At 45.6% G+C, this 230,686-nt stretch carries 186 protein-coding genes, 5 tRNA genes and 1 pseudogene (1 of these 192 cut by a window edge); 97 read left to right on the top strand and 95 right to left on the bottom strand.

Translation table 11 applies throughout. The annotated features are described in order from the left end of the window. From dnaA to DLE54_RS00025, 5 genes are all read left to right on the top strand, one after another. Positions 1 to 1,413 (top strand): chromosomal replication initiator protein DnaA, encoded by a 1,413-nt coding sequence (gene dnaA / locus DLE54_RS00005; protein WP_011959298.1) that lies wholly within the window; start codon positions 1 to 3, stop codon positions 1,411 to 1,413. Between the two features lie 260 nt (positions 1,414 to 1,673). After that, positions 1,674 to 2,849 carry a DNA polymerase III subunit beta gene (dnaN, locus tag DLE54_RS00010; RefSeq protein WP_011959299.1) on the top strand — a complete coding sequence of 392 codons (1,176 nt, stop codon included), beginning with the start codon at positions 1,674 to 1,676 and terminating at the stop codon, positions 2,847 to 2,849. A gap of 295 nt (positions 2,850 to 3,144) precedes the next feature. After that, positions 3,145 to 4,524: a DNA replication/repair protein RecF gene (recF, locus tag DLE54_RS00015; RefSeq protein ID WP_110815839.1), complete on the top strand. Its 1,380-nt coding sequence runs from the start codon at positions 3,145 to 3,147 to the stop codon at positions 4,522 to 4,524. A gap of 243 nt (positions 4,525 to 4,767) precedes the next feature. After that, the gene (gene gyrB, locus DLE54_RS00020; protein ID WP_110815840.1) at positions 4,768 to 7,422 is read left to right on the top strand and encodes a DNA topoisomerase (ATP-hydrolyzing) subunit B; all 2,655 of its coding nucleotides are present in this window, start codon (positions 4,768 to 4,770) and stop codon (positions 7,420 to 7,422) included. Between the two features lie 200 nt (positions 7,423 to 7,622). After that, the gene (locus DLE54_RS00025) at positions 7,623 to 8,210 is read left to right on the top strand and encodes a manganese efflux pump MntP family protein (protein ID WP_011959302.1); all 588 of its coding nucleotides are present in this window, start codon (positions 7,623 to 7,625) and stop codon (positions 8,208 to 8,210) included. A 232-nt stretch (positions 8,211 to 8,442) separates the two neighbouring features. Here the strand turns inward: DLE54_RS00025 and rlmF are convergent, their stop codons facing one another. Next, on the bottom strand, positions 8,443 to 9,426 hold the full coding sequence (rlmF, locus tag DLE54_RS00030; RefSeq protein ID WP_110815841.1) for a 23S rRNA (adenine(1618)-N(6))-methyltransferase RlmF: 984 nt from the start codon (positions 9,424 to 9,426) through the stop codon (positions 8,443 to 8,445). Positions 9,427 to 9,910: 484 nt separating this feature from the next. Here rlmF and DLE54_RS00035 point away from each other — a divergent pair, with 484 nt between their 5' ends. From DLE54_RS00035 to DLE54_RS00045, 3 genes are all read left to right on the top strand, one after another. Continuing rightward, positions 9,911 to 10,717 (top strand): crotonase/enoyl-CoA hydratase family protein, encoded by an 807-nt coding sequence (locus DLE54_RS00035; RefSeq protein ID WP_110815842.1) that lies wholly within the window; start codon positions 9,911 to 9,913, stop codon positions 10,715 to 10,717. A 216-nt stretch (positions 10,718 to 10,933) separates the two neighbouring features. After that, positions 10,934 to 11,881 (top strand): AEC family transporter, encoded by a 948-nt coding sequence (locus DLE54_RS00040; protein WP_110815843.1) that lies wholly within the window; start codon positions 10,934 to 10,936, stop codon positions 11,879 to 11,881. Between the two features lie 362 nt (positions 11,882 to 12,243). Then, complete coding sequence (locus tag DLE54_RS00045) at positions 12,244 to 15,951, top strand: P-loop NTPase fold protein (protein WP_110815844.1); 3,708 nt, start codon at positions 12,244 to 12,246, stop codon at positions 15,949 to 15,951. Between the two features lie 131 nt (positions 15,952 to 16,082). Here DLE54_RS00045 and DLE54_RS00050 read toward each other — a convergent pair whose 3' ends face one another. Continuing rightward, entirely contained in the window at positions 16,083 to 17,537 is a 1,455-nt protein-coding gene (locus DLE54_RS00050; RefSeq protein WP_227535694.1) for a PepSY-associated TM helix domain-containing protein, read from the bottom strand. 547 nt (positions 17,538 to 18,084) lie between these two features. Next, positions 18,085 to 18,948 (bottom strand): DMT family transporter, encoded by an 864-nt coding sequence (locus tag DLE54_RS00055; RefSeq protein ID WP_110815846.1) that lies wholly within the window; start codon positions 18,946 to 18,948, stop codon positions 18,085 to 18,087. Positions 18,949 to 19,135: 187 nt separating this feature from the next. On the opposite strand from DLE54_RS00055, the gene DLE54_RS00060 reads away from it, so the two are divergent. The 3 genes from DLE54_RS00060 to DLE54_RS00070 all read left to right on the top strand — a co-directional run bounded on the left by DLE54_RS00060 (position 19,136) and on the right by DLE54_RS00070 (position 22,402). Further along, on the top strand, positions 19,136 to 20,557 hold the full coding sequence (locus DLE54_RS00060) for a PLP-dependent aminotransferase family protein (RefSeq protein ID WP_227535333.1): 1,422 nt from the start codon (positions 19,136 to 19,138) through the stop codon (positions 20,555 to 20,557). Between the two features lie 193 nt (positions 20,558 to 20,750). Continuing rightward, positions 20,751 to 21,203, top strand: a complete 453-nt coding sequence (locus DLE54_RS00065; protein WP_110815847.1) for a GNAT family N-acetyltransferase — start codon at positions 20,751 to 20,753, stop codon at positions 21,201 to 21,203. A gap of 47 nt (positions 21,204 to 21,250) precedes the next feature. After that, positions 21,251 to 22,402 carry a MalY/PatB family protein gene (locus DLE54_RS00070; RefSeq protein ID WP_110815848.1) on the top strand — a complete coding sequence of 384 codons (1,152 nt, stop codon included), beginning with the start codon at positions 21,251 to 21,253 and terminating at the stop codon, positions 22,400 to 22,402. A 146-nt stretch (positions 22,403 to 22,548) separates the two neighbouring features. Here DLE54_RS00070 and DLE54_RS00075 read toward each other — a convergent pair whose 3' ends face one another. Next, positions 22,549 to 24,444 (bottom strand): BCCT family transporter, encoded by a 1,896-nt coding sequence (locus DLE54_RS00075; protein WP_083757349.1) that lies wholly within the window; start codon positions 24,442 to 24,444, stop codon positions 22,549 to 22,551. Positions 24,445 to 25,029: 585 nt separating this feature from the next. Here DLE54_RS00075 and guaA point away from each other — a divergent pair. After that, complete coding sequence (gene guaA / locus DLE54_RS00085; RefSeq protein WP_110815849.1) at positions 25,030 to 26,628, top strand: glutamine-hydrolyzing GMP synthase; 1,599 nt, start codon at positions 25,030 to 25,032, stop codon at positions 26,626 to 26,628. Between the two features lie 180 nt (positions 26,629 to 26,808). Here the strand turns inward: guaA and DLE54_RS00090 are convergent, their stop codons facing one another. From DLE54_RS00090 to DLE54_RS00100, 3 genes are all read right to left on the bottom strand, one after another. Next, complete coding sequence (locus DLE54_RS00090; protein ID WP_110815850.1) at positions 26,809 to 27,141, bottom strand: hypothetical protein; 333 nt, start codon at positions 27,139 to 27,141, stop codon at positions 26,809 to 26,811. A gap of 3 nt (positions 27,142 to 27,144) precedes the next feature. Further along, positions 27,145 to 28,122: a zinc-binding dehydrogenase gene (locus tag DLE54_RS00095; protein WP_110815851.1), complete on the bottom strand. Its 978-nt coding sequence runs from the start codon at positions 28,120 to 28,122 to the stop codon at positions 27,145 to 27,147. Positions 28,123 to 28,314: 192 nt separating this feature from the next. Further along, positions 28,315 to 31,317 (bottom strand): GDYXXLXY domain-containing protein, encoded by a 3,003-nt coding sequence (locus tag DLE54_RS00100; protein WP_162617723.1) that lies wholly within the window; start codon positions 31,315 to 31,317, stop codon positions 28,315 to 28,317. Between the two features lie 599 nt (positions 31,318 to 31,916). On the opposite strand from DLE54_RS00100, the gene DLE54_RS00110 reads away from it, so the two are divergent. The 9 genes from DLE54_RS00110 to DLE54_RS00150 all read left to right on the top strand — a co-directional run bounded on the left by DLE54_RS00110 (position 31,917) and on the right by DLE54_RS00150 (position 42,864). Beyond that, entirely contained in the window at positions 31,917 to 33,518 is a 1,602-nt protein-coding gene (locus DLE54_RS00110; RefSeq protein ID WP_110817252.1) for an ABC transporter substrate-binding protein, read from the top strand. A 161-nt stretch (positions 33,519 to 33,679) separates the two neighbouring features. Beyond that, positions 33,680 to 35,356: an ABC transporter substrate-binding protein gene (locus DLE54_RS00115; protein WP_110815854.1), complete on the top strand. Its 1,677-nt coding sequence runs from the start codon at positions 33,680 to 33,682 to the stop codon at positions 35,354 to 35,356. A 53-nt stretch (positions 35,357 to 35,409) separates the two neighbouring features. After that, positions 35,410 to 37,095, top strand: coding sequence for an ABC transporter substrate-binding protein (locus DLE54_RS00120; RefSeq protein WP_110815855.1), 1,686 nt, complete (start codon positions 35,410 to 35,412; stop codon positions 37,093 to 37,095). Between the two features lie 102 nt (positions 37,096 to 37,197). After that, positions 37,198 to 38,118: an oligopeptide ABC transporter permease OppB gene (gene oppB / locus DLE54_RS00125; protein ID WP_011959318.1), complete on the top strand. Its 921-nt coding sequence runs from the start codon at positions 37,198 to 37,200 to the stop codon at positions 38,116 to 38,118. Between the two features lie 98 nt (positions 38,119 to 38,216). Beyond that, positions 38,217 to 39,122: an oligopeptide ABC transporter permease OppC gene (oppC, locus tag DLE54_RS00130; RefSeq protein ID WP_011959319.1), complete on the top strand. Its 906-nt coding sequence runs from the start codon at positions 38,217 to 38,219 to the stop codon at positions 39,120 to 39,122. 120 nt (positions 39,123 to 39,242) lie between these two features. After that, the gene (locus tag DLE54_RS00135; RefSeq protein ID WP_011959320.1) at positions 39,243 to 40,289 is read left to right on the top strand and encodes an ABC transporter ATP-binding protein; all 1,047 of its coding nucleotides are present in this window, start codon (positions 39,243 to 39,245) and stop codon (positions 40,287 to 40,289) included. Between the two features lie 3 nt (positions 40,290 to 40,292). Beyond that, positions 40,293 to 41,336, top strand: a complete 1,044-nt coding sequence (oppF, locus tag DLE54_RS00140) for a murein tripeptide/oligopeptide ABC transporter ATP binding protein OppF (protein WP_011959321.1) — start codon at positions 40,293 to 40,295, stop codon at positions 41,334 to 41,336. Positions 41,337 to 41,469: 133 nt separating this feature from the next. Continuing rightward, entirely contained in the window at positions 41,470 to 42,204 is a 735-nt protein-coding gene (locus DLE54_RS00145) for a hypothetical protein (protein WP_110815856.1), read from the top strand. 99 nt (positions 42,205 to 42,303) lie between these two features. Continuing rightward, a complete protein-coding gene (locus DLE54_RS00150; RefSeq protein ID WP_011959323.1) occupies positions 42,304 to 42,864 on the top strand; it encodes a hypothetical protein in 561 nt (186 codons plus the stop codon). A gap of 132 nt (positions 42,865 to 42,996) precedes the next feature. Here the strand turns inward: DLE54_RS00150 and DLE54_RS00155 are convergent, their stop codons facing one another. Continuing rightward, positions 42,997 to 43,272 carry a DUF2798 domain-containing protein gene (locus DLE54_RS00155; RefSeq protein ID WP_110815857.1) on the bottom strand — a complete coding sequence of 92 codons (276 nt, stop codon included), beginning with the start codon at positions 43,270 to 43,272 and terminating at the stop codon, positions 42,997 to 42,999. A gap of 199 nt (positions 43,273 to 43,471) precedes the next feature. Next, positions 43,472 to 44,521, bottom strand: a complete 1,050-nt coding sequence (locus DLE54_RS00160; RefSeq protein ID WP_110815858.1) for an NAD(P)H-dependent flavin oxidoreductase — start codon at positions 44,519 to 44,521, stop codon at positions 43,472 to 43,474. A gap of 678 nt (positions 44,522 to 45,199) precedes the next feature. Between DLE54_RS00160 and DLE54_RS00170 the strand changes: the two genes are divergently transcribed. From DLE54_RS00170 to DLE54_RS00185, 4 genes are all read left to right on the top strand, one after another. After that, positions 45,200 to 45,841 (top strand): DUF6968 family protein, encoded by a 642-nt coding sequence (locus tag DLE54_RS00170; RefSeq protein WP_110815860.1) that lies wholly within the window; start codon positions 45,200 to 45,202, stop codon positions 45,839 to 45,841. 117 nt (positions 45,842 to 45,958) lie between these two features. Continuing rightward, on the top strand, positions 45,959 to 46,531 hold the full coding sequence (locus tag DLE54_RS00175) for a hypothetical protein (RefSeq protein WP_162617724.1): 573 nt from the start codon (positions 45,959 to 45,961) through the stop codon (positions 46,529 to 46,531). 33 nt (positions 46,532 to 46,564) lie between these two features. Next, on the top strand, positions 46,565 to 46,990 hold the full coding sequence (locus tag DLE54_RS00180; RefSeq protein WP_110815862.1) for a PH domain-containing protein: 426 nt from the start codon (positions 46,565 to 46,567) through the stop codon (positions 46,988 to 46,990). A 224-nt stretch (positions 46,991 to 47,214) separates the two neighbouring features. Next, the gene (locus DLE54_RS00185) at positions 47,215 to 49,278 is read left to right on the top strand and encodes a DUF262 domain-containing protein (RefSeq protein WP_110815863.1); all 2,064 of its coding nucleotides are present in this window, start codon (positions 47,215 to 47,217) and stop codon (positions 49,276 to 49,278) included. 71 nt (positions 49,279 to 49,349) lie between these two features. Here the strand turns inward: DLE54_RS00185 and DLE54_RS00190 are convergent, their stop codons facing one another. The 5 genes from DLE54_RS00190 to DLE54_RS00210 form a co-directional block, all read right to left on the bottom strand. Beyond that, the gene (locus DLE54_RS00190) at positions 49,350 to 50,861 is read right to left on the bottom strand and encodes an MATE family efflux transporter (RefSeq protein ID WP_110815864.1); all 1,512 of its coding nucleotides are present in this window, start codon (positions 50,859 to 50,861) and stop codon (positions 49,350 to 49,352) included. A 263-nt stretch (positions 50,862 to 51,124) separates the two neighbouring features. Then, positions 51,125 to 52,660 carry a PepSY-associated TM helix domain-containing protein gene (locus DLE54_RS00195; protein WP_110815865.1) on the bottom strand — a complete coding sequence of 512 codons (1,536 nt, stop codon included), beginning with the start codon at positions 52,658 to 52,660 and terminating at the stop codon, positions 51,125 to 51,127. A gap of 297 nt (positions 52,661 to 52,957) precedes the next feature. Further along, on the bottom strand, positions 52,958 to 53,500 hold the full coding sequence (locus DLE54_RS00200; protein ID WP_011959329.1) for an acyl-CoA thioesterase: 543 nt from the start codon (positions 53,498 to 53,500) through the stop codon (positions 52,958 to 52,960). A gap of 129 nt (positions 53,501 to 53,629) precedes the next feature. Continuing rightward, on the bottom strand, positions 53,630 to 54,790 hold the full coding sequence (locus DLE54_RS00205; RefSeq protein WP_110815866.1) for a YheT family hydrolase: 1,161 nt from the start codon (positions 54,788 to 54,790) through the stop codon (positions 53,630 to 53,632). A gap of 180 nt (positions 54,791 to 54,970) precedes the next feature. Continuing rightward, positions 54,971 to 55,567, bottom strand: a complete 597-nt coding sequence (locus DLE54_RS00210; protein WP_110815867.1) for a YigZ family protein — start codon at positions 55,565 to 55,567, stop codon at positions 54,971 to 54,973. 279 nt (positions 55,568 to 55,846) lie between these two features. On the opposite strand from DLE54_RS00210, the gene DLE54_RS00215 reads away from it, so the two are divergent. Next, positions 55,847 to 56,551, top strand: coding sequence for a pseudouridine synthase (locus DLE54_RS00215; RefSeq protein ID WP_011959332.1), 705 nt, complete (start codon positions 55,847 to 55,849; stop codon positions 56,549 to 56,551). Positions 56,552 to 56,944: 393 nt separating this feature from the next. Then, positions 56,945 to 58,015, top strand: coding sequence for a thioredoxin fold domain-containing protein (locus DLE54_RS00220; protein WP_227535335.1), 1,071 nt, complete (start codon positions 56,945 to 56,947; stop codon positions 58,013 to 58,015). Positions 58,016 to 58,045: 30 nt separating this feature from the next. On the opposite strand, the gene DLE54_RS00225 is transcribed toward DLE54_RS00220, so the two are convergent. Beyond that, positions 58,046 to 58,705 carry a DUF2939 domain-containing protein gene (locus DLE54_RS00225; RefSeq protein ID WP_011959334.1) on the bottom strand — a complete coding sequence of 220 codons (660 nt, stop codon included), beginning with the start codon at positions 58,703 to 58,705 and terminating at the stop codon, positions 58,046 to 58,048. 213 nt (positions 58,706 to 58,918) lie between these two features. Between DLE54_RS00225 and dnaJ the strand changes: the two genes are divergently transcribed. From dnaJ to dapB, 3 genes are read left to right on the top strand one after another with little or no spacing between them, the layout of a single operon-like run. Continuing rightward, the gene (gene dnaJ / locus DLE54_RS00230; protein ID WP_011959335.1) at positions 58,919 to 60,052 is read left to right on the top strand and encodes a molecular chaperone DnaJ; all 1,134 of its coding nucleotides are present in this window, start codon (positions 58,919 to 58,921) and stop codon (positions 60,050 to 60,052) included. Between the two features lie 21 nt (positions 60,053 to 60,073). Continuing rightward, complete coding sequence (locus DLE54_RS12000; RefSeq protein WP_162617725.1) at positions 60,074 to 60,217, top strand: hypothetical protein; 144 nt, start codon at positions 60,074 to 60,076, stop codon at positions 60,215 to 60,217. 57 nt (positions 60,218 to 60,274) lie between these two features. Continuing rightward, positions 60,275 to 61,102, top strand: coding sequence for a 4-hydroxy-tetrahydrodipicolinate reductase (gene dapB / locus DLE54_RS00235; RefSeq protein WP_110815869.1), 828 nt, complete (start codon positions 60,275 to 60,277; stop codon positions 61,100 to 61,102). Between the two features lie 116 nt (positions 61,103 to 61,218). On the opposite strand, the gene def is transcribed toward dapB, so the two are convergent. From def to erpA, 6 genes are all read right to left on the bottom strand, one after another. Next, positions 61,219 to 61,749 carry a peptide deformylase gene (gene def / locus DLE54_RS00240; protein ID WP_011959338.1) on the bottom strand — a complete coding sequence of 177 codons (531 nt, stop codon included), beginning with the start codon at positions 61,747 to 61,749 and terminating at the stop codon, positions 61,219 to 61,221. A 328-nt stretch (positions 61,750 to 62,077) separates the two neighbouring features. After that, positions 62,078 to 62,326, bottom strand: a complete 249-nt coding sequence (locus tag DLE54_RS00245) for a GlsB/YeaQ/YmgE family stress response membrane protein (protein ID WP_110815870.1) — start codon at positions 62,324 to 62,326, stop codon at positions 62,078 to 62,080. A 340-nt stretch (positions 62,327 to 62,666) separates the two neighbouring features. Further along, entirely contained in the window at positions 62,667 to 64,178 is a 1,512-nt protein-coding gene (mpl, locus tag DLE54_RS00250; RefSeq protein WP_110815871.1) for a UDP-N-acetylmuramate:L-alanyl-gamma-D-glutamyl-meso-diaminopimelate ligase, read from the bottom strand. Between the two features lie 58 nt (positions 64,179 to 64,236). Beyond that, the gene (locus DLE54_RS00255) at positions 64,237 to 64,752 is read right to left on the bottom strand and encodes a disulfide bond formation protein B (protein ID WP_011959341.1); all 516 of its coding nucleotides are present in this window, start codon (positions 64,750 to 64,752) and stop codon (positions 64,237 to 64,239) included. Between the two features lie 235 nt (positions 64,753 to 64,987). After that, positions 64,988 to 66,568, bottom strand: coding sequence for a glutamate--cysteine ligase (gene gshA / locus DLE54_RS00260; protein WP_110815872.1), 1,581 nt, complete (start codon positions 66,566 to 66,568; stop codon positions 64,988 to 64,990). 421 nt (positions 66,569 to 66,989) lie between these two features. Then, the gene (gene erpA / locus DLE54_RS00265; RefSeq protein ID WP_011959343.1) at positions 66,990 to 67,319 is read right to left on the bottom strand and encodes an iron-sulfur cluster insertion protein ErpA; all 330 of its coding nucleotides are present in this window, start codon (positions 67,317 to 67,319) and stop codon (positions 66,990 to 66,992) included. 259 nt (positions 67,320 to 67,578) lie between these two features. Here erpA and DLE54_RS00270 point away from each other — a divergent pair, with 259 nt between their 5' ends. From DLE54_RS00270 to DLE54_RS00280, 3 genes are all read left to right on the top strand, one after another. Further along, positions 67,579 to 69,573: an ABC-F family ATP-binding cassette domain-containing protein gene (locus DLE54_RS00270; RefSeq protein WP_110815873.1), complete on the top strand. Its 1,995-nt coding sequence runs from the start codon at positions 67,579 to 67,581 to the stop codon at positions 69,571 to 69,573. A 231-nt stretch (positions 69,574 to 69,804) separates the two neighbouring features. Further along, complete coding sequence (locus DLE54_RS00275) at positions 69,805 to 70,824, top strand: DnaJ C-terminal domain-containing protein (protein ID WP_110815874.1); 1,020 nt, start codon at positions 69,805 to 69,807, stop codon at positions 70,822 to 70,824. A 39-nt stretch (positions 70,825 to 70,863) separates the two neighbouring features. Next, positions 70,864 to 71,193, top strand: a complete 330-nt coding sequence (locus DLE54_RS00280) for a chaperone modulator CbpM (RefSeq protein WP_011959346.1) — start codon at positions 70,864 to 70,866, stop codon at positions 71,191 to 71,193. A gap of 44 nt (positions 71,194 to 71,237) precedes the next feature. Here DLE54_RS00280 and DLE54_RS00285 read toward each other — a convergent pair whose 3' ends face one another. From DLE54_RS00285 to DLE54_RS00300, 4 genes are all read right to left on the bottom strand, one after another. Next, on the bottom strand, positions 71,238 to 72,344 hold the full coding sequence (locus DLE54_RS00285; protein WP_110815875.1) for an RNA-guided endonuclease InsQ/TnpB family protein: 1,107 nt from the start codon (positions 72,342 to 72,344) through the stop codon (positions 71,238 to 71,240). Between the two features lie 195 nt (positions 72,345 to 72,539). Further along, positions 72,540 to 73,760: a serine/threonine transporter SstT gene (sstT, locus tag DLE54_RS00290; RefSeq protein ID WP_110815876.1), complete on the bottom strand. Its 1,221-nt coding sequence runs from the start codon at positions 73,758 to 73,760 to the stop codon at positions 72,540 to 72,542. Positions 73,761 to 74,300: 540 nt separating this feature from the next. Next, complete coding sequence (locus DLE54_RS00295) at positions 74,301 to 74,801, bottom strand: DNA polymerase III subunit chi (RefSeq protein WP_110815877.1); 501 nt, start codon at positions 74,799 to 74,801, stop codon at positions 74,301 to 74,303. A gap of 15 nt (positions 74,802 to 74,816) precedes the next feature. Further along, complete coding sequence (locus DLE54_RS00300) at positions 74,817 to 76,463, bottom strand: leucyl aminopeptidase (protein WP_110815878.1); 1,647 nt, start codon at positions 76,461 to 76,463, stop codon at positions 74,817 to 74,819. Between the two features lie 530 nt (positions 76,464 to 76,993). On the opposite strand from DLE54_RS00300, the gene DLE54_RS00305 reads away from it, so the two are divergent. Continuing rightward, positions 76,994 to 78,394, top strand: a complete 1,401-nt coding sequence (locus DLE54_RS00305) for an LptF/LptG family permease (RefSeq protein ID WP_197708893.1) — start codon at positions 76,994 to 76,996, stop codon at positions 78,392 to 78,394. Continuing rightward, a complete protein-coding gene (locus tag DLE54_RS00310; protein ID WP_011959351.1) occupies positions 78,391 to 79,740 on the top strand; it encodes an LptF/LptG family permease in 1,350 nt (449 codons plus the stop codon). Before DLE54_RS00305 ends, DLE54_RS00310 begins: the two co-directional genes overlap by 4 nt. A gap of 190 nt (positions 79,741 to 79,930) precedes the next feature. Here the strand turns inward: DLE54_RS00310 and DLE54_RS00315 are convergent, their stop codons facing one another. From DLE54_RS00315 to DLE54_RS00335, 5 genes are all read right to left on the bottom strand, one after another. Beyond that, positions 79,931 to 80,539, bottom strand: coding sequence for a class I SAM-dependent methyltransferase (locus DLE54_RS00315; RefSeq protein ID WP_011959352.1), 609 nt, complete (start codon positions 80,537 to 80,539; stop codon positions 79,931 to 79,933). An 89-nt stretch (positions 80,540 to 80,628) separates the two neighbouring features. Beyond that, positions 80,629 to 81,321, bottom strand: coding sequence for a phosphoglycolate phosphatase (locus DLE54_RS00320; protein WP_413775362.1), 693 nt, complete (start codon positions 81,319 to 81,321; stop codon positions 80,629 to 80,631). A gap of 36 nt (positions 81,322 to 81,357) precedes the next feature. Beyond that, positions 81,358 to 81,852: a DUF4385 domain-containing protein gene (locus DLE54_RS00325; protein ID WP_110815881.1), complete on the bottom strand. Its 495-nt coding sequence runs from the start codon at positions 81,850 to 81,852 to the stop codon at positions 81,358 to 81,360. Between the two features lie 127 nt (positions 81,853 to 81,979). Beyond that, positions 81,980 to 82,055 (bottom strand) — tRNA-Phe (locus tag DLE54_RS00330). A gap of 94 nt (positions 82,056 to 82,149) precedes the next feature. Then, complete coding sequence (locus tag DLE54_RS00335; RefSeq protein WP_110815882.1) at positions 82,150 to 82,584, bottom strand: hypothetical protein; 435 nt, start codon at positions 82,582 to 82,584, stop codon at positions 82,150 to 82,152. A gap of 237 nt (positions 82,585 to 82,821) precedes the next feature. Here DLE54_RS00335 and hisB point away from each other — a divergent pair, with 237 nt between their 5' ends. From hisB to DLE54_RS00360, 4 genes are all read left to right on the top strand, one after another. Continuing rightward, complete coding sequence (gene hisB / locus DLE54_RS00345) at positions 82,822 to 83,448, top strand: imidazoleglycerol-phosphate dehydratase HisB (RefSeq protein ID WP_110815883.1); 627 nt, start codon at positions 82,822 to 82,824, stop codon at positions 83,446 to 83,448. A gap of 4 nt (positions 83,449 to 83,452) precedes the next feature. Then, positions 83,453 to 84,088, top strand: a complete 636-nt coding sequence (gene hisH, locus DLE54_RS00350; protein ID WP_011959357.1) for an imidazole glycerol phosphate synthase subunit HisH — start codon at positions 83,453 to 83,455, stop codon at positions 84,086 to 84,088. Between the two features lie 367 nt (positions 84,089 to 84,455). Continuing rightward, the gene (locus tag DLE54_RS00355; RefSeq protein WP_227535337.1) at positions 84,456 to 84,791 is read left to right on the top strand and encodes a hypothetical protein; all 336 of its coding nucleotides are present in this window, start codon (positions 84,456 to 84,458) and stop codon (positions 84,789 to 84,791) included. A gap of 91 nt (positions 84,792 to 84,882) precedes the next feature. Beyond that, entirely contained in the window at positions 84,883 to 85,326 is a 444-nt protein-coding gene (locus tag DLE54_RS00360) for a PACE efflux transporter (protein WP_011959359.1), read from the top strand. A 66-nt stretch (positions 85,327 to 85,392) separates the two neighbouring features. On the opposite strand, the gene acnA is transcribed toward DLE54_RS00360, so the two are convergent. The 5 genes from acnA to DLE54_RS00385 form a co-directional block, all read right to left on the bottom strand. Further along, positions 85,393 to 88,173 carry an aconitate hydratase AcnA gene (acnA, locus tag DLE54_RS00365; protein WP_110815884.1) on the bottom strand — a complete coding sequence of 927 codons (2,781 nt, stop codon included), beginning with the start codon at positions 88,171 to 88,173 and terminating at the stop codon, positions 85,393 to 85,395. A 507-nt stretch (positions 88,174 to 88,680) separates the two neighbouring features. Then, complete coding sequence (locus DLE54_RS00370) at positions 88,681 to 89,040, bottom strand: DUF1622 domain-containing protein (RefSeq protein WP_011959361.1); 360 nt, start codon at positions 89,038 to 89,040, stop codon at positions 88,681 to 88,683. An 89-nt stretch (positions 89,041 to 89,129) separates the two neighbouring features. Further along, the gene (locus DLE54_RS00375; protein ID WP_110815885.1) at positions 89,130 to 90,986 is read right to left on the bottom strand and encodes an amidohydrolase; all 1,857 of its coding nucleotides are present in this window, start codon (positions 90,984 to 90,986) and stop codon (positions 89,130 to 89,132) included. Positions 90,987 to 91,268: 282 nt separating this feature from the next. Continuing rightward, complete coding sequence (locus DLE54_RS00380) at positions 91,269 to 92,339, bottom strand: Cj0069 family protein (protein WP_011959363.1); 1,071 nt, start codon at positions 92,337 to 92,339, stop codon at positions 91,269 to 91,271. Positions 92,340 to 92,845: 506 nt separating this feature from the next. After that, complete coding sequence (locus DLE54_RS00385; protein ID WP_110815886.1) at positions 92,846 to 93,739, bottom strand: alpha/beta fold hydrolase; 894 nt, start codon at positions 93,737 to 93,739, stop codon at positions 92,846 to 92,848. Positions 93,740 to 94,009: 270 nt separating this feature from the next. On the opposite strand from DLE54_RS00385, the gene DLE54_RS00390 reads away from it, so the two are divergent. The 3 genes from DLE54_RS00390 (at position 94,010) to DLE54_RS00400 (ending at position 97,158) form a co-directional block, all read left to right on the top strand. Continuing rightward, positions 94,010 to 95,614 (top strand): GMC oxidoreductase, encoded by a 1,605-nt coding sequence (locus DLE54_RS00390; protein ID WP_110815887.1) that lies wholly within the window; start codon positions 94,010 to 94,012, stop codon positions 95,612 to 95,614. A gap of 22 nt (positions 95,615 to 95,636) precedes the next feature. Beyond that, a complete protein-coding gene (locus DLE54_RS00395; RefSeq protein WP_110817254.1) occupies positions 95,637 to 96,656 on the top strand; it encodes a lipoate--protein ligase in 1,020 nt (339 codons plus the stop codon). A 118-nt stretch (positions 96,657 to 96,774) separates the two neighbouring features. Next, positions 96,775 to 97,158: a hypothetical protein gene (locus tag DLE54_RS00400; protein WP_011959367.1), complete on the top strand. Its 384-nt coding sequence runs from the start codon at positions 96,775 to 96,777 to the stop codon at positions 97,156 to 97,158. A gap of 239 nt (positions 97,159 to 97,397) precedes the next feature. On the opposite strand, the gene DLE54_RS00405 is transcribed toward DLE54_RS00400, so the two are convergent. From DLE54_RS00405 to DLE54_RS00435, 7 genes are all read right to left on the bottom strand, one after another. Continuing rightward, the gene (locus DLE54_RS00405; RefSeq protein WP_110815888.1) at positions 97,398 to 97,988 is read right to left on the bottom strand and encodes a cytochrome b; all 591 of its coding nucleotides are present in this window, start codon (positions 97,986 to 97,988) and stop codon (positions 97,398 to 97,400) included. A 368-nt stretch (positions 97,989 to 98,356) separates the two neighbouring features. Next, a complete protein-coding gene (locus tag DLE54_RS00410; protein WP_162617726.1) occupies positions 98,357 to 98,794 on the bottom strand; it encodes a hypothetical protein in 438 nt (145 codons plus the stop codon). 449 nt (positions 98,795 to 99,243) lie between these two features. Beyond that, positions 99,244 to 100,275 (bottom strand): formylglycine-generating enzyme family protein, encoded by a 1,032-nt coding sequence (locus DLE54_RS00415; RefSeq protein WP_162617727.1) that lies wholly within the window; start codon positions 100,273 to 100,275, stop codon positions 99,244 to 99,246. 235 nt (positions 100,276 to 100,510) lie between these two features. After that, entirely contained in the window at positions 100,511 to 100,792 is a 282-nt protein-coding gene (locus DLE54_RS00420) for a DUF2798 domain-containing protein (protein ID WP_110815891.1), read from the bottom strand. A gap of 530 nt (positions 100,793 to 101,322) precedes the next feature. Further along, complete coding sequence (locus DLE54_RS00425; protein WP_110815892.1) at positions 101,323 to 101,949, bottom strand: VRR-NUC domain-containing protein; 627 nt, start codon at positions 101,947 to 101,949, stop codon at positions 101,323 to 101,325. A gap of 152 nt (positions 101,950 to 102,101) precedes the next feature. Further along, positions 102,102 to 104,756 (bottom strand): ABC transporter permease, encoded by a 2,655-nt coding sequence (locus tag DLE54_RS00430; RefSeq protein ID WP_110815893.1) that lies wholly within the window; start codon positions 104,754 to 104,756, stop codon positions 102,102 to 102,104. A gap of 236 nt (positions 104,757 to 104,992) precedes the next feature. Then, positions 104,993 to 105,742, bottom strand: a complete 750-nt coding sequence (locus tag DLE54_RS00435; protein ID WP_227535344.1) for an SDR family oxidoreductase — start codon at positions 105,740 to 105,742, stop codon at positions 104,993 to 104,995. Between the two features lie 347 nt (positions 105,743 to 106,089). Between DLE54_RS00435 and DLE54_RS00440 the strand changes: the two genes are divergently transcribed. From DLE54_RS00440 to DLE54_RS00460, 5 genes are all read left to right on the top strand, one after another. Continuing rightward, positions 106,090 to 106,665 (top strand): TerD family protein, encoded by a 576-nt coding sequence (locus DLE54_RS00440; protein ID WP_011959371.1) that lies wholly within the window; start codon positions 106,090 to 106,092, stop codon positions 106,663 to 106,665. A gap of 154 nt (positions 106,666 to 106,819) precedes the next feature. After that, positions 106,820 to 107,908, top strand: coding sequence for a DUF475 domain-containing protein (locus tag DLE54_RS00445; protein ID WP_011959372.1), 1,089 nt, complete (start codon positions 106,820 to 106,822; stop codon positions 107,906 to 107,908). Between the two features lie 300 nt (positions 107,909 to 108,208). After that, positions 108,209 to 108,784, top strand: coding sequence for a TerD family protein (locus tag DLE54_RS00450; protein WP_011959373.1), 576 nt, complete (start codon positions 108,209 to 108,211; stop codon positions 108,782 to 108,784). Positions 108,785 to 108,873: 89 nt separating this feature from the next. Continuing rightward, positions 108,874 to 109,626 (top strand): TIGR00266 family protein, encoded by a 753-nt coding sequence (locus DLE54_RS00455; protein ID WP_011959374.1) that lies wholly within the window; start codon positions 108,874 to 108,876, stop codon positions 109,624 to 109,626. 56 nt (positions 109,627 to 109,682) lie between these two features. Further along, the gene (locus DLE54_RS00460) at positions 109,683 to 110,300 is read left to right on the top strand and encodes a TerD family protein (protein ID WP_011959375.1); all 618 of its coding nucleotides are present in this window, start codon (positions 109,683 to 109,685) and stop codon (positions 110,298 to 110,300) included. A gap of 143 nt (positions 110,301 to 110,443) precedes the next feature. Here DLE54_RS00460 and DLE54_RS00465 read toward each other — a convergent pair whose 3' ends face one another. After that, complete coding sequence (locus DLE54_RS00465; protein ID WP_110815895.1) at positions 110,444 to 111,682, bottom strand: TerD family protein; 1,239 nt, start codon at positions 111,680 to 111,682, stop codon at positions 110,444 to 110,446. 312 nt (positions 111,683 to 111,994) lie between these two features. Between DLE54_RS00465 and DLE54_RS00470 the strand changes: the two genes are divergently transcribed. From DLE54_RS00470 to DLE54_RS00490, 5 genes are all read left to right on the top strand, one after another. Then, positions 111,995 to 113,113: an ATP-grasp domain-containing protein gene (locus DLE54_RS00470; protein ID WP_110815896.1), complete on the top strand. Its 1,119-nt coding sequence runs from the start codon at positions 111,995 to 111,997 to the stop codon at positions 113,111 to 113,113. 141 nt (positions 113,114 to 113,254) lie between these two features. Next, positions 113,255 to 114,535, top strand: a complete 1,281-nt coding sequence (locus DLE54_RS00475; protein WP_110815897.1) for a phosphoribosyltransferase domain-containing protein — start codon at positions 113,255 to 113,257, stop codon at positions 114,533 to 114,535. 2 nt (positions 114,536 to 114,537) lie between these two features. Continuing rightward, on the top strand, positions 114,538 to 115,392 hold the full coding sequence (locus DLE54_RS00480) for an HAD hydrolase family protein (protein ID WP_110815898.1): 855 nt from the start codon (positions 114,538 to 114,540) through the stop codon (positions 115,390 to 115,392). 118 nt (positions 115,393 to 115,510) lie between these two features. Then, positions 115,511 to 116,710: a cysteine protease StiP family protein gene (locus tag DLE54_RS00485; RefSeq protein WP_110815899.1), complete on the top strand. Its 1,200-nt coding sequence runs from the start codon at positions 115,511 to 115,513 to the stop codon at positions 116,708 to 116,710. An 84-nt stretch (positions 116,711 to 116,794) separates the two neighbouring features. Beyond that, complete coding sequence (locus DLE54_RS00490; RefSeq protein WP_413775363.1) at positions 116,795 to 117,895, top strand: HpcH/HpaI aldolase/citrate lyase family protein; 1,101 nt, start codon at positions 116,795 to 116,797, stop codon at positions 117,893 to 117,895. Between the two features lie 25 nt (positions 117,896 to 117,920). On the opposite strand, the gene DLE54_RS00495 is transcribed toward DLE54_RS00490, so the two are convergent. From DLE54_RS00495 to DLE54_RS00560, 14 genes are all read right to left on the bottom strand, one after another. After that, complete coding sequence (locus DLE54_RS00495; protein WP_110815900.1) at positions 117,921 to 118,622, bottom strand: ABC transporter ATP-binding protein; 702 nt, start codon at positions 118,620 to 118,622, stop codon at positions 117,921 to 117,923. A 79-nt stretch (positions 118,623 to 118,701) separates the two neighbouring features. Next, positions 118,702 to 119,502 (bottom strand): arylesterase, encoded by an 801-nt coding sequence (locus tag DLE54_RS00500; RefSeq protein WP_110815901.1) that lies wholly within the window; start codon positions 119,500 to 119,502, stop codon positions 118,702 to 118,704. A 136-nt stretch (positions 119,503 to 119,638) separates the two neighbouring features. Further along, positions 119,639 to 120,256 carry a GNAT family N-acetyltransferase gene (locus DLE54_RS00505; protein WP_110815902.1) on the bottom strand — a complete coding sequence of 206 codons (618 nt, stop codon included), beginning with the start codon at positions 120,254 to 120,256 and terminating at the stop codon, positions 119,639 to 119,641. A 120-nt stretch (positions 120,257 to 120,376) separates the two neighbouring features. Next, complete coding sequence (locus tag DLE54_RS00510) at positions 120,377 to 121,681, bottom strand: valine--pyruvate transaminase (protein ID WP_110815903.1); 1,305 nt, start codon at positions 121,679 to 121,681, stop codon at positions 120,377 to 120,379. 60 nt (positions 121,682 to 121,741) lie between these two features. Continuing rightward, positions 121,742 to 123,031 (bottom strand): CynX/NimT family MFS transporter, encoded by a 1,290-nt coding sequence (locus tag DLE54_RS00515; protein WP_110815904.1) that lies wholly within the window; start codon positions 123,029 to 123,031, stop codon positions 121,742 to 121,744. A gap of 200 nt (positions 123,032 to 123,231) precedes the next feature. Further along, complete coding sequence (gene nqrM / locus DLE54_RS00520; RefSeq protein WP_011959387.1) at positions 123,232 to 123,480, bottom strand: (Na+)-NQR maturation NqrM; 249 nt, start codon at positions 123,478 to 123,480, stop codon at positions 123,232 to 123,234. Between the two features lie 234 nt (positions 123,481 to 123,714). Next, positions 123,715 to 124,890, bottom strand: a complete 1,176-nt coding sequence (locus tag DLE54_RS00525; protein WP_110815905.1) for an FAD:protein FMN transferase — start codon at positions 124,888 to 124,890, stop codon at positions 123,715 to 123,717. Positions 124,891 to 125,014: 124 nt separating this feature from the next. Beyond that, positions 125,015 to 125,815, bottom strand: coding sequence for an SDR family NAD(P)-dependent oxidoreductase (locus DLE54_RS00530; protein ID WP_011959389.1), 801 nt, complete (start codon positions 125,813 to 125,815; stop codon positions 125,015 to 125,017). Between the two features lie 148 nt (positions 125,816 to 125,963). Continuing rightward, positions 125,964 to 127,202: an NADH:ubiquinone reductase (Na(+)-transporting) subunit F gene (gene nqrF / locus DLE54_RS00535; RefSeq protein ID WP_011959391.1), complete on the bottom strand. Its 1,239-nt coding sequence runs from the start codon at positions 127,200 to 127,202 to the stop codon at positions 125,964 to 125,966. Between the two features lie 64 nt (positions 127,203 to 127,266). Continuing rightward, positions 127,267 to 127,875 (bottom strand): NADH:ubiquinone reductase (Na(+)-transporting) subunit E, encoded by a 609-nt coding sequence (gene nqrE, locus DLE54_RS00540; protein ID WP_011959392.1) that lies wholly within the window; start codon positions 127,873 to 127,875, stop codon positions 127,267 to 127,269. Beyond that, the gene (locus tag DLE54_RS00545; protein WP_011959393.1) at positions 127,875 to 128,549 is read right to left on the bottom strand and encodes an NADH:ubiquinone reductase (Na(+)-transporting) subunit D; all 675 of its coding nucleotides are present in this window, start codon (positions 128,547 to 128,549) and stop codon (positions 127,875 to 127,877) included. Before DLE54_RS00545 ends, nqrE begins: the two co-directional genes overlap by 1 nt. A 1-nt stretch (position 128,550) precedes the next feature. Further along, positions 128,551 to 129,414 carry a Na(+)-translocating NADH-quinone reductase subunit C gene (locus DLE54_RS00550; protein ID WP_110815906.1) on the bottom strand — a complete coding sequence of 288 codons (864 nt, stop codon included), beginning with the start codon at positions 129,412 to 129,414 and terminating at the stop codon, positions 128,551 to 128,553. Next, complete coding sequence (locus DLE54_RS00555; protein ID WP_011959395.1) at positions 129,398 to 130,630, bottom strand: NADH:ubiquinone reductase (Na(+)-transporting) subunit B; 1,233 nt, start codon at positions 130,628 to 130,630, stop codon at positions 129,398 to 129,400. Before DLE54_RS00555 ends, DLE54_RS00550 begins: the two co-directional genes overlap by 17 nt. Before the next feature lie 5 nt (positions 130,631 to 130,635). Then, positions 130,636 to 132,000 carry a Na(+)-translocating NADH-quinone reductase subunit A gene (locus DLE54_RS00560; RefSeq protein WP_110815907.1) on the bottom strand — a complete coding sequence of 455 codons (1,365 nt, stop codon included), beginning with the start codon at positions 131,998 to 132,000 and terminating at the stop codon, positions 130,636 to 130,638. Positions 132,001 to 132,389: 389 nt separating this feature from the next. On the opposite strand from DLE54_RS00560, the gene hisA reads away from it, so the two are divergent. Together hisA and DLE54_RS00570 are read left to right on the top strand one after the other, a co-directional pair. Next, the gene (hisA, locus tag DLE54_RS00565; protein WP_011959397.1) at positions 132,390 to 133,169 is read left to right on the top strand and encodes a 1-(5-phosphoribosyl)-5-[(5-phosphoribosylamino)methylideneamino]imidazole-4-carboxamide isomerase; all 780 of its coding nucleotides are present in this window, start codon (positions 132,390 to 132,392) and stop codon (positions 133,167 to 133,169) included. 172 nt (positions 133,170 to 133,341) lie between these two features. After that, positions 133,342 to 134,955, top strand: coding sequence for a mechanosensitive ion channel family protein (locus DLE54_RS00570; protein ID WP_110817256.1), 1,614 nt, complete (start codon positions 133,342 to 133,344; stop codon positions 134,953 to 134,955). Between the two features lie 152 nt (positions 134,956 to 135,107). On the opposite strand, the gene DLE54_RS00575 is transcribed toward DLE54_RS00570, so the two are convergent. Further along, a complete protein-coding gene (locus DLE54_RS00575; RefSeq protein ID WP_110815908.1) occupies positions 135,108 to 136,376 on the bottom strand; it encodes an alpha-hydroxy-acid oxidizing protein in 1,269 nt (422 codons plus the stop codon). 515 nt (positions 136,377 to 136,891) lie between these two features. On the opposite strand from DLE54_RS00575, the gene DLE54_RS00580 reads away from it, so the two are divergent. From DLE54_RS00580 to DLE54_RS00590, 3 genes are all read left to right on the top strand, one after another. Further along, on the top strand, positions 136,892 to 137,845 hold the full coding sequence (locus DLE54_RS00580; RefSeq protein ID WP_110815909.1) for an MBL fold metallo-hydrolase: 954 nt from the start codon (positions 136,892 to 136,894) through the stop codon (positions 137,843 to 137,845). 398 nt (positions 137,846 to 138,243) lie between these two features. Next, positions 138,244 to 139,548 carry a hypothetical protein gene (locus DLE54_RS00585; RefSeq protein WP_227535346.1) on the top strand — a complete coding sequence of 435 codons (1,305 nt, stop codon included), beginning with the start codon at positions 138,244 to 138,246 and terminating at the stop codon, positions 139,546 to 139,548. A gap of 142 nt (positions 139,549 to 139,690) precedes the next feature. Next, positions 139,691 to 140,680: an NADP-dependent oxidoreductase gene (locus DLE54_RS00590; protein ID WP_110815910.1), complete on the top strand. Its 990-nt coding sequence runs from the start codon at positions 139,691 to 139,693 to the stop codon at positions 140,678 to 140,680. Positions 140,681 to 140,743: 63 nt separating this feature from the next. On the opposite strand, the gene DLE54_RS00595 is transcribed toward DLE54_RS00590, so the two are convergent. From DLE54_RS00595 to DLE54_RS00605, 3 genes are all read right to left on the bottom strand, one after another. Further along, entirely contained in the window at positions 140,744 to 141,382 is a 639-nt protein-coding gene (locus DLE54_RS00595) for an alpha-ketoglutarate-dependent dioxygenase AlkB family protein (protein ID WP_011959402.1), read from the bottom strand. A 27-nt stretch (positions 141,383 to 141,409) separates the two neighbouring features. Beyond that, the gene (locus tag DLE54_RS00600; protein WP_110815911.1) at positions 141,410 to 142,357 is read right to left on the bottom strand and encodes an alpha/beta fold hydrolase; all 948 of its coding nucleotides are present in this window, start codon (positions 142,355 to 142,357) and stop codon (positions 141,410 to 141,412) included. Positions 142,358 to 142,486: 129 nt separating this feature from the next. After that, positions 142,487 to 144,397: an ABC transporter ATP-binding protein gene (locus DLE54_RS00605; protein WP_110815912.1), complete on the bottom strand. Its 1,911-nt coding sequence runs from the start codon at positions 144,395 to 144,397 to the stop codon at positions 142,487 to 142,489. Positions 144,398 to 144,883: 486 nt separating this feature from the next. Here DLE54_RS00605 and DLE54_RS00610 point away from each other — a divergent pair, with 486 nt between their 5' ends. Then, the gene (locus DLE54_RS00610) at positions 144,884 to 145,768 is read left to right on the top strand and encodes an EamA/RhaT family transporter (protein WP_110815913.1); all 885 of its coding nucleotides are present in this window, start codon (positions 144,884 to 144,886) and stop codon (positions 145,766 to 145,768) included. A 53-nt stretch (positions 145,769 to 145,821) separates the two neighbouring features. Next, a pseudogene (locus DLE54_RS12225) lies at positions 145,822 to 145,887 on the top strand (IS3 family transposase); the annotation flags it as partial. Between the two features lie 73 nt (positions 145,888 to 145,960). Here the strand turns inward: DLE54_RS12225 and DLE54_RS00620 are convergent. Then, entirely contained in the window at positions 145,961 to 146,926 is a 966-nt protein-coding gene (locus DLE54_RS00620) for a D-2-hydroxyacid dehydrogenase (RefSeq protein ID WP_110815914.1), read from the bottom strand. A gap of 607 nt (positions 146,927 to 147,533) precedes the next feature. Here DLE54_RS00620 and rapA point away from each other — a divergent pair. The 3 genes from rapA to DLE54_RS00640 all read left to right on the top strand — a co-directional run bounded on the left by rapA (position 147,534) and on the right by DLE54_RS00640 (position 151,465). Next, entirely contained in the window at positions 147,534 to 150,416 is a 2,883-nt protein-coding gene (gene rapA / locus DLE54_RS00630) for an RNA polymerase-associated protein RapA (protein ID WP_110815916.1), read from the top strand. 141 nt (positions 150,417 to 150,557) lie between these two features. Beyond that, on the top strand, positions 150,558 to 151,025 hold the full coding sequence (ybaK, locus tag DLE54_RS00635) for a Cys-tRNA(Pro) deacylase (RefSeq protein ID WP_011959409.1): 468 nt from the start codon (positions 150,558 to 150,560) through the stop codon (positions 151,023 to 151,025). A 65-nt stretch (positions 151,026 to 151,090) separates the two neighbouring features. Further along, positions 151,091 to 151,465 carry a 5-carboxymethyl-2-hydroxymuconate Delta-isomerase gene (locus DLE54_RS00640; protein ID WP_110815917.1) on the top strand — a complete coding sequence of 125 codons (375 nt, stop codon included), beginning with the start codon at positions 151,091 to 151,093 and terminating at the stop codon, positions 151,463 to 151,465. 4 nt (positions 151,466 to 151,469) lie between these two features. On the opposite strand, the gene DLE54_RS00645 is transcribed toward DLE54_RS00640, so the two are convergent. After that, on the bottom strand, positions 151,470 to 151,958 hold the full coding sequence (locus tag DLE54_RS00645) for a hypothetical protein (protein WP_110815918.1): 489 nt from the start codon (positions 151,956 to 151,958) through the stop codon (positions 151,470 to 151,472). Positions 151,959 to 152,124: 166 nt separating this feature from the next. Next, positions 152,125 to 153,945, bottom strand: a complete 1,821-nt coding sequence (locus DLE54_RS00650; protein WP_110815919.1) for an acyl-CoA dehydrogenase C-terminal domain-containing protein — start codon at positions 153,943 to 153,945, stop codon at positions 152,125 to 152,127. Positions 153,946 to 154,428: 483 nt separating this feature from the next. Here DLE54_RS00650 and DLE54_RS00655 point away from each other — a divergent pair, with 483 nt between their 5' ends. After that, a complete protein-coding gene (locus tag DLE54_RS00655; RefSeq protein WP_110815920.1) occupies positions 154,429 to 155,532 on the top strand; it encodes an FUSC family protein in 1,104 nt (367 codons plus the stop codon). An 84-nt stretch (positions 155,533 to 155,616) separates the two neighbouring features. Here DLE54_RS00655 and aroE read toward each other — a convergent pair whose 3' ends face one another. Further along, positions 155,617 to 156,414: a shikimate dehydrogenase gene (gene aroE, locus DLE54_RS00660; RefSeq protein WP_110817258.1), complete on the bottom strand. Its 798-nt coding sequence runs from the start codon at positions 156,412 to 156,414 to the stop codon at positions 155,617 to 155,619. Positions 156,415 to 156,986: 572 nt separating this feature from the next. Between aroE and DLE54_RS00665 the strand changes: the two genes are divergently transcribed. The 4 genes from DLE54_RS00665 (at position 156,987) to tmk (ending at position 160,825) form a co-directional block, all read left to right on the top strand. Next, the gene (locus tag DLE54_RS00665) at positions 156,987 to 157,682 is read left to right on the top strand and encodes a hypothetical protein (RefSeq protein WP_110815921.1); all 696 of its coding nucleotides are present in this window, start codon (positions 156,987 to 156,989) and stop codon (positions 157,680 to 157,682) included. An 83-nt stretch (positions 157,683 to 157,765) separates the two neighbouring features. Further along, on the top strand, positions 157,766 to 158,740 hold the full coding sequence (locus DLE54_RS00670) for an aminotransferase class IV (protein ID WP_110815922.1): 975 nt from the start codon (positions 157,766 to 157,768) through the stop codon (positions 158,738 to 158,740). A gap of 181 nt (positions 158,741 to 158,921) precedes the next feature. Further along, a complete protein-coding gene (mltG, locus tag DLE54_RS00675; RefSeq protein ID WP_110815923.1) occupies positions 158,922 to 160,103 on the top strand; it encodes an endolytic transglycosylase MltG in 1,182 nt (393 codons plus the stop codon). 95 nt (positions 160,104 to 160,198) lie between these two features. Beyond that, a complete protein-coding gene (gene tmk / locus DLE54_RS00680) occupies positions 160,199 to 160,825 on the top strand; it encodes a dTMP kinase (RefSeq protein ID WP_110815924.1) in 627 nt (208 codons plus the stop codon). Between the two features lie 143 nt (positions 160,826 to 160,968). Here the strand turns inward: tmk and DLE54_RS00685 are convergent, their stop codons facing one another. Further along, positions 160,969 to 163,251, bottom strand: coding sequence for a cation:proton antiporter (locus tag DLE54_RS00685; RefSeq protein ID WP_110815925.1), 2,283 nt, complete (start codon positions 163,249 to 163,251; stop codon positions 160,969 to 160,971). A gap of 703 nt (positions 163,252 to 163,954) precedes the next feature. Here DLE54_RS00685 and DLE54_RS00690 point away from each other — a divergent pair. Then, entirely contained in the window at positions 163,955 to 165,493 is a 1,539-nt protein-coding gene (locus DLE54_RS00690; protein ID WP_227535348.1) for a Do family serine endopeptidase, read from the top strand. Between the two features lie 208 nt (positions 165,494 to 165,701). Here DLE54_RS00690 and DLE54_RS00695 read toward each other — a convergent pair. From DLE54_RS00695 to DLE54_RS00705, 3 genes are all read right to left on the bottom strand, one after another. Then, positions 165,702 to 165,777 (bottom strand) — tRNA-Glu (locus tag DLE54_RS00695). Between the two features lie 132 nt (positions 165,778 to 165,909). Next, positions 165,910 to 165,985 (bottom strand) — tRNA-Ala (locus DLE54_RS00700). A gap of 146 nt (positions 165,986 to 166,131) precedes the next feature. Then, positions 166,132 to 167,016, bottom strand: a complete 885-nt coding sequence (locus DLE54_RS00705; protein WP_011959425.1) for a pirin family protein — start codon at positions 167,014 to 167,016, stop codon at positions 166,132 to 166,134. A 206-nt stretch (positions 167,017 to 167,222) separates the two neighbouring features. Between DLE54_RS00705 and DLE54_RS00710 the strand changes: the two genes are divergently transcribed. Continuing rightward, positions 167,223 to 167,729, top strand: a complete 507-nt coding sequence (locus tag DLE54_RS00710; RefSeq protein ID WP_011959426.1) for a YgjP-like metallopeptidase domain-containing protein — start codon at positions 167,223 to 167,225, stop codon at positions 167,727 to 167,729. A 125-nt stretch (positions 167,730 to 167,854) separates the two neighbouring features. Here the strand turns inward: DLE54_RS00710 and gltX are convergent, their stop codons facing one another. Continuing rightward, entirely contained in the window at positions 167,855 to 169,372 is a 1,518-nt protein-coding gene (gene gltX / locus DLE54_RS00715; RefSeq protein ID WP_011959427.1) for a glutamate--tRNA ligase, read from the bottom strand. Between the two features lie 445 nt (positions 169,373 to 169,817). Here gltX and rsmH point away from each other — a divergent pair, with 445 nt between their 5' ends. From rsmH to DLE54_RS00750, 7 genes are all read left to right on the top strand, one after another. Beyond that, on the top strand, positions 169,818 to 170,837 hold the full coding sequence (gene rsmH, locus DLE54_RS00720; RefSeq protein WP_110815926.1) for a 16S rRNA (cytosine(1402)-N(4))-methyltransferase RsmH: 1,020 nt from the start codon (positions 169,818 to 169,820) through the stop codon (positions 170,835 to 170,837). A gap of 153 nt (positions 170,838 to 170,990) precedes the next feature. Beyond that, positions 170,991 to 171,449, top strand: coding sequence for a cell division protein FtsL (locus DLE54_RS00725; protein ID WP_110815927.1), 459 nt, complete (start codon positions 170,991 to 170,993; stop codon positions 171,447 to 171,449). Further along, complete coding sequence (locus DLE54_RS00730) at positions 171,442 to 173,544, top strand: peptidoglycan D,D-transpeptidase FtsI family protein (protein WP_110815928.1); 2,103 nt, start codon at positions 171,442 to 171,444, stop codon at positions 173,542 to 173,544. The genes DLE54_RS00725 and DLE54_RS00730 overlap by 8 nt, the downstream gene beginning before the upstream one ends. A 104-nt stretch (positions 173,545 to 173,648) precedes the next feature. Then, the gene (locus DLE54_RS00735; protein ID WP_110815929.1) at positions 173,649 to 175,358 is read left to right on the top strand and encodes a UDP-N-acetylmuramoyl-L-alanyl-D-glutamate--2,6-diaminopimelate ligase; all 1,710 of its coding nucleotides are present in this window, start codon (positions 173,649 to 173,651) and stop codon (positions 175,356 to 175,358) included. Positions 175,359 to 175,429: 71 nt separating this feature from the next. Beyond that, positions 175,430 to 176,947: a UDP-N-acetylmuramoyl-tripeptide--D-alanyl-D-alanine ligase gene (locus DLE54_RS00740; RefSeq protein ID WP_110815930.1), complete on the top strand. Its 1,518-nt coding sequence runs from the start codon at positions 175,430 to 175,432 to the stop codon at positions 176,945 to 176,947. 315 nt (positions 176,948 to 177,262) lie between these two features. Next, positions 177,263 to 178,384, top strand: coding sequence for a phospho-N-acetylmuramoyl-pentapeptide-transferase (mraY, locus tag DLE54_RS00745; RefSeq protein ID WP_011959433.1), 1,122 nt, complete (start codon positions 177,263 to 177,265; stop codon positions 178,382 to 178,384). Positions 178,385 to 178,572: 188 nt separating this feature from the next. Continuing rightward, positions 178,573 to 179,535, top strand: a complete 963-nt coding sequence (locus tag DLE54_RS00750) for a putative RNA methyltransferase (RefSeq protein WP_110815931.1) — start codon at positions 178,573 to 178,575, stop codon at positions 179,533 to 179,535. A gap of 100 nt (positions 179,536 to 179,635) precedes the next feature. On the opposite strand, the gene xerD is transcribed toward DLE54_RS00750, so the two are convergent. The 6 genes from xerD to DLE54_RS00780 form a co-directional block, all read right to left on the bottom strand. Continuing rightward, the gene (xerD, locus tag DLE54_RS00755) at positions 179,636 to 180,574 is read right to left on the bottom strand and encodes a site-specific tyrosine recombinase XerD (RefSeq protein WP_110815932.1); all 939 of its coding nucleotides are present in this window, start codon (positions 180,572 to 180,574) and stop codon (positions 179,636 to 179,638) included. Positions 180,575 to 180,614: 40 nt separating this feature from the next. Next, positions 180,615 to 180,908, bottom strand: coding sequence for a sulfurtransferase TusA (gene tusA / locus DLE54_RS00760; protein ID WP_110815933.1), 294 nt, complete (start codon positions 180,906 to 180,908; stop codon positions 180,615 to 180,617). 53 nt (positions 180,909 to 180,961) lie between these two features. Next, positions 180,962 to 181,447 carry a hypothetical protein gene (locus DLE54_RS00765; protein WP_110815934.1) on the bottom strand — a complete coding sequence of 162 codons (486 nt, stop codon included), beginning with the start codon at positions 181,445 to 181,447 and terminating at the stop codon, positions 180,962 to 180,964. A gap of 89 nt (positions 181,448 to 181,536) precedes the next feature. Next, complete coding sequence (gene ruvX, locus DLE54_RS00770) at positions 181,537 to 182,070, bottom strand: Holliday junction resolvase RuvX (protein WP_011959439.1); 534 nt, start codon at positions 182,068 to 182,070, stop codon at positions 181,537 to 181,539. A 152-nt stretch (positions 182,071 to 182,222) separates the two neighbouring features. Beyond that, positions 182,223 to 182,789, bottom strand: a complete 567-nt coding sequence (locus DLE54_RS00775) for a YqgE/AlgH family protein (protein ID WP_011959440.1) — start codon at positions 182,787 to 182,789, stop codon at positions 182,223 to 182,225. A 123-nt stretch (positions 182,790 to 182,912) separates the two neighbouring features. After that, positions 182,913 to 184,724: a DNA repair protein RecN gene (locus tag DLE54_RS00780; protein ID WP_110815935.1), complete on the bottom strand. Its 1,812-nt coding sequence runs from the start codon at positions 184,722 to 184,724 to the stop codon at positions 182,913 to 182,915. Positions 184,725 to 185,388: 664 nt separating this feature from the next. Here DLE54_RS00780 and DLE54_RS00785 point away from each other — a divergent pair. Continuing rightward, the gene (locus tag DLE54_RS00785) at positions 185,389 to 185,721 is read left to right on the top strand and encodes a pyrimidine/purine nucleoside phosphorylase (protein WP_011959442.1); all 333 of its coding nucleotides are present in this window, start codon (positions 185,389 to 185,391) and stop codon (positions 185,719 to 185,721) included. A gap of 202 nt (positions 185,722 to 185,923) precedes the next feature. Continuing rightward, positions 185,924 to 186,709: a 23S rRNA (guanosine(2251)-2'-O)-methyltransferase RlmB gene (gene rlmB, locus DLE54_RS00790; protein ID WP_011959443.1), complete on the top strand. Its 786-nt coding sequence runs from the start codon at positions 185,924 to 185,926 to the stop codon at positions 186,707 to 186,709. Between the two features lie 103 nt (positions 186,710 to 186,812). Here the strand turns inward: rlmB and coaE are convergent, their stop codons facing one another. From coaE to DLE54_RS00810, 4 genes are all read right to left on the bottom strand, one after another. Then, complete coding sequence (coaE, locus tag DLE54_RS00795) at positions 186,813 to 187,520, bottom strand: dephospho-CoA kinase (protein ID WP_083757352.1); 708 nt, start codon at positions 187,518 to 187,520, stop codon at positions 186,813 to 186,815. Positions 187,521 to 188,043: 523 nt separating this feature from the next. After that, a complete protein-coding gene (locus DLE54_RS00800) occupies positions 188,044 to 188,964 on the bottom strand; it encodes a prepilin peptidase (protein WP_197708894.1) in 921 nt (306 codons plus the stop codon). Positions 188,965 to 189,047: 83 nt separating this feature from the next. Continuing rightward, on the bottom strand, positions 189,048 to 190,208 hold the full coding sequence (locus DLE54_RS00805) for a type II secretion system F family protein (RefSeq protein ID WP_227535697.1): 1,161 nt from the start codon (positions 190,206 to 190,208) through the stop codon (positions 189,048 to 189,050). A 142-nt stretch (positions 190,209 to 190,350) separates the two neighbouring features. After that, positions 190,351 to 191,613, bottom strand: a complete 1,263-nt coding sequence (locus DLE54_RS00810; RefSeq protein WP_110815937.1) for an ATPase, T2SS/T4P/T4SS family — start codon at positions 191,611 to 191,613, stop codon at positions 190,351 to 190,353. Positions 191,614 to 191,948: 335 nt separating this feature from the next. Here DLE54_RS00810 and tpiA point away from each other — a divergent pair, with 335 nt between their 5' ends. The 14 genes from tpiA to pnp all read left to right on the top strand — a co-directional run bounded on the left by tpiA (position 191,949) and on the right by pnp (position 205,575). After that, positions 191,949 to 192,746, top strand: coding sequence for a triose-phosphate isomerase (tpiA, locus tag DLE54_RS00815; RefSeq protein WP_110815938.1), 798 nt, complete (start codon positions 191,949 to 191,951; stop codon positions 192,744 to 192,746). Between the two features lie 165 nt (positions 192,747 to 192,911). After that, a complete protein-coding gene (secG, locus tag DLE54_RS00820) occupies positions 192,912 to 193,229 on the top strand; it encodes a preprotein translocase subunit SecG (RefSeq protein WP_110815939.1) in 318 nt (105 codons plus the stop codon). A 278-nt stretch (positions 193,230 to 193,507) separates the two neighbouring features. Then, positions 193,508 to 193,592 (top strand) — tRNA-Leu (locus DLE54_RS00825). 373 nt (positions 193,593 to 193,965) lie between these two features. Beyond that, positions 193,966 to 194,042, top strand: a tRNA-Met gene (locus DLE54_RS00830). Positions 194,043 to 194,185: 143 nt separating this feature from the next. Further along, a complete protein-coding gene (gene rimP / locus DLE54_RS00835; protein ID WP_011959450.1) occupies positions 194,186 to 194,686 on the top strand; it encodes a ribosome maturation factor RimP in 501 nt (166 codons plus the stop codon). 291 nt (positions 194,687 to 194,977) lie between these two features. Next, on the top strand, positions 194,978 to 196,465 hold the full coding sequence (nusA, locus tag DLE54_RS00840; protein ID WP_011959451.1) for a transcription termination factor NusA: 1,488 nt from the start codon (positions 194,978 to 194,980) through the stop codon (positions 196,463 to 196,465). Between the two features lie 17 nt (positions 196,466 to 196,482). Then, positions 196,483 to 199,200 carry a translation initiation factor IF-2 gene (infB, locus tag DLE54_RS00845; protein WP_011959452.1) on the top strand — a complete coding sequence of 906 codons (2,718 nt, stop codon included), beginning with the start codon at positions 196,483 to 196,485 and terminating at the stop codon, positions 199,198 to 199,200. Between the two features lie 196 nt (positions 199,201 to 199,396). Beyond that, positions 199,397 to 199,819 carry a ribosome-binding factor A gene (locus tag DLE54_RS00850; protein WP_011959453.1) on the top strand — a complete coding sequence of 141 codons (423 nt, stop codon included), beginning with the start codon at positions 199,397 to 199,399 and terminating at the stop codon, positions 199,817 to 199,819. Between the two features lie 22 nt (positions 199,820 to 199,841). Then, positions 199,842 to 200,882: a tRNA pseudouridine(55) synthase TruB gene (gene truB / locus DLE54_RS00855; protein WP_110815940.1), complete on the top strand. Its 1,041-nt coding sequence runs from the start codon at positions 199,842 to 199,844 to the stop codon at positions 200,880 to 200,882. Positions 200,883 to 201,595: 713 nt separating this feature from the next. Next, the gene (locus tag DLE54_RS00860) at positions 201,596 to 202,123 is read left to right on the top strand and encodes a type 1 glutamine amidotransferase domain-containing protein (protein ID WP_110815941.1); all 528 of its coding nucleotides are present in this window, start codon (positions 201,596 to 201,598) and stop codon (positions 202,121 to 202,123) included. Positions 202,124 to 202,220: 97 nt separating this feature from the next. Further along, entirely contained in the window at positions 202,221 to 202,385 is a 165-nt protein-coding gene (locus DLE54_RS12040) for a hypothetical protein (RefSeq protein WP_162853835.1), read from the top strand. A gap of 71 nt (positions 202,386 to 202,456) precedes the next feature. Beyond that, positions 202,457 to 202,618 carry a hypothetical protein gene (locus DLE54_RS12005; protein WP_162617728.1) on the top strand — a complete coding sequence of 54 codons (162 nt, stop codon included), beginning with the start codon at positions 202,457 to 202,459 and terminating at the stop codon, positions 202,616 to 202,618. Between the two features lie 155 nt (positions 202,619 to 202,773). Further along, positions 202,774 to 203,040 (top strand): 30S ribosomal protein S15, encoded by a 267-nt coding sequence (gene rpsO, locus DLE54_RS00865; protein WP_011959458.1) that lies wholly within the window; start codon positions 202,774 to 202,776, stop codon positions 203,038 to 203,040. Positions 203,041 to 203,460: 420 nt separating this feature from the next. Continuing rightward, entirely contained in the window at positions 203,461 to 205,575 is a 2,115-nt protein-coding gene (gene pnp, locus DLE54_RS00870; protein ID WP_011959459.1) for a polyribonucleotide nucleotidyltransferase, read from the top strand. 838 nt (positions 205,576 to 206,413) lie between these two features. Here the strand turns inward: pnp and plsB are convergent. After that, positions 206,414 to 209,266, bottom strand: a complete 2,853-nt coding sequence (gene plsB, locus DLE54_RS00880; protein ID WP_227535350.1) for a glycerol-3-phosphate 1-O-acyltransferase PlsB — start codon at positions 209,264 to 209,266, stop codon at positions 206,414 to 206,416. Positions 209,267 to 209,853: 587 nt separating this feature from the next. Here plsB and DLE54_RS00885 point away from each other — a divergent pair. Beyond that, complete coding sequence (locus tag DLE54_RS00885) at positions 209,854 to 210,747, top strand: acyl-CoA thioesterase (RefSeq protein ID WP_011959461.1); 894 nt, start codon at positions 209,854 to 209,856, stop codon at positions 210,745 to 210,747. Positions 210,748 to 210,900: 153 nt separating this feature from the next. Here DLE54_RS00885 and DLE54_RS00890 read toward each other — a convergent pair whose 3' ends face one another. From DLE54_RS00890 to DLE54_RS00905, 4 genes are all read right to left on the bottom strand, one after another. After that, positions 210,901 to 212,238 (bottom strand): lytic murein transglycosylase, encoded by a 1,338-nt coding sequence (locus tag DLE54_RS00890; RefSeq protein ID WP_011959462.1) that lies wholly within the window; start codon positions 212,236 to 212,238, stop codon positions 210,901 to 210,903. Between the two features lie 162 nt (positions 212,239 to 212,400). Beyond that, entirely contained in the window at positions 212,401 to 213,675 is a 1,275-nt protein-coding gene (gene mutY / locus DLE54_RS00895; RefSeq protein WP_110815944.1) for an A/G-specific adenine glycosylase, read from the bottom strand. Positions 213,676 to 213,804: 129 nt separating this feature from the next. Further along, on the bottom strand, positions 213,805 to 214,776 hold the full coding sequence (gene ylqF / locus DLE54_RS00900) for a ribosome biogenesis GTPase YlqF (RefSeq protein WP_011959464.1): 972 nt from the start codon (positions 214,774 to 214,776) through the stop codon (positions 213,805 to 213,807). A gap of 222 nt (positions 214,777 to 214,998) precedes the next feature. Further along, a complete protein-coding gene (locus DLE54_RS00905; protein ID WP_110815945.1) occupies positions 214,999 to 215,739 on the bottom strand; it encodes a dienelactone hydrolase family protein in 741 nt (246 codons plus the stop codon). A gap of 269 nt (positions 215,740 to 216,008) precedes the next feature. Between DLE54_RS00905 and DLE54_RS00910 the strand changes: the two genes are divergently transcribed. Further along, positions 216,009 to 216,485, top strand: coding sequence for a YcgN family cysteine cluster protein (locus DLE54_RS00910; protein ID WP_011959466.1), 477 nt, complete (start codon positions 216,009 to 216,011; stop codon positions 216,483 to 216,485). A gap of 145 nt (positions 216,486 to 216,630) precedes the next feature. On the opposite strand, the gene DLE54_RS00915 is transcribed toward DLE54_RS00910, so the two are convergent. The 4 genes from DLE54_RS00915 to DLE54_RS00930 all read right to left on the bottom strand — a co-directional run bounded on the left by DLE54_RS00915 (position 216,631) and on the right by DLE54_RS00930 (position 221,237). Continuing rightward, positions 216,631 to 217,884: an ammonium transporter gene (locus DLE54_RS00915; protein WP_011959467.1), complete on the bottom strand. Its 1,254-nt coding sequence runs from the start codon at positions 217,882 to 217,884 to the stop codon at positions 216,631 to 216,633. A 108-nt stretch (positions 217,885 to 217,992) separates the two neighbouring features. Next, positions 217,993 to 218,331, bottom strand: coding sequence for a P-II family nitrogen regulator (locus DLE54_RS00920; protein WP_007394533.1), 339 nt, complete (start codon positions 218,329 to 218,331; stop codon positions 217,993 to 217,995). A 386-nt stretch (positions 218,332 to 218,717) separates the two neighbouring features. Next, a complete protein-coding gene (locus DLE54_RS00925; protein ID WP_011959468.1) occupies positions 218,718 to 219,578 on the bottom strand; it encodes a universal stress protein in 861 nt (286 codons plus the stop codon). Positions 219,579 to 219,734: 156 nt separating this feature from the next. Continuing rightward, on the bottom strand, positions 219,735 to 221,237 hold the full coding sequence (locus DLE54_RS00930; protein ID WP_110815946.1) for a SulP family inorganic anion transporter: 1,503 nt from the start codon (positions 221,235 to 221,237) through the stop codon (positions 219,735 to 219,737). Between the two features lie 574 nt (positions 221,238 to 221,811). Here DLE54_RS00930 and murD point away from each other — a divergent pair. Then, complete coding sequence (murD, locus tag DLE54_RS00935) at positions 221,812 to 223,374, top strand: UDP-N-acetylmuramoyl-L-alanine--D-glutamate ligase (protein WP_227535352.1); 1,563 nt, start codon at positions 221,812 to 221,814, stop codon at positions 223,372 to 223,374. Positions 223,375 to 223,495: 121 nt separating this feature from the next. After that, positions 223,496 to 224,704, top strand: a complete 1,209-nt coding sequence (gene ftsW, locus DLE54_RS00940; protein WP_110815947.1) for a putative lipid II flippase FtsW — start codon at positions 223,496 to 223,498, stop codon at positions 224,702 to 224,704. A gap of 206 nt (positions 224,705 to 224,910) precedes the next feature. Here the strand turns inward: ftsW and gluQRS are convergent, their stop codons facing one another. From gluQRS to DLE54_RS00970, 6 genes are all read right to left on the bottom strand, one after another. Next, entirely contained in the window at positions 224,911 to 225,852 is a 942-nt protein-coding gene (gene gluQRS, locus DLE54_RS00945; protein ID WP_110815948.1) for a tRNA glutamyl-Q(34) synthetase GluQRS, read from the bottom strand. Positions 225,853 to 225,883: 31 nt separating this feature from the next. Then, positions 225,884 to 226,318, bottom strand: coding sequence for an RNA polymerase-binding protein DksA (gene dksA / locus DLE54_RS00950; RefSeq protein ID WP_011959474.1), 435 nt, complete (start codon positions 226,316 to 226,318; stop codon positions 225,884 to 225,886). 163 nt (positions 226,319 to 226,481) lie between these two features. Beyond that, positions 226,482 to 227,504: a metallophosphoesterase gene (locus tag DLE54_RS00955; protein ID WP_110815949.1), complete on the bottom strand. Its 1,023-nt coding sequence runs from the start codon at positions 227,502 to 227,504 to the stop codon at positions 226,482 to 226,484. Between the two features lie 39 nt (positions 227,505 to 227,543). Next, a complete protein-coding gene (locus DLE54_RS00960; protein ID WP_011959476.1) occupies positions 227,544 to 228,338 on the bottom strand; it encodes a metal ABC transporter permease in 795 nt (264 codons plus the stop codon). Positions 228,339 to 228,451: 113 nt separating this feature from the next. Next, entirely contained in the window at positions 228,452 to 229,285 is an 834-nt protein-coding gene (locus tag DLE54_RS00965; protein ID WP_110817262.1) for a metal ABC transporter ATP-binding protein, read from the bottom strand. A 117-nt stretch (positions 229,286 to 229,402) separates the two neighbouring features. Then, positions 229,403 to 229,981 (bottom strand): transcriptional repressor, encoded by a 579-nt coding sequence (locus DLE54_RS00970; RefSeq protein WP_227535356.1) that lies wholly within the window; start codon positions 229,979 to 229,981, stop codon positions 229,403 to 229,405. A 195-nt stretch (positions 229,982 to 230,176) separates the two neighbouring features. Between DLE54_RS00970 and DLE54_RS00975 the strand changes: the two genes are divergently transcribed. Then, positions 230,177 to 230,686 carry the 5' portion of a metal ABC transporter substrate-binding protein gene (locus DLE54_RS00975; RefSeq protein WP_110815950.1) on the top strand. 471 nt of this gene lie beyond the right edge of the window, so only the first 510 of its 981 coding nucleotides appear in the window; the start codon lies at positions 230,177 to 230,179; its stop codon lies beyond the right edge, outside the window.

Consider the following 230,686-nt stretch of genomic DNA (forward strand, 5'->3'; position numbering starts at 1 on the left):
ATGTCAGATAGTTTGTCGTTGTGGGATAGATGTCTTAATGACTTAAGATATCAGCTCAAAGAAAATGAGTTTACGATGTGGCTGCGTCCACTTTCAGCTCATATCATTGGGGATAAGCTAGAGTTGCTTGCTCCAAACCAGTATTTTGTCTCCCACGTACAGCAGCATCATTTTGCCGCAATTGAAGTATTGGCTAAGCAGCATAGCAATGGCGAAATACGTCAAGTTGTGATTCAAGTGGAAAGTAGCGTGCACTCTGGTGGGCAGACGAAAGCGGGTCACACTACCCTAGCCAGTGCGCAAAATGGCCCTGTGGTGATGAGTGCTCAACAAAATCTGCAAACTCAAAATGAAGAGGATGCCGATGCCGCCCAAATGGCGTCAGATAAGTCACTTAGTTATATCAATCCCTATTTTACTTTTGAGACCTTTGTCAGTGGTAAGTCTAATATGCTGGCTTACAAAGCCTGTCAGGAGCTTGGCAAAAAACAATCGCAGAATCGTCATAACCCGTTGTTCTTGTACGGACCTTCTGGTCTCGGTAAGACGCATCTGATGCACTCTGTGGCACATCGATACTTGAAAATTGGTAAAACGTTTTACTATTTTTCTTCTGAGAAGTTTATCAATCAGCTGGTCTATGCACTACGTAACCAGAAGATTGAAGAGTTCAAACGTAAGATTAAACGGGTGGACTTGTTGATTATTGATGACGTACATGTGTTGGCGGGCAAAAATAAATCCAGCAATGAGTTTTTGTCGTTATTTGCTGATTTTATGGTTGAGGGCAAGCAAGTTATCCTAGCTTCAGACCGTCATCCGTCACAGATGACAGAGTTTGATGAGCGATTTCGCTCACGTTTTTCATCAGGGCTGGCTGTGGCGATTGAGCCGCCTGAGATGGAAACACGCATGCAGATTCTGCAGAAAAAAGCTCATCTATCAGGGGTTGATCTTCCCAAAGAGTGCGCTTTATTTATTGCTCAAAACGTGGTGTCGAATGTCAGACGTTTAGAAGGGGCATTAAACCAAGTGGTGGCCACAGCCAACTTGACCGGGAATCCCATTGACCTTGACATGGTGCAGTATGCACTAAAAGATGTGATAGCCATTCGCTCGCAAGCGGTAAGTATGGATAACATACGTAAGGTGGTGGCGGAGTACTATGATGTGTCGGTCAAAGACTTGATGAGTAAAAAACGCACCCGTAGCATCGCGCGTCCTCGTCAAATTGCCATGGCTCTGGCTCGGGAGTTAACCAAAGACAGCTTCCCTGATATTGGCCAGTCTTTTGGCGGTCGTGATCACACCACAGTCATGCACGCCTGTGATAAGATTGCTCAACTGCGTAGCGAAGATCCGGTGTTGGATAAAGAATATAAAGCCTTATCTATGACTCTACAGGCGGGATAAGATTACAATCTGGCCTGACTTCAGCCTTATTTAGTCGCTGGGGCAGGGGTGTTTGTGGTGTGTACTTTGTTATTTGGGTATACTAACAGGTCACTATTAATGGCATTGATCTGGTTTTTTTTGGTATTTATAAAACATGCCATAACCCGTTATTTACAGTTTATAACGGCATCCTTGTGTCATAGTGAGTGCTAAGCTTTATAATCAATACTAAATTGGCTATTAACTTATATTAAGACCCCATTAAAGAGTCCTATATTATGCAACTGTCTATCAATCGTGAACTGCTCTTAAAAGCCATTAATCTAATTGCTAAAGCAGCAGACAAACGCCATAACATGGTCGTTTTGGGTAACATTAAACTAGAGGTTACTGAGCAGCTACTGATTTTGACGGCCTCAGATCTAGAAGTAGAGCTGAGCGCACAAGTTAAGCTTGGTAATGGTGCCACAGGTAGTATTGGTGCGACCACGCTGCCGGCATCTAAATTACATGAAATCTGTAAGCTACTGCCTAAAGACACCATGATTAACCTTGCAGCGGAGAGTAATGAGCGCTGCGTGATTAATAGTGGCAAAAGCCGTTTTGTACTGGGCACATTGCCAGCTGCAGACTTCCCAATATTGGGTAATCCGGCCAATATTACGCCGCTCACCTTAAGCCGCAATGTGCTGATGGATCTTATGGCTAAGACGCAGTTTGCGATGGCCATTCAAGATGTTCGTTATTACCTTACCGGTATGTTATTTGAAGTGTCGCAGCGTCAGCTCACCACGGTTGCCACAGACGGTCACCGTTTGGCTTTGGCTCGTAGTGTTATTGAAGTGGCAGATGACTTTAGCATGCAGGCTATTTTACCGCGCAAAGCAGTTATTGAGCTTGAGCGTTTGGCCAATGAGCTGGGTAAATTAGTGGGGGGTAATGATGGTAACCTCACCTTAAGCTTTGGCCGTGAGTTCTTACAAGTAAGCCTACCTTTTGGTAATGTGGACAGCACAGGCCAGATTGATGACTCAGTACGTGTGACCTTTACGGCACGCTTAATAGATGGCAAATTCCCTGATTATCGCCGAGTTATGCCTAATAATACTGATAAAATAGCACTGGCTAATAAAGAACAAATGACCGATGTCTTAAGACGGGTTTCTATCTTAAGTAATGAAAAGTCGCGCGGGGTTATTTTTAAATTCTCGCAAGATGGCAATGTCGAAGTACGTGCCAATAATGCTGAGCAGGATGAAGCAGTCGAAGCCTTACAAGTAAAATATCAAGGTGCCCCGATTGAGTTGTCGTTTAACGCAGCCTATTTACAAGATGTACTCGATGTCTTAGGCGGCGATGTGCAACTACACATGAGTCAAGCTAATAGCTCTGTATTGGTAAATCAGCTCAATGACAGCCAACACCAATATGTCATTATGCCCATGCGTATTTAACCGCTTATGCTGTCCCATACTATTAAAAGCTAATGCCATAATAAAAAAGCAAAACTTAAGGTTTTGCTTTTTTTATGGGGATAAGCTGTGGATAACTTTTACTAAAACTATAGTTAGTAATTACCGATTTGATTTAACATAATCTTATGGCAAGGATGTTTTGACATTATGTTAAATACAATATGCATATTTAAATCGCAATGATTGCTGTCATAATGCTAACTATGGCTGGCTTAAAATAAGTCAGGCTATTTACGACTCTATCGATATCTATTCATAGCTTGAAGGTTTTTTTATGCTGACGCAACTGAGCATTCATCAATTACGTAATTTGCATTCCGTTAATATCAAAGTCGGGCAGTGTAACGTGTTTGTGGGTGCCAATGGCAGTGGTAAGACTTCTTTACTAGAGTCATTGTATCTGCTATCGCGGGGTAAAAGCTTTCGTCATCATCAGCCCAAGCGTTATATCTCACATCATGCTGCGCACGCCACTGTCCATGCCAAGTTTGCCAATGGCAGCAGTATGGCCATCCAAAAGGCGCAAGATGCCAGCACCATTCTGCGCTTAGATCAGCAGACAGTATATGTACAAAGTGCCTTGGCTAAGCAGTTGCCAACCTTGCTCATTGATCCCTCATCGATGGATGTGCTTGAAATAGGTAGCAGCAGTCGTCGTCAGTTATTAGACTGGATAACGTTTCACGTGAAACCTGGCTTTCATGCACAGTGGTTGGCTTACCAACGTCTATTAAAGCAGCGCAATACTATTTTAAGGCAGTCTGGGTATTTGTCCGATTATCAAAGACAAGAGTTGGCAGCTTGGGACAAGGGGTTAGCCAATCATGCCGCTTTAATTACTCATTATCGCCATGAGGCATTTGAGGAGTGGCAGCCCTTATTTAATCAATTAATTGAGCAGTTGTTGCCAGATTACGCTCCTTTTATTCAACTCAGGTTCTCTGCCGGATACAACACGGATCTGCCTTTAGATGAGTTATTGCAGCAGCGTCTGGCGCAGGATTTTCAGACGGGTTATACCCGAGTTGGCTGTCATAGAGCAGATATACAGGTGCTTTGGCTTGAAGATGCACAGGCGAGACAGACCGCACAGCAAGCTGCTGAAACATCGGGTATGGCCCAGACTGCTGCTCATTCCAATATTCATTCTCATGCTGACATAAAGTTATCCACAGACCTTGTGGATAATATAGAGGATGTGAATAACTGGGAAAATGAGACCGCTTATGCATTGACAGGTAACGTGCGAGAGCAGGCTGCTAATGTATTATCACGTGGTGAGAAAAAGTTGTTAATTACCGCACTTCGCTTGTCTCAGCTACCTTTACTATCCACAAAACTATCCACACAGTTATCGCTCACTGAGTCTGCCGCTGCGGCAGACACTGTTATAGGCTCTAATAGCACCTCTGAAGACCAACCATACCCTTCGGCTTTAAGCGATGCCATATTACCTGTGGTCTTACTAGATGATATCACTGCTGAGCTGGATGAAAGGGCGCTGAGTATCTTGCTTAAGACGCTCTCTGAGTTGTCGTGCCAGATATTTATTACCAGTTTGGATGGCGATATTATGCCGCAAATTAAACAGTATTGGCCGCAGGCGCAAAGGTTTCACGTGAAACAAGGGCATATAAAAAAAATGACTGAGTAAAGGGTGCTTAACCCTACAGTTTACGGCAATTGACGCCTGTACAGTGCATGCTTTTATGACTAAAAAATGCTATAATAGTGAATAAGTTTTATACTAAATTTATTGGCATAGTGACCCTAGTATTTGGCAAGATTGGACTGCCAAAACTGAAGATTAGAGAAGGTTGACAGGTCAGCTATAAAGCCACGACGCCATTTGAATTGCTGATACTCTCAGCATTGCCGTTTTAGGAAAGGATATAACATGAGTGAATCAAACCATAATACCGAGCAAGCGCTAGTACAAGGCTTGCCTGAAGGGGTCGATGCCACAGACTTACCAGCAGGTGCAGAGCCAGAAGAATATAGCTCAAAAAATATTCGAGTATTAAGAGGCCTTGAAGCTGTACGCGTGCGTCCGGGAATGTATATCGGGGATACTGATGACGGTACTGGCTTACACCACATGGTGTTTGAAGTAGTCGACAACTCAATTGACGAGGCATTAGCAGGGCACTGTGACCAAATCGATATCATCATCCATGAAGATGAATCGGTCAGTGTGATGGACAATGGCCGTGGTATTCCTATCGATGTGCATCCTGAAGAGGGCGTGTCGGCCGCTCAGGTCATTATGACCGTGCTGCATGCCGGTGGTAAGTTCGATGACAACAGTTATAAGGTGTCAGGCGGCTTGCACGGTGTAGGTGTCTCAGTAGTGAACGCCTTATCCAAAAAGCTTGAGATGAATATTTGGCGTGAAGGCCACCATTATCAGCAGACGTATAGCGATGGCGTACCAGATAGCGATATTCAAGAATTAGAAAAAACCAATAAGACAGGTACTCAAATTCGTTTTTATCCGAGCCCAGAGGTATTTACCGGTACCGTATTTGACTTTGATATTTTAGCCAAGCGTTTACGCGAGTTGTCATTTTTAAACTCAGGGGTTCGCATTGTGCTAACCGATGAGCGTACAGACAAACAGCATGTGTTCGAGCACAAAGGTGGGCTATCGGAGTTTGTGGCTTACATCAATTCTGGCAAAGAAGGCCTAAATGATGTCTTTCATTTTGTCAGTGAGCAAGAAGACGGTATCGTTGTGGAAGCGGCACTGCAGTGGACAGATACTTATAATGAAAAAGTGCTGTGTTTTACCAACAACATCCCACAAAAAGATGGCGGCACTCACTTATCAGGTTTCCGCTCAGCCTTAACCCGTTGTCTAAATAGCTATATGGACAATGAAAAACTGGTTAAAAAAGAAAAAGTGAACACCACAGGCGACGATGCGCGTGAAGGCTTAACCGCCATTGTTTCGGTCAAAGTACCTGATCCTAAATTCTCAAGTCAGACCAAAGACAAGCTGGTATCGAGCGAAGTAAAATCCGCTGTTGAATCAGCGATGCATGACAAGTTTAATGACTACTTGCTTGAGCATCCAGGTGCGGCAAAATCTATTGCCAATAAGATTATTGATGCGGCCCGTGCTCGTGATGCAGCCCGTAAAGCACGTGAATTAACGCGTCGTAAAACCACTTTAGACATCGCTGGTCTGCCCGGTAAACTGGCTGATTGCCAAGAAAAAGACCCGGCATTGTCTGAATTATATATTGTGGAGGGTGACTCAGCAGGTGGTTCTGCCAAGCAGGGTCGTAGCCGTAAGACTCAGGCTATTTTGCCGCTTAAAGGTAAGATCCTAAACGTTGAGCGTGCCCGTTTTGACAAGATGTTATCCTCTGCTGAAGTCGGTACGTTAATCACCGCGCTAGGCTGTGGTATTGGCCCAGAGGAGTACAATCCAGATAAAGTACGTTATCACAAAATCATCATTATGACCGATGCCGACGTGGATGGCTCACACATTCGTACACTGCTTTTGACCTTCTTCTTCCGTCAAACACCAGAGCTTATCGAACGAGGCTATGTCTATATTGCTCAACCGCCTTTGTACAAGGTAAAAAAAGGCCGTCAAGAGCTGTATCTAAAAGATGATGAGGCGCTCAAAGCATATCTATTATCCTCGACGATTGATGAGATGAATCTACACATTAGTGAAGATGCACCAGCCATTACCGGTCAAGCCTTAGAGACGTTATTAAACGATTATAACCAAACACAACTGGTGAAAGCACGTTTGCAGATTCGTTATCCTGCAATATTGCTCGATGCTTTGACTCATGTGCCTAAGCTGACTACAGACATGACTTACGACTTCGATTCCATGACTGAGTGGAAGCAGCAGTTGCAGGCTCAGCTAGAGCACTTCGGTAGTGATTTGCGCCCCTCCATTGAGCTTGATAACATCCATGCGCCGCGCACAGATGAGCTGTCTGAAGCGGCTAAAGATGCCAACAATCAGTTTAAATTTAAAATCGGCGCAAAAGTAGACAGCCCGAATAGTGATATTGAAGATGCCGAAGTTGTGGAAGGTCAAGACAGCGACATGCTATCAACCAAGCCGCAGTGGTTGCCTCGTATTACCATTTACGTGCATAACTTGGCACAGCATTATCTGCTTGATGCCGGCTTCTTTAATTCAGGCGAATACGCACGCTTGATGCGTCTGTCAAAACAGTGGAATACGTTGCTGACAGAGTCCGCCTTTATCCGCCGTGATACCACAGCTGGTGGCACCAAAGATACTCTAATTCGCAACTTTGATCATCTATGGCAACAAGTGATGCAAGAAGCCCGTCGTGGTCTGTCTGTGCAGCGCTACAAAGGGCTGGGCGAGATGAACGCCGACCAGCTTTGGGATACCACCATGGATCCTGAGAACCGCCGTATGTTAAAGGTCACCATTGAGGATGCGATTGCCGCTGATCATTTATTCATGTGCTTGATGGGCGATGATGTAGAGCCGCGCCGTCAGTTCATTGAAGAAAATGCCTTAACCGTTACCAATCTTGATATCTAAACGCTTAGTAGTTAAAGCCAGTAGTAGTCAAGAGAATGGACAACGTATAACGACTTAAATCACTAATAAAAAAGTCATCTTGCTAGCAAGGTGGCTTTTTTGTTTCACGTGAAACATAAGTTTTTTATTCTCTGTTTTTAGTTGGTTTTTACTTTTCAGCTATAATAGCTGCCGTTGCTGAGTGCTTAGGAAATTAACCCATGATTGACGTTCTATTTTTGGCCATTGCTTTAGCAATGGATGCGTTTGCTGTGTCTATTGGACTGGGGGCAAAACAGGCCAATACTGCCTTTTCAAGCGCAGCAAAGGCAAAGTCTATGTTATTAAAGCTGGCACTGATGGCAGCACTTTACTTCGGTGTGGCTCAGGGCGTGATGCCTTTGATTGGCTATTTATTGGGATCAGCTTTGCTTGGATGGTTGGCCTCCGCAGCCCCTTGGATTGGCTGTATTATCCTCATTGGTCTGGGCGCAAAGATGCTATATGAGGCCATACAGGGTGACCATGAAGAAGAGGAGCTCGGGCTAGATGACAATCAGAGCGTGGATCATAAACTGATGGGCACGATGGCGATTGCTACCAGTATTGATGCGATGGCAGCAGGATTTACCTTAAACTTATTAGCCGTCAATGCTTGGCTGGCCTGCTTAATTATAGCGCTTGTGACCGCTTTATTTAGCTTCTTTGGGGTATATTTAGGCCGTCAATCAGGAACCTGGCTTGAAGATAAAGCGGAAGTCGTGGGCGGTGTGGTGCTGATTGCCATTGGTATCAAGATGGTTTTATAGCTATCGTCGGCGAACAACTAAACAGTTACGGTGTTAACCTCGCTAAACCTGCATTTGTAGACCTTACGCTCGGTTGCCTTGTCACCATTTTAGACTTCTTTGACTATATAAAGTGGCACAGTATAAAGTAGCCAAGTATAAAGTGGTTAGCCTGTTAATAATAAAAAAGAGCCTGCGTCATAACGCAGGCTCTTTTTTGGTTTACAGTGTCATCAGGTAAGTTGTTCCAGCCTTATTTAAAGCGCCATGCCAAAATGCGGCTGGCTTTTTGACCATGCTGCATATTAATGGTCTTGATTTGTCTGGCGCCTACTTTGCGCAGTAAGGCGTCAAGCGGCTTTAAGTTCTCGGCACGAGACACTAAAGTGGTGAACCAGTTAACTTGCTGAGCATAGCCCACGCTCTCATTGATCATACGACTAATAAAGCTAAATTCACCGCCTTCGGTCCACAGCTCTGCGTTTTGACCGCCAAAGTTTAGATTGTTTTTGGCATCAGCAAACTTGTTGGCTTGGCCATTGGGGTTGCGGCGGGCACGGTTTTTTTGCAGTTTGCTTTGTTTGCGATTATTGGCATTCAACACGTCTTGCATTGATCCGTGAAACGGCGGGTTACACACAGTGATATCAAAATAATCGTGTTCACCGATAATGCCTTTAAAGATATTTTTTGGGTTCTTTTGCTGTTTGACAGTGACCAGTTTTTTTAGATTGGGATTAATCTCACAAATGGCCTTGGCGGTATTAATAGACACAGGATCAATATCGGTGGCGGTGAAGTACCAGCCATAGCTTTGACTGCCGATAATTGGATAAATTAAGCTGGCACCGGTGCCAATGTCTAACACATGTGGTTTTTTGTTCTCTGAACCACTGTTGTTATTGTTAAGTAAGTCTGCTACTTGATGAATATAATCGGCACGGCCAGGAATAGGCGGGCACAAATAACCTTTGGGTAAATCCCAGTATTTAATGTTGTAATGATGCGCCAATAACGCTTTATTGAGGGTTAATACCGCATCGGCATCCGAGAAGTTGATCGTCGCCTCACCGCTCGGATTGGTAATGGCATGTTTTTTAAGCTCAGGTAAGGCTTTGATAAGCTTATCAAAATCATAACGACCTTGATGCGGATTGCGCGGATGTAATGTGCTGGCAGCAGGCTTATTAGCAGGTGTAGGGCGGGTGGTATTTTTTGGCGTTACAGGGTGTGTCATAGTCGTAAAAACTTATTCATGTGAGGGGTGGATAATTAAAATAGATAGGCAATGAAACCTGAGGGTATAACGGTGATGAACCAAGATAGGCGATAAAAATAATAACTGGCTATGGTTAATGTGTGTGAAACCTCTAAAACCCTTATTTATCAAGGCTTGCAGAGGTATTTAAAGCTGTGGATAACTATTTTTATAACAAAAAATCATCAATTAATGATTTAAAATTTATAATAAAATCAATATCTTGCGTTTAAGGTGTTTTCTTTAAAAAGTTTACAATATTAAGCTGTTTTTTAGTTTTGGCAATCTTGCCGCTAGTTTAACAGGTTTGGGGCAATAACATCGCGCTGAAACTCAACAAATTACATATCTGCGAGGTTTGCTAAGCCTTGTACATAAGATTATAGTGAAAGAGATGCTCGCTTGAGCTAAAAACAATACGAGCTAAATGCCGTCATCTATGATTTATAAAAGGATAATAATAATGAGCAATAATAGTCAAAATAATGCCCCATTCACTCGTCTCACTTATCAACAAGATAGCCACATCTGCCTAATCGGTCTGAACCGAGTCGATAAGCGTAATGCTTTTGACAGCCATATGATTGCCCAGTTATCAAAGGCACTAACTGACTATGAAGCCGATAGTGAGCTACGCTGTGCGCTCATCTTTGCTCATGGCGAGCACTTTACCGCAGGTCTGGATCTCATGGAGCTACAAGACAAGCTTGATAAAGGAGTGTTTGCGTTTGATGAGTCTCAAATCGATCCTTGGGGCATCAGTGGCAAGCTGCGTACCAAGCCTGTGGTAGTGGCAGTACAAGGTACTTGTTTCACGGCGGGTATTGAGCTGATGCTAAATAGCGATGTGGTGATCGCCAGTGACGACTGCAACTTTGCCCAGATGGAAGTGCAGCGCGGCATCATGCCGTTTGGCGGGGCGACGGTGCGTTTTGTGGCGGCAGCAGGTTGGCAAAAAGCCATGCCATATTTATTAACCGGTAAGCCCTTTGATGCCAATACTGCTGACAAATTAGGTCTGGTGAGCGACGTGGTACCCAAGGGTGAGCAGTATAACCGAGCCTACGAGCTGGCAACTGAGATTAGCAAGGCGGCACCGCTAGGCGTGCAAGGGGTATTGGCATCTGCATTAGACGGCGCGCGCAATGGGGCAGACCGTGCTATGGCCAATATCCACAGCTTTTTACCGCCCTTATTTGAGTCGGAAGATGCCCGTGAGGGCGTGATGGCGATGGTTGAGCGCCGTGAGGCCAACTTTAAGGGACGTTAAGCCCCAAGCCGCCCTTTAATGCTTTGTTTAAAAAGCAGGGTTCAGCTAATTGGGTGGTATCAAGTTTGGCTTGAGTAGACCAAAAATAGACTAAAAATAAACCAAATAACACTGCCCTGGTTTTGAATAAAACCATGGCGAACTGAGTCGATTATCATCAATACCGCCTTTGAGCGATCTGTATTTCTATCCTGCCGATAAGAGGCAACCTTATATATGTTGGATATTATTAACATCACCGCCCCTATTTTTATCATTATCGCGCTGGGTTATTTAACGGTAAGATTGAAGGTGATTGACCCCAGGCACGCCAAAGGCATGGGCAGTCTGGTGTTAAAGATTGCTTTGCCAGCTTTGGTGTTCAATGCAATTGCTGATATGCCCTTTGAAGAGGTGATACGGCCATATTATCTCATTATTTATGGGCTTGGCTCGCTGCTGGCCTTTGTCATCGGTCTGATGCTGACCAAGCTTATTTGGAAACAAGACAATGTTTCTGCTGCGCTGAATTCTACAGCGCTATCCTTCTCCAACAGTGCTTTTATCGGTTATGCCGTTGCGGCTATGGTTGTTGGCTCAAGTGTTGCCGCCAGCTATCTATCGATGGGCGTCATTATTGAAAACCTACTGATCCTGCCGATGCTGTTTATCATGGCAGAGCTGAACGGAAATTCTGGTAAGTCATTGGCCGGCGTGTTGTTAGGTATCGCCAAAAACTTTACCCGTAATCCGCTGATTATCTCTATTGTGGTCAGCATTGTGTTTTCTATCTTTCGTCTGCCTATCCCCTCAATAGTGGCTGGAACCATTAAAATGCTTACGGGTGCGGCCGCTCCTGTTGCGCTATTTGTGATTGGGATGAGCTTGTATGGGCTTGAGCTAAAGGGTGATTTGCCTAAGATTACTACTATTGGCCTGGGTAAGCTGATTGTGCATCCATTGATGATACTGCTGGCCATCAGCATGATATCAGGCGGTAGCTTACAAGATAACTATGTCGCTATGCTGTTTGCCTCAGCCCCCGTATTTTCGACCATTGCTATTATTGGTCAGCATTATGGTCTGGTCAATCGTATGTCTGCCATCGTGATTGTCTCCACCATTGGCTCGTTTTTTAGTATGAGTGCGGTGCTGATTTATTGGAAGATGACGATTGGGTTTTAAGGTGTGACAGGGCGGTTATTAATCAGATAAATAGGTAGGGAGCCAATCCCGCTTTTCGCTGCTATCTGTCGTCTTAAGTGGGGCGATGCGCTAAGGTTTGGCGCGTCGTTTGCTTTGCGCGCCACGCAAAACCAAGCTTATGCAGCCCACTTTAGCCACCAGTATATCCGCTTCAATCGGGGCTAAACCACTCCTACGGCGGGGTTTGCAATGATAATCATAGACCCAAACGGTAGAGTATGCCCGTTAAACTTATGCATAATATAAATTTGTATCTCGGAAATAGTCGTTAATATAAGTAGTATTAATTTGTTATATTGGAGGTGACAATCTGATTAGTATTGACGGGAAAAACAAAGAAAATGCAGAAGACAATATTTAATCATAAAATTACTATAGATAAAGTCAGCGATATAGATACAGCGAATGCACTAGAAGTTCACCCTTTATCGCCTATGAAGAACTTAGATGAAGGTGATAATCAAGAAAGGTATATTGAGTATGAGAACAGACTAATATCAGCTCTTAAACATGACGATATATTTAATATTGCTATTACTGGCACATATGGTTCAGGTAAAAGTAGTGTCTTAAGTACTTTCAAACGTAGATTTAAAGACACCAACCAATGGAGGTTTTTAGATATATCACTTTCCACATTTCAAGTTAATGAAAAAGATGAAAATGCTAAAAGTACTAAAACGACTTTAACAGATGAGCAAATCCAACTAATCGAGCGAAGCATCTTACAGCAATTCTTTTATGCTGTTCCACAAGATAAAATCCCTTTTTCTAGATTTAAAAGAATTGCACCTGATAGCAAGATAATTCAGTTTATATCTGTAGCAACCTTGATTTTATTTATTGTTAGTGGCCTTGTAGTCTTTAATAAAGTTGATTTTATTGAATTAATATACCCTACTCTACCATTATGGTTACCTAAAGCATCTCTTTGGGTGTTTTGTATTTGTTTCCTGATAATCGTCTATAGAGTCCTTAGTACGACATATGAGTTATCAGAAATTAAATTAAATTTCCATGACTCTGAGTTCAACATAAAAAGTGATAAAGAGAAATCCATTTTAAATGACCATTTGGACGAGATACTTTACTTTTTTGATGCAACCAAAAAAAATGTAGTCATTATTGAAGACTTAGATAGATTCGATAATAATGAGATTTTTATTAGGCTGCGAGAGCTTAACGCTATTATTAATAAGTATCGCTCACAAAAAGTAGTCTTTATATATGCTATTAAAGACGACATGTTCAAAGACAAAGAGCGCACTAAGTTTTTTGAATATATTTTACCAGTTATTCCAGTTATTAATCCTTCAAATGCTTTTAACTGGATACAATCAAATTATGAAGAAGTGGCATCCAAGTTAGATAGAAAGTTTCTAAGAAATATTTGTATTTACTTTGACGATTTACGATTAGTCAAAAATATTTTTAATGAATATGAGCTTTATTCAAAAAATTTAAAAGAGTTGAATTTAGATAGAACAATGCTCTTTTCTATTATTGTATATAAAAATAGATATCCAAATGACTTTTCGGAGCTACATAGCAATCATGGCGAAGTCTATAAAGTTTTTAATAGCTATAAGCAAAATCTAATTTCAGAACATACTAAAGATTTAAAGAATCGATTAGATGAAATTGATGCCGATATTGTTAATTTAGAAGCCGAAAATATCAATAATATTGAGGAGTTGAATAGTATCTATTCTGGGGCATTAATTTCTTATATTTCAGAGGAAATTAATGAAGAGTATAAGAGGGATCTAACCTTTACAGTACAATCAGGTGATAATGAATTTAAAATACATGAAGTAAATTCTACTACCTTTTTTGAAAGCACCATGGAAGAAGGTGCATTAAAGTATAAATTTCATAACCCAAACTTTCATAGTAGGCAAGAGAATAAGCCAATTAACTTTAAAGAAATAGAAAAACGAGTCGATACTAATCACACATACGAACAAAGACTTAAGAAAATAACAGATAAGATAGAGGGGAAAGTTAAGAAATTACATAAAGAAAAAATCGATATTCTTAAAAAAATCAAAACCATAAAGCTAAAAAAAATATCTGATTTTAGAGATAACGATGATTTATTAGAGAAAAAACCTATACTGAGGTTTTTGATTATTAATGGTTACATTGATGAAAGTTATGCTAAGTACATATCCTATTTTTCTGATTCTGACATAACGTTAGATGAACAGAATTATCTAATACAAGTATCAGAGCAAAGAGAACCTATTTTTGATATCAAGATTAAAAATCCTAAGGTAATATTAGAAGAGTATATAGATTCAGAAAGGTTGATATTGCAAAGCTCATTAAACTTTCAAATCCTAGATTATTTATTAACACATCAAGATTTTACTTATCACCTAAATGCATTACTGGAAAATATATGTAATGGAACATATGAGTCTTTCGAATTTACGAGCCATTATTTACAAAGGCGTAAAAACTTACATCTTTTCATCCCTTTAGTATTGGCTACTAAAGAAACTACCATTGATGATCTAGAAATAGGATTTGATAATGAAGACTCATATTACAATCTAACTCAAATAATTAATCATCTACCTTTAGAGCAACTAGCAGAATCAGATTATCTAACTCGAAGACTAAAAGAGATATTAGAGGATTATTCCAGTTATATAAAATACATCCTAGACTGCTTTAGCGGAGAGGAAGATGAGTTCAAAAAATTCACCGATATTATAAAGCCTAAAATTACAAGACTTGAATATACGCCTAACCATTCAAAAATCATAAACTGGCTAGGTAGTAATGATTATTTAACCGTCAGTATTAAGCTTTTGGGAGACGTCATTAATAGTTTATACCCTGTCATAGATAAAATAGTTAATGAAGAATTACTTCAAGAATTACAAAAGAAACCTTTTACTTTACTTAGTAAGTTAACAGATTCATATCTGCCTTCGCATTTGTGGTCAAATAACTTAACAGTATATGTTGATGTTTTCTTAGATAACCTAATTGAAGGCGAGTATTTTGAAGAGTCAGAAGATATATATATTCAGCTGTTGAACTCTGAATATATAAGTCCTAATCAGTCTGATGAGCTTATGAAGGCTATATCTACTAAAATTACAGATATAACAGAAGTTAACAGTGACTTACATGGTAAATTATTCGAATATAATGTTGCGAGAGCTAACTGGGATAATATAGTCACCTATTTTAAAGAAAATGAAGACACCCTAGTTGATGTTTTGATTAAGTTTATTAATCTTAACTCTGATTCTTTAGCTCAAAAGTATCAACATTTTAAAAATAGTGCTGAAAATGATATAGAGCCTGTTCGCTCCATTGAGTTAGCCTTAATTAAATGTAACGAATTGGAGGATATTGCATATAAGAACATACTAGGTTCTTCAGATAGTACATGGTTAAACATTGATATTTCAAACCTTAATGAAAGTAAAGTTTTGTTTTTAATATCTAATAGCTTATTTGGTTTGAATAGTACTAACTGGCAATCTATAGTTAGTCGCGAGAATGGTGAGATGCGCAATCTTTATATCGAACATTATATATCTTCTATTATGGATGGAGATTTACTTGAAGAGTTAGAAGCAACAGACTTTAAAACTATTCTATTATCGAAGTTAATAGATAAAGAGCGAAAACAAGATTTTATAGAGAAAAATATAGATAGAGTAATAAATATTTTAGATACATTAATTAAATATATTATTGATATTTTTGGTGATAAGCCATTACCTGGTGAATTATATAATCATATTCAAAACAGCTCAGAATCAGAAAATATTCGCTACTTGTTCTTAAAACAGAAGGATAATCTAAGTAATAATGATATCCTGAAATTACTGCCTTTGATGGGAGCGCCTTTTAACGAATTAAACTATGATGACAATAATAAAACAAAATTTAACGTTAGTATTGAAAATAAAGAATTACTTAAAGCTCTACAAACTAGAGGAATCATTATCAGCTTTGGTGAAGATAAAGTTAAAAAACTGGGGTACTACGAAACTAGATTAGATAAAAGGTTAAATAATTAACTCGAGTATATTATTTTTTGGGGGTATCTCCCTCCTATAGGTGAATCTCCCTCAACCCCATCAAAAAAGCCATCCCAAACATTTATTTGAGATGACTTTACACACATTTTAATATCTTGAATAAGTCAGTATTACTTTAACAACCGCTTGAGTCTCGATGACCGTGACACAATCACAAAATCTATCAACGCAATAGCGATAATGGAGAGAATAGCGGCTGGGAATAAAATAGCGATGACCAACAGCAATAACGAAAAGCCCCAAAGCGCAGGGCCGTTGCCAAAGGGTGGTGGATTTAAAGACAGCGCTTCTGATTTTGAAGGGCGGCGAATCCACCACAGCACATAACCACTGATGCAAATGATAATGACCGATAAACAAAACAGCACATTGGCCAACACGCTAAGCCAGCCCAGTGTGCCCATATGGAGCGCGATACCTGCGGCCATAAATTTGCCAAATAAGTTGTAATCTTTAAAGCGAATGTCTGCCAGCACATTACCAGAATAACGGTCGATATGTACCGTACGATCGGCGAATGGATTGTCCATATCATAACTCATCGAGTCCTGACTCAATGTCCAAACCCCTGTATCACCCTGCGGTAGATTCAACTGATAACGACCTTCAAAGTCAATCTCACGAGCATATCGATCGACCGTATCGATAGTAATCGGTACGCCTGATGCAATCCCTGCGTCGCCTAAAGTGGTGCCAGATTTTGGCATGGGCGTCAGCTCCAATACCCAAGGTACCTCCTTAGTGCCACCAGCATTTAATACCTCGCCATGCGTGTGAGTCGTCATATCGTCATGCTCATCATGATTGGCCTGACCATGCACATGCGGTTTGGGCGCACTCATCGTCATTGGCTGTGCTGGTGCATCGGGATTAATCGATAGTGGTGTCGGCTCATTGCCCCATTTGCCTGCGGGAAATTGACTCCATGCTTGCACCATTTTGCCGCCCCAAATCCCAGCCCAAGCCAATCCTGTTAAACAAAAAAACAGCAAAACAACAGCGACCCAAGACCCAAGGGTTGCGTGAATGGTACGAAACAAATTGCGCTTTTGCTTAGTATTTATTGTATTGGGAATCAGCATTTTGCGCACTGATTTGCGTTTGTGCCACCAAAGATAAATACCCGTTAGGATAAGCAGTATCGTTAACGACGCCGCTGTCTCTAATATAAAGTCATCGATTGGTCCTATTAACAAATCGCCATGAATCCGCTCAAACAAATGATAGAGATGACCATCACTTGCCGCCGTGCGGACGACTTCGCCATTGTAGGGATTGATTGCCACAAAATTATCGATGTCTTGTGCTTTGATTTTAAATAGGGCAACAGTGCTGTCAGTTTGAGGGGCGATGTACTGGGTAAGACTGCTGTGAGGGAGGGTATCTAGTGCGTGTTGAGCCTGGGTGGATAAGGGCAGTGGCTCATTGGCTTGAGACTCGACGCTTATTCTGTCATTAAATCGCCCTGTGGTGAGTGATATGATCATCATTGCTAGGCCAGTACAGGCTAAGACAATTAAAAAAGGAGCGACGAACATCCCTGCGTAAAAATGCCAACGCCAAATCGTAAAATATCTCTGCTTATCTTTATGTAAGTCGTTATTCGTTCTTTTCTTCTCTTCTCTTCTCGTTCATCAAGCGTCCTCATAGGGCAGATGGCACAGTCGCATATGACATATTTGCAATGGCGTTATGCTGCTCACCAAATAAACAAGGTCTGGTCAGGATTACTGTGATAACCCTGACCAGACCCAGTCCTTGTGCATAATGTTGTATGAGTGGTTGTATGACTATAAATTAGAATACTTTTAGCGATTGATATATTGCTGCATTACTACATTGCCACGCTGTGAAAGCCCATCAATTAACAACTGACGGTGGTGTATCGCATCTGAAAAAGCGTTTATATTATAAATGCAATTATCAATTTTGCTATCTTTTATTAATGGGTTTGGTTTAATAAGCCATTATTTTTATTAACTTATTTAATAGTTTTATGCTTAAAGCGATACTCAATTTTATAAAAGTTAGTATGTTAACTATTAGTACGAAGGCGAATAATATCAGTCAGTTAATGCTGATTGGTATTTGGTTGAGCTGAGGGTTATTGTTTTATGCAGCATATCTCTTAGCCCCTGCCACGCAAATAATAGCGCCAATCGTACTCACTATCATACTTACACTCACAGTTTCATGCAGTAGTATAGACGCAAGCATTAACCCCATAAAAGGTTGTAGTAATTGTAGTTGACCAACCGCAGCGATACCCCCTTGCGCCAGTCCACGGTACCAAAATATAAAACCGATAAACATACTAAATAATGATATATACGCAAGGCCTATCCATCCTGACAAAGTAACGTTAGCGACACCATCTGGACGAGTGTATAGTGCCAAAGGCAACATGATAGGTAAGGAGATAATAAGTGCCCAACTAATGACTTGCCATCCGCCAAATACTTTGGTTAGCCTTGCGCCTTCTGCATATCCGAGGGCGCAGGTGACAACAGCACCTAACATAAAAATCCCGCCCAATAATGAACTATGACCTTTGCTGAGGGCCGCGAAACTGGCAACACACGCACTGCCTAATAAAGCAAAAACCCAAAAAACCATCGGTGGCCGTCTATCGCCACGTAAAACAGCAAATATAGCGGTTAGGAGAGGCAATATACCTAAGAAAACGATAGCGTGTGCGGAGGTGATATGTTGTAGTGCCAGTGCGCTTAATAAAGGAAAGCCAACGACCACGCCAAGAGCGGTCACAATAAGAGACGCGAGATGTTGTTTAGTTGGTATTCTTTGCTTTAAGGCTATTAGTACTATTGCTCCAATAAATGCGGGAATAGTTGCTCGCACAGCGGTTAAAAATACAGGATTAAAATCCATAACCGCAACCCGAGTCGCAGGTAGAGAGCCTGCAAATATGACCACACCGATAAAGCCGTTAATCCATCCTGCCGATATTTTGTTCATTATAAAACCTCATAGCTTTTTAATAGGTTCAATTACAACAAAATTAGGTGAGATAAACGACAGACAATATAATACAATTATGAGTAACTGTTTGGTATCAATATCCCATACAGTTTATATTTTGGTTCGCTTATTTAAATATTAAGCGCATGGTTTCTCCTCTTTTAGGCTTGATAGAGATCAAATAATGACGTCAGACACAAATCTTAAACCAACGCGTACCGAACAGATCATGATGGATGTGAAACAAAAAATAGCCACAGTGATCTATTTACCCGGAACGCGTCTACCGTCAATACGCTCCGCAGCAAAAAGTCACAATGTTTCTCCATCAACAGTAGCAGAGGCTTATGAGCGCTTGGTTGTTGAAGGGGTTATTTATTCAAAAGTTGGGTCTGGTTTTTATGTGGCAAATAGCTCACAGCCGTTATCCTTATCAGAGATGGAGCCTAATCTAGATAGAGTGGTTAATCCATTATGGATATCTAGGCAGTCGTTAGAAATGGGTGATGGATCAATGAAGCCTGGCTGTGGTTGGTTGCCTGCTGATTGGTTGTATGAAGAAGGAATGCGCCGAGGGTTGCGTCAAGCAGCCAAAGCTGATTCGCGTGTGATCGGAGAGTATGCGACGCCTTTAGGGTTGCCTGAACTAAGACAATATGTCGTACGGCGTATGTCAGGATTGGGGATTGAGTCAACGCCTGAACAAGTGATGCTAACGGCATCAGGAACCCAAGCGATTGACTTGATTTGTCGGTATTTGTTATCAGCAGGTGATACTGTTGTGGTTGATGATCCTTGTTATTTTAATTTCAATGCCATGCTACGGGCACATCGGGTCAATATTGTGAGTGTGCCATATACCAAATCTGGACCTGATATTGATTCGTTCAAGTCGGTAATATCAGCTCATAAGCCACGCTTATATATTACTAATGCAACCATCCATAACCCGACAGGCGCGACATTATCTGCCAGTACAGCGTATCAAGTACTTAGGCTGGCACAAGATGCTGGTCTGTATATTATTGAAGATGATATTTTTGCAGATTTTCAAGTGAACGATATTAAAGCACATCCTGCAGCCAGACTGGCCACACTTGATGGTTTGAAAAATGTGTTTTATATCGGTAGCTTCTCCAAAACAATTTCGGCATCTTTACGCTGTGGATTTATAGTGGCGGATAAAGACTTAATAGATGAATTGGTCGATTTAAAAATTGCAACGGGATTTAGTGGCAGTCAGTTGGCTGAGTCCATTATGTTATCGATCTTGACTCATAAGGGTTACAGTAAGCACATACAGACACTGCATAATCGTTTGAATCAAGTTCGCAAGCATACAGTTGCACGATTGGGTAAGTTGGGTATTGAACCTTGGTTGATTCCACAATCTGGAATTTATTTATGGTGTCGTCTGCCTAAGTCACTTAGTGCATCAAAGCTTGCTAGACAAGCTTTGCATCATAATCTTGTACTGGCACCCGGCAATGCCTTTAGCCATACACAAAGCTGTGATGGTTTTATGCGCTTTAATATTGCTCAATCGATTGATCCTGATATCTATAAAGTACTAGCGCGGGTGATTAGAGAGTATGAGAGTGAGTAGATATTGATTAGCTTAAGTGAAATAATCCAAACCTGAAAATAACAAAATACTATTAAATGAAAGGTAGCAAATTCGATTTAAGTTTACGACAAGTCGACCGAGTGTAATTACTTCTTGAGTAAGCTTAGCAAGGTAAACGCTATAGTAATTTTAAAATGGTTTTATTTTACTCCTCAACCAAAAGGCCAACCCCATGACCATCCGTCAAATGACCCTCGACGATTACGAGGCTGTGTACCAATTATGGATAAATACACCCAATATGGGTTTAAATGATGTGGATGACGCCAAAGAGGGTATCGCTCGTATGCTCAAACGCAATCCAACGCTAAGCTTTGTCGCAGAAGTTGAACGAGAAGAAAATACCCAAATCGTCGGTGTGATTATCGCAGGAGAAGATGGGCGACGCGGTTATATTTATCATACTGCGGTGGATGTGGCTTATCGCAATCAAGGCATCGGCGAGGCACTGGTTAATCATGTAATGGATGCGATGAAGGCATTGTCTATTAGCAAAGTTGGGTTGTTTATTTTTCAGCGCAATGAGATTGGTAATGGCTTTTGGGAGCGATTGGGCTTTGCTGTGCGTGATGACTTATACTATCGTAATAAAGCAATTATCGAGCTTGAGCGGATAGATACTTAAAGCACTTAAACATAGACACAAGTGACATTAACTACGGGAACCCCACCATGCAGTACAATTTCGATGAAGTAATCGACAGAAACAACACCGGCTCGCTCAAATGGCATTATGAAGATGATACCATTCCATTGTGGGTGGCTGACATGGATTTTAAGGCCGCTCAGCCTATTTTAGACAGTCTACAGCAGATTATTACGCATGGCATTCTTGGGTACACCAAACAAACCGATCGCTTATATCAGGCGATTATCAATTGGCACAGTAGCCGCTATGGTTTAGAGCTTGAGGCCAGTAACATTCTGTTTTCGCCCGGCGTGGTTCCCAGTATTGCGTTACTGGTCAATTTGTTTACTGAGGTGGGCGATGCAGTACTGATCAATGATCCGATTTATGCACCATTTGTGGCCAAGACCAAGCTAAATGGCTGTAAAGTTGTCAGCTCGGCATTACAAGAGGTCAACGGGCGTTATGAGTTTGATTTAGAAGACATCGAAGCCAAAATCAAGAAGCATAAAATTAAGCTGTTTTTACTGTGTAATCCGCACAATCCGGGCGGGCGAGTATGGACCAAAGATGAGCTAAAAGCGGTGCTTGAGCTGTGTAAAAAGTATCAAGTTGCCATTGTCAGTGATGAGATTCATCAAGATCTAACCCTAACTGGTCATACCTTTACCCCGTTTTTAAATTTGGCATCAGGCTATGAGCACATGGTGGTCAGCCTAACCTCGATGACCAAAACCTTTAACATTGCGGGTATCAAAGGCTCGATGATATTTGCAACAGACAAAGCTTTATTAAAACAAATCAGCAATCAGCAGCGCTTAAACGATGAATATGAGCTAAATATGTTTGCCTATAGCGCCATGCAAAGTGCTTATGAGCAGGGCGGTGAGTGGCTTGAGCAGGCGCTGGCTTATATTGAAAAAAATATTGAGTTAACGGTAGATTATCTGGCCAAACATTTGCCCGATATAAAGGTGATGCGCCCTGAGGCCTCCTATCTAATTTGGCTGGATTGCTCAGCTTATGCTGACGACAATCAGGCGCTATATGACAGCTTACGAGATGCTAAGGTCGAGCTCAATGCTGGTATCAGCTATGGTAATGAAGGGCATCTAAAAATGCGTATTAATGTGGCTTGCCCAGAGTCGGTATTGCTTGAAGGCTTGGCGCGGATCAAACAGGCACTAAATCATTAAAGCAGTTGCAACATGAAATAAAAAGCGGCGGGATTCATTGATGAGTCCCGCCGCTTTGGTTTTAGACGATTTACAAAGGCACTGTCTCTGGCTATCTGGCTCTGGCTATCTGACTAGCTGACCAATAATTGTAGCCAATAGCTAACTTATTTATCTGAGTCTTTATCGAGCTCATCTTGCTTTTCTTCTTCAGCAAGCTGTGCTTCTTCATCCTCAATCATGGTTTCCCACTCTTCTTGCTGTGCCAATACTGAGCCCTCAGGAGCCTCAGAGGTTTCGCCTTCTTCCCAAGGTGCATTTTCGGCCAGCTCTTCAATATGAATGGTTTTCAAGTTGTAATCTGGCTGATAATGTAGGTCGTAACGGGCCGCTTTAATCAGCGATAACATCATCATAGATAAGATGATAATCAGTGGCGCACCAGCAATAATGGAGGCGGTCTGTAGTGTGGCCAAGTCGCCTAAGAACATCAAGATGGCTGGCAGTAGACACAAGGTAAATGCCCAAAATAAGCGGTTCCAGCGGTGCGGCTCATCATCCACTTCTACCTGTACCACAGACGCTAAAATATAGGAAATAGAGTCAAAGGTCGTCGCGGTGAAGATGATGGCCAAGAAGGTAAATACCGATATGACCAAGTACGACATGGGGAGGCTATTTAAAATCGCAAAAATAGCTGCCGTGGCTGTCTCATTGTTTAAAATTGATACCACATCGACGGTACCGGTTAGCTGCAAATATAGGCCATAGTTACCCAAGATAATCATAAACATTGCACAGCCCAATGAGCCGTAGAACATAGAGCCCACCACCATGTTTTGAATGGTGCGACCGCGTGAAATCTTAGCGATAAATAGACCAATAGTGGGTGCAAATACTAGCCACCATGCCCAGTAGAATACGGTCCAATCTTGTGGAAAAGTGGTGTGCTCAAAGCCAAAACTACCAAAGTCTTTAAACGGCTCAATATAAGTCATCATCCGCGGCATTTCAGTAAGGGAGCGTCCCAAAGCCTCTAGACCTGTATTAAAAATAAAGACGGTAGGGCCTGTTACTAAAATAAATAGCAAGAAGGCTACGGCAAGATAAAAGTTGATATTGGATAGTTTTTGAATACCGCCTTTAAGACCTTGATAGGCACTATAAGCGAAAATCATGGTGGTCACGAACAATACCGCCAACTGCATGGTAATGTTGCGCGGTAGGCCAAATAAGTTATACAGACCTTCGTTAATTAGGGGTGAGGCCAAACCTAGCGTGGTCGCACCACCACCAACCATACCGAACACAAACAGCACATCGAGCATTTTAGCCCAGTTGCTGCTGGCAAGCTTCTCACCCAATAAGGGCATTAGGGTCTGACTGACTTTGAGAACTGGGGTCTGGCGCACGTAATAAAAATAGGCGATAGGCACAGCCGGTACCAGATAGATGGCCCAAGCCACAGGGCCCCAGTGGAATATGCCATAAGTGGTCGCCCAGCGGATGGCATCGGGGGAGCCTGCGGCAATATTAAACGGTGGTCCTTGGTAATAGTAGGCCCACTCAATTAAGCCCCAGTACAGGATACTGGCACCAATACCCCCACAAAATAGCATGGCTGCCCAAGAGGCATCGCCAAATTCAGGGGTGTCTTCTGGACGACCGAGTTTAATTTTACCGATATCAGAGAAGATGATGTAAATCACAAACATCATCGCCAGCACCCCAAAGGTGAGGTAGGCAAAACCAAAATTAGTGGTGACAAAATTACGGGCAATACCGACCCACTCTTTACCTTGCTCTGGGAAGAAAATTAGTGGAATACAGATGCCCAATAAGATGGCCAATACCATCCCAAAGGTGAACTTATCAATACGGGTATCAGGCTCATGATCGGGACGGCGCTGCGAGATTTGCATACCTGCATTAAAAGTCCCTAAGCGAGGTGGCCGGGTATGCCGGGTAGTGGCCCTAATAAAGTCAGGTAAATAATCGTCTGAGTCCAAATGAGAGGGTCGATTGGATTTGTGGCTGTCTTTACGGCCACTGGTGTTAGTCATGTGTTGACTCCTGTATTAATAGTGATGGGCTAATCCTTTAATAAAACTAATAGGTGCCTATATATTAACATACCAGATAGGCCGCTAAACTAACCAACTTTTAAAGCCTATTCTGGCTTAATTATAAAAGCCACCCGCTACATTAAAAGTCATTATCGAAACTTAGGAGCACCATTAAAGCTAACCGCCACTATTAGGATGAGAAGCTGCCAAGCCCTTTATCCTATCAAATTAACAACCAGTCATGCGCCCGTTATTGCTTTGTGCAGACTTTCTAGCTGGACCATTTGTCTCGCATGGCCATCAAAAAATAAAACAGTACTGTCGTGACCATGCTTAAAATGGCGATATACGATAGGTCTTGACCCAGCGATAACACCCAGTTAAGTAGATTATTTAAAATAAATACTATGATAAAAAATACGATTGCGCTTTTTAATCTCATAATAGAAGACCTTTATAACAATTTATTTGTGATATCGACATAATTCTCTGTCATACAATCCCCATCATAACGCATAAACTTGTTAAAATAGGCGCTAAAATTTTTGCTAGTTATTCTTTATTCAAAGACTGGAAGACATTATGAGTATAGCCGCACCCACCATCAAAGAAGACCGCATTTTAATTATCGATTATGGCTCACAGTACAGCCAGCTGATTGCCCGCCGTGTTCGTGAAGCGGGCGTATTCTGCGAAATGTATCCTTATGATATCGATACCAATCGTATCGAAGCATTCGGTGCCAAAGGTGTGATCTTATCAGGTGGCCCTGAAAGTGTGCACGACGAAAATAGCCCAAGAATCAATCAAGCTTTGTTTGATTTAAATGTGCCGATCTTAGGCATCTGCTACGGCATGCAGGCCATGGCCGATCACTTCGGTGGTAAGGTTCAGGCAAGTGATGTGCATGAATTTGGCGCGGCTACCATTGATGTGACGGGCCATAGCGCTTTACTTGATGGTATTGAAGATGAGCACAAAGACAACAGCCGCTTGCATGTGTGGATGAGCCACGGTGACAAAGTAGTTGAAGCCCCTAAAGGCTTTGATATCGTCGCCAGTACGCCAAGCTGCCCCATCGCCGTGATGGTCAATGAAGACAAAAAATACTACGGCCTACAGTTCCATCCAGAGGTAACGCACACCTTACAAGGCGACGTGTTATTGTCTCGCTTTGTGCATCAAGTGTGTGGCTGCGCCGGTGACTGGACGCCAGATAACATCATCGATATGCGGGTTGAGCAATTAAAAGAGCAAATCGGTGATAAGCAAGTTCTACTTGGCCTATCAGGCGGTGTGGACAGCTCAGTTGTGGCGGCCTTATTACACAAAGCCATTGGCGATCAGCTGACTTGTGTGTTCGTGGATAATGGTCTACTGCGTCTGCACGAAGGCGACCAAGTGATGCAAGTATTCGCCGAAAATATGGGCGTAAAAGTGGTGCGTGTCGATGCTGAAGATCGCTTCTTAAGCGCATTAGCGGGTGAGAGTGAGCCGGAAGCTAAGCGTAAAATCATCGGCAAAACCTTTATTGATGTATTCGCCGATGCCGCCCGTGATATCAGCCAAGGCAGCGACGGTAAGCCGGTTGAGTTCTTAGCGCAAGGTACCATTTACCCAGACGTGATTGAATCTGCCAAATCACACCAAGGCAAAGCGCATGTGATTAAGAGCCACCACAACGTAGGCGGCTTGCCCGATGACTTGCAGTTTGAATTGGTTGAGCCACTGCGTGATCTGTTCAAAGATGAAGTCCGTAAACTGGGTATTGCCTTAGGCTTACCACACAAAATGATTTATCGTCATCCATTCCCAGGTCCAGGTCTAGGCGTGCGTATCTTGGGCGAAGTCAAAAAAGAATATGCCGACATCCTGCGTCAAGCCGATGCTATCTTTATGCAGGAGCTTGAGCGCTCAGGCTGGTATGAGAAGACGGCGCAGGCCTTTGCAGTATTTACCCCAGTGAAATCTGTCGGCGTGGTGGGTGATGGCCGCCGTTATGCGTGGGTTATCGCGCTACGTGCGGTTGAAACCATCGACTTTATGACCGCCCGCTTTGCGCACTTGCCATACGAGCTGATCGAGACGGTGAGTAACCGCATCATGAACGAAATCAAAGACGTGTCTCGTGTGACTTATGATGTGTCGAGCAAGCCGCCGGCGACTATTGAGTGGGAATAATTGACAAGTCAGGTTGAGTCAAATAGACGTTTATTGCGGTGTCAGGTTCGCTTAATGCACTTGATGTGCAATTTGCGCTCACCTTCCTTGCACTAAATGCCTCTTTGACTCACCCTAGATAACAGGTTTATAAATAGAAAAGCACCCCACTGGGTGCTTTTTTAATGTCGAATCGAGTGATTAAGCTGAATTAGACACAAAGTAGGTAAAAAGCAGCAGTGCAGATAGCGCAAAGTTAGCAATAACATTTGTCCACAATGGCTTAAACTGTGGACTTTGCTTATCAAACGATATTTGATACAACCGAATCAAATACATAACCCCTGTCAAAAAGACGATAAAGAAGGGATATAAGGTGACAGTAGAGGTAAACTCACTACGCCTAAAATCTGCTATCAAAATAAAGATCAGCTGCACACTGCAATACAGCATCACAATACTGATGATAAACTTTAACCAGAATATCGCTTTATTCTGGCTAAAATCGGCTCGAATTCTATCCAATAGGTTCATACGCTAAACTCGTAATAGCACCTTACCTTTCTTACCTTTTTGTACCTCACCAGATACGGCAGTAGTGATGTCATCTAGCGTATAAATAGCGTGTACAGGTAAAGACAGCGTGCCTTCGAGTACGCGCTGCTTTAACTCATCAATCAGGCGCAGCTTATTGTCCAGACTCATCTCACGGCTGGTTTTACTGCCCCAGAAGCCTTTGACGACCACTTCTTTAAATATCAAATTACTGGGGTTTAATACCATAGGCTGGCCGGCCATCACACCAAAAGACACCAGAGTGCCGCCGCTGCCAAGTAAGGTTAATAAGTCATTGCTGGCCTCACCGCCGAGTGAGTCTACTGCGGCATCAATTTGGGCGGTGCCAACAATTTTGCGAACCTGATCTTGCCAGTCAGATTCAGACACATCGACCACATGTGCCACCCCCAGCTCTTTAAGAGAGTTTGCCGCTTCTGCTCGGCGCACCAGACTAATACTGTTGACGCCGCGCGCTGCTGCGAGCATGGCAAATGATTTGCCCACCGCACCATTGGCTGCATTTAACAGTGCCCATTGCCCAGCTTTAAGCTCTAAAAACTCAAGCAGCATTAGGGCACTAAGCGGCATCGCAATCAGCTGAGCGGCGATTTCATCGTCAATGGCATCAGCAATAGGGAACACCATTTTAGCCGGTGCATTGAAGTACTCAGCCCAGGTGGCGTGTACGCTGGCTGCCGCCACACGTTGACCGACTTCGAAGCCCTCTACCTCAGAGCCAATCGCATCGACAACGCCCAGCGCTTCACTACCTGCAATGGCAGGCAAGTTAGGCTTGTCGCCATATTGACCGCGGATGGTGATTAAGTCGTGATTGTGAATGGTGGCCAAAACGGTCTTAATACGAACCTCATGGGGTGCCGGCTCAGGAATGGGTCGGTCTGTTATGCTAAGTACGTCTGAGGGTTTGCCAAACTGTGTATAACTGGCTGCGCGCATAGTCAAGTCCTTTATTATTTAAGTTGTTGTTTCAATTATCCATTTTTAGAGTATTACATCCTTGGGTTGGTTCACAGTAGCAAAGCAAGTGTGTGCGCATCAACCGGTGTTTGGTTAAAAAATAAGACAGCGGTTATCGGCAGTCTAAATGGTAGGGTGTTTAACATAAACGGCCTTTAAACAGTCGCTGGTCTAATTGGCCTCGGTAGGGTCAATAGAGCTGCCTGTAATCACTTGTCGCGTGTCATCGACCATATCAGTCAATAACAGCTTACCCGATGGGCCAACCCGAAATAAGCCATACTCTGCCTTTTCAAATGCTTTGGCGTGACCTTCTTGGAAGAAAAACGCATTGCTGGCCAGCCTCACCTCACCATGACGCAGCCGATAATAGAGAGCCAACTCATGAGGGCCTAGCGTATTCGCCTCTGTAGGAGTGGTATCTTGCAAGCGTACAAAGTGCCCAATGCCTTGAGCATCTTTTTTGACAATTACCCAGCCATTTTTCGATAGGTTATACACCTCAGATACCCCCTTTTGATCGGGGTTTTTTGCTGCCAACTGAGCCTCAAGGGCGCGAATTATCTGCTCAGATAGGGCGTAATTAAGCGCCATATAATCGCCCTGCATTAAGCTGCGCGGATCCACAGGTGCAAGCTTTAGTAAAACGGTCTCTCCTGTGGCCAGTAGCTTCTCATTTTTGGCAATACTGATATTGACTACGCTTAACGTCAGAAGTAGCCCTAATATAGCAGCAGCAAGGTTTGTGCCCCAAGCACGAGTTGTAGTAGGTACATTGGCATAAGTACGCACATTGGCATAAATAAGCGATTGGGCGTCCGCTTGAGAGGGCAGGTGGCTTTGAGTGAGGTGCTCAGTCGACTTAGGTATCCCCACCAAGCGCCGCATGGCCCACCGGATCATAAACAGTGCGGCGGCGACGGCCAGCATAGAGCCGGCCTTTAACAATAAGCTGCTGTCTAGCTGATAGTAGTACCAGAAGATATAACCGACCAAGGCGCTAATACCCAGACCTCGTAGGGTACGGTTTTGATTGGCCATGGCAATAATGATGACCAAACTGCTGGCAAGCACTCCTGAAACATAGACTGAAACCACGGCAAGAAGCCCAATGGCCAGTGCAATTAAGCCGCCTGTTTTTGAGATACTCTTAAGTTGATAGCGCTGCAAAATGATATACGCAGCGTAAAGACTACTTAAGGTCAGTAAGAGCTGTGCAAGCGCATAACGGTACTGAAAGTCTGAGCCAATACCTATCAAGCCGTCTTGATATTCAGCGGCAATAAACACCACTGAGATAAGAAGTAAAACAAAGCTTGTGGCATAAGCCATAGCATTTAGTAGTGACGGCGAGAGGGTTTTTCTTCCTTTCAAGGGCTGCTTGATACTCTGTAGGTGCACGCCAAAAAGCACAGCAAGCAATGCCAATATGGCCGGTGACGCTTCAGGAAGCTGCACGTAAGCCAGTAGCCATACGAGCGCTAAAAGCCCCATAACACTGCTAAAAAATCGTGATAAAACATCGGTGAATAACGTAAGAAGCAGCGCCTGCATCAGCATAAAGGCGGCGATACTTAAGGCAATATCATCGATGATTTCAAACAAAAAAACCGCCAAAAACGCCTGACCTGACAGACTCAAGGCAAACGCCAGACTATCGCTAAAGGCTTGTTGTTTCGAGGGTGTATTCAGGTCACGACGAATAAATAATTCTTGGCGTGACAGCACAAAACTGACAAACAGTAATAACAGGCCAACGGTTAGCTTAATGATATCGTCTTTTAAGGCCACGTTTAGTAATAAAACAATAAAGCCGCTGATCAATCCACCAGCCAATAGGCCACTTAAGATCAAAAACAGCTGCAAATACCAAGGTGTATTTTGCGAAGAGGAGGGGGTTTTCGATGCAGTGGGGGTGGGTGGGGTGAGCTTGGTGGCCAAATCATTGGGTACGTTTGCGGGCAGCTGCTTGGCGTGCGTCTGCTGTACGCGGCTTGGTGTGTCTAGCGGTTCACTGGGCGGCTGTTGATTCGGTGGCTGTTGACTGTGCAAGTTACGCAGCCAACTGACTGCATAAGCGCTCATGGCAATCAGTAACAATGCCAAGATAAATAAAGCACTGGTGCTCATAAACTGCGACAGTATCCGAGTTGCCAGTCCTAACACAACGATAATAACCGACCCTGACAGGCAGGTCAGCATAAATAAATCCGTGCGTCGACGACGAAACTGAGCATAGAAAAAACCAATAAATACCAGCCACAGACTTAGACAGGCGATACTGATCATATCGAGATGAAAGCTTTGTTGTAATACCGCAAATAATCCCAGCCGGGTGGCAAAATAAGTGGCCAATAATCCTACCAAATAAACAGACCAAGGCAGAGCGGTGGCCTGAAAGTTGGCGTCAGCAGAAGCAGAAGAGGCGGCTTGGGGTGGATTTTTTGAATTGGCCTTTTTATAAAAAAACAGCTTATTAAACATCGAGGTGTTCAATAGCTTTTGGCCAAAAAAACCATTAACAGCTGCCGACAAAGCCATCAAAAGTGCCACAGAGTTTATCGCGGTCATCAGCATCAGATACACCCCACTAAACAGCTGGTAATCCATCCCAGTGCCTAGCCAAGAGTCAACAAACCAAAAGCTGATATCGGCAAAGGACAGCTTAAGACTGATATTAATCAGTAGCAGCCACAATAGCCATAAAGCTGGCAGCCGCGCGATAATTGCCCAAGGCGTAATCAGCAACGCCCAATAAAAAAACAGCTGCCAACTGTCAGCCCCAGTCTGATAAATCTGACCAAATAATGCCAATAAGCTGCCCACCACTACGCTTGCGATAAGTAGCAACAACGGCTCGATGAGATAAGTTTTATGCTGAGCCGATACTGTGCTCCGCTTATAGGCAAAGGCCACGTAGCCCAGCACACTGACAATCAAGGCCGACTGAACCAGAGCAAATTTGCCCATCTTGCCCATCGCTGTCCAGTTATAAGCCACAAAAAATATCAAGGCCAGCGCCAAGGCCGTAGCGGCAATGATTAATAAGCTGTTATCAAAAAACTTTATCCAGGCAAGCGGGCTGGGGCGGACGCCATTGGGCTGTGAGGCTAGAGCGACTGCGCTATTAGGATCAGAGGCGGGCAGGTTCGATTTAGGGGCAGGCTGGGTCATAATTTTCTCGGCACGCAGCTTAATATACAGCGAAAGCGGCAAATTGAGTGCAAGGTTTATTAATCATTTAATCAATTAATCATTGAGTATTTATAGCGGTTAAGAGTAACAGTTTTTAGGCCAATAGCGATGGATAAACTTTGGGTAATACTGTTAATAGCAAACAAAAGTTTGCTAGTTTTTAGGATATTGTCAAAATCGAGTCGATTTTTATCGTTTTAAATAAATAAAAAATCAGAGGTGTATTGTCGTGTAAAGCCTTGATACTATTGACTTTAATTTTTAAGAAGTGACTTTGTGTATCACAGATACATGAATATTTATTGACAGACTCATATATTTTTTTTATTAATATAACTACAATGAATAACAAGTCTGTAATTTAGTTGCTAAAAAGAATTAGCTTGTTAGTTAGGTTTGAGCTTTTGTAAGATAGTGTGTTTTATTAACTATCGTGTTTTTGTTAGATTGTTGTTTTATTCGTTTATGCAAGCTTTGCATGAAAGCTTATATTTGCCATTGCCCAAAAGGATTTTATTGTGCGTAAATCAACCTCTTTAGTGAATACAGTTTTTCTTCCAACCACGTTAGCCTTAGCGATGATGATGGTCGGATGTGGTGATAAATCAGCCAGCAGTGGCAGTTCAGCCAAAGTAGACCCCAATGTTTTAGCCGATAAGCAAGAGCTGATTATTAATAACGCAGCTGAGCCTGAGTCATTAGACCCACAAAAAGTCTCTGGGGTACCAGAAGCGGCAGTCATTCGTCAAATGCTGGTGGGTCTAACCACCACAGACCGAGATGGCAAAACCATTCCTGGCATGGCCGAAAGCTGGGAGAGCACAGACAATAAAGTTTGGACCTTTAAAATTCGTGATGCCAAATGGTCAAACGGTGACCCGGTTACTGCCAATGACTTCGTTTACAGCTGGCGCCGTCTGTTAGATCCCAATACAGCATCCCCTTATGCCAGTTACTTAGTCGATGCCAAAGTGGCGGGCGCTGAGGCCATCATGGAAGGTAAAGCTGCGGTAGATAGCTTAGGGGTTAAAGCCCTTGATGATAAAACCTTACAAGTGACTTTATCAGAGCCTGTGCCTTATTTCCCAGACACTTTAATCCATACCTCTGTAAAACCTGTGAACCAAAAAGCGGTAGAGCAGTTCGGTGATAAATGGACCGATCCGGCCAATATCGTGGTCAACGGCCCATACAAAATTAGCGAATGGCAGGTCAACGACAAGATTGTGTTAACCCGTAACGAGAGCTACTACGACAATGCCAACACCACCCTAGAAAAAATTACCATGTTGGCCATCCCCTCTAGCACCACCGACGTGGCACGCTATCAGGCTGGTGAGATTGATGTGACGAATGAAGAATTGCCCTCAGAGCAGTTCAAGTCTTTAAAAGAGCAGTTGGGTGATGAGGTAAGCGTATCGCCTATGCTATGTACTTACTACTACGAGTTTAATACCGTTAAGCCGCCATTTAATGATGCGCGCGTCCGCCGTGCTCTGGCCTTAGCGTTAGACCGTAACACCATTACCGATAAGGTCGTCGGACAAGGTCAGACGCCCGCTTATCAGTTAACTCCAGTATCGACCAATGGCATGGAAAACAACACACCTGAATGGCAAAACTGGGATCAAGCACGCCGTGCAGAAGAGGCGAAGAAGCTACTTAATGAGGCCGGATATAGCGAATCTAAGCCCCTAAAATTTGAGCTGTTATATAACACCAGTGACAACCACAAGAAAATCGCTGTCGCGGCAAGCTCGTTATGGAAGCAGTCACTTGGTTTCGTTGACGTAAGCTTAATTAACAAAGAGTGGAAAACCTATCTAGATACGCGCCGCAATGGTAACTATCAAGTGGCCCGTGCGGGCTGGTGTGGCGATTATAACGAGCCTTCTACCTTCTTAAATATCGTCAAATCTGGCAACAGTAATAACCAAGGTAAGTACTCAAGTGCCGCCTTTGATAGCTTGATGACTCAAACCTTAAAAGCGGGCGTTACCCCAGAGCAGCGTGCCAACTTGTACAAACAAGCAGAAGTACAGCTTGACAAAGACATGCCAAATATCAACGTCTACCACTATGTAAGCCCTCGTCTTATCAAGCCTTATGTGGTCGGCTTCCCAGTTAATGATCCTTTAAACAACTGGCAAGGTAAAGATCTAAAAATCGCTAAGCATTAATCACTGATAGGCTCATTGCGACATTTAGCATCCCTGAGCGCCAGCCGTCTTCGGCTGGCCGCATCCTCATTAAATAGACAAACGGATAAGTCGACACTCAAGCGGCTTATCCGGTATTGATTTTGGCGATGGCCAATGTGACAACTAATAAGGATATAAGTATGGTCTCATCTTCGCGCAGGACTTTAAAAGCACTCCCTTCAATCACCTTAACTGCGGCGATAACCACGGCCGTTTTTTTAAGTGGCTGTGGCGACAAAGCGGCCAGTAACGCTGGGGCCTCAGCTAAGATAGACCCTAATGTCTTGGCCGAAAAACAGCAGATTGTTATTAACAATGGTACCGAGCCTGAGTCGCTTGATCCGCATAAGATATCCGGCCTACCTGAAGCCAATATTATCCGTCAGCAGCTGGTGGGGCTCGTCACTACTGATGCTAAAGGTAAGACCATTGCTGCGATGGCTAAGAGCTGGCAGAGTGAAGATAACAAGGTTTGGGTGTTTAAACTGCGTGATGCCAAATGGTCAAATGGCGATCCTGTGACCGCACAAGACTTCGTCTATAGCTTACGCCGAGTGGTGGATCCTAAGACCGCATCACCATATGGCAGCTACTTGGTCGATGCCAAAGTGGTGGGCGCTGAAGCCATCATCAATGGTAAGCAAAGCCCAGATACGTTAGGTGTTAAAGCTTTGGATAATAAAACCTTAGAGGTGAGATTAACTGAGCCGGTACCTTACTTTGTCGATATGCTGATACATACCTCAACCTCTCCGGTACATCCGGCCACGGTTGAAAAATTTGGGGTGAAATGGACCGATCCTAAGAACATAGTGGTCAATGGCCCTTATAAAATTAGCGAGTGGTCGGTCAATGACAAGATAGTGCTGCAGCGTAATCCGGCCTATTACGACAATGCCCACACCACCATAGATACCATTACTTTACTGCCGATTGAGTCGGAGACCACCAATGTGGCCCGTTATAAAGCGGGTGAAATTGATATTGGTGCCGGCATGCCAACTGAGCAGTTTGATGAATTAAAAGCAGAGCTGGGTGATCAAATTCAAGTCTCACCAAGCTTGTGCAGTTTTTATTATCAGTACAACAACAAAAAGCCACCTTTTGACGATGTGCGGGTGCGCCGAGCGCTGGCCATCGCCTTAGATCGCGATACCATCACCCAAAAAGTGATGGGACAAGGTCAGACGCCAGCGTATCAATACACGCCGCCGTCGATTCAAGGAATGACCCCTTTTACACCTGAGTGGCAAAGCTGGGATCAGAAAAAACGGGTTACAGAGGCCAAAAAGCTACTCAATGAAGCCGGCTACAACGAGCAGCATCCGCTGAAGTTTGAGTTGTTGTACAACACCAATGAAGGCAATAAAAAGCTGGCTGTGGCCACAAGCTCGCTACTAAAAGAGGCCATTGGCTTTGTCGATGTGAGCCTAATGAACAAAGAGTGGAAAACCTTTTTGGACACCTTTCGTAATGGTAATTATCAGCTGGCACGCTATACCTGGTGTGGCGATTATAACGAGCCATCTACCTTTTTGAATATTGCCAAGAGCGGTAATAGTAATAACTGGGGCGGTTATTCTAGTGTTAAGTTTGACAGCATTATGAATCAAACGCTCAAAGAGGGCGTGACCGCCGAGCAGCGAGCAGAGCTGTATCGTCAAGCGGAAGCTCAGCTCGATGCTGATATGCCACAGCTTAATGTATTCCATATCGTCAAGCTCAGCATGGTTAAGCCTTATGTGATCAATTTTCCTTTGCAAGATCCTTTGAGCAATTGGCAGATTAAGGATGTCTCTATCGCCAAGCATGACTAAAAAGAGTGGCTGCGATGAGGGTTGGATTTGGTATTAATAAAAGTGATTAAATTATGAAGATTTTAAGTCGTACAACATTACCGACACGCTTGCCACTGGTGATGGCTGTCCTAGCTGGGCTATCACTGAGTGCGTGTGGTGACAAAAACCCACAAGAGAGCGGTAGCACAGCCAAGACCTCTGAGCAGATTGAGCAGACAGCCTTGGCCGATACGCAGCACATCGTCATTAATAACACTGCCGAACCTGAGTCGATAGACCCGCACAAAGTCTCAGCGGTGCCAGAAGGCAACATCATCCGTCAGATGTTCACCGGGTTGGTCGATACAGACCGAGAAGGCAAAACTGTGCCTGGTATGGCTGAAAGCTGGGAGAGTAGTGACAATAAGGTCTGGACCTTTAAGCTGCGTGATGCCAAGTGGAGTAATGGCGATCCGGTAACCGCTGGCGACTTCGTTTACAGTTGGCAGCGCCTCATTGACCCAAATACCGCTGCACCTTATGCCAGCTACTTGGTCGATGCCAAAGTGGTGGGCGCTGAAGCCATCATGGAGGGCAAAGCCGCAGTAGATACCTTGGGCATTAAAGCGCTTGATGACAAGACGCTACAAGTTACCTTAACCGAAGCTGTGCCTTACTTTCCTGACATGCTTATTCACACCTCTACCAAGCCGGTGCCTCAAAAGGTCATTGCTGAGTTTGGGGAGAAGTGGACGGCACCTGAGCACATCGTGGTGAATGGGCCTTATACGTTAAGCGAGTGGTCAGTGAATGACAAAATTGTGCTGACCCGCAATACCCATTACTTTGATAATGTGAACACCAAAATTGATCAAGTCACCATTTTACCGCTGTCATCGCCCACAACAGATGTGGCACGTTACCGAGCAGGCGAGGTGGATGTCAGTGCTGAAGTACCGCCTGAGCAGTTTGATATGCTCAAAAAAGAGCTGGGCGATGAGCTCAGAGTAGCACCTAGATTGTGTACTTATTACTACAAATACAACACCGTCAAGCCCCCATTTAATGATGCGCGCGTACGCCGAGCTTTGGCCTTGGCTTTAGATCGTGACACCATCGCCACTAAGATTATGGGGCAAGGTCAAGCGCCTGCTTATCAGTTGACGCCGCCGATTACCAATGGCATGGAGAACTTCACTCCGCAGTGGGAGAGCTGGAGCAAACAGCAGCGCATTGATGAGGCAAAAAAACTATTAAACGAGGCAGGCTACAATGCCAGCCATCCACTGAAGTTTGAGCTGTTGTATAACACCAGTGACAACCATAAAAAAATTGCCGTGGCCTTTAGCGCTTTGATGAAGCAAGCGCTAGGGGAGGACACAGTGGATGTTACCTTGGTCAATCAAGAGTGGAAAACCTACTTAGATACCCGCCGATTGGGCAACTATGACATTGCCCGCTCAAGCTGGTGTGGGGACTATAATGAACCATCCTCGTTTTTAAACACACTTAAGACTGACAACACCAATAACCACGGTAAATACTCCAGTGCTAAGTTTGACAGCATTATGAATCAAACCTTGGTTGAAGGGGTCGATGCGACGCTGCGTGCCAAGCTATATCAACAGGCTGAAGCACAGTTAGATGCGGATATGCCCAATCTAAACATGTTCCATTATGTTGGGGTACGTCTGGTTAAGCCTTATGTGGTGGGCTTCCCAGAAAACGATCCACTAGATGTGTGGCAAGCCAAAGACTTGGCCATTGCTAAGCATTAAGGGTAAAACACACCCATAGCAGATAAAGAATAAGCACCAAACACGGATATTAATTATCGATTTTAACAACGGAATCAATGCGTTACTGATAACAGAGGGTTTATGTTAAAGCTTATATTTCGGCGGCTATTAGAAGCCATTCCCACCATGTTTATCCTTATTACCGTGTCATTTTTTATGATGCGATTGGCGCCGGGTAGTCCGTTTAGTGGCGAGCGTAGCTTTTCACCCGCGGTAATGGCCAATATTGAAGCCAAATATCACTTAAATGACCCCATGTGGCTGCAATATGTGCATTATTTAAAGCAAATTGCAGTGGGCGACTTTGGCCCCTCCTTTAAGTACAAAGACTACACCGTCAATGAGCTGCTATCACAAGCGCTACCGGTTTCGGTGGAGCTGGGCCTTTATGCCTTTATCCTAGCCTTAGTGCTCGGACTTATCTTCGGTATTGTCGCCGCTTTAAAACAAAACTCATGGATTGACTATATCGTTATGGCTTTTGCCAATATCGGGGTGGTTATTCCAAGCTTTGTCAAAGCGCCCCTGTTGGTACTTATTTTTGCCATTACTTTAAAGTGGCTGCCCGGTGGCGGCTGGAATGATGGGGCGGTACAAAACCTTATCTTGCCGGTGACGGCACTGGCTTTGGCTTATACTGCCAGTATCGCGCGTATCATGCGCGGCTCTATGATTGAGGTGATGAACAGCCAGTATATCCGTACCGCACGTGCCAAAGGCTTGCCGATGCAGCGTATTGTATTTAAGCATGCACTGCGCCCAGCGATGCTGCCGGTTATCTCATATTTAGGCCCTGCTTTTGTGGGTATTATCACCGGCTCAATTGTGATTGAGACCATTTTTGGTCTGCCCGGTATCGGTCAATTATTCGTTAATGGCGCCTTAAACCGTGACTATGGCATGGTGCTTAGCTTAACCATTTTGGTGGGCGTATTGACCATTGCCTTTAACGCCATTGTCGATATTTTATACGCAGTTATTGACCCACAGATTAAGTACTAGGCCGTTAAGTAGGCTCGCCAAAGCATCAATGAAATGCCCATTGCCCTAACGCCTACTTACCCCATTCACCTGCAAAAGATTAAGTAACAAGGATGACTATGAGTGTTATCACTGACAAGCCCATTGATTTAGTAGCGCCCACCGCACCTGCCATTAAAGGACGCAGCTTATGGCAGGATGCTTGGCGTCGTTTTTATAAAAACAAAGCGGCGATTGCCAGCTTGGTTATCTTATTTTTGGTCACAGTATTTGTGATTTTTGTGCCGATGTTTGCACCTTTTGGTTATGCAGAGACCGATTGGGGCTATATGCAAGGGGCGCCATCATTAGAGAATAAGCATTATTTTGGCACCGACTCTTTGGGCCGTGATTTATTGGTACGTACCGCCATTGGTGGTCGTATCTCGCTACTTGTAGGTATTGCAGGCGCCACTGTGGCGGTGATATTCGGTACCGTTTATGGTGCAGCTTCTGGCTACTTAGGCGGTAAGATTGATGCGATTATGATGCGCTTTTTGGAAATCCTAAACGCCTTTCCATTTATGTTCTTCGTGATTTTGTTGGTGACTATCTTTGGTCGTAACCTGATGCTTATTTTCGTGGCCATTGGTCTGGTTTCTTGGCTGGATGTGGCGCGTATTGTACGTGGTCAAACACTAAGTCTTAAGAGCAAAGAATTTATTGAAGCGGCGCACGTGGGCGGGGTATCAGGCTTTAATATTATTATGCGTCACATCGTGCCAAACGTACTTGGCGTGGTGGTGGTGTATGCCTCACTACTGGTGCCTAGCATGATTTTATTTGAGTCTTTCTTAAGCTTCTTAGGCTTAGGTGTACAAGAGCCGATGACCAGTTGGGGTGCTTTATTACAAGAGGGCTCGCAGACGATGCAGGTGGCACCATGGCAGATTTTGATACCTTCTGTGTTTTTGGTAGTGACTTTGTTTTGTTTTAACTTTATTGGGGATGGTTTGCGTGATGCGTTTGACCCCAAAGATCGCTAGTTAATGGTTTGAGTTAACCAATTCAATCCATAACGTGCATACATAAGTGAGTTAAAACCACAAAAAATACAGTGGGTAATGCCCGCCAATAGCCAAATAGCCAATACAGGGACAACCATTATGAGCGTATTACAAGACAGCAAAGCGCCAGATTTATTGCAGGTCAAAGACTTATCGGTACAATTTAAGACCGAAGATGGACTGGTCACTGCCGTAAATGGGCTAAATTTTAATCTTCACCAAGGTGAAACTCTGGGCATCGTAGGGGAGTCCGGCTCGGGCAAATCACAGACTGCCTTTGCCATCATGGGGCTACTTGCCAAAAACGGTCTGACCAAAGGCTCAGTATTATTCGAAGGTCGTGAGCTGCTAGGCATGTCACAAAAGCACTTAAACAAGCTGCGTGCTGAGCAAGTGTCAATGATTTTCCAAGATCCGATGACCTCGCTAAACCCTTATATGAAAATCGGCGATCAGCTGGCTGAAGTGCTTATCTTGCACAAAGGCATGAGCAAAAAAGAGGCTTGGGAGGAGGCCATCAAGATGCTTGATGCGGTAAAAATCCCCGAGGCCCGCAAGCGTATCGGCATGTATCCGCACGAATTCTCAGGTGGTATGCGCCAGCGGGTAATGATTGCTATGGCGCTGCTTTGCCGTCCTAAGCTGCTGATTGCCGATGAGCCGACCACCGCACTTGATGTGACGGTACAAGCACAGATTATGACTTTGATGAATGAGCTAAAGCGTGACTTTGGCACCACCATCATTATGATTACCCATGACTTAGGCGTGGTCGCAGGTATTTGTGATCGGGTATTGGTCATGTATGCTGGCCGTACTATGGCTTATGGTCATACCGAAGAAATCTTCTACAATCCGACTCACCCTTATACCAAAGGCTTGCTGCGAGCGATTCCACGTCTTGATAATGACAGCGGTCAGCTTGAGACCATCCCTGGTAGCCCGCCAAACCTACTCAACCTGCCTGCCGGCTGTCCTTTTTATGAGCGCTGCACTTATGCGATGGAGCTGTGCCGTGATGTGCCGCCACCGCTTGAATTTCTGCCCAATGAAAGACAGCGTGCTTGCCACTGGAAGCCTGAAGATGTGGCCAATACAGAGCCGCAAGATGCCCAAGCTCAACTTGCAAATAACATAGAGGGATAAGCCATGACACAGACTACAAGCAATCGAATCGATGTGGTGAATGACGCGCCTTTATTGCAAGTTAAGGACGTGGTGACCAGCTTTGATATTAAACAAAAAGGCAGCTATTTTTGGCAAAAGCCGGCGACTTTAAAGGCCGTCAACGGCGTCTCCTTTGAATTATTCGCCGGTGAAACCTTAGGCGTGGTGGGGGAGTCGGGCTGCGGTAAGTCGACGCTGGCTCGCACCATTATTGGCTTAGTGACTGCCCGTTCGGGGAGTATTAAGTTCAATGGCGAGGAGATGATGGGCGCGACCAAAAAGCAGATGCGTCTTAAGCGAAAAGACATCCAGATGATTTTCCAAGACCCCTTAGCGTCACTAAACCCGCGTATGACGGTGGGTGATATCATTGCCGAGCCATTACGCACTTACTATCCCAAAATGCCAAAATCTGAGGTTGAGCAAGAAGTACGGGCCATGATGAAAAAGGTCGGTCTACTGCCCAACCAAGTCAACCGTTATCCCCATGAATTCTCAGGCGGTCAGTGCCAACGCATAGGCATTGCACGCGCTCTTATCTTAAGACCTAAGCTGATTATCTGTGATGAGCCGGTATCGGCGCTGGATGTGTCGATTCAGGCGCAGGTGATTAATCTACTACAAGACGTCCAAAAAGAGATGGGCTTGGCGCTTATCTTTATTGCCCATGACTTATCTGTGGTCAAGCACATCTCAGATCGGGTACTGGTGATGTATCTGGGTAACGCCGTCGAGCTTGGTGTTGATAAGGCCATATATGACAATCCCACCCATCCTTATACCCAGGCCTTGATGTCAGCTGTGCCCATTCCAGATCCACAGATTGAGCGGAACAAAACCATTCAGCTGTTAGAGGGGGATTTACCCAGCCCTATTAATCCACCTTCAGGCTGCGTGTTCCGTACCCGCTGTCCGATAGCAGATGATGGCTGTGCGCAGACAAAGCCAGTATTAGAGGGCACACCAGATCACCAAGTGGCATGTCTAAAGAACAAAGTAACTCAATTACCAGGTGCCGTGGCTTAGCGTATTAAGCCACTCAGCACAGCGCCATATACAAAAAACCTGCAGGGTTGGTAAAAGGATATTGACACTCAAGCGTACTGATAATATATACTAAATATTGGATTTAAAACATCATAATAAATAAGGATATTTTATGAATAAAGCGCTTAAGCTGCCAAATAAGGGTCTGAAACTAGCGGTAGGCGGCGCCTCACTAGTGGCGCTATTATTGGCATCAGGCTGTGCTACTACTGAGCTGCTCAACTCAGGAAGCAGTAGCAGCCATACCACCACCAGCGAGCAGGTGTTGGTGGAGGATCAGTTGGTGGCCTTTGGTCGCCCTGCCACGCCGCTGGCCAATATGCCCTCAAGTAGTGTGGTCATAGTGGGTGAAAAGTACAGCTATGTGCTTAGCCAAGGCGGCCCGGAGATGGTCAATCTATTGACCAATCTAACCCCTAAAAATATCCGCGTTGATAATGACATGCGCTTTTACTCTCCCAATAACGACGGGCACTTCCAAGGACAAATGAAGCTGTCTTATGCCAAGCTAAAAGATGAGTTTCAGCGCAGCGATTACAATTTCTTCTTACAAAATGGCGGTAAAGAGTGCAGTAGCTCAAGTGATGAGCGTATGAATGCCCAGCGCTTTTGCTTTACCGTACCCATTAAAGGTGTTGTCTATCCGGCAGTCAGTAATCTGAGCCTGATACAATCTAAATATAGTGCCTTAACCAAGCCTTATCCGGTCACTATCTATACCAATGGCAAAACCACCACAACCACCAACAATGGTGCCAGTGCGGCGGGCAAGCTGGTGTTATTGCCTTTCGCTCTAGCCTTTGATGTGGTGACGTTCCCCTTCCAGCTGCTTGATGCCGCCAATTAAGTCGCTATAGCGTCAAGTCATAGGCTAAGGGCTAGAGAATAGAAATGGATAGCCCAAGCCTAGTGTTGATAAAACAGAGAATGGTGAGGATGTATAACAATGAATAGAGGTATAAAGACGTTAGCTATAGCACTGGCTTCACTGTTAACGGTGAGTGGCTGCGCAACCTTAAACGAGGTACAGCAGCGAAATATAGACAAACAAGCGATGAGAAGCTTACCTACGGCACAAGAGTATCAGGATATTTTGGATGCGGTGAAAAAGGTTGAGCCTACCACAGTAGTAGGTTCAGAAAAACCGCGGCGCTGGCTGTTGGTCAATGAGATACCACCGTTACTTGGTAATGCTGAAAACCAAAAAGAGTATTTGGATGTGGATAGTCCTTACCGCTCGAGAAATGTTGCTTATGGTGAAGTAAGGAGTGTGAAAGCCAGTGGTGCGTACACCGATACCACTTATCGTGTATTTTGTGAGGATGGTTATTATCGGGCATATAGTGTCAATCAATATACTCGAAACCATAACAAGATACCGTGGTTATTGGCGTTAGGCAGAGACGACTATGATAAAGGTGTGTTTGAGCATCATATTAAAATGGCGAAACATATCTGTGCGCTATCTGGATTCTATAAAGGTATGCCAGATTCTAGCAAAAAATAACGGCATGCTTACGATTGGCCATTCAAGCCCATTAGAGCAGTCAATCATTAAAGTAAAAAACCATAGTGAAGAAGCCCCAAACTTAACCGTTTGGGGCTTTTTACCTAATATGTGCGGTGTTACTGATAAGCGTTAGTCATCATTATGGAAATGAATGCGGGTCAGTATTTTGGTCTGAATCACATAAGCACACACATAAGCACTGGGCCAAGCGAATATAAACGAGGTGCCCCATGAGTGCATCAGCTCACTAAAGAAGTGCTGACTATAACCTTGTTTTAATAGGATAAGCGCAGATGAAATGATCAGCGACATCAATAGCGCCATCAGACCAGTAAAAATCAGACGATAGTATTTGGTGTGAATACGTAACCCTTGATGAGGATTATCAGATACTCGTTCATTCATAAATATGCCCCAAAACTCAAATCAATAAATCATTAGTGACTCTTAGTATGGGTATGAAGATGAGAATTTAAATAGGGGGAAATGTTAAGTTTTATTAACTGATGAGCGATTATTAAATTATCATTTCAATAATTGCTACTAACAACAAGCCACTGCTCTTACGGCGGGCGACACACAGTCAGCTTAAAGCGCAGAGCAGCTAACCATTAGTCAACTGCGTCATGAGCTCATTAACCGATAATGCTTGAACCTGACTCACCCCTTGCCCTGCCCACAGTGACATATACTCTGGATTATTGGCTGTCGCGGCTGCCGCTCGCATCGGCTGAGTCATGGCATTGAGCTGAGGGTAGGCGGGCAGGGTCTCGTTATCATAGGAGCTAAAGCGCTCAAGATAGTCATTCATTAAACCGCGTGCCTGCTTGCCTGAGAACAGGCGAGTCAGGCGAGTTTGTGCCCGACGTTCACCCTGGGCAGCTTTCAATAACTGTGCCTTATATAGGTCGCTGACACCGCTTTCAGTCGTGGTCAAAAATGCCGTCCCCAGCTGTGCCAACTGCGCACCTGCTTCCTGTACCGCCTTAATCGCTTCAGCGCTCATAATGCCGCCTGCCGCAATAAGCGGCACATCGGTCACCGCCTTAGTCTGCGTAATTAGCGTCAGTAAACCCAGTGGGTCTTGCTGACTTTGGGGCAGCCAGCCGCCACGATGCCCGCCAGCTTCGACCCCTTGCACACAGACCGCATCGGCTCCGATATCTGCCCAAGCTTTGGCTTCTAACGGATGGTTGGCGGTGCCCACTACTTGAGTGCCAACCGCATGTAACGCTGCCACTTGGGACTTACTGATAATACCAAAGGTAAAGCTGGCTACAGGAACCGGATTGTTGAGCAGTACTGCAAACTGCGCTTCAAAAGATTGCGCCGGATGAGAAGGCAAATCCACTGGTATGTTAAGCGTATCGTAATGCGCCTGTAACCACTCTGGCATCGGTGTATCAAAGGTGGTCGACTCAGTTGCAGACAATACCATCAGATTGACTGCAAACGGCTTGTCAGTAAGCGCTTTGATTTGATTAATCTGCTCATTAATCTTACTAGGTGCAGTGGTGCCGGCACCCAAGCTGCCCAATCCACCGAAGTTACTCACCGCAGCGATCAGCTCAGGTGTGGTGGCGCCGCCTGCCATTGGTGCTTGGACGATGGGGCAGGTTAGGTTTAGGTCAGATAATAGGTTTTTGGTGCTCATGCTGACCCCTTTTGATTTTTTATAGTTGGAGAAAAGTGCGCATGAGTAACTTTAGCAGAACTAAGGCTGATAAGGGATGCATAGTGCTTATTTAATTCGTGAATAGTATGTATATGGTTGAGTATGATACATAAAGTATTCAAGCTGTGTTAAAACAGAGTGAAATAAATATTAATTTGATAATGAAGATTACAGCCATGCCACTCAAAAAATTCCTGATAGTTTTTATCCCAAATTTTTTGGTTTATATAAGCTATATCATCTATGAAATAACAATTGCTAATAACGCGGCTGTTAGAGGATGGTGGCCGTTAGCACTCATCTTTATTGTGCTATTCCATGGTATCGTTAGCGTCGTCTATTGTGTTATTGACCGGATTTCACCTTCGCCCTACTGTTATACAGATGTGTACGGTGTAATGTTTACTTTGCCTTTCGTAATAAGTGTTCTTATTGATGAGACTTGGAAGCCAATTGATTGGTATGCAGTCAATATGGGAGAGGCCCAATTAACGACGTTACAAGCAATAGTAAATAGCACCTTTTACTTCCCCGTTATGGCAGGATTGATTCTATTGAGTCATTTTATTATTAGATGGTCAGTGCATTCAAAATCTAGTCGATAGGTGTATTGTCTTATCATAGAATGAAGCAGAGATACTTTTTTTGGAGTCAGTTATGAACCCTACACTTATCTTAAATATATCTCCTAAATTTATTTGCCTATTAAAAGAGGCGGTCGCATATCGAATCAATGCTATGCAGCAGCTAATAGATAATCCAAACAAATCAGAGGAAGCCTTAGAAGAGATTGATTATGCGAATGACCAGATGGTTTTAGATATGGTGGCTCATGAATTAAACAACCCAAATAACCAAGTTGAAGCCGCGTTTTATCAATTAAATAGAAACCAAGAAAACACTGAACTTAAATTACAAGCATTCGGTAAGCCGATAGCAGATGATGAGCAATTAAGTTTGGTTTTTTCCGCAAAATCTTGGGAGGAAGCAGAACAAATTAATAATCAGTTTTTAGGGTTTGAGCCTTACAAACCGATGCCAGAAAACATTGTCGCCACTCAAACTCACTACTTCCAAGACAAGCAAGGCATTATTCATGAAATAACCGTAACCATCTATCAGCCGCAGCAATTTGGCAATACTTGGCAATGTGATTATGAGCTTTCAGGTTATGGCGAAGAACGTTATAAAACAATTCGTTCCTTAGATAGTTTTGAGGTTACTGAGCGAGCAATTGCTAATCTTAAAGAAGAATTAAAACAGTTTGCACTTGATTGCCCTAGTCTAAGAAGAGTTTAGCAATAACTGCTATTCATACCGCTTTCAATAGTAGGAATATTTAGAATTATGAAGCTTTTATTCCATAAGCTCACTTGTATAAGCCTAATATTCGTCTCAAATATTTGCTTTGCTTGTATGCCACTAGCGCCCAGTAGCACTCTATTGGGTCGCTTGCAAAGCGTTGAGCCTAACAGTCAGATTCAGTCTTACACCGTGGACAAAACAGGTTATATGCTACGCCTTTTTACTCCTAAGTTTGCTTTTGGCTCTGTGTTTGATCGGCTTGGCACAGAAGCTCCGCAACAGCTGGAGGCCACCTTCAACCCCAGTAATGTAAAGCCGCAAGATATGATTATCGCGTTAGTTGATACTTATGACAGCGCTCAGTCCTCCTTGTATAGAGTCTATGCTATTGCACCAGTCACTTGCCATAATGACGTTATAAAGCTTGGTAGGCCTATCTTCGCTCCCGATAACCCAGGATGGAACCGACTAACTGAGCAATGTGGAGCCAGTCAAGAGGCCGGTATTTTGGATGGGTTTGTTGGTGAGAAAAGCCAAGCCGATTATTTAGCAGACTTACAGGCCAAATATCCGACTTGCGAGACGCTGGATGCTGCATTTATGAATAATCAGCCTTCTCAGAGTAGTTTTAACCCTAACCACAAAAGGTTTTGGCAGTGGTTTAAGGGGTTCTTTGGGTCGTAGTCTAAGGGTAGGCTTGATAGGAAGAGGGCGCCAATGCCAGAGATGGTTTTTTATTCTAAGATAGATTTATGGATACATGGGGTATTCATTGTCACTACTCTGGTGGTACTGGCATTACCGTATTTGTATTACAAAAGCCGCCGTGAGGTGTCTTTTATACAAAGCGTATTTATGATGTTGCTACCGATGCTATTTAGTCTGGGAATGTTATTACCCAGCTATTTTCATACGGTGTATACGATTGATGATCACCAATTGTTGGTCAAAAGCGGACTATTTAAATGGCAGGTGCCGTTGTCTGATATCGATTATATTGCCCCCACACATAGCATCTTGTCTGCGCCTGCGTTGTCTATGGATCGATTGGCTGTCCATTATGGCGATAAGCGTGTTGTTGTGTCACCCAAAGATAAACAGCAGTTTGTTCAGGCAATAAAAGAGCGTCAAACGGTGCAGTAATTGGGGTGTGGGCTTAAGTGACATTAAAATTAAGTGTTTGATGAACCTTTGAATAAATATATTAAGTTAAATTCTCTCCGACTGGATAGTGGTATGCATAAATGGGGGTTTAATACTGCTTATCGTCTAGCCTAGAAACTAAGTTATACCTATAATGATAATAATGAGCTAAATTTAATTTTTATAATGATTTGATTAGATGAAAATAGAGTAGGGATAGGTGAATGAAAGCAAACGAAACAAAAATTCAAGACTTTTTATCGGCAAATAAAACAAGATTTGTGATACCTATCTATCAACGAAATTATGATTGGTCAACCGCTCAGTGTAAACAGCTTTTAGATGATATCTTACATATTGGCACAGGTTATGAACTTGCTCATTTTATTGGGAGTGTTGTTTATGTTCATGATGATATTTATACGTCATCCAAGATTAAAGAGCTGTCAATTATTGATGGTCAGCAAAGACTAACCACGTTAACGCTAATCTATTTAGCTATATATCATCTAGCTATAGAAATGGAGGATGAGAACCTAAAAAGTGAAATCTATGAAACCTACTTAGTTAATAAGTTTGTGCCTGAGTCGGAGAAGTCAAAATTACGTCCTACACAAGATAATCTGGCGGCACTTAATTATTTATTGAGAGCAGATGCCACAGAGGAGTTTAGTAAATACTCAAAAATTACTGAAAACTTTGATTACTTTAAAAGCCGAATTAATGAGCAAAATTACGAAACGGTTTTAGAGGGATTGTCTAAATTAATGGTAGTCGAGATATCATTGGAAAGGCAAAAAGATAATCCACAGCGTATTTTTGAGAGCCTCAACTCTACTGGGCTAGAGTTATCACAAGCAGACTTAATCAGAAACTATATTTTAATGGGGCTGACTCGAGAGAGCCAAAATCGTATTTATGAGGATTACTGGAAGTTAATAGAAAACCTAGCAAGAGATGAAAATCGTAATATAAGCAAGGTATCTGATTTTATCAGAGACTATTTAACTCTTATTAGTAATAAAATTCCAAATAAAAATAAAGTGTATGAAGAGTTTAAGAACAAGTTTCCTACATCAGATATTGCTGAACTAGAAGATATTTTGTCACCTATAAAATCACTGGCTAAATTCTATAATAAATTGATAAATCCTAGGAATGAAGCAGATAGTGATATACGTCGACAGCTTGAATATATTGACCAGCTTGAAATAAAAGTCGCTTATCCATTTTTGATTAAAGTATATGAAGACTACGCTAATGGCATTATCTCTAAAAATGATTTCCTAGCCATATTGAGCTTTGTGCAGTCATATGTGTGGAGACGATTTGTTATCAGCTTGCCTACGAATGCGTTAAATAAGGTGTTTATGACACTTTATGAGAAAGTGGATAAGGATGATTATTTGGAGTCAATTCAGAAACATATTGCTAAGCGTAAAGGCAGTCATAGAATGCCTCAAGATTCTGAGGTGATAGAGGCTCTAAAACATAAAGATGTGTATAACATCAAATCAAAAAATAGACTATACCTATTCAGCAGGCTAGAAAACTTTAATAATAATGAAGTGGTCACAATTGAGGGTAATTCAGATATAACTGTTGAGCATATATTTCCACAAAAGCCGAGTCATGCGTGGAAGTCGCAGCTATCTGATATAGAGATTAGAGAAATGAAAGATGAGTATCTTCATACTCTTGGCAATCTCACCTTATCAGGCAACAACGGCAGTTTAGGCAATAAAGATTTTATTAGTAAAAGAGATATTCCAGACAAAGGCTACAGAGACAGCAGGTTATGGTTGAATAGATATTTGTCTGGGATTGATGTTTGGAACATAAAAAATCTAGAAAATAGATTCAATATCCTGGCTGAAAGGTGTTTGAAAGTCTGGCCATACCCTGATGTAGATATTGAAGAGTATGATGAGAGTTTGGAGGAAGTCAGTATTTTTGAGGCTGAAGACCCAACACATAAAAAAATAGATTACGCAGTATTGTTCGGCCAAAAAATAAATTTAGTAAACATGGCTGATTTATATATGAAGGTACTAAGCTATTTGTTTGAACAAAACCCTGAGTTGTTCTTCAATACTGACTTGGTTGAGAAAATTGAATTGGTAAAGATTACTAACCAAGATAGACTTAGACAGCCTAAGAGTATTAATCCGACATATGTTATAGAAACAAATCTTAGTAATGTCAATAAGTTTGAGCGAATTAAATATGCTTTGGAAGTTTTTGAAGCCGAAGATGAGCTAACTATTAAGTATGCTGATGAAAGCTAATATTTATCGAGCAAGAAAAAAGAGCCGTCAATCGATGGCTCTTTTTTATTTAAAACCGATGAAACCCACCCTCAAGACCGACGAGCTGCAACTTGCTGATCCTCTAAAGGCTCCCACGCCGTAGTGGAGGCCACATCACGACACGAGGCGCTACAGCTTCCCTGAGCACGGTAGCCCTCAGTGATTTGAGCCGCTTCTTTGGGCGGTAACACCTGACCTTTACGCCATTTGCCATGTAGATATAGCCCTGCACCCATAACCGCAGTCGCCACCATCCCCGCAGGGAACGACAGCCACAATGCATCGGCGCCAAGCCAGGAGTAGAAGCCAAAAGCAAAGCCAAGACGTACCGGATACATAGAGATGACCATCACCATCAATGGCCAAATCACATAGCCATTTGCTCGCATCGTACCAAAGAATACCTGAGCTATCCCGAAGAATAAAAACCCCCACGTCGCCATAATCTGAATATGACTGGCGATGGGCAACGCAGTACTGTCAGTGCCCAAGAATAAACTTAATATGGATTTATCGAATAAAGTCAGTGCTCCGATAAGTAGACCTGTCAATAATACGTTAAAAATAAGCCCCCAACGGGTGATGTCAGAGACCCTATGCCATTGGTTGGCTCCGATATTTTGGGCCACCATAGCACTGGCTGCGGCACTGAGCGCCATTGCTGGCATCTGCACATAGGTCCAAAGCTGCTGAGTGGCACTATAGGCTGCGGTCGTCTGCACCCCTTCGCGGTTAATCAGCGAGAGCATAGTCAATGCGGCCGAAGAGATGACTATCATTTGTAGACCCATCGGCAACCCTTTAGAAAACATCGAGGCAAGAATACCTCGATCAGGGCGCAAAAAGCGTAAGTCAGACCTATTAAGAGCAAGTACTGAGCCGCGCAAATACAGGGTGATAATCATACCAATCAGCGCCAATGTATTGGCAACAGCCGTCGCAAAGGCTGAGCCAAAGATGCCCCACTCAGGAAAAGGACCAACGCCGATAATAAGCAGAGGCGTCAAAATCAAATCTATAGCCACCGACAGCGCTATAAACCAAAGCGGGGTTTTAGAATCGCCCGTTCCTCGTAGCGCCATCATCATCAAAGTGAAGGCGAGGGTGATCGGCATGGCCACAAAAATCATGCGCAGATACGTCAATGCCAAATCAAAGGCACTGCTTGGCGTGCCTAATATATCGAGCAAGTTGGGCGCAAATAGCCAGCCTATAGTAGCCAATATGGCACTGATAGGAATAATACTGCCAAGGGCTGTGCCGAGCGTGCGCTTGACCATCACGTTGTCACGCTGTCCCATGGCTTGCCCAATCAAGATGGTAGAGGCCATACCAAAGCCAAACACAAAAGAGATCAAGATGAACATGACAATATTGCCGTTGGCGGTGGCGGCCAGTGCTTCTTCTCCCAAAAATCGGCCCACCCAGACCGCATTTATCGACCCATTTAACGACTGCAGTATCGACGACCCCAATGTGGGAAGTGCGAACAGCAGCATGGTTTTGGCGATCGACCCTTGGGTGAGATCGAGTTGTTTATTAGGGGTGGTTTTTTGACTCAATGTGGATCCTTGTACGTCATCTGGGGCCTATTAAATAACAGGCCAGTAAATGCAATGGTTTATCATAGAGGATAAAACCCATAGCGTCTTTAATAGAGCTGTAATCATATTTATCCGCCATTTACACTAGGTTCTCGTTAGGATGTCATAAAGAGATTTCAATAAAAAAGAGCTTACCGGTTGCGATAAGCTCTGATTGGTTTGCAGTGCTGGTTTATGCCACTATGAATAATCGACTATAGGCTAAACCATCTTATCTTGACCTACTTAAGCAGCCTTTTTAATACAGGGACTCGGCCGATAATTACAAAGTCGAGCACCGCAATGGCCACAATGGCAATAATAGCGGTGGGGAAAATCACCGACACTATCAATAAGATAATGGCCAATCCCCAAGGGATATCGCCTTTGCTCGGTGGCGGATTTAGGCCTGATTTTTGAGTTGCAGCGGTATTAAGCTTACTGGGACGGCGCTGCCACCACATAACATAACCACTGATACATATGGTAATGACCGACAGACAAAATAACACATTGGCCATTAAGCTCCACAGTCCCAAAGTGCCCATATGAATGGCATTGCCTGCGGCCATAAATTTACCAAAGGCATTGTAATCCTCGAAGCGAATATCAGCCAATACCTTGCCCGAATAGCGATCTATATGCATGGTGCGATCTGCCATTGGGCTTGGCGTATCATAGCTCATCGAGTCTTGACTCAAGGTCCAGACGCCGGTTTCACCTTGCGGCAAATTAAGCTGATAGCGGCCCTCAAACCCACTGTCACGGGCAAATCTGTCTACAGTATCTAGAGTTATCGGTAAGCTTGGGTCAATGCCTTTTTCACCAAGCGTGGAGCCTGACGTTGGCATAGGGGTTAGCTCAAGAATCCAAGGCACTTCTTTTATGCCACTGCTGTTTAAAGCCTCGCCGTGGGTAGGGGGTAGGGTGGAGGCGGGCATAGGCCCATTGCCCCATTTGCCGGCTGGGAACTGACTCCATGCCTGCACCACCTTACCGCCCCAGATACCTGCCCAGGCCATACCCGACACACAAAATAGCAATAACAAAACAGACAGCCAAGTGCCTAAAGTGGCGTGTATGGTGACGAAGGTTGAGCGTTTGTTGTTTAGCTTGGCATCTGGAATCAGCATGGCTTTGATCGATTTACGGCGGTACCACCAAAGATACCAACCCGTTAATACCAGTAGCGTGGTGAGTGATGCTGCAGTCTCTAGCAGATAATCACCAACTTTTCCGATAAGCAAATCAGAGTGGATATTGTCAAAGGTATGGTAAAGGTTGCTGTCGCTAGGGGCGATTTTTATGACTTTTGCGCTATAAGGGTCGACAGCGACCATGGTCTGGCCTGTCTCTGAGCCCACGCGAAATAAAGCCACATTGTGATCGCTTTTGGGCGCAATATATTGCTTTAGCGTGCCATCAGGGACAGCGCTCAAAGCACTATGGGCCTGTACCGATACAGGCGTTATCGTGTCTTGTTTGGAGACAGTGAGCAGCTCATTATTTGGCCCCACTGTATTGGCCATAAACAGCATACCCAGCGCTGATAACGAGAGTATGAGTAAAAAAGGCGCAATAAACATGCCGGCATAGAAGTGCCATCGCCAAATAGTGGCGTATTTTTTATTGTTTTTGCCATCACCTTTAGCTGGCTTATTAATATTGGGCTTGGCAGTGGTGTGTAAAGGAGCAGGAGGCTTGTTGAGCGGATTATTTGCCGGGGTATCGGCAAGGCCATGTAAAGGGGGATTTGACGGAATGTTTGACGGGCTCATGAGTGGATATTCCAATATTCTGCCTAATAACAGCAGTTAACTCAATAGGATCTGTAGCAAAGCAAGGCAGGTATTCTACACCTCTCATGGGTATTTTTATAATGCGAATTTGGCTCATTTTTGCATCGAATGTTTTAAATACATCGAATATTTTAAATACCGAATTACAGTTACACCCACAATCACAGCCACAGTCACAGCCATAAAAAAAGAACCCACAGTATCGGAGTTCTTTTTGACACTTAGTCTTTTATGTAGCGACTGATTTAGAGGGGAATAACGGCCATCTGGGAGGGCTTAAACACTAGGCGGCCAAGGGCGATCGGCATCGCTTTTAATCCACTCGGCCACATAGCCTGTGGGCGGTAGTTTCCAGTCAGATTTACCCAGCGCATCTAGCACCTGTTGGGTCTGCAAAACGCGTCCACCTTTGGTCACGCCAGTACGCAGTAGTGCCGAAGAGCAAGGCTGACCCTTAACCCACATTGACTGCTCCACATAGATCCAGCGCTCATCAATAGCAGCAATACGCGTCTTGATGGTGACCAAGTCAAAAGCCCGAATACGCTTGCGGTATTGAATGGTACTGCCTGCCACCACCAGTCCCCAGCGGTTCTCAAGCAGCTGCTTGCCTAAGCCACTGCGCACCGCAAAGTCGGTACGACCCAAGTCATATAAGGTAAACACGCGGCCGTTATTCATCTCCAAGAAGTTATCGATATCCGTCAGGCTGCAGCGAAACTGCATCGTGGCTACATCTTCTAGGCCAACGGTGTCCCCTTTTTTTTGGGCGACAATCGCCTTAACAATAGATTTGGTATAACGATAAAAAGGATACATACACAGGTCTCAAGATTGAAGGTAGGACTTAGATTATGCGCAAAACTGTCCTGCTTTCAAAGCAGCGGGCGTGCCTAAGGCGTCACCCGCAACCATTTTCTTGAGACCATAGGCAGATAGTAGCCGCCTTTATGAAGAGTGAGTAGCCTCATCGATGCCTACTGATTTAAAGTAAGCACTGACGGTTTCTGGAATCCAGTTGATATCGAACTTACCCTCTTTTGTGCTGGGTTTAGCGGCGCCATTTCGAGTGGTTTTAGCGGCTTTGGGTTGGTAGCGCAAATAGCCAATATGACCGCCATGCTTGGTGTCTAAGATAGTGACTTGGTCAGACACATCATTGGCGGTGGCGGTAAAGCCGATAAAGGGGTCATCTTTGGCACTGATCAGCAGCATAGGGTGGGTCACATCACCAAGATGGGGCAGAGCCGATGAGCGATAGTAGTAATCCGTATTTGAGCGGTAGCCATGGCGCGGCGCTGTAAATATGGTATCAAAATCACTGATACGATCGACCGACTTAATGGCTTCAATCTCCTCTTCACTGATCTCATTGAGCAAGGCTTTTTTAATAATGGGATTGAGCAGATATGGGGTGTAAATCTTATGGCTGACAAAACGGTGCATACTTACCGCAGCAGAAGACATATCTACTGGAGCTGAGACCACCACTGCCGCTTCACACTGTGCGTCATCTGCGTATTCGCCCATATATTTGGCCAAGGCATTACCACCTAGCGAGACCCCAACGGCATAGATATTCTGATAATGCTGTCTTAAAGTTTGTAGCATGTGATGAATCTCAGCGGTATCGCCGGCGTTATAGAATACTCGGCCTTTAGCCGGGACGCCGCCGCAGCTACGAAAGTGCGCCACCACAAAGTGCCACCCTTCAGCGTGCATCTGATGCGCCAATACTCGGGCATAGTGGCTGTCACTGCTGCCCTCCATACCATGGAACAATACCACAAGCGGGGTTGTTTCGATTTTATCATCGGTATTATCTACCGGATGTGCATCATAAAAGTCATATGCCACATCGCTTTCATTCAACGAGTCGCGCAGGATTTCACGTCTGTATTTAGGCGCCTGTGGGGCAACAAACTTTGGCAAAATGGTTTGTAAATGCGGGTTGCTTAACCAAAATGGAGGGTTAAAAGGCGGAGGATTAAATTGGCCTCTTTTGCTCAATGAGAGTTGAGATCTGGCGGTGGCTCTTTTCTTTTTGGCAGCTTTTACGGCCACAATTCTTGTTTGTAATTTTATTTGTTTTTTTATTAGATCGATCATAGCAATGAGCTCATCTTGTTATTGGTATAAAAATATTATTGATACAGATGAAAAAGGCCAATAACTTCTCCGTCATCAACGGGTCGTTATCAACCTTTCAGAACGCTATAATGCCGTTAAAATGAGAAAAAACCAACAACTTTCAGTGAACGATTGGTTACTGAGATTTGTTATATTATGTTATTCCTGCTCCAATAGCCTGCCATATATGCTCAAACGCTCTTTTAGCGCCTCGACATCAGCCTCTGGCAAACTGGCAGTTAAGGTAACACACTTACTATAGCTGACATCACCAATTTCACCGCCCATGTCCTCTACCACATAGCGCACTTGCGATTCATTGGCAAAATCCGCCTCAATCTCAACCTGAGTCATCGGCACATAAGTAGTGAGGGTCATCTCATCTACCACGGCCTGAGCTGAGCCGGCATAAGCCCGAGTCAAGCCACCAGCACCGAGCTTGATACCGCCAAAATAACGCACCACTATGACAATCACATTGCCAATACTTTTGTGCTGCAACACATTAAGGATCGGCCGCCCAGCAGTCCCATTGGGCTCTCCATCATCATCGAAACCGGCACTGGTGGTGTTATTGGGATCACCGATTATGTAAGCCCAACAGTGATGGCGGGCATCGGGATATTTGGCTCGCAATTGTTCCACGTGAAACATAGCTTTTTCACGGCTGTGAACCGGATAGGCGTAAGTAATAAAGTCAGACTTCTTGATTTCAAGTCGGGCGCTAACGGGCGCAGCTAAGGTTTGATAAGTCATAAGCGTTAGGGATTTAAGCGTTAGGGATTTAAGCGTTAGGGATTTAAGCGTTAGGGGTTATAGGTTATCGGGCTATAGATTTGTGAGTGGTTGATTAAAAATAAAAATAGACAAACTGCCAAAAATAGGTCGGGTCAAAAAAGTCATCAATCGCACCTAGAGCGGGTGTGTTAAACTGTGAATCATATTAACCACCCAAAAATATTTATATCTGATAAGTGAGGTTACCGCTATTTTGTATAGTAGACCCATTCAGTTATAGAACCAAGGATACCATAAATGCGTTTAGACAAATTTATCAGCAAGGCCACCGAACTGTCCCGTAAAGAAGCGAAAAAAGTGCTGCACGCCAGTGAGATTACGGTCAATGATGAAGTAGTAAAAGATGGCAGCGTACACGTTGATGTGCTTAATGATGAAGTGATGTGGGCCGGTGAGCCGTTATCAGTGGCGACCGGTAGCCGCTATATTTTATTGCATAAGCCTGAAGGCTTTGAGTGTACCCTAAAACCCAAAGAATATCCGATTGTTACTGAACTTATCGCAGTGCCTGAGCTGAGTAACTTGCGTATCGCAGGCCGTCTTGATGTGGATACCACCGGTGCCTTAATCTTAAGTGATGATGGCAGCTGGCTACACCGAGTGACCAGCCCGCGTCATCTGCATGAAAAGGTGTATGAATTAACCTTAGCCGATGCTATGGATGAAGAGGCGCAAGCGCATGCGATCAAAAAAGTAGGCCAAGGCATCTTGCTAGATGGCGATTATGAGCCGACCAAGCCTGCGTTATTAGAATTCATTGATGAGACCCACGCGCGTCTAATTTTGACCGAAGGTAAATACCATCAAGTCAAACGTATGATGGCCTATTTTGGCAATAAAGTTGTTGAGCTACACCGTGCCAGCATTGGCGGCATAACACTTGAAGGATTAGAGAAAGGCGATAGCCGCTTCTTGACCGAAGATGAGGTAAATAGCTTCTAAATGATAGTAAGTTTATTCGTTTTTTTATTTAAATGGGCACTTTAGGTGCCCATTTTTTTTGTCTATTTATGAGGCTGCTTAACGAGATTGCGCGCAGTAAGGGCAGGGTAGACGACAGGGTAAATGACTAAACGAAATCTAGCCGGCGTTGTCTGCCTAACAAAATATAACAAATAGAGTCATCGGGGTAGGATAAATAAGCTATTGTTATTATATCAATGCTGCTAAGAACATCCTTGCGGTCGGGCTTGACCGTCTAGATGTACAATCCCCTCGGTTTAGAGAGGGGAGGAAGTCAATTGTCCTCAGTACTTGTTATTGCATTAAGCGCTGAAATTAGGAGCTGTCATGTCGCACTTTTTAAACACACTTAGGCTCATATGCAGTAAATCATTGACCCTATCGCTAGCTATGCCAGTTCTACTATCGGCCTTGGTCATCATGCCCTCAGCCCATGCTGATTTGTCAGCCTTTAATGAGGCCTATGACAAGCTTGCTGCCAACGATAGCAGCCCATTAAAAGCGCCAACGCCGCAGCAACAGGATTTTATTAAGCAGATACTGAGTAATGCGGGTATGATGACGCCCATTGCCTCTATACAGCCTTCAAAGCTGCCTTCTATGTACCAGATAACCTTGGTACAAAATCCCTCAACTGAGCCGCAGCCACCACTGCACATCACCGCTGACGGTGCTTATATTTTGCAAGGCGAATTAAAGCCCAATCCCAGTCCAGTAAAAGTCCCCACGCCGCAGCAATTACCGAGCAAAACTTTAAGTGGGATGCCAGTCAGTGATGATTTGCGAGCCTCTATGTTAAAAAACAGCAGCCTATTAAAGAATATGACGCCCGATGTGGCGCTATATCACACCGCCGTGCCAGGGGTGATTTGGGGCGCAACCTTAAAGGGGCAGCCTTTTATTACCAATACTGAGGCCACTGTATTTACCAGTGGTGAGATTTCGGTCATTGAAAATGGTCAATTTGCCGGTCTAGATGCTGATTTTGAACAAAAGAAGAACCTTCATGTCCTCTCTAGTCTTGATGACGACAATCTGGTCATTTATCCGGCGACCACCACCGAAAAAGCAGTCATTTATGTCGCCACCGACATCAATTGTCCTTATTGCCGAGTTCTACATCAGGATATGGCCAAGCTGAATGCCAAAGGTGTGACCGTTAAAGTCATCGCTTATCCTTACTATGAGCAGTCACCAGAACAAATGCGTCAGATATGGTGTACCGCTGACAAAGCAGCTCGTAAACAAGCCTTAGATGAAGCGATGAGTGGCAAGCCTGTGAGCAATACCTGTCGCAGTGGCATCGATCATCTAAAGGCAAATCAGGTGAAGGCAGCAGGGCTGGCAGTATTTGCTACGCCTGCTATTTATCGAGAAGATGGGGCGGCATTTAATGCACCCTATAAAGACCCAAGTTTTCTCCCTTTTTTAGGGCTAAATTAACGCCTGAAGGCCGAACGAAATGTTAAGCGGCTAAGGCAACACCACGTTAATAATTTTCCAGCCAATTAGACCCTCACGCTGCATCTGTAGCGTCAGCGGGTAGCCTTTAACTTGACCTGACAGGGTAAAGCAGTTGATGCCGCAGTAAGACAGCTTTGGTTTGGCGCTGTCCTCGCCACTTTGAACATGGCTTTCAAGCTCTGTGGATTGTGCACTCATAATCTGCTGCATTTGGTTTTTGAGTACCGCATTGATATCACCGCGCTGCACGATGATGTCTTGAATCAAGCGCTGCAAATCCACCTTATTACTGGCAATAGCCCACGCGGCAGCAAGCTCTTTGGTGGCTTGATTGGCTTGGCCTTGGGTATTAATTAGGCTACGGATATTTTCCTCAGTGACCGCCTTAGTGACTGACGCATGGATGAACTCATCGGCCGCTTCGGTTAATGCTTCACCGCCCAATTGTGCCACCAGCGGATACTGCTGCAAAGTGTTGGCAAACTTGCTGGTGAGCTGGTTTTGGATATTGGGCTGTAGCTGCTCAAAGTCGATGTGATGGGTCAAAGTAGCGCCATCATGGGTGTCATAAGCATTCTTGAGTTGATACGCAGCGTAGTAAGGTGATCCTGCAAAAATCACAACGGCAATAATAACTAGGCTAATCAGTAAAAATTTTAATGATTTCATAGAGGCGAGGTATCAACTTCAATAAATAACAGGGAGAATAGGGCGATTTTAGCATAATTGCTTGATAATTGAGGTGTTTGTCACCATTAAACAGGCAAAGTATTGATTAATTATTTTGAATCATTTAAACCATTGTGTGTTTAGTACCCATTTTAATGCCAACTATAAATGTGTTTCACGTGAAACATAGCCGGCATGTTGATAGGAGCCTCCATGAGTAAGCGAGATTTTTACGAAGTTTTAGGCGTTGATAGAAGCGCAGATGAGCGCGAGATTAAAAAGGCCTACCGTAAACTGGCCATGAAATACCACCCAGATCGTAATTCTGATGATCCTGATGCAGAAGAAAAATTCAAAGAAGCCTCGATGGCTTATGAAGTATTAAGCGATAAAGAAAAACGCTCAGCCTATGACCGCATGGGTCATGCAGCCTTCGAAAATGGCATGGGTGGCGGCGGCTTTGGTGGCGCAGGTGCGGGTAACTTCCAAGACATCTTCGGTGATATCTTTGGTAACTTCGGTGATATCTTCGGTCAATCTCGTGGGGGCGGTGGTCGTCAGCGCCGTGGCTCAGACTTACGCTATGTCATTGAGCTGAGCTTAGAAGAGGCCGTACGAGGCTGCAAAAAAGAAATCAGCTTTACCGCACCTGCCCCTTGTGAAACTTGTGATGGTAAAGGCGCTAAGAATGCCTCAGATATCCAAACGTGTAGTACTTGTGGTGGCCATGGTCAAGTACGCATGCAGCAAGGCTTCTTTGCAGTGCAGCAAACCTGTCCTAACTGTGGCGGCAGCGGTCAAGAGATTAAGAACCCTTGTAATGACTGCCATGGTACTGGCGTAAAAGATAAGTCACGCACCCTAGAGGTCTCTATCCCAGCCGGTGTTGACGATGGTGACAGAGTACGCTTGGCCGGTGAAGGCGAAGCGGGAGGCGCAGGCGTCCAAAACGGCGACTTATATGTTGAAGTGCGTGTCAAAGAACACCCTGTGTTCAAGCGCCAAGGTGCTGACCTTTATATGGATGTACCTGTGAGTATTACCGATGCGGCGCTCGGCAAAGAAGTGGAAATCCCAACGCTTGATGGCAAGGTCAAAATCAAAGTAGCTGAAGGCACCCAAAGTGGTAAGCTACTGCGTGTCCGCGGCAAGGGTGTCACCCCTGTACGCACCACCATGAAAGGCGACTTAATCTGCCGTATCATGGTTGAGACGCCTGTGAACCTAACCCGTGAACAAAAAGATTTACTGCGTCAGTTCCAAGACACTTTAGATGGTGACAGCAAGCATCATCAGTCGCCCAAGAAAAAATCTTTCTTTGAAAAGTTAGGCGATCTGTTTGACTAAGATAGCTTAGATGGCTCAGTTATGGCCCATATGTTTCACGTGAAACGTATGGGTTTTTTTGTGGGCTATCTGCTACTCCCCTTATGGCTAGATAATGGGGCAATCAAAATCAAAGGACGACTGTCAGGTAGACGTCAAACTTATCATGGCAACTTGCAAATTTAGCAGCATAGATAATCATGCTATTATTAGCCTCATACAGATTACTTAAAGGATAAAATAATGACTCAGACTGCATCACAGACCATCAAAGTAGGCGTGATTGGTGCCGGCGGCCGGATGGGGCGCATGTTAATTGAAGCGGTACACAACAATGCTAACACCGTATTGGCTGCCGCCATTGAGCGCAGTGGCTCAAGTCTTATCGGGGTAGATGCGGGCGAATTGATTGGTCAACACAAAAATCAGGTCGCCTTATCAGATGACTTAGCCGCTGAGCTTGGCAACATTGATGTGCTAATCGACTTTAGCTTGCCTGACGCCACTGAAAAAAATGTGCAGTTGTGCGCGAAGCACAAGGTGGCGATGGTGATCGGTACCACAGGCCTCAGTGAAGCCCAAGAAGCCATGCTTAATGCCGCCAGTGCTCAAATCCCTGTGGTATATGCCGGCAACTATTCTACTGGTGTTAACGTGTCATTAAAGCTTATTGAGATGGCCGCTAAGGCTTTTGGTGATAGCGCTGATATCGAAGTCATTGAGTCACATCACAAGCACAAAGTCGATGCGCCTTCAGGTACCGCCTTTATGATGGCCAATGCCGCTGCTACCGCCCGTGGTCAGGACTTAAAACAAGTGGCTGTCTATGGCCGAGAGGGGCAAACTGGCGAGCGAAAACCAGGTAGCATTGGCATCCACGCTATTCGCGGCGGTGAAATCATTGGTGACCACAGTGTGATGCTAATAGCAGATGGTGAGATGGTGGAGATTAAGCATCATGCCCGTGAGCGTATGACCTTTGCCGCAGGTGCTGTGCGTGCGGCCACTTGGGTAGTGGCGCAGGCCGCAGGTCGCTATGACATGCAAGATGTGCTGGGCCTAAAGGGCTAAGGGCTGAGCCGCTCTGCTTTGATCTTCTAAATGGCCTAAAGTCAAAAAAGCCCATCACAGTTAAGTGTGATGGGCTTTTTTTTTGGGTTTGATGTTTACCACGGTATCGTTAGCGACTAGGCTTTGTTGTGCTGTAGTTGCTTTTCACGGGTTTTAAGATATTTTTTGACCTTATCACGGGCACGGGTCTGCTTTAGGCGTGATAAATAATCGACGAACAAGACACCGTTTAAGTGATCCATTTCATGCTGGATACACACTGCCAATAGGCCTTCTGCAATCTCTTCAAAGGCATTCCCATCTGCATCAAGCGCTTCGATTTTCACTTTTACTGGACGATCCACTGAATCATAGACATCTGGTACCGATAGGCACCCTTCCTCGTAAGGCTTTTTATCTTCCACCAACGGGGTAACTTTGGGGTTAATAAATACCCGAGGCGAGTCATTGTTTTCAGACAAATCCATGACGATAAGCTGAATATGACGATCCACTTGAGTGGCTGCAAGCCCAATGCCTTTGGCGTCATACATGGTTTCAATCATGTCTTTGATAAGCTGTTTTATTTCAGCATCAACAGTTTTGATCGGCTCTGCGATGGTACGCAGCCTAGGGTCGGGGTAGCTTAAAATCGGTAATATGGCCATAAGAAATCACGCAATGAGTTAATTAATAGGTAAATGAGAGATGCAATTAAACGAAAAGTGCCGTTAAATAAAACGTGTAATTAAATCAAAAATGCAATAAGAGACAGTCGTTAGACTATTATATCTAACTGAATGAGGGGGGAGGGCATAAATATCAAGGTGCTACATTCAAAAAAGGCGAGTCAAAAAAAGGTGAATCAAAAAAAGCGGACTTGAGGAGAAGTCCGCTGCAAACATAGTTAGGGTTACCGCTTGTTATTATTATTATTTAGTGAGCCATTTGATCTCATAAGATGTTTGCGCTCAATCACGTCTTAATCGTGCTCTATTAGCGTTTGCTCATGATCAATTCATAGATGAACAATAAGATAATAGCACCAATTACTGAGAAAGCCAGACCGATAAAGCCGCCATCAGCGTTCATGCCAATTGCACTGGCGATAAAGCCACCAACTAACGCCCCTGCGATACCTAGTACGATGGTCATAATCCAGCCCATAGCATCGTTGCCTGGCTTAATAGCACGTGCCAATAAACCGGCAATCAAACCTATAATAATTGTCCAAATAATACTCATGAAGTCTCTTCCTTACAAAAATTGTGATGGTGTTTTAACCATCTAATATGTTTAACTAATAATTTTAATAGTCGTTTTATAAGTTACTTATACCGTCGCTAAGACGGTACAGAACTTTCTAATAAGGATTTTAATCAATAACTTATACAGGTGCTAAGGCTGAATTGTTAAGTACGTACGAGCTATGTGAGTTTAGTTGGGCGATTGATTGAAATTGGCAGTTTTTGGGTAATTGATTGTATAATTTATATAGAGTTTTGTTTCAAGCGAGGTTGATACATAAAAAAGCCCCATTGTGTTACCAATGAGGCCGTCTTATGTATTTGATGTGATTAAAAAATCAGTCTTTTTTTAGTGCCGCAATAAAGCGCTGATGAATGCCCTCAAAGCCGCCATTAGACATAATGATAATGGCGTCATCTTGAGAAGATTGGCCAAGCTTGGCGCAAATATGGTCAATGATCTTTTGGGTGTCATTCATCACGTATTGCTGGTTGCTGATATTAGCGCCCTCAATGACATCAGTTAGACCCCATTCCAAACCGGCAGGCTCATACCAGATCACCTCATCTGCCAGCTGTGCTGAAGCCGCCAGATTGTCCTTGTGTACCCCAAGCTTCATGGTATTGCTGCGCGGCTCAATAATGGCCCAAATTTTGGCGCCTTTTAATTTCTTTTTGGCACCATCTAAGGTGGTGGTAATCGCTGTGGGATGATGGGCAAAGTCATCAAATACTTTTATTCCAAAAGTGCTGCCACTCTCAGCAGCGCCTAGCTCTGCGATCAGCTCCATGCGGCGCTTAATACCAGAGAACTGCGATAACGCCGCACAAGCATCGGCCACGCTGATACCGATGTCATAAGCGGCCGCCACGGCCACCATAGCATTCTCGACATTGTGACGGCCACTCATGCCCCAGTGTACCTCGCCACTCAAGACGTCGCCTTGGGTATTGGTGAAGTGAATGGCAAATTGACTGCCATCTTCGCTGATAAGCTCAGCCTGCCAGGCGATAGAATCATCTTGGACGGCTTTATCTTGAACGCTCTTATCTTGCTGCCCGTTATTGGCAATCTGGGTGCGCCAGATGGGGGTCCAGCAGCCTTTGTCTATGGTGGCCTCTAAGCTTGGCGTATGAGCCGGCATAATAATTTGCCCAGAGCTTGGGATCATACGAATCATATGGTGGAACTGCGTCTGAATGGCATCCAAATCTTTAAAAATGTCAGCGTGATCAAACTCAAGGTTATTCAAGATAGCGGTACGCGGGCGATAATGTACAAATTTTGAGCGTTTATCAAAGAAGGCTGAGTCATACTCATCGGCTTCAATCACGAAGTAACCACGCCCGCCTTGGGCATTTTTATCAGCGCCCAAGTAGCTGCTGTGAGCAAAGGCTTTAGTCAGATTGTCATTCTCGCTCTCGACCAAAGGCACACCACCAATTAAGAAGCCGGCATCGATACCGCAGTAATGCAGCACCCAAGCGAGCATAGTGGTGGTGGTGGTTTTTCCATGAGTACCCGCCACCGCCAATACATGGCGATGTTGTAACACATGCTCTGACAAAAACTGCGGCCCTGAGGTGTAGGGTATGCCAGTATCCAGCATGTACTCTACCGCTTCAATGCCCCGTTTCATGGCATTGCCCACGATAACCAAGTCAGGCGCAGGCTGTAAATGAGTGGCGTGATAGCCTTCTTGAATACTGACCCCAGCACGTTCTAGCTGAGTGGACATAGGGGGATAAATATTGGCGTCAGAACCGGTGACAGTATGGCCAAGATCGCGAGCCAACAATGCAAGTGACCCCATAAATGTGCCACAGATACCTAAAATATGAACGTGCATGGAACCTCTGATGTCTATCTAATAAATGAAAGCTAAATGAATGAACGCTGATGCACTACTAAGCGGTGCGCTTGCTAATAATACGCCATAAGACCAGTAGGTTAACCAAAATCAACGCGGTAAACAAGATAAGCGCTTGTTCTGGGATAGATAAGCCCAAAAATCTCCAGCTGATCTCAGCACATTCACCTGAACCGGATAAAACTTGATTAATCACCTGCTTCATCGGTAACGCCTCAAGGAAGTAATCCAGACCAGGGCCACACGCCGGTACTTGATCAGCGGGCAAATGTTGAATCCACACATGACGCGCTGCCACACCTGCCGACCATAATATACCAGCCATTGACCCTATCCACAGCAGTAATTGCATTCCCATTTTTTTGGGATGGCCCACAGCAGCAATCAGCGAAAATCCGCCCATGACCATCAAGCCGATACGTTGAAAAATACACAAGGGGCAAGGTTCAAGCCCTTTGTAGTTTTGCAAAAATATAATGGCAAATAGCATGGCTACGACAGAGGCGATGAACAAAATAAAGTTTAACGCACGGTAAGTGAGGAGACGCTGCATAAAAGTTTGCTCCTTAGGAACACTAACAAAGAGAGCCAGTATAATTAGCTAATACAGCTAATAATGATATCGGCAACATTAAGCGTTATATTCTAAACTCAAAAACCAGATTCAAAAAATTATTTCTGTGAACAGCTCAGATAAGGCTTTGCATCATTTGTGGTCGCTTCTTGACAGCCTAATAACCCTTATTGTCTGGCAAAACCTGACACGCTGATGATGAGCTCAAAAGCCTTTATCTATAATGCTGAATATAGTCATAGAAGTCTTGTGAGTCGTCTTTTTCAAGCTCCTGCTGCTGTAGCCAAGATTTTTCGGCCAACACTTCATATTTGGCCTGAGTTTTTGGACTCAATGAGCTGCGCAGGATAGATTCACGGTGCTGCTGGGCTAGGGCATGACCCAGCTGCCAAGTGCTGCCCAGTCTTTCGGTATCGGCCAAGACTTGAGCGGACAAGGTGGCATCGGGGTATACCGCTTTGCCTAGCATTAAGGTGACGGCCACACGATAATTATTGCCGCCATATTCTGCATCTAATAACGTGGCTAGAGGCATCATGGCCTCTAAGTGCTGCTGCATCCACTCGCTTAGGTTTTGCTCGCTACCGTCACAAGTTTGGATGGTCAAGTCTGGAGCACGACCGTTATTGACCACACGCTCAAGGTTTTCTGCCAGTACCGCATCCTCTTCTGGCAGTAAGTCAGGTGAGTCGGTAAGCAGGCAGTACAGTGCCAATACTTCTAAGAAACAGGCGGTCGATAAGCGAATACCGATATCACTATAGGGGTCTAAGTCAACGGCTCTAAACTCCACATAAGCGATGCCGCGCGCCTCTAAGGCATGGCTTGGAGCTTCTTCAGACTCAGCAATTTGTTTGGGGCGGATTGGGCTGTAGTATTCATTTTCGATCTGTAAAATATGATCGTTAATCTGAATCGGATTGCCCTCATCGTCATCTAGACCAAGCTCGGTAAAGCCTGAGAACGGGGTATTGATAGCGCGGCGCAGACCTTCGATATATTCAGGTAAATTGTTATAGCGGATGTCTAATTGATCTTGAACACTGTTGGTATAGCCCAATTTGCCCATACGCAGACTGGTGGCTTTGGGACTATAGTAAGTGGTGTTATTCATCAGCTGTAAGTTGTGCTTACGGCCAGTTAAGAAGCAAGGACATACTGAGGGACTGGCGCCAGTTAAATACAGCACCAAGCTGCTCATGCGCTTAAAGTTACGAATCAGGCCTAAGTATTTGGCGTTTTTAAATTCGCTCAATGACTCTAATTGCTCCGACTTAGGGGTGTTGTCACGCCAAGCGCTGAATAAATCGTCCCCAAATGACAGGTTGTAATGCAGACCGGCGATGGTTTGCATCCGGCGACCATAACGTATGCCAAGCCCACTGCGATATAAAGTCTTTAAGCGGCCGACATTAGAGCTGCCATATTCGGCCAGAGGAATGTCATTGTCATCGGATGAGAGCATACAAGGCATAGACAGCGGCCACATCAGCTCCCCATCTTCTAAAGACTGATACACCAAAACATGCAGCTCACGCAGCATATTAAGGGTCTCGGCCACAGTGGACTTAGGCGAGGTGATCAGCTCAAGTAAGCTCTCTGAATAATCGGTGGTGATATAAGGATGGGTCAATTTTGAGCCCAAAGATTGAGGATGCGGCGTCTGAGCCAAGTATCCATCAGACTGCATTCTTAACCCCTCTTTTTCTATACCACGCAACATGCCAGATAAGTGCTGGCTGGTTAACCAAGAGGGTATTAGAGGCTGGTGATTTGGGGCGGTTACTTCAGTCATACTATAGTCTCAAAATCAAAGGGGCCCATCACTGTTATTATAATTTTCAGTGGATATGGCGTTGTTTCTATCGGCAATATTTGGCCATTTATATTGTGATTAAGTGTAGCTTAAACCCATTTAAAAATCATATGTGGTTACAAATGATTGTAAAACAATAGGTAATAAGTCTTCAAAATATAGTTAAAAAATAACCGCTACAGTCTAAATAAAGACAGCTTGTAGCGGTTTTATGGCATTACTTTGCACAATAACGTGTCATTAGCAATCAGGTCTTTGGTATTCATAACTTATCTGCTTGAAATAAAAGCAGATATGGCAGGCTAAGCGATAGACGGTGTCAGAAGTTAAAGCAATGTGGTAGAGCGGTGACACTCATGTTGCCAAGGGCTTTAACCCAATGCTTAATGTGGGTCACAGCCTAAATAGAAAAAGAGGAGCCACAGCCGCAAGTGGTGGTCGCATTGGGGTTGGTTACCACGAAGCGTGCCCCTTCAAGCCCTTCTGTATAATCTACCGTTGAGCCTTGCAGGTATTGGTAACTGAGTGAGTCGACCAATAAGGTAACATCGGCATTCTCAAAACTGGCATCATCTTCGCCTTCTTCATCAGCGAAGTTAAAACCGTATGAAAAACCCGAACACCCACCACCAGTGACATACACTCGTAGCATAAGGTTGTTATCGCCTTCTTCTTCACGTAATTTGCGAACTTTATTAGCCGCACTGTCAGTTAGGGTAATGGTAGTCATAGTATCCTCGTAAAGCGCAAAACTTCACTGAACGTAAAATCAAATAGTCACACGCACCTGTCTTACAATAAGCAAAGAGGCAGATGAATAACTTAGCAGTGATTTTACGGTTATTTAAATTATTAGTCATTCAGTATAGCATAATGAGGCATAATGCTTGATTTTCAATGTCGCATAGCTGACCCTTTGTCCGTTTTTTGTTGAAAAAATTGTTAACTGGCTTAACCCGCGAAGAAATAACCAAAAGTGATTATTATCCATGATTGAATTTAATAAAGTTAGTGTCCGCCGTGATGGTAGAGTGCTATTTTCAGAGGCCACCTTTCAGATCCATCCGGGTCAAAAAGTGGGGTTGACCGGCAATAATGGTACCGGCAAATCCACCCTTTTTGGGGTAATCTTAACCTATATGGGTGAGCGCACCACCGATGAGCTGACCGTGGATGCGGGCAATATCAGTATTCCAAGCGGCTGGGAAGTGGCGCATATGGCGCAGGAAGTCGAGGGCAGCGCTCAGCCGGCCATTGACTATGTGCTAAGCGGTGATAAAGAGTGGTATGAGATTAACCAAAAAATGATGGCGCCTGATGAGTTAAGCGATGATGACATTGCACACCTGTATCAGCGCTTTGATGAGATTGATGGCTATCGTACGCCGACCACAGCGGCGCAAATTATGGCCGGACTTGGGTTTCAGCCCACTCAGCATGAGCTGCCGGTGAATGATTTTTCAGGCGGCTGGCGCATGCGCTTAAACTTGGCCAAAACCTTGATGAGTCGTGCTGACTTGCTACTGCTTGATGAACCCACCAACCATTTGGACTTAGATGCCATTTTATGGCTTGAGGACTGGATTGCTAAGTTTGATGGCACTGTCCTGCTGATCTCACATGACCAAACTTTTTTGGATGCCACCATTGGCTTTATTTTGCATGTCGAAAATCAGCGCTTGACCTTATATACCGGCAACTATTCGCAATTTGTGCGTACCCGCAGTGAGCGTCTGGCGCAGCAGCAGCAAGCTTATGAGAAGCAAGAAACCACGCGTGCTCATTTAGAAGACTTTGTACGCCGCTTCCGTGCCAAAGCGTCTAAAGCGAAGCAGGCGCAAAGCCGCTTAAAGCAACTCGAGCGTATGGCCGACCTGTCGCCTGTGATGGCAGACAACCCCTTTACTTTCCAGTTTTATGAGCCCAGTCACATGAGCTCACCTCTGATTTCGCTTAAGGGTGCGGACATTGGCTATAACGGTAAGCCGCTATTGACCCACACCAGTCTGGAGATTACCCCTGACACCCGCATTGGTCTGCTGGGTATGAATGGCGCGGGCAAGTCGACCTTGATCAAGGCCTTGGTGGGGGAGCTTGAGCCAATTACCGGAACTTATAAAGTATCGGACACCCTGCATATTGGCTATTTTAACCAGCATCAAATGGACAGCTTAGATGCAGAAGCCACGCCGCTGATTATGATGCGTCGTTTGGCCGGCAAAACCTCGGATGCTGAATTAAGATCATTTTTAGGCAGTTTTGATTTTCGTGGTGACCGTATTGATACCCCAAGCAAGCTATTCTCAGGGGGTGAGCGTGCTCGCTTAACGTTGGCACTGATCGTCTGGCAAAAGCCCAACGTCTTGGTGCTTGATGAGCCGACCAACCATTTGGATTTGCAAATGCGTCAAGCGTTGACCATGGCGCTACAAGGCTTCGCTGGTGCGGTAGTCTTGGTGTCGCATGACCGTGAATTGATTGCCAATGTCTGTGATGAGCTGTATCTGGTGCACAATGGCAAGCTGCAAGAGTTTGAAGGGGATGTCTCAGACTATGGTAAGTGGCTGTCTGAGCAGCGCAAATCTGATGCCAAAGAGGCGGCAAAAGAAAGCCGTGATGCCAAAACGGTTCAAGCGGCAGCTGCCAAAAAAGCAGAAGAGGCCAAAAAAGCCGCAGCAGCTAAAGCGGCGGCTGAAGACAATCAGCTGACCAAAGAAGAGCGCCGCAAATTGGCCGCAGAGCAGCGTAAGCTCACTGCCCCCATTCGTAAGCGTATTGAGCAAGCTGAAAAGCAGCTGGATAAAGTGGCCGCAAGCTTAGAGGCGCTGGAGCAGAAGCTGGCTGATACCTCACTGTATGAGGACAACCGCAAAGATGAGCTGTTAACGCTGCTTGATGAGCAGGCCAAGCTACAGCAGCAGCAAGCTTCGCTTGAAGAGGATATGCTGATGGCGATGACTGAGCTTGAACAGTATGAGTCGTAAAGTGGGTATATAAAACCATACTGCCCAAACTGTTATGAAGCGTTATAAAAAAAGAGCCGTTAAACGGCTCTTTTTTTGTGGAAATTTATCTGTCAAAACCTAAGCCATTGCCTTTAATTAACCGACGAGCACAAAAAAGTATCAATAAGCAATGGTGAAATATGAGTTAATAACCCTTATATATACCGATATAAAGCAACTCTTTAGACCGCTTAAATAAGGATAATAACAATGGCAGAAAAAAGTTTTTATGAGGTTTTGGGTGTCAGCAAAGACGCCTCAGAACAAGAGATTAAAAAGGCTTATCGTAAATTGGTTCGCAAATATCATCCGGATGTCAGTGATGCCAAAGATGCCGATGAAAAAATTGCAGAAATCAATAATGCCTATGAGACTTTAAGAGATAAAGAAAAACGCGCCCAGTACGATGCGATGCAGGCCAATCCCTTTGCAGGTGCAGGCTTTGGTAGCGGTGCAGGATTTGGTAGCGGTGGCTCTGGAGCACAAGGTGGCTTTAGATGGGAGGACATCAAAGATCAGTTCGGGGAAGGGGCACCATTTGGCAGTGGTAGCTTCCGCTTTGATGATATTTTTTCAGCATTTGGTGCCGGCAGGGGTGGTGCTCAGTCCTCTCGTCAATCTGGCTTTGAGGGCTATGACCACTTTGGCAGTGGCTTTAAAGATGCAGGCCCAGCGCCCGGTCAAGACCAACACGCTGAGATTAATGTCAGCTTAGACTCGGTATACAGCGGCGATGACTATAGCATTAAATTAAATGTACCCAGTCGCCAGCCCAATGGCAGTGTCATTCAAGAACAAAAAACCCTAAAAATTAAGATTCCTAAGGGCATCACTGAAGGTAAGCAAATTCGCTTAAGTGGCCAGGGCGCGGCAAGCTATGGCGGCGGCAAAAATGGCGACTTGTTCTTAAAAGTAAAAATCACCCACGATGCCAATATTCGCCTAGAAGGCGCGGATGTGTATCAAACCGTGAATATTACCCCTTGGGAAGCTGCGCTGGGCGAGAAGATTAATATCAGTACCCCCGCGGGTACACTTGGGGTGACCATTCCCAAAAACAGTAAGTCGGGCAGCAACTTACGAGTGAAAGGTAAAGGCATTCCCGCTAAGCAAGCTGGGGATTTATATTTGACCTTAAATATTGTTAATCCTGAGCTGACCACTGAGGCCCAAAAGGAGGCATTCGCTGCGCTAAAAGCCAGTTTTGCTGAGGCCGAAATAAAGCGTTGATAGCGCCAATAAAAATATAAGCATAAGAGGAGAGTTATCATGCAACACTCTAGTGAATTCAACGATATTATTATGAGCCTAGATGAGCTCATTGCCGCTTGTGGGGCTGAGCGCGGTTGGGTTTTGGCGTTGATTGAAGAAAATATCATTGAATATGATGTGCCCGAAAAGCAGCAATTCACCGGTTCTCAGCTGGCCACAGTACGCCGAGCTTCCCGATTGAGCCGAGATTTTGAGGCCAGTATTCCGGCTATTGGCTTAATTTTAGAGCTGTTAGATGAGGTTGAGCAGCTACGTCAGTACAAGCGTCAGCAAGAAGCTGCCACCCACTCTGTGTACACCATTGAGGTCGACTTTCAGCAAAAATAGGCCAAAGCCATATCTTAAGTGATAACCTTGACTTCCTCCCCTCGCTAAACCGAGGGGATTCCTACAACTAGACGGTCAAGCCCGACCGCAAGGATGTTCTTAGCAGCATTGATATCTCTATCATGCCATGTGCCACACTCAGCACACCTCCATCCTCTTATTCCAAGACCTGCTCTACCGCTCAAGCTACTATCACTTATTTTAAGACAGCACGAACAGGTTTGGGTAGTGTAACTCTCATTTACTATCTCAAGCTGACAACCTGCATACTTGCATTTATATTCCAGTTGTCTTTTGAGTTCAAACCATCCTGCATCGTATGTCGATTTAGCTAGGTTGGTCATCGAATTAGTGAATGAGCGTGATTTAATATCACCAACCAAAATTAAGGCATTATCCTTGACTAATTGGGTGGTGAATTTGTGTATGGCATCTAATCTTGAGTTTTTGATCTTGGCATGGATTGCTTTGACTCGCTGTTTGTTTTTCGCTCTTTGAGCTATTGCAAGCTTTTTAGCCCACTTTTGCGTTTGTTTGGTTGTCAGCTTGTCACCGTTTGAGGTGGTAGCAGACTGCTTTAAGCCTAAGTCAATACCAACGCTGCCTTTGCCACTTGCTTGTCTAGGAAAATCTTTGACGGTAATACAGGCATACCAACGATTACGGCTGTCTTGCACTATCTTAAGCGTATTAATTTGATACAAAGACAAATTGTAGCTATCGAATACGTCTATGATAAGCTTTTGACCTTTACAGAGCGATAGCTGTATGGTTGATTTAAGTGCCTTTTTGCCCGTTTGTCTGCTACGTAGATACTTGATAGCAGACTTTTTAAAGGGTATCCAGCCTAGGCTTTTGCGTTTGGCATCAGGACGATTGGTTCGCCAATTTAGTTTGGCTTTTTTAAATTGTTTACGAGATTTGGCATGAGTTTCGTTGATGGCTTGCAAAGTTTGCGAGTGCAAGCCTAAATACTCACCACTGCCTTTGGTGTATTGGCTTAAATCATAGGCCCAAAAGTACTTACCTGTGCGTCTTAAATGCTCAAAGCTTAACGCATTAATATAGTTCCACGCATAGTTAACACTCCCAGCTAGTTTGTTTAGCTGGTTTACGTGTTTGTCTTTGATGCGTAGCTTGAGTGTTTTCATAGGGTTAGTATGGCGAGGTTAATTTTAACTTGCAATACTTTAAGTACTAACCACGACAGTGTGTGTCGCCTTATATCCACCCCCTGAAGTGGGTGGTTTTACGGCGACCGGTGATAAAAAAAACCTCAGCACTATGGTGCTGAGATTTTTTTATGGCTTATTAATTATTGGCTTAACCGTGCTAAAACCTAGCCATTAAGCGGTTTTGTTTTTCATTATCGGATCAGCTGCAGCGGTGAATAGCACATCGGTTGATGAGTTAAGCGCAGTTTCTGCAGAATCTTGTACCACCCCGATGATAAAGCCGATGGCCACAACTTGCATTGCAATATCGTTTGGAATGTTAAATAAGCTACACGCCAGAGGGATAAGTAGTAATGAGCCACCTGCCACACCAGAGGCACCACAAGCAGCAACTGTCGCCACCACACTCAGCAGTAGCGCAGAACCGAAGTCAACCGGCACGCCTAAGGTATGGGCCGCCGCTAAGGTTAAGACGTTAATGGTGATGGCAGCGCCGGCCATGTTGATGGTCGCGCCCAAAGGTAGGGTCACAGAATAGGTGTCTTCATGTAGGCCAAGTTTTTTGGCTAAGTTCATATTGACCGGAATGTTGGCCGCTGATGAACGGGTGAAAAAAGCGGTGATACCAGACTCACGCAGGCAGGTGAAGACCAGTGGATATGGGTTTCTGCGGATATTAAAGGCGACAATAATGGGATTAACCACCAAGGCGATAAATAGCATACAGCCCACCAAGATGGTCAGCAGACGACCGTAGCTCATTAATGCGCTAAAGCCGGTCTCAGCAATGGTATTGGCCACTAAGCCTAAGATACCAATAGGCGCAAAGGCGATAACAAAGCGCACCACATTAGAGATGGCTTCTGATAAATCAGAGACCATAGTACGGGTCGTGGCAGAGGCTTTACGCAGCGCAAGACCGATGATTAATGCCCAAGCTAAGATGCCCATGTAGTTGGCATTAGCAATGGCATTAACTGGGTTGTCTACCAAATTCATAAGCAGTGTGGTCAATACCTCTTTTAACCCTGAAGGCGGTGCTTGGTCAGCCACCGCTTCAATGGTGTTTAGACCAATAAGCTCGGTAGGGAAGGCAAAGCTTGCTACCACCGCCGTTAAGGCCGCCAAAAAGGTGCCAAAAATGTACATGATTAACACCGGTCTAACATGAACTTGGCTCTCGCCTTGATGCTGGCTGATGGCTGCCATGACCAATATAAACACCAAAATAGGTGCCACAGCCTTCAAGGCACCCACAAATAAGCTACCGAGTAGCCCTAATGCGACACCGACTGAAGGCATTAACCAGCCTATTAAGATGCCAAGTACTAGCCCAACAATAATTAGGGGTACCAAGCCAATACGCTGGTACATATCAATAAGGGCTCTCATAAGCGCTCCATACTAGTAAATACTCGTGCTGAGTAAATACAAAAAATTTAAAAATAAAAATGTTAACAGCCCTGTCAAACAATCTGATTGATGCTGCAATACTTTCGTTTTGCTAAGGGTGATTGTGCGATAGAGTCTCGAGAGCCCGGCATCTTAAGTAGTAATAAATATCGTGGCCCGTAGCGAAGTGATCCCTATCTCATAATCAATTCATGCACTGATTATACAAAACTTCAACTCAACTGCAACATATAACTATAAATTGGTATAGTCAATTTAGGATAAATAAATAGATTTTAGGAATGAGTTGAGCTTAAGTTTTTGATAGTTAAATAAAAACTAAGCGGGCGGTGCAGCTGCATAGAAGATCGAAAACAGAGGTCGTAAAAAGGCGGAGCTTGAATAGGGAGAAATTAAGGGAGCGATTTGTGAGCAATTAACAAAGACGTCACGTGAGAAATTAAGAGAGAGGTTACCAGAAAGGAGACGTTAAGAAAGAGGTTAACAGAGAAGCTAAGACTGCTGCGACTCTATTGATTTTTATTTATTGATCGGAAAATAGTTAAGCTCAAAGCCCAGTTGCTGATAGGCACGGTACTTGTCACGGCCAAGTTGCTTGCCTGCCTCATCGGGGGTAATGATTTCAAGAACCCGTTCTGGCAGCACAGCGGCTGTCGTTTCTACAGATAAGGGAAGGGGAGTGGCAGCAAGGTTTAAAATAACGCCATCAAAACCCTTAGGCAGCGTTGATACCAAGCTAACAGGTGCCGACAGCTGGCTGACAGCGGCTTCTTCTAAGATAAAATCATGAGCGACGAAGCTGACTGGGTCAAAAGACCACAGCTGAGTATCAAGCTGTTTAAGACGCTCTACTTGATCGTCAACGATGACCAAACTGTGCTCGCTTTTTTGCAAAACCGTCTGGGTCAATCGGCACACAAAGTTAAGCACTGCCTCGGCGTTGGCTGCTGAGGCAGTGCTTGATGCAGCGGCGTTATCGTTAAGATAACGCTCACCCAACACATAAAAACTAATTTGCATTGCTAATGGCTTTGATTATTGAGCTAGGTTTTTTAGGTACTGCATGAATAGCGGTACCGGACGGCCTGTTGCCGCTTTTTCTTTGCCTGAAACCCAAGCGGTACCAGCGATGTCTAAATGCGCCCACGCTTGGTCTTCTTTTACGAAGCGTGATAAGAAGCAAGCAGCGGTAATGGCGCCGCCATCACGGCCACCGATGTTTTGAATATCAGCGATGGGCGAGTCAAGCTGGGTTTGATACTCATCATCCATAGGCATGTGCCAGATAAGATCGCCTGATTGTTCACTGGCGTTTTCTAAATCAAATAGCACATCTTCGTTATTACTAAATACCGCTGAGCGTACGTGACCCAGCGCCACCACACAAGCACCAGTTAAGGTGGCCACATCAATGATGGCACGTGGGTTATAGCGCTGTACATAGCATAAGGTATCTGCCAGTACCAAGCGGCCTTCGGCATCGGTGTTTAAGATTTCAACGTTCATACCGTTCATGGCTTTAACGATGTCACCTGGGCGAGTCGCTTCCCCTGAAGGCATGTTTTCGGCACAAGCCAGCGCGCCCACGACATTGATTGGCAGGCGGGCTTCACATAGGGCTTTGATGGTGCCCAATACAGACGCTGAACCGCCCATATCAAATTTCATCTCATCCATTGCCGCACCAGGCTTAATAGAGATACCGCCTGAGTCAAAGGTCACGCCTTTACCCACTAAGACGATAGGGGCATCGAAATGCTCTTCTACAACGTCATCTGCAGCCACTTTGGCGGCTTTGGTTTTGGCAGATTTTTTGGGTAATTTATCGGCCACAGCCTTGATGTTATTGGCCAAAGTATCGGCTAGGCTTGAGGTGGTATTGGTAGGTGCTGCATTGGCTTGACCTTTATATTCAAGGATAACCAATTGACCTTCGCGTGCTGAGCCACGTGATACTGACAAGAAGCAGTTCATGCCAAGCTCTTGCATTTCGCTTTCGCCAAGCACAGTGACTTGTAATAACTCAGGGTAGGCTTTGGCCAAAGCACGGGCTTGATCAGCCATGTATTCTGGGAAGCAGACGTTGCCAGGCTCATTGGCCACATCACGAGCTAATGATTGACCGCTGTGAACTGCCGCGGCGTAATCTACATCTGCTTGAGCCACACTGCTTGAGACTAAAGTGATTTGATTTAACGCAGCGTCTGTTTGTTCTGATTTATATTTATCAAAGCGATAGCTTGCGTTTAGCAGCTCAAGTACCAGTTGATGTAGGCTATCATCCGCTAAGTCATCACCGATGGCAATGGCTAAGTCAGTGACTCGGCTTTGGGTGTTTTTATACAGTGCACTGGCAATTTTTTTAATAGAGGTTGAGCTGAATTTATCTGGGTTACCAATACCCACCAACAGCAGCTGCAAAGGTGTCTTTTTGGCGTCTGCGGCTAAGGCAAAATCTGCCACAGTTTCGCCCAACTTGCCTTTAAAGTTAGAAGCTGCAATTAAAGCTTCAATACGGGGCTTATAAGCTTCTAAGCCTTTGAAGCTACCAATTAGATTGGCATCATCATCTACCAATACTGCTAAGCAGTGGCTTTGAACCGCTTCTGGGGCTGATTTTTTTAGTAGTTTTTTTGTTGTAAGCTTTGGCAAGGTTTTGCTGACTGAAATACTTAAGCTCATGATAATTCCTATGTGTTTATAAAAATGAAAGTCTATTTGTTATTGAATATCGCCTGCCATTTGCGACAGCAGTTATGCGGTTATTATTATATCCTGAGCAGGCGCGGCGCAGTCGGCTATAAGCCGCTTTGCTTTAAGCAATAGTTTAACATATTGGCCTAAGTTGTGGGCCTTAGCACTTATTGGGCACGCTTATCTGGGCTATCTATTTTTACGGTAAATCAAGTTGACCGGTTATTGGCAACCCTATTATTGACAGAAACATGCTAGGATATGAGGGCTATCTTACACTCAATATCACTATCATCGCGATAGTGCTTACGATTATAATACGTGTCAGTTATTAGGGACTGATTTCTAAAAGATAAGCGAACACAGCTTTGCTGTATAGCCTATGTAATCAAGCGGTATTGAGCCCTGGAATATAGCTATCATGTCAGTACTTGATGCAAGCTGTGCTTGATTTGGCTCATCCCTGTAATTTATCTTTCTTCAATAATTTGAGTTTGCCTGTGATTTTACGCCGATATATGACCCGACAAGTTGCCTCAACTACCGCCTTGGTGTTGGGGTTTTTAGTGGTTTTACTGCTAGGCGGAAGAATGATCCGTTACTTCGGTATTGCTGCTGAAGGGCGCTTGGATGTGGGGCTATTGTTTTCTATTATTGGCTACAACTTGCCCTACTTCTTAGAACTGGTATTGCCACTGTCCTTTTTTATTGGCTTAATGTTGGTATTTGGGCGGCTGTATGTAGAGCACGAAATGGCGGTACTCAACGGCAGTGGTATCTCACGCGGCCGTCTGGCACGATTAATGATTCCGCTGATTTTGGTGTTATTCGTGTTAGAAGCAGGGCTGTCTCTTTATGGTAAGCCTTGGGGGGTAAAAAACTCTGAGAGTATTTGGCAGCAGCAGTCTTTAAGCAGTGCCTTTGACCTTATTCGTCCGCAGACCTTTATCAATAGCGATGACTACCATTTGTATGTCGGCAGCATGAATGACAACAAAACCGAGCTGCAGGATGTGATATTAATCCAAACGGCCAAAGATGCCGCCAAATCGGTAAAGCCTGGCGCTACGGTACCGGAGGCGACCACCAACGCCCCTGCGGTGCGCTTAGGCCAGCAAGAGCTTGAGGGTTCAAACTCCGCCAATCAGTCCGTCTCCTCGATTGATAAAGACAAAGCCATTACCGCCGTCACCAACCCTGTCGCTGCCTCGCAAGATAAACCGGCAGCAAAGCCTGCAATCACGGCCGATGACGATCGCGATATTATCGTGTTGGCCAAACGCGCCGTTCAGGTCAAGGGCAGTGAAGAGAGCGGCAAGACACAACTTGATCTGTTTCAAGGTCGACGTTATGAAGTAGGCGCAGATAGCTTGGTGTATAGCCAAATTGGTTTTGAGCGTTATCGCATCAGTATCAATCAACCGCCTGCCGATGTTTTGACAGAAGAGAACGTGACTACCCAATCAGTACCTGCCCTATGGAAAGCGGCCACTGGGCAAAAGGTGGCTACCAAAGCAGATGGCAGCACTGAGCCTGAGCCACAGCAAATCTTATCCGCCCAAGCAGAATTGGGCTACCGTTTGGCACTGCCTTGGCTAATTATTCTAGCACCAATGCTGGCTGTGCCCCTAGCTCAAGTAAGACCCAGACAAGGGCGCTGGCTGCGACTGTTGCCGGCAATTTTGATATTTACCAGCTGCGTGTTGGTGATTATTTCTCTTAAAAACGCCATTACCAAGGGCACCTTGTCTGTGCTGAGTTATCCGCTGGTATTAATTGGCTTTATTGTGTTGGCACTTTATCTTAACTGGGCCAGTCGTATCCATCACAGGGTACGCTTTAGACTCGGCCAACGGGCACTACAAAGTCAGACAAATCATTCTTCTAATCCTGATATCAATCAAGGAGGCCGGTCATGAAACCTAGGCACACTGACCACTCCGATGCGTCAAAAGACATCCGCTCAGGCCGGATTATCTCGCGCTATGTCAAAAAAAACGCCCTGTTTGCCATGCTATTTGCCGTACTAGGCTTGTGGGCATTGCAGATGGTGTTTGCTTATTTAGCAGAGCTTGAAGACATCTCTGATGCGTATACTTATGTTGATGCCTTAACTTATATCTTTTATCGATCGCCTTACTTTTTGCAGCAGTTTATGCCCACAGGTGCCCTACTTGGGGCAGTGGTGGGACTGGGCTTGTTGGCCAATAACTCTGAGCTGATCGTCATGCGTGCGGCAGGATTAAGCATTTATCGCATTGTGGGGTGGGTGCTGCAGCCGGCTTTTATCTTTGTGATTTTAGCGCTGCTGATTAACCAGTTTATATTGCCACAAAGCAATGTCAAAGCGAGTCAAATCCGTAAGCCAGATACTGCTTTATTGGCCTCAGTTAATGGATACTGGACACTACAAAATGCACCCACTGAAGCGGGCAGCACTACGGATAATAAAGAGGGCTTATCCAGCGAGCAGGCGCACAATATTATCTTTATTGACTATGCCGATGCCAATGGCAATATCGGTGAGGTCAAGCGCTGGCACTTAGATGCGGACAATAACTTAACCGCTGTCTCTAAGGCCACGGGTGGCACTTATGTGCCTAGTCTGCAACAGGGTCAAGACAAGCCGGTGGTAGCGGCGCAAGATCAATCAGATTCTTTGGCCAATTACCAATGGCAGCTGGATAATGTCACCACCTTAAAGGTGGCCGATAAGGCAGCTATTTTAGAGTCAGATACCTTAGGCAATCAGCCAGCAGCACAGCTAACGGACACGCAGGCTACCTCAGTGGATAGCGATCAGTCAGGACAAGCAATGGCGCTCACGAGCCAGCCTTTGGTGGCCAAGCAAGCTGAGTCGACAGATGTTATTAACCTGCCCATCTCACCAAGCTCGGTGTATCTGCTGACCCGCCGTGCCGAAGATTTGTCATTGACTCAGCTGTATGAGCACAAGCGCTTTAACGCCTCACAAGGCACACGATCACTGGAGCATGAGGTGGCGTTTTGGCAGAAGCTATTGTCACCTTTTTCAGTGTTATCCTTGGTGATCGTGGCCTGCTCATTCGTGTTTGGCTCGCTGCGTACACACAGCTTAGGCCTGCGTATTGTGGTGGCAATTATTTTTGGCCTGCTGTTTAGCTATATTCAAGACTTGACCAGCTTCGTGTCCTTGGCCACCGGCGCACCGCCATTGTTAATGGTACTGTTGCCCATTATCGGTAGTGGACTGTTGGGTTTTTATTTAATTCGACGTCAAGGCTAAAGGGGACAAGTTGCCCTAACATTGTGAATAGCGTTGACCATAAAACAGTTGGTAATAAAAAAGCCCTTCTAATTTTTTTAGAGGGGCTTTTTTATGGTGCTGATCTATTGTACTTATCTAGTATCTAGGGCAGTTAGCTTAGACGATAACGGCGTGGGATAAACGGGCATTAAGCAGCATTAAGTGCTAGTTACTCTTTAATGGCGCGAGTGATGGTATAGGTTTTGCCTTGCTTTACTTTATCGGCATTGCCAAAAACTTCAGTAAAAGCACGCTTCATAAACTGACGCAGTCCATTGATGGTCACCACGTAGAAGCGGCCACCGGTGCGCATCTTGCTATAGGCATCTAATAGGTATAAATAGTGCTGCTCTTTGCCCACCTTGGCCGGCAAGTTAGACATCACTAAGCTGAAGTCTTTATTGGGATCTACATGATTAAAGCCATTTGATAAATGTACATCGACATTGCTCAGGCCATTGTTTTGACAGTTACGGCGTGCGTATTCTACGGCCATAAAGTCTTTGTCAATTAAGGTATGCTGACCTTGTGGACACTCACGCGCCGCTGTCATGCCGAGCACGCCATAGCCGCAGCCTAAGTCAATAGAATCATCATCGCTTTGAAAGTCGATATGATCCAGTAGCATCAGGCTGCCGGCATCTAGTTTCTCAGGGGAGAAAATACCCCAAGTGGTGGTGAAGTGCATCGGTGCGCCCAGCACCTCTTGAGTAAACGCGATGTCTTCACGCCAGTGGTTGGCTTTTTCTAATAAATCGGCAGGGGGTCTATGCATCATCAAGGCCTTAAATATCAATAATTACAAAAAATAGCAGCGGATAAGCGCTCTATAGCACAAGCGTTAAAATACAAACAAGCAGCACAGCGCTATGCGCCATGCTTAATAAGCCAGTCCACCAAGCTTTGAAAGTCATCAAAAGCTTCGGTGGGATTAAGACTTCGAATATCTTGGCCGTAATTATACCCGTAAGATAGCCCAAGCGTATCCATATTGGCGTTTTGGCCGGCCAAAATATCATTTTTTGAGTCGCCAATCATCACCGCTTGTTCAGGGGAGATATCTAAGGTTTCACACACATGCAGCAGCGGGGCGGGGTCGGGCTTTTTGACCGGTAAGCTGTCACCGCCCAGTACTTGCTCAAACAGGGACTGCCAGCCAAAGGATTGCAAAATCTTAGGCACAAACTGAATGGGCTTATTGGTCACCAGCGCCAACGTAAAGCCGGCCTGCTTGAGCTGCTTTAGTCCGCTATCGACATGGGGATAGGCAACGGTGTTTTGGCCGCTAATTTGCGCATAGGCATCGAAGAATACCGATTCGGCATGGTCTACCTCAGTTGAGGTTAATTGACCCTCAGCGACCTCTATAGCGCCTACCAGTGCACGTTTTACTAGCATACGTGAGCCATTACCCACCCAGTTGCGAATCATATCGACAGGATAGGGCGTTTTATTAAGACGGGTAAGCATGGTATTGGTAGCTTCGGCCAAATCAGGCACGCTATCAATTAAGGTGCCGTCAAAATCAAAAATAAGCAGCTTTTTTGCGGTCATAGTCATAATCATCTCAATCTAAGGGGCCACTGATGGCTATCCCTATTTTTCGTAGTGTTGTTTATGCGCTTTTTTTAGAGCAAGGTAGGTATCGTTGCTGCGGCATAAGTCCCACTTGTGCTTGAAGATACGGGCGGACTCAGCTTTGATGGGGTCTTCGGGCTGGCGAGGTAGCTCTTCGCGTCCATGAGAGCCGCTTTGGCCTTTTTTATCGTCAGGAACTGGGCCTTTGTATTTTTTGCCGCCCTTATGATTGGCATAACGTCGGGCTCGGGTGTAGCCCATCTGCAAAAACTTGCGCGCCATATCGGCACCGACAAAATCCTCGTTATCGAGATACTCTAAAAACATCTGATAAATTTTATCACTGCTTTTAAGTGCCACCTCGGGCGTGGCAAAGCGCCAGTGCGGCAAAATCTCAGATTTATAAGGCTCAACCAGCAGCACGCCTTGCTCACCGCGTCCGATACGGTACAGCTCCGGATGCTTGCGTAAGTCTAAGTTTATATAATCTAGGCTATAGTCAAATTGTGACATAAGACACCACTGTGGTGACAAGTATCTTAAGAGTATAGCCCTCAGATAAGCATTTGACCATAAAAAAACCCCCAAACTAAGTAGCTTGAGGGTTAATTATGCTGTAAAGCAGTATTCGGTATAAAGATGGTGGCTCGAGGCAGAATCGAACTGCCGACACAAGGATTTTCAATCCTTTGCTCTACCAACTGAGCTATCGAGCCGTCTTTATGAGGTCGCTATTAAACTAAATATTCGATGGTCTGTCAACCCTTTTTTGATAAATAATTTGAAATATATCAAAAAAAAGCGATTTATTTATGATTTTACCCGAATTAGCTCATATTCAGTCATAATTTTATGAATTTGAGTGTCGGCGGGCATAAATTGACGCACCCCTTTTTTGGTTTCCTTATCATAAACCAATTTAATGAATTTTGCATCAATGCCGCGATTAATATTTTCAGGGTGCAGTGCCAGATACTGCAGACGCTTGGTATCGGTCTGACCATCATCGAAGCAGCCGACCACGGCAATTGGCTTGTCATTAAACATGCCGACATACATCACATTGCCGCGCTTAAAGGCTTTTTCGAATAAAGTCATGACCGCTTCGCTGTCTGCTAAATCGCCCAAATTGGCATTTTGTGCTTCATATAGCTTGGCAATACGCTCGCGCAGCTCGCCGTCATGCTTGGTTTCACGCATTAAAGGTGCATCAAAGGAGTTAATCGCAACGGCTTCTAGTGGCATGTCAGTCATCCAAAGGTTAGTCAAATTAAGAAATAAAGGGTTTGATTTTGATAAAGATCTTCATTGGGCCTTTATCTATAAGGCTATTTTAGCAAACATTACTTATGGGTATGGGCCAAATAGAGTTTTGCTATGGTTTAAAGGTAAGGCGTTTGCTATCATCAAGATATCCTATATTCCCTGACGCTATTTGGCGACTGTTTCTTCGTTATTATTTTATTAGTGAGCCTATTTGCCATGACTACTGAAATCCACTCAAACCCAGCCAACCGTCCGAATCGTATAGCCAGTGTTGAGCGTAATACCGCTGAGACTCAAGTCAGCGTCACTGTCAATCTTGATGGGACAGGCCAAGGTAAAATCGATACTGGTGTGCCATTTTTGGACCATATGCTAGACCAAATCAAGCGTCATGGTCTATTTGACTTAGACATCACCTGTAAAGGCGATACTTACATTGATGATCACCACAGCGTCGAGGACACCGGCATTACTTTGGGTCAAGCTTTTGCCAAAGCGTTGGGCGACAAAAAGGGCATTCGTCGTTATGGCCACTTTTATGCGCCATTAGATGAGTCATTAACCCGTGCGGTGGTAGATATTTCTGGTCGTCCAGGGCTGCACATGGACATTCCTTTTACCCGCTCGCACGTTGGTAATTTTGATGTGGATTTATTCAGCGAATTCTTTTTTGGCTTTGTTAACCATGCGTGGATGACAGTGCACTTAGACAACCTTAAGGGTAAAAATAGCCATCACCAGATTGAGTGTACTTTTAAGGCCTTTGCTCGTGCGCTGCGTATGGCTTGTGAGTATGATGAGCGTGCGCTAAACACGCTACCTTCTACCAAAGAGGCATTGTAACTATATGACCAAAATTGCATTGTTAGACTATGGCATGGGCAACCTCCACTCTGCCAGCAAAGCGTTGGCTGCGGTGGGGGCTGAGGTATCTATTACCAATGATCCAAACATCATCCGTGCAGCAGACAAAATCGTCTTTCCAGGCGTGGGGGCAATGCGCGACTGTATGGCACAGATGCGTGAGCAAGGGATTGATGAGGTGGTCAAAGAAGCGGCCTTTAATAAGCCGGTGATGGCAATTTGTGTCGGCATGCAAGCGCTGTTTACGGAGTCGCTTGAGTTTGAGCATACCGAGTGTTTGGATATCCTGCAAGGTCAGGTAAAACAGTTTGACCCTAGCTGGATTGACCCAAAAGGCGAGACCATTAAGATTCCTCATATGGGCTGGAATACCATTGAAGGCATGGATTTGAGTCATCCGCTGTGGCAAGGTATTGATGAGCATGCGCATTTTTATTTCGTACACAGCTATTACTGCGCCCCAGAAGATAACTCTGTGGTGGCGGCGGTGTGTGATTATGGTCAGCCGTTTTGTGCCAGCGTGTTAAAAGACAATCTGTTTGCGACCCAGTTTCACCCAGAAAAAAGCCACAATGATGGGCTACAACTGCTAAAAAACTTCGTTGAATGGAACATCTAACCGAACTGGCAACATGACAAGGCCAATAACAAGGCCAATAGCAATCAGGCTCGCAGCTAAAAAGACAGCAGCTAAAAAAACAGCCACAAACTAGCAAAATAGCAAAATAGCAAAATACCCATCGGCTTTACGGCAGTGGGTATTTTTTTGTATAAAAATACTGGTATAAAATACTTAGCTATCAAGCTTACTTGCCGACATAGAAAATCCCAACAAATCATAACCCATCTTGTGGGTCGCTGCCTTATACTAATCGACTTCATTATTATTCCCCTTCAAGGCCATAGGGCACATGGCCGAGTCTTGAAGAAGACTTTTGCGCTATAAAGAGAGCTTGGCAAAAGTGAGGCAACTTTTGGACGATAACGTGATCGATTTTCAACAATTTAAAATAAAAGTGATTGAGCTTACCGGACTTGAGAGAGATGCGCTGCATATCTATGTGGGGATCGGCGTGTTTTTAATAACCTTGATGCTGACCCGAAAATGGGTCAGGTATCACCGCACTCGGCTGAAGCTAGCACTACTTGTGGCCATAGCGTTTGCACTGATGGGTGAGTTTTTGGACTTAAGGCACAGTTATCCCAATCTATCGGGCGATATTTTGGCAGCCAGTATCCATGATATTATCAATACCTGTTTTTGGCCGCTGATGCTGTATGTGATTAATCGCTGGACCCCTTTATTTAACAAAGACGACTGATACTATCAATCGCAACTACTCTCAACCATAAGCCGCTGTCGGCTTAACCCAAAAGTTTTTAGAATAAAATGATGCGCCATAAAGGATAAAAATGACAAGTGCGGTACAACCTGAACAAAAAATGCGTAGCAGAAATGACAGAATCCGTCATGCCCTAGGCTTTGAGATTCTAGGGCTGATGCTGTTTGCCCCTTTGGGGAGCTGGGTGTTTGGCTATGAGCTGCATACCATGGGGGTTATCGCTGTGGCGGCCTCTATTGTTGCCACAGTTTGGAACTACTTTTATAACATATTATTCGATAATGCCATGGTTAAGCTGCGCGGCAGTGTCCACAAAACCCTCCTTATTCGCATCTTACATGCGCTGTTGTTTGAGGGCGGACTGTTGTTATTGTTTATGCCGATCATTGCTTGGTATTTGGGTATCACCTTATGGGAGGCCTTCATTATGGATATCGCAATGGCGCTGTTTTATTTGGTTTATGCCTTTTTTTATAACATTGCTTATGACAAAGTATTTCCTATTGATCGCTAAATAAAAATGCCCGACCAATTGGCCGGGCATTTTTATTCACACTAAGATCAATACAAGATTAAGCCATTAGGCTTGGTTTTCTGCTGCCAGTTGACGCAGTACATAGTGTAATACACCGCCATGACGCACATATTCACGCTCTTTTGGCGTCTGCAGCATCACATTGACTTCAAAGCTCTCAGAGCTACCATCAGCGCGTGTGGCAGTAACGGTGGCGGTTCTGCTTTCACCATTTTCAAGCCCTGTGATGCTGAGCACCTCTGAGCCATCTAAGTTATAAGTGTCTGCATTTTCGCCTTTTTTGAAGGTTAAAGGCAGCACACCCATACCCACTAGGTTTGAGCGGTGAATACGCTCAAATGAGCTGGTCAATACCGCTTTTACCCCAAGCAAAATAGTACCTTTAGCAGCCCAGTCACGGCTAGAGCCTGACCCGTATTCTTCACCACCTAAGACCACCAAAGGACGTTTGTCTTCTTTGTACTTCATCGCCGCATCATAGATGGCCATCTCTTCACCCTGTTCTAAGGTGGCCTTATCACCGCTGAAGTAATAAGTGTAGCCGCCTTCTTTACCGCCCATCATTTTGTTTTTGATACGGATATTGGCAAAAGTACCTCGAGTCATGACCGCATCATTACCACGGCGTGAGCCATAGCTGTTGAAGTCTGCTTGCAGTACGCCGCGCTGTTGTAAGTATTTACCCGCTGGTGAATTAGGATCGATATTGCCCGCAGGTGAGATGTGGTCTGTGGTGATTGAGTTGCCAAACAGACCCAAAATACGCGCGCCTGTGATGTCTTTAATGCCTTCAGGCTCCATGGTCATGTCCTCGAAGAACGGTGGGTTCTTGATGTAGGTTGACTCATCGCTCCAAGGATATAGCTGACTATCGGCTGAGCTTATGGCGTTCCAAGCCTCACTACCGTTAAATACTTCGCCATAGTTCTTGCGGAACATCTCAGCATCAATGTTATTGGCAATCAGCTCGTTAATCTCAGCTGAGGTCGGCCAGATGTCTTTTAAGAACACATCATTGCCTTCTTGGTCTTGACCTAGAGGCTGTGTGGTCAAGTCAATATCAACCGTACCTGCTAGGGCGTAAGCCACTACTAACGGTGGAGAAGCCAAATAGCTGGCTTTGACATGCGAGTGGATACGACCCTCAAAGTTACGGTTACCCGATAACACTGCAGCGGCCACTAGGTTGTTCTCTTCAATGCCTTTTTCAACCGCTTCTAAAAGTGGGCCTGAGTTACCGATACAGGTGGTACAACCATAGCCGACTAAGTAGAAGCCGGTTTTTTCAAGCTCATCCATCAGTTTGGTTTTTTCTAGATAATCAGTGACCACTTTTGAGCCTGGAGCCAAAGAGGTTTTTACCCAAGGCTTGGCTTTTAGACCTTTGGCCGCTGCCTTTTTGGCCACCAGACCAGCACCAATCATAACCGCAGGGTTTGAGGTGTTGGTACAAGAGGTAATGGCAGCGATAACCAAGGAGCCATCATGTAGCTGATGAGTCTTGTTATCGATATCAATGCTTGAGAACACCTTCGGTTTGGCAGACAGACGCTCAGCCTGCTCTTGCTCACCGCCTTCTTCATCAAAGCGTACTTTGCCTTCTTTTTCTGAGGCGCGATCTTTTGTCATGGCATGCAGCGTTTCGCCAAATTTTTGATGCATATCTGCCAAGTTGATGCGCTGCTGTGGTAGGTTTGGACCGGCCAGTGCAGGCTGTACAGTAGATAAGTCTAGATGTAGGTTACTTGAGTAAGTGGCCGCTGGGGTATCGGCATCGTGCCACAACCCTTGCGCTTTAGCATACTGCTCTACCAGCTCAATTTGTGCTTCATCACGGCCTGATAGGCGCAGATAGTCAATGGCCATCTGGTCAATAGGGAAGATACCACAAGTGGCACCGTACTCTGGCGCCATGTTGGCAATCGTTGCACGATCCGCCAGCGGCATGCTGTGTAAGCCCTCGCCATAGAACTCAACGAATTTACCAACCACACCATGTGCCCGCAGCATTTCGACCACACGCAGTACCAAGTCAGTGGCGGTAACCCCTTCTTGTAGCTTGCCTGTCATCTCAAAGCCAACCACTTGCGGGATCAGCATAGAGGAGGGCTGTCCGAGCATCGCAGCTTCCGCCTCAATACCGCCCACACCCCAGCCCAGCACGCCAATACCGTTAATCATAGTGGTGTGGCTATCGGTACCAAAGACAGTATCTGGATAAGCGGTGAGCTCACCGTTTTGTTCACTGGCCATCACCACACGTGCTAAATACTCAAGGTTTACTTGGTGCACAATACCGGTGGCTGGTGGGACAACTACGAAGTTTTCAAAGGCGTTTTTGCCCCAGTGCAAAAACTCATAGCGCTCATTGTTGCGTTTAAATTCGATTTTCTCGTTTAAATCCAATGAGTCTTCACGGCCGTAGACATCGACTTGTACCGAATGGTCAACGACCAGTTCACTGGGAATAAAAGGGTTGATTTGATCGGCTTTACCGCCAAGCTTGACGACCGCATCACGCATGGCTGCCAAGTCTACAACAGAGGGCACGCCCGTAAAGTCTTGTAGCACTACACGCGCGGGCATAAAGGCAATCTCTTTTGAGGCCTCAGCGCCTGCGTCCCAGTTGGCGACTGCTTCAATATGGTTCTCACCCACAGACTGTCCACCATCTTCATTGCGCAGCAGGTTCTCTAACACCACTTTCATGCTGTAAGGCAGACGGTTAATATTGGGGTATTTTTCAGCCAGTTTGGGTAGGCTATAGTAGGCATGGTCTTTGCCAGCGACAGTTAAGCTGTCTTTGACGTTAAAAATATCACTCATGATGGCTTCCTTTTCTAGTTATTAACTTTTTTATAGTATTAAGTCATTGATAGGTAAGGTGGCTAACTGCGTACTCTTCTGTGAGTCGTGTTGGGCTATTCCTTAGCCGAAGTTTTTTAAGCTTCACTTATAAGGCCTTAGATAAGCTTATAAGCGTTAAATAATAGTGAGCTTGTGACGTATTTATCATAAAAGTGGCTGTGATGCCTGTGATAAAGTGATACCTATGATAAGTATGACGACAAGCGGTTAGTAATAAGTGGCTTTTTTTTTGCCATTTATCACTTCTAATAACATAACAAATTTAGCGACAGTTATTAAGACCTACAGCGTTGTGTCAACGTGGTGAAATCGTAACAAATACTGCCAAAGCCGACCCGAGCCTACGCATTAGCGATGATCAAGTCACCATCAATAGTGTAGATCGCTATTAGGTGGAGGCTTAGTTGCGATTATGACTATTAAAATCAACTAATGAAACCAAGCTATGGGGGAGAGTAGCCTACGCTACTCTTTATCTTGCGGGGTGTTTTTATGTTGCCAAGGAAAGCGGCCTTCTAATTCTACTTGTAAAGACAGGCTCAAAAAGGTGCGAATGATGACAATCACCCCTAATACCACCACACTGCGCAAGGTTGGTTCGGTAACCACAGTGGCCATAATATCAGCGGCAATAAGCACCTCTAAGCCCAATAAGATGGATTTACCCACCCCTTGACGAACGCCTAGATAAGTGTCATGACTGAACTTGTTCGAAGAGATGGCTGCCTTATAAAAAGCCAATATCAGCCCAATAAACATGATCATGACACCGATAAACTCAACTATCTTAGCAATAAGGTCAATTGATTCTATTAAATACGGCATTTGATTTCTCTCCTGCAAGTTCAATGTGACGAGCTAAAAATCGGCCTACGCGGTAGACCGACTTTAGTCATCAATTGGAGGGTTATCTGCTACTTAGCCACAGGCTTCTGCGCATTGTGATAGCCGCCATAGTATTTAACAGGAGACCAGCTAGGAATGACTGCTGGTAACTGCGGATCTAATTTATTATATTCGCCAGCGCCATATGCTATTTTGCCACCTACCACAGTTAATACCGACTCAATACCCTTAATTTTTTCTTCTGGTACTGTAAAGTAATCGTCAGAGAGCAGAACGAAATCTGCATATTTACCCGGTTCTAGGCTACCTTTGACGTCCTCTTCATTTGAGAACCAAGCACTGCCACTGGTGTACACCTCTAGCGCATCGTCTCTGTCTAATAGGTTGTCTTTGTCATACAGCTTCATGCCACCGACTGTCTTACCTGTCGTCATCCAATATAGAGATATCCATGGGTTATAACTGGCGACGCGAGTCCCATCTGTTCCTGAGCCTAATGGAATGCCCATGTCATAGATTTTCTTAAATGGCGGGGTAGTCTTAGCCGCTTGTGCACCATAACGCTCAACAAAATACTCGCCTGCATACGCCATGCGGTCTTGTACCGAAACACCACCATTCAAGCGCTTGATTTCACGTAGGGTTTCGTCAGTAATGGTCTCGCCATGGTCAATTGCCCAGCGCATCTCATTTTTGATTTTGCCGTTATTTTCACGGTCAATCTCATCAACCAAATCAACGATCAGCTTGGTATTCTCGCCATAAGTAGAATGCTGTCTAAATGGCCAGCCTTTATCAACATGCATTTGGATGATTTCTTTGGTGGCTTCACGCCAGCCTTTATTGTCTTTAATCAACGGCTTATCGGCTAAGAAGTTTTCAAAGTCTCCAGCGGCCCACGTCATATATTCCCCGCCACCTTTTAACTCATAGCCATGGTCGTGGGCGATATCTTCATTCACAGATGCTTTATTATTGGCCATCCATTTTTCAAAGGCTTGTTTTTCTTCACCTGCTTTTTGTGGGAACAAATAGTAAGAGATGCGTAACGACGAGTCACCACTGGTGGCCAATGCTTTTGACGCTTCATAGTCATCTGGGAAAGTATGACCACCGCCGCCTGCATCAATGGCACTGGTCAGACCAAAGCGGTTTAACTCATGATGAAAGTGCTTGGTAGAGTTGATCATCTCTTCTTCAGACAGCTGTGGCATTTTACCGATCACCTGATATAGAATCATCGCATTCGGTTCTGCCAATAGCACCCCAGTTGGATCACCGTTGGCATCTTTTTCATAGCGGCTGTCATTATTTGGTGGTTGCGTATTGCGGTCGATATTTAACGCCTTCATACCCGCTTTGTTCAGCCAGCCTCGGCTGTATAAATATAAGACGAAAGCAGGTGTATCACCCGTGGCTTCATTGATCTCTTCAATGGTTGGCATTCGCTTTTCTTCGAATTGATACGGTGACCAGCCCCCAATAACTCGAACCCATTGTCCCTTAGGCGTACGCTCTGCTTGCTCTTTTAGCATACGCAGTGCTTCTTTTAATGAGGTCACCCCATCCCAGCGTAGCTCAGAGTTATAAAAACGGCCGCCACGAGTAATATGTAGGTGAGAGTCGTTTAGACCAGGGATTAAGGTTCTGCCATGACCATCAATAACTTGAGTATGCGCATCTCTTAGACGTAAAATCTCAGCAGCGCTACCGGTACGCAGCACTTTACCGTCTTTTACGGCAATGGCTTCAGCCGTAGTGCGCTTGTCATCCATGACGGCCACTTTGGCATTAGTGACAATCATATCAGCAGATTGCAGCGTATTATATGAGCCTTGCGGTGTGCTCTGAGTGGCGCAAGCGGATAAAACGCTGGCCGCCCCCGCAAACAATATTAAGTTCTTCTTTTTAAAGTTATTGTTCATAGCTGTCCCTTAATTTTAATGATAACAATGGTCATATTTAATGATAACAATGGTCATAAATTTAGAAAAAAACCAGTAGCAAAAGGCAGTTTAACATAGGAAATTGGCGCAAATAGCGGTTAGTAAACTTTTATAAACAACAGAAACAAAACTTCACACTGTTAATTTAATATTTATTTAACCATTTTTAAATGAAGTTATGCTTCATAAATTACAAAATCGGACACAAAAAAAGACCGCTACTGAGAGTAACGGCCTTTTAGAAATAAAGGGTGGGAGTGATTAGATGGTGAAGGCTGGGAAGCGGCTGTTAATCACACTTTCAGCTTCAATCAAATTCATAATCTCATCCGCAATATTCTCCGATAGCTCTAAATGGGTGCTAAAACCGACACAAGAGGAGTTAATTTCCCCCAGTACATAGACGTCTTTGCCCTCGGCATCTGTATCAAGAATAAAGTCAGCAGTCCACAGCAGCGGTAAAGCATAACCACCTAAGCGTGACTGTAGCATGGGAATGCTCGACTCCACCGTATCTACCATTTCCTGCCACTGCTCAGGCTTATCATAACGATAGGTGGCGCCTGAGAATAAAGTGGCGGAGAAGGCATCGGCAGATTGATCCGGTTTTTTGTGCACGATAGAGACCGCTTTATCACGCAGCATCAGGACACGAATCTCTCCCTCTTTGATGCGCGGTAAAAAGGGCATGTCCAAGATTAGACCACTGTCGCCCTCTAAATACTGATAACAAAACTCGATGAATTCACCCAAGGTTTTTTCTTCAGTATGATTATCCCGAGCTTCGGTGAGCTTTAACAGCGCATCTTCAGGGATCTCTGCCAAGTCTTTGTATTTTTTTGGGTCTTTTAACTGCACGCGCCAAATGCCTTCACCGGTTGAGCCGCGGTTTTGCTTTAGCACACGCTCACCCCGTGCCAAAGTCTGGGGGAATTGGTGCTTTAGTGCATCATAGTCATAATAGCAGTACACATCTTCTGGAACCAAAGAGGTGCCTTTTAGACGCTCAACCACATTTTTTGCGCCATAATTAATCATCACATCAGGATGCGGTAAGCCTTTGACTCCCTGATGCACCAATTCACGTAGCATTTGAAAATAACCGGTTTCATCTTTGAGGTTGCCTGGATTAATTCGGCTCACATAAGCATCGGCTTTATCAATGGTATAGCGATAGATTTCACCACGATTTTCATCACTATAAAAAATAACCTCGGCGCTCCAGCCGCGGGCTTTTAAGGACTCAATAATAGGGTAAGTATCACGGCGATAGCCATATTTGCTTTTGTCAGAGCCGCCACGGGCCTCAAAAATAACGACGTGTTTTTTCATATAAAAATCTCTTCAAAGCCAACTGCTGGATTGAGGAATCTACATTTAATGTAGGCCACTTAAGTCACCTGCAGTGGGATAAATAAGCTAATAAATAAGGGTGCCACGTCACTGTGGCGAAGATTGTAACGCTCAAAATTAAGGAGTTATCGCGTATAGAGGTCTAACAAGAAGGTGGTTCGAGGGTTTGATTTTAGAACGCGCAAGTCTATAGATAAGTTGTATAGAAAACAATACAAAATAGCAAATATTTTTAGATTTTTTTCACAGTCAATATATGATCTGCTACCGCATAACCCGCCTACTGCCGATACTGCCTAAGCGTAATACAGTGATGTGAAGCTGTGATGACAATGAGCACTATCGGTAGGGGCATACCGATTAAAAAAACTGAGATTTTGCCGCCCTTTTCGCTCCTATCCATTTAAGTGATAAATAGCCTATTTAAGTGATAAACAGCCTATTTAAGTGATAAATAGCGAAAAATGAGCGGCTTATGTGCTGACTTAGTTATTAAGTGATGGGGAGTGATGTGCTGCCAGATAATCACGCATTAGGCCATTAAATTCATCGGCACGGCCAATATGGGGCCAGTGACCGGCGTCTTTATAAAAATGGGCATCGGCAGTTGCAATCGCCTCAAGCAGCTCAAGGCTCCGCGCGACAGGCACAACTTTATCGTCTCGGCCATGCACCAAAAGCACCGGTAGAGACAGCTGAGCCAATGCGTCTAAATCCAGTGGTAAGACTTCCCGGTCCCGATCACGCGCTGCCATAAGGTAGGGGCGCAGACCGAGCTTGGCCTCTTTTAGCGCCGCTTGATAGCGCAGATTGACCAAGGTGTCACTGATTATGGCGTCATTACGAATATTTTTTTGTAAGTCTTGCAAAATAAGCTCGGCGGATAGCGGCCCCTTGGGTTTAGGCTGTGCTGCACGGGTATCGGGTTTTGGCTTCTTTGCACCGCCTGTCCCGATAGATATTACCCCGCAAACCCGCTCAGGATGATCAATGGCCAGTTGCAGTGCCACCCAGCCGCCCAGCGAGCTGCCGGCAAGCCAAGCTTTTTCGATATGCAGCGCATCCATCAAGCGTAGGGTATGCTCACCCCATTGACGAATGCCGTAAGCGGTATCGGGCGAAGTATTGGCTGCGCTCAGCGTCTCGCCATAGCCAATAAAGTCAAAGGCAATACAGCGGGCATATTGGCTGATAAAAGGGAGGTTCTGCCACCAAGTAACGGCTGCTGAAGTGCCCATACCTGAGCCATGCATCAATAGCAGGGGGACGCCTTGGCCTTGGTCATAATAGTGGGTAAGCTCATTGGGGGCAGTTTGAGCCCAGTTATCTTCAAGATTAAAAAAAGGATCTGTTTTAAACTCTGGGACAAGAAGCGTCATGATGTGCTCTGGCAACAGTGGGGTAACGGGGTATTTTAGCGCAATTTATGACGGTCGCGGCTGATTTTTTGACACGATGAGCTGATTTTTAGGGTATGGCTGTTCATTCACATAGATGCCCTTGGTGTGCCAACAGCCATAGTTTACATAGATTTTATGGTTCTTATTACCGGATACTTTAGGTTAGCTAAAACTACGTTTGCTATAAAATACAGTAAGTAAATCTTGTTACACTGTGGTTATGAGTAAAAATAAAAAGGGGGCAATTTAATGAAACGACGTAAATTTATTCAATCCATGGGGTTAGGTCTGGGCGCTTCGGCTACTTTAAGTGGTTGCCAGACTTTGGCAAAAACTGCTCAGCCACTATCGGCGCCTCAAGTTCAAGCTGGACATTTTAGTAATATCATTGTGGGCAGTGGCTATGGTGGTGCGGTATCGGCGCTGCGCCTGAGTGAGCAAGGCCACAAGGTACTTATCCTTGAGATGGGTATGCGCTGGGATAGAAGCCCCAACCATGATACCTTTTGTAAAATGATTACTGCTGATGAGCGCTCCAGCTGGTTTAGTCATTGGCCCAATGCCCCCATTCCCATCCCCATTCCTATTAAAAAATATCCTGGGGTGCTCGATTTGATTGAGTATGATGACATGAAGGTGTTTGCAGGTCGGGCCTATGGCGGCGGCTCGATTGTCAATGGAGCGATTGCTATTGAGCCTAGACGGTCACATTTTGAGCAGACCTTTCCTTGGATTGATGCCAATGAAATGTATGACACTTTTTTTCCGCGTGCCATGAAGACCTTAAAGGTCAGTAAAATTCCCGAAGACTTTTTTAATAACTCTGAGCACTATGAATATACGCGCGCCGCTGAGCGTCAGGCTGATAAAGCGGGGCTAACTACGGAGTTTTTTGGCAATAGTTATGACTTTGACTATATGCAAAAAGAGGCAAAAGGGGAGGTGTACCCATCGGCTTTAGGCGGTGAGGTGATCTATGGCAATAATGCAGGCAAGTACTCTTTGGATTTGACCTATCTTAAACAGGCAGAAGCTACCGGTAATGTCAGTGTCAAAACCCTACGTAAAGTTAATAGCATTCAAGCACTTGATAACCATCAGCTAAGACTTGAGGTGCAGGTACTCAATAAAACCGGCGGCATTGATGCCATAGAATATTACACCTGCGATAAATTGTTTTTGAATGCCGGCAGTACCGGCACCTCAGAGCTGCTGCTAAAGAGCCAAGCTCAGGGTAAATTGACTCAGCTTAATGAGCACATTGGGCAGCATTGGGGGCCCAATGGTAATATCATGACCGGCCGCAATTTTGTACATGCTGCAGGTAAGATTCAGTCCACCATTCCGGTTAAAGGGATCAACATGTGGGATGGTGATAGAGGTGGATCAAAGTACAAGATATTTGCCGAATTGGCACCGCTGCCGTTGGGTCTTGAGACTTGGACCACCTTGTACTTGGCAATTACCGATAACCCAGAGCGTGGTCATTATTACTATGATAAAGCCTCGCAAAGCGTAAAACTTAATTGGAAACGCTCACAAAATGAGTATTCAGTGAATGCCGCAAAAGAGCTGATTGAAAAATTGGCTCAGGCGAATGGCGGGCGGGTATCAAGCTTACTGTTTAACCAAGGTTTTGGGGACGACTTCTGCTATCATCCGTTAGGTGGCTGTGTGCTTGGCAAGGCCACAGATGAATTGGGCCGTGTCAAAGGCCATCGCAATATATATGTGCAAGACGGGGCGCTTATTCCTGGCAGTGCTGGGGTTAACCCTTATGTCTTTATTACTGGGCTTGCTGAGCGTAATATGGCCTATATCCTTCAACAAGACTTCTCGTCGTCGACCCCTTAAGGAGGGCATTGTGACCTTGCCCATTAAACTTCGTATTTTAAAATCCTCTGTGACCAATCCGTGGTTTAACTTAGCCACCGAAGATTGGATATTCCAAGAGCTAGATGCCCATTCACACATCCTGTTTTTATGGCGCAATAGCGAAACTGTGGTTATCGGCCGCTCACAAAACCCTTGGGTGGAGTGCAAAACCGATAAAATGGCAGAAGATGGGGTGTATTTAGCGCGCCGTCAAAGCGGGGGCGGGGCTGTCTTCCATGATTTGGGCAATACCAACTTCACTTTTTTATCACCCAAAGACGGCTATGATCAGCAGGCCAACTTTGACATCATAATCAATGCACTAAAAAAATTGGGTATTGAGGCCAGCTTATCGGGGCGCAATGATATGCAAGTGGGCGATCGTAAAATCTCAGGCAGTGCCTTTAAGCACGCCACTGACCGCAGCTTTCACCATGGCACACTACTGGTCAATGCCAATATGCAAAAGCTTGGCGATTACCTTAATCCGCATCCGTTAAAGCTGCAAGCCAAAGGCATCAAGTCGGTCCGCTCTCGAGTGGCAAATCTGGTAGAGTTTAATGACAGCATCACTCACGAGTCACTATCACAGGCGATCATTGAGGCGTTTTGTGATTACTATGGCAAAACCGTAGAGATTGAGGAATTAGATGAGGATTCCTTAAAGCAGGAGCCTCATCTTAATAGATACTATGAGCAGATGGCCGACTGGGACTGGCGCTTTGGCAAAACCCCACAATTTAATCACCATATCGAGACCCGCTTTGAGTGGGGCATTATTGATCTGCACTTAGAGGTGGCGCAGGCGATCATGACAGAGGTGGTGATTTTCTCAGATGCCCTCAATGTTGAGCTGATTGAGGCGCTAAAGCAGGCACTGACAGGTGCAAAATACACTGTTGATGCCGTCACATCTAGATTGAATGACTTAAAACAGCAGCCAGCGGCAGGCTCAGAGTCAAGCTGGATAACACAAATCACTGACTTTGAGCAGTGGTTGACGGGGCAAATGGTAACCTAGGTACTGTTTAACTTGCCAATGTTAAACGTAGTTTTACACTTGATAACCTAAAACAAGCCACATCTTTTGTAAGATAGATTAATAAAATGAATCTTATAAAAAACTTAGGAGTGTGGCTGTGTTTGATTTAAAATCATTATTTAAAAAAGAAGTAGAAAAACAATTAACTGACGTTGAAGACTATATTTTTATGCCAGAGCGTATTCAGCTCAAAGTGGACGATGGACAACTTAATTGTGTGCTCAATAGTGATGGCAGCGTAAATATCTTTTATACCAAGCAAGGCGTAACAGATGTTCGAGTTGCCACACGTAAGCATCCTTTGACCTCATTTGAAGCAGAGTTGCAGCATGGTCTATATGATGATGTCATCGAGGATGTGGTCGACATGGTTAATAAAACGGTTGATGGTAAATCAAAATACTTCCGCAGCGCTGTCATATTACCTGCCACGCCATCCCTACAAGCGCCAGAGCCGACGCAAACCAAGACATTTGACTGATAGATAGCACTGATAGATAGACGTTTGATAGATAGCATAGATAGATATGGCAACGGGTGATAGCCGTTGGTGCTAGCAGATGGTGCTAGTATTAGCATAGCCATTTTAATCGCATAAGCTGTCATAAAAAAGCCGATTATTCTTAGGATAATCGGCTTTTTGAGGTATAACACCAAGTCACTGACAGAGCTTGATGGTCCGCAAAAACAGTCAGCAAAAACTGTCCACAAGAACAGCGATTAGTCTTTTCCACGCGTCATCTTGATAATGGTCCGATCTTTTTTGACATAGTGATGATATAGCGCTGCTAAGATATGACCAACGACTAACATCCAGCCCAGCCATTTACCAACAATCTCTTTATGAAGAAAGTCAAATGGTACCTCAAACTCTTCATAAGTTAAATTCCAAGTCGGTTCGATAAAGTCTTGGAACATAGAGGTGCTCTCAAATCTTGGGATAACAAAGAGACCAAAAAACTCCGTATCTACTTTGGCGCCGAGATAACCCGTTAAAGGCATGATAATCATAACCGCATACAAGCCAAAGTGACCCAGATGTGCGCTCAAGTGTGCCAGCTTACTGCCAGGCTCTTCATCAGGCTGAATATTATTTAAACGCCACAATATGCGAAAGATAATCAGCGTACCGACGACCACACCAAATGATAAATGCAACTGTAGTGCCGTCCAGTTAATCGGGGTCTCATCAACCGTAAACCAATGACGAAAATAAACAGCCACATAGGCGCCAATAAAGGCGAACGCCATAATCCAGTGCATCCATTTTGCAATAGATCCATAGTTGTTCCTCGTGTTTCTTAAACTCATAAACCTCCTCCAAATGTACCAATAAGTTTTGAAATTGTAGTTAAGATAACACTGACCAAAATTGCGCATAGCTTACTATGAAATATAACTAAAGTACGGCCTATATTGTTGTAAATATCTTAATATTTTGCCTGGTACATACGCTATTCTTACTAGAAAGTTACCATAGCGGCATCAAGGATATATTGATTTATCCATAAATCATCTAATGCAGATAAAAAGCATCCGTGGATGGTGTTAAGGGGTGCTGGCCTGACAGTCGTCAACTACAAAAAAGCCAAGCAATAAAAAAGCCACCTACATGTTGTCATGTAAGTGGCTTTTTAGTGGTACGATTATAATAAAAGTAGGCTATAAGCTAGAGTAGATTATAGAGTAGGGTTAGCGCCCTCAGGCTCAATATCCATATTTTCGTTGTCTTTTACAATGTCATTGACGCCAACATCAGGTATATCGCCATGCGGGTTTTCCATCTCAGATAGGTCACCTGTCATGGGCTGCTCAGTATCTACGACAGCAGCGCAGTCTTGTTCTTTTTTTTCTGGGTACTGCTCATAGCGGGTATTAAGCACTGTTACCCCTTCTGAAAATGCCTCTAAATATTCGTACTCATCAAGTGAGGTAAAGCCTTCCTCATCAACGCCTCGATTTTGACGTGCCTCATATTCTGCTTGGTCAATCTGACCACATGCCAATAGCTTTTTGGTTTCCATACCATAATCAATCATCGCTTGACGCTCTGCGTCATCATCACGGGCAGTCACCGACTCTGTAGTGGCCTCCATCGCCACGCCATCTTCACTCACGCCTTGATCACCGGTATCGCAGCCAGTTAGTTAGCCCAGTGACCAGTAGCGCACAACCTAGCATGAATGGGGCTGTTTTATTTATCATTGTTTTATGCGGCATTATCTCACCTCATCCTATCCATTTAATACAGTGAATTGAGCCCAAACCTGGCAGCGGACAACTGAGTCAATACATTTTTTAATACAGAATGTTCTAATACAGAGAAAGCCTCGCAAACTCACTGCTGTGTTAGGTTTGGGTTAACTTATCTAAAACTGTAAGCGATAGGCAGTAACAAATAAAGTCACATTATGTGTGCGCGTACTACGTTTTGTAAGAAGGGCTTTAAATTAAGATTAGAGAGGGTGGGGTAAGGGTAAGTAGCGAAAGAAAATGCCTGATACTGATTCACAAAGCCAGTCAAATCCCTCTATTATTAGTCTTAAATTTAAAGCATTGCAATAATTTACCCCGCACAGCGAAACCCAATATGACGATGACCTCGATCAGGCAGATTAGAAAACCCTTGTCGATGGGTGGCAGTTAGAGTATCGGCATTGGCATCATAAATATAATCGCCACCCCGCGTTACTCTCTCACCTAAGCTGTCTGGTGACTCACGGCCATCATTTGCATCATAAGGATAGGGGCGTAGTAGGGAGGACGTCCATTCTGCCTGTGAACCGCTCATATCCAGTGCCCCAAACGGCGACACCCCAGCAGGACGACTGCCTACCACACTGGTCACGCCGGTCTGCCCTGATACAAACACACGGCTATCTTGATTATGACCAACAGGCGCATCATTGCCCCACGGATACAAGCGCCCATCCGTACCACGCGCCGCCGCTTCCCATTCAGCCTCTGATGGCAAATGTCCGCCACGCCACGCACAATACGCACGTGCGCCAGACCATGTCGTCTCGGTCACTGGGTGATTGGCATAGCCATCATTGGTCACAAATTTGCCCTCTTGATAACCGATACGTGCCTGCGCATCATCAAGCGCAATAATCGGATATAGACCGCCGCCACGCTCCTCTTCCATCAGCAGCTCAACACTGGCAAGCGGCATATCGGCACGAGTCGCCTCACCGCCCACAAAGCTATTATCGACAGGGATATCAAGCGCATTCAAAAACTCAGCAAAGGCGGCATTGGTCACCTCAGTGCGATCGATTTTGAAGGCAGGTAAGGTAACGGTATGCGCAGGCGCCTCTATGGCTGGGCCGTCATCTCGCCCGATGATGTAGCTACCTGCTGGCACGCTCACCATATTTTGCACCGCTTGCATCGATACAGGTGCGGACTCGCTGCTAAAGGGGATGGTATTTGAGCGGATAAAGGTTGGCGGCTGCTCATTTGCGCTTGTGCTTTTACGGGTATTGCCACTGGATTCACTTTGCACTGAGGAAGTAGCTGCCGAATTATTCGGCGCAGAGCAAGCGGTCAAACTGGCAAGCAGCCCCGCCGTAAGCAGGGCAGTAGGCACACTCATAGGTGCTATAGACTGGGATGTTATAGACTTTATTTTGCTTAGACAGCAAACAAAAGATTGACCAGACGCAGGGCTAGGCATAACAACGACTCCTTGTATTAGATGCAGCCAAATAAAAATAAATAAAACAGCTCCCCTTTAACATAACACAATGAGCCCAAATGCGTTTTGTAAAAATTTGGCACTTTGTCAAAGCGCTTGTTAACGCCTATTCATTGGTTATACGAATAACCCATTACTCATCCGAATAAAAGTCAATACGGCTTAGCAGCAGATCTTGAATCACATATGCTGCAAAATAAGCACACGGCCACGCAATAATAAAAGAGGTGCCCCATGAGGACAGCACTTCTGCAAAGAAGCCGTCAAACCAGCCTCTGTTTAGATATGTCAAAATCAAAGAAATCAAGCAAGACATAAACAGCCCCATAAGGGCGGTAAATATCAAACGATAATACTTTCTATGAATACGCAGCTTAGAGGATGGATCAGATGACGGTTTTGAGTGATTAGCCATAAACTACCTTCCATATGATGATACGTATGAAACGCTTGTAAGCGTAGGGTTGTAATGATTATTTATGGGGGTGAATTTAAAAAAAGCATGGCGATTAGCGTTACAGTGTGTGTCTTTGTTTTATCATTCTCTAACCTCATGTGTCTTTGATTGATCCATTAGCGCAGATAAGCAAACCCATCAAAAAACGCCTTCTATAAGCTATAGAAGGCGTTTTGGTTTGGGATAGGCGTATATTTGAGGGTCTAAGAGTTGGTAGCTATTTCCTGCTTTACGCTACTATCTGCCAGTCTGAACAGGGCAGTGGGCTCAGCTTGTGGCGTCGCTTGCTTCGCGCGCCGCCTCAAACCTGACCACTGCATCCTGTTCAACCTGTCAGTATATCCGCTTCAATCAGGGCTAAATCTTATCTTCTAGTGTGAGTATCTATGTTAATCAGAATTTCTCTTACAGGCTTAGTAAAATCAATGTAAATTATATTTTACAGTTTAATAATAGATTTATATTTTCATAGTATAAAACAACCTACATTAAAGAGGTTTAATTATTTTTAATACAGAAATATCGTTACCTAAAACATCTATTAGCATAGGAATAGTTTTTATCTGGCTTTTATGAAGCTTGTCGGTTGTTTTAACTTCTACAAGCTTTACTTCCGAGTCTCTAACTAAAGTAAGATCTGGCCAGCCTTTACGATAACTATAGGGATCTTCAGAAAATTTACGTATTAAATTAATAAAAGTATCAATATCTAAAGCATCGAATAAAGCTAAGCCAACTTCGAGAGATAAGCCATTATCCATACCTATAGTTTTCAATGCAGCAATAATTTCTGCTAAGTTCTTTGTGAATGTAGACTTAGATATACCTTTAATTGAAAATAAGATTTTATCAATATGATTTTCATGAATAGTTAGCTGTGCTTCTAGGAATCTAGTACAAGCATCATTCCTAGAATTAAATGTATTAAGTCTTGTTAGCTCATCAAGTATTAATGCTTTCATTGTGTTTTGAAACATATAACCTTCATTATATGTGCCTACATAACCTTGTTTTATAAAGTATTCTAAGGCTGCTTTCTCAGGCGAGCCCTCAAAATGAAGCTTTAATATATCTATTCCTAATTGCATATTGATACACTGTTTTTCAATTGACATTACTACAGCCTTTTCAAAAGTTGTTATTATATTTTATATTATTAATATATCCTGAACTGTATTCATACCTACTTCTAGTTAGGATAATGTGCCTCTATTTGATTCTATATGTTGCAATAATCAATAAATAAATAGAAACAGAAGACTTATCACTAAACCATCCCTCTCACTCTCGCCATAATCCCACGTCCAATCACCAAGCGCACATAACTCACCGCAATAATCAATAACATCGCGACCAGCATCACCGCACCAAGCCCAAAGCTTGCCCACGGCACACTAAAGCGCAGATTAAACCATTCAGTAATCAGCACATACGCCGTACCACTGGCAAGCACCACCGCAAACACGCCAGCACTCACCCCAAGTAGGCCAATCTCCAGCATGTTAATTTTGTACAAATCTGCCGTCTGCATCCCCAATAATCGAAATGAAGCGCTATCACGCAAACGGTCTTGAGACGTAGACAGCAGTGAGGTAATGAGCACCATAATACCGGTAATAATCGCCAGTAGCGTAAACACCTGCACCAGACGGCTCATTTGACTGACGTAACCTTGTACCTGTTTAGCAATGGCGCCACCATCTATCGTGGTAATGGCGGGGAACTTGCGGGCAAGATCAGTTTGTAATTGCGGAATTTGCGCACTGTCAACTCTGGCAGTGGCAAACTGAATTTGCGGCGCATCGGCCAGCACTTCAGGCTGAAATAAAAAGTAGAAGAAGGGGCTTGGGCCACGCTCATAGCGCTCCCGAATACTGGTGATTTGACCGACAATCTCGATACCTTGAATGTTAAAAGCCACCTGATCACCTAGGCCCACATTTAAAAGCTTGGCTGCACCATCTAAGATGGACAAGGGCACCACACCTGCCTCAGTGGCCATCTTATCAAGTGGCGCATACAGCTGATTGGGATGAACCGCATCGGTAATAAACTCCGTCTCCATCACTGAATCGGCATAGCTTAAATTAAATACCCGAGTGGGGTCATCGCCCTCGCTTTGTGGTACGACAATATCGGCTGCAGGCACGCCGCCGGCCTCACTGACGCGGGCACGCACCACTGGATAATAGGTGATGGGCGCTTTAATCATACTGTCTAGCGCTGAGTGCTGGTCACTTTGGATATCGAGAAAAAATAAGTTAGGCGCATCCTTTGGATAAGCCTTAACAAACTGGGTATTTAGGCTGTCATTAAGCAGAGTAATCATCGACAGTACCGACACCGATAGCGCTAAGGTCACAAAGAACAGTCCGGACTGATTGCCTTTACGTGATAAATTGTGCACGGCCGTGCGCACCATCCAGCCGCTTTTTTTGCCAAATAAGCCATTGCTGGCAAGCGTTGCCAACAGCCACAACCAGCCTTTACCTATCAGCCAAAAGCTGGCAGCCAGCAGCATCATACCACCCAGTACTTGTAGCCCATTTAATAATGAGCCAAATTCATAGGCCATTAGCCCAAAGCTTGCCAGCAACACCAAACCATACCAATAAATCGGAGGATGCTGACGGCTGTTAGTGGTGGCTTGCTTTAAGACAGCAGATGGCTTGGTGTGCATGACCGAATAAAGACTGTGCTGCACTACCAATAAGGTAATGACTAGGGCAACTATGCTGATTTTTATCAAGCTAATCAGCTTGATCGACAGATTTACATCCGGCGGCAGTATGGCGGTCAGATATTGAGCCCCAACTTTTAGCATACCCAAGCTTAAGAGGCCTGAGACGAGACAAGCCAACACCGCCATGGCAATGAATACACGGTAGTAGCTGTGCTTGATGTCGCTAATAGATTCGCCTAGAGCACGGCGTATGGCATTGGCATTTTGCTGTAAACTCACAAAAGCTTTGACCACACTTAGTAGCGCCACCGCGGATAAAAACAGCACCGCGATGACCAGCAGTTTTAAGAACATCAGCACATTATCGGACACTTGGGTCACTGAGGTATCCGCCTCATTGGCATCGGTAATCTTAACCTCTGAGGTGTCGCCCAATAGCGCCTCAAGCTGTTGTCTTTCATTAACAATGGCCGGTTCAGAGCCGGCAAGTTCAATCTGATAATCGACTCGGCTGCGTTGTCCCATTAGACCAGTAATGGCCAAATCAGTATCGGCCATCAGTACCCGTGCCCCAAACCCAAAGGCAGTCAACGGGCGATCTGGCTCAGTGACCAGTTCATCGGCTATGGTAAATAATCCCTCTCCAATCTTGACCGTATCGCCTATCTTAAGATGAAGCCCAGTCAATACTTGGGTCTCGACCACCACGCTATGCGGGGTCAGCTGTTGCCACAAGGGTTTGCCCGAGGCCAGCTCCACCTCACCATACAAGGGATAGTCTGAAGATACGGCTTTAATACGGGCAAGGAGGGTATCTGCTGCAGACTCAGCAGCGGCGTGATGGATAACTTGATTTTGGGTGAGCGTCTGAGCAGCCTTTGGCTCAGATACACTCGAGATCATGGCATTAAACTGATAATCGTAGACCACTTTTTGGTCAGCAGACTGCGCCTCAAACTGCTCAACATTTTGTAAAACTTGTGGTGTCCACGCCTGCTTGCTCTCCAAGATCAAGTCACCACCGACCAAAGCGCGCTGATTGTCAGTCACGTAATCACGTACTGATTGCTGAATAGAGTCGAGGGTCAGGTAGGTCGATAGTGACAGCACCATGGCCAATAAAAACAGCAATGGATATATCCAGCTGCGCCACCAACTGCGCTGTACAGATTTGCTACCTAGGTTGTTATAAGGGTTTAACGGCTTTGAGGATGGCGTCGGCGTGGTGTGTGAGGTCATAAGGGCGCAACTGATTATCTATTGAGGAGATTATGGGTTATAAAATAAGGCGTCGTAACACTATGCTAGCTAATTTAACACCTAACGTCAGTGGCTTTATTACAGCCAAAGCAGTGTAAGGGTGACAGACTGTATTAATTTGTTGAATGACCGCCGCTTATTAACTGCCGAGCTATGATTTTTCTCAGTTAGCATTGCTGTAAGTCATCATTGTTCTAAGTTAGCATCTCTCTAAGTTACCAGGCGATGGTTTTACCAGCCCAATCGATAAAGCAGCCGGTGTCCTCTACCGTTAATTCATTCAACACTTTTAGTAGATGCCTTGCACACGCATCAGGCGTAAATAGTTTGTCTTTGGCCACATTGGCCTGAAAGGGCTTGGATAAAGGGGTATCAACCGTGCCTGGCTGAATGACAGCGACGCAAACATTTTTTAGCGTGCGCTGCCATTCAATGGATAGGGTCTTCATACCCATGTTTAATGCCGCTTTGCTCATTCGATAGCTATACCAGCCGCCTAATTCATTCTCACTGATACTGCCCACTCGTGCTGAAATAGTGGCATAAATAGCCGGATGCAATTCACTGGGGGTGCCCGCTTTTAATAAGGGTTTAATGTGTTTAGCAATCAATAAGCTGGGTAGGGCATTGAGCGTCATGTTCTGTAAAAAAAACTCTGCATCAAGCTGCCTTACGGCTTTTTCAGGTTGATTGGTATCTGTATGCAATAAGCCTACGGCATTGATGACCCAGTCGATATGCTGTGTTTGACGGTTGATATCAGCAATTGCCTGTTTAATACTGCCCTCTTCTCGGACATCCATGTTAAGCCATACCACCTTATCTGTCGTATTTGTATCAGGCTTATGGCGGTGATAAGTGGCAAATATTTTTGTGACTTTATGGTCGGTACAGAGCCGTTCAAGGAGTGCTTTGCCTATGCCACTGGTGCCACCGATAAGTAGAATATTTTTGTTATAGCTCATGAGCATCAGCATCCCGATAAAAACTTAAACTGTACTACAGTATCAGGCATTTTGTTGGCCTAAATTTGGTTTAGCCAACAGTTAACGCTAGAGGGTATTAGAGCCTACCATGTGGTGACAGTGGGGGCTATATTATTAATTTAAATTGTATTATTTAGTTAGCATTTAAGCTTATTAGCCTTGCTTATTGAGCCCTTAAAACGTTACGATAGGCCATCATAAAGCGTGCACTGAGCCTGTGGCTTGCCGTTGGGCACAGACCCATCTATCAGACCCAGTATCAGGGGCATTAGGCTTAGTGCAAAGATAATTACTGATAATAAACGACAGTATATAAGGATATGGTTATGGCGTTATCGTTAAGTAAAGGCGGGAACTTATCCCTGACAAAAACTGACCCTAATTTAAACAAACTTTTAGTTGGATTAGGCTGGGATGAAAGAGCGACATCAGGTGCTGAGTTTGACTTGGATGCCAGCGTATTTTTGTTAAATAATACAGGACGTGTGCGCGGCGATCATGACTTCATCTTTTATAACCAATTAAAGTCAGACAACGGCGCCGTTGAACACACCGGTGATAACCGTACTGGGGAAGGTGATGGTGATGATGAGGTGATCAAAGTAGATCTGTCTCGCCTGCCTGCAGATGTGGACAAGGTGGTGGTAACCGTCACCATTCATGACGCCCAAGTACGCAATCAAAACTTTGGCCAAGTTGCCAACGCCTTTATCCGTGTGGTCAATGAAGAGACGGGCGTAGAGGTGGTTCGTTTTGATTTGGCTGAGGATTATTCTGTTGAAACAGCCATGGTGTTTGGTGAAGTATATCGGCATAATAACGAGTGGAAATTCCGCGCCGTCGGACAAGGTTATTCCGGCGGTTTACAAGCGATGTGTCAAAACTATGGTGTTGTAATCTGAACCCATTATCATGGTTAGATTATAGGTGGGTAGAGATACGCACCCTGAAACCCCTTTATGCGCTTCATATAAGCGCATAAAGGGGTCACTTGGACGCCTATCTTTAGGTTGAAGAACCTAGTACAGACAATAAGCTTTTACGACAGGATAGGTAATGAGACATTTTTATTTCGATTTTATTTTTACAACGCTTGCCCTAATAGTGGCCGCCTGGTGGGGCTACTCGCATGGCGGTATGGGCGGGCTGATCTCTGCTTTATCCATTACGGCTATTTTGGCAGTGATGGAAATCTCTTTATCTTTTGATAATGCGGTGGTCAACGCCTCAGTGCTTAAGCATTGGGACAAGTTTTGGAAAATGATATTTTTAACCGTCGGTATTTTAATCGCGGTATTTGGTATGCGTCTGGTGTTCCCTATTGTTATTGTGGCAGTGACCGCTGACATGGGTATGATGGATGTTATCAATCTAGCTTTATACAACCCAACAGAGTACTCAGCCAAATTGATGGCGCACCATGCAGAGATTTCCGCCTTTGGTGGCATGTTCTTACTACTGGTGTTCTTAAACTTCTTGTTTGATGACAAAGACGTGCACTGGTTTGATTGGTTAGAAAGACGTTTGGCGAAGTTTGGTGAGGTGGATGCCATGAGCGTGTTTGTGGCGCTCGCTATTTTAATGATTTCATTGTCTTGGGTTCATGAAGAACAAACCCTAGCGGTGTTAATAGCCGGTGTCTGGGGTATCTTAGTGTACCTAGGTGTTCAAGTGGTCTCAGGTATGCTTGAGGGCGACTTAGAAGAAGCTGAAGAAGCGTTAGAAGATGGCACCGTTGCCAACTCAAGTAACGGTTCAGGCAACGTGGGTAGCGCAGTGATGAAGGGCGGTATTGCCGGATTCTTATATCTTGAAGTGCTGGATGCGTCTTTTAGTTTCGATGGCGTTATTGGTGCGTTTGCCATTACCAATGATGTGATTATCATCATGTTGGGTCTGGCCATCGGTGCCATGTTCGTGCGTTCAATGACCATCTTTTTGGTCGAAAAAGGGACGCTTGATGAGTTCGTTTATCTTGAACACGGTGCGCATTATGCCATTGGGGCACTAGCTGTGATTATGCTGCTGTCTATGAAGTTCCACGTGCCAGAGATTGTAACTGGTCTAATTGGTATTGCCTTTATTGCTTGGGCAGTTGTGGCTTCTATTAGATTTAAAAAGCTGGAGCAAGCGGGCAAAATCTAGGCGCTTTGTTTGAGTAGAGGTAATGGATCGATAAGTGATAGACACCCAAAACATGGATGCCATGAAGCGCAATAAAGACGGCTTTATAACAGGGTCTAACAGCCCTTTAGGGTTTTGGTAAATCGTCTTGCTTATCGGCCAGTCAGTTAGTATAGTTAACGAGAGTTTCGGCTCTCGTTTTTTAATGTCTACCGTTTGAGTACTTTGAATGCGGGCAGCATCACACGTGAGCGAAGTGAATCCTTATTAATAAGCGATAACAAATTAAATAACCCCTAAACAACAATAAAGGACAATATCATGGCTATTAGCTTAACCAAAGGCGGCAACGTTAACTTATCAAAAGAAGCCCCTGGTCTTACCAATATCACCATCGGCTTAGGCTGGGATCCACGCGCCACAGACGGCCAAGACTTCGATCTAGATGCCATCGCCTTTTTATTAAACGATGCAGGTAAAGTACGTAACGACCAAGACTTTATCTTCTTTAACAACCTAAAATCAGGTGATGGCTCAGTTGAGCACACAGGCGACAACCGCACGGGTGAAGGTGATGGTGATGATGAAGCCATCAAAGTAGACCTAACTCGTGTGCCTAGCGATGTGTCTAAAATTGCGGTGTGTGCCATTATCTATGAAGGTCAAGCCCGCAATCAAAACTTCGGTCAAGTAGCCGATGCCTTTATTCGTGTAGTGAATGACAATGGCGCGACTGAAATTGCTCGCTTTGATCTATCAGAAGATGGCAGCACCGAAACCGCTATGATTTTTGGTGAAATCTATCGCCACAACGGTGAGTGGAAATTCCGTGCAGTCGGTCAAGGTTTCAGCGGTGGTCTAGGTCCATTAGCGGCCTCTTATGGTGTTGCGGTTTAATACACGAGTCAGCAGATAGATAAACGCTTAGAGGGGTGTCTGCCTGTCTAAGCCAATTGAGTAAAAGAACGGCGTAAAAGGACAGTATCATGGCGGCAACCTTTAGTCTCATTGGCACAATTGAGCCATTTTTACATTGTAATTTAAAGCCTGGCGACTCTATTTATTGTGAAGCCAATGCGATGGTTATGATGGAGAATAATCTTGAGCTAAAGGGTAAGTTGCAAGGCGGTCTGATGCAGTCTTTGATGCGCCGATTTGCCAATGATGAATCACTGTTTCAACAAGAGATTGCTGCCACAAATGGGGAAGGGGACTGCTTATTGGCCCCCACCTTAGATGGTGACATGCAGATTTTGGATATTGGCCCTCAGCAATATACATTAAGTGATGGCGCCTTTGTGGCAGCTACCCGAGAGGTTGAAGTAAAGGCCAATATTCAGCGCAACTTAGGTGGTGCGGTATTCGGTGATACCGGCGGATTTGTGGTGATGCAGACCCAAGGCCAAGGTCAGCTGGTGGTCTCAGGCTTTGGCTCTTTATTTGAGATTGAGGTGACGCCCGGCAAAGATGTGGTCATCGACAATGGTCATGTGGTGTGCTGGGACTCTAATCTGCAGTACAGTTTATCGGTCTCAACCAGTAAGAAAAAAGGCTTTATGAGTAATATCATCAACTCCGTCACCAGTGGCGAGGGGATGGTGCTAAATTTCTCAGGTCAAGGTAAGGTCATCATCTGTTCACGTAACCGAGACACCTATCGAGGCTGGGTACAAAGCATTTTGGGCAGTAGCTCAGGCGGACGCGGTGGCAGTGGCGGATTTTTAGATAATATTTTATAACGCCGACATTTACAGCCATCACGCCTGCATAAATTCATATATCAAGGATAAGTAACATGGCAGTTAATCTGCAAAAAGGACAAAAGATTTCACTGAGCAAAGAAGCCGGTGGTACGCTAACTCAAATTAAAATGGGCCTAGGCTGGGATGTTGCCGGCTCTGCTGCCCCTGCAAAAAAAGGCGGCTTTTTAGGCGCATTATTTGGTGGCGGTGGGTCAGGCGGCGGTGACAGCATTGATCTGGATGCTTCATGCATTATGTTTGATGATAACAAGCAGCCAGTTGATGCCATCTGGTTCAATCAACTGCGCTCTAAAGATGGCAGTATCTTGCACACCGGTGACAACCGCACGGGTGCCGGTGATGGTGATGATGAGGTCATTAATGTGGATTTGAGCAAAATCCCAGCCCATGTCAAGTCATTGGTGTTCACGGTCAATAGCTTTACCGGTCAGAACTTCTCTACCGTTGAAAACGCTTATTGCCGTATCGTCGATGCAGGTAACAATGCTGAGGTGGCGCGCTATAACTTATCCTCTCAAGGCAATCATACCGCTATGATTATGGCTAAAGTCTATCGCCATAATGGTGAGTGGAAGATGCACGCCATTGGTGAAGTGGCCAGTGGCCGCACCTTTAATGACTTAATGCCAGCGATTACCCCTCACGCCTAATTATTGGTGCCCAAACTCAACCCATGTCTAAAGCTAGGGTCGGGCACTATAGATAACCCATAACTTATGCTAACTGATAAAAAAACGCTGACCTAGGTCAGCGTTTTTTTATGTCACAAGTAGAGCAGGCGCCGCAACTGACTTTATTTGCGAGCTCGCTTCCAGTTAAAGCCCCAACCAAAGGCTTCATCCATCTGCTGATGGCCGGAGAAATAGCGGTTAATACGCTCCACATTAATACTGCCATTTTGGTTCATTAACCGAGCAACGGCACACATGCCTGAGGCGTTATTGCCCTCCGTCATCCGCGTCTCAATAGGCGGTTGGTCGGGGACATAAATGGTGACTGTGCCATCGGTTTGTGCCCAGTTGGGTGCCCCTTCGTAGATAAAGGCGAAGATAAACACCTCTTTGATATCGCTCCAGCGAGCACCATTGATATCGAGCCATTCACCGTCTAGGCTTTGGCCGGTGCGGTCATCGCCGCGCAGTAACACATAAGGCGCTCTTTGAAGATCACCAAATCGGCCGCCGAGTGCCTGAATTAAGGTGCGCTCGCCATTATTTAGGTGCACCATCGCACCAACATCAAGGTCTATACCGGTTGATTTTGCGGCAAACAAATCGTTTAAAAAGCCTTTCTTTTTAACCGCTGTATTAGCTCCGCTAGCGTTCTGGCGATTCCAGTTTAGGTTGACGGTGATTTTGCCAAAATCATCTTTTTTCTTCAGGTTAATACTGGATTGATTTTTGGTCAGGCTGATTTTGGACAAATTAACCGAGCGCGGCGCAGGTGAGCTGGGTGCAGGTGCGCTAATAGGGGGCGGCATTTGTGAGCTTCGGTTCTGAGCCGGTGGCGTTGCTACAGGACTAGGTGCAGGCGCCTCATCAGCGATTTCTACCCCAAAATGCTCAGACAGTGGCTTCAATCCGCCATCAAATCCTTGCGAGATAAATCGAAATTTCCATTGGCCTTGGCGGCGATAGCATTCCCCTAAGATAAGTGCTTTTTCGCTGCGATTGGCACTTTGTACATGGCAGGTCATCAGTACAGTTGTACCTTGGAGCACTTGCAATTGAATATCGCCCAATTGTGATAAAGGCTGATTGCTTGAAAAAGCCAAAGCAATTTTTTGGATAGTTTGTGGTTGCGTAGGTAGGCTGATGTCAAAAAACGCATCAGTATCGTGGCCGCGATGGCTGACACTGCCATCATCGCTGCGGGTCTGACCATAAAACACCATGTCGCCGTCACCGCGCACCTTACCAGTTTCGGCTAAGCGGTAGGCAGCACAATCAATGGGCTGGTCACTTAAAATACGTACACTAATATTATCGGTGGGTAGCGGCGCATTGGCACCGGCAATTAAAGTTTGACTCATAATAACTCTCCATAGAACGAATAAAGGGGGCAGCTTAGCCTTCCTAGCCTACTGTGCTTAAGTTTGGCCATGATTTGTTAAGGCGATGACCAGCTTTGTCTACTTATAATGATTTTGGTACTGTGATAGTAGTCTAGCAGATTTGGCTTTAACGAAAGGCAAATTAAAAAGCAGGTTAAAGGGCAAGCTAAAGGGCGAAGCAAAAGAGAGAATAAACGCATAAAAAAGCGATTATTTATCCTAAAATGTGCCTATAATGCAGCTGTTAAATAGAGGCAGTGAGTCGTTGGTATTTTTATTAAAGGGTTATCTATGTGTCCCTCCACGTTTAGTTGTGCGCCTAGTGTTTGGCTTGCTGAAGGGCAGTCAAGTCAGCGTGATATGCTACAAAGTTTACAGCAATTAAAGCGGCGCAGTATAACGCCATTTGAAGTTATTGCCTCACATCGTTCGCAGCGCCCGGAGATTTTTGAGTTTGCCGATCACGTCTTTATCGAGCCAAGCGTCAAGCAAGAGCAACAAAGCGGTTTGGCGCGCTGGCAGTTTGTGTTACAGCACGCCATTAAGGCCAATACCAAGGTGCTGTTAACAGGTCGCAATAGTATCACTTATGAGGCGCAGCGAGCTCAGTTTGAGCAGGCGGGTATTCGTCTGCTAACGGGCGCCACCTCGACTGAGATGCTACAAAAAATCGATGATAAATTTGCCTTTATGAGTCATTGTCAGGCGCACAACATTGCTGCGGCAGAAGGCTGGCGCTTTGATACAGTAGATGAGCTTAAGCAATTGATTGAGACCCATGGTCATCAGCCGCTTTGTGTGAAGCCAATTAGTGGCATATTTGCCCAAGGGTTTTGGTGTCTAGATACCCATGCTCAAGCCTCATTGGACGTACAGAGCGCAAGCTACGACAGCTTTGAGCATCTGTATTTCACGGATAATCGCAGAATCACCACCTCTGAGTTTATTAGTGCTTATTCTAACAGCGTTATGGTAAAACAGCGGCCGATTCCGATGTTGCTCATGCCTTATTTGCCTGGCAAAGAGTACTCTATTGATGTGGTCTGTGAGCGCGGTGAAGTGTTGGCTGCTGTGACCCGTTATAAGGTCGGCAAGGTACAGCATCTGGGCTATGATGAGTCAGTAATGGCGGTAATTATCCCTTTAATTCGTGCCTTTGGTTGTGACGGTATTGTAAGCGTACAGACCAAGGCTGATGAGGCGGGCAATCACAAAGTGCTTGAGATTAACTCACGTCCTTCAGGGGGTATAGGGTATACCGTACACAGTGGTATCGATTTAACCCAGATCGCCTTTGGCTACTGGCTAGGAGTTGAAGATAAGCCAGATTTGCCGCTCATCACGACACAAATAAAGCCCTGCCAAGTACGCTCTATTATGTGTAGTGTTTTGATTGAGCCCAGCGAGTAGCCATTAAGTGAGTATTCATTAAGCGAGTAGCCCTCGCATAAAATTGATCATTGACAATTTGTAATACCTGACCCATTACGGCGCCGGATGTACGCATCATATAATTCGTGTATTACAGAGCGCCAAAGGAAAGTTTTGACCATGACCTGCGATAGCAAACATCCCCCAACTGATTCACTGTCTTATCAACAAAAGCGGGTAGAGCTGCCCAGAGGCACGCTTGACTTAAGCTATCGGCTAAGTGGTGAGCACAGCTATCAGCTTGATGACCTGCTGGGATTTGCGCAGCGTATTAATCCGAAGCGGGCGTTTTTGTTTGTCTCCAAAGTACTGGGTCGACATATTCCGGTATCGCCTCAGATCATGCGCCAAGCTTTTAGCCATTTGGCTCATACGGTGCCGGATAATTTGCCTGAGCCGATAGTGGTGGTGGGTATGGCTGAGACCGCAGTGGGACTGTCAGCAGGCGTGCATCAAGCGTTACAGGCACGTTATCCCAATGCGCTGCTGCTCAACTCCACCCGTCATGCTCAGCAGCAAGCAAGCCTACTGACCACCTTTAGTGAGGACCATAGCCATGCGAGCACCCATCTGATTTATCAAAGCGATGAGCCGCACATACAGGCGCAGCTAATGGCCAGTAAGACCTTGATTATGGTGGATGATGAAGCCTCAACCGGAAATACTTGTGTCAATGTGGTCAGTGCCTTACGAGAGGCGGGGCTCACTGAGCTTGAGCAGGTACATTTGGTAACTTTGGTGGATTGGTCGTTAGGACAAGCAGACAATGATGACCATATCGCTCTTCGCTTAGAAGGGATAGCCTTTGAGCGTCATCACTTGATGGCTGGCGACTGGCAATGGACCGATGCGCCCGATCCACAGCCGATTACTATGCCCAGTGTCGATACCACTGACGCCGGCAGTCAGCCGCTGTTAGCAACTGGCAACTGGGGGCGTCAACCTACCTTAGACAGCACCGAGGGCTTTGCTCATTTTTTAGCACGCTTTAAGCAGGCTTATCAAAAAGCACGTGGCATTGATGTGGTCAGCGATCCGTTTATTAAGGATAGAGGCACCACTGATAATGCTCAGTCTACGCGAATTTTGGTGCTGGGAAGTAATGAGTTTGTGTGGTTGCCTTTTTTATTGGCAGAGTGGATAGAGCAGCAGGCGCTGATGACATCACAAAGCCGTGCACAGGTGAGCTTTAGCGCTTTGACCCGATCACCGATTGCTTTGGGCGGTGCCATTGACGCAGTACTAAGCTTCCAAGATAATTATGGCCTAGGTATGACCAACTTTGTGTATAACGTGGTCCCTGAGCAGTGGGATATCATTGTGCTGTGTGTCGAGACACCCACTGAGAGTGTCGATGCGCTGTGGCATAACTTAGATAACGTGATTGTGGTGAGTCCCTAACGATGACAATCAATACCCATAGCTTAACGCCCTTTATGCCCGACTCGTTAATCATCAAGCCTTATGCATTGATGGATTTGGATGACACCTTATTTCAGACACAACGAAAAATTGCAGCGTGGCAGCTACCGACTGCTGAGCCACATCATTTGGTATATGCCGCCGTCAATAAACAAGGTGAGCCATTAAGTCTTATGACCCAGCGCCAGCAGCTGTTTTTTAATTGGTTACTCGCAAGTACGGAGCTGATTGTGGTGACAGCTCGTGACCGACATGAGATTAAACGGGTAGTGCTTAACTTTAGCAGCTGGCAAGTGCTGACCCATGGCGCCCTTATCTTACAGCCCTCAGGGGAGCCATTAAAGGCTTGGCAACACCAGATGGGCGCAATATTAGCGCCGCTACAAGCCAAGTTACAGCAGTTAATAGCGATTATTGAGGCGTATAACCACAGACAGCAAGGGCCATTAAGACTGGCGCTGCATCACGATGATTTTGTGGCACCAGGCACTGACTCCAGCGATGACTCATTGAGCGAGATGCTGATTTATTTGGCCATCAAGCATCACCAAAAAGATGCCATGGCGTTACAGCAATTTGGTGAGTGGCTGCTGGCTGAGCACCCCCAGTTGGCCGATGATTTTTATATCCATAGCAATGCCAATAATTTGGCCATATTGCCCAAGGGTATCCATAAACGTCATGCGGTAGCCTACTTGTTTGAGCAGCATTTAGACCACGCTCGCCCTAGCTTTGGCTTTGGCGATAGCTTGGCAGATTTACCTTTTTTGCAGCAGCTTGATTGGTACGGCACCCCCAATCATGGTCAACTTCATGACCACATTCATGTGCTTTAAATACAGCCTATTTTCAATCTACCCTCGCTAACACATCGCCTTGTTTAAACATACTTTTTAAATATAACCGTTTTTAAATATAACCGTTTTTAAATATAAAAGATAAAGCAGCTAAGCTATGGATTTACACAAAACAACGCCGCCATCAGACATTACTTCGTATTGTGGCAGCTATCTGCCAAGCGATGTGACTTTGTTATTAGACATTGTTGATAAGTCGGGTGTTAGGGATGTACCGGTGGCACAAAAAGAGGCGCTGATTCAAAGCGGACAGCAGCATTACTCAGACATGCTGACTTTAGAAAAAGCGCCTTCTGACGCCCATGAGCAGATGTATCAACAGGCGTTACAGCAAGGAAAGTTACGCTTGGCGCAGGATATTGTTCGGCTTAGTACCACTTTAAAAAGCTTGTTTGAGACGCAGACAAATAGCCGGTCTCCACTGATTTTGGTGAGTTTGGTGCGGGCAGGATTGCCGATAGGGGTTTTGCTACAGCGGGCTTTAAGCGATGGTGGCGCACCTTATCATTTGCCCAGTCAGCATTATGGCGTCAGTATTATCCGTGATAGAGGGCTAGATCCGGTGGCCCTCACCAAGATCTTGAGCGCTCACCCCACAAGTCCAATAGTCTTCGTCGATGGCTGGACCGGTAAAGGGGCCATTTATGGTGAGCTGTCACGCAGCTTAAAGGCTTATTTGGATAAGCATTGGACGGCAGATGCAAGCTTTAGCAATGTGTTTCATCAAGGCCGTGGTGTGGTTCCCTTGTTAACCCTTGCTGACCCTGCGGGCGTGGCGTGGTTATCGGCCAGTAATGAGGATTGGCTGATACCTTCAGGTCTGCTTGGCAGTACCGTCTCTGGCCTGATATCACGAACCTTGTATAGCGCCCCCAATCACGACTTAACATCCGGCTTACATCAAAGCGTGATTTATCATGATTTGGCGCATAAAGATCACAGTTTAAGTTTTATCGAGGCCATAGAAGACATGCGCCATCAGCTGCTTTTGCAAAATGCCAACACAACCGCTTTGCCGACTTATGCAGCCCCGCGTTATCATGCGCAGCGTATTATTGAGACGTTGGCCAATCATTATCAGATTAGTAACATCAATCGTATTAAGCCCACCATTGCTGAGGCTACCCGAGCCGTGATGCGGCGTGATCCTGAGCAAGTGTTATTGGCCAGTGCCGATCATCCTGACACGGCATTATTAAGGCATTTGTGTCAACAAAAGGGGGTGGCTGTGACGGTGATTGGCGAGCAGATTTTGCCGTATCAAGCGGTCACCATCATCAAAAAACGTGACCAATAGCCCTGCTACATATCAAAAAAAACCAAATCCTATCGCATAAGCTTTATATCTAATCGCAGTTTTTCTAATCTTAGAGTGTATATCATGACCCCGTTACCCCCTTTAATTACCTCAGGTGTCTCTGACAGTAATGCGCCCAATATCGCTATGAATGAGCCGAATTTTTTGAGCTCAGCAAGTGCCATATCCGAGAGCCCATTGCACCCTTATCAGTTAGGGGCAAGCCTGTACATGCCTGCCACACGCGAGGATGTCTGGGCGGTGATTAGCCGCAGCAAACTGCCAAATTTAGACAGCGTCATTATCTGCTTAGAGGATGCGGTGAGCGAAAGCGATGTGCCTTATGCTTGGAGTAACATACAAAAGCTATTGTCACATTGGGCCAGTGTTCAACAAGATACGCCGCTTAGCGTATCACGCAGTCAGTGTGTAAATCAGATAGATGAGGCCACAGGCATTCAAATATCAGCAGTACAAAAGAGCAATCGACCGCTGGTGTTTATTCGCCCGCGCAATCCGCAGATGCTAATGCAGCTGGCCGCCTTGCCAAACATTAATCTGGTCGATGGCTACGTGCTGCCCAAAGTGGACATGGACAGTCTGTCTAATTGGCGCTTGGCCTGCCAGCAGGTGCAAGAGGACAGTCTATTAATGCCCACCTTAGAGACCGGCCGCTTATTTGATCCGGCACACAATCAGGCCCTAGCCACGGCCTTAGCGCATGCCTTTGATGAGCGGGTATTTGCATTACGCATTGGCGGCAATGATTTATTTTCTGCCCTGCGCTTGCGTCGACCCAGCACTCAGACCATTTATGAGACCCCTGTGGGCACCTTGATGCATCAGCTTATTGGGACTTTTGTGCCACAAGGCTATTATTTGACGGCACCTGTGTGTGAGTACTTCGATAATACCGCTTTGTTTATCCAAGAGCTTGCCACCGATGTCTCACTCGGCTTGGTGGGCAAGACGGTCATTCATCCGGCGCAAATTGCCTTGGTACAGCAGGCTTTTTCGGTATCTACGCGGGTATTAGAGGAGGCGCAAGCTATCTTAGCTCAAGATGCCAAAGCGGTATTTAAACACAACAATACCATGCTCGAGCCTGCCACCCATTATGCTTGGGCAGTACAGACGGTTAAGCGGGCTCAGATATTTGGGGTATTGGCCAATCAGATGTTGTAGGCTGGTGGCAGCGTATGCTTGTAGACTATTCTACCTGCCCATCATGAATGGTAATGACCTGATCGGCATGCTCAGTCATCGCTGGGTCATGGGTCACCACCACCAAGGCCGTCCCAGACTGCTGCTGTAGCTCCAATAATAAGTGCATCACTTGCTGCGCATTTTGTTCATCTAAGTTACCGGTGGGCTCATCAGCGAAGATGATTTTGGGACGGGCGACCAGGGCGCGGGCGAGTGCTGTGCGCTGCTGTTCACCGCCTGAAAGCTGATGGGGTAAGCTGTCACGGCGGTGGGTAAGACCAACCGCTGTCAATAATTGCACCACCCGCTCTGGGTCAGGACGACGTGCAATATCCAGCGGAAACGCGATGTTTTCAGCCACGGTTAAGGTTGGTAATAAATGAAATGACTGAAACACAAATCCCATATCCTGCTGACGTTTTTGTGCCAATTCATCCTCGCTTAGGGTAGTGAGGTTTTGGCCATCAAGCCAAATCTCTCCACTATCTGGATAATCAAGTCCTGCCAGTAGCCCCAGCAAAGTTGACTTGCCTGACCCTGATTTTCCCATTATGACGACAAACTCACCAGCGTCAATCGACACGTCGACACCTTTTATGATGTCGGTCTTGGTATCGCCGATCATCACGCTTTTGCTTAGGTTGCGTGCCGTCAGTAGGGGCGAGGATTTAACATCGCTGTTTGGATTATCGATTTGGCTGCTCATAAAGTCTCTTTAGTCAGGGGACAAATAACAAGGTAATTAGGCAAAGTAATTAATCAAGGTGGCTGATTTATAGCGTGCGCTATTGAGCGGTCTGGGCCTGTTTTTGTGCTGCGACCTTTTCAAGCGCCGGTTTAAGCACCGGCAAGATGTTGTTATTGACGATACGCGCGTAGCCCTCTTTGGTGGGGTGAATGGCATCGGCCTGATTGAGGCTGGCATCACCGCCAACGCCGTCCAAAAAGAAAGGAATAAACACCACACCGGTGTCTTTAGCAATGTTGGGATAAATGGCCGAGAACGATTTGACGTAGTCATCCCCTAAGTTGTCATAGATTTGCATACCGCCAAGCACCACCACGCTGCCCTGGTCCTGTAAGCGCTTAATGGCCGTGCGAATATTGCTATCGATAGTCGCCACATCGATACCCCGCATGGCATCGTTGGCGCCTGTGGTCAAAATAGTGATGTCAGGTTTGGTTTTTAATACCCAGTCTAAGCGGTTCACCAATCCGGTGCTGGTCTCGCCGCTTAAGCCAGAGTTAATGACTTTGGCGTTGACATAACCGGCCTGTTTTAATGCCGCTTCTAATTGGGCGGGGTAGGCCTCAGTTTCGGGCAATCCTAATCCTTCTGTGAGTGAGTCACCGAGGGCCAGTATGGTAATTGGCTGCTCAATAACTTCAGCTGGGGCACTACTTTGTACGCTTGTGGTGGATTGTGATGCGGCGGGTGCGCTGGTGTTCGTCTGGGTCTTGGCTGTGGGCGCAGACTCAGCTTGTGACTGAGTGGCCGTCTTATCATTTGAGCTGGGCTGGCAGCCCATTAACAGAGCACTTGCAATAACAACAGCGGATAATGGCTTAAAAAACGGCATCGACATGGCTTTTTTTTATCCCAATAGTATGAATGACAAAATAATGAAATCTTATGTGAGCTCATACTAACAGGGGGCAGGCGCTTTGGCTGTTTATGAATGGTTATGAGCGTGTGAAATTGGCGCACACAGCATAGATGCACTACTGACCCTCTATAGTGCTGGTGGTTGTAGAGTAGCTTTCATCAAAGACTAAGGCAGTTAACACATGATCACGCCACTGCCCATTAATCTTTAAGTAAGACTTGGCATAGCCTTCTTGTTCAAAACCAAGCGTATTTAACAGCCGCGCACTTCGATGATTATCAGGCAAATAATTGGCCATAATGCGGTGTAGTCCATAGTGCTTGCGCACGTACTCAAGCGCCTTACTGAGCACCTCGCTCATAATGCCTTTGCCTTCATAGTCTGAGTCTATTGAATAGCCCACATATCCGGCCTGAAATACCCCATACATAAAGCCGCTAAAGTTAATCACGCCTATCACCTGTGTGCTGTTTTTTGAGGTGAGTAACATAGAGATGCCTTGGCGTTGACGGTGCATATCTAGTGCCGCTGCAATACGTGCTTGTACGCCCTCTAAGGTGTAATAATCGGGCTCACGGGCGGGCTCATAAGGTGCCAGCCGTGTCTCATTGGCCGTCAGATACGCTTGCAAGGGCTGCGCCCACTCTTGGCTTATCAGATACACCTCGGTGCTATCGGTACCAAACAATTTATTCATAGCGCTGTGAGGCACCGTCTCAGTAGTAGAGGGCATGGCTATTATTTCCTAGACAGGGCAGCAAGTGTTAACATCAGCTTTATGTCGCAACAGCGGATGCAACAAGAACTGATGTAACAACAGCGGATGTAACAACAGCGGATGTAAAACAGCCTGTTATTGGGCGTCATATAAGCTGCGTACCACCTCACCAATGACTTTAATGCCCGATGCCAACGTTTCATCACTGGCGGCAATACTCATCCGGATGCACTGATGGGCGTGCGGATAATCGCTGATGTCTAAGCCTGGGAAGAAGTGTTCACTTGGCACAATGAGCGTGGCTTTTTGTTTTAACAGCTCGTAAAGCTCTGTGGTGCTAATGGGTAAGTCCTTGAACCACACCCACAAGAAAATCGCCCCTTCAGGCTTGTGAATGAACACTGGATACTCACCCAGCTGCTGTTTTAAATGCTCGATGGCAAGCTTAGCTTTTGCTGCATAAAAGGGCTGGATGGTCTCATCACACAGCTGCTTTAGGCTGTCGTCATTAAGTAGCGGTCCGGTAATGGCAGCCCCAAAGCGAGTGGGGGCCAGATTGACCACAGCGTTCATGGCGCTCACGGTTTTTACCACTTCTGGGGCGGCAATAATGATACCGGTACGGGCGCCAGGTAGGCCTATTTTAGACAAGCTAAAGCACAAAACCGTATTCTCATCCCAGTTTAGATTGACATCAGGATAAATAATATTGGGGAAGGGCTCACCATAAGCATTATCGATAATCAAAGGCACGTCGTACTGTTTGGCAAGCTGCGATAAATGTGCCATTTCTTCATCGGTCAGCACATTGCCGGTGGGGTTGGTGGGGCGTGAGCAGCAGATTGCACCAATTTCCCCATTTTTTAGTGCTGGCAAGTTCTCTAAGGCATCAAAGTCAATTTTGTATTTAAAAAAGCCGCTTTCGCCCTCGTGCTCAACCTCTTCAGTCTCAGGCTTTATAGCAATAAAGTGTTTGCCATCAATGTGCACATCGCTATAGCCGATATACTCTGGGGCTAGTGGCAATAAAATAGATTTGGTGGTGGTATTGCCTTTTTCGTCTTCGAATTGACCACCAAATAAGTTAAACAAATAGAAAAAAGCATTTTGTGAGCCATTGGTCAGCACGATATGCTCAGTGGTAAGGTTCCAGTGGTAATGACGGTTAAAAAAAGCCACCAAGGCCTCGATAAATTTGGCATCGCCTTGCGGATTTGAGTAGTTACCCACTGATTCGATGGCGCCGCCTTCAATGCCGCCTTTTTCCAATGATTTATAGACCTCAAAATAGGCTTCATTCACTTTATCAATGCGTGCTGGATTACCGCCGCCTAACATATTGACAGGTGTTGGGCTTTTTAGGGCGTCGCCTAGGTCGTCCATAAGTTGAGAGATGGCGCTGGTTTGGGTGAATTGCTGTCCGTATTTTGAAAACTTCATAACAGTACCGTTTAAGTTATTTTTAGATTAAAAGTTAAAATTATTGACTTAGAGTAGTCGCTAAGCGGGCTTGCCGTCAATCATAATAGGACGACTGGCAAGCCAAGCGATAATTAAGTTAATGATGGTCAGTATCAATATAAATAATAAAGGGCTATCCCAGCCGCCAGTTGCTTCATGCAGCCAGCCTGCGCCAAAAGGACCGGCGAAAGCCACCAAGTAAGCCACGGTCTGAGCCATCCCCGACAGTTTACTGGCTTGGTTTGGGCTATAAGTGCGTAAAGAGAACAGCATGATACATAGGGTAAAAATACTGGCACAGCCAAGCCCCATAATAGCGGTCCACAGCCAAGCTAAGTGAGGTGATAGATAGGTAATACCGACTAGGCCAATGACATTGAGTACCGTGGCGGCAATGGCCACAGTCTGAATTTGCATTCCGCGGCGAATTAGCCACGTCATACCGATAATGGCAATGGGCGCCATAAACTGGAACACCGAGCCCATGCTACCGCCCTCAACCTCACTTAAGCCTTTACTGATCCAGATGGAGGGTAAAAAAGCGGCCACGGTATAAAATAACAAGGATTGTAGCCCCATAAACACCGCCATTTGCCAGGCCAGTGCTGATTTCCAAATACAGATGTCCTCTTGCGCTTGCTGCTCTGAGTTCATTACCGCTGCGGGCATCTTATGAGAGGATCCAAGCCTTAAACGTAAGATGACCCACGCAATAATGGCAGCAATACCCAATATTGCCCAACCACCCAGCGCCCACTGCCAACCGATCCGCTCAGTCAATGGATAGACCAGTCCTGAGACTATCCCCGCCATCACCGACATGGTTAAGCTAAATAATCCGGTCACTAACGCAATATTGTGCGGGGTTCGCTGCTTGATAACCGGTGCCACTAAGGTGTTGGCAAAACCGATGGCCAATGACAGCAATACCGTACCCACCAAGAAGCCATGCCAGCTGACCCAAGTTGAGCGCATGATAATACCGGCAGTAATGACGAATAGCACCGCAATTAAGGTATTCTCAAGCCCAAAGCGTTTGCCTATCGCCGGAGAGATTAAGGCGCCGAGTGCAAACATTAGCATAGGAATGGCACCCAGCCAGCCAATATGGGTGGCATTGATATTGAGTGCGTCCTGGACCACAGGCGCTATGGCACCGAGTGCCACGATGGGCGAGCGCATATTGCTCGCCATCAGTAATATGGCGATGACCACCAGCCAAAATACCGCAGGTGGTGTCTTTTGACCCAAAGTATGGGCGGGCTGGGAGGCGTTAGGCGTCGTCGCCTTAGAGCTGAGACTGTTTTGGGCAGAGGTAGAATGCGACATAATAGACCACTTACTTGTGACAGACGGGGTAGAGGTTAGCGGGCATAAAAAAACCACCGCATAGGCGATGGTTTAACTATAACAGAAATGATCGGGGGAACCTAAGCCAGAAAGTTTGAACATTAATAACAGTCTATATTCTCTGGCGGTTTTACTGAGATTTTGGGGCTTTATGGCAGATTTGACTTATCCGGTATGGTTCATAAGGCCGATTTACCTAGGTCTGCCGCCTTTTTACTATCAAAAGCTTTTTCGTCATTAATCTGTTCACACAAATTAGGATCGTTACCGCAAAACTGACAGGTTTCATCTCCCATCAGGTTGGCCACACGTCCGCAAGAGCCGCGTAACGGCTCTTTTTTTACCATATAGCCGATGCCCATCATCAAAAAAAATAGGACAAAGACGCCGAAGGTAATCAGCAGCATAGGAAGAAGTTGAGCGAGCATAATAACCTCACTTAGATTAAGAGGCTTGGGCGCAAGGCTGACTATAGAGTTGTTGCTAAGTCTATTACTGCTGTGCCACAAGCTAGATTTGTCATCGATCTTTGGGTATCTATTCTACCATATTTGGCTTAAATAGGCGGGGCTGATTAAAATCGCGACGGGTGCGATCAATTCGCCGCCATCTTAATCTAAGCTATAGTGCTTATAAACCCGGTACCTCATAGCTCTAGATATTTAGTCTTTTTGACCAGAGCGTAGCGTTTTCATAGCCGGAGTCTCGACCACTTCCCAGTAAGCTAGAGGGTCGGCTTTGTTCTTTTTAATCTCCTCAAGAGAGGGCACTTCATCATGGATCTTACCATCTTTGGGTATCACAAATAGCACTGCCAAATTATGCTGCTTAGCGGTGGCTAGCGCTTTTTCGTAAGTCATGGCGGTCAAAGCAGTCGCCCAAGCATCGGCCAAAGAGACACTATCTGCCACGACAGACACAGAGGGCGCACCGCCGGCAATGGGCTGGCCGGTGGTGGGGTCAATGGTATGGCTGTAGCGGCGACCATCGAACACCACCGAGTTACGATAGTTGCCCGAGGTGGCCAGATGCAGCTTGTTGCTTAAGAGGGGCTGGCGAATGGCCGCTAAGGTATAACGCTCGCTGACGGTACTGTCTATGATGGGCGCATCAATGGCAATTTGCCAAGGTTGGGCGTTTTGGTTCACCCCTGAGGTGGACACTTCACCACCAATCTCCACCATGTAGTTATTAATTTTATAGTCTTTGTGCAGCACCTCAGCAATCACATCGACCCCATAGCCCTTGGCGACAGCTGAGAAGTCCAGCGCCACGTTTGGCTTGTCTTTGCTAAGCTTATCTTCGGTGAGCTTGATACCTTTAAAGTCGAGTAGGGCTTTGGCTGTGGCTATCTCAGAGGCGCTTGGCGGGTTTTGTAATCTTTCGGCCGTCATTACTGTGCCAAATCCCCAAAGATTAATTAGCGGCATCACAGTAGGGTCAAAGGCGCCGCCTGATTGTTGATATACCTGTTTGGAGTCATTCAATACTTTTATAAAATCAGCATCTACCGTGATTGACTCACCAGCGCCCAAACGGTTGAATTTAGAGATGGTCGAGTCTTGCATGTAAGTCGACATACTGAGATTAATCTGCTGTAGACGCTTATCGATGGCTTGCTGAATCTCGTCTTGATTCACCCCCTTTGGGTTTTGGAAAGTGATGTGATAGCTGGTTCCCATGGTCTCACCCTTGATATAGTCATAGGTAGGAGGTTGATCACAGCCGCTCATCATCACAGTAGTGGACAGCATAAGCGTGCCCATTATGGCTTTTGAAGCAGATAAGTTAGAGGATGACCCGGTGGGTGATAACAGTGCGGAGAATAAAGGCGTCATAAGTATATTTTTATAAAAATAAAGGAGAGGGGCTGATATAAGGTCGTCTTATATCAGCAGGAGGGGGTATATTTTAACGCTATTAATGGGCTTTGTGGCAGCTTTACTACTTAGCTTTACTTTACTACTTAACTTTTGCGCCGCGGATAAGTTTATACAGCTTAGGCGGTGATACCCGGTTGACTAAGGTGGCAAACTTCTCTTTTTGACCTGCGACGATAATGTACTCCTCGTCTTGAACCAAGGCTTTTACCGCTTGCTTAGCAAAGGCTTTGGCACTTAGGCCTTGGTCAGTGGCGTCATCCATCGTGCCTTGAGCGCTGCCATCTGCAGTCAGGGCATTGATGGAGACGTTGGTCTGGATAAAGCCTGGGAATATGGTGGCCACTTTAATATTGTCCTCACTTAATTCGGCACGCAAGCTATTGGCCCACATGTGAATGGCCGCTTTGGCCGCACCATAAGCACCGCGATATTGTGTACCTAATAATCCGGCCACACTTGAGACCATCACCACCTTGCCGCCACCCTGGGCAATCATATCTGGTAGTACCAAACGCGTTAGTCGGGTCTGAGCAAAATAATCGATCTCCATCAATTGGCGCTCAACGGCCTCACTGGTCTGCATAATTAATGAGCGCTGACTGACCCCCGCGTTATTAATCAGCCAATCGACATGGCCCGCATTTTGGATAACGGTGGCATAAGCCGCTTCAGCTTGTGCGACGTCTAAGATATCAAAGGGCACCACGACGTGTTTTGTCGGTTTTTTACATTTGGCTTTAACGGCCTCGAGCTTTTGTTTATTGCGCCCGCTTAATATAATTGTGGCACCGCGGCGAGCGAATTCTATCGCCAGCGCTTCACCCAGCCCACTTGAGGCACCAGTAATCCAAATGGTTAGGTTATTTAGTTTGGTTTTCATAAGCATCCTTTCTTATGTGACAGAGTTAGTAGGGCAGATTTTATAAATAGTGGCCATAAAAAAAGAGCCTCCATTGAGGCTCTTAATTTATCACAGTTTATCGGCTTAAGAGCAGTGGCTCTTTGTCAGCAGGCATTCATCCCGCTCACTAACCACCGAAATCATCCAATAAGATGTTTTCATCTTCGACACCTAAGCTGTGTAGCATGTCGATAACCGCGGCGTTCATCACCGGTGGCCCACACATATAGAATTCACAGTCTTCTGGGTTTGGATGGTCTTTTAGATATTCCTCAAACAACACGTTGTGAATGAATCCAGTATACCCTTCCCAGTTGTCTTCAGGCTGTGGATCAGACAGTGCCACGTGCCATTCGAAGTTATCGAACTGCTCCGCTAACATGTCATAATCTTCAACATAGAACATCTCGCGAACCGAACGTGCACCATACCAGAAGCTGATCTTACGATCTGAATGCAGACGTTTTAACTGATCGAAAATGTGCGAGCGCATTGGCGCCATACCTGCACCACCACCGATGAATACCATCTCAGCTTTGGTGTCTTTGGCGAAGAATTCACCATAAGGACCTGATACAGTGACCTTATCACCTGGCTTTAAGCTAAATACATAAGATGACATCTTGCCTGGTGGGATACCTTCAGGGCCACGAGGCGGCGGACTGGCAATACGGATGTTAAACTTGATAATGCCTTTTTCATCCGGATAGTTGGCCATTGAATAGGCACGGATCACTGGCTCATCTACTTTTGAGACATATTTAAATAAGCCGAAATGATCCCAGTCACCGCGATACTCTTCTGCAACATCGAAGTCTTTATAATGCACTTCATGCGGCGGCGCCTCAAGCTGTACATAACCACCGGCACGGAAGTTGACCTCTTCACCATCTGGAATTTTTAATACCAGCTCTTTAATAAAAGTGGCCACGTTGTCGTTCGAGACAACCTCACATTCCCATTTTTGTACATCAAAGAATTCAGGGTCAATCTCGATTTTCATGTCTTGCTTCACCGCAACCTGACACGCCAAACGCATGTTGTCACGGATTTCGCCTTGAGTGAAGTGACCTTCTTCAGTAGGCAGAATAGAACCACCACCCTCGATGACTTTACAGCGGCACTGGGCACAGGTTCCACCACCACCACAAGCGGATGATAAGAAGATACCTTCGCTGGCGAGAGTTTGTAATAGTTTACCACCGGCTGGGGTTACCACATCATTGTCAGGATTGCCATTAATATGAATGGTGACATCCCCTGAGCTGACCAATCTTGAGCGGGCAATCAAAATAATGGCTACCAAGCTCATGATAATCAGGGTAAACATGGCGACGCCGCCAATGGCGGTACCAAATAACTCCATGATTTTTGTCCTTTTTTAAATATTAAAATCGCTTGTTATCTATTAAACGGGCAATGTAAATCGGTTAAATTGACATGCCACCAAATGACATAAATCCAAGCGACATCAATCCGACAGTAATAAAAGTAATACCTAAGCCGCGTAGTGGGGCAGGTACGTCTGAGTATTTTAGCTTTTCACGGATACCCGCTAATAAAGCAATCGCTAATGCCCAACCAAAACCAGCACCCACACCATAAGTTAAAGATTCGGTGAAGTTGTAGTCACGCTCAACCATGAACAGTACGCCGCCCATGATGGCACAGTTTACAGTGATCAGCGGTAAGAACACCCCAAGTGCGTTATATAGTGAGGGCACAAATTTATCCAAGAACATCTCAAGGATCTGAACGGTAGCAGCAATCAAAGCGATGTAGCTTAGCAGCCCTAAGAAGCTTAAGTCGATATCTGGGAAACCTGCCCAAGCCAGCGCCCCATTTTTTAGGATGAACTGAAACAAGAGGTTGTTTAGTGGTACGGTGATACTCATTACCACGATAACGGCCACACCAAGACCAATGGCAGTAGATACTTTTTTCGATACCGCCAAGAAGGTACACATGCCTAGGAAGTAGGCAAGCGCCATGTTTTCAATAAAAACAGACGTGATAAATAAGCTGACATAATGTCCCATTAGTGACCTCCTCCATGAGCCATGCCTTTCGACTGCGGCTTAATAACAAACTCAGGCTCTTCTACTTGCTCAGGCTTCCAGATACGTACTACTGTGATAAACATCGCAATAATAAAGAAAGCAGAAGGGGGAAGTAGTAATAAGCCATTTGGCACATACCAGCCACCATCGGTGACGGGTTGTAGTAGGGTAATGCCTAAGATGCTGCCGTTACCTAAGAGTTCACGAATAGTGGCCACAAATAGCAATACCGCTGAATAGCCAAGACCGTTACCAATACCATCTAAAAAGCTTGGTACAGGAGGGTTACTCATAGCAAACGCTTCAGCACGGCCCATAACGATACAGTTGGTGATAATCAAACCAACGAATACCGAAAGTGACTTACTCACATCATAAGCCACTGCTTTTAGAATCTGATCCACCACGATTACCAGTGAGGCAATAATGGTCATCTGTACAATAATACGGATGCTTGAGGGAATACGATTACGGATGGTTGAGATAAAAAAGCTTGAAAAAGCCGTTACCAAGGTCAAAGCAATACACATAACCAACGCGTTTTTTACGCTGGTTGTTACTGCCAGTGCCGAACAAATACCCAAGATTTGTAACGCAATGGGGTTATTGTCAAAAATCGGCGTGGTTAAGATTTTTTTAGTTTCTGTAGCCATGTTATGCCTCCTCGCCCGCAGTGGTTGATGTCTGAGCGTTAGCTGTGTTGTTCGGAGTGCCACTACGTAAGTTGTCTAAAAATGGTTTGTAACCGCGGTCACCCAACCAAAATTGGATAAGGTTTTTTACACCGGCGCTGGTTAAGGTTGCCCCACTGATGCCATCTACCCAGTTTTCGTTTGGCTTAGGTTGACCGGCTTTAGTAACCCCTGTGGCCACTTCACCTTGGTCATTATAAGCATGAACGCCTTTCCACTGATCACGCCATTTATCTTCTTCAATACGAGCACCAAGACCTGGGGTCTCTTTATGAGCGTACCAACTGATACCTTTTACCGTATTTAAGTCGCCCTCTAAGGTTAAGAAGCCGTACATGGTGCCCCAAAGACCATAGCCATGTACCGGAAGTACCATCAGCTCAGGTTTGCCATTGGCATCATTTTTTACATAAACTTTGGCAAATTTTGGCGTTGAGCCGATACCAGCTGGGTCATCATTACCTAAGTCGATGCTTAGCGCCTTGTTTTTAGAAGCTTGGTCGGCATCGTACTTGTCAATATCTGTGATACCGGCAGTCGTTAGCTCTTGCTCGGTTGCGTAATGACCTTTTTGTAGGTCCACCAATTTTACTTCAAAATCTTTAAAGCGCTCTTCGACATCTTGGTTGGTGTCTTTCGCTGGGTCAAATAAGCCGGCTGCTACCAAGATGTTTTTGTTACGGTCAAGTAGCTGGTTGTCTACTTGAGCGGGTTTTAAGCCTACTGCTACGGCGGATACCATTACGGAACACACCAAACATAAGACTAGGGCCACCATAATGGTGGTCATGTTTGAGTTTGAGCTTTTCTTAGTCTGCTGGGACATGACGCATCCTCCGAGCCGTTTGACGTTTGATGTTTGCTTGAGTGACAAAGTAGTCAAACAAAGGCGCAAACAAGTTAGCAAATAAGATGGCTAGCATGATGCCTTCTGGGAAGGCGGGGTTGATGACGCGAATTAACACCGTCATAAAGCCAATCAAAATACCATATGCCCAGCGGCCTTTGTTGGTGTGAGCAGCTGATACAGGGTCGGTGGCCATAAATACCGCACCAAAAGCGAAACCGCCCAATACCAAATGCCAGTACCAAGGTAGACTCATCATTAAGTTGTCGCTTGAGCCGACAGCGTTAAATACCATTGAAGTGGCTACCAGACCGACCACACAGCCGGCGATAATGCGCCATGAGGCAATGCGAGTCCAGATAAGCACAATCATACCCAGTAAGATAGCTAGGGTAGATACTTCACCAATACTGCCTTGCATGTTGCCTAAGAAAGCATCCATCCACGTAATGGCTGAGCCGTAAGCGTCGACGAATTTATCTGGTGTCACACCGATGGCCGCTAGACCTAAAGGTGTTGCCCCTGAGAAGCCATCAACAGCCGTCCAAACAGTATCGCCTGACATGTAAGCGGGGTAAGCAAAATACAAAAACGCACGACCTGATAGGGCAGGGTTTAAGAAGTTTTTGCCGGTACCACCGAATACCTCTTTAGCGACAACCACACCGAAGCTGATGCCAAGGGCAACTTGCCATAAAGGAATATCAGGTGGCAAACACAGTGCAAATAGCACTGAGGTGACGAAGAAACCTTCGTTCACTTCATGACCACGCACCACAGCGAACACGATCTCCCAAAAGATACCGACTGCGAAAGTTACGATATAAATGGGTAAAAACTGCATGGCGCCATAAACGAAGGCGGCCCACATACTGTTTGGATCATAGCCGACCATGTTGGTAATAGCCGTGCGCCAGCCTTCAGGCTGTAGCCCTAATTGGCTAATGGCCATTAACGCTTGATGACCGACGTTGTACATACCCCAAAACATGGCAGGGAACGTACATAACCACACCACAATCATGATGCGTTTTAGATCAATACCATCACGGACGTGCGCCGCTGAATGGGTTGTGCTGCTTGGCTGACGTAAGAAAGTATCGAACATTTCAAACACAGCGTAGTATTTCTCAAGTTTGCCACCTTTGGTGAAATTAGGCTCTAAGCGGTCAAACATATTGTGTAAAAATTTCATCAGCGTTAGCCCTCCAGCTCGATGCGAGTTAAGTTATCACGCAAGATGTCGCCAAACTCGTATTTACCCGGTGATACAAAGGTACAAAGTGCCAAGTCTTCTTCATCAAGCTCTAAAGCACCGAGGTCTACTGCTGAGATGATATCTTCAACAATTAGGGCACGTAGTAATTGGGTTGGCAAATAGTCTTGTGGCATGACTTCCTCGAAGACGCCAATGGGCACCATGGCACGAGGAGAGCCATTTGTGGTCGTGGTAAAGTTGTATTTTTTGCTCTTAAAAAACTGCGAGATATAAATAGGCAGTTTTGAGAAGCGGTTAAAGCCTGGGCTAAAGAAGTGGAACGCTGGGCGCTCATAGCCTTCTTGTAACACGCTTACTTGGTTATGAAAACGGCCCAAATAAGCGGTGGTGCCAATGGTTTTACGGCCGGACAATACCGAGCCGGTAATAATACGGTTGTCACCAGAGATTAATTCACCTTGAGTCAGCTGAGTTAACTCGGCACCGCGCTCAGTAAGCACCAGATGTGGCTTGGCCACCGCAGGGCCTGCCAAGCTAATAAGACGGCTGGTATATAAGCGGCCTGTGGTAAACAACTTACCAATGGCAATCACATCTTGAAAGCCAATGGTCCACACCGTCACATCACGGCTGACGGGGTGTAAAAAGTGAATGTGGGTACCGGCATTACCTGCAGGGTGCTTACCTGCAAAAGCATGATATTCGGTGCTGTTGCCAGGCGCTATTTTGGCGACTTTTGGCAAATTGGCATTGCCGTGATGACACACATAAGTTTTGGGAGATAAGGTCGACAAAACGGCAAGACCATCATCGAAGGCTTGCTGTTCTTGCTGGATAAGCAGCATCGGGTCGAAGGCTAATGGATTGGTATCCATTGCGGTGACGAAGATAGCTTGTGGACGCGCACCAATTTCAGGTGTACGGCTATAAGGGCGAGTACGAAACGCCGTCCATTCACCAGATTTGATTAATTGCGCTTGCACAGCTTCAGCGTCTAATCCCGCCAACTCGTTTGAGGCATATTGCTTGAACGTCACCTCATTAGCATTTGGGCCAGCATTGGGATCAATCTCAATGACGAGGCTTTCAAATACTCGGCGGTCGCCACGATTAACAGCAACGACTTTACCTGAGGCGGGTGCGGTGTAGATCACACCAACGCGTTTTTTGTCTTCAAAAACAGGTTGGCCTTTTGTGACAATATCACCTTCTTTAACGTTCATTGTGGGCTTCATACCGACATAGTCGTAGCCCACAAGTGCAACGTGCTTTGGCGAATGCTGGGTGATTTCACTGCTGGGAGCGCCAGCAATGGGCAAATCAAGCCCCTTTTTGATGGTAATCATAAGCGAACTTATTCCATAAGCGAAGAAAGGCCAGACGTCCTGTCGGGTTTGCACAAGTCAAGAACGGCGCAGTGACCGAGATATGATCTTGCAAAGATAAGATGTAGCAGCAGCACGACAAAAACGCACTTCAGAACTATAAAACCCGCGAGATTTAGGAAAAATGCTTACGAATAGTTATACCTGTGCTAACCTCTTAGCATAGAAGACAGTGGCGACTGGCTACCAAAATACATATACAATATAACCTAGGATTATACGTTAAATTACCCTAAAATTGCCAGTATGTTTGCTAATTTAAGCAGTTTGAGGCTACAAATGTAACCTAAAAATGCTTTTTACTCACCCTATATTTTTCCTCGCTTACTATTTAAGCTAAGGCCTTTGATATGCGTACTCAATCTCCTTTTACCCAAAATACCGATGTAACGACCGCTGTGGCACCACTTCTTATTCCTGCCATTGATCTAAAAGATGGCAAGTGCGTGCGTCTTAAGCAAGGCCGTATGGAAGATGACACCGTATTTTCTGACGACCCTGTGGCGATGGCCACTCGCTGGGTGAATGAGGGTGCCCGTCGTTTGCATTTGGTGGACCTAAATGGTGCCTTTGATGGTGTGCCGGTGCACAAAGATGTGGTGATGCAAATCGCTAAGGCGCATCCGAACCTACCTGTACAGCTTGGCGGCGGTGTACGCAGCCTACAGACCATTGAGCATTATCTGGCTGCGGGACTGACCTATATTATTATCGGTACCAAGGCGGTTGAAAACCCCGAGTTTGTGGAAGAGGCTTGCCGAGAGTTTGCCGGTCATATCATCGTCGGTATTGATGCCAAAGACGGCATGGTTGCTACCCATGGCTGGGCCAATGTCACCGATACTAAGGCCACTGAGCTTGCTAAGCGCTTTGCTGATGCTGGCGTATCTTCTATCGTGTATACCGATATTGCGCGTGATGGCATGATGCAAGGCGTGAACGTCGAGCAAACCGTGAATTTGGCCCGTGTTGGTGGTCTGCCGGTTATCGCATCAGGCGGCGTGACTGATATGAAGGACATTGAGCTGCTAAAACCCTATGGTGACTGCATTGAGGGTATCATTACAGGCCGTGCTATTTATGAAGGCACCCTAGATTTGGGCGAGGCTCAGGCTTATTTGGATAAGTAGTGCACCCCAAAGCCCAGTAGATATTCAGATAAGCAGACCCTCAACCTAAAAACATCAGAGTAACCGGAGAACAATGCCCTTTTTTTTAAAGCCGTCTCATAGCCACCGCACCACTGAATCTGGCTTGCGCCTAAAACCCATCACCGCTGATAGGGGCAGGCTAGGGGCTGTGATGCTCCTTGTTAGTGCATGGCTATGGTGCTTGCCGGCGCAAGCGCTAACTGAAGCAGAGCAGCAAGATACTAACAGTGAGGCCGCAAGCGTCAGTGCCGAGCCGGTGGCGAGTAATCAAGAGATTGAGCAGCAACCGGTGGACTCAGATAAGCCAGACATAGCTGAGACACCGGGCGCGGTCAATGTGCCTACCGCGGGCAATATAACCGACAAAGACACCGTGATTGCCACCAAGCCTGATCAGGTCAATGATCAAGATATCAAGCAGCGCATTAGCGGTATCTACTCTGAGATTGAAGGATTAAAAGCGCTTAGCGTTACGGTTAGCCAAGGTGTGGTCAGTATATCGGGTGAAGTGCCCAATGAAAAAAAGGCGCAGCAAGCCATTAGCTTAGCCAATAGGGTCAGCGATGTGGTGGCCGTCGAGGACCGCATTAGTCGTACGCTGGATGTGCAAGACAATGTCACGCCGGTAATTAGTTCGCTAAACCAGCAAATCCGTGCTTTTATCCAGGCGTTACCGCTGCTGGTAGTGGCCATTTTAGTGTTTGCTGCAGTAGTTTGGTTTGGGTCTTGGCTGGCACGGCGTGAGTCGTTATGGCAGCGCATCACTCCCAATCCCTTTATTGCCGAACTGCTGGCACAAACGGTTAAGGTGCTGTTCTTTGTTATTGCGCTGTTGCTCGGCTTAAGCCTGATGGGGGCTGAGGCCATCATTGGCACCTTGCTCGGAGGTGCCGGTGTCATCGGTATTGCAGTGGGCTTTGCAGTAAAAGACACCATTGAGAACTATATTGCCTCTTTGATGCTCAGTATCCGTCAGCCCTTTCAGGCGCGAGATTTGGTCAGTATTAATGGTCAGCAAGGCATTGTGGTACGTCTGACCAGTCGGGCCACCATTTTGATGACCTCAGATGGCAATCAATTGCGGTTGCCAAATTCAGAGGTGTTTAAAGGTACTATCTTAAACTACACCAAAAACCCCGAGCGCCGCTTTACCTTTCAGTTGGGCGTCGATGCTAATGATGACCCCTTAGCAGCAATCAAGGTAGGCTTAGAGGCAGTTAACAGTCTGGATTTCGTCCTTGATAACCCAAAAGCTGTGTGCATTATTACTGAAGTCGGCGACTCCAATATCATGCTCGAATTTCAAGTATGGGTCGATCAAACCGATACCGATATCATGAAAGCTCGTAGTATCGCTATTCGTGAAGCCAAGCATGCTCTTGAGGACCATGGCTTTAGCTTACCTGAACCGATTTATCGGTTGCGCTTTAACCAAGATGTAGAGCATGCCATCATGCAATTGCATAGCGCCTTATCCGGTGAATCAGCAGAGTCTACTGAATATGACAACAGCTTTGTGGCAAATAATCCTAAGCTGATTGAAGCGCTGAGCAAACAAATAGCGGCACTCAATAATCAAGCCAAACCAGATACCGTACAAAAAGAGCAAGCCAAGCAGCGCGCCAAGCAGATACTGGGTGATAAGGCGGTCAAAGAGATCTTTGATGCCAAGCCTGATCCAAAATTGATGCAAAAAGTAGAAGAGGAAATCCAAGACCACAGCGGTGATAAAGACTTATTAGATGGCAATAGTCCGCAAGAGTAAGCCGTTGTCATTTGAATGTACAATCAATACCTTAATATACAGTCAACACCTTAATATACAGTCAGCACCAAAAAAAAGCTGAGCTCCCATATCGGGGCTCAGCTTTTTTTAGTATTCACACCTATAGGCTTTTAGCGCTTAATTATCAGCTCTTAGCCATTATAAGTGTCGTATTTCTCATTCTCACCAACGATATCAATGTAGCTTGGGTTTAAATCAGACAGTTTGGCTGCACCACTAAGTAGCATGGCTGTTTTTAAATCTTGCTCTAAGAACTCAAGCACTGACTGAACGCCTTGCGCGCCGCCTAAGCCTAGACCATATAATACTGGACGACCAACGGCCACAGCATCTGCACCCATTGCCAAAGCACGCACAACATCAATACCACGGCGTACACCACCATCTAAAATGATAGGCACACGGTTGTTTACAACCTTAGCGATGGCCGGTAGCGCAGTCATACTGGCAGGTACACCATCGATTTGACGACCACCATGGTTGGATACTTGAATGGCATCGGCGCCGGCACGGATAAATTTATCCGCATCATCAGGGCGTAAAATACCTTTAACAACGACAGGTAGACCGGTGAAGCTCTTGATGAACTTAATGTCTTTGGTGGTTAAAGAGGTTTTTTGATCAAAGAAGTTACCAAAGCCGCCTTTTTTCGGATCATGGTTACCGAAGTTTTTGTCAGGACGGAATGGGCTGCCCATGGCTTTAAAGTTATCAGGCTGACCTGGGCCTAAGGCATCGGCAGTCAAGATGATGGCTGAGTAACCTGCTTTTTTGGCACGAGTAAGTAGCTGACGTGTCACAGCTTCATCATTGTTGTAGTACAACTGGAACCATTTTGGACCAGTTGTGGCACTTGCAATCTCTTCTAACGTGGCATTTGAGGCCCCAGAAGAGCAATATAAAGTTTTGGCTAGGCCGGCACCACGTGAGGTATCTTGCTCAGCTTTTTCATGCACCATAGCATGAGCACCCATTGGCGCAACCATGATGGGTGAGTTTAAATCTAAGCCCAATAGGCGGGTTTTGATATTAATGTCATTATTTGATAGACCGACCAAGCGCTTAGCTGCGATACGGTAGTCGTTAAAAGCACGGCGGTTTTCACGTAAGGTCCATTCTTCACCAGCTGCCCCTGATACGAATTCATAGCCGGCTCTAGGAATGACGGCACGCGCTTCAACTTCCAAGCGGTCTAGACTGATGACGTTTAATTTCTTTTCTGCGGTGCTGGCAAGATAGGGCGCAGGTGGCGTCTTGGCATCATTCGCCGCCGCAAACACTTGAGTGCTCATTAACGGTAGAACAGTGGCGCTTAGACCAATACCGGCAGCGCCGATTAGCTGACGTCTGGAAAGTGATTTGTTAGCCAACGCTTCAGCTGATTTGTTAGAAGTTGTCATGATAGTATCCTCAAATTAGGTAAAAAACCAAGGTTAAAGGTTTATTAAACAAGCATAAAACAGCTGTTAGGTTACGCTGTCAAAGGGGGGTAATCATTTACTTAGCAATTTATTATAATCCTTATAACTAACGCTTTTATATTTTTCTAGGCGTCTTTTCAGCAAGCTGAAAACTCAGTTATTCGGTATAAGGGATATATTATGCTTAGGTTTTTATTTTACCTTGTATAAACAATCCTTGCACTATGTTAAATTTTATTAATGAAAGATTGCTGATATAATAGAGTAACAAATCTATAGACCTTTTACCACAAGGTATAAGCTCTAAAATCTTTATTAATCCATCTATATTTTTTTACAAAAGTTAATCATAAGTTACTTAATGAATCACAAGTTAACATAATGAAATAAAACTTTAGGAATTAAACACACTAAGATATAGTCTACATTATAAGTTAAAGATTATGAGTAGTGGTTTAATTTCATTACCTATTATAAAATTTTGGAGGTTTATTATGAGTTTTTTGAAAAAATCTATGTTGGCATTGGCAGGGTTAACCTTGTCATTGGCTGCAACAGCGGCCTCAGATACCGGAGTGGCGGTTGATAAGTCGAAGATTGGTGCACGTCCTGTGTTGCCTGACTTTACTGTAGGCATGTGTGATGATGCGGCACCTACTCTCGTGCATCTAAAAGACAACTTATATCGCCATACTAACGGCAAAGGTTTGGCCGTGCACAGTGGCATCGTTATGATTACCGATGAAGGTGCTTTGGTTGTTGATGCCGGCGCGACTTGTGCGGCTGAATGGTTAAATAAAGAGATTAATGAGCGCTTTAAAGTACCCGTCAAATATGTGGTAGTGACTCATGCTCATGCTGACCATATGGCTGGAACGGATGTGTTTCAAAGAGCAGGTGCAACAGTGGTCGCCAATCAGCGCGCACTTGAGCCAATTATTGGTGAAAAACTACCTTATGCCGTGCCAGATAAAGTCTTTGACAAGGACATGAGCATTACTTTGGGCGGCGAAAAAGTAGAGCTACATCACGTAGCGCCAAGCCACTCAGACAGCATGACCATGGTGTTATTCCCCCGTCAGAAAGCGCTACAATGTACCGACGTGTGTCAGCATAAGACCATGCCATACAATGACTTCTTAGACTTTTATTATCCAGGCTGGATTGATACTTTAGATTGGGTAGTGGCTCAAGATGTGGATATCATTGATATTGGTCACTACACCCCAGCCACTAAAGCGGATCAAGTGGCCTTACGCAACTATATGGTAGATTTGCATCAACAAGTACTCGACTTAACCCGTAGAGGTCAGACTTGGGATCAGTTATATCGTAACGTAAAATTTAGTCCAGAAGTACAAGAGTGGACTAACTTTAGTAACATGAAAACCCTAAATGTCCTAGGTATGCACCGCTGGGTAACGAACCATCGCCGTGGTATGTGGTAGGCCACCTCTATAATTAAAATCTAAGTGATAAAGACTTATCGTCTATCACCTTAACGCTACAATATCGAAAACTAAAAAAGACGGGTATCGGTTAGGCCCGTCTTTTTTTGTGTCTAAAATTTGTCTGAGCAAAGAGTAGGTATGAGCTATGTCAAATTTTACTTAACCTTTGTTAATCATATATTAATATAACTACCACATTTTTTTGCAAAAAAAACAATAAAACTCAGCTATCTTATTTATTAACCTTCGCCATAAAAGAACCCATTTAATGTATCTAATTATAGTTAGTTTTAGATTAGGGGTGACTTTAGGGAGGGCGGATGTCAATTAAATGCCCATAAGCGAATAACCCACAACTTAATAATCAGCAATCAATAAATAAAAAGGCAAATACCATGAGTCACATTACAACTTACAATGAATTAGTCCAAGCAGTCATGAAAGGTGAACAAGAGCTGGTCATCGGCCGAAGCATCTTGGTCAGTAGCTCATTTACCTTAGCCCCTAATGTGATATTGCGAGGTGAAGCACAAGAAAACGGCGAGCTGCCAACCTTATCGTTTTCGCGTACCGATGGTATTGCCTTAACCAAGAATAACCGCATCAAAGACTTAAACATTCAGGCCGATGCCTCACACCGTGCTATTTATAACATCTTGCAAGAACAAGATTTGGGCAGCTTTCAATTTGAAAATCTAAGCCTAGTCGGGCAATTGTCATTCATCACCCGTCCAGGTACTAAGTCGGCCAAGGTCAGCATTAAAGATGTAGACATTATCGCCTGTGATGCGCGCCATTACCCAGAGCAGCCGCAAAAGTACGGCGTCAATGTGCTTCAAGGTGCGCTGACTGTGTATAACTTTAATAGCGAAAAAGACAGTCGGATTGATTTAACGATAGACAATATTACGATTGGTCGTAAAAATGCCCCTGTATTAGGCTCAGGCTTATTTGTTTCAGGCTTTGGTGATGAGGGTGGTACGGTTGTGGCTGATCGCATTACCACCGGTGCGGTGTATTCAAATGGTAAATTGCCGTTTGGCGTACCCGATATCATTACTGCCGCAATCTTTATTGTCTATGGCGCCACTGTCAAACAGCTCACCCATAATGAGACCATCGTAACTTATGGCGTTAGCGATATGGTGTTAGATACTTGGGGACATGTGGATAACTGGCTGTCAGAAAAAGATGTTATCTCGTACGGCCCAAGCGGTATAGGATTCGTAAACTTCGGTACTGTGGGTAACTTTGTGGTAAAAGGCGATGTGAAGACTTATGGTCTAGGGGCACGTGGTTATAACCAGTATGATGGGACAGTGGATAATATCGAATTTGGCAGCATCGAAACCTTCGGCGATGGCTCAATTGGTATTCAGTTAAGCCGTAAAATTGGCAAGCTGACTGTGCACCGTGATGTGATTACCCACGGTGGTGAAGGCCAGTCACTGGTGAAAGGGGTATTATCTACCCTAAAAGCCATTGGCTTATCGGTTAAAGAGGGCGGAGAAGCTGAGCAAATTAATATCGGTGGTAATTTAGAGACCCAAGGCAATGAGGTAAATACAGTAGAAGTTAATAAAGGCGGTAAAATTCATGCCATACAAGTGGGCGGTGGGATTGTTGCCAAAGGCGAGAAAAGCAAACGCCTAGATATCGAAGACGGTGCAGACGTACCTGAGTCTTTAAAAGAGGCTTAATGCAGACATTGTAGTGATGCTTTAGGCGAGGTGGCAGTCAAGATGGCATAGATATACAGAGTTAGGCTAGAGTTCTTAGCGTAACGGTATTATGCTGTAGGACTACCACTCACTAAAGCAATAACAATACAAGGAGTATGTCATGTCTTCAACGTACCCACAGACACAATCGGCCATCATCATCACAGAATTTGGTGAGGCAGATGTTTTGCAGTATCGCTCAGATATGGTGGTGCCTAGTCTTGATACAGGTATGGTCTTAGTCAAGATTGCATACGCCGGCATTAACCCAGTCGACTATAAAACCCGTCAAGGTTTGGGCTGGGGCGCACAAAGTATCAAAGACAATCAGTTTGCTGCCAATCAGCCTGCGATATTGGGCTTTGATATGGCAGGCGAGGTGGTCGACAGTACCGTAGCGGACTTTAAGCCAGGAGATAAGGTGGCTGCCTTAAATTTCCAAGGCGGCTGCTATGCTCAATATAATACTGTGGACGCTCAAGTGTTGACAAAAGTGCCTGAAGCAGTCGATCTAAAGACAGCCGGTGCGCTGCCTTGCGTCGGCATCACTGCCAAGCAAATGATTGATTTTGCTGATATTAAACCAGGTGAGCATGTGGTTATGAGTGCACCTGCCGGCGGGGTGGGCCATCTCACCTTACAAATGCTGGTGAATGCCATCGAGGAAAAAGGCATTAAGATTACCCTTACTTGCTCGGCTGAGAAGTATCAAAAAATCGGTAGTTTCATTGACCTAAGCAAACTTGAAGGCTGGATCGACTACACCAAACAAGAAGCTTTTCCAGAGCTTGAGGCCGATTTATTATTAGACTTGGTGGGCGGTGAAGCGGGTAAAAAGGCATTAGCCGTGGTCAAGACCGGTGGCCGTGTGGTGGTATTGCCTTCGATTTGGGCCGATGAGCTAAAAAAAGCGGGGGCGGATAAACAGCTACAAGTAGAAGGCTTTATTGCTAAGCCCAATGCTCAAGACTTGGCCGCAGTCTTAAATCAGATTGCCCAAGGTAAGCTTGTGCTTCAGATCCAAGATACTTATCCATTGGCAAAAACTGCCGACGCACATCAGGCGCTAGAGACAGGGGACAGCTTTGGTAAGATTGTGCTGGAGATGTAGGGCTTTATTTAAGTGTGATGCAAGCCAATTGTCTAAGACACAGCAGATTACCGTATGAATGCATTAAGGATGGTTAAGCATATGGCGGAAGGTTAAGCTTATCCGCCCGGTATCCACCTTTTTAGTCTTAGTGATACTGTGTTTCCAGTACTGCTGAGTATCACCACGCATCACGACCAGTTGTCCTGACTCAAGATAAAGCTCGACTTTATCTTGAGTTTTTTTATGCTTAAACACAAATTTACGGGTGGCACCCAATGACAGTGAGGCGATAATTGGCTGATACCCAAGCTCAGGCTCATCATCGGCATGATAGCCCATGCCCTCCTCGCCACTAGGGTAGTAATTTAGCAGACAACTGTTAAATTGAGTGCAAATTTTTAGCGGTTGTAATTGCTGTTCAATCATATGTTTCACGTGAAACACAGCCGGATGCCAAGGCTCAATAGGGCGGGTATGTCCTGAGTAAGTATAGCTAAGAGCCTGTGTGGATGCGCTTGGGGTATCTCCCATCCACACAATCTGCCGAGTGGTTATATGGGTTTTGCCAAACAAAGTAACTTTGTCAGACTGCCAAGGCAACTCGGCAAGCAGCTGCTGATACAGCGCTTTATCATCAGTGATGAGTCGCCCCAAATCATTGACAATACCGTCATAGGGCAACAGATTATCGGTCGGGGCTGGTGCAAATAAAGTGCTCATAAGCTTGTATCTTTATGGCACACGCAGCTAGCGTGACTGCAGCTTAAAAATAAGCTTGGCACACTGCTCTGGTGCTTCCATCGGCACTAAATGGCCATAGTCTGCTAAGGTGGTTATCCGGTCGCGGGGCACAATGCCTTGCCAGCTTTTGCGGACATCATCGCTGACAAACATGGTGGGCTTGGCCAAAATCAGATGGTAGGGCAGATTTAATTGATTGAGTTTTTTTAGGGCAGGGGTAATATAGGGCGTGCCAAAGTAGCTGGCCAGCTCATATTGTGGGCCAAACAATAGCGTAAATCCGCCTTCAGGCTTTTCAATTAAGCTATTGGCAGCAAATAGGCGCAAGTTCTCATCACTGATACGGCGAAAAGGTGACTGAGCGCGCAGATGTTGATAGTAGGCCTCGACGCTCTCCCAGTCTGCTTGTTTGACTTTTGTGCTTTTAAAGGGCTGACGAGTTAATAACACACGTCTGGGTATACGGCTATACAACAGCGATTGCGCTTTGGTAAAGGTCACTGGGTCAATTAAATAAATAGCACAAAACAAATCTGGGCGTTTGGCTGCTGCCAGTGCAGTAGCCGTAGCGCCTTGGGAATGACCGATGCCGATGACCGGGCCACTTTGGGTTTGCTCTAAGAATTCAATCAGCATGTCAGCGTCTTGCTCCCGAGTCATCACCTTATCTTGGGGTAGGTCATGCCAGTAGCCACGCATCGCCAAGCTGGTCACATGAAACTGGTCACTTAGTGCACTGAGTAACGGCTGATACACACCCACTGTAAAGCCATTACCGCCATAAAAATGAGCCATAGGTTTAGGCTGCGGCTGATTATTTGATGACTCAATCTCTGACACAGTGCTGTCAGAGGTAGTATGTAATTGAGCAAAGTCATAGTAGCGAGCCTGTTTGCCCGAAAGCTTGATACTATGCTCAAATTGGGCGGTGTCATTGACCTGAAGTCCTTTCATGTGTGCATCCTTTTTTTTAGCTGTTTGCTAGCCAGCTGTGTAATAGTATAAGCGGCGCTAACAGGCTTGCTTATCTAATCATAAGCCTACTAATCATGAGCTTAGGTTAGTCTCATGCTAAACTTAAGCTTACGTCGCTATGTCCTCATCATCGCCTAAGAAGCCGCCACTTTGTCTTTGCCACAGACTGGCATAAACACCGTTTTTCGCCAACAACTCTTCGTGACTGCCTTGCTCAATAATGCAGCCTTTGTCCATGACCACTAAGCGATCTAACGCGGCAATGGTCGATAGACGGTGGGCAATGGCAATCACAGTTTTGCCCATCATCATGCTGTTTAAGCTTTCGGTGATGGCGTGCTCAACTTCTGAATCGAGCGCACTGGTGGCCTCATCTAACAATAAAATGGGCGCATTTTTTAGCATAACTCGGGCAATAGCGATACGCTGACGTTGCCCCCCTGATAGCTTAACCCCACGCTCACCGACCTGTGTATCAAGCCCGGTATTGCCTTTGGCATCGTGCAGGCCTTGGATGAAGTCCCAAGCTTGTGCCTGCTTACATGCCGCGATAATCTCAGCGTCTGTGGCAGTCGGGCGGCCATAAGCAATGTTCTCACGCACTGTACGGTGCAAAAGCGAGGTGTCTTGAGTGACCATACCAATCTGTTGGCGCAGACTCTCTTGCGTCACCGCATCAATGGCTTGACCATCAATAATAATATGTCCGCCATCGACATCATAAAAGCGCAGTAGCAAATTAACCAAGGTCGATTTACCCGCCCCTGAACGCCCCACTAAGCCAATCTTTTCACCAGGTTTGATATCCAGATTAAAGTTATCGAGCAGCTTAATGTAGTTTTTGTGCTTGGTTGATGCTTCAGGCTTGCTGTCTTCTGTGGCGATACTCAGGTCGCTGCCTTCATAGCCGAAGTCGACGTTTTTAAACTCAATATGACCCTCACGGACCACCATATCCGGAGCACCGGGCTTGTCCACCACGCTTTGCGGTGCAGACAACGTGCGAATACCATCTTGCACCGTACCCACGCTTTCAAACAAGCTGGCCATTTGCCACATAATCCAGTGGGTTAAGCCATTTAAGCGCAGTGCCATAGCGGTAGCTGCGGCAATAGCGCCCACACCCACATCACCGCGCTGCCATAAGTGCAGACCAATGGCGGCGGTACTGCCAATTAAGATGACGCTAATGAGATGGTTCACAAATTCCAGCGCCGTCACCCAGCGCATCTGACCATGTACTGTGGCCAAAAACTGCTTCATCGCTGATTTGGCATAACTTAGCTCACGCTGAGAGTGGCTAAATAGCTTGACGGTCATAATGTTGGCATAAGCATCGGTAATGCGCCCTGTCATCAAGGCGCGTGCATCGGCCTGAATGCTGGCTGTTTGCTTTAATTTGGGCAAAAAATACCAAAGCGTAAACCCAAACAACACCAACCATAGCGCAAAGGGGATAAGCAGTAGACTATCGAGCTTGAATAAAATAATGCCACTGGTGACGAAATACACCAGCACATAAATCATCATATCCACCACAGTTATCACGGTATCGCGCACCGCAAGCGCTGTCTGCATCACTTTAGCAGAGACGCGTCCTGAGAATTCATTTTGGTAAAACTGCATCGACTGACCCAGCATACGCTTATGAAAGCGCCACCGCATCTGCATCGGGAACACGCCTTGGATAACTTGGAAGTGAACCAAAGCGGCAAAGCCGACCCAAAATGGACTGATAATCAGCACCACAGCCATCAGCTTTAATGGTCCGCTTTTTTCTGCCCACAGACTAGAGGGGGTATACATCCCAAGCCAGTCGACCAGATTGCCAATCCACGCAAACAGCATGGCCTCGTACATACCGATACCGGCTGTGAGAATCATAAATAACAGCAGCCAGCCACGCAGACCATAGGTACAGGCCCACAAAAACTTAAACAGTCCCTCTTTAGGTAGCGGGATCTTGTTCTCTGGGAAAGCTGAAAGACGGGTTTCAAAATAGTGAAAGAGCTTTTTCATAAAAGTCAGCAGGATCGATGTTGGTTGTGATGAAAGATAGTGGTTTTAGAAGGCACAAATCGTCATAGTAGAGGAATAATATGACAACGCAGCACTATCTTTTTTTGAGTGTCGCATATCGATGCGATACCAGGTAAAAAGCTGAGTAGCACAAAAGCTGGATGCTGTATTTGAACAAGCAATAGGTATATGAACAACAACTACACGTTTAACCCTAAAAAGTCGGCTATAAAGCCGGCTCTATAAGTATAGGCCTGATAGTCCGTATAATCAGAGCTGATATGGGCATAAGACAGGTAGTTTGTACTAGATAGGGATAAACCGGCCAGAAACAAGGGCTTATTTTAACAAATTGCTGACTGCCAAGGCTGATTTTGCGCTAAGCTGTGATATGAGGTGTCAAAATTAGGTCGAGCAAAATATCTTGTATCTTTCGAAATAAATTGTTACATTCTTTGCTGTTTTTATGAATTGGGCTCAAAAACTATGACATATCTGGTTATCGCTGTGCTATGCAGTGTGGCAGTTTCTATTTTGCTCAAAGTGCTTCGTCATCAACAAGTAGATATCCGCCAGACCATCGCGGCCGGTTATCCTGTGGCATTTTTACTCACATTTGTATTACTCAAGCCAGACTTGTCAGGGATAGGGCAGCTTGGTGATGCGTGGGGTATTATTCTGCTGCTAGGCATATTACTGCCTTTGGTGTTTGTCATCTTAGGCCGAGCCATTGAGTCTGTTGGCATTATCGCTACTGACGCGGCGCAAAGACTGTCACTGATTATTCCTATTGTTGCCGCCTTTGTCTTATTTGGTGAAACCTTGACCACGCAGCGCACCTTGGGCATAGCGCTTGGGTTTTTGGCATTATTGGCGCTCATTACTCGTAATCCGGAGCCGGCGGTGGTTGGACAATCAGTCTACTCCTCAACGCCCAATACGGCACCGATAAAAAGACCAGTTGGGCTATGGCTGCTGGGGGTGTGGCTGGGTTATGGGGTGATTGATATCTTATTTAAGCAAGTGGCCAAACAAGGGGCTGCTTTTGCGTTGACCTTATTTATGGCCTTTGGTCTATCTGCTGCCTTGCTATTCATGTATCTGATTGCCAAAAAGACCGTGTGGGACAGCAAAGCCTTGATCGCAGGCGTGCTGCTTGGGGCATTAAATACGGGTAATATCTATGCTTATGTTAAAGCGCACCAAGTGCTGTCTGACTCGCCAAGTGTGGTGTTTACGGGTATGAACGTTGGGGTTATTGCTGTGGCCACTTTGGTTGGCGTATTTGGTTTTAAAGAGTCGCTCAGTAAGCTTAATATTGTGGGTATTTTACTGGCCATGGCTTGCGTGTTTGTGCTGTTTTGGGCGTAGTCTGTTTATGGGCTAGGTAGCCTAGGTCGCCACGGTATGAGCTCTCTTACCATGAGCGTATTCAACTTAAACTAAAAGGACTGAGTCCTGTGCAATACAGAACTCAGTCCTTGATCTAAACTAAACCGTCCAACATTTGGGGTTCAGTTCAATGCTATGGGGCTTTTTTGATAAACGGCTATCGCTCAATAGCTAGGATGACACTGAGTGTTTGTGTGTGGTAATAAATTCACTGACCTGTTCGGTTAAAATATCCCACAGCTTTTGCTGCGCAGCCTTACTGGCCCAAGCATTGTGCGGACTAAAAATCAGGCGTGGATGATTTTTTTGCCCCAATTGCCATAATGGATCCTCCTGAGTGGTCGGCTCTTGTTCAAACACATCAGTGGCGTAGCCCAGTACTTGACCTTGCTCTAGCGCTTCAACCATGGCTTTTGAGTCTACAATTCCGCCGCGTGCCACGTTCACCACCAAGGGTTTTTTGCTCATTTTGGCCAAAGTATCAGCGTTAATGAGGTGCGCTGTTTTTTCGGTCAATGGACAGTGCAGGCTAATCACATCAGAGGTCTCGAGCACAGTGTCAAAGTCGGTATACTCATCATTGCGCGGCGCTTGACCTTGATGCTCGGCCCAAAGCACAGTCATGCCAAAGGCTTTGGCAATTTCGGTGACTCGTTTGCCAATGGTGCCGACACCGATAATGCCCAAGGTGGTATCCTCTAAGTCAATTAATGGCACATCCATCAGGCTGAAGTTGCCTGAGGCCTCCCAGCTGCCATCGATGACTTTGTTGTGATAATGAACACCGGAGCGCAGTGCCGCCAACATTAACATAAAGGTATGTTCTGGCACACTTTTTACGGCATAACCGGCGACATTGTATAGCTCAACACCCTGTTTTTTACAGGCGTCAGCATCCACATTGTTCATGCCAGTGGCCGTTAATTGAATGAGCTTTAGGTCCGGTAAAGCGGCGATAACCTCAGCGCTAATTTTTACCTTATTGGTAAAGATAATCTGCGCCCCTTGGCAGCGCTCGATGATTAACTGATCGTCTTGGGGCGTCTCATCAAAGGTTTGATACTCATCAATACCTTGAGGTTTTGGCAGCGCCAATCCTTCCAAAAAAGTGCCTCTGTCTAAAAAAACCGCTTTCATTTGTTGCTCCTTATGACTAAATGACTTATTGAGTGGCCCATTCATTCATCTGTTAACTGATACATTGGCTGATGCATTAACTGATACCTTGATTAATGAGCTGGTCTAGAACAATGGCCATTTAAATTTTTTATTATTGTGTACAGTGGGGGTATAAACAGTTGTTGATACAAAATTATGGCTGTAAGGGCTCATCCTAACATTGTGGCGCCAAGTTCAAAAGGGCGTCTTTAAAGACAATGGCCAGCCTACATCGCTTAGTATCTTAATAGATGGTAAGGTGACAGCGCCCAAAACTGCCTTAAAATCGGCAGATAGTGAACAAAATTTGATTAAATCAGCCAAACAGACGCAAAATTGGTTAAAAAAGAGTCAAATTAGGCGTAAAATTGATTCCTTTTACATTATTTATTATAAGTTGCCGTAAAACCCTGCCTGACTCTAAAGGGCTTTTTAAAGATTAGGTATAGAATTTACGAACTTTGACCTCATTAACGTAGATAGTGCTTATAATCCTTTATAATAAGACATAACTGACAGCGTGCTAGATATCGTTGTGGCTTGTGCCTAAGCAAACTCCACATTTAATAAAAGAACTGATAGATTTATGACAATAGCTGCTTTAATTCCCGAATTCGCCGTTGGTCAACGTTATTTATCCGACACCGAAGCCGAGCTTGGCTTAGGCGTGGTTATTGATGTTGACGACCGCTGCGTGCATATCTTATTTGCCCAAAGTGAAGAGACCCGGGTATATGCCAAGAACTCTGCGCCTTTATCCCGAGTGACCTTTAAGGTGGGCGATGAAATTACCGATCAAGATGGTAATGCCCATATTGTCACCGGCGTTGATGAGGTGATGGGTGTGATTAAGTATCATGTGGACGGCCATCCGCGCGGTATTATGGAGACCCGTTTGGCAGCCAATATCACCCTAGCTAAGCCATTAGAGCGCTTATTGGCAGGTCGTGTTGAGCGTGGGGATTGGTATGAGCTACGTCAAGATATCTTGCGTATGCAGTCAGCCTTAGCCGGTCACCCGCTTAAAGGCTTGATGGGTGCCCGTGTGGATATTATTCCGCATCAGTTATATATCGCTCATGAAGTGGGTAAGCGCATTGCACCCCGTGTGTTATTGGCAGATGAGGTGGGTCTGGGTAAGACCATCGAAGCGGGACTGATTATCCATCAGCAGCTGCTAACAGGCAAGGCGCAGCGCGTACTGATTTTGGTACCTGACAGCTTACAGTATCAGTGGATGGTTGAGATGCGTCGCCGTTTTAACCTAAACTTTGCCCTATTTGACTTGGTGCGTACTGCGGCTATTAAAGAGCACAACCCAGATCAAAATGTGTTCACCACTGAGCAGTGCATCATTGCAAGCTTAGATTTGCTGCTTGATCATCATGATTTATATGAGCAGGCGATGGAGGCGGGCTTTGACTTATTGGTAGTCGATGAAGCGCATCATCTGCACTGGGACCCCGAGCAGGGCGGTAATGATAAGTATGAGCTAGTAGCAGACTTCGCGCATGAGACACCCGGTGTTCTATTATTGACTGCTACCCCAGAACAGTTAGGCGTTGAGAGTCACTTTGCGCGTTTGCGTTTGCTAGATTCTGACCGCTTTGATGATTTGGATGATTTTATCGCCGGTCAAGCGGCTTTTTCTGATACTGCGGCAGTGGCTGAAGTGTTGATGGATGACAAGCCACTGACTGATGGTCAAATCAACGCATTGACTCATTTATTAGGTATGCCTAACCCAGAAGAGCTGGCCGGCATTAATGAAGATGACAAGCTGCGCACCTATGCGCTAAACCAGTTATTGGACCGTCATGGTACAGGCCGTGTGCTGTTTCGCAATACGCGTGATAGCGTCCAAGGCTTCCATGGTCGTACCAGTCGTCCGCATCCACTGCCTTGTCCAGACAGCTGGCAGGGCAATTATCAAACTTGTGGCAAATTACGTGAGCAGCTTTGGGGTGAAGAAAATCAACCCGATGGCGGCTGGCTAGAAGATGATCCGCGTGTGCCTTGGCTCATTAGTCTGTTAAAAGAGGAGCTCAAGCAGAAAAAAGTTCTGCTGATTGCCAGAAGCGGCGCCACTGTTGAGAGCTTAGAGGCGGTTCTGCGTCTACATGCCGGTATCAAGACGGCCATCTTTACTGAGCAAATGAGTCTGCTTGAGCGAGATCAGGCGGCAGCCTTCTTTGCCGATGATGCCGGCGCACAGATTTTGCTGTGCTCAGAGATTGGCTCAGAGGGGCGTAACTTCCAGTTTGCCAGCCACTTGATTTTATGGGATTTACCGGCCAACCCTGATACCTTAGAGCAGCGTATCGGCCGCTTAGATCGTATCGGTCAAAGCCAAAAGATCACCTTACATGTCCCTTACGTGCAAGGCACTGCCCAAGAGCGTATGTATAAATGGTACGATGCGGCGCTGAACATCTTTAACCACATCTCGCCCACAGCGCAGACGGTACAAGAGCAGTTTATTGTGGATCTCAAGCCGCTGCTTGAAGGGGCTGATACACCCGAGAACCGAACAGCATTAGAGGATTTAATCACTGAGGCAGGTGCAGTACGTCAAGCGTTAGAGGCAGAGTTACAATCAGGTCGTGACCGTCTGCTTGAGTACAACTCGTGTCGTCCACGTGTGGCAGGCCGTATCGCTGATGCGATGAGCGACTTTGATGCCAATAACCTATTGCCGGCTTTCTTAGACCGCTTCTTCTCTTCAGTCAATCTAGATCACAGTGTACAGCGTGATGGATCTTGGATTATCCATCCACCAGAGGCCGAAAACAGCCAGCATACTGATGTGGATAATCTACCCATTTCTGAAGATGGTATGACGCTAACCTTTAAGCGTAGCCAGGCACTGATGCGTGAAGACATGGACTTCTTGACCCATGAGCATCCGCTGATGTTGGCCATTTATGACATGGCCAATTCTGGTACCTTTGGTAACACTACAGTGGCCATGTTAAAGAGTAACACAGTGCCTGAGGGCATGCTGCTGCTTGAGGTGAATTTTAGAGTCACCACCATTGCGCCAAAAGTACTGAACTTAACTGCCAACTTGCCCACCCAAATGCTGCGAGTGTTCTTAGGGGAGCAAGGCGGGGACTTGTCAGAGCGCATCACCGCAGATATGATCTTGCCACACATTGAGCGCCTGGACAAAAACCGTGCTCGCCAAGTGGTGAAAGTGCGCAGCCAAGTGATTGAATCGCGTTACCATGATGCTGAAGCCATTGCTCAAGGTAAGCTTGACACGATTAGCGCTCAGGCTTTGGCACGCTTTAGTCAAATTTGGGAGCGTGAGATTAACCGCCTAAAACAGCTACAGCAAGTGAACCCCAACGTGCGTGATGAAGAGATTGAGCGCCTTGAATCGCTTAAAGCACAAGGTGAGCAGGCCTTGACCAATTTGTCATTGGTGCCAGATAGCATTCGAGTGTTGGTGGCGGTTAAGCCTTAGACTCAGTCTCTACCAAAAAAATTAGCGACAATTTAGCCTGATCGAAGTTGTTAAACGCCCCACTTATCAGTGGGGCTTTTAGTTTTTGGTGTAATGCGTTACTCTAAAACCACTTCAATGATATTGTAGAGGGCAGTGCGTATGACCCCAGCTGTGAATTTAGCCAAAAAACTCAAACTCGATTATCAACTACATGAATACCAGCATGATCCCAGCGCTGAGTCTTATGGACTAGAGGCCGCTGACAAGCTGGGTCTGCCACCTGAGCACGTGTTTAAGACCTTGGTGGTGGCCACTGAGAGTGATAAATTGGCGGTGGCCATTTTGCCGGTAATTGCCACCCTCAATTTCAAAAAAATGGCCAAGGCTATGGGCTGCAAAAAGGTGCAAATGGCCGACCCCAAAGTGGTCGAGCGCAGCAGCGGTTATGTGCTGGGCGGCGTCAGTCCCTTAGGACAAAAAAAACGACTGCCAACTGTCATTCATGAGTCCGCCCAGCAGCTGACGACGATGCATGTCAGCGGCGGCAGACGTGGGCTGGAGATTGAGTTACCGCCGGCGCAATTGGCGCAGGCACTGACGGCTAAATTTGCCGATATTATTGATTAATACTTTAGATTTAAGTCACTTATGTCGTTTTTTTGATTTCAACTTACCTTATATAGAGTATCCTAATGCCACATGTTATTGTTCAAGCCACCCCCAACGTTACCATTAATCGCCCTGAGCGCTTACTAAAACAGATCAACAGCTGCCTATGGGAAACTGGCCATTTTGATAAGCCGCAAGCCATTAAAGCGCGCCTGCTTGATGTAGAGACTTTCTTAGTTGGTATAGAGGATGATCAGCAGCAAGAGGGGTTTATTTATCTGCAATTAAGACTGATGCCCGGACGCAGCCAGCAGATTCGTGATGAGCTGGCTGAGAAGCTACGCATCTGTTTGCAGCAAGAGCTTGAAGCACAGCAGTCTGGCCGAGTCACTATTCAGTACTGTGTTGAAGTCATTGAGCTTAGCGCAGCTTACAGTAAGGTGCGCGTGCAGCCGTAGTCCACTACTGACAGAGGTCTTGACTGGCGTAGGTGGGCAGGATAATCACTTCAGCTTGATAGCCGGCCTTGCCGCCTTGAGTTGCCATTAAGTTGCGGGCAATGCGCAGCTTATAGGTACCCGTCTCGGGCAAGCAGTTTTGATAGACGATACCGCCCTTACTGCCGTCTTGCTGACTTGAGGGCATGTGCAGTACGCCGACATTTGCCGTTTCTGCAGTGCCTTTTAGTGGGGTAATATTGATTAAGGCAAACTGACCTTTTTGTGCTTTAAACTGATACCAAGTATCTTGCTGCTTGGCCGCTAATACCCCAGATACTTTACTGCTGACCGCCCCTTTCTCGAAGTGCAGAGGCTTGATAGAAGCCGCTACACCGAGCTGACTTACTCCTAGCAGCGCCAATAAACAAAGCTTAGCACCGCCTATTTTGCTGCGGCTTTTACGGCTTAATTTGGGTTTATGTGATGCGTTAATGGGGTGAATAATAGCCATAACTTGTCCTCGGGTTAACTAAAAATGAGTTAATCGGCTGATAAAAGGCGAGCTGTTTAGTATGAGCTGAGCTTGCTTTGGTGTGAAGTAAAAAATTGTAGAGGTAAAAAAACCGCCCTAATAAATAGGGCGGTCTTTTTAATCTAGTGGCCAAATAGCCGATAGATTAGTCTAAGAAAGCAAAGTGCTCGATGTCCATGTCAGTCATAGACGAGCTTGGCGCTACCATGCTCTCAGCATGACCTGAGGTGCGTGGTAGGATCTTATCAAAGTAAAATTCAGCAGTTTGAATTTTGGCTTTGTAGAATTCAGGGGCTTCTACACCACCGTTTTCAAGCTTGTCATAAGCGACAGCAGCCATACGTGCCCAGTGATAAGCCATCATGATGTAGCCCGAGTACATTAAGTAATCCACAGAAGCTGCTGAGATGATTTCACGGTCTTTACGGGCGCTTAGCATTAGGCGTACAGTTAGCGTATTCCATTCGGCACATAGCTTGGTTAATGCCCAAACAAATTTACGCATGTTTTTATCCAGTGCATACTCACCACACCATTTCATGATGCTTGAGGTGTAATCACGGATGATTTTACCTTTTGACTGTAAGATAACCTTACGGCCTAATAAGTCTAATGCTTGAACGCCAGTAGTACCTTCATATAAGGTTGAGATACGAGCATCACGAGCGATAAGCTCCATACCCCACTCTTTGATATAGCCATGACCACCATAAACTTGCTGGCCTTCTTTAGCCGCTTCAATAGCCAGCTCAGTTAAGAAGCCTTTTAAAATGGGGGTATAAAAACCTAATTTGTCATCCCACTTCTCAAATTCTTCGTTGTTATTTTCAGCCACACCCTGTGACATCTTGTCGGCATAACGGGCAGCATGATAGATCATTGAGCGACCGCCTTCAGCGAAAGCTTTCATGGTCAATAACATACGGCGCACATCAGCGTGGTTGATAATCGCATCGGCTACTTTTTCAGGCTCTTTTGTGCCAGAAAGGGTACGCATTGAACGACGCTCTTTGGCATATGGTAAGGCATTTTGGAAGGCCAATTCACAATGAGCTAAGCCTTGGATACCGGTACCGATACGTGCGGTGTTCATAAAGGTGAACATGGCTTTTAGACCACGATTTGGCTCACCAATTAAGTAGCCTTTAGCATTATCGAAGTTTAGAACACAGGTCGCTGAAGAGGCGATACCCATTTTGTGTTCAATAGAGCCACAGCTTACGCCATTGCGCTCGCCGGCTTCGCCTTCTTCATTGATATTGAATTTAGGTACGATAAATAGTGAAATACCACGGGTACCTTCAGGCGCATCAGGAAGGCGCGCCAGTACAATATGAATAATGTTGTCAGTTAGATCATGCTCACCACTTGAGATGAAGATTTTTGTGCCATTCAGCGTATAGCTACCATCTTCTTGTGGCACAGCTTTGGTTTTTACTTGACCCAAGTCAGTACCCGCTTGTGGCTCAGTTAAGCACATAGTGCCTGACCACGTGCCTTCTACCAATTTTGGCAAGTAAGTATCTTTTTGTTCTTCAGTACCGTACTGCATTAAGGTGTTGATACAGCCGGTAGTTAGGCCAGGATACATCGCCCAAGGCCAGTTTGCGGTACCCATCATCTCTGATTTAATAAGGTTTAAAGACATGGGTAGGTTCATGCCGCCGTACTCTTCTGGGTACGAGATACCTTGCCAGCCGCCTTCAACGAACTGGTTATAAGCGTCTTTAAAACCTTTAGGCGTCGTTACCACACCATTTTCAAAATGGCAGCCTTCAGCATCGGCTGGCTGATATAAAGGGCTAAGAATATTTTCGGCAAAGTCGGCCATGCCTTGCAAAATCATATCGACCGTTTCAGGGTCGGCATTGGCACCATTGCTTAAGTCTTTATAATGCTTTTGAAAATCAAAAACATCGTTTAATAAGAACTTCATGTCACGAAGGGGGGCTTTATAACTTAACATAAGGCGGTCTCTTTTATATTTTAAGTGTCGCTGTAAAACATTATCACCACTGGATAATGCAAGGCTTTATAATGAAATAATGAAAGTTAGTATAAGCGCAATTTATATAAAAGCCTATTATTTATAACTATTATTCATGTGTGTATACTTGTATCATAACCATAAGTTAAATTTAATAAGCACAGCTGCGTCCAATATTAAATAAAAATTAACTATAAATACTCTTAAACTAGAGCCAACACAAAGCATAAGGCAGCAAACAACCCTTGATGGGTTTTATAAGCAATAAAAAACAGTTAAGGTAGATGATAACTTTAATGACTCACCGTTTAATTAATATTAATTGTCAATCAGTATGCTATAGCTTTTAGATTCTCGCCACATTTCGGTGTAGTTAAAGTGTCATTTTTGGTTTTAGTTTGTTTCTTGATTCGATATATATGCCTTCAATAACATTTTTATAATTAAGAGTCCGCATCTTTTATGTCAATTAAACGTTTAAAACAAATCGCCAAGCGTGAGGCTGAGCATCTATTCACAGTTAGGCCAAGTGCCAAGCCTTGGCATGTCAGCCTCTCTGCAGCACTAATTATTGCCTCTACCATTCTTATTGGTGCTTTATACCATAACTTGCCAATGGGTATTTTGGCGTCATTGGGCGCTATGATTATCCTAAACCAGCCCGTTGCAGGGAGTTTGCGCCAACGCCAAGGCTTGCTATTGCTCATGGGCATTATCATGGTGCTAAGCTTTAGTGTGGGCCTCATAGCGCATCAGGTTCAGTTATTAAAATGGCCTTTATTCACGCTACTTTGTTTTATCGTGGTGGCCATAGGTCGCTACATGCATCTGCCTCCGCCGGGTAGTATGTTTGTGCTGATGGCATCTGTCATCGCCATATTTATGCCTGGGGGATGGGAGGATATGCCAGGTAGGATAGGCGTGGTAGCCGCCGGTGCGCTATATGCTTGGGTCATGTCTTTGTTTTATAACTTAGCGGTGGTGGGGGTGGCATCTGAGCCTGCGCCCTCTAAGCACTACTATGAGCTTGGGCTAATTACTGAAAGCTTAATCGTCTGTTTTTTTGTGGTGTTGTCGCTTGAATTGGCGCTGTGGCTAGATATGCCTTATCCTTATTGGGTGCCTGTAAGCTGTTATATTATCATGCAGGGCATGCAGTTACGTACGATGTGGATCAGGCAACTGCACCGTGTTTTAGGGACCGGCATTGGGGTGTTTGTCGCCGCGTTTTTATTGTCGTTTTCATGGAGCAATGTAGGGGTGGCGTTGGTGATTTTTTGCCTACTATTGTGGATAGAGACGTTGGTGTCTCGCCATTATGCTTCGGCAGTTATTATGATCACCCCTTTGACGATATTTATTGCGGAATATGGTAAGAGCGCCGCCCATACCGAAGTAGGGGCAATGGCTTATCAAGGGATAATGCAAGCGCGGTTTTTGGATACTTTATTGGGTTGTGTGGTCGCTTTATTAGGCGGTGTGGTTATGCAGTCCACTTGGCTAAGGCGACCGCTGATGACACTTGAGGCCAAAGTTTTTCAAGACAAAATCCGACTGCAAAAATAGACTTTTTTTGACGATACAACGAAGCCCAGAGCAGCCAAAATTAGATAATTAAATAAAGAATTAAATAAAGAATTAAATAAAGAATTAAATGAATAAATTGCTATCTACCGCCTTACCGGTCCATTGAGTAAAGCTTAAAGCCGCCTGACCGATTAGCATACCGTAGCCCTCAGAGACTTGGGCGGAGTGTGAGTGAAAATGGGTCAAAAAGGGCAGCTCACGGCCATACATCATGTCATAAGCATAGCCGCATTTAATTGCCTCACTAAGTGGCAGGCTGTCGCCAGATAAGCCAATGGAGGTGGCATTTATGATTAAATCGTATTGACCCGTGAGTGCCTCGATGGTGCAGCTTGTAGGGGCAATGGTTGCAATCAAAGGATGGGCGCTACAAAGCTGGTCTATCAAATCTTCAGCCTTACTGAGCGTGCGATTGGCAATGGTCAGCTCGCTTATACCCGCTTCAATCAGTGGCAATACCACACCTCGTGATGCACCGCCTGCGCCCAATATCGCCACTTTTGCGCCCTGTAGCGGCCAACCCAATTGCCGTAAGTGATTGACCAGACCTTGACCATCGGTATTATCACCAAACAGCTTACCGTCTTTGAGTAACAAGGTGTTGACGGCGCCTGCTACCTGAGCATGTGCAGACACGCCGCCTTGCTCGGCGCACATCTGATAAGCAATCTGCTTAAAAGGCACCGTGACATTAGCGCCCACACCGCCGCCATTAAAAAACGCTTCTACCACTGCCGTAAAGCTGGCCTTATCGTCAGGACAGTATTGACGCGCATAACGAATATCGAGTCCGGTTTGCTTAGCGAATTGCTGATGAATTTGTGGCGATTTACTGTGTGCAATGGGATTACCAATCACCATAAAATGCTGCGTCTGAGCATCAACTGAGCGTTTGGTGTCGGAGTTTGAGTCAATAGTAAGATTACGGCTGATGTCAGATGGGATCATAAGGCACTCTTTAAGTAAAAAAATCGGTGGGATAGTGCACTGTGGCTTGATTATAGTATCGAAAAATATCAAACGTATCGAAAAATATCAAAAAAGTGTGTGGCCGTGTTAGGCTCAAGCAAGTCAACTATTATGCTACGCTGCTTATGGGTGACTATAATTTAGTACAAAAAACTTAATATAACAAACCCACTATCGTCGTGACAGCCCCCTGTAAGGTTTTACTGGGGCTTCATGCTTTTTCCACTATGCAATGGCGGGGGTTTTGGATACACTAAGCATTCGCTGCTGTATCAAATTGGCTCGATAATTGCCCCCCATTTGATGCTAGGGCAATAATACGGCCAAATGCTATTATGGGCGTCATTATCAGTTAGCAATACAGTCCCAATGCCCTAAAAGTGATGCCTTTATTGTGAAGGATTCATTGAAAAGTTACCAAGGTGGGTAACGGTTTTACAATATAAGTGAAAAGGTGTGCGTGAATGATTTTCAGCATTATTTCGAACAAGCCAGCCAACGCTTCTCTACCACAGTCTTCCGCTCAAGGCCTTGCTACTCGTATAGGCACCTTGGGTCTGGCCGCCTGCTTATTGGTTACGGGGTGTAGCAAGGTAGAGGAGAGCACCACCAGCGTAGAGACCACCGCGGAGCAAGCTTTGGCCGATTCTGGAGCAGCCGAGAGTACGCCTGATATGGCAAACAATCGCACCAAGGCCGCTGTGGTTCCTGAGGGTAAGCCGGTGAGCTACGATGTCGAAAACTGGAAGAGCGATGACAGCAAACGCCTTGAGCCCACAGATCTAAAACAACTGCAGCGCAAACTGGGCAAAGTGACGGTAACAGATGAAAATAGCCTAGATTACGCCAGTAACACCGCCATAAAATACCGCTTTATGAAAGGCGATGAGCCTTATCTAGACATTATAGACTCACAAGAATACCTAGAATTCGGCTGGTACTATGCCAACCCCAATGACTCAGATAGCGAAAAGAAAATGAGCATTGACCATGCCAAAAAAATGTACCAAGTAGCCGCCGAGCTTATGGGCTCTGAAGGCAGTCAACTGGTTGCTAACATGCTATCGGGCCAAATTACCAAAAATAAAAAGATCGGTGAGCGTCAAGTTGAGCTGGCCAAATGTGAGTTTTATAGCTGTATGTTGGTGTTAAAAAAATAGCTGTGTAGCGGCAGTTTGTCGCCCAATAACCCCGTGTGAAAAGCATCGATAACCCCATTACTCATCACCCTAAGGATACGTCTATGTCGCACGCAATGCAGTGGTATCAGATGAGTGATACCGGCTTAGTGGCTTGGGATAAGTCTGCTTCTGATACGGCCCCCAATCTTCGGGCCTTGGCGTATGGGGATGGGTTTTTTACCACCATGGGTGTGTATGATGGTTCACTGCTATGGCAGTCCTACCATCAAGCGCGCTTGCGATCACACTGCCACGCACTCAACTTATCTTTGCCTACCCCCACCAGCGAGGCGCTATGGCAAGCACTACAAGCGTGCGCCGCCAACATAACCCATGGTCTTATCAAAATTATCATCTCACGCCCTACGCAGTCTGTGCGTGGCTATGCTTATAGTGCGTCAACTGAACACAATGAGGCGCTTATTTGGGTGGGGATTATGCCAAGCGATATCTTGGCTCAGCAGCAAGCTCGGTTCTTAGACTTACCCCTAGGCATTAAGGCGCCCTCTGCTCATCTGTCTAGCTCACTTGGGCAGGTGATTTTGCAGCAGCCTGCGACCATTGCCACCTGCTTGCAGTCGCGTCTTGCCAGTTTTCCTGCGCCACTTGCTGGACTTAAAAGCCTAAATCGTTTAGACGGGGTGATGATAGCGGGCGAGTTGCAGCGCATGAAGCAGCAACACCCCAAGCTGACAGAGGCCTTGGTGGCCGATATGGCTGGCAACTGGGTCGAAGGGGTGATGAGCAATGTGTTTTATCAACTCACCAGCGATGATGATTATATCAAGCATCAATGGTTTACGCCGTCCATTGAGGCATCGGGAGTGCGCGGTACCATGCGCCAAGTGATTATCGATAGATTGGCAGCTTTAGGACAACCCGTGGTTCTTCGCGCTTTGCAAGATGCCGATCTACTCAGTCTAGAAGCTTTGTTCTTCTGTAATGCGGTGCGCGGGGTGATGCCAGTGCGTGAGCTTATTGTGGGTAATCAGTGGTTAGAATTGTCTTTAAGAGCGTATACGGCAAAATCTGTCTGAAGATAGCTTTTATAAGTTAAGACTATATCGTCTTGTCGATGGGCGTGTTTAACCAACGCTAAGGCTGTAAATCAAATAAATCCAACCCCAAACAAGCCAGATACGCTTAGATGACTAATCCCCATTGAATATCCGAGCATACAGTGCTAAATTCTAGCAAACTTTTACCTCGTGAGTGGCTATGAGCGATTCTAATTCAAAAAATCCCAGCAATACCCCGCACAATCCATCAGATGTTGACCAAAATGAAGCACCTCACACTGACGTCTCCTTAGTCTGTGATGACCCTTCTCGTCATAAAAAGCCGCCGCAAAAACCCACATCCAATCGCAGCTATCAGCTGCTGCTGGTACTGGGATTAATGGCTGCTTTTGTGGTGGCTATGGCTTATCAGACCCTGTTTGGTCACTCTGATCGACCCGCCGGCGACTTAGTGGTGGAAGAGGGTCAAAGTTACTATGGCTTCTTACCACAGTTTCAGCGCGATGTGCCCATGTTCTCAGCCAGCTTGGCCAAGCTTTATATCAAGTCGGCCGTCGATACGCCACTAAAGGCAGGCACCTATGAAGTGCCTGCCAATGCCAGCTTAAAGCAGCTTATTGATGCTTTTAAACAAGGCGAGAAAGTGGACATGGTGGCCATTCAGATTATCGAGGGCAAGACCGCCGCTGATTTATATAAAGTGATTGCAAACACGCCGGGTGTCACCTTAGAGGTGCTACAAAAAAACGGCAAGCCCAAACCCAATTTGAAGCAGCTGCTGGGTATCGATGCTGTCACCCCAGAGGGAGAGTTTGCTGATAATCTAGAGGGCTGGTTTACCCCAGACACCTATCACTATGCCAAAGGGGTGACCGACAAGCAGATCTTGACCGATTTGTACCAGCGCCAACAAAAAGCGCTGGATGAGGCGTGGGCGAGCCGCTCTAAAGGTCTGCCGTATAAGTCGCCTTATGAAGCCTTAATTATGGCCTCAATCATCGAAAAAGAGACCAGTGTCGATAGTGAGCGTGAATTGGTGTCTGCGGTGTTTGTAAACCGTTTGAATAAGCCGATGCGCCTACAGACGGATCCTACCATTATTTATGGTATGGGTGAGCGTTATGAGGGCAACATCCGCCGTGCTGATATCAATGAAAAGACCGCTTATAACACCTATCAAATCGACGGCTTACCACCCACCCCCATTGCGCTACCCTCACCGGCATCTATTGACGCTGCGCTACATCCAGCTGACAGTGATGTGTTGTACTTTGTGGCGACGGGTACCGGCGGTCATAAGTTCACCAAGACTTATGCGGAGCACAACCAAGCGGTAAAAGAGTATTTGGCGGTGATGCGCCAACAAAAAAGCGGTCAATAAATAGATGTAGGCGAACAACAAGTACGCCTATTAGATATGGGAAAAACACCCTGATATTAACAAGGGTGATACTGGCAACAACGAGGTAATCGATATTGAGTCTAGGTAAGTTTGTAAGCTTTGAAGGCACCGAAGGGGTAGGAAAAACCACAGCGATTAATGGCTTGTGTGAGCGCTTGCAAGCTCAAGGCATCGAGTATGTCCGCACCCGTGAGCCAGGCGGAAGCCCCTTTGCTGAGCAGCTGCGTGAGCTGTTGTTAGACACACGTACTCAGATTAATGATGACACTGAGCTGTTATTGATGTTTGCTGCGCGCAGTGACCATCTAGCGCAAGTTATTATGCCGGCATTAAGCGCAGGCAAATGGGTGATCTGTGATCGCTTTATTGACTCTACTGTGGCCTATCAAGGCTATGGACGAGGCTTTGGAAATGCCGATATGCTACATAAAATCGAGGCTCTTATTGCAGGGTTTGTACCGCGTTTACCTGACATTACCTTGTGGTTAGATCTGCCAGTCGCCGAGGGCATGCAGCGCGCCGGCAAACGTAGTGTAGCTGACCGCTTTGAACAGCAGCAACTTGATTTCTTTGATCGTGTTTATCAAGGTTTTGAGGCTCAGCAGCAAGCACATCCGCAGCGCATTCAGCGTATCGATGCTCAAGGTGAGGTAGAGCAAGTGGCGGATAGAATTTGGCAGGCAGTCAGCCAGCAGCTATAGCGGGGCAGCCTAAGGGTGAGACTTTGCCTTTGCTTCAATGACCGACTTCACCTCTTGCCAAGCTTTAGTTTGCTAAGTTTTGAGTCATAAAAAAGAGCAGCTCGTATTCGGGCTGCTCTTTTTTTGCGGTGTGTAACCTGGTTTTAAGACAATTTATCTGAGCTATTTTTGGCATGGGTATCAGGCAGACGCTGCGGATCTAGCGACCCATCAGGTTGTCTGGGTGCTTGTGAATTGCCATTGTCCTGTGACTGTAGTGATTTTACGGAGGCCGCTTTGCTCACTTTGGGGGCAGCTGCGGCACTGTCAGAGTGCTTTTGTAGGCTTTGCTCAAGCTTATTGGCCAGATCTGCCTCAAGCTGAGTGGCCGGTAGCGTAGAGGCTGCCGACTTCGATGCCGTGTCTGCATGAGCTGTGTCTTGACCCACTTGGCTATCAACGGCTGCTGTTTGGGCGTCAGAGGCGCCCAGTTTAGGTTCAGCTTTGGCAGGAGTCGTGGCCGCTTGGGCGCCATAGTTGGGGTCACGCACATCTTCATTGAGGGTCTTTTCTTTGCGTTTTTCAGGCGCTTTGGAGGTAGACTCAAACTGCAAGTCGGCCAAAGCACGGGCCTGATTTTGCTTTTCTGTGACATCGACTGTTTTAGGCTGTACTTCATCTTCAATGACGAGCGCCACCAGCTTGTGATCACGAGGAATGTCATTTTCAAAGCTGTCGGTAATCACATGCAAATGACCTTCTTTATCAATGGTATATAAGGGGACAAATTGCTTATTATCAGCGCGATACTGGCTGTAGCTATAGCTGTCGGTAATGTTGGTGATTTTGATGCGTGCCTTTTTAGACAGCATACTGGCCATCTTGGTATAGGTGGCATCTTTACCGAACAGCCAGCGTGATGTAAAGTTGGCACGGCGGGTTTCGCGTTCGGTTTTGGCCTTATCTTCGGTAAATTTTAGACGGTAAATTTTTTGTTCGCCAAATTCATGACGGTAATGCAGCTCAGATAAGGTATTCATCTCCTTATCGGTGCTCATCGCAAATAAATGGCCAATACCAATCAAATCCAAATGCCGATCGGCATGGTCTGAGATGGGGTTACCAAAGTAGGTGCGTAGGCCAGACATACGTGCTTTAGCAATATTGGTGTAGTTATTGTGCGCCACCAATACATCGAAGCCTTGGTCTTGTAGGGATTCAGCCACTTTTAAGGCCACAGGGTTTGAGCCGACAATCAGTACACCATTGCTGGCAGGCTCACGCACGCCCAATAGGTTACCCACCATTTTGGCACCCAAGCCTTGGATCAATACAGTACCGATAATCACCATAAATACTAGGGGTACTAACAGCTCAACACCTTGAATATCATACTCTTGCAAGCGAATGGCGAACAAAGAGGAGATGGCAGCAGCCACAATACCACGTGGCCCAATCCAGCTGATCATCATCTTCTCAGAGGTCTTTAAGTTCGAGCCCATAGACGATGCCCACACCGATAAAGGGCGTGCCACGAACATCACAATGGCCAGCAGCACCAAGCCTTGGAAGCCCACACTCAATAAGCTGTTTAGCTCTACACGGGCAGCGAGTACGATGAACAACACTGAGATGAGTAAGACGGTTAATGACTCATTAAACTCCAAGATTTGCTCACGCGGAAAGCCTTTCCAGTTAGCTAGAGCCACACCCATGACCGTCACGGCCAGTAGACCTGATTCATGTTCTAAATGGTTGGATAAAGAGAACAGTAGCAGCACAAAAGCTAAGGTAAAGACGTTGTGTAAGAACTCAGGAATCATATGGCGCTTGATCAAGTTGGCCAATACGAATGCCCCAAACATACCGATGGCGGTGGCAATAACCACAATCTCAGCGAATAAGAAGATACTGTTGGCCTCTCCGCCTGAGATGATATATTCATACACCAAGACCACGGCGATTGCGCCTACCGGATCAATGATGATGCCTTCCCATTTTAGGATATTGGAGATGGTTTTGTTGGGCCGCACACTGCGCAGCAAAGGCATGATTACCGTCGGCCCTGTCACACAGACTAAGGAGCCGAACAATAAAGCGATAAGCGGATCGACATCAAACAACAAGTAGGTGGATAATGCCACCACAGCGATAGTAATCACTACCCCTAAGGACACCAGCATTTGTACCACTTTACCGTGCTGCTTAATCTCTTCAAACTCTAAGGTCAATGAGCCTTCAAATAAAATAATGGCCACGCCCAAAGAGATAAAAGGGAATAATAAATCGCCAATGACCGCATCAGGGTCGAAATAACCCATAACTGGACCGACAAAGATGCCAATGAGCAATAAAAATAAAATAGACGGCTGTTTTAAATACCAAGCCAGCCACTGCGCTGCAATGCCAAGCCCAACCACGCCAGATAATAATAAGGCGGTATCCATGAAAAATTCCTTGTGTTTGCAGTGTCATTTAGACCAAAAGCGGGCGAAACTAAAAAATATCTGGGTTCCCTGCTACTTGTCAATGGTATATAAAAGCGACACCGAAAAAAAAGCCTAGTGAGTAACGACTAGGCTTTGCTAACTACAATATAAAGATAACCAGCGTAACAAATACTGAGTTTTAATGAGGTTATCATATCACGAAATAAAGTAACACATCCGATACAATGGGGCAGTTGCCATAAAACGGCGACTAAAATTGATTAAAACTGGCGTTGATTTTGAGTAAAAACAACCCCTTTTTTTCAAAAAAATAGGCGCTATTGCCTAAAATAAAAGGGCTAACGCTCAGGATGATTTTGTAAAGTCAAATTGGCATCAGCCGCGTCTGGATTTTAGGTAACAAAATAAAAAGCATGTGTAATTGGCGTGTTGAAAATCTATGATATAAGTCGTGTAGCATATAAAGCAGTTACGATATAGTATAAACGTCACTCATATAAAAAAAGTAATGCTCGATCGGTGTATTGCTAGGGTTATAAACTTAATTAAGCTCAATGGTTGTCTAATAGAGTATCACCTCGTCTCTGATAACCCTGCGGTTATGCCTAAGCACACACCTTTACTCATTAAGACCTAAGCGGGCCAGTATATTTTGCTTGTCAGCGGATCTTTGAGCACAGACTCACTTGGAGAATCAACAATGAAAAATACGCCCAACAGACCAAAAACGATAGTTAGCGCATTAAAAACAACTTACTTGTCTCAAAGCTTACAAAAAAGCCAACAAAAGCTTAAAGCGTTCGGTGCAGGCTCTGTGCTGGCACTGAGTGGCTTTGGCATAGGTAGTTTGGGGCTAAGCGCAGGCACAGCTTTATTGGCTACCTCTGCGACTATACCTACGGCAGCACAGGCCGCGGTTGTGGCTTCAGATTTCTCAGATTTGGTGGAGCAGGTGAGCCCGGGCGTTGCTAGAGTCAACGTAGTGACTAAGGTGAGTGAAGAGGAGCTTGCCAAGGCTCAAACGGTTGAGCTGCTGCGACAGTTCTTCGGTGACCGCATTCGCATTCCAGGTGCCCAAACAGCCCCGGCCATTGAATACAACTATGGTACGGGCTTTTTTGTGACCTCAGATGGTTATCTGTTGACCAATCACCATGTGATTGCGGGGGCAGATAAGATTACGGTCACCTTAAATGACCGCACCGAGCTTGATGCCACTTTGGTCGGCAGTGATGAGCGCTCCGATGTGGCGGTATTAAAGGTAAAAGCCCAGCCAGGTAAGTCTTATCCTGCACTGCCTACCGGTGACTCCAATGCGGTAAAAGTGGGTGAGCCAGTATTGGCTATTGGCTCGCCTTTTGGTTTTGATTATTCAGCGTCGGCCGGTATCGTCAGTGCCAAGTCGCGTAACTTCTCACGGGATATTAGCGTGCCCTTTATCCAGTCGGATGTGGCGCTAAACCCAGGCAACTCAGGCGGTCCACTATTTAATCGTAACGGCCAAGTTATTGGCATTAACTCTCGAATATTCAGTGGTACTGGCGGCTATATGGGACTGTCTTTTTCTATCCCCATTAATGAGGCGATGGATATTTATCAGCAGCTAAAACAAACCGGCACAGTGTCACGCGCTTATCTGGGTATATTCCCTCAAGACATCGACCGCAACTTGGCCGAAGCTTATGGCCTAAGTAAGCCGCAAGGGGCGCTACTGATTAAGGTTACCCCTAAGTCGCCAGCAGAAGCAGCTGGCCTAAAGGCGGGCGATATCATCACCCATTACAACGGTAAAATGATTTTAGAATCCTCTGACCTTTTAAACATCATTAACCGCAGTAAGCCAGGTGAGAGCTTTAAGGCCGATGTATTACGTCAAGGCAAAAAGATTGCAGTCATTGGTAAGTTATCAGCAGCGCCCGATGATGTGGCACCAGATGCGGTGGTCACTAAGTCTAATAACAGCCAAATTCGTCTAGGCTTGCGCATTCAGGCGCTGCCTCGTGAAAGCTTGGCACAGCTGGACGGAGAAGGGGTATTGGTAACCGAGGTAGATCCTACAGGGATAGCAGCCAGAGCTGGTATAAGAGCCGGTGACGTTATCACTAACCTGCATCAGAAGTCGATTAAGAGTATCGATGACTTCCAGCGGGCACTACGTCAATTACCTGAAGCGGGCGTGGTGACCATTGAGGTGGTGCGTCAAGGTATCCCAGCCATTATCGGTCTGCGTTTGGATTAGTTCTGACGCTTATTCGTATTGCCTATTGCAAGAAGGCGATGTCATTTTATAGGGTGGCATCGCTTTTTTTTGGGGCTATTGATGGGGATGGGGCGTTTACCGGTAATAAGGTGCTGGACTAATACACCGACGTAAAAAAACCTCCAATCGTTCTGATTGGAGGTTTAGTGCTTATCTCTTAAATAGATTAAGGATAAGCTCGAATAGGTGGTATCCCGTAGGGGATTCGAACCCCTGTTACCGCCGTGAAAGGGCGGGGTCCTAGGCCTCTAGACGAACGGGACACAAAATCATGTAAACATGAAATAGTTTTACAACGTAAGGTGCTATAAATAGCGTTGCCTAGGTGCTTACGTTGGTGCCGTTGATACTCATTATATATTAAATATTTTGATTATCAACTGTCTTAGAAAATATGGTGGAGCTAAACGGAGTCGAACCGTTGACCCCTTGCATGCCATGCAAGTGCTCTACCAACTGAGCTATAGCCCCTCTCTAAGAGTGGGCGTATTTTAGGCAATATCTCAAACCTTGTCAACACCTATTTTCAATTAATTTGTATTTTTTGCAAAAAAAAGGCCACGGACTAGCCGTGGCCTTTGGTTATCAACCGTTATACACAATTGATAAGAGACAAATTAAGCACCTTCACCGAAGCGGCCTTGCTGGAAGTCGTTCACCGCTTGGATGATCTGTTGCTGGCTGTTCATTACAAATGGGCCATACTGCACAATCGGTTCATTTAAAGGACGACCAGTTACCAAGATGACTTTGGTATCTTCATTACCGGCCTGGATAGTCACTCCATCAGCATTCGGGTCGTTTTTTAAGATGGCCATGTTTTTAACTGGTATACGCTTGTCCTCAATACTGGCGCTACCACGGTAGACAAACACAAAGCTATTGTGGCTGGCTGGAATATTGTGACTAAAGCTGGCACCGGCCGGCAAATGAATATCTAGATACGTAGGCTCAGTCACCTCACGAGTAACCGCACCTTCTACACCATTGGATTCACCGGCAATGACGGTTACTTTTGTGCCATTTTCGGTCACAAATTTTGGCAAATCAGCATCTTGGAAGTCTTTGTACCAAGGGGCATTCATTTTGTCTTTAGCTGGTAGGTTTAGCCATAGCTGAAAGCCTTCCATCGCGCCATCTTCTTGCTCAGGTAGCTCAGAGTGAATCACGCCACTGGCAGCGGTCATCCACTGCACACCACCATTTTCAAGCAAGCCTTCATTACCGGCACTGTCTTTGTGACGCATACGGCCTTCAATCATATAAGTTACGGTTTCAAAGCCGCGATGAGGATGGCTTGGAAAACCTGCGATATAGTCATCTGGGTTATCGCTTTTGAAGTTATCGAGCATCAAGTAAGGGTCAAGGCGATGCTGTAATTGATGAGTCAGTACGCGGGTTAATTTAACGCCTGCACCATCTTGTGTGTCTACACCAGCATATAGCTGCTCAACTTGACGAGGTTGGGTAATGGTCACATCATTTTTTACAGAGGTAGTCATTGTTATTCTCCTAATGATTGATATATCTTCTATTTGATGTCTTATAGTATAGAATTCAAGGTATCATAGTTTGGTGTCTTTGTTACTGTATATTGTTAATGTAACATAATGATGTGCACTGTTAAATTAAGAAATTCTTATTAAATGATTTTCTTTTTTCAAATCATACACCCGCCCAGTTATAACCTGTAAAAAGAGAGCCTTAGGTGACTGCATTAAAATATATTGCCCATTATCCCGAGCAAGTTCAAAGCCAAGCGCGCGCCTTAATCGCCCAAGACAAGCTTGGTGATTATTTGCAGCAAAAATATCCCAATCGGCACCAGATCCAAAGTGATAAGGCGCTGTATCAATACGTCACTGAGCTAAAAAACCGTTATATGCGCAATGTTGGCACTTTATCTCAGGTGAGCTATAACAGTAAGCTGAGTGTGCTAAAAAATGCGCTCGGTATTCACACCCATCAGTCTCGGGTGCAGGGCAGCAAGCTTAAATCGCACAATAGCATTACTGTGGCGAGCATTTTTAGAGAGGCGCCGTTTGAGTTTTTGCAGATGATTGTGGTGCATGAGTTGGCACACTTCAAAGAGAGCGACCACAATAAGGCTTTTTATCAGATGTGTTGTCATATGCAGCCGCAGTATCACCAAGTAGAGCTTGATATGAGGCTGTGGCTATTATGGCGGGATTTGGAGAGTAAAAAGAGGGGCTAGGCGCAGCTGACTTTGATTAAAGTAATGAGCGCATTTGGTTCAAAATAAAAGGACTGAGATTTGTACAATACAGATCTCAGTCCTTTTTGGGGGCCGTCTAAACTTGCTTTTGTCTAAGTTAACGGTTATTCAGCTGCCAAAAAGTCTGGCATATCCGCTGCAGTTTTCTCAAGCTTTTTCAGCTTTTTCTTGCCAATACCGCCCAAGACTTCAACGGCATGACGCAGGCGAGTTAAGGTCATATCAGCGCCAATCACATACATAGAGTTCATCACAGGCGTCGATGAGGTGCTGCCAGCAATGGCAATAAAGAACGGCGCCATCATGTCACGCAGTTTGATATCGAGCGCAGCGCTTAAGCCTTTAAGTGTTTTAAAGATATTGTCTTCGCTCCACTCAGGTAATGCTTCAAGTTTCCAAGTGGCAATCTGCAAGATTTCCATGATTTGCTCAGGTGTGAGCGTTTTGTGCTCGAAGCTCTCAGCGGTAATGCTTGGCAGATTTTGGAAATAAAAGCCACCCCAGTTCACGGCATCAGACAACAGATGAATACGGGGCTGAATCGCCGCTGCAATGGCGGTTAATTTGTCTGAATCATTTGCCCAGTCCAAAATCTTATTTTTTAACTGCTCTGGGGTTAGCGCACGTAGCCATTCACCATTTAGCCAATGTAGCTTTTCAAGATCAAAGATAGGGCCACCTAACGACACACGCGTGATATCAAAGCTTTCAATCATCTCATCAAGGGTGAAGATTTCTTTGTCATCAGGCATTGAGTAACCCATACGACCTAAGTAGTTTAGTAGCGCTTCTGGCAACACGCCGGCATCACGATAATAGGTAATAGACGTTGGGTTTTTACGCTTAGACAGCTTTGATTTATCTGGGTTACGCAGCAGTGGCATGTGGCACAGCACAGGCATCTCCCAACCGAAGTAATCATATAATAGCTGATGCTTAGGCGCTGAGTTTAGCCACTCTTCACCGCGGATAACGTGAGTGATCTCCATTAAGTGATCATCCACCACGTTGGCTAGGTGATATGTGGGTAGGCCGTCTGTTTTTAACAGCACTTGCATGTCCACTTGTTCCCAAGGAATTTCCACTTCGCCGCGTAGCATGTCTTGTACTTTACACACGCCTTCGGTGGGCACTTTCATCCGAATAACGAATGGCTTACCCTCGGCAGCCATTTTGTCAGACTCTTCTCGAGGTAAGTTGGCATAGCGGCCGTCATAATGAGGGTTTTCACCACGTGCGATTTGTTCGGCACGCATGGCATCTAACTCCTCAGGGGTGCAGAAGCAGCGAAAAGCATGACCTTTGTCCAACAACTCTTGAGCATACTGTTTATAAATTTCACTGCGCTCGCTTTGACGGTATGGGGCATGCGGACCACCATTGTCAGGACCCTCCGCCCAGTCTAGACCGACCCAGCGTAAGGCGTCTAAAATCATTTGCTCTGACTGCTCAGTTGAGCGGCTTTGATCGGTATCCTCAATACGTAGGATGAATTCACCGCCATGTGCTTTAGCAAAGGCTAGGTTAAATAGGGCGATATAGGCAGTGCCTACATGAGGAAAGCCGGTGGGTGAGGGGGCGATACGGGTGCGGACAGGGCGCTGGGCAGTGGTTTGTGTCATGATGCTCTCTTAGGTTTATGTTGGGTGGTTTTAAAATTTGGTTACGATTTATCAAAAAATTTGCAGCAGTAAATGAACTTTAACGCTTATTATAGCAGGTTTGATTTGGTGCTTATAATCTTGGCTCTATGCCCGCACTAGCTAAGCTTTTTGGCCAGTTTTTGACTTTTTATGGTGATGAATAGGCTTTTTTAAAGCTCAAAATAAGCGGCCAGTGCTCAGCAATGAGGCGGCGCTAAAAGTGGGTTTAGTGCCTGAAAAAAGAGGTAACATATTTTGTTTGGTTAACTTATCTTACTTTTCTTGACATGGTGACATAGCTTGCGATAATGGATGGTTAAAATACCTTATTTATTACTTGCCTGTTTTAACCACACTGATAAGCTAAGTCTGCGATGTTGATGGCTATCAGGTTGGTTTACGTTTTTTAGGAATACTAGCTACTGTGACCGATGTCCCTACCTCCGCACCACGCCCCACCTCAAAATCAGAGTTTAGCCACGAAACGGTGTTACTGTTTGAAACGGTAGCGGCAGTCTTGGGCGAAAAGTCGCTCAATGATAACACCCCCAAGCATGACGGGATTTATGTCGATGCGACCTTTGGCCGTGGCGGGCACAGCAAGCTTTTGCTTAACTATTTAAGTGATGATGCCAAGCTGTTTGTGTTCGACAAAGATCCAGAGGCCATTGATGTGGCCAATGATTTGGCCGCAGAAGATAAGCGGGTGATAGTGGTACACGACAGCTTTGCTGATATGACGCAGTGCTTAAATAGCCGCGGGGTGAGCCAAGTTGACGGTATTATGGCTGATTTGGGCGTCTCCTCACCACAGCTTGATGATGGCAGCCGCGGCTTTAGCTTTATGCGTGATGGTGCCATTGATATGCGTATGGACACCAGCCGAGGACAGTCGGTAGGCGAATGGCTACAAACAGTGGATGAAGAGACGTTAGCCGATGTGTTGTACGACTTCGGTGAGGAGCGTCACAGCCGACGTATTGCTCGTGCCATCAAGGGCATGACGCAGTACACCTCGACTTTAGAGCTTGCGGAGGTGATTAAGCAGGCGCACCCCAAGTGGCAAAAAGGCAAACATCCGGCGACCCAAAGCTTCCAAGCGATGCGTATCTTTATTAACAATGAGCTGGGCGATATAGATAGCTTTTTGGCACAAAGCCTAACGCTGCTTGCCCCTCAAGGTCAGCTTGCGGTGATCAGCTTTCACTCTTTAGAAGACCGCCGCATTAAGCAGTTTTTGCAGCGCCACAGCCGAGGTCAGTATCCTGAAGATGAAAACTTACCGATGCCGCCGCAGCGTCCACGTTATTTTAGTAAGCCCAAACGTATCGCACCAAGCAAAGCGGAGGTCACCGTGAATAATCGCTCAAGAAGTGCTTGGTTAAGAGTAGCAACACGCACCGATACCCCATATAATACCGACCCTAGCCCGCAACACAGCTAGGGCGAACCTAGGCAATATAAATTCAGTTAAATGGATGCGCTAACTGGGGTATGATTAAGTCAATTAACGCCCCAAAACTCCATAAAGCGGCTGTTTTACTGAGTCATTTTTTTTATCCTTAAAGACCGCTGCGGTCATAATATCAGTCACTATATGGCAAATAATAATACCCAAAGCTCGACCCAAATTGATAAAGACTCGTTGGAAATCAGCGAGTTTTTGACCAAGCGCTACCGCGGGGTGAGCGTCTATGGCACGGTCATGATTTTGCTGGCGATCGGCATTATCTGGACAGCGGTGCTGACGTCTGAACAGGTGCAGCAGTATCATGAAGATTATATGGCGCTGCAAAAAATGAAGGTTGAGCACCGCAATTTGCAAATTGAAAATCAGCGTTTGGTCATTGAACAGCAAACCTTTAGTGCCACGCCGCAAATAGCCAGCCGTGCTGTGACTCAGCTGAGCATGTATTCGCCTTCTAATAAAGACAAGCTTATTTTGCAGCCGATGGCCGCTAAGCCTGGGGATAGATTGAACATTGAACAACCCAAAACCGAGTCTGAAGAGACCGACACCACCACCGCACCATCACTAGGGGGCAAAGATGAGTAAGAAGCCTTCTAATCGTCCGACTACCAAAAAAGGCACTACCAAAAAAAGTACCGATAAGCCATTACACGGTAAGGTAACCGAGCCTTTGGTCACCCCAAAGAAAACAGCTGCTAATAAAACCAGCAAAGCCAATAATAAGGCTGAGCCTAACTCAGGGCTGTCTAAGCTTAAGTTTTGGAAAAAAGACCAAAGCGACAGTGAGGTCTACACCAGTGTTAAGCACCGCAGCGGCAAAATATTTAAATCGACCACCGTGGGCGCCTCAAGCCGAGGCAGCATAGAAAGTGATCTTATCCGCTTTAAGATTATGTGGGGGTTTGCGGCATTTTTTTTGGTAGTACTCATCGGCCGGGCGATGTATTTGCAAATATTCAATGCCCAAAAGTTCATTGATAAAGGCAATGAAATTATTACCAGTGAGCGCACTCAGCATTCGTATCGCGGTATGATTACTGACCGCAACTTACAGCCATTGGCGGTCAGTGCGCCTTTGGCCAGCGTGTCATTTAGCCCATACGACTATGCCCAAGCCTATTACGAGCTGCAAAAACGCATCCAAAAAAATGCCGATGACCCCGAAGCCCAAGCGCGTTTGCTAAAAAAGCTAAAAGAGATGGATTTGGCACAATTGGCCAGCGTGTCAGGCATGTCGCTTGAGCGTCTGCAGCAATCTGTAGCCATTGATAAGAGCGTTGATGCCACTAATGAAGAGGCAGTAAAAGCAGCAATGCCCAAGGGGGCAGGCTCACATTATCTACCTTTATTAAATAAGGTCACCCCAGAGATTGCCGATGCGGTGATGGCGTTAAACTTCCCAGGGGTGTATGAAAACCAAGAGTTTCGCCGTTATTATCCGCAGCCACAGCCCAATGCACAGCTGCTGGGCTTTATGGGCCACAATGCCAATGATCCCAATAGTGGTTATGAAGGCCGTGCCGGTATTGAGCGTCAGTTTGAAAAGCAGCTAGCCGGGCAAGATGGTAAGGTGCGTGTCTTAAAAGACCGCTATCAAAACAGCATTGAAGAGCTGGAGCAAATTAAGCCTGTGGTTCCCGGTCAAGACGTTGCACTGTCTATCGACTCTCGCTTGCAGTACTTATTATATAAAGAGCTTGAGCGTGTGGGCCGTGTGCAAGAAGCACGCTGGTCAACTGGTATGGTGGTGGATGTACACACCGGTGAGGTGCTTGCCTTATCGACCTGGCCTTCGTTTAACAACAACAACTTAAATGAAATGACCGGTAATAACCAGCGTAACCGGGCAGTGCTAGATGTGTTCGAGCCAGGGTCAGTAATGAAGCCTTTTACAGTGGCTACCGCTTTAAAATCTGGTAAATATACCGAGAATTCATTAATTAACACCAGCCCAGGTTCTATCCGTGTCAAGGGGTATACCATCCGTGACCACAATAACTTAGGCTCAATTACCATGGCGACCTTGATCCAAAAATCAAGTAACGTGGCCTCGACTAAGATTGCTTTATCGTTACCCCCTGATGCCATTACCAATATGCAAAAGAACTTCGGCTTTGGTCAAAAAACTGCGCTGCAGTTCCCAGGTGAACAGCCAGGTATCATTCCAACGCCTAAAGAGAACGAGACCTCACGCAGAGCGACGGTGAGCTATGGTTATGGCCTGCAAGTAACGCTGGCGCAAATTGCTCAAGCTTATGCAGCGCTTGGCTCAGGCGGGGTGATGCATCCACTGACTTTGGTTAAACAAGACCAAAAACCTGCTGGCAAACGTGTCCTCGATGAAAAAGATGCCATGGCCGTGGTCAAGATGATGGAAACCGTGACTCAGCCAGGTGGTACGGCAACGGCCGCTGCCATTGATGGCTACCGCATTGCAGGTAAAACAGGGACCTCACGCCGAGTCAATCCAAAAGGCGGCTATTACACCGATCAATACCGCACGGTGTTCGCAGGTATCGCTCCGGCGTCCAACCCGCGCTTGGTGACCGTGATATTAGTTGAAGACCCCCGTCAGACCTATTATGCCGGTATCGTTGCTGCTCCTGTCTTTAAAAATGTGATGCAAGAAGCGCTGCGTTTGTATAACGTGCCGTTAGACAAACCCTTAAAGGCAGAATAGCCGTTTTTAGGCGGCCAACTGTGGCAGTTGGCCGCTTAACTGGTCAATAGGCCAGCGTTAGCGCTTTGGTCAATAAACACAAGTAAATTATAAGGCCCTCTAGGATGACACATACCCAACCTGCTGCTCACTTACGCTCTATAGTTAACGCCGCCGTCAAGATATTACCGCAGCATCAGTCCACCTTGCAGCGACTGAGCCTACCGGCAGTGCTTGATGTGCCTTTCTCAAAGTTTGTGCTCGATAGCCGTCAGTTGGCAAAGCGTGATGCGTCGTCCGCACCGGCAGCCTTTGTGTTATTAAAAAGTCAGACTCAGCCTTTGCAAAAAAGCCAGCAGTATGCCCAAACCGCCTTACCGCAAGCGGCATTTATCATTAGTGAGATTGACCCACAGCAGTTAGGCTTAGAGAATTTAAATAAACCAAGCGACTCAAGTCCAGACTGTCCTATTTTATTTGTGCCCGATATCCGTGATGTACTGGGCACTTTGATTCAGTTGAGTCTTTTGTCTGATGATGCGCTCTCACAGATCGGTGATGCACAGTCTTTGGCACAAACACTGCCGCAAGTTATCGCTGTGACCGGCACCAATGGCAAGACCACCATTAGTCAGTTAATGGCTCAGTTGTGTCAGTTTTCAGAGGTCGCTCAATTACAAAACAGTGCAGTGATGGGGACCGCGGGTAACGGTCGTCTAGACAGTCTCGTACAGGCCAGCCATACCACAGGCGATGCGCTAGCGGTACAAGGCTTCTTACGTAAGATGAGTGATGAAGGGGTGGATTTATTAGCCCTAGAGGCCAGCTCACATGGTCTGGATCAGCAGCGCTTGCAAGGCGTACCAGTCACGGTGGCACTGTATACCAACTTAAGCCGTGACCATTTAGACTATCACCCAGATATGCAAGATTATGCCCAAGCCAAGGCACGCTTATTTGATAAAGCTTATTTTCCACAGTTAACACATGCTGTGATTAATGCAGATGATGAGTTTGCGCCGCTGATGATTGAGACAGCGCAAAACTCAGGGGTTAGTGTCTGGTTGTACAGCTTACAGGGCGATTTTATCGAAAAAAGCGATCTGCAACGTGATGCCTACTTTATCGCCAAAACCATTGAGCCAAGCTTAGATGGGGTGAAAATTGAGGCCGCAACCAGCTTTGGGCCATTGACGTTGCACAGCCCCTTATTAGGCCGCTTTAACGTGGCCAACCTATTGGCAGCTGTCGCCGGAGCGATCGCGTTAGGTATCGAGCCTGAGAGCATCCCTGCCTTAGTCGAACAGCTGCATGGTGCCAGTGGCCGTATGCAGCGTGTGAGCTTAGATGAGCAAGGCTCACAGCCTGAGCAAGGGGTGTTTATTGTCGATTATGCGCACACGCCGGATGCGTTAACCCAAGTGCTGACCAGTTTAAAATCGCATTGCAGCGGTAACTTATGGGCCATCTTTGGCTGCGGCGGTGACCGTGATAAGGGTAAGCGCCCTCTCATGGCGCAGGCGGGCTTGGCCACTGCCGATAAAGTGGTATTAACCTCTGACAATCCGCGCAGTGAAGATCCGCAAATGATCTTGCAGGACATGCAGCAAGGGATGAGTGATGAGCAGCATGCCAAAACCACAGTCATTGCCGATCGAAAACAGGCCATCGAGTATGCCGTAGAGCATGCTGCCGCAGATGATATCGTGGTCATTGCTGGTAAAGGGCATGAGACTTATCAAGAAATCAAAGGCGTGCGTTATGACTTCGATGACCGCTTAGTGCTACAGCAGGCATTAATTGCGGCGCACAGTTCAGAGGCCTCAAGCCGCTAACCTTATCACCTTAATATTTTATATTTTATATTTCATATCCTGACCCATTAAATTAACGAGACGAAATAATCATGAGCCAACGACACCCCGAGAATGGACTATTTATTTGGACACCTGAGCAGCTACTCGCCGCAACGGCTCAACTAAACGGGGAGTGGATAGGGCTTGAAGCGGCAGATTCATCGAGCTTACGTGCCACTCGTATCATCACCGATACCCGAAAAATCGAAGCAGGTGATATCTTCCTTGCCATTGTCGGTGAGAACTTTGATGGACACAGCTTTGTGGCGAGTGCCGTGGAGAAGGGCGCTATTGCCACTATTGTCAGTCAGCCGCTATCAGAGGTTAATGTGCCGCAGCTTAAGGTGGATGATACTCGATTGGCTTTTGGTCAAATTGCCGCTTATCGCCGTCAGCAGCATCCTAATTTAAAGGTGATCGCGTTAACCGGCTCTAGTGGCAAGACCACTGTCAAAGAAATGCTGCGTCATATCTTTGCTCAAGTTGAAGCCGCTTCTGCCGATGCGCAAAGCACAACTTTGGTGACCCGAGGTAATCTCAATAACGACTTTGGGGTGCCTATGATGCTGCTAGAATTAGAGCAGCAGCACCGTTATGCGGTGCTTGAGCTGGGCGCAAACCATGTCGGTGAGATTGCTTATACTGCTGCTATGGTCAAGCCAGATGTGGCCTGCATCCTAAATATTGGGACAGCGCATTTGGGAGAGTTTGGTGGCCGTGACAATATCGCCAAGACCAAAGCGGAGATTTATCAGCCGCTGACGCAAGCAAGCACGGCAGTTGTGCCTTGTGATGATGATTATAGCGATCAATTAATGAGCACCGCCAAGCAGCATACCGATACCGTTATTGGCTTTGGTTGGCATTCGCTTGAGCAGCGGACGGCAAAGCTGCCTGCAGTCTATGCTACGGAGGTTAAAACCACTGCGCTACAAAGCCGCTTCCAATTACACTTCGCTATTGAGGGCAAAGCACCTGCCATGGTATCCGTCCTGCTGCCTATGGCCGGCGAGCACAATGTCAGTAATGCCTTAGCGGCGGCTGCTTGTGCTTACGCCGCTGGCGTGTCGGCTGAATTAATTGCGCAAGGTCTAAACCAAGCCAAATCCAGCAAAGGCCGACTGGGTAGACAGCGCTTGGGTCAACATCACATCATTGATGATACTTACAATGCCAACCCCAATTCTATGCGCGCCGCTGCTGATGTACTGGCGGCTCAAGAAGGCACCAAAATTTTGGTACTGGGTGACATCGGTGAGCTGGGTGATGACGCGGTTAGCGAGCATTATAAATTGGGTGAAGCGATTGCTAACAAAGCGGTAGACTATATGTTGTGTGCCGGTGAGTTTGCCAAAGACACGGTAGCTGGAGCCAGCAGTCAAGGCATGACACAGGCATACGCCTTTGATACCAAAGCTGACTTATTGCCCAAGCTTATTGAGCTGGTTCAGACGCAACAGCAGCAGGGCCAAGTGTGTACCTTATTATTTAAAGGCTCGCGCACCACCACGATGGAAACCTTGATTGACGATTTAACACAAATTAGCACAAGCCCCTCATCTCTATAGGTGGCGGGTAGCTTATAACCAAAAATAGCTTATTTAATACGTCGATTGATTCTAGACTATGTGCATTTTTGGTGAAAAGTTGGATTAAACCTGTTTTTGTTGGTCATTTTTGCGATAATTTGATTTATTTTTACGATAGCCAAAGTTTATTGTCATAAATGGCGGCTGTTGTCTGGTTTGTTAGTCGTGATTTTTAGTCCCAGTTTCAAATTTGCGATATCGCTTTGGCATAGGCTGCGGCGATGTCATTTTTATTTGTGGTGATTAGGGGCTAAAAACACACATAATTTTTTAAAAATTTATGAGGAGTAGGCGGTGTTATATTGGTTATTTGACAGTTGGTTGAGTCAATTCTATTCACCGTTCTCGGCGGTATCTTCGGTAACCTTGCGTACTTTACTCACCGTTATTACCTCGCTTGCTTTTAGCATCATCTTAGGCCCCCGCACCATCGCTTATCTTCGCAGTGTAAAATATGACCAAGCTGTACGTGATGATGGCCCCAAAACCCACTTAGCAAAAACAGGAACACCCACCATGGGCGGGGTGCTGATCCTAACCTCGATTGGTTTTTCGACCTTATGCTGGGCCAATTTAGCCAACCCCTATGTTTGGATTTTAATGGTGGTCATGGTCATCTTTGGGGCTGTGGGCTGGGCCGATGACTGGTTAAAAATTAAGTATAAAAACCCCAAAGGCCTAATCGCCCGTAAAAAGTATTTTTGGCTGTCAGTGGGTGCGTTATTTGTAGGCAGCTCGCTGTATTATATCGCCAGCCAGCAGCCTGACCCTGCTCAAACCAAAGCCATGGTGGATTTGTTAATTCCCCTATTTAAAAACTGGATAGTGCCTTTATCAGCGCTACCGCTGGGCTTAGGCTTCATCATCTTTACCTATTTTGTGATTAATGGGTCATCAAATGCCGTCAACTTGACGGATGGCTTAGATGGTCTAGCCATTTTACCTGTGGTCTTTGTCGCTGCAGGTCTGGGTGTATTTTCTTATGTATCGGGTGATGTGCGCTTCGCTGATTATTTGCATGTGCCTTATATCGCTTATAACTCTGAGGTGACCATTGTTTGTGCAGCCATGATTGGCTCAGGCCTTGGTTTTTTATGGTACAACGCGCATCCGGCGCAGGTATTTATGGGCGATGTGGGCGCATTGGCACTGGGTGCTATGCTAGGTACCATTGCCGTTATGACCCGCCAAGAGATAGCCTTTGCCATCATGGGCGGTCTATTTGTTGCGGAAGCTTTATCGGTTATTCTACAGGTGGGCTCGTTCAAATTACGCAAAAAACGTGTGTTATTAATGGCGCCACTGCACCATCACTTTGAAGAGCTGGGCTGGAAAGAGACCCAAGTTGTGGTGCGCTTTTGGATTATTGCTATTTTATTGGTAGTGTTAGGACTGATGACCTTAAAGCTGCGTTAATACAGCAGGTTAATCAGGGCTACTATTCATCATTTAATCAAGCAATAGTTTAAGCAGTAATTGAAGCAGTAATTGAAGCAATAGTCCCATGTACAGCAGTTAATAACGGGTGTCATATTGGCACCCGTTTTGTTTTACTTTAAATTGTATCTGGTTACTTTCAGACTTGGTAATAGGATTTTTGGCTTATGATCTCTCAACCCTCACCACGTTATCAACCGCAGTTTTTGTGTCCTTATTGCCAGTCACCTTTGCTAATCAATGCCAAGACTTGGCTGTGTGATGGCAGTCAAAATGAAAAAGGGACCCGTCATCCCTTTGATGTGGCGCGCCAAGGCTACGTGAATTTATTACCTGTGCAAAATAAAAAATCCAAAGATCCTGGTGATAGCCAACAGTCGATTGACGCTCGCCACCGATTTTTAAACCAAGGCTTTTATCAGCCTTTGCAGCAGCTCATTGCCAGTTTGGTCATGCCCAGCTTAGAAGCTGCAGCGCCACCGGTTCAAGCAAAGGCAAAGACTTGGCTCGATGTGGGCTGCGGAGAGGGCTATTACACCGGTGCTATTGCTGCGGCTCTAGCGGCAACACCAAATAATCACGCTTGCTTGGTAGCACTAGATATCAGCAAACCGGCGGTCGCCACAACGGCCAGAGTCGCCAAACAACACTCTGGGCTGTGGTATCAGGTTGAGGCAGATCATTTGAGCGCCACTGCTATGTATCCGATGGTGGCCAGCGCCTCGCATTTGCCGCTAGCCGATGCCAGCTTAGATGCCATCAGTACTATTTTTAGCCCGATATTACCGGAGGAATTTGCGCGTGTCTTAACCCTAGGCGGACGGCTGCTTATTGCCAAACCTGATGCTGGGCATTTACAAAGTATGCGCGAGGCCTTGTTTGATGAGGTACGCCCGCATGATTCAGATAAGTTCTTAGAGGAGCTGTTGCCGTACTTTAAAGAAGTGGCAACGCATACTGTGGCGGCTGATTTGATATTAGATGCTCAGGCTTTGGCAGATTTATTGACCATGACCCCGTATTCATATCGGGCACGTGCTGGGAGGCGAGAGGCGTTATTGGCTTCTACTGAGCGTCAGCCATTTGAGACTACCGCTCGCTTTGTGGTGTATGAATTGGTAAAAATTTAGGCGGTTATTCAAAGTTAACGCTGGGTCTGTCTAAGCAGTAGGTATCAATTTAAGACGCAGGGGTATAAATCTACCGCTACAGCTTAGCAAACACAATCAACTAGCCTCTGGGGTGATGCGCTTCATGAAGCTGCTGCAATCGAGCCGTGGCCACATGGGTATAAATCTGAGTGGTAGATAAGTCACTGTGGCCCAGTAGCAGCTGTACGCTACGTAAGTCAGCACCGTGATTAAGTAAATGCGTGGCAAAAGCGTGCCGCAAGGTATGCGGAGATAAGTCGCTTTGGATGCCTGCTTGTTTGGCATATTTTTTTATCATGTACCAAAAGTTCTGGCGGGTCATATAGCCGCCTTGGGTGGTCAAAAACACCGCTTGGCAGTTACCTGATTTTAAATGTGCCACCAGCTCGCCTCGGGCATGAGTCAAATAATCATCCAAGGCGTCACTGGCATACTCACCCAAAGGCACCAAGCGGGTTTTATTGCCTTTACCGGTGATTTGTAGCCAGCCAGCATTTAAATTGACCTGCTCTAAAGATAAGTTCATCAGCTCACTGACCCGAAGCCCGCAAGCATAGAGCACCTCAAGCATGGCCTTATCACGCAGACCAAGGGCGGTACTGGTATCGGGGGCAGACAGCAGGCTTTCGACATCGTTTTCGGACAAATCCTTGGGCAAAGATCGGCCAATCTTGGGTGTTTTGATACGCTCGCACGGGTTGTCTTCACGGCGCTCATTGCCCACCATCCATAAGTAGAACTGACGCAAGCTTGAGAGCATACGCGCTTGGGTGCGTGGCGTTTTTCCTTGTCTATCTAGCGCCGTTAAACACTGCATCACATCCATGTCTGACCACAGCGTTAGCGCTTTAGAATGGGTGGTCTCGCACAGCTTTAAATCACGCACATAGGCATTACGAGTGCGCGTAGACAGACCACGTGCTAGCATCGCCTGACGAAACTCGGTGATATAAGCGGGCTCATCATCCACCGCAAGGGCTTTGGGCTGTCTGGGTTGTACGGCGCGATCACGACTCATGTTATCTTCTCTACATCTGACTTAATTTGTGTCAACAACATCAGCTTTGCTTTTTTTGTACCACATAGCGATAAAGCGTATCGGTATGTCGCTCAGGGTCGCCGGCTGGATTGTTTGCCTCTGATTGGGAGATTAAGTTATGACCTAGGTGACGACAAAAATTGGGAATATCACGGGTGGTCGCAGGATCGGTGGCCAAGATTTCAATATAATCGCCAGCTTCAGCCTTACGAACAGTGCGGTGCAACAACATCACTGGCTCTGGACAAATCAGGCCTTGGGTATCTAAGTGATGCTCAATAGGGTGCTCTGGAGTGGTATCGGCAATACTCATAGTGGGAAACCTTTTATCAGTATATTGTCAAAAAGTAAAAAAAAGGGCGCAATTTACTCGCCTTGTTTGTCTTCAATAAATTTAAAAAAGCGCTTAAATGTGGCTTGAAACCAATAGGCCACCCCAATCCAAGCTGCCATGGCCAGCCACAGCCAGTCTGATAAAGAGAACAGCAGACAAATAATAAGCAGCAAGCTTGCGCCGCCGACGCTGGTCACCAACATGGATGGCTGACTTAAACGATAACGGTAGACCAAAAAAGCCTGATATAAAGTAAACGGAATGGTGAGTCCCACCAGGACATAAGGCAGGTAATGGAACAACCAATACATCTGCTGGCTGCCATGGAACATCTTTAGGCTGGCTAGTGTTCCAAATACCACAAAGGCAAAGATGGCCAAAACAATAACAAAAATAGATAAGCGGTTTATTTTTTGAGCACCGCGCAGCCGCTCAATGGCCAACACCGGAAATCCAGCAACACTGCCATTGGTCGCAGTGGTTGAAGGGGTGGGGTGATGTTTAGTCTCTGTACTCATGGCTGTAGGCTTATAGGTTATTGAGCAATAAAAAAGGGCGAGTTAATGCTAAGGGATCAGTGGGGCTTTCAATGGCATAATCCAATCGCTTAGTCTGCTTTGTAAGTGGCAATGTCTTCGGCGTGATCGGGATTGGCCAAGTAGCTTTGAAGCAGCAGGCAGGCGGAGATATCATCGATGGGGTCACGCTCGTTTTTTATGAGGCCAAGCTCCCATGCCATCTCACGCGCTTCTACTGAGGTCAGACGCTCATCGAATAACTGCACAGGTACATGAATGCGCTGCTCCATTAAGCGATGCGCCAAGCGGCGGGCAAACTTGTGGGCGCGTTTGGCAATCATCGAGCTGCTGCCATCCATATTTAGCGGTAGGCCCACCACCACCCGTCCAATCCTCCAAGTATCAATGATACCCAGTAGGTTGTCCCAGTCAGCAGGCTGGCCATTGTTCATCGCTAAGATATCAAAGGGGCGTGCATCTTGAGTGACGGTGTTGCCAAGCGCCATGCCCATTTTTTTGACCCCATAATCTAGCCCCAAAAGCACGGTTTGTTCTGGGCGAGCAGCAGCATCAGCGGCCACGTCACTATTTGCATTTTCTTTATTTGACGCATCATTTAACATAGGCAAAAATATCGCTTAATCGGTAGGGTGTCTTAATTTCGAGCTTACAGTGCCATCATTGGCTGTGCTTTGATACAGCATCATTTGGCACAACATAAAAAGTAACAGCGCCAAAAGTAACAGCGTCGTGGCTTAGGACGGCAAAGACCAAATTAGGCGCGGCCGACCTCGTCGCTTAAAAAATCCAAATGTACCCCGATTTTTTCTGCCGCATGGCGCCAGCGCTCTTCAAAGGGTATTTCAAATAATAAGGACAAATCGCCTGGGCTTACCAGCCAGTCGCCTTGGGAAATCTCTTTTTCAAGTTGCCCCTCATGCCAGCTGGCGTGCCCCAAGCACAGATGATAGTGGCCGATACCGGCTGAGCCTGCTGCGATATTTTGCAGGATATCTTTACTGGTGGTGATGCACACGTTTTCTGAAATGGGAAAAGAGGATGCCCATGTGGGTTGGCCGGTATGCAGCACAAAGCCTACCTCAGGGTACACAGGCCCACCATCTAGCGGCGTGTCATACATCACTGAGGTATCTGTGACTTCGATGTCTAGGTTGTCTAACAAATGGCCCACTTGAGTGTCAAAAATGGGACGATTGACCACCAAGCCCAGCACCCCATGCCGGTCGTGACGACAAATATACACCAAACTCTGTGCAAAACGCTCATCGGGCATACTTGGTGCGGCGATTAAAAAATGATGGGTCAAATTATCAAGGGTCATAGATACACAAAGCTCAATATAAAAAAAGGATAATGTCTTAAGGTGGGGTCAAAATGGCACAAAAGCAACGGCTAGCCCCGTGGATAGCTTAAGCAAAAGCCCTTAGCAGATTGAAGGCATGTACTACTCACTGCTGACATCAGCTAAGAGACTGCGCGCATGCTCACGGGTAATTTCAGTAATATTAACCCCACCTGACATGCGTGCCAGCTCATCCACTTGAGCGTCATGGCTAATGATATCAATTTGACTGGTGGTTTGGCCCTCTTTGGTATCATGATGCTTTTGTACCAAGATGTGCTGATGTGCTTGAGCGGCAACTTGAGCCTGGTGGGTAATGGCCAACAGCTGACGGCGGCTGCCCAATTGACGCAGCAGTTCTCCCACCACCTGAGCGGTGCCGCCGCTGATACCCACATCCACCTCATCAAACACCAGCATCGGCTCAGAAAAGTCACTGTGTTGATTTTGAGAGTGCGCAGACTGACCATCTAATGTCTGGTGAGTGGCCAGTAAGACCTGCATCACCAGCGCCATACGTGACAACTCACCCCCTGACGCAATCTTGTATAGAGGCTGCATCGGCATACCCACGTTAGCGCTGAACATCAGCTCAATATCGTGTGCCCCTTGAGCGTTATAATGACTCTCATCTTTTGGGGTAAATACAAACTCACAGCGGGCATTGGGTAGCGCCAGCGGCTGTAATTGAGCCACCAGCTTCTCGCCTATGCTGGGTGCCACTTGTTGACGCGCGGTATCTAACGTCAAAGCGAGGTGTTTAAACTCGGCCCAAGCGTCTTGAATTTGTGCCTCTAGTACCTCAGAGCTTGGCTGATTGACCAAGCCATTAAGCTCTTGCTGCCAGATTTGTGCCTCTTGCACCAAGTTGCTTGCTGGAAGCCCATGTTTGCGTGATAAGCGGTGGCCAAGGCTAATCAAAGCATTCAGCTCTTCGAGACGCTCAGGGTCTGGCAGCTGCTGCTCAGCATAATCGGTCAATAAGGCGGCGGCCTCACTGACGTGTTGCTGCGCCAAATGTAGCGATTCGCTGGCTTGACTAAACGTGGGGCTGACATCCGACTGATTGTCACATAAGCGGATGGCTTTACCCAGCAGGTCCATGGCATCTGGGTCATCAGAATCATTGTCTAATAATTGCACCGCATGACTGGCTTCAAGCATCAAAGCCTCTAGGTTTGACAGCTCATCATGCTCCGCTTCTACTTGCTCATAATCAACCGCCAATAACGGTGATATATCTGCCAATTGACTGTTTAACAGCTCAATACGGTCATTGCGATGCGCCTCTTTGGCAGCGACCTCTTCAGCTTGGCGTTTTAGCTTCTGATAGGCTCGATATGCGTGTTCAGTTTGTGCCGCTAAGGGCTGAAGACCGGCGATATTATCGAGCCACTGCACCACAAATGCTGGCTTTAATAAAGCTTGCTGAGCGTGCTGACTGTGAATATTAACCAGCATAGCACCCAGCTCTTTTAATTCGGTTAAGCTGACAGGCACTCCGTTAAGCCAAGCTTTTGAGCGGCCATTGCTGCTTAATTGGCGACGAATTAATATCTCACCGTCAAACTCCCTTTCGTGACGCTCAAACCAGTCTTGTATCAGTGCCACTGTGCCTTTGTCGTTAGAGTTGGCACTGGGTTCGGTATTATTATTGGCACTATCTTTGGCTGTAGTTGAGCGATTTTTTGTAGCCGGTAGCACAAATTCGAACTGAGCATAGATATCAGCATTGTCCTTGCCATGACGTACCATACTGGTGTCTGCTCGGCCGCCAATACATAAGGAGAGCGCATCTAATAATAAGGATTTACCCGCGCCAGTTTCTCCAGTAATAACGTTAAAACCGTCGTATAAGGAGAGCTCATGGTGATTGATTAAGGCAAAGTTTTGCAGTGTCAGCGAAGTTAGCATCAGCAATCTCAAAAATGGGTGTTTGTTATCAAAAAACACTAAAAAAAGGACGAAATTAGTTAGGGTATCGTATATCTATGAAGGTATAAAAGCAAACGGTGCGCAGCTTTTATCGTGACTTTTATATTGCTTTAGATAACCAATTATTTGTTGCTTTTAGGCGCATAAAGTCACACAATCTAAGTCTGATTTAACTTGAATATAAGCAACTTTATAATCGTAAAATAATAGGTCGTGTGCCCGTTATATAAAGGTATTGCTGTAAAAATGCAAGGTAGAAATCTGTTGATAACGGCTGTGAATTGATGCCCATATTGAGGCATGGCTGCTGGTAAAAAAAGGATATGGGTAGGTTAAGAGGGCAGCGCCTGTGTTTAGCCAAAGTACAGTTTTACTATAGGTATTGTGCAAGCGAGGTATTGTGCAAGCGACTGCGATCATAACGTTGATCGACATAGGACGTAGAGCGAGCAGATAATGGCTAATGACAGTTTGGAATAGCCATTAACTAAAAAACTGATTTGTTGTCACAATTATATTAGCAATATTGTGGTAGGATTGAATAACAAAAAATAGCATCAACAAGAGTAGGGCTGTAAGTTTAGCGATATCTGATTTTTAGCCCATGGTTATCATAAAGTAGATTAAGATTAAGGAAGTCATCATGCCGACGACTTATGACCAGGTTTCTGTCGTAAAGAATGCAACCATCTCTTATGATGGACGCTGTAGTAGCCACACGGTATTATTTGAAGATGGCAGCAAAAAAATGCTGGGCATCATACTACCTTGTGATGAGCATGTCCGAGAGTATGAATTCGCCACCCACACCTCAGAGAGAATGGAGATTACCTCAGGAGAGTGTGAAGTAAAAATCACCGGAGAGGATGAGTTTACTTATTATCGCGCTGGCCAAGCTTTTGTTGTCGCAGGGGACAGCAGCTTTGCGCTACGTACTGAACAAATTGTGCAGTATATTTGTCACCTAGAAGGGTAGGACAAGCGGCTTACCACCCACTTATTGGTATTTGTTTTAAGCATCCTAGGCAGCCACTTAGGGTGCTTTTGTGTCTTCTGGGCTGTTATTTAAGCCACAAAGTCATCGCGTTGTGTCTTATAATAAGCGAGAAACGCAGTCATCAAGTTGCGCCGTATGGCTGCCCTCACCGTTAAAATCCATCGTTTAAAAAGGTTATTTTATGGCAAAGCCCGTCCATTTTTATGGCATTCACGCAATTCACGCTTTGTTGTCGCACCGTCCTACCGACGCCATGGCTTTATTTATTCAGCAAGGCCGTGCTCACAAAGACAGCAGCACTCAGGACGAAGCCGACTCTACCTTTGAAGAGATTTTACAATTGGCTGAGCAGATGGGGGTGAGCATCCAGGAGGCCAGCCGTGATAAGCTGACCGCATTGTGCGGTAGTCCGCAGCACCAAGGTGTGGTACTCAATGCCCGTCCGTTAGCCATGGCCGATGAAGGTGAGATAGCAAGTCTTGCTCAATCAGATGATGCCCTATTTTTGGTGTTAGACCAGATTACGGATGCGCATAACCTAGGTGCCTGCTTGCGTACGGCAGCGGCGATGGGTGTTGATGCGGTGATTTGCCCTAAGCACCATTCAGCGAGCCTCACACCAACTGTGGCCAAAGTATCGGTAGGTGCCATGGAAATCATGCCAGTCATCGCTGTGACTAATCTGGCACGCTGTATTGAGAACTTAAAGCAAGCAGGGGTGTTTGTTTATGGTACGGCGCTTGACGCCACCGCTAAGGCTCTGCCAGATGTGGATCTAAAGGGTAAGGTGGCCATCATTATGGGTTCAGAGGGTGAGGGCATGCGCCGCTTGACCACCGAGCGCTGTGATGAGCTGGTGTACATTCCCATGACTGGTAATAAGCATGGCTCACTACAGAGCTTGAATGTCAGTGTGGCCACGGGCATGGTCTTGTATGAAGTGAGCCGTCAGCGTCATCAGCCTTAATATCAATCTGATTAAGACAGACAACAGCTTAAGAGGCAAAAAGGGCGCGCTTAGCATAAGCGCGCCCTTTGTGTGTCAAGGCACGGGGCTTTATTGCACGAGGCTACATTTTTTTTAGGTTCAAATAGTTGTGATGCAGCGGCAGTAATTGCGCATACAACGCATCTAAGTCGCCATTGTTACACACCACGTCATCGGCCTGCTCGATACGGGCTTCTCGGGTCAATTGATTGGCCATAATGGCTTTGATCTTGTCTATGCTTTGGGTATCTCGGCTGCTGGCACGTTTAAGCTGCGTCTCCTCGGAGGCATCGACCACCAGTACTCTATCACACAAAGACACCAGGCCTGCTTCATAGCTCTCAAGCAGCAAGGGCGCTGACAAGATAACGTATGCCGACTGAGCTTGACTGAGCTGATTTTTGATTTCTTGACGGATGGCAGGATGGGTGATCGATTCTAAAGTTAGCAGTGCTTTGTTATTGGCAAACACATGCTCGCGAACTGCGCGTCTGTTCATTTCTCCTTGCGCATCAACAACCCACTCTCCTAAGGCCTCTACCAGTGCTTGTAGGGTGGGGCTGCCTTTATGCATGATTTGATGGGCGACCACATCGGCATCTACCACGTCGATGCCCTGAGTGGCGAACCAGTTAGAGACGGCGGTTTTACCACTGCCAATACCGCCGGTTAGGCCGATAATGGGCTTGCTGACATAAAAGGTTTCAAATTTTTGTGGCGGGTCAATCACAGGCTCCTCTTGAGCATCATTGATATAAGAGTCCAAAGTGGCGGCGCTGGCGTATGTCATGGCAATACCTTAAAGCGGGTGTTCTATAAGATTGAACGGGGTTGGGATTGTGGCCTAAAGCTTACGCTTGCTATGGCGTATATTTAGCCCCAAGCAGCTATCAAAACCAAAAGCTTAGCGGTGTTATTGAAATCTGCTGCTAAACTTACGAGAAAACAGCTACTAAAATTACGATAAAAGAAGCGGTTAACTCTGGCTTATTGACTCAGGGCTAACTGGCTGATAAAAGTAGCATGTTTTTACGGCAGCTTTGTATTAATTAGTGTACTCAATCTCAACAGGGTGTTAATGGTGACTCTGTGGGGTGTTATCTATAGGGGATGACTAGTGACTGTGTTTTTATCGTTAATCCGCCGATAGCCTTTGGTAGTCACCCAAATGAGGCGTGCACTAAGCCAATAAAGCCCTAAGCCAGCAGCGTCCTAAGCTAATAGAATCCTAAGCTAATAGAGTCCTAAGCTAATAGAGTCCTAAGCTAATAGAGTCCTAAGTTCGTAGCATTCTAAATTAGTAATCCCCTAGGCTAATAGCGTCCCAAATACCAGTGCATCAACGCCTCACCATATAACAGTGCAACCAAGCCCGCTAATGCCAAATAAGGACCAAAAGCAAAGGGCTGGCTCTCCCGTCGTTTTTTTAGCAATATAAGCCCCATGATAGTGCCGAGCACGGAAGATAGCAAGATGACAAATGGCAGCATAAATGGCCCAAGCCAAGCTCCCAGAGCAGCCAGTAGCTTAAAATCGCCTTGGCCCATACCTTGCTTTCGGGTAAATAAATAAAATACTTTCACCACCACCCATAGACTAAGATAGCCTAAGATTAGCCCCCAAATAGATAAGCTTGGCGACACAAAAACGCTGTGGCTGTTCACCATAAGCCCCAAGATAGCTAAGGGGTAGGTCAGATTATCGGGTAAATACTGCGTCTCAAAATCAATCCCCACCAGCGCAATTAATAACCACAAAAATACCAAGCCACAAAGGCCGGCAAGCGACACGCCCAATTGGTAAATCACCAAAACGCTCAGCACGGCGGTCAGAAGCTCAATCAACGGATAACGCAAACCAATGCGGCGGCGACAAGAGGCGCATCTGCCTTTTAGCCACAGCCAACTGATAATAGGCAGTTTGTGACGCCAAGCAATGGGCGTATGACACTGCGGGCACTGTGAGCTTGGGCGCCACAGCGACAATGGCATATCTTGGGCGATGCAGGCAGCCACAGGCGCTAGCGCATCCGCTGGCACATCAGGCTGCGATTGCAAAAACTGTAGTGAGCCCAGTCGCCACTGCCGCTGCAGTATTAATGGGGTGCGATAAATCACCACATTTAATAAGCTGCCCACACACAAGCCCACTATGGCAAACACACCAAGGGCAAATACATCAGGCGTCGCTAAATTGTGCGGTTCAAAAAACTGCCAGACTTGCCAAAACTGCATAACATCAGCCTATTGTTTATAAAAATTGAGACATGATTCATCAGAAGATTAATAAGGGCTTAGCGCTCAATAAAACACTGCCGCTAGCCAAGGATTGAGCCCATTTGAAAAATAGGTAAGTACATCGCCACTATCAGCCCGCCGACCAGCAAGCCAATGATCACCATAATAATGGGCTCCATTAGGTCGGTTAACCCATCAACGGCATGGGTCACCTGAGCTTCATAATAATCAGCCACCTTATTAAGCATCTGCTCTAAGCTGCCAGACTCCTCGCCGATACTCACCATTTGTACGGCAAGAGCTGGAAAAAGCTGGCTGCTGCGCATGGAGCGCTCAAGGCGTTGACCAGCAGCTACCTGTTGTCTCATCTGGTAGGTGGCCGTCTCAAAGACGTGATTGTCGGTTGCAGCGGCAGTGGCGCCTAGTGCTTCTAACAGCGGGACACCTGCAGCATAAGTGGTGGCTAAGGTGCGGCAAAAGCGGGCAATAATGGCTTGATAGGCTATGCTACCAAAAATGGGCAGCTTTAATACCGCTTTGTCGAGCCACTGATTAAAGCCTAAGCTGCGTTTTTGGGCCTGCCTAAACGCGATTACAGCCGCTATCGTCAGTAGCAAAAAAATTGGCCAAAGCTTTTGCATGATATGAGACAAAGTGACTACAAATTGGGTAAAGGCAGGCAGCTGTGACCCCATAGAGTCATATAGGTCTGCGAACACCGGCACCACTTTTAACAATAAAATAATACTGACAATCATCGCCACCAGCATGACGGCTATCGGATATTTGATGGCTTTTTTTAGCTTAATTTTAAGCAGCTCGTTGTTTTCTTTGTAATCAGCGATGCGCTCAAGTAGGGTATCTAGCGTGCCGGAGTGCTCTGCTGCAGACACTAAAGCACAAAACAGGTCATCAAACTGTTTTGGATGGGCCCGCAGGCTATCTTCTAAGGACATACCAGTCTCAAGCTGCTGTTTTACCCGTAAAACCAGCTGCTTCATACTGGGTTTATCAAGTGCTTGAGCAATAAGCTCAAAGGCCTGTACTATGGGCACGCCGGCCTTGGTCATCGTCGCCAATTGCCGCACAAACAGACTGATATCAAGTGCCGTTATCTTCTTTTGCCGACGCCAAAGCGACTTGGGCTTGCGCCGAATGCGCTGGGTCACTATGCCTTGTTTGCGCAGCTGAGCTTTGGCCAGCGCCATACTGCTACTGGTCAGTATGCCTTTTACCTTCATACCTTGAGGGTTGATGCCTTGATACACAAACTCAAGCGTTTTGAGTGTGGTTCGATTGGGGACGGGGCTCACAACAGATACCTCAAGTAAAGAAAATAAGAGTGCCAGATAGATTCAGATAGATAAAGTAGCCAACGCTGCATTACTGGGCCGTCATGCGGGTCATTTCTTCAATGCTAAGGATGCCTTGAAGCACTTTCAAAATAGCGGCCCGCCTTAAGTCAAAAAAGCCTTGCTCGGTGGCAGCCGCTTTTATCTCAATGGCATTAGCACCTTGCATAATCACTTGTGCAAGCGCCGTGTTCATGGGCATCACCTCAAACACACCGATGCGCCCTTTGTAACCCTCACAGCACTTATCACAGCCCACCGCCTTATAGATGATATGCTCAGGCTGTGCCAACTCTTCGGCGCTAAAGCCAATCTCAATGAGACTTACCTCAGGAACCACACAAGGGATTTTGCAGTGGCGGCACAAGCATCTTGCCAGACGCTGCGCCACTACCAGACTAATGGCGGTAGCAATATTAAAGTAAGCTACGCCCATATGATGCAGGCGAGTTAAGGTTTCAGCAGCTGAGTTGGTGTGCAGGGTAGAGAGCACCAAATGGCCAGTTTGTGCCGCTTTAATTGCAGTATCCGCGGTTTCAAAATCACGTATCTCACCCACCATTAATACATCGGGGTCTTGGCGCAAAAATGACTTTAAGGCCACCGCAAAGCTCAGTCCGACTTTAGGATTGACGGTGACCTGATTGATACCTGTTAAATTAATTTCAACCGGATCTTCTACAGTGCAGATATTGGTGGCCACCGTGTTTAAAATATCTAGACCGGTATAGAGCGATAAGGTTTTGCCAGAGCCTGTGGGGCCGGTAATTAATAAGATACCTTGCGGCTGCTGTAGCGCTTGTAAAAACTGCTGTTTTTGCTCAGGCTCAAGCCCGAGGCTATCAATACCAGCGATAGAGGCGGCTGGATTAATAACCCGAAGCACAATTTTTTCACCGAACAAAGTGGGTAGAGCATTGGCACGAAAGTTTAGTGTCGGCATCCCATTTAGTTGCAGCCTAATACGGCCATCTTGAGGCATACGCCGCTCAGATATGTCCATTTGTGCCATAATCTTTAGGCGGGCACATATCTTAGCTTGCAGCTCAAGCGCTGGTGTGGCCACTTGCTGCATGACGCCATCGATACGAAAGCGTACCCGAAACGTATGCTCATAGGGCTCAAAGTGTAGGTCAGAGGCGCCTTTATCTACTGCCTGACACAATAAATCCTGTACCAGCTGAACTACCGGATCTTGCTGTAAATCATGAGGCTGATGCGCGCCATGCTCTGCCTGTGCTAGAGTCGCAGAGGGAGCGGCCGCTAGTTGATTAAGCGAAGGGGGCCGGGACATATAGCATCCTTGTCTGAGTAGGCGTAAGGGGCATTAGCAACCTCTTACAGTTAAGATCGGGTGGTTTGTTCAGACAAGTGGCCTAAAATTAACGGCTTAGCCAGAGTAAATTGAGTTAGCTTAGGTTAACACAGTTTTTAATTTTAAATTTTGGCGTTTTCAAAACAACAAAGGCTAAATCTGTTAGATAAGACTATGATATAATTTAGGGCTATCATATTTTTAGACAGCTAAACCTAAACAATGCGCTGTCACAATGTTGTTTGTTATTTTGGTTTTATTTATTCGGGGCTTAATAGGCCCTTTTGATTAATTGGTTTTTAGGTGAGCGTGTTATGAAGTCTTGGGTTATCGGAAACTGGAAGCTAAATCCTACGTCGCTTGAGCAAGTACAGCACTTGGTGACAGACTTAGTAGAAGGCGTTGACGCTCAAATCCGCAGCATGGATAATTGCCATCTTATGTTGGCCCCAAGCTTTTTACATTTAAGCCCAGTGCAGCAGGCACTTAACGCCAACTCATCTACTCTTAAGCTGGCTGCGCAAGATGTGAGCGCACTCAGTGCTGAATCAGGGGCTTATACTGGTGATGTTTCAGCTAAGCAGCTAAAAGATATGGGCGTACAGTGGGTGATTGTCGGTCACTCTGAGCGCCGTCAGTACTATAAAGAAAGCAACGCCGTACTGCTAAAAAAGCTGCTTAATAGCGCTGAGCAAGGCTTGGGCGTGATTTTGTGCATTGGTGAGTCAGAGAGCGACTTTGAGGCGGGTCACACTGAGCAAGTGTTGGATGAGCAGTTACAAGTTATTGCTGACTTTTTACAGCAATTAAAGCCTGAGCAGGCGGGATATGCCGAGCAAAACCTGATTATCGCTTATGAGCCGGTGTGGGCCATTGGTACCGGTAAGGTACCAAGCGTAGAGCAGGTGACGCAAATACATCGCTTTATCCGTCAGCAGTTGCATTCATTTGATAATAAGCTTGATACCACCCCAGTGATTTATGGTGGCAGCGTTAAGCCTGAGAATGCTGCAGATTTTGCTGCCTCAGACCAGATCAATGGGGTGTTGGTTGGCGGCGCCGCCCTGCAGGCAGACAGCTTTCTTGCGATTGCTAAATGCTTTAATAACTAGATAAAATAAGCGGCGCTAGGCTTGATAGCTTAGCGCTCTGCCCTGATAAACGGTGACATGAACGTTGTCATAATAGATAGTTGTTGTGGTAAAACTGGGGATAAACACTCCCTTATATTTGATAACATTATCCTCTTTAACTCTTAAGATTAAGTAAGGCAAAGCATGTTTAACATTATTCTAGCGATTCACATTATTGTTGCTATTGCCATGATTGGGTTGATTTTAATTCAACACGGTAAGGGAGCTGATGCGGGCGCTTCATTTGGCGCAGGGGCTTCAGGCACAGTATTTGGAGCAGCCGGTAGTGCCAACTTTTTGACCCGTGCCACAGCCATTTTAGCGATTATCTTCTTTACTACCAGTCTAACTTTGGCGGTGCATGCACGCAAACAGGCTGAAGGTCAGTATCGCTTAGATGTTCCGGCCGCATCGCAAGCACCAGCGACGGCCCCTGAGCCTACGCCGGCTCCTGCTGAATAGGCTAGCATAGCTAAAACAAGGCGCTGCAGCTCAGTTGGCCTTGGTGGTAAACTAAATAGGTTGCACCCACTGTCAAAGACGAGTAGAATGTGCCACCTAATTTCATAAATATTAAAGCAATCTATGGGCACTATCTTCTTTTATATAGATTTTATATAAAAAAGTAGTGTTGCTATCTGAGATATCGTGATTACCGATCTGTTTAACCTCAATAACAGCTTGGGTAGTAAAAATCAGTCAGAAGCAAAATAAATAGAGAGCAGATTGAATTAGACAATGCGATTGTGGTGGAATTGGTAGACACGCCATCTTGAGGGGGTGGTGGCGCAAGCCGTGAGGGTTCAAGTCCCTCCAATCGCACCAATATAAAGACAAAGCACGTACCTATACTGTATGATGTGTCTGTTAAATCCGATTAAATTAGCAGATTTATCGACATTGCTATTGAAAATAAGCCATATATGCCTTATATACAAGTAGTAACGACAATATAGGACAGCCGGTTATGATGGCTGTGGACAGCAAATAAGCGTGAGCACTTATCAAAACCAGCTTTGGTTATAAAAGCTTATAATAAGATAAGTTACGGCGATATAGCTGGCTAAATGTGTTAAGATGTATCAGGTAAAGCTGTTAGAATAGGCGTTATCAGGGTAGTGGTTAAAGTTTTGAATTTAAATTAGTTTAATGCTTGACAACCCCTAATAAACTCCATATAATAGTCAGCCTAGATTGATGCGGGGTGGAGCAGTCTGGTAGCTCGTCGGGCTCATAACCCGAAGGTCGTTGGTTCAAATCCAGCCCCCGCTACCATTTTTTATTTCAATCTTACCTTTTTCATTTAACCCACCATATTGTTTGTGGGTTTTTTTGTATCTGTTATTTTTAATATTGCCTAATAGTCATAATATGCATTTATAATAGATACTTCTATTTATGGACTAAACAAATAAGTCATGAAGCTATCTAACAAAGTCACCCAGTTAACCGATATTATTGCACCAGCTGTTGCAGCTTGTGATGTGGCACTATGGGGTGTGGAGTTCCTACCGCAAGGTGGGCGTTCGCTATTACGCATTTATATTGAAGCCTTGCCAGAAGATAAAGCAGCCGATAAACAAGTTACTATTGAAAATTGTGCTGCCGTCACCCACCAAGTCAGTGGTGTTCTTGAAGTGCATGATCCCATCGCGGGCGAGTATGTACTTGAAGTGTCCTCTCCAGGTCTTGATCGACCTTTCTTTGCCCCTGAGCAAATGACAGATTATATGGGTCAGACCATCAATCTACGCTTGATTCAAGCTGTGGGTAGTGGAAGTTCAAAACGCCGCAAAGTAACCGGTAAGCTTGAGCAATTAGATGACAAGCAGTTATCGGTCGTGACCGCTGACGGTGAGCGCTATGATATTGCCCTTGATAATATTGATAAAGCAAATTTAATCTATCAAGATCTGTAGTCTTAGGGTATAAGTTGGTTGAAAGCTTACTGTCATATTTAACTTGATTTGACATCGTCAGTTACTATTAATTCAGTCTAATCTAATCTGCATGTCTTAATTATTTATAAGGGATGCCAACTATCGATAAGTTGTGTGCTTATATAGCGTGTAGAGACTAGATAGAATGAGGAAATAGTAGGCCGCGTTTTGAATGAGATTAAACATCGCAGCTTTTAGGCCTAAGATAAAAAATAAATTTTAATAATTTTTTGCTACTTTAAATGACAAGTAGGCGAGGATAGGTGTGTAATGAGTCGAGAAATTTTAACGGTAGTAGAAACCGTCAGTAACGAGAAAGGCCTAAATCCAGAAGACATCTTTGAGGCAATTGAAGAGGCTTTGGTGGTTTCTACCAAAAAAAGAGTTTATACCGAGCAGCCAGAAGTGGCGGTAAGGGTTGAAATTGACCGTGATACCGGTGATTATGATACCTATCGCTATTGGACTGTGGTTGCCGACGAAGACCACGAAATGCCAGCATGTCAGTTAGCCATCAGTGATTTAGATGAAAACGAATGGTCTATTGGCGACATTAAAGAAGAGCAAATCGAATCTATCGAATTTGGACGTATTGCCGCCACTCAGGCCAAGCAAGTGATTATCCAAAAAATTCGTGAAGCAGAGCGTGCATTAACTGCCGATGCCTTCGAGCCAAGAATTGGTGAGATGATGTATGGTGAAGTTAAAAAACAAACGCGTGATGGCTATATTATTGATTTAGGGGATAATGCTGAAGGCTATTTATCTCGTGATCAAATGCTGCCTCGTGAACAATTACGTGTAAAGTCTCGTATTAATGCTATCCTATACCATGTGAACCGTGACAACCGCGGCGCACAGTTATTGTTATCGCGCACCAGCCCAGATATGTTGGTGGCGTTAATGAACAAAGAAGTGCCTGAGATTAACGAACAAATCATTGAAATCCGTGATGTGGCTCGTCAGCCTGGAGTTCGTGCGAAAATTTCAGTAAAAACCAATGATCATCGTATTGATCCTGTGGGCGCGTGTATTGGTATGCGTGGTACCCGTATCCAAGCGGTACAGTCTGAGCTTGATGGCGAGCGTATTGATGTGATCGTGTGGTCTGATGACCCCGCGCAATATATCATTAGTGCACTTGAGCCTGCAGATGTTAGCAGTATTATTTTAGATGAAGATGCCAAGACCGCAGACATCATCTTTACCGCCAACGATCAGTTAGCGCGCGCCATTGGTGCCCAAGGCCAGAACGTACGTTTGGCTTCTGAGCTAACCGGTTATAAGTTAAACATGATGCTTGAGGCGGAATACCTTGAACGTCAACAAAACGAAACAAAAGCCTATCTTGAGCTGTTCTACAATCGTCTAGAAGTAGATGAAGACTTAGCTCAAGCGCTAGTAGATGTAGGCTTTACCAGTATTGAAGAAGTGGCTTATGTGCCTGTTGAAACCTTCTATGACATCGAAGGTCTTGACGACGACGCAATTGAAATGATTCAAGAGCGTGCAAAAGAAGTAGTCATTGCTGATGAACTGGTTAAACAGCAAAATATGAAAGAGCCAAGCAAAGAGTTGCTCACAATGGACGGCATGACGACCGACTGGGCGTACAAGCTGGCTCAACGTGACATCATCACGTTAGATGATTTAGCAGAACAGGCAGTATTTGATCTTGAAGACATTGAAGGTCTTGATGAGAAAACTGCTGGTGAGTTGATCATGAAAGCACGTGAATCTTGGTTTAATGAAGAATAATAAATAGGTGACTATAAATGGCAGATAAGACCGTCAAAGAATTAGCAGACATGGTAAGCAAGACAGTCAGTGCAGTACAAAAGCAACTGACTGATGCTGGGCTGCCTGCTCGTGGCGAGGATGACCTGGTCACCGAGCTTGAGCAAGAACAGTTAGTAGCATTCTTAAAACAATCGCACGGACAAAAAGAGAAGCGTCGTATTAGCCTAAAATCTAAAACGACGAGCACCGCTCGTGTGACTGGCTCCTCGGGCAAGTCAAAAAGCGTCAATGTAGAAGTGCGTAAGAAAAAAGTATTTGAAAAGCCAGATCCTAATAAACTGGCTGAAGAAATTGCAGCGCGTGAACAAGCGGCTTTAGAAGCCAAAAAACGCGCCGAAGAAGAAGCCAAAAAGCGTGAGCAGGTCAAAAAAGAAGCTGAAGAACGTCAAGCAGCAACTTTGGCAGCCATGCGTGCCAACTTAGGTGGTGGCTCCTCTTCAAGCGATAAAAAAGAAGAGTTATCTACTGTCGTGGTGAAAAAAGGCAGTAAAGCTGCTGCTGCGGCAAAAGAAGCGCCTAAGAAGAAAGTGGCTCAGACCAAACCTAAAGTAGAAACGGCCGCTGAGCGTAAAGCCCGCGAAACCCGTGAAGCAGAAGAAGAACGTCTACGTCAAATTGAAGCAGAAACCCGTCGTAAGCAAGCCGAAGAAGCTCAGAAGAAAACCCTTGAGCAGATGCGCAAAATGGCTGGCAAATACAGCGACAAAGATCCCGTGGCAGAAGTTCGTAAGGATGAGCCATTGGCCGAAGGTCTGGTGGGTGAAGCGTTAGAAGAGTCTTTTGAAAAAGAGCGTCGTGAAATTAAACGTGGATCTGCCAGCACTGCCACTCGTGGCCGTCGCCGTAAAGGTCAAGAAGAGCGTGAAATTCGCAACCGTAAGCATGGTCTAAAATCAAGCCAAGCCTCTCAGCATAAGTTTGAGAAGCCGGTTGAGAAGATTGTGCATGATGTAGAAATCGGCGAGCAAATCGTTGTTTCAGACTTAGCGCAGCGCATGGCGGTGAAAGCCCGTGAAGTGACTAAACTGCTTATGAAGATGGGCGAGATTGTCAGTGCTGACCAAGAGATTGATCAGGCCACGGCCAGCTTAATCGTTGAAGAAATGGGTCACAACCCAATTCCAGTAAGCGATACCAAGGTTGAAGACGACTTACAAGAAGCGGTAGAAGAGCGCCGCAGTAATGTTCAGACACGTCCGCCAGTGGTTACCATTATGGGTCACGTTGACCATGGTAAAACCTCGCTGCTTGATAAAATCCGTGAAACCAAAGTAGCAACGGGTGAAGCCGGTGGTATTACCCAGCATATCGGTGCTTATCACGTTGAGACCGATCGCGGTGTTATTACTTTCTTAGACACCCCAGGTCACGCAGCGTTTACCGCCATGCGTTCACGTGGTGCTCAAGCGACGGATATCGTTATTTTGGTAGTAGCTGCTGATGACGGTATGATGCCGCAAACTGAAGAAGCTATTGACCATGCTCGTGCTTCAGGTACACCGCTAATTGTTGCTATTAACAAGATGGATAAGAGCACTGCAGATCCAGATCGCGTATTAAATGAGTTAACCACAAAAGAAGTGGTTACTGAAGCGTGGGGCGGTGATGTGCCTATGGCGAAAATCTCTGCTAAGACCGGTGAAGGTATTGATGAGCTGTTAGAGCTGATTAACCTACAAGCTGAGCTTATGGAGCTTGAAGCCCCAACAGACGGCGCCGCTCAAGGTGTGGTTATTGAATCTCGTCTAGAAAAAGGCCGTGGTGCAGTTGCTTCTATCTTAGTTAAGAAAGGAACTCTAAACCAAGGTGACCTAGTACTTGCTGGTGAATTCTACGGTAAAGTACGTGCGATGACTGATGAGACCGGCAAACGTGTCAAATCAGCGGGTCCTTCTATTCCAGTAGAAATCTTAGGTCTACCAGATACACCTGCGGCAGGTAGTGAATTCTTGGTAGTCTCTGATGAGAAGAAAGCACGTGAAGTTGCTGAATTCCGAGCCACTCGTGAGCGTGAGCGTCAACTTGAACGTCAAAACAAAATGCGCCTTGAGAGTATGTTTGAGCAGATGGGCCAAGATGACTTGTCATTCTTGAACATCATCTTAAAAACAGACGTACGCGGTACACTAGAAGCGCTACTTGCAGCCTTAGAAGATCTGTCAACTGATGAAGTTAAAGTTAAGGTTATCAGCTCAGGTGTTGGTCCGATTGCTGAGTCTGATGTGACATTAGCTGAGTCAAGCGAAGCGGTATTATTAGGCTTTAACGTCCGTGCCGATAATGCGGCCAAGCGCAAAGCTGACGAAGCCGGTATCGATATTCGCTACTACAGCGTTATCTATGGCCTAATCGATGATGTTAAAGCGGCAATGAGTGGTATGTTGTCTCCAGAGCATCGCGAAAAAATCTTGGGTATTGCTGAAGTACGTGATGTATTCCGCTCTAGTAAATTTGGTGCAGCTGCCGGTTGTATGGTGGTTGAAGGTACCATATACCGTAACAAGTCTATCCGCGTATTACGTGATGACAAAGTGGCCTTTACCGGTCAATTGCAATCATTACGTCGTTACAAGGATGACGTGAACGAAGTACGCTCTGGTATGGAGTGTGGTCTTGCGGTTCGCGGCTACGATGTAGAAGTCGGCGATAAGATCGAAGTATTCGAAATCCAAGAAATTCAGCGTACCATCTAATCTGATTTTCTTGTAGCATAAGACCTATCAGGTCATCCTGTTAGGTCTTTTTTTTTAGTAAAATTTTAACAGCTTTTTGACAAGCCCCATTTATTGAGTTGTTCGATAACTCTTTTAGCTATTTTATTATCCGTTATCACAATTTTGGCCAAATAAAGGCCATCTAAGCCTGATAACGACATTGAAGGATATAACCATGAACCAACGTTTACAGCGCTTGGGCGATCAAATTCAGCGTGAACTTGCTGTACTTATCCGTGATGATGTTAATGATCCTCGTTTGACAGGGTTTGTGACCATCTCGAGTGTCAAAGTCAGCTCTGACTTGGGCTATGCAGACGTGTATGTCACCATCATGGAGCCTGAGCTTAATGATGCGATGAGCAAGCACAGTCATGAAGAGAGCCTAAAAGTGCTTAATAAAGCGGCAGGATTTTTGCGTACTGAGTTAAGTCACAGCTTAAAGACCCGTACCACACCTCGCTTAAGATTCCATTATGACGAAGTAACAGCGCGCGGTAACTACATGATGGACCTGATTAATAAGGCAGTGACTAAGACGGAGCAGACATCAGCAGACGATGATGCAGACCGCTTAGACAGTGAAGACCGTTCTTAATCAAAATCAACTTAGAGTAGATATGATGACCGAAGAAATCATTCAATCAGCGCCTGCTGCTCCGCTCAAAAAAAGCCGAGTTTCAGGGGCTATTTTAATCGATAAGCCGCAAGGTCTGACCTCGCAGCAGGTGGTATCTAAGGTTAAGTATCTGCTTAAGTCACCTTTGCACGACAGCAAAAAAGCCGGTCATACTGGGACTCTAGATCCTATGGCGACCGGCTTATTGCCTGTATGCTTAGGGGAGGCGACTAAGTTTAGTCACTACCAGCTTGATGCTGATAAGGCGTATCAGGCCACTATTAAGCTTGGCATACAAACCGATACTGGAGATGCAGAAGGGCAGAGCATTGCTACCGCGGCTATACCTAAGCTAACTGCGGCTGAGCTAGAGGCTGTGGCGCAGCAGTTTATGGGAGATATTAAACAAATACCGCCCATGTATTCTGCGCTAAAAAAAGACGGAAAAAAACTGTATGAGTATGCCCGCGCCGGTATTGAGATTGATCGTCCGGCACGGCCTATCACTATTCAAGCAATAAGCTTAAACTTGGGCGCGCAGTCCGACGAGCTGATTTTAAATGTCACTTGCTCAAAAGGCACCTATGTTCGAGTGCTGGGAGAAGACATTGCCGCAGCGTTAGGCACGCTTGGGCATTTAACTGCTCTGCGCCGTACTCAAGTGGGACATTTTGATATTGCCGAAGCAGTAAGTCTTGAGGCGCTTGAGGATCTATCTCACGAGCAGCGCTTGGCTTATTTATTGGGTATTGATGCCTGTATCAATGGCATACCGACCCTTGAGGTGTCTGACAGTCAGTGTGCTCGCCTGCATATGGGGCAACGTCTTAATATCAAGCCTCAGCTTGATGAGGACATCACTAATTATATACAGGCCATGTTAAGTCAACGGCAACGGCACAGTGATGCAGATGATAGTGGTAAGGACGAGGCATTAGATTCAGTAGATATCAAGCTTGTGAACCCTAAAGGCGAGTTTTTAGGCTTGGGGGCAGTAGAGCTAAATGGCCGCTTACAGCCCAAAAAAATGATTCAACGTTAATGATTGGTTAATGGTAGTGAATACTAGGTAAACTATTAATTACTTTAAAGCTATCAGTAAGTTTTGCAAAATACGGCTCATACCCACTGGTATGGGCTTTTTTTGTGCTTGAGATAGATGCTTTTTATCATAATTCACCCTTTAAACAGTTTACTGAGTTTAAACACAGCTCACAATACAATACATTTCCTTGCAACTGGTATCTTTTCGCCTTGATATTTAGCTTGTATTCTTAATATCAAGACTGACAAGGAGCGCGCCGGTCTTATAAAAACAATAAAAAAATAAGTTCAAAAAATGAATACACACGGATGTATCTTAGAATAAGACATTCAATAAAAACTAAAAAAACAAAACAAAAAAAGAAAGAAAAGAAGAAAGTCACAACAAAAAAATTAACCAAATAAAGCTAGGCGATAAAACATAATTAACACTATGAATAACAACTATAAAAGCATATCCCAGCTGACAATAATAACGATATAAATACTTATTTTTATAATAACTTGTAGAACATCAATAGCAAAACAAGAAAAAAAGCAAAAGACGAACAACGAAAGAAGAACAACAGATAAGAGCGGGGATAATAAAAGTATAAAACTACCTGCGACTAAAATTACCTGTGACTAAATGACCAATTATCAACGGATAGATTGCAACCTATAAATTAACCAATAAAGATAATTGACTAACAAATAACGGAGATCTAAATCATGAGTAAGCGTATCGCTTTTTTATTAAACTCTCATTTTGAGCAAGCCGAATATGCTGACGTAGATCGCTTGTTAAAGGACAAAGGTTATGAGACCGTACTGATTACCACCAACGAGAATAAAACAGTTCAGGCCATGCAGCAGGATGTGGACAAAGCAGACACCTTTACTGCTGACTTATTTTTAAGTGAGGCAAGCGCTGAGGATTATGACGCGGTGGTTTTACCAGGTGGAACCGTTAATGCAGATACCATTCGTATCGACAAGAGTGCCCAAAATTTTGTTAAACAGTTTTACGATGCCAACAAGCCTGTAGCGGCCATCTGTCATGCACCTTGGCTGTTAGTGAATAGCGGTTTGGTAAAAGGTAAAACAGTAACCGCTTATCCGTCACTGCAAACTGATATAGAAAATGCAGGCGGTACTTTCGTGGATAAATCTGTACAGCAAGATGGCAATATTATTACGTCACGTAAGCCAGATGATATCGAAGACTTCGTAGCAGCTATTGATAAGGCACTGTCTTAACTTTAATAGCTGGTTAATTTATCAATCTCTCCCTCTAACCCATACTCAATTTTTCTAACCCATACATTGAGAAAAATCATCATATAAGGAATATATTATGACACAGTCTAATGATAATAAATTTGAACAGCAGCAGTCGGACGCCGAATTAGCCGGTCTAAAGAACCAAGTAGAAGGTAATTTAGGTGAAAATAAAGACAAATCAGAGGAACAGGCCGCTGAAGGTATCGCAGATAACTTAGCGCAGGGTAACGATAAATAGATTTCAGCATTTATTAGCCCTTTATGTGGGCAAATGATCTGTTGTCTACCCCCTTTATTTAGGAGAACGATATGAGTAATACTCAACAAGGCGCTACCCCCTTAAATGGTGATGCCATTGAAGAGGCGCTAGAAGAGCGCCAAACGCCTGACTCATTAGCCGAAGCAACTACTGCCGAAGAAGACAGTCAAGCTTTAGGTCGTCATGCTACCGAGGCCGATGCCAAAAAATAGGCGCTTTTAGGCCATAAAAAAAACTACTCACTTCAGAGTAGTTTTTTGTTATAATGATAGGCTTACTTAGTCATTTTTTTAGGTCATCTCTAGTAATGCAGGGATGTCCCCAATGAAACTGACTTTATTTTATCAATGCATTGCAGGAGACAGTTATGCTAACTAACACCGATCGTCAACAAGTTATTGCTCAATATCAGCGCGCCCCTGGCGATACTGGTTCACCAGAAGTACAAATCGCTTTATTAAGTGCTCGTATCAATGATCTTCAAGCTCACTTTAAAGAGCATAAAGGTGATCACCACAGCCGCCGTGGTCTAATCCGTATGGTTAACCAACGTCGTAAGCTGTTAGACTACCTAAAACGTAAAGACTTAACTCGTTACGCGTCACTAATTAGTGAACTAGGTTTGCGTCGTTAATTTTAATTTCTATCTTGGCCTCAAGCACTGCTTATTTGGGCTTGATGTCACAGTAGATTTTAAATTAAAGCGCTCATGCCTTACGAAACAAAAAACGGTGTGAATATTTCACGCCGTTTTTTGTATCTAAACATTTAGCCAGCCTAAGACTTTATAAAGTCGCTTAGCTAAATGCCCCACAGGGAGGGCATGACTTTTATTGGTCAAGTATGGCAAATCCCTGTAAAATAAGAAGCCGTCTAGTTGCTGACCTTGGGCTTCTAACGTGTAAGGTGTTTACCAAAAAGCTGTGTATTTCATCATATTTGGATGAGAGCAGGTATTTGGATAAGAGCAGTTAAACGTTAGAGGCTAACACTAAGTCGCAATAGACGAATTTATTCATTCGTATCCGAAGTTTATAAAAAATAGGAAAAATTAATGTCAATGTTTAATACCATTTCTCGAGAGTTCCAGTACGGCAACGAACAAGTTGTTATTGAAACCGGTCGTATCGCACGACAAGCCAATTCAGTATTGGTTCATATGGGCGGCGTATCAGTATTGGTCGCTGTGGTTGTAAAAAGCGATGCTAAAGAAGGTCAAAACTTCTTCCCGCTAACCGTCAACTATCAAGAAAAAATGTACGCTGCTGGGAAAATCCCAGGCGCTTATGGCAAACGTGAAGGCCGTCCTACTGAGTTTGAAACCCTAACCTCACGTCTCATTGACCGTCCCATCCGTCCTTTATTCCCAGAAGGTTATGTCAACGAGATCCAGATTACTGCCACAGTCATCTCAAGTGATAAAAAGCACTATGCTGATATCGCTGCCATGATTGGTGCTTCAGCTGCACTTTCAATCTCAGATGCGCCGTTTAATGGCCCTATTGGTGGTGCCCGTGTAGGCTTTATCAATGGCGAATACGTGCTTAACCCTTCAATTGAAGAGTTAAAGAGCAGTGATCTTGACTTAGTGGTGGCGGGTACTAAATCAGCGGTATTAATGGTTGAGTCAGAAGCTGCTGAGCTGTCTGAAGACCAAATGCTGGGCGCTGTATTGTACGGTCATGAACAGCAGCAAATTGTTATCGATAATATTGCTGAGCTGGCCAAAGCCGTGGGAACTCAAAAACAAGATTTTGTGGCACCTGAGCTAAATGCTGAGTTAAAAGAAAAAGTAACCACACAGTTTGGTGAGCAAGTGGCTGAAGCTTATGCCATTAGCGATAAGCAAGCACGCTACGAAAAACTAGATGAGATCAAGGCTGCAGCTATTGACGCCTTAGCAGGTGACCCTGAGTCAGAAGAGTTTGCTGAAAAAGAAGCTCAAATTAAAGAAATCTATAATGATCTAAAATATCGCACCGTTCGTGACGCCATTTTGTCAGGTAAGCCACGTATCGATGGTCGTGATTTAGATACCGTTCGTGCGCTAGATATTCAAGTAGGTGTATTGCCTTACACCCATGGTTCAGCGCTATTTACCCGTGGTGAGACGCAAGCTCTAGTCACCACGACTTTAGGTAATTCACGTGATGTAAACTTGATTGACTCGCTAGCGGGTACTATCCAAGATCATTTCATGCTGCATTACAACTTCCCGCATTATTCAGTGGGTGAAACTGGCCGTGAAGGCGTGCCAAAGCGTCGTGAAATTGGTCATGGCCGTCTGGCTCGCCGTGGTGTTCAAGCCATGCTTCCAGATAGCGACCGCTTCCCATACGTTATCCGTGTGGTGTCTGAGATTACTGAATCAAATGGTTCGTCTTCAATGGCGTCAGTTTGTGGTGCCAGCCTTGCCTTAATGGATGCCGGTGTACCGTTAAAAGCCCCAGTAGCTGGTATCGCTATGGGTCTGGTCAAAGAAGGCGACCGCTTTGCTGTCTTATCAGATATCCTAGGTGATGAAGATCATTTAGGTGATATGGACTTTAAAGTGGCCGGTACTAAAGATGGTATCACAGCCTTACAGATGGATATTAAGATTGAAGGTATCACCTCAGATATCATGGAAAAAGCACTTGAGCAAGCTCATGCCGGCCGTATCCATATCTTAAATGCCATGAACGAAGTATTGCCAGCCAGCCGTACTGAAATTAATGCGCATGCACCAAACTATGCGGTCATCGAAATCAATTCTGATAAAATCCGTGATGTGATCGGTAAAGGCGGCGCAACCATCCGTCAATTAACCGAAGACACCGGTGCGGTTATCGATATTGATGACAATGGTACCATTCGTATCTTTGGTGAAAACAAAGCCGCGACCAAAGAAGCCATCCGTCAAATCGAAGCCATCACCGCTGAAGTGGAAGTGGGCAAAGTATACAAAGGCACCGTTGCGCGCGTTGTAGACTTTGGTGCATTCGTAACGGTTTTACCAGGTACTGATGGTCTGGTACACATCTCACAAATCGCTGATGAGCGTGTAGAGAGCGTATCGGATTACCTAAGTGAAGGCCAGCAAATCAATGTGTTGGTGCAAGATGTAGACAACCGTGGTCGCATCAAATTAACCATGAAAGGCGTTGAGCAAGAGCAGACTCAAGCTTAAGTCTATTCAAGGTTAGGCGTAAAAAACATTGCGCCTATCAAAGTAGATCCCATCCAAAAATAAGTGGATGAATTAAAAAAACCAGATACTCGTGTATCTGGTTTTTTTATGCTCAATAATCCAAATCTTGATGACTTTTAAAAGACGTTACCATATTCAAACTTAAATATAGTCTCATATGGTGATAAATATAGGGTGACGCATCAGCGAGTAGTTTTTGCTGATTTAAAGTCTAGTGTCTTTTTTTAGAAAAAATCTGTTTGAACATTCTGCTATAAAAAGGGGAGGCCATCTGTTGTTGTTCTACCTTTTGTTTGAGCAGTTTAATGGCTTCATGAAAACAGTCTATCTGGATGATGTCGCTATAGATGGATGGGGGTTCACCTGAGCAAATCGGGCTTAAGCGCGTAAAATTGTAGCTTATACCATCATAGATCTTATCACAGGATAAGCATTGATAAAGGTGGCCCTGTTTGTGTAGCGGTGCTGCTAGAGAGCCACAGCGGCATTGCATTGAGTGCTTTTCTAGGCTGTTAGCAATATCGCTAATGAGAGTCCTTTCTGTTGTATTTATTATATGTTGCATACTGACACCCGATATCTTTAAAATTGATATTAAATAATTGTTTAAATGGGAATCATTCCACCGCTATGGCGTCGATAATCACACAGCTGCCATAAAATTGCAATAAATATATACTAGAAATAGAAAAATTATTTTATATCAATAATTTATGGTTAAGCATTGCTTATAAAATAAAAAAAAGGACAGCCTATAGACTGTCCTTTTTTTAAATAAGATATGGATTTAGATTCCGTTCATATCGCAAAAAATCCACTAACGCTTACGACTAAATTTAATAAGTTTTTTGTTATTAATTTCGCTAATGGCGTGGTTGATTTCTTCTTCATCTAAGCTTGCCACGTGCTGCAAAATTTGCATGATGTCTGGGTTTAAAATGTAATGAGCATGACGGGCGATGTTATTAATACGCTCATCAAATGTTAATACTCCAGTTTCGGCATCTTTTTGTACATAATCTAGACGAAGGAGTGCGTTTAAGAAGCTGGTAAATAAGGCACGATCAAAAAAGTCAGGGATATCATCGGCGTACAGTACCGATAAGCGCTGGCCTAAAAGATGGCACAAATCGACCACTTGATCAGCAGTTAAATTACCTGAGCCTTGCTGAGCCAATAGCGCCAGTGACATAAAGTAGCGCTCAAGGCTTTGTGAAACTGGAGAGGCAAGCATATCAAGTTGCTGATACTGTTCACTGTTTTTCTCAGGGGTGCCTAAGATGCCATTGCCCAAGTCAACAATGATACCCAAGTCGATTAAGTTACTCAGCTTTTCATCAATTAAGCTTGGTAAGTTACGGGCGGCACGGTATAAAAACAGCTCACTTTGTAAGAAGGGATACAACTGAGTGACGATACTGTCTAAATGTTTGCGCTCGATGCGGCCATTACGATAGATAAGCGCAGCTAAGAAGGAGGAGATAATAAACACGTGCAAAATGTTATTGCGGAAGTAGCTTAAAATAGCAATTTGCTTGGGCATCACTTTAATCATATCACCTAAGATATGCGGGGTGCGCTCGATAAGCTTAAGCTTAATGCCATAATCGATAATCGACTGAGCTGACATATCCGTAATAATGGTATCCTCAGCATAAGGAGAGCCATTGGCAATGGCTTGATACAAGGCAATCTGCTCACGGCAGCTTTCTTCATCTAAAGCGGCTTTGGGCGTAGACAATAACACCAAAGACAATAAAGAGATGGGGTTAATTACCGCAGCCTTGTTGATGTTTTGCATAATTTTTACACCCAAATTATCCACCATAGCCGCAGCTTTGGTGTCTAATGGTGTATTGGTGCGATCGGCCGGCAAGCTGTTGGGCGCCACATCGAACTTTTGCATAAAGTCTTCCATATGCAGCGGGGTACCAAAGCTTAAATGTACATGGCCAAAAATACGCTCAATCTTACGACTGACCTTTAATAAGCCTAATAGCGACTCAGATTCTTTTGGCTTGCCTTTAAGCTCGCCAATATAAGTGCCACCCTCCATAATACGCTCATAACCGATGTAGGTCGGAATAAAGGCCAATGGCTTGTTGGAGCCACGCAGATGGCTGTGCACCGTCATCGCTAGCATACCTAACTTGGGTGGCAGTAGGCGACCTGAGCGTGAGCGTCCGCCTTCAATGAAGTACTCAATAGGCGTGTTGCGCTGGATAAGTGTGTGTAGATATTCACGTAATACAGCCTTATAAAGCTCATTGTCTTTAAAGCTACGGCGAATATAAAACGCCACTGCACTACGTAATAAGGGACCGATGACAGGCACATCTAAATTGTTCCCTGCGGCCACATAGGGGAGACCCAGCCCCTTTTCAAAAATAATATAGGCCAATAGCAGATAATCCACATGGCTACGGTGACAGGGTACATAAATCAGCTCATGGGTGGCAGCCAGACTGCGTACCCGCTCGAAGTGATGCACCTCTACGCCGTCATACAGCTGAGTCCACAGCCAGTCTAAAAACTTGTAGAAGAATTTGACGACAGAGTAATTGTAGTCGTTTACAATCTCATTGGCATAGCCACGCGCCAGCTGGCGGGCTTCATTTATACTGATATTAGAGGCGGTTGCTTCTTGCTCGCAGGCATGATTGATGGCCGGTGAACGGATCAATTTATCGACCAAATTACGCTTGTCTGATAAGTCAGGGCCAATCATGCTTTGACGCTGACTGTCTAAGAATCCATTGAGCTTATGCTGTACCAATAAGGTTAAGCTAAAGTTGGCCTCAGTGGCAGTGAGCAAAGCCGTCGAGGTGGGTAGAGCCTCGATGTTCTTTTTGGCTTGTAGTAGTAGCTCTTTTTCGCTCTTTGGCAGAGCTGTATCGGCCAATTTGGCATCATCAAAGAGATCATTGGCCACTTTTTCTGCCTCATCGCCTGGGATATGGTCGGCACCTGATTGCGATAAAGTCTCAATAATGTCATGCAAAGACTGGGGTGGATGAAACTGCACAAAAGTATCACGGCCCATCACCCCAATATTAAACAGCTGCTTAGCAATAGTGGGCTCTTCCCAGTTGTCAGCCATTAGCAGTTTAAATAAGGAATCTTCATTTTCTGGTGCACGTCCCCAAAGAATAGATACTGGCACTAAGTTAATCTTAGGTGCTGAATTCTGGCGGCAAGCAGAGACCAGTCTGGCCAGTCTTGGAGATACTTTTCGACCTTTGGCATCAGGGTGATTAAGGAAAATGACAGCCGCATTCTCATCTATATTATGCACGCTGTCTTCTACTCCAACCAAGGCGGGCGGGAAGCCATGCTTTTTGGTTTGTAAGTCAACTAAGACGCTATTAGAGCGAGAGTACTCACGTAAGACATAAAAGGTCAGTGCACCCTCTTCAGTATTAATTTCAGGCAGCTCTCCGATAACTTTCGGCTTTACAGCAAGCTCTAAGCTCTTTCCAGATAGCTTGCGGTAAAGCTGGTTTACTGAGCGACCTGAGCGTGAGATGGCCGCACCGGCCTGCGCCGCTTGCTCTTGAAAGCTAAGCGCTGAGCGCTGAGCATCCGACGAGTTATCTCGGTTACTTTTTTGGGTCTGGCGCTGTTTTTTTAGGCGCTGCTTTAAAGAATGCATTAAACGAGAAGGTAGCATAAGTCTTAGTTAAACCTATAAAAAAGATTGGGCTATATTGCCATGAAAATAAATAAAGTAGTACACTTGTACTCTCAAATTGCTTAATTACCCTCTTATTATAGAGGATTGATTCGGTTGCTGCTTGTTATATCCTGACTAAAATTTTGGGCAAAAACAGCCCAAATAATTGGTAATTATTTCAGTGATTTGTCCGTCAAAATAAGTAGGGATTAGCCAATAGTAGGCGATGAGGTTACACTTTTTAGCACAACACTGACCTCAATACCGATATGCTACTGGGTTTAGTAAGGCAACAAACGTCTTTATTCAGTGGCAAAAAACCACTATGATAAGCATTATCATTATCCTTTTTTAAGTGATATATGGCAGTCTTAGCAGCCGTATTTAGGCAAGTAAGCTAAAAGATAGGGATTAGTAGATAAGCCTATCCACACGGACAGGCTAGGGTCAACGTCATGGCTTTGTTTGCCCACTTGCTTTGTTTGCTCACTTAAAATAGGCGACCATGTTGTCGATTATTCCAAGGCATCTGGTTTGCTTTAGTAGGCCGGGGTCTTATCAATTTAGGGTCATTGGAGAGATAAATGCCTGATTATAAACAGCTGGTAGATCAACTATTAGATACGGTAAAACTGACCGAGATTTCGGAAAATATCTTTGAAGGCAAAAGTTATGACTACGTAGGGAAGCGTATCTTTGGCGGTCAAGTACTGGCACAGGCAATAATGGCAGCCGCTCAAACTTTAGATGAGGATAAGCCTTGCCACTCTTTGCATGGCTATTTTTTGCGTGGCGGCAGTATCGGTCAGCCAGTTATCTATCAGGTACGACGCTTACGTGATGGGCGCAGTCTGTCAGCGCGTGAAGTAACCGCGGTACAGATGAAACAAGACAATGATGGCAATATGATTGAGCAAGTGGTGTTCTCTATGATTGCCTCTTTTTCTCCCATGGAAGGTGGCTTAGACTATCAAGAAGAAATGCCTGCGTATCCGCCGCCGGAGGATTTAGAGTCTGAGCAGTCGCTAAAAGAGCATCACGTGGGTAGCGTGCCTGAACCGTTACGTGAGCGCTTTATGCGTCCGCGTCATGTGGAAATTAAACCGGTTAAGCCGCGTGATCCCGTATATCCTGAGCCTATGGTGCCAAGACAGGCCAATTGGCTACGAATTCGTGAGCTTGGCGAACAGCCGGTCGCCATCCAGCAAGCACTGTTGGCGTTCTCCTCAGACTATTATCTGGTAGGCACAGGCCTTATGCCACATGGCATCAGCTTTATGACCAAAGGTTTGCAGGCTGCCAGTATTGATCATTCAATGCATTTTCACCGCCCTTTTGATATTAATGAGTGGCTGTTGTATGACATGTGGAGTGACACCACCTCTCATTCTAAAGGCTTAAACCATGGTCAGTTTTGGCAAAATGGCAATCTGGTAGCGACCGTACAGCAAGAGGGTTTAATGCGCCTTCGCGGATAGCGATACAAGCTTTTAGACAATCTACTCTGTGTGTCATCATAAAACTGCATTGAAAAAGCCGCTTATCTTAAATCAAGATAAGCGGCTTTTTTTTGCCCCGATTTTAGCGATTAAAAGCCTTGACGATGGGACTATCTGATAACGGTTACAGCATTACCAGATTAAAGCGGATGCACTGCGCTGAGTGACAAAGCCATCTGCAGTTTGGCCATTGGCCGCCTGCCATTTGGCAAAAGCGTTACGGGTATTGGTGCCCATGATACCGTCGATACCTTTGGTGTCATAGCCGGCACTGGTTAAACGCTGCTGTAAGTTGCGTACTTGAGCGCTGGTTAACGGTTGTTCATAACGAGGCCAAGCTTTTTGGATACCCGGCTGACCATTGATGGCGCGGCCCAATAAGCTAACACCCAGCGCATAGTTGGAGGAGTTGTTATACACTTTAATCACATCAAAGTTTGGGCTTAATAGTAGCGCAGGGCCGTCTTTACCGGCAGGTAGCCACATCTCAAATGGCGTGCCTGCATCTAAATAGGCACCGTCAATAGGGGTAATGCCCATAGAGCGCCACGTTGAACCGGGCATTTTTTGCCCCAACAGCTTGTAATCAAATGAGGCGGGCAAAGTCACTTCATAAAATGGGGATAAGCCGCGCATCCAGCCTGAGTTGCTTAAGTAGTTGGCCGTTGAAGATAAGGCATCAGCAGTAACCCAAGGGCTACGACGGCCATCGCCATCACCATCTACGCCTTGGGCCAGCCAAGTGCCAGGGATAAACTGGGTATGACCCATACCACCGGCCCAAGACCCATTCAGCTGAGAGGGATAGATATCACCATGCTGGATAAGCTGCATTAAGGCCAATAGCTGATCTTCAGCCCACTGACGGCGACGGCCTTCAAAGGCGAGCGTGGCCAGCGAGCTTGGGATATAGCTGTTGCCGGTGACTGCACCATAAGAGGACTCCATGCCCCAAATGGCAGCGATGATTTCTGCATTCACCCCATATTGTGACTCAAGGCGGGACAATAGGCTTCTTTGCTCATTAAACTTGCTCTTACCACTGCTAACTCGGCCGCCCGATACTGCTGAATCGGCATAATCCCAAGGCATTTTAACGAATTCTGCTTGGTTTGAATCCAGTGAAATAACCTGTTGATTTAATTGAGCAGAGTCTAAAATACGGCTGACATCATAAGCGCTATAGCCTTGACTCATCGCACGGCGGCTAAAATCTGATTTCCACTCTGAGAAGCTGCTATAGCTAGCTTGTGGCTGCGGCGCAGGCTGGGGTTTTGGCTGCGGGGTAGGCTGCGGTTTAACCACAATCACAGGGGCTGGCTTTTGAATGGGTACTTGCTGTATTGGTGCTTGACTGGCACAACTGGCCAAAATAATGGCGGGTACCAATGCCAAGGTGCTTTTTAATAAGGTCAACTTTTTGCTGGGCTGAGTGTCGATTTGATGGGGTAGAGAGGGGCTGTTTAACATACTAAAGAGTCTCAATTATTTGTCACTGAATATTTTTTAAGTTTGTGGTCAAAACACTTTAACAATAAATACCGTTAAAGTCGATGGCGACTCAGTATGTTAAAGTAACTGTGATTATGAGCCTAGAGGCGGCGCTCATAAGGGCTGCCGTTCTGAAACAGCCTACGCTAAGCTTTGTAATATTTTGAGCATCGCCTTAGGCAGTCCTAGATGGGCCTTGGCATACGTGGCAGTCTGCCAAACAAAGTGAATGCCAGCGTCCGCCAGTGTTGCACTCAGCTCTTGGCTTTGAGCGGGCGTCAAAGGCAGTGCTTGCGGCTGCAAATACCAATGAAAGTGGGTCAGCGTATGTTTGATAGGTGCGTCATCAAATAGCTCTGCACTGATGGATTGCAGCTGTAGCTGTCCGTTATTATCGGCTATCCATTTATCGATAATCTGCTCGGCCAACGTATTTTCTGATTCATATGCTACCTCTTGCAAGCTGGTGCTAATCACTGTTTTACCCTGTGTCTTTTTTTCAAATTGCATCGGCAATACCCACAGACCGCCCCAAATGCCACTATCAGGACGCTGTAGCCATAACAATTCACCCTGCACATTTTGAATCAATATCACCTTGCTAAACTTGCTCGGTTTGGCTTTCTTTTTGGCTTTAACAGGATAAAATTCTTGCTTACCCTCTGCATAAGCAATGCAGTCACTATTTATAGGACAGACCTCGCAGCTTGGGTGACGGCGGGTACATAAGGTGGCGCCCATATCCATCATCGCTTGGGCAAAATGTCCGCTATCCTCAGTAGGGGTCAGACGCTCAGCTAAAGCCCACAACGCTTTATTGGTCGCAGACTTAGTGATATCGCCATCAATACCGGCCCAGCGGGTAATCACCCGTTTGACGTTACCGTCACAGATCACCCCATAGCCATGTAGGCCCATGGCCACAATCGCCCCAGCCGTAGACTGACCCACACCTGAAATCGCCTCCCAATCTTCAACGGTTTGTGGAAAGCGGCCTGTTGTCTTAATAATTTCGACCAGCTGTTTGGCGCCTTTGTGTAAGTTGCGAGCACGGGCATAGTAGCCAAGCCCTGCCCAGTGTTCAGCCACTGTATCCCACTGAGCATTGGCCAAATCTTGTACGGTGGGAAACGACGTTATAAAACGCTGAAAATAGGGAATAACTGTGGTGACTTGGGTTTGTTGTAGCATCACCTCAGACAACCAAACGATATAGGGGTTTGGGGTATCTGTCTTATGCTGTTGCCATGGCAAGTCATGACGACCGCTTATATCAAACCAATTTAGAATGCGCGGAGCAAAGTCGGTGAGCTCAGCGTCACTGTGATTAAAGGTGTGTGGCTTGAGATGGGTGTTGGTATTAGTACTGGTGCTGGTATTAATATTGGTGTTTACGTTAGCGATTGGCTGGCTCATAAAGGCGACTGTCTTATTAAGGTTAAGCTACTTATATGGGGACAAATTAGAATTTTGCATGACCAAAAAAGAGCTGGGTTAACTCAATAACCCAACTCAGAATACGAAAACTGTTAATGCATCATCCACCTATTTGCGGTTCTTACGCGCCCGTTTTTTGCGTAGCTTTTTTTCTTCAATCTTGGCCAATCTGCGCTCTTCGGCCTCGGCGCGCAGCTGCTCAACCAACTTGTCCTCCTCGATACGCATGGCAGGCGTCTCAAGCGTAATACGCCCCAGTTGACCACTACGCAGCTCGTTAATCAAAATCTCAGACATCCGGTAAGTATCTACCACGCCGCCTTTTTTCAAAAAGCCGCGATTGCGCCCAGCCATCTCGAAGAACTCCCAATCGCTCTGCGGCAGCTCATCAATTTTATAACGCTCTTTTAGCAGCTCAGGATAGGCCTTAATGAGATATTCAGCGGTGTAGCCGGCCACATCAGAGAAGTCAAAAGCGGTATCTTTGATACCCCCTGTGGCGGCTAAGCGAAAGCCTGAGTTGGGGTTTTCAATTTTTGGCCACAGCATACCTGGCGTGTCATAGAGCATGATGTCGTCATCAATTTTGATCAGCTGTTGTGACTTGGTGACCGCTGGCTCGTCACCGGTTCTGGCGATACTACGACCTGCCAACGTATTGATCAGCGTTGATTTACCGACATTAGGAATTCCCATAATCAGCACTTTAATTTGACGTCCTGTGCCGACTTTATTGGGTATCAGGTCTTTACACATCTGTATGATACGCTTGACGTCATTAGCCTTGTTGTCATCACAGGCGATGGCTTTAACTTGGCTTTGTTGTTCTAATTGTTCAATCCAAATCTGTGTGAGTTCTGGGTCAGCAAGATCCGCTTTGTTGAGAATTTTAATCACCGGCTTTTGAAAGCCCGCCTCATTACTACGTAGGGCAGCAACCATGGGGTTTTCACTACTAAATGGAATGCGGGCATCAATAACTTCAATGACCACATCCATATCGGGCATGATTTCTTTGATTTCGTTACGGGCTTTGTTCATGTGGCCTGGGAACCACTGAATACTTGGGTTTTGTATCATTACTCAGTTAACCTTTATCTAGTTTTTGCGCATTCGCTTAAGTTTACACTATTCGGCTTTAAGATGCGCTGTGGCTGAGGTTGGCACATTGCTATGTAAGACAAATAGAGCACAAAATAAAGACGCTCAACTGTGGCAGCGAGCGCCTTTATTTCATTACAGATATAGCCAAAATGTAAGATGGCTAATTTTGGCAGAGTCAGAGCGTGCCCCGACAGCTGCTTATTTTAAATTTGCCGTCATAAAGTCAATCATCTTATCCCAGCTTTGGTTCGCCGCTTTTTCGTTATAGCCCAAGTCTACCCCGTTTTCTTCAGCGCGTTTGTCCGCATTAGGGTTGGTAAAGCCATGCTTGGCATCATCATAGACGTCTACGGTGTAGTCCACACCCGCATTATCAAGCTCTTGCTTTAAGCCATCAATGGCCTGCATCGACACCATGCTGTCATCACGGCCATGAGCGATGAGCGCTTTGGCGGTAAACTTACCCTTTTCGGCAGGCTGTTTTGGGGTAGGGTTGCCGTGGAAAGTGGCGACGGCTTTTACTGGCATGCCTTCACGGGCCATATCCAGTGCTATTTTACCTCCGAAGCAATAACCCACTACGCCTAGGCGTTTGCCATCTACGGGCAGTTGATCGGCAAAGTCATTTAAAATAGCGCGGCAGCGGCCCATCAGCTTGTCTTGATCCTCTAACATTTGAGTCATCCATTCATTGGCTTGGGCGGCATCAGTGGTCAGTTTACCTTCACCATAAATGTCCATCGCAATGGCAGCAAAACCTGCCTTGGCCAGACGTTCAGTCACTTCGCGCGGGTGCTCTACCACCCCCCACCATTCGGGCGCTACTAAAATACCGGGCACTGAGCTCTCATCAGTGGCTGATTCAGGTAGCGCTATATAGCTGATAAGCTCCATGCCATAGTCTGCTGTGGTTTTGATTTCGTAGGTTTTGATACTCATGTTATTTCCTTATTGATTATGGGGTTATTGTTTTTATGAGAAGCAGTTGATTAAATATTTGCGTTATAACCCCTCATAACATAACAAAGATAGCGGCCTGTTTCGATTAAAGAAATGTGAACACGGTTTACTCTTTGCTATCGGTTTGTATTGATTCGCCTGCGTGAATCGATTAGGCTGCTGTTTATCGTTAGGCCACATGTCAATCACAAAAATCGTGCTGGTGTTGTTAGGTGGCACTAATCTGAACCATATAACGAGGAATTATCGTGAGTGAAGCGCAGTTAAGAGCTAATTTTTGGCAACATTATCCGCTACATGAGCTGAGCACAGCTGAATGGGAGGCTTTATGTGATGGCTGTGGGGGCTGCTGTCTGGAGAAGTTTTTGGACGATCCAGATGAGCCATACGAAGTAGAGTATACGGATGTGGCGTGTAAGCTACTTGATTGTAGTACCGGCTATTGCTCCAACTATGAGCACCGTCAGCAGTTCGTGCCTGAGTGTGTGTCTTTGACTGCAGATAAGCTGCCAGACATGATGTGGCTGCCCAGCAATTGTGCTTATAAACGTATTTACTTGGGAGAGGGGCTGCCCAGCTGGCACTTACTGCTTACCCAAGATATTGAATTGACCAGACAGGGTATGCGTCGGGCAGGCGTGGGGGTGGCAGGCCGCTGTGTCAGTGAAGATTTTGTAAATGAAGATGAGTTGGAGGAGCGCATTGTGCGCTGGATACAGGCTTAGGTGTGATGAAATTTAAGTAAGTCACGCACAAAAAAAGGCGCCCTAAGGCGCCTTTTTTTTGTTTTAAATTCGGGTGTCATCGACTGTCGTTGTTAACTGACTTATAGATAATAACTGGTAGATAATAACTGGGTTATGACGCAGTCTAGTTAACAAACTCAGGATAAGCTTCTTGACCACATTCAGCAATATCAGCGCCTTCATACTCTTCTTCTTCAGAGATACGTAGACCGACCACCGCTTTAAGCACGCTCCAAACAATCAAGCTACACACAAATACCCAACCGAAGATAACCGCAGCGCCGCCTAATTGACCTAGGAACGTGGCACTATCATTGGTCAGTGGCACAATCATCACCCCAAAGAAGCCGGCCACGCCATGCACTGAGATAGCACCAACGGGGTCATCAATTTTCATTTTATCTAAGATTAGAATTGAGCAAACCACAATGATACCTGCCATCATACCGAACACAGTGGCCAGTAGTGGTGTTGGGGTATCTGGACCTGCAGTAATGGCAACTAAACCTGCTAACGCACCGTTTAAGAGCATGGTCAAATCAGCTTTACCAAAGATTAAGCGTGCAAGTAATAGAGCACCGATAGCGCCACCTGCAGCAGCAGCATTGGTATTTAAGAACACCATTGCCACCGAGTTTGCGCTGGCAATATCACCAAGCTTCAATACAGAGCCGCCATTAAAGCCAAACCAACCTAACCATAAGATAAGGGTACCTAAGGCAGCAAGGGGTAAATTTGCCCCAGGAATGGCACGGATTTCGCCATTTTTGCCATATTTTCCTTTACGAGCGCCAAGTAACAACACGCCTGCTAGGGCCGCTGCTGCACCCGCCATATGAACAATGCCTGAGCCTGCAAAATCGACGAAGTTTAGCTCACCAATAAAAGGTACCGCATTGCCGCCCCAAGTCCAGCTACCCTCCATAGGATAAATAAATCCGGTCATCACAATAGCGAAGGCGAAAAATACCCACAGCTTCATACGTTCTGCTACTGCGCCTGATACGATAGACATACAGGTAGCGACGAAGACCACTTGGAAGAAGAAGTCAGAGGCAGCTGAATAAACCGCATCTCCCTCAAAACCATTTTTTGCAGAGTCTGCTAAAGCATCAGCCACGAGGGTTTCGCCGCCAGCAATACCATTTAAGAAGAAGCCGCCATCATACATAATATGATAGCCACAAATGAGGTACATGGTACAAGCAATGGCAAAAAGGCCGATGTTTTTGGTTAAAATTTCGGTGGTGTTTTTAGAGCGAACTAGGCCTGCCTCTAGCATGGCAAATCCTGCCGCCATCCACATGACTAAGGCGCCACACACTAAAAAATAAAAGGTGTCGAGAGCGTATTGTAGTTCAAAAATCTGGTTTTCCATGATGATTCCCCCTTGGAATGCGATCGGATAGTGGCTTAATATCATTTATAGTGGTCATTTAAGACGTTGCTCTTAAATAACCGAAATGAGCGCTGTCATAACCACAGCTTAGATAGCGTCAGGACCCGTTTCGCCAGTACGGATACGAATAACTTGCTCAAGTGGGGATATAAAAATCTTACCATCACCAATTTTGCCAGTGCTTGCAATGCGAGTAATCGCTTCGATGGCAGGCTCTACCATCTCGTCAGTCACCGCAACTTCTACTTTTACTTTGGGTAAAAAGTCGACCACATATTCTGCACCGCGGTACAGTTCAGTATGACCCTTTTGGCGCCCGAAGCCTTTAACTTCAGTGACGGTTACACCTTTTACACCGATTTCAGAGAGTGCTTCACGCACATCATCTAGTTTAAAAGGCTTTAATACAGCTGTAATCAATTTCATAGGAAGTCCTTATTAATGATTCTGATAGTGTCTGGCGTGATAGGTGAATGTCACCATTTATCGATACCACAAGCACTGATCACTTTGATGTCATTGTTTCAAGAATTGTGCCAACCAAAAACGAAGGGGGAAGACGTTTTTGGGGCTTAAATTGCATCAAAATAGTGCATAAAACCCTATAATGCACCAAAATATGTTGCACCATATCAGCCAATAACCGAATTATTATAGCGAAGTTTGATTGTATAAGGTTAGCCATTAGTGACTAATTTGTGAAAGCTAGATTTAGCTGTTTCTTGTTAAGAAATTAAAGATCATAAAGGAGTGTCTCGTTTTAGACTCAATCAAGCCTAGATAAGGCGATGGCCTATAAGCCATCACACAGGCTACATTCGAGGGTAGAGTAAATAAGGGGTGCGACTGGCACTTAAGAGTTTTCGAGTGTTACTGCCATGCAAAAACTCATGCAGTCTTGACTCGCCAAAGGCGCCAGTAATGAGCATATCCAGCTCATGTTGCTGCTGATAATACATCAAGGCTGCCGTCACATCACGGCCTTCAATCAACGCCTTTTTACACTGGATACCTGACTGGGTAAGGCGGGCATAGGCTTCCCGTAGCGCATCTTTATTGCGCTCATTCTCTTCACCAACCATAACCACATGCAAGCTGGTATTGCGCACCAAGGCATTGCTACATAGCCAGTCTAGTAGTGCATGACAGGTGGGTCGATTGTCGAAGGCGAACAAAGCTGTCTTGGGGGCTTTAAAGGTTTCATGAGTGACCAAGGTGGGGCAGCGGCTGGCACGAATCAATTGTGACAACGTGTCTTTACAGGTGACTTGATGACCAATGACCACCAATTGTGCACTTTCATCGACATAATCTAAGCTTTCGGCAATGGAAGCGTGGCGGTGCAAGGTATACAAATGGTGCTGATACCGACCTTGCTGCTGCTCGCAGTAGCTTTCGGCCTGCTTTAACAGTAGTCTACCTTGATCACGTAGCTTACCATTGCTGTCTTTTTCTTCTAAAGCCAACTGGTTTAGCAAGTGATTGCCATCATCTGCCACCAGGCAGCCGGAGTAATCCACAGCTGCTTTGCGGTGTACGCTGGGTGCAGCATGTAGCAAGCCTACGGGTGCTTGCAGCATTTTGGCCGCCCACAGACTGGCATTGAGCACAGCTTGGACGTGGCTGGGACAATCTAGGCAGGCAATCACACTATCAGGGCGTAAATTACTCATATCACTCACTCAGCTTAACAGGCATAGAGATAACGTAAACTAAAAATCCCACTCAGGCAATGCCAAAGCAGGATTTATAACCAAAACTTTAATAAACTCAGTGTTTATCTATTTATAAGCATCTTATTAAGCATCAAATAAATAAGCTCATGGTCATTAATCTAACAGACCAATATCACGGCGATCGTGCACTGAGAATTTATCAATTAGGGTGCGACTGGCACTATTGAGTCCCACCACTTTAACATCAATCCCTTCGCGTTGAAAACGAATCACCAGCTTATCTAAGGTATCAACCGCAGTCACATCCCAAAAATGCGCTTGGCTTACATCAATCACCACTTGATCAAGCGCCTCTTTGGTGTCGAAGCTGTCTAAGAATTGAGTGGTGGAGCTGAAGAACACTTGGCCGTGAACATAGTAATAACGGGTGTTATTGGTTTCATCGTATTCACTTAATACGCTTAAAAATTGCCCGATTTTATTGGCAAAAAACAGCGCAGATAACAACACCCCAACCAATACCCCATACGCCAAGTTATGCGTAAATACTGTGGTAATTACGGTGGCCACCATCACCACGTTAAAAGAGACAGGATGGGTTTTAAACTCACGCAGCGACTCCCAGTTAAATGTACCAATAGATACCATAATCATTACGGCGACCAGCGCTGCCATTGGGATTTGACTCACCCAGTCGCTTAAGAACACCACCATAATGAGCAGCACAACCCCTGCGATAAAAGTCGATAAGCGGGTACGGCCGCCTGATTTTACGTTAATCACAGACTGACCAATCATGGCACAACCAGCCATACCACCGAAAAAACCTGACGCAACGTTGGCAATACCTTGGCCACGGCACTCACGGTTTTTGTCACTGGTGGTATCGGTCAAGTCATCAACGATGGTTGCGGTCATCATCGACTCAAGCAGACCGACAATAGCCAAAGCGATGGAGTAGGGGGCGATAATCAGTAAGGTATCTAGAGTTAAAGGGATATCAGGCAACAAAAACATCGGCAGCGTATCAGGCAGCTCGCCCATATCGCCGACGTTACGGATATCTAACCCCATGTACAACGCCACGGCAGTCAAGCCAACAATGCAAATCAGCGGTGAGGGGATAAGTTTACCGATTTTTGGAATCAGTGGAAAACCATAGATAATGGCCAGACCTGCTGCGGTCATGATATACACCGGTAAGCCGACTCTATCTACCGCAGGGTTGAGCTCTGGTAGCTGCGCCATAAAGATTAAAATGGCCAGCGCATTAACAAAGCCAATAACCACAGAGCGCGACACAAAGCGCATGAGGTTACCGAGCTTAAATACCCCCATAAAAAACTGAATGACACCGCACAATAAAGTGGCAGCGAGCAGGTATTGTAAGCCATGATCTGCCACCAAGGTCACCATGACCAAGGCCATTGCTCCGGTGGCTGCTGAAATCATACCGGGGCGGCCACCGACGAAGCTGATGACGACGGCGATACAAAAGGAAGCGTATAGCCCCACTTTCGGATCTACGCCTGCAATAATAGAAAAGGCAATGGCTTCTGGAATGAGGGCCAAGGCGACCACCAGTCCAGAAAGCACATCGCCCCGCACATTTGAAAACCACTCGTCTCGTAGCGTATTTATTGAAAGTACTGTCATAGGTTTGAATCGATTATTTGTTAGGTTATCTATCAAATCACTGTGATTTTCATAAGATCAGGTAGCGGTGCTAAACAGTGTGCCAAATTTAGGGTAGACTGTATTAAGCAACATACGTTTTATAGCGCATGCGCTCCGGCAGCAAGATTCTCATAAAATATTCACAGCACAAAAGTGGTGCTAAGATGAAATGACGTTCAACTCACAGTTAACTATAGTTTTACAGTTGACTGCCAAAGAGAAGTATCCGCCAGTATGGGACAAAGGCTTTGTCATTTAAGCAGATTTTTATTGACCTTAATGCCAAAAAAAACGCTTTTTAGTGCAACAAAACGTCAGTAAATTAAGTCTATTGAGGCAGGGGTCATGGTAGAATAAATACCTTGTGCCCACACCCTGACCTATGTGGCTATTTTATCATTATTAAGCCGCCCTGTGGACACACACAGCGCGCCACAAGTTGGCCAAACTAAGTAAGCCTAGGAAGTTATGAGTGCTATTGTGGCAGTCATAGTTACCAATTGCTACAAAAAAATGGGTGCATCATATCACAATAAAGAGACAAGGACAGACCATGAGTACTGACCCAACCGTTACCCCATCCCAGAACAAACAAAGCACAGACTATGTGTCACATACCCGCACGCCTCATCGAAGCCATAGTAGCGAAAAAGATGCGGTGTCGCATTACACCCCTGCGCATACAGATCAAACTGAGCCACAAAGTGGTGGCCTGATTCAAAAAGGCGAGGGGCTACAGGTGGTAATCGGTCTGGGTCAATCAGGTTTGGCCACAGCCAACTATCTGGCCCGCCGCGGCTATAAGGTGGCGGTAACTGATGGCAATAGTGCCCCTAAGCTTGCTGAGCAGTTAGAGCCGAATATCAGCATTCGTGCATTTGGTGACATTGATGCAGAACTGTTGTTACAAGCCTCACGTATCATTATTAGCCCAGGGGTATCGCTGGCGACACCGGCTGTGGCGGCGGCTAAACAGGCTGGCATTGCCATTGTGAGTGATATTCAGCTGTTTAAAGAAGCGTGCAAGGCGCCGATTGTTGCCATTACCGGGTCTAATGCCAAAAGTACCGTCACCACTTTGGTGGGTCAAATGGCCAAAGATGCAGGCGTGAAGGTGGGCGTTGGTGGCAATATTGGGGTACCGGCGCTGAGCCTATTAGAAGATGAGGCGCTTGGGGAGGCCATGCAGCTTGCGGTATTAGAGTTGTCGAGCTTTCAGTTAGAGACAGTGACCAATCTTGGCGCAAAAGTGGCTACTGTGCTTAATATGTCGCCGGATCACTTAGACCGTCATGGCGATATGCTCGGCTACCATCAAGCCAAGCACCGTATCTTCCAAGGGGCACAGTCGGTCGTGGTTAACCGTGATGATGCCTTGTCTCGCCCTTTAATTGCGGATAATACGCCGCGTCTAAGTGTCGGATCTGGCGCCCCTGATTTGGGCGAATATGGTCTAATTACAGAAGGCGATGGGCGCATTTATTTGGCCAAAGGCACTGAGAAGTTATTGGCCGCAGATCAGCTCAAAGTTAAAGGCAAGCATAATCTGGTTAATGCATTAGCCGCCTTGGCGCTTGGAGAGCTTGCTGGCTTGCCAAAACAGAGCATGTTAAAAACGTTACAAGAGTTTTCTGGACTGCCACACCGCTGTCAATTTGTGGATAATGTGGCGGGCGTGGATTATTTCAATGATTCTAAAGGCACCAATGTCGGCTCAACTTTGGCGGCCATTTCGGGTTTAGGCTCAGTGTATGGCAATCAAAGTGGCGCTAAGACCAAGTTGATGCTGATTTTAGGCGGGCAGGGCAAAGGTCAGCAGTTTGGCGAGCTTGTGCCTTTAATTAATAAATACGTCAGCCAAATCCTACTGATAGGACAAGATGCCGAGCTAATAGAGTCGCATTTGCAGCAGGCCAATTTAAGTGGTGATGTCGAGACTCATCAGTGCCATGACTTGGCTCAGGCGATGACGAAAGCAAACAGCTTATTATCGAGCAGCCTATCACAAGTAACTGCCGTTTTATTATCGCCTGCTTGTGCCAGCTTAGATCAGTATCCTAGCTATGCTAAGCGTGGTGAGCACTTTTGTGAGCTGGTAGTTAAGCTCAAAGATTAGTTTGACCATTTAATAATTGCCTAACATATCGCGCTTTATCACGTGTTAGGTACTTATAAAAAGATAGAGGCTTGGCCTTTATCCTCATTTAACATACAGTTTTAAGTACAGTTGATCTTCTATGGCAAAAAATACTGCTAATGCATCGGGTTATACCCCCAATGCTCTCTCCAAACGTAAGCGTGACAAAACAGGCGTATTTTCATGGCCGTCAGCCAGTAGCGTGCTGCTGGCCAGTGTCGGTAGCTTGATGGTACTGAGCCTAATTATGGTGGCATCGGCCTCCATTCCTTTTGCCAATATGCACGATATTGACCAGTTGTACTTCTTTAACCACCAATTAATGTATATGACCATGGGTCTGGTGGCCGGCTTTATGGCCTATAAGGTGCGCCTGCCTTGGATTTATGACATGCTGTCGCTGGCTTCAGCGTTGGTGGTGGTCATATTATTGCTGTTGGCAACTTTAGCGTTTGGTGATGCTATTAATGGCTCAAAGCGCTGGATTGAGCTGGGCTCTTTTAACTTCCAAGTCGCTGAGCTGGTTAAGTTGGTCATGGTGTTGTTCACCGCAGACTTTGTGGTACGCCGTGGCAATGAAGTGCGTCAAGGCTATGGTGGTATTGCCCGTATGGGTATCGTGGTGACAATCTTAGCGGCGCTGTTTTTGTCACAGCCTGACTTTGGGTCTTTGGTCATCATCATTGGTACCATCTTGGCCATATTTTTTGTGGCGGGAGCGCCCCGCAGTCAGTCTATTTTCTTATTAATTGGGGTATTAATTGGGGCCGCCTATGCGGTTATGTTCCAAGAATACCGGATGACGCGAGCCAGCTCCTTCTTAGATCCCTTTGATGATATCCAAGGCTCTGACTATCAGTTGGCCCGCAGTTTGATTGCTTTTGGCCGTGGTGAAATTACTGGGGTAGGCTATGGTGAGAGTGTCCAAAAATTGGCGCATTTGCCTGAAGCCCATACTGACTTTTTATTGGCGATTACTGCCGAAGAGTTGGGCTTTGTTGGCGTATTGACGGTATTGTTTTTGGAGGCGATGGTTATTGTCAGTGCGATGCGCATCAGCTATATTGCGCTAAAAAATCGCCAGATGCGCTTAAGTTATACTGCCTTTGGCTTTGCGACCATCTTTATCGGTCAGGGCATTATTAACTCAGGCATGAACATGGGGCTGATGCCGACCAAGGGCTTGACTCTGCCTTTCTTTAGCTATGGTGGTTCCTCTATGTTGGTGAGTTTAATCATGGTTGGCTTACTACTAAACATCTATAAACTCAGTCCACAAATCCCGTCAGCGCAGTGCCGTCACTATTAATAGAGGCTATTAAAGTGTCCGTACTAATGGGGATGCTTGGATAAATTAGCCGTTTTGTTCAAGACAAAAATAAGCTTAATAGCGATCTATTAAGCTTATTTTTTTGCTGTGATTTTTAAAATAAGGGAGAGCGGTTCGCCGGTAGCGCACATGGCTGGGCTAAGGGTGGCATATCATCGGGCATAGAGAGCCGCATTTGGCACAGCTTATGAGCTGCGGCCTAAGCGGCTTTGGTTGTGTAGCGGGGTGTGTTGCCACTGCTGAGTGGCTTGCTTGAGCATCAGCTCAGGGGTGTCTATCTCGACCTCAGGCTGTTTTAACAACAGCAGTGCGTGCTGGATTAACCGCTGACAATGGTGCTTGCTTGAGGTATCAATGGGGGTGGCTAGATTCTGTTTAGACAGCTTTTGGCCGTACTGATTTTCCACCAATGGTAGGTGATACCAGTGCGCGACTGCTGGTAGCGTTAGGTACTGCATAATTGCAATTTGGGCTGGGGTGAGCGGCAAGATATCTAGGCCACGCATCACATGGGTAATGCCTTGTAGGCCGTCATCGACACTGGCGGCCAAAAAGTAATTTATGGTGCCATCGGCGCGGCGCAGTACCACATCACCTAAGCGTCGCTGCGGATTGGCCCACTGCATGCCTTGAATGCCATCTAAGAACCCAATACTGTAATCAGGCAGCTCAATGCGTACCTTTTTGCCTGCCAAGCTTTGGCTTTTTTGGTCAACATGGCGGCGTAAGGAAGCCTCAGGCAAGCAGTATCTGGGATAAATCTCATGTCCCGCTAACTGCTTACGTGAGCATTGGCAGCCATAAACGCGCGGCAATAAGGTGTCTTCGAGCAGCTCGTTATAAATGGCTTCACGCTGAGATTGATACCACACCTCGCCATCCCAGTGTAGTCCTAGGCGCTCTAGATCGAGTAAGATTTGGTGGCTAAATTCAGGCAAACAGCGCTGATGGTCAGTGTCTTCGATACGTAGCAGCCAGCGGCCGCCGATAGATTTGATATGACAATAGCTGGCAATGGCTGTGGTTAACGAGCCCAAATGCAGCGCACCTGTGGGGGAGGGAGCAAAACGGCCCACAGCTGGCTTAGTAAAAGTAGCGGCAGGCCTATTGAGTATTGATACTGGCATCACAAAAACTTAACGGGGCAATCGGTATTGATTATGAATGGCCCCAGTTTTGACGTTCTTTGATTTCAGCCAATGTTTTGCAATCGATGCACTGTGTTGCGGTAGGGCGTGCTTCTAAGCGGCGCAAACCGATTTCTACACCACAAGTTTGGCAAAAACCATAATCGCCGCTGTTAATCTCAGCCAATGATTTGTCAATTTTACGGATAAGCTTACGCTCGCGATCACGAGTACGCAGTGCTAACGCAAATTCTTCTTCTTGGGTGGCGCGGTCGTTGGTGTCTGATAATGAAGCCGACTCATCTTGAATATAAGTCTTAGTACTTTCAGCATCGCCTACCAGCTGTGCTTTCCATGTCTTAAGAATATTTTCAAAATGTTCAAGCTGGGCATCTGACATGTACTCTTCATCTGCTTTAGCTTCATAAGGCTTAAAAGTTAGGTCGTCAGTAGCAGTTTGATTCATGACAGTTTCCTATATCCATTTTGTAGGGGGTGCCAAATAAAAATAATTGACTCTTATATCACATTTCTTTTTTTATTACTAGGACAATTATATGAGGTCTTTTGCCCCTTTTTTCAATAGTAAGGCGGCAATTATCATGGAGTGACTATAAATTTGAAGTTGATTATCCTGCATTATCTTCAAGCCTAACTACCCAGCTTTGCAAGGTACCATTGGCTTTTAAGCTCAGCCAGCGATAGCCGGGTTTTGCCTCATCATCCAAAGTAAAGTCATCACAGCCAGGCTTAAATTGATAGCCCGTTGAGGGCGTGCTATATAACTGCACGCCTTGGTAGCTCCTCGTTGAGCTTTGATGCACATGACCGCCTATCACAGCTTTTAAGGCATTAAAGGGGGCGACAGTTTGCCAAAACTCAGTAGCATCTTGGGTAATGTGCGCATCTATCCAAGCGGAGTGCATTGGAAGCAGGTGATGATGCATGGCAATTATGACAGGATGATGACTATTTGCTAATTTTTGAGAGAGCCAGTACAGATTTTTGTTACCTATACGGCCAAAGATTTGCCCCGGTACACTGCTGTTTATAAAAAGTATTTCCCAGCCATTAAGCTTCATACTATAGCGAGACAGTAATCTAGAGTCAGGCTCATGCGGCTCAAAGCTGCGCTGCTCAAAAGGCAGATCCTTACCAATCTCATCGGTGACATCATGATTACCAGCGATACAAGCAAAGGGAATGCCACTTTGGTGTAGTCTTTGATACAGATGCTGGTAGAGCTGCGGATGGATCTCACTCACCAAGTCTCCGGTAACGACAATTAAATCACAGCGCACATCCTCGCTTAACGCTTGTGTCAAACATGCCTCGAAGCTTGCGTAATTATGGATAACTGGTGTGACACTATGGTTAATCGCATCCACACTGTGGGGGTCGCCACGCTTGGCGCTGTTATTTTGACAAATGCCGGTTATGGTCTGATGAGCCAAGTCTTTGTTGATATCTTGCTCATGGGTAGCTTTGGGCGTGTCAAAATACAGATGTAAATCGGTCAACTGTAATATATTGACCGTACCATCGTCTGTGCTTATCTCAGTGGGCGGATGATAATCGGTTGGCTCGGAAAGACGACCGTTGTCAGCGACTTGTGTATGACGTGGGCTAACAGAGTGAGGCAATGGCGCCATGGCAAACTCCCAAAAAATTAAACCGTAACCAAAAGGCGACTAGAGGGCGCGAGATGCGACAAAAGCGGCAAAAAATGCCAAGGCCAATCCCAATACAATGGCCAAACCGGTTTGAATATCAAGTAAGACACTGCCCCAAACCCCGCCGGTGACAGCAAGCTGTGCCAAGATGACGGCGATAATCACCATTTGTTTCGGTGAATGGGCGAATAATCGGGCAGTCAGCGCCGGTAAAATAAGCAGACCGCTAATTAATAAGCTGCCCACCGCTTGGAGCGCCAGCGCACAAAATCCGGCCAAAACGCCCATAAAAAACAAGCGCTGACGTGTGGCTTTAATACCCGCCACTTGTGCCAAATCAGGATGGGTGGCCAAAATCACTTGCGGGCGCCAAATCACAGCCAAAACAACAATACCCACGCCGACACAGGCCGACAATAATGGTAAATCAGTCCAGCTTACCTCAAGCAGGTTGCCAAATAAATAACTGAGCACATTAGATTGCATCTGGGTTAGCTGCGTTAAGGTGAGCAGTCCCAGACACAATAAGGTTACCGAGACGACAGCCAGTAGCGCATCATTGGGCAGGCGCACATCTTCGAGCCACAATAGGCCGACCACCACCAACACACTGACCAAAGCAATCCCTATGCCAAAGGGCAGATGCCACAAGGCGGCCAGTGCCACCCCAAATAACGTACCGTGAGCGAGCGCATCAGCAAAAAACGACATACGCCGCCACAATACCAAGCAGCCCAAAGGCGCCGATAATAAGGCCAATAAGCTGCCAGCAATCCAAGCAGGCGCAATGATATCAAGCCATTCAGTTAGCATAAACGCGGTTATTCCACAAAGGTTACAGAAGAAGTAGGACTCGCAACACGCAAGCGGCGGCCCATGATTAAACAGCCCAGTTTCAAACGGCCAAAGATATATCGCACCTAGGCTCAATGCTCATGCGGTGCATGATGCTGACACTCGTGCGGCTGATGAATATAGGGCTGCTCGTATTGATGACCAAAAAGCTTTTTGAATTCTTGAGATACGCCCAAGTCGCTGGGCTGCCCTTCACAGCAGATGTGTTTATTGAGACAAATGACTCGGCGACTGCCACGCATCACCCAGTGTAAATCATGAGAGACCACCACCATGGCACACTGCAAAAAAGGTGGTAAGTCATCGATAAACTCATACAGCCAGCGCTCGCTTTCAGGATCTAAGCCTTGCATCGGCTCATCTAAGATAAGCAGGTCGGGTTTACTGAGCAATGAGCGTGCCAGCAAAATACGCTGGGTCTCACCGCCTGACAGATGGATAACTTGCTTCTTAAGAAGAGGGGTAACGGACAGACGCTGATACAAAAAAGCCTGCTGCTCAGCAGTCAGCCGGTTTTTGGTCTGTGCCAATAAGTCTTGCACTCGTAGCGGCAGTATGGCGGGTATGCTAAATTTCTGGGGTACATAGCCAATCTCAAGCTTGGGATGGCGTTTGATGTGCCCTGAAGTGGGGGTCAATAGTCCCAAAATAAGCTTCATTAAGGTGGACTTGCCAGCGCCGTTGGGGCCGATGACGCTGATTTTCTCACCGCGCTCAATACTAAGACTGATATTGCTTAGTAGCACCTTTTGTGCCGGGTCATCAGCCAGTGCTAAGGACTCAGCTTTGGCAGAGCGGGCACCTTTAAGCCAGCCGGAGAGTTTGCCTTTGCCCGGCTCAGAGACACCTTCTTGTCTATCTAAGCCTCGGCCGCTAATGCTAAAGCCTACGTTGTCCAAATGCATTAATACTGAGATTGACTCAGAAGCATTAACCTCAGCGGCAAGCTTTGTGATATTTATCCCAGCGCTGGGTATAACACTGGCCTTAGGCGGGTTAGGCTCTTTTATAAGGCTCATAGACTATCCTTGTACTACCGCATCGGCTAGGCTTGGCGAGCAGGTATGGCATAACCCTTTAAGCTCCATCACGCTTTGTTTGACCTCAAAGCCAGCTTGCTGCTTCACGTAGCTTGAAATCTCCTGAACGGGCATGCCGCTACATTCTTGTACCCGCTGACAGTCATTGCATAATAAGAATACGGCATTGTGCTCATCGCGGGGATGGCAACAGGGTACAAAGGCATTCAGTGAGGTCAATTGATGAATAAAGCCGAATTCTAACAAAAACTCTAAGGTTCGATAAATGGTCGGCGGCGCCACCATCTTGGCTTTATTGCCTTGATCTTGGGCGCGGCTGTCTTGCAGGCTTTGGATTAAGTCATAAGCACCAAGCGGCTTATCAGATTGCAAAATCAGCTGATAAACGGTGCGTCTTAAGGGTGTAAAACGGGCGCCTTTAGTCGCACAAAGTTGCTCAGCAGCCAATAGCCGATTCTCAATCTCGGCTTGAGTTAAAGCATGCACATCATGCAAGTGTGGGCCATGATGGTCACAGGGGGCGCTAATTACTGCGTCAGGGGCATTACTAGATACGCTCATAACTCACCTCAGAAGTGGGCCTTACAATAAATTTGTAAAAATGCTTAAAATTATATTAGTTATAGTATAACATATCTGTGTATAGATAGAGAATACTGTTTATTGACGCTATTTTACTTACGCGCGTCTGCTCGCCACTGCGTCATTAGTATTTGCCAGCTGCTTATCATTAATTGCCTTATCACAGAGAATAGTATGTTCCCAGCTCAGCCTAACACCGCCTTACACTCTTTATTATCAAAACAGTCATTATCTGTGCGTTTAAAGCAGTTAGCACGCGGGGTAGGGGCACTGTTATTAACCAGCGCAGCACTGACCACCTCTGCCAATGCTGCGGCGCCATCAACAGCCGCCGCCCCTATAGGGATTGACCAGCTGCCAGCTGCCATACGCGACAATACCCAGATTGCCATTAGTAACTATCCTTTGTTTTTACTCAGTGAAGCGGTCACCAAGGGCGCGCCCTCAGGCAAGCTTTTATTAGATCCAGGTGATGTGGGCCATCATGGCAGCCTAAGCCCCAGCGATATGAAGACGGTACAAGACAGCCGTTATGTGATCTGGTTTGGCAGTCAGCTAGAGTCCAATTTGGCCAAGCCTTTGGCAAAAACTCATAATAGTATTAGCTTATTTGGCCTAAAGGCTTTTCATCGTGAGCCGCTGCGTGATGTCAAAGCAGAGCCCATTGAAGGCACTTTAGATCCG

It is taken from the genome of Psychrobacter sp. YP14 (genome assembly GCF_003209315.1).
GTDB lineage: Bacteria > Pseudomonadota > Gammaproteobacteria > Pseudomonadales > Moraxellaceae > Psychrobacter > Psychrobacter raelei.

Bases quoted from the DNA above. Each gene is read 5' to 3' on its own strand.
- dnaA (WP_011959298.1), top strand. From the start codon at position 1: ATGTCAGATAGTTTGTCGTTGTGGGATAGATGTCTTAATGACTTAAGA.
- dnaN (WP_011959299.1), top strand. From the start codon at position 1,674: ATGCAACTGTCTATCAATCGTGAACTGCTCTTAAAAGCCATTAATCTA.
- recF (WP_110815839.1), top strand. From the start codon at position 3,145: ATGCTGACGCAACTGAGCATTCATCAATTACGTAATTTGCATTCCGTT.
- gyrB (WP_110815840.1), top strand. From the start codon at position 4,768: ATGAGTGAATCAAACCATAATACCGAGCAAGCGCTAGTACAAGGCTTG.
- DLE54_RS00025 (WP_011959302.1), top strand. From the start codon at position 7,623: ATGATTGACGTTCTATTTTTGGCCATTGCTTTAGCAATGGATGCGTTT.
- rlmF (WP_110815841.1), bottom strand. From the start codon at position 9,426: ATGACACACCCTGTAACGCCAAAAAATACCACCCGCCCTACACCTGCT.
- DLE54_RS00035 (WP_110815842.1), top strand. From the start codon at position 9,911: ATGAGCAATAATAGTCAAAATAATGCCCCATTCACTCGTCTCACTTAT.
- DLE54_RS00040 (WP_110815843.1), top strand. From the start codon at position 10,934: ATGTTGGATATTATTAACATCACCGCCCCTATTTTTATCATTATCGCG.
- DLE54_RS00045 (WP_110815844.1), top strand. From the start codon at position 12,244: ATGCAGAAGACAATATTTAATCATAAAATTACTATAGATAAAGTCAGC.
- DLE54_RS00055 (WP_110815846.1), bottom strand. From the start codon at position 18,948: ATGAACAAAATATCGGCAGGATGGATTAACGGCTTTATCGGTGTGGTC.
- DLE54_RS00060 (WP_227535333.1), top strand. From the start codon at position 19,136: ATGACGTCAGACACAAATCTTAAACCAACGCGTACCGAACAGATCATG.
- DLE54_RS00065 (WP_110815847.1), top strand. From the start codon at position 20,751: ATGACCATCCGTCAAATGACCCTCGACGATTACGAGGCTGTGTACCAA.
- DLE54_RS00070 (WP_110815848.1), top strand. From the start codon at position 21,251: ATGCAGTACAATTTCGATGAAGTAATCGACAGAAACAACACCGGCTCG.
- DLE54_RS00075 (WP_083757349.1), bottom strand. From the start codon at position 24,444: ATGACTAACACCAGTGGCCGTAAAGACAGCCACAAATCCAATCGACCC.
- guaA (WP_110815849.1), top strand. From the start codon at position 25,030: ATGAGTATAGCCGCACCCACCATCAAAGAAGACCGCATTTTAATTATC.
- DLE54_RS00090 (WP_110815850.1), bottom strand. From the start codon at position 27,141: ATGAACCTATTGGATAGAATTCGAGCCGATTTTAGCCAGAATAAAGCG.
- DLE54_RS00095 (WP_110815851.1), bottom strand. From the start codon at position 28,122: ATGCGCGCAGCCAGTTATACACAGTTTGGCAAACCCTCAGACGTACTT.
- DLE54_RS00100 (WP_162617723.1), bottom strand. From the start codon at position 31,317: ATGACCCAGCCTGCCCCTAAATCGAACCTGCCCGCCTCTGATCCTAAT.
- DLE54_RS00110 (WP_110817252.1), top strand. From the start codon at position 31,917: ATGATGATGGTCGGATGTGGTGATAAATCAGCCAGCAGTGGCAGTTCA.
- DLE54_RS00115 (WP_110815854.1), top strand. From the start codon at position 33,680: ATGGTCTCATCTTCGCGCAGGACTTTAAAAGCACTCCCTTCAATCACC.
- DLE54_RS00120 (WP_110815855.1), top strand. From the start codon at position 35,410: ATGAAGATTTTAAGTCGTACAACATTACCGACACGCTTGCCACTGGTG.
- oppB (WP_011959318.1), top strand. From the start codon at position 37,198: ATGTTAAAGCTTATATTTCGGCGGCTATTAGAAGCCATTCCCACCATG.
- oppC (WP_011959319.1), top strand. From the start codon at position 38,217: ATGAGTGTTATCACTGACAAGCCCATTGATTTAGTAGCGCCCACCGCA.
- DLE54_RS00135 (WP_011959320.1), top strand. From the start codon at position 39,243: ATGAGCGTATTACAAGACAGCAAAGCGCCAGATTTATTGCAGGTCAAA.
- oppF (WP_011959321.1), top strand. From the start codon at position 40,293: ATGACACAGACTACAAGCAATCGAATCGATGTGGTGAATGACGCGCCT.
- DLE54_RS00145 (WP_110815856.1), top strand. From the start codon at position 41,470: ATGAATAAAGCGCTTAAGCTGCCAAATAAGGGTCTGAAACTAGCGGTA.
- DLE54_RS00150 (WP_011959323.1), top strand. From the start codon at position 42,304: ATGAATAGAGGTATAAAGACGTTAGCTATAGCACTGGCTTCACTGTTA.
- DLE54_RS00155 (WP_110815857.1), bottom strand. From the start codon at position 43,272: ATGAATGAACGAGTATCTGATAATCCTCATCAAGGGTTACGTATTCAC.
- DLE54_RS00160 (WP_110815858.1), bottom strand. From the start codon at position 44,521: ATGAGCACCAAAAACCTATTATCTGACCTAAACCTAACCTGCCCCATC.
- DLE54_RS00170 (WP_110815860.1), top strand. From the start codon at position 45,200: ATGAACCCTACACTTATCTTAAATATATCTCCTAAATTTATTTGCCTA.
- DLE54_RS00175 (WP_162617724.1), top strand. From the start codon at position 45,959: ATGCCACTAGCGCCCAGTAGCACTCTATTGGGTCGCTTGCAAAGCGTT.
- DLE54_RS00180 (WP_110815862.1), top strand. From the start codon at position 46,565: ATGCCAGAGATGGTTTTTTATTCTAAGATAGATTTATGGATACATGGG.
- DLE54_RS00185 (WP_110815863.1), top strand. From the start codon at position 47,215: ATGAAAGCAAACGAAACAAAAATTCAAGACTTTTTATCGGCAAATAAA.
- DLE54_RS00195 (WP_110815865.1), bottom strand. From the start codon at position 52,660: ATGAGCCCGTCAAACATTCCGTCAAATCCCCCTTTACATGGCCTTGCC.
- DLE54_RS00200 (WP_011959329.1), bottom strand. From the start codon at position 53,500: ATGTATCCTTTTTATCGTTATACCAAATCTATTGTTAAGGCGATTGTC.
- DLE54_RS00205 (WP_110815866.1), bottom strand. From the start codon at position 54,790: ATGATCGATCTAATAAAAAAACAAATAAAATTACAAACAAGAATTGTG.
- DLE54_RS00210 (WP_110815867.1), bottom strand. From the start codon at position 55,567: ATGACTTATCAAACCTTAGCTGCGCCCGTTAGCGCCCGACTTGAAATC.
- DLE54_RS00215 (WP_011959332.1), top strand. From the start codon at position 55,847: ATGCGTTTAGACAAATTTATCAGCAAGGCCACCGAACTGTCCCGTAAA.
- DLE54_RS00225 (WP_011959334.1), bottom strand. From the start codon at position 58,705: ATGAAATCATTAAAATTTTTACTGATTAGCCTAGTTATTATTGCCGTT.
- dnaJ (WP_011959335.1), top strand. From the start codon at position 58,919: ATGAGTAAGCGAGATTTTTACGAAGTTTTAGGCGTTGATAGAAGCGCA.
- DLE54_RS12000 (WP_162617725.1), top strand. From the start codon at position 60,074: ATGGCCCATATGTTTCACGTGAAACGTATGGGTTTTTTTGTGGGCTAT.
- dapB (WP_110815869.1), top strand. From the start codon at position 60,275: ATGACTCAGACTGCATCACAGACCATCAAAGTAGGCGTGATTGGTGCC.
- def (WP_011959338.1), bottom strand. From the start codon at position 61,749: ATGGCCATATTACCGATTTTAAGCTACCCCGACCCTAGGCTGCGTACC.
- DLE54_RS00245 (WP_110815870.1), bottom strand. From the start codon at position 62,326: ATGAGTATTATTTGGACAATTATTATAGGTTTGATTGCCGGTTTATTG.
- mpl (WP_110815871.1), bottom strand. From the start codon at position 64,178: ATGCACGTTCATATTTTAGGTATCTGTGGCACATTTATGGGGTCACTT.
- DLE54_RS00255 (WP_011959341.1), bottom strand. From the start codon at position 64,752: ATGCAGCGTCTCCTCACTTACCGTGCGTTAAACTTTATTTTGTTCATC.
- gshA (WP_110815872.1), bottom strand. From the start codon at position 66,568: ATGACTGAAGTAACCGCCCCAAATCACCAGCCTCTAATACCCTCTTGG.
- erpA (WP_011959343.1), bottom strand. From the start codon at position 67,319: ATGACTACCATTACCCTAACTGACAGTGCGGCTAATAAAGTTCGCAAA.
- DLE54_RS00270 (WP_110815873.1), top strand. From the start codon at position 67,579: ATGATTGAATTTAATAAAGTTAGTGTCCGCCGTGATGGTAGAGTGCTA.
- DLE54_RS00275 (WP_110815874.1), top strand. From the start codon at position 69,805: ATGGCAGAAAAAAGTTTTTATGAGGTTTTGGGTGTCAGCAAAGACGCC.
- DLE54_RS00280 (WP_011959346.1), top strand. From the start codon at position 70,864: ATGCAACACTCTAGTGAATTCAACGATATTATTATGAGCCTAGATGAG.
- DLE54_RS00285 (WP_110815875.1), bottom strand. From the start codon at position 72,344: ATGAAAACACTCAAGCTACGCATCAAAGACAAACACGTAAACCAGCTA.
- sstT (WP_110815876.1), bottom strand. From the start codon at position 73,760: ATGAGAGCCCTTATTGATATGTACCAGCGTATTGGCTTGGTACCCCTA.
- DLE54_RS00295 (WP_110815877.1), bottom strand. From the start codon at position 74,801: ATGCAAATTAGTTTTTATGTGTTGGGTGAGCGTTATCTTAACGATAAC.
- DLE54_RS00300 (WP_110815878.1), bottom strand. From the start codon at position 76,463: ATGAGCTTAAGTATTTCAGTCAGCAAAACCTTGCCAAAGCTTACAACA.
- DLE54_RS00305 (WP_197708893.1), top strand. From the start codon at position 76,994: ATGACCCGACAAGTTGCCTCAACTACCGCCTTGGTGTTGGGGTTTTTA.
- DLE54_RS00310 (WP_011959351.1), top strand. From the start codon at position 78,391: ATGAAACCTAGGCACACTGACCACTCCGATGCGTCAAAAGACATCCGC.
- DLE54_RS00315 (WP_011959352.1), bottom strand. From the start codon at position 80,539: ATGATGCATAGACCCCCTGCCGATTTATTAGAAAAAGCCAACCACTGG.
- DLE54_RS00320 (WP_413775362.1), bottom strand. From the start codon at position 81,321: ATGACTATGACCGCAAAAAAGCTGCTTATTTTTGATTTTGACGGCACC.
- DLE54_RS00325 (WP_110815881.1), bottom strand. From the start codon at position 81,852: ATGTCACAATTTGACTATAGCCTAGATTATATAAACTTAGACTTACGC.
- DLE54_RS00335 (WP_110815882.1), bottom strand. From the start codon at position 82,584: ATGCCACTAGAAGCCGTTGCGATTAACTCCTTTGATGCACCTTTAATG.
- hisB (WP_110815883.1), top strand. From the start codon at position 82,822: ATGACTACTGAAATCCACTCAAACCCAGCCAACCGTCCGAATCGTATA.
- hisH (WP_011959357.1), top strand. From the start codon at position 83,453: ATGACCAAAATTGCATTGTTAGACTATGGCATGGGCAACCTCCACTCT.
- DLE54_RS00360 (WP_011959359.1), top strand. From the start codon at position 84,883: ATGACAAGTGCGGTACAACCTGAACAAAAAATGCGTAGCAGAAATGAC.
- acnA (WP_110815884.1), bottom strand. From the start codon at position 88,173: ATGAGTGATATTTTTAACGTCAAAGACAGCTTAACTGTCGCTGGCAAA.
- DLE54_RS00370 (WP_011959361.1), bottom strand. From the start codon at position 89,040: ATGCCGTATTTAATAGAATCAATTGACCTTATTGCTAAGATAGTTGAG.
- DLE54_RS00375 (WP_110815885.1), bottom strand. From the start codon at position 90,986: ATGAACAATAACTTTAAAAAGAAGAACTTAATATTGTTTGCGGGGGCG.
- DLE54_RS00380 (WP_011959363.1), bottom strand. From the start codon at position 92,339: ATGAAAAAACACGTCGTTATTTTTGAGGCCCGTGGCGGCTCTGACAAA.
- DLE54_RS00385 (WP_110815886.1), bottom strand. From the start codon at position 93,739: ATGACGCTTCTTGTCCCAGAGTTTAAAACAGATCCTTTTTTTAATCTT.
- DLE54_RS00390 (WP_110815887.1), top strand. From the start codon at position 94,010: ATGAAACGACGTAAATTTATTCAATCCATGGGGTTAGGTCTGGGCGCT.
- DLE54_RS00405 (WP_110815888.1), bottom strand. From the start codon at position 97,988: ATGAGTTTAAGAAACACGAGGAACAACTATGGATCTATTGCAAAATGG.
- DLE54_RS00415 (WP_162617727.1), bottom strand. From the start codon at position 100,275: ATGAGTGTGCCTACTGCCCTGCTTACGGCGGGGCTGCTTGCCAGTTTG.
- DLE54_RS00420 (WP_110815891.1), bottom strand. From the start codon at position 100,792: ATGGCTAATCACTCAAAACCGTCATCTGATCCATCCTCTAAGCTGCGT.
- DLE54_RS00425 (WP_110815892.1), bottom strand. From the start codon at position 101,949: ATGTCAATTGAAAAACAGTGTATCAATATGCAATTAGGAATAGATATA.
- DLE54_RS00430 (WP_110815893.1), bottom strand. From the start codon at position 104,756: ATGACCTCACACACCACGCCGACGCCATCCTCAAAGCCGTTAAACCCT.
- DLE54_RS00435 (WP_227535344.1), bottom strand. From the start codon at position 105,742: ATGAGCTATAACAAAAATATTCTACTTATCGGTGGCACCAGTGGCATA.
- DLE54_RS00440 (WP_011959371.1), top strand. From the start codon at position 106,090: ATGGCGTTATCGTTAAGTAAAGGCGGGAACTTATCCCTGACAAAAACT.
- DLE54_RS00445 (WP_011959372.1), top strand. From the start codon at position 106,820: ATGAGACATTTTTATTTCGATTTTATTTTTACAACGCTTGCCCTAATA.
- DLE54_RS00450 (WP_011959373.1), top strand. From the start codon at position 108,209: ATGGCTATTAGCTTAACCAAAGGCGGCAACGTTAACTTATCAAAAGAA.
- DLE54_RS00455 (WP_011959374.1), top strand. From the start codon at position 108,874: ATGGCGGCAACCTTTAGTCTCATTGGCACAATTGAGCCATTTTTACAT.
- DLE54_RS00460 (WP_011959375.1), top strand. From the start codon at position 109,683: ATGGCAGTTAATCTGCAAAAAGGACAAAAGATTTCACTGAGCAAAGAA.
- DLE54_RS00465 (WP_110815895.1), bottom strand. From the start codon at position 111,682: ATGAGTCAAACTTTAATTGCCGGTGCCAATGCGCCGCTACCCACCGAT.
- DLE54_RS00470 (WP_110815896.1), top strand. From the start codon at position 111,995: ATGTGTCCCTCCACGTTTAGTTGTGCGCCTAGTGTTTGGCTTGCTGAA.
- DLE54_RS00475 (WP_110815897.1), top strand. From the start codon at position 113,255: ATGACCTGCGATAGCAAACATCCCCCAACTGATTCACTGTCTTATCAA.
- DLE54_RS00480 (WP_110815898.1), top strand. From the start codon at position 114,538: ATGACAATCAATACCCATAGCTTAACGCCCTTTATGCCCGACTCGTTA.
- DLE54_RS00485 (WP_110815899.1), top strand. From the start codon at position 115,511: ATGGATTTACACAAAACAACGCCGCCATCAGACATTACTTCGTATTGT.
- DLE54_RS00490 (WP_413775363.1), top strand. From the start codon at position 116,795: ATGACCCCGTTACCCCCTTTAATTACCTCAGGTGTCTCTGACAGTAAT.
- DLE54_RS00495 (WP_110815900.1), bottom strand. From the start codon at position 118,622: ATGAGCAGCCAAATCGATAATCCAAACAGCGATGTTAAATCCTCGCCC.
- DLE54_RS00500 (WP_110815901.1), bottom strand. From the start codon at position 119,502: ATGTCGATGCCGTTTTTTAAGCCATTATCCGCTGTTGTTATTGCAAGT.
- DLE54_RS00505 (WP_110815902.1), bottom strand. From the start codon at position 120,256: ATGCCCTCTACTACTGAGACGGTGCCTCACAGCGCTATGAATAAATTG.
- DLE54_RS00510 (WP_110815903.1), bottom strand. From the start codon at position 121,681: ATGAAGTTTTCAAAATACGGACAGCAATTCACCCAAACCAGCGCCATC.
- DLE54_RS00515 (WP_110815904.1), bottom strand. From the start codon at position 123,031: ATGTCGCATTCTACCTCTGCCCAAAACAGTCTCAGCTCTAAGGCGACG.
- nqrM (WP_011959387.1), bottom strand. From the start codon at position 123,480: ATGCTCGCTCAACTTCTTCCTATGCTGCTGATTACCTTCGGCGTCTTT.
- DLE54_RS00525 (WP_110815905.1), bottom strand. From the start codon at position 124,890: ATGACGCCTTTATTCTCCGCACTGTTATCACCCACCGGGTCATCCTCT.
- DLE54_RS00530 (WP_011959389.1), bottom strand. From the start codon at position 125,815: ATGAAAACCAAACTAAATAACCTAACCATTTGGATTACTGGTGCCTCA.
- nqrF (WP_011959391.1), bottom strand. From the start codon at position 127,202: ATGGAGTTATTTGGTACCGCCATTGGCGGCGTCGCCATGTTTACCCTG.
- nqrE (WP_011959392.1), bottom strand. From the start codon at position 127,875: ATGGGACATTATGTCAGCTTATTTATCACGTCTGTTTTTATTGAAAAC.
- DLE54_RS00545 (WP_011959393.1), bottom strand. From the start codon at position 128,549: ATGGCTACAGAAACTAAAAAAATCTTAACCACGCCGATTTTTGACAAT.
- DLE54_RS00550 (WP_110815906.1), bottom strand. From the start codon at position 129,414: ATGTCCCAGCAGACTAAGAAAAGCTCAAACTCAAACATGACCACCATT.
- DLE54_RS00555 (WP_011959395.1), bottom strand. From the start codon at position 130,630: ATGAAATTTTTACACAATATGTTTGACCGCTTAGAGCCTAATTTCACC.
- DLE54_RS00560 (WP_110815907.1), bottom strand. From the start codon at position 132,000: ATGATTACCATCAAAAAGGGGCTTGATTTGCCCATTGCTGGCGCTCCC.
- hisA (WP_011959397.1), top strand. From the start codon at position 132,390: ATGCGTACTCAATCTCCTTTTACCCAAAATACCGATGTAACGACCGCT.
- DLE54_RS00570 (WP_110817256.1), top strand. From the start codon at position 133,342: ATGCTCCTTGTTAGTGCATGGCTATGGTGCTTGCCGGCGCAAGCGCTA.
- DLE54_RS00575 (WP_110815908.1), bottom strand. From the start codon at position 136,376: ATGACAACTTCTAACAAATCAGCTGAAGCGTTGGCTAACAAATCACTT.
- DLE54_RS00580 (WP_110815909.1), top strand. From the start codon at position 136,892: ATGAGTTTTTTGAAAAAATCTATGTTGGCATTGGCAGGGTTAACCTTG.
- DLE54_RS00585 (WP_227535346.1), top strand. From the start codon at position 138,244: ATGAGTCACATTACAACTTACAATGAATTAGTCCAAGCAGTCATGAAA.
- DLE54_RS00590 (WP_110815910.1), top strand. From the start codon at position 139,691: ATGTCTTCAACGTACCCACAGACACAATCGGCCATCATCATCACAGAA.
- DLE54_RS00595 (WP_011959402.1), bottom strand. From the start codon at position 141,382: ATGAGCACTTTATTTGCACCAGCCCCGACCGATAATCTGTTGCCCTAT.
- DLE54_RS00600 (WP_110815911.1), bottom strand. From the start codon at position 142,357: ATGAAAGGACTTCAGGTCAATGACACCGCCCAATTTGAGCATAGTATC.
- DLE54_RS00605 (WP_110815912.1), bottom strand. From the start codon at position 144,397: ATGAAAAAGCTCTTTCACTATTTTGAAACCCGTCTTTCAGCTTTCCCA.
- DLE54_RS00610 (WP_110815913.1), top strand. From the start codon at position 144,884: ATGACATATCTGGTTATCGCTGTGCTATGCAGTGTGGCAGTTTCTATT.
- DLE54_RS00620 (WP_110815914.1), bottom strand. From the start codon at position 146,926: ATGAAAGCGGTTTTTTTAGACAGAGGCACTTTTTTGGAAGGATTGGCG.
- rapA (WP_110815916.1), top strand. From the start codon at position 147,534: ATGACAATAGCTGCTTTAATTCCCGAATTCGCCGTTGGTCAACGTTAT.
- ybaK (WP_011959409.1), top strand. From the start codon at position 150,558: ATGACCCCAGCTGTGAATTTAGCCAAAAAACTCAAACTCGATTATCAA.
- DLE54_RS00640 (WP_110815917.1), top strand. From the start codon at position 151,091: ATGCCACATGTTATTGTTCAAGCCACCCCCAACGTTACCATTAATCGC.
- DLE54_RS00645 (WP_110815918.1), bottom strand. From the start codon at position 151,958: ATGGCTATTATTCACCCCATTAACGCATCACATAAACCCAAATTAAGC.
- DLE54_RS00650 (WP_110815919.1), bottom strand. From the start codon at position 153,945: ATGTTAAGTTATAAAGCCCCCCTTCGTGACATGAAGTTCTTATTAAAC.
- DLE54_RS00655 (WP_110815920.1), top strand. From the start codon at position 154,429: ATGTCAATTAAACGTTTAAAACAAATCGCCAAGCGTGAGGCTGAGCAT.
- aroE (WP_110817258.1), bottom strand. From the start codon at position 156,414: ATGGTGATTGGTAATCCCATTGCACACAGTAAATCGCCACAAATTCAT.
- DLE54_RS00665 (WP_110815921.1), top strand. From the start codon at position 156,987: ATGATTTTCAGCATTATTTCGAACAAGCCAGCCAACGCTTCTCTACCA.
- DLE54_RS00670 (WP_110815922.1), top strand. From the start codon at position 157,766: ATGTCGCACGCAATGCAGTGGTATCAGATGAGTGATACCGGCTTAGTG.
- mltG (WP_110815923.1), top strand. From the start codon at position 158,922: ATGAGCGATTCTAATTCAAAAAATCCCAGCAATACCCCGCACAATCCA.
- DLE54_RS00685 (WP_110815925.1), bottom strand. From the start codon at position 163,251: ATGGATACCGCCTTATTATTATCTGGCGTGGTTGGGCTTGGCATTGCA.
- DLE54_RS00690 (WP_227535348.1), top strand. From the start codon at position 163,955: ATGAAAAATACGCCCAACAGACCAAAAACGATAGTTAGCGCATTAAAA.
- DLE54_RS00705 (WP_011959425.1), bottom strand. From the start codon at position 167,016: ATGACTACCTCTGTAAAAAATGATGTGACCATTACCCAACCTCGTCAA.
- gltX (WP_011959427.1), bottom strand. From the start codon at position 169,372: ATGACACAAACCACTGCCCAGCGCCCTGTCCGCACCCGTATCGCCCCC.
- DLE54_RS00725 (WP_110815927.1), top strand. From the start codon at position 170,991: ATGGCAAATAATAATACCCAAAGCTCGACCCAAATTGATAAAGACTCG.
- DLE54_RS00730 (WP_110815928.1), top strand. From the start codon at position 171,442: ATGAGTAAGAAGCCTTCTAATCGTCCGACTACCAAAAAAGGCACTACC.
- DLE54_RS00735 (WP_110815929.1), top strand. From the start codon at position 173,649: ATGACACATACCCAACCTGCTGCTCACTTACGCTCTATAGTTAACGCC.
- DLE54_RS00740 (WP_110815930.1), top strand. From the start codon at position 175,430: ATGAGCCAACGACACCCCGAGAATGGACTATTTATTTGGACACCTGAG.
- DLE54_RS00750 (WP_110815931.1), top strand. From the start codon at position 178,573: ATGATCTCTCAACCCTCACCACGTTATCAACCGCAGTTTTTGTGTCCT.
- xerD (WP_110815932.1), bottom strand. From the start codon at position 180,574: ATGAGTCGTGATCGCGCCGTACAACCCAGACAGCCCAAAGCCCTTGCG.
- tusA (WP_110815933.1), bottom strand. From the start codon at position 180,908: ATGAGTATTGCCGATACCACTCCAGAGCACCCTATTGAGCATCACTTA.
- DLE54_RS00765 (WP_110815934.1), bottom strand. From the start codon at position 181,447: ATGAGTACAGAGACTAAACATCACCCCACCCCTTCAACCACTGCGACC.
- ruvX (WP_011959439.1), bottom strand. From the start codon at position 182,070: ATGTTAAATGATGCGTCAAATAAAGAAAATGCAAATAGTGACGTGGCC.
- DLE54_RS00775 (WP_011959440.1), bottom strand. From the start codon at position 182,789: ATGACCCTTGATAATTTGACCCATCATTTTTTAATCGCCGCACCAAGT.
- DLE54_RS00780 (WP_110815935.1), bottom strand. From the start codon at position 184,724: ATGCTAACTTCGCTGACACTGCAAAACTTTGCCTTAATCAATCACCAT.
- DLE54_RS00785 (WP_011959442.1), top strand. From the start codon at position 185,389: ATGCCGACGACTTATGACCAGGTTTCTGTCGTAAAGAATGCAACCATC.
- rlmB (WP_011959443.1), top strand. From the start codon at position 185,924: ATGGCAAAGCCCGTCCATTTTTATGGCATTCACGCAATTCACGCTTTG.
- coaE (WP_083757352.1), bottom strand. From the start codon at position 187,520: ATGACATACGCCAGCGCCGCCACTTTGGACTCTTATATCAATGATGCT.
- DLE54_RS00800 (WP_197708894.1), bottom strand. From the start codon at position 188,964: ATGCAGTTTTGGCAAGTCTGGCAGTTTTTTGAACCGCACAATTTAGCG.
- DLE54_RS00805 (WP_227535697.1), bottom strand. From the start codon at position 190,208: ATGAAGGTAAAAGGCATACTGACCAGTAGCAGTATGGCGCTGGCCAAA.
- DLE54_RS00810 (WP_110815937.1), bottom strand. From the start codon at position 191,613: ATGTCCCGGCCCCCTTCGCTTAATCAACTAGCGGCCGCTCCCTCTGCG.
- tpiA (WP_110815938.1), top strand. From the start codon at position 191,949: ATGAAGTCTTGGGTTATCGGAAACTGGAAGCTAAATCCTACGTCGCTT.
- secG (WP_110815939.1), top strand. From the start codon at position 192,912: ATGTTTAACATTATTCTAGCGATTCACATTATTGTTGCTATTGCCATG.
- rimP (WP_011959450.1), top strand. From the start codon at position 194,186: ATGAAGCTATCTAACAAAGTCACCCAGTTAACCGATATTATTGCACCA.
- nusA (WP_011959451.1), top strand. From the start codon at position 194,978: ATGAGTCGAGAAATTTTAACGGTAGTAGAAACCGTCAGTAACGAGAAA.
- infB (WP_011959452.1), top strand. From the start codon at position 196,483: ATGGCAGATAAGACCGTCAAAGAATTAGCAGACATGGTAAGCAAGACA.
- DLE54_RS00850 (WP_011959453.1), top strand. From the start codon at position 199,397: ATGAACCAACGTTTACAGCGCTTGGGCGATCAAATTCAGCGTGAACTT.
- truB (WP_110815940.1), top strand. From the start codon at position 199,842: ATGATGACCGAAGAAATCATTCAATCAGCGCCTGCTGCTCCGCTCAAA.
- DLE54_RS00860 (WP_110815941.1), top strand. From the start codon at position 201,596: ATGAGTAAGCGTATCGCTTTTTTATTAAACTCTCATTTTGAGCAAGCC.
- DLE54_RS12040 (WP_162853835.1), top strand. From the start codon at position 202,221: ATGACACAGTCTAATGATAATAAATTTGAACAGCAGCAGTCGGACGCC.
- DLE54_RS12005 (WP_162617728.1), top strand. From the start codon at position 202,457: ATGAGTAATACTCAACAAGGCGCTACCCCCTTAAATGGTGATGCCATT.
- rpsO (WP_011959458.1), top strand. From the start codon at position 202,774: ATGCTAACTAACACCGATCGTCAACAAGTTATTGCTCAATATCAGCGC.
- pnp (WP_011959459.1), top strand. From the start codon at position 203,461: ATGTCAATGTTTAATACCATTTCTCGAGAGTTCCAGTACGGCAACGAA.
- plsB (WP_227535350.1), bottom strand. From the start codon at position 209,266: ATGCTACCTTCTCGTTTAATGCATTCTTTAAAGCAGCGCCTAAAAAAA.
- DLE54_RS00885 (WP_011959461.1), top strand. From the start codon at position 209,854: ATGCCTGATTATAAACAGCTGGTAGATCAACTATTAGATACGGTAAAA.
- DLE54_RS00890 (WP_011959462.1), bottom strand. From the start codon at position 212,238: ATGTTAAACAGCCCCTCTCTACCCCATCAAATCGACACTCAGCCCAGC.
- mutY (WP_110815944.1), bottom strand. From the start codon at position 213,675: ATGAGCCAGCCAATCGCTAACGTAAACACCAATATTAATACCAGCACC.
- ylqF (WP_011959464.1), bottom strand. From the start codon at position 214,776: ATGATACAAAACCCAAGTATTCAGTGGTTCCCAGGCCACATGAACAAA.
- DLE54_RS00905 (WP_110815945.1), bottom strand. From the start codon at position 215,739: ATGAGTATCAAAACCTACGAAATCAAAACCACAGCAGACTATGGCATG.
- DLE54_RS00915 (WP_011959467.1), bottom strand. From the start codon at position 217,884: ATGGAAAACCAGATTTTTGAACTACAATACGCTCTCGACACCTTTTAT.
- DLE54_RS00920 (WP_007394533.1), bottom strand. From the start codon at position 218,331: ATGAAATTGATTACAGCTGTATTAAAGCCTTTTAAACTAGATGATGTG.
- DLE54_RS00925 (WP_011959468.1), bottom strand. From the start codon at position 219,578: ATGAGTAATTTACGCCCTGATAGTGTGATTGCCTGCCTAGATTGTCCC.
- DLE54_RS00930 (WP_110815946.1), bottom strand. From the start codon at position 221,237: ATGACAGTACTTTCAATAAATACGCTACGAGACGAGTGGTTTTCAAAT.
- murD (WP_227535352.1), top strand. From the start codon at position 221,812: ATGAGTACTGACCCAACCGTTACCCCATCCCAGAACAAACAAAGCACA.
- ftsW (WP_110815947.1), top strand. From the start codon at position 223,496: ATGGCAAAAAATACTGCTAATGCATCGGGTTATACCCCCAATGCTCTC.
- gluQRS (WP_110815948.1), bottom strand. From the start codon at position 225,852: ATGCCAGTATCAATACTCAATAGGCCTGCCGCTACTTTTACTAAGCCA.
- dksA (WP_011959474.1), bottom strand. From the start codon at position 226,318: ATGAATCAAACTGCTACTGACGACCTAACTTTTAAGCCTTATGAAGCT.
- DLE54_RS00955 (WP_110815949.1), bottom strand. From the start codon at position 227,504: ATGGCGCCATTGCCTCACTCTGTTAGCCCACGTCATACACAAGTCGCT.
- DLE54_RS00960 (WP_011959476.1), bottom strand. From the start codon at position 228,338: ATGCTAACTGAATGGCTTGATATCATTGCGCCTGCTTGGATTGCTGGC.
- DLE54_RS00965 (WP_110817262.1), bottom strand. From the start codon at position 229,285: ATGCATTTGGACAACGTAGGCTTTAGCATTAGCGGCCGAGGCTTAGAT.
- DLE54_RS00970 (WP_227535356.1), bottom strand. From the start codon at position 229,981: ATGAGCGTATCTAGTAATGCCCCTGACGCAGTAATTAGCGCCCCCTGT.